Origin of the sequence: Citrobacter sp. CF971 (assembly GCF_006385635.1) — a bacterium.
Classification (GTDB): domain Bacteria; phylum Pseudomonadota; class Gammaproteobacteria; order Enterobacterales; family Enterobacteriaceae; genus Citrobacter; species Citrobacter freundii.
Genome location: NZ_CP041051.1, coordinates 4,374,949 through 4,602,463, shown reverse-complemented (window position 1 = coordinate 4,602,463; position 227,515 = coordinate 4,374,949). Strand labels below are relative to the sequence as shown.

The window sequence follows — 227,515 nt, the reverse complement described above, 5'->3', positions numbered from 1 at the left end:
TATTAGCGAGCGAAAAGGCAAAGATTTCGTCCTCGTGTCCGATTTGCCAGCGATTACCCACAGATGCAAGGGTTCCACATCCGTCAGAAATGGCGCCTTGTTGCTGCCCTGAAACCATCAGATAGACGATATCACTCATGATATCCTTATCCTTTATTATGTGTTATTGTAAAACGGAGGTTTTTATTCTTCCATTTTTAATTACGCTTTTTGATGGTGTTCGTATATAGCAGAAACAAAACGTTTCATTTTAATTGGATTTTTTTTGAGGGTAATCTGAATATAAATAATGTGTGGGGCAAGTGTTTGTATATTTAATAACTGTGAATTATTAATTGAATATGTGTTGATATTTTTTATTCCATATTGATGGCCTGCATCGTTCTGAACGTTGCAGGCCTTATTCGTCCGTTAAGGAACATACTGTTGCAGTGATTCAGACCAGTGAAATATTTGGCTGCTTTTATCCTGCAGGTTCACGACCTCTAAATCATAAAATCCCTGCGTCTTTGCCGACCGCAATTTCAGGATGTACTTACTCTCGCTGATGTCGTGCTGCCTTGTGCCGTCTTTATTCCAGTCTCCGGCGATATCCGAATAGTAATAAACAAGGTCAGAAAACACATTGATTATCTTGCTGTCTTTGATGGTGTAGAGTTCCAGCACTTCATAAAACGCCCCGCCGCCGGAGTAGGCATCGGAGTAGCCACCGCGCACCCCGAACGCCAGAGTATCGGGAGCGATCCGGTACGGTGCCAGATCCAATTTTGTATAATAAGCCAGCGGTCTGACGGACTCATCATCGCTCTCTTTCTCGGCAGCTTTATTCCACGCTGAGATCTGGTTTAATGGTTTTTCCGAGCGGGCAATCGGCTGCAGCTGTTGGTTCTGCCAGGAGAAAACGCCGAGATATAATTTATTGGCGCGTCCGTTGTTGTAGTTTTCCGGACAGGTGTTATCCGCGTACTTTTTTGCCTGCCCGGCATCGGCCTGATTGTCAGCAAAACAGGCAATGCCAATATATTTACCCTCTTTTCCCCAGGCTTTGGCGCCGGTGAGGATCAGATTATTAGGATTTTCGTTCGGCGCAACCCAGCCAATCCACTGGTTCTCTGATAATCCCTGTGGAAGTTCACCAAATCCTTTCGCAGGTGTTGCCCCTGCCATTTGCTCAGCAAAAATCTGTTTACCTTCAGTATGTTGAATAACGCCGGGTACGGCATCGAGATTTTGTACGGTAGTGGCAAAAGCTGGGGAGAGCGAGGCCAGTAAAACCAGGGGAACAAACTTTTTCACTATTGCGTCCTTTCAATAAGCAGGGCGATAAGACTCGCCCTTAAATTTATTTCACGCGTGCCATAAAATATGCATCCACGTACTCGCCGTTGCGCAGGCCGTATTTCTTACCTGTCCCTTCGATCTCAAAGCCATGCTTTTTATAGACCGCAACCGCAGGTTCGTTATCCACAAACACTGTTAACTCGATACGGTCGACGCGCAGCCAGTTGTCGCACATGTCGATCATCGTACGGAGAAGCGCGCTGGCAACGCCGCGATTCTGCCAGCGGGCATCAACGCAGATACCAAAATCGGCCACGTGGCTGCGGCGCGGGCGCTGCGCGACCTCAATACAGAGATGTCCGACGACGATATCGTCAATGCACGCGACCAGTTGTTTGATTCCGACCCGTTCGGTTAGTCGCTCTTGCCACATCTCCATGGAAGGATGAGGAACCTGTAGCGTGTTGTGATACACCTCTGGCTGGGCATGGATCTGACGAATTGCGTCGTAATCTTTCGGTTCAGCGTGGCGTATCACTATCTCACTCATTCCTTATCTCCTTCAGGGTTAATTGAGTCTTTACCCTCGCTGAGAAAGAAAATTCCGTCAACTGCATTTTTTTGCAAAAAGAAGTAGACAAGTGCGAATGAGAATGATTATTATTGCTCTGCGTTCAGGGGAACCCCTACGGAGAACCTGAAAGCACGACATTGCTCACATTGCTTCCAGTATTACTTTAGCCAGCTTTTGCTGGCTTTTTTTTTTGGGGTTTTGTTTCAGCCTGGCTTACTTGTCATTTTGTCCCCGGGATGATGCCGGATGGCGCTTGCGCTTATCCGGCCTACGGCTGAGACCTGGGTTTTGTAGGCCGGATAAGGCAACGCCGCAACCGGCAAAGAATCCAACATTCAGTCTCCAGCCGCTTTGCGCTATGGTGTAGACAATCACCTTCAAAAGGACTGTCTCATGACCTTACACTGCGCATTTATTGGTTTTGGTAAAAGTACCACTCGCTACCATTTGCCGTACGTCCTCAACCGCAAGAATAGCTGGCATGTCGCGCATATTTTCCGCCGTAACGCCAGGCCGGAAGAGCAGGCCCCGCAGTATTCACATATTCACTTCACCAGCGACCTCGACGAGATCTTAAACGATCCGCAGGTGAAGCTGGTGATCGTCTGCACCCACGCGGATAGCCACTTTGAATATGCGAAGCGCGCGCTGGAAGCGGGTAAAAGCGTGCTGGTGGAGAAACCGTTCACGCCGACGCTGGCAGAAGCAAAAGTGCTGTTCGACCTGGCGAGGAGTAAGGGGCTGACCGTTACGCCGTATCAGAATCGTCGTTTTGATTCCTGCTTCCTTACCGCCAAAAAGGCGATTGAGAGCGGCAAGCTCGGCGAAATTGTTGAGGTTGAAAGCCATTTCGATTACTACCGTCCCGAGGCGGAAACTAAGCCGGGACTGCCGCAGGACGGCGCATTTTATGGCCTGGGCGTACACACCATGGATCAGATTATCTCGCTGTTCGGACGCCCCGATCATGTGGCCTATGACATCCGCAGCCTGCGTAATAAAGCGAACCCGGACGATACCTTTGAAGCGCAGCTGTTTTACGGCGACCTGAAAGCCATTGTTAAAACCAGTCATCTGGTGAAAATCGACTATCCGAAGTTTATCGTCCATGGCACCAAAGGCTCGTTTGTGAAGTACGGCATCGACCAGCAGGAAACCAGTCTGAAGGCCAATATCATGCCGGGTGAGCCAGGTTTCGCTGCTGATGATTCCATCGGAATGCTGGAGTATGTCAACGATGACGGCATCACAGTAAAAGAAGAGGTGAAGCCGGAGGTGGGGGATTACGGTCGCGTCTATGATGCGCTGTACCAGACGCTGACCGCCGGTACGCCTAATTACGTCAAGGAATCTGAAGTTCTAACCAACCTGGAGATCCTCGAACGCGCCTTCGAACAGGCATCTCCGGCGACGATAACCCTCGCCAAATAGCCTGCACAGACTCCTCTGGGTTTATTCATATTTTTTGAACAGAGGAGTCAATTTTCACCCTCTATGATCCCAGGCGGATTGAGTCCACACTTACTCCATCGAAAACATCTGGGGGTGAACACAATGATCTATTTACGCAAAGCTAACGACCGCGGTCATGCGAATCATGGCTGGCTCGATTCCTGGCATACCTTCTCTTTTGCCAACTACTATGACCCGAACTTTATGGGGTTCTCGGCACTGCGCGTGATTAACGATGACGTGATTGACGCAGGCCAGGGCTTTGGCACTCACCCCCATAAAGACATGGAAATCCTGACCTACGTGCTGGAAGGCGCGGTGGAACATCAGGACAGCATGGGCAACAAAGAGCAGGTTCCGGCCGGAGAGTTTCAGATTATGAGCGCCGGGACGGGGATCCGTCACTCGGAGTACAACCCGAGTAATACTGAGAAGCTGCATCTGTATCAGATCTGGATCATGCCGCAGGAAAACGGTATTACGCCGCGCTATGAACAGCGCCGTTTCGATGCCGCTCAGGGTAAACAACTGGTGCTGTCGCCTGATGCCCGCGATGGCTCACTGAAAGTGTACCAGGATATGGAGCTGTACCGTTGGGCGCTGGTCAAAGATGAGCAGTCGGTACATCAGATTGCCGCTGAACGTCGCGTCTGGATCCAGGTCGTTAAAGGCAACGTCACCATTAACGGAACCAAAGCGACCACCAGCGACGGTCTGGCAATCTGGGATGAACAGGCAATTTCTATTCATGCCGACAGCGACAGCGAAGTGTTACTGTTTGATCTGCCGCCTGTCTAACGTGCTGTAACCTGATGTAGGCCGGATAAGACGCGAAAGCGTTGCCATCCGGCTTTTCATCGTTTGTCATTAATTCCGTGCGTCCGTGGTAAACTGGGGGAATCTATCCCTTTTTAACGCTTCAGGACGATGAAAAAGAAAAGACCCGTACTTCAGGATGTAGCCGACCGCGTGGGCGTGACCAAAATGACGGTCAGTCGCTTTTTGCGTAACCCGGAGCAGGTCTCCGTGGCGCTGCGGGGCAAAATTGCCGCTGCACTTGATGAGCTGGGTTATATTCCCAATCGCGCTCCTGATATCCTTTCTAACGCTACCAGCCGCGCTATCGGCGTGTTGTTACCGTCTCTCACTAACCAGGTTTTTGCTGAAGTGTTACGCGGCATTGAGGCCGTCACCGACGCTCATGGTTATCAAACTATGCTCGCGCACTACGGCTATAAGCCCGAAATGGAACAAGAGCGCCTGGAATCGATGCTGTCGTGGAATATCGATGGCCTGATCCTCACCGAACGTAGCCATACGCCTCGTACGCTGAAAATGATTGAGGTCGCCGGTATCCCGGTGGTTGAGCTGATGGACAGCCAGTCTCCGTGCCTGGATATCGCCGTCGGTTTCGACAACTTTGAAGCCGCGCGCCAGATGACTGCCGCTATCATCGCCCGCGGGCACCGTCATGTTGCCTATCTTGGCGCACGTCTTGATGAACGTACTATCATCAAACAGAGGGGCTACGAGCAGGCAATGCGCGATGCCAACCTGGTGCCGTACAGCGTGATGGTGGAACAGTCTTCTTCCTACTCCTCCGGTATTGAACTCATCCGTCAGGCGCGGCGCGAATACCCGCAGCTCGACGGCATTTTCTGTACCAACGATGACCTGGCGGTAGGGGCGGCCTTCGAATGCCAGCGTTTAGGGCTGAAAATCCCGGATGACATGGCGATTGCCGGATTCCACGGTCACGACATCGGACAGGTGATGGAGCCGCGTCTGGCGAGCGTGCTCACGCCGCGTGAACGCATGGGCAGCATTGGTGCTGAACGCCTGCTGGCGCGCATCCGTGGTGAAGCAGTCACACCTAAAATGTTAGATTTAGGTTTCACCTTGTCACCGGGCGGATCTATTTAAGCCAACAAGTTTGAAGTAGCTCACACTTATACACTTCGAGCACGAATGGATATTGCTTCTCTATTTATCCGGCTGGACAATGTTACCGATAACAGTTACCCGTAACAATTTCCAGATTCTTGTACCAGTGGGGGCAACGCTTTGAGCACGACTAATCATGATCACCACGTTTACGTTCTGATGGGCGTATCGGGCAGCGGTAAATCTGCTGTCGCCAGCGAAGTGGCGCATCAACTGCAGGCCGCGTTTCTTGATGGCGATTTTCTCCATCCGCGCAGCAACATCATGAAAATGGCTTCCGGTGAGCCACTCAACGATGATGACCGTAAACCGTGGTTACAGGCGCTGAATGACGCCGCTTTTGCGATGCAGCGTACCAACAAGGTTTCGCTGATCGTCTGTTCCGCTCTGAAAAAAGTCTATCGCGACCAGCTACGCGACGGTAACCCGAACCTCTCTTTCATCTATCTGAAAGGGGATTTTGACGTTATCGAAAGCCGTCTGAAAGCGCGTAAAGGCCACTTCTTCAAAACGCAGATGCTGGTGACCCAGTTTGAAGCGCTGGAAGAACCAGGTGCGAATGAAAACGATGTACTGGTGGTCGATATCGATCAACCACTGGACGGTGTGGTCGCCAGCACCATTGAGGTTATTAACCAGGGCAGTAAGTAGTGAGTACATTAACGCTTGTTTTAACAGCAGTAGGGTCCGTTTTATTACTGCTGTTTTTAGTGATGAAGGCGCGTATGCACGCCTTCCTTGCTTTGATGGTGGTGTCTATTGGTGCAGGTCTCTTTTCCGGTATGCCGCTCGATAAAATCGCCGCGACTATGGAAAAAGGGATGGGAGGCACGCTCGGTTTCCTGGCGATTGTTGTGGCGTTGGGGGCGATGTTCGGCAAGATTTTGCATGAGACCGGCGCAGTCGATCAAATTGCCGTCAAAATGCTGAAATCCTTCGGCCACAGCCGCGCACATTACGCGATTGGCCTGGCCGGGCTTATCTGTGCGCTACCGCTGTTCTTTGAGGTGGCGATTGTGCTGCTGATCAGCGTGGCGTTCTCGATGGCGCGTCACACCGGTACCAACCTGGTTAAATTAGTCATTCCGTTGTTTGCAGGCGTAGCGGCGGCTGCGGCGTTTTTACTGCCGGGGCCAGCTCCGATGTTGCTGGCTTCGCAGATGCACGCTGACTTTGGCTGGATGATCCTGATTGGCCTGTGTGCCGCGATTCCGGGCATGATTATCGCCGGACCACTGTGGGGTAATTTCATCAGCCGTTACGTTGAGCTGAACATTCCTGATGACATTACCGAGCCGCATCTGGGCGAAGGTAAAATGCCGTCCTTCGGCTTTAGCTTGTCGCTGATCCTGCTGCCGCTGGTATTGGTTGGTCTGAAAACCATCGCCGCGCGCTTTGTGCCGGTTGGTTCTTCAACTTACGAATGGTTTGAGTTTATCGGTCACCCGTTTACCGCGATTCTGGTTGCTTGTCTGGTGGCGATTTACGGTCTGGCGATTCGCCAGGGTATGCCAAAAGACAAAGTGATGGAGATCTGCGGTCATGCGCTGCAACCGGCGGGGATTATCCTGCTGGTGATTGGTGCAGGTGGCGTGTTTAAACAAGTGCTGGTTGATTCCGGCGTCGGTCCGGCGCTGGGCGAAGCGTTAACCGGAATGGGTCTGCCGATTGCCATTACCTGCTTCGTGCTGGCGGCAGCGGTGCGTATCATTCAGGGTTCTGCGACCGTGGCGTGCTTAACGGCGGTCGGTCTGGTGATGCCGGTGATTGAACAGCTAAACTTCTCCGGCGCACAGATGGCGGCACTGTCTATTTGTATCGCAGGCGGCTCGATCGTGGTCAGCCACGTTAACGACGCCGGTTTCTGGTTGTTCGGTAAATTTACCGGCGCAACGGAAGCACAAACGTTGAAGACCTGGACGATGATGGAAACCATCCTCGGTACGGTCGGCGCGATTGTCGGTATGATTGCTTTCCAGCTGTTGAGCTGAGTCTTGTTGCCCGGTGGCGCTTGCGCTTACCGGGCCTGGAAACGAGCACACATCCGCATCGTAGGCCGGGTAAGCGCAAGCGCCACCCGGCTTTTTTACAGCACCATCACACCATCCTCTGTTTTCAACCAACGCGGCGCTTTCAGCGTGTCGGCGAAATACCCCACCAAATCCTGCAACAAATCACCCGCTACTCGCTCCATATCATCAGAAAGCGTTTTGCTCATCAGCAAATGTGTCAAAAGCTGGCAGTAACGCCCCATCTGGTCGGGCTCAGGCTCGAAAAGGGGAAAACGGGTCGGTAAGGTTTCTACCGTCAGGCTGGCCTGTAGATGCTGCGGTACAGGCTCCGTTAAGGTCGGTTGTAATAACGCCAGACAGGCCGACAGACGTGCACAAATCGCCAGTTTTTCAACCGGGTCATGGCATTCAACCAGTCCTTCGACAAAACGCCCGCAGTTATCCGCCAGTTCGGTGAAGTCCGTGGCATGGCTAAAGGGCAGGGTAAATAAAGAGTGTGAAAAGAGAGGGGTAGTCGCCATAGGGCAGCCTCCAGTATGTTTTATTTAAACCACCACCGGAGAGGCTAATCTCGCGGGTGGCAGAATCGAGCGGAGTTAGCCTTACCGGTCATACTGGATACCGGCGCGTCTTGCGACGCCCCCGCTCGACCCGCCATTGAGACGAAATCGGTCGCACGACATAGAAGTATATGTCGCCAGTATGATTTTCAGAAGGCTAATTCTGACACCTGATTTTGCAGGTGCAGCGAGAAGATAAGGCTAATTCACGATGCTGACAAGAGGGCATTCCGGAAGGCGCTTCGCAGAAATGAAAATACGTTATATCAGCGACTTAAAAGCATAAGGAATACCTGAAATTACAGCGCAATGCCGTTCAGTTAAGCATGTAGGGTGAACATGTGATTATTGCTCAGGTTTCCGTTCACCTCAGTGGTGTCATTTCTTTGAAGCGCTGATACCCGTGAACGTGCAAGGGAGGCTCACCGCCGCCTCCCTTGCAACCCAGGCTCCCGGCGGGAAAATCGTCGCTGCGCGAGTTATTCGTCTTATTCCGTCTGCCTGTCGGGTCGGGGCCGAGCCTGCATCCATGCAGGCCGTCCCCTCTGCCCGCATCCCTGCGGGCAGCCCCGGTCAGCCGTCAACGCCTCATCGATTTTCAGCCGGACCAGGGTGTCGCTTCAGCGATCTGGCTTTCAGCTATATCCGTTTTGCTGTTCAGAGGTATTCAAGTAAAAGCTCAGGTGGTCAGGTGTGGGCTGGTCCGGCTGAAAATTGCCGACGCGTTTCCGTAAGGCCGGGAGAACCCGCAGGGATGCGGGTTCAGGGCGCGTTTTGCATGGACGCTGCCTCGCGCCCGGCCCGGTAGCCTGGAGGAATAAGTGGAGGGAACCACGAAGTGGCAATTTTCCTGCCGGGAGCCGGGATTGTTAAGGGGGCTGCGTAGCCCCCTTAACACGTTCACTGGTGACGAGATCTCAGAGAAGCAATGAACATAACGTGAACGGAATCGTTCTCTGAAATGCCATGCTCTCCAGCTTCAAAACGGTCACCCCTTCATCCACATCCGTACGCCGTCGAGGAACATCTGGGTGGCCATCATCACCAGAATCAGCCCCATCAGGCGCTCCAGCGCGTTCACCCCTTTCTCCCCCAGCAGACGCAAAAACAGCGACGACTGCAACAGAATCACAAACGTACCGCCCCAGGCGATCAGCAGGGCGATTACCAGATGCCCCATCTGATTAGGATACTGATGCGACAACAGCATTAGTGAAGCCAGGATTGTTGGACCCGCTACCAGCGGGATCGCCAGCGGAACGATAAACGGCTCTTCACCCGCCGGAAGCCCGGTGCTATTCCCGGTGGCGCTGGGGAAAATCATCTTAATGGCGATCAGGAACAAAATGATGCCCCCGGAGATAGAAACGGTTTCCGCGCGCAGGTTAAGAAATGCCAGAATTTTCTCGCCCGCAAACAGGAATATCAGCATCACCAACAGCGCAATGAACAGCTCGCGAATCATAATCGCGCGGCGGCGTTTTGGTTCGGTATGTTTCAATACGGACATGAAAATGGGCAGATTTCCGAGTGGATCCATAATCAGGATCAATAAAACTGCCGCTGAAATGATTTCATTCATAACTCAAATTCCCTGATAATTACCACGGACTTTCTGCTTGCTTGCGCAGCGGGATAAGTCGCATTACTGATGGCTTCGCTATCATTGATTAATTTCACTTGCGACTTTGGCTGCATTTTGTATGGTGAAGGATATGCCACCAGGACACTGGCATACATACACAGCACACATCTCTGCAGGAAAAAACGCTATGAAAAATGTTGGTTTTATCGGCTGGCGCGGTATGGTCGGCTCTGTTCTCATGCAACGCATGGTTGAGGAGCGTGACTTCGACGCCATTCGCCCTGTTTTCTTTTCTACTTCCCAGCTCGGGCAGGCGGCACCGACATTCGGTGGAACCGCGACCGGCACGCTTCAGGACGCTTTTGATCTGGATGCGCTGAAGGCGCTCGATATCATCGTGACCTGTCAGGGCGGCGATTATACCAACGAAATCTATCCAAAGCTTCGTGAAAGCGGTTGGCAGGGTTACTGGATTGACGCGGCCTCTTCGCTGCGTATGAAAGACGACGCCATCATTATTCTCGATCCGGTTAACCAGGATGTCATCACCGATGGCCTGAATAAAGGTATTAAGACCTTTGTCGGCGGTAACTGCACCGTTAGCCTGATGCTGATGTCCCTCGGTGGCCTGTTTGCCAACGACCTGGTCGATTGGGTCTCCGTGGCGACCTATCAGGCGGCTTCCGGCGGCGGCGCGCGTCACATGCGCGAGCTGTTGTCTCAGATGGGCCATCTGTATGGCCATGTGGCCGAGGAGCTGGCGACCCCTTCCTCTGCTATTCTCGACATTGAACGTAAAGTGACGACCCTGTCCCGTAGCGGTGAACTGCCGGTTGATAACTTTGGCGTACCGCTGGCCGGTAGCCTGATTCCGTGGATCGACAAACAGCTCGATAACGGTCAGAGCCGTGAAGAGTGGAAGGGACAGGCGGAAACCAACAAAATTCTCAACACGTCTTCCGTGATCCCGGTTGATGGTCTGTGCGTGCGCGTCGGCGCGCTGCGCTGCCACAGCCAGGCGTTCACCATCAAACTGAAAAAAGATGTGTCTATTCCGACCGTGGAAGAACTGCTGGCGGCGCACAACCCGTGGGCGAAAGTAGTACCAAACGATCGTGAAATCACCATGCGTGAGTTAACCCCGGCGGCCGTTACCGGCACGTTGACCACGCCAGTAGGTCGTCTGCGTAAGCTGAATATGGGACCGGAGTTCCTGTCAGCCTTTACCGTAGGTGACCAGCTGCTTTGGGGTGCTGCGGAGCCATTGCGCCGCATGTTACGTCAACTGGCGTAATGGTTTGTTAATGATCAAAGGGTGCTGAGTCACCCTTTTTTTTGCGTAATACAGGAGTAAGCGCAGATGTTTCATTTTTTACCAGGAGTAAGATAAAGCATTGGCTATTCTTTAAGGGTGACTTAGTACCGGAGGTATTAAGTTGTTGCCTGAAGGTGGGACGACGCAGAGAGGATGCACAATTGTGCTGCGCCGTTCAGGTCAAAAAAAGTGTCGCTACCTGATGTCGAAAATCAGTTGGAAGGGGTGACACCATAAAACAGGATGACAACCATGTCCGTTCGTATCGATAGAGACGTGATTAATGCGCTAATTGCAGGCCATTTTGCGGATCCTTTTTCCGTACTCGGTATGCACCAAACTGACGCTGGACTTGAAGTCCGCGCCCTATTACCTGACGCCACCGAAGTGTGGGTGATCGAACCCAAAACCGGACGCAAAGTCGGCAAGCTGGATTGCCTCGACTCTCGTGGTTTTTTCTGTGCAGTACTTCCCCGCCGTAAAAATTTCTTTCGCTATCAGTTGGCCGTTGTCTGGCACGGACAGCAGAATCTGATTGATGATCCTTATCGTTTTGGCCCGCTGATCCAGGATATGGATGCCTGGCTGTTATCTGAAGGTACGCACCTGCGACCTTACGAAACGCTGGGTGCGCATGCGGATACAATGGATGGTGTAACCGGCACGCGCTTCTCTGTCTGGGCACCTAACGCTCAACGCGTGTCAGTGGTTGGGCAGTTCAACTACTGGGATGGCCGTCGCCACCCGATGCGCCTGCGCAAAGAAAGCGGTATCTGGGAGCTGTTTATCCCCGGTGCGCAGCATGGTCAGCTGTATAAATATGAGATGATCGATGCCAACGGTAAGCTGCGAATCAAAGCGGACCCTTACGCCTTTGAAGCGCAAATGCGCCCGGAAACCGCGTCGCTTATCTGTGGTCTGCCGGAAAAAGTGGTGCAAAGCGAGGAGCGTAAAAAAGCCAACCAGTTTGATGCGCCAATCTCTATCTATGAAGTGCACCTGGGGTCATGGCGTCGTCATACCGATAACAACTTCTGGCTGAGCTACCGCGAGCTGGCGGATCAGCTGGTGCCTTACGCCAAGTGGATGGGCTTTACCCACCTTGAACTGTTGCCGATTAACGAGCATCCGTTCGACGGTAGCTGGGGTTACCAACCTACCGGCATGTATGCGCCGACCCGTCGATTTGGTACGCGCGATGACTTCCGCTATTTTGTGAATGCCGCGCATCAGGCGGGGCTGAACGTCATTCTTGACTGGGTGCCGGGCCATTTCCCGTCGGACGACTTTGGTCTGGCAGAGTTTGATGGCACCAGGCTGTATGAGCACAGCGACCCGCGTGAAGGCTATCACCAGGACTGGAACACGCTGATCTACAACTACGGTCGCCGTGAAGTCAGCAACTATCTGGTGGGCAACGCCCTGTACTGGATTGAGCGCTTTGGTATCGACGCGCTGCGCGTGGATGCCGTGGCATCGATGATTTATCGCGACTACAGCCGTAAAGAAGGGGAATGGATCCCAAATGAATTTGGCGGTCGTGAAAACCTCGAAGCCATTGAGTTTTTACGCAATACCAACCGTATTCTTGGCGAACAGGTGCCTGGTGCGGTGAGCATGGCGGAAGAGTCCACTGATTTTGCTGGCGTTTCAAGACCGCAGGACATGGGCGGTTTAGGGTTCTGGTATAAGTGGAACCTCGGCTGGATGCACGACACGCTGGACTACATGAAGCTGGATCCGGTTTATCGCCAACATCACCACGATAAGCTGACCTTCGGCATGCTGTACAACTACACCGAGAACTTTGTCCTGCCGTTGTCGCACGATGAAGTGGTGCACGGCAAGAAATCGATTCTCGACCGCATGCCGGGCGATGCGTGGCAGAAGTTTGCCAACCTGCGCGCCTACTACGGCTGGATGTGGGCCTTCCCAGGCAAGAAACTGCTGTTTATGGGCAACGAGTTTGCGCAGGGACGTGAATGGAACCATGACGCGAGCCTCGACTGGCACCTGCTGGAAGGCGGTGATAACTGGCATCACGGCGTACAGCGTCTGGTGCGCGATCTGAACCTCACCTATCGTCATCACAAAGCGCTGCACGAGCTCGACTTTGACGCCTATGGCTTTGAGTGGCTGGTGGTGGATGACAAAGAACGTTCGGTGCTGGCTTTCGTGCGTCGTGACAAGGTCGGCAATGAAATCATCGTGGTCAGTAACTTTACGCCTGTGCCCCGCCACGGCTATCGCTTCGGTATCAATCAGCCGGGGAAATGGCGTGAGATCCTCAATACCGATTCGATGCATTACCACGGCAGCAATACTGGCAACGGCGGTGCGGTGCACAGTGATGAAATCGCCAGTCATGGTCGTCAGCATTCACTGAGCCTCACGTTGCCGCCGTTGGCAACGATCTGGCTGGTTCGGGAGGGGGAATGACGCAACTGGCAACCGGCAACGCCACCCCCCATGGTGCAACGTATGACGGCCATGGCGTTAATTTTACTCTCTTCTCAGCCCACGCTGAACGCGTTGAATTATGCGTATTTGACGAGGACGGTTGCGAACTCCGCTACGACCTGCCGGGGCGTAGCGGCGATGTCTGGCACGGCTATCTGGCCAACGCCCGGCCCGGTCTGCGCTATGGTTATCGCGTCCATGGCCCATGGCAACCGCAGCAGGGCCACCGGTTTAACCCAGCCAAGCTGCTGCTCGACCCTTGCGCCTGTCGGGTGGATGGCGAGTTAAAAGATAACCCGCTGCTGCACGGCGGGCTAAATGAACCGGATCACCATGATAATGCCACTATCGCGCTGAAGGGCGTGGTGGTGTCCGACCATTATGACTGGGAGGATGATGTCCCGCCGCGCACGCCGTGGGGCAATACCGTGATTTACGAAGCGCATGTCAAAGGGTTGACGTATTTGCATCCTGACCTGCCGGAAGAGATTCGCGGAACCTATAAAGCGCTGGGTCATCCGGTGATGATCGACTATTTCAAGCGTCTCGGCATTACCGCGCTGGAGCTGCTGCCGGTGGCGCATTTTGCCAGCGAACCGCGACTTCAGCGGCTGGGCCTGTCGAACTACTGGGGCTACAACCCGGTGGCCATGTTCGCGCTGCATCCGGCCTATGCCTGCTCGCCGGAGAGCGCGCTTGATGAGTTTCGCGACGCGGTAAAAGCGCTGCACAAAGCGGGGATTGAGGTCATTCTCGATATCGTTTTGAACCACAGCGCCGAGCTGGATCTCGAAGGGCCTGTCTTCTCGCTGCGCGGAATTGATAACCGTAGCTATTATTGGATCAGGGACGATGGTGATTACTACAACTGGACCGGTTGTGGGAACACCCTCAATTTGAGCCATCCTGGCGTTGTGGAATACGCATGTGAATGCCTGCGCTATTGGGTTGAAACCTGCCATGTAGATGGTTTTCGTTTTGATTTGGCTTCCGTCATGGGGCGTACACCTGTGTTTCGTCAGGATGCGCCGCTGTTTACCGCGATCCAAACCTGTCCGCTGCTCTCACGCGTGAAGCTGATTGCGGAACCGTGGGATATTGGTGAAGGCGGGTATCAGGTGGGGAATTTCCCCCCTCCGTTTGCCGAGTGGAATGACCATTTCCGCGATGCGACGCGGCGCTTTTGGCTCCAGCGTAATCTCTCGTTGGGCGAGTTTGCCGGGCGTTTTGCCGCATCCAGCGATGTGTTTAAACGCCAGGGCCGCAAACCCAGCGCCACGGTCAATCTGGTGACCGCGCACGACGGTTTTACGCTACGCGACTGTGTGTGCTTCACAAATAAGCACAATGAAGCGAATGGTGAGGAAAATCGCGACGGCACTAGCAATAACTACAGCGACAATCATGGTAAAGAAGGATTAGGAGGCACGCTGGACCTGATTGAGCGGCGGCGCGACAGCATTCATGCGCTGTTAACCACGCTGTTGCTCTCCCAGGGGACGCCGATGTTGCTGGCGGGCGATGAGCATGGTCATAGCCAGCACGGCAACAATAACGCTTACTGTCAGGATAACGCCTTAACGTGGCTGGACTGGCAGCAGGCAAACAGTGGGCTAACAACATTTACCGCCGCGCTGATTCATCTGCGCCGGCAAATCCCTGCATTAACAGGGGATTGCTGGTGGGAAGAGGGCGATGGCAATGTTCGTTGGCTGAATAAGTACGCACAACCCTTAAGTGCGGATGAGTGGCAAAACGGCCCGAGGCAGATGCAAATCCAGCTTTCAGACCGTTTTCTGATTGCAATAAACGCCACGCTTGAGGTGACAGATATCGTTTTACCTGAAGGGGAATGGCATGCCATTCCCCCATTTGCCGGAGAGGATAATCCGGTGCTTACGGCTGTCTGGCAGGGACCTGCGCACGGACTGTGTGTGTTCCAGAGAAGATAAAAAAGGAGTTAGTCATGGTGAGTTTAGAGAAGAACGATCGTGTAATGTTGGCGCGCCAGCTGCCATTAAAATCTGTTGCCCTGATCCTGGCCGGTGGCCGCGGTACCCGCTTAAAAGATTTGACCAACAAACGTGCCAAACCTGCTGTGCACTTTGGCGGTAAGTTCCGCATTATCGATTTTGCCTTATCCAACTGTATTAACTCCGGGATCCGCCGTATCGGCGTGATCACTCAGTACCAGTCCCACACGCTGGTGCAGCATATTCAGCGCGGCTGGTCGTTCTTTAGCGAAGAGATGAACGAGTTTGTCGATTTGCTGCCTGCCCAGCAGAGAATGCAGGGTGAAAACTGGTATCGCGGAACGGCGGATGCGGTGACCCAAAACCTGGACATCATTCGACGCTATAAAGCGGAATACGTGGTGATCCTCGCGGGCGATCATATTTATAAGCAGGACTACTCACGCATGCTGATCGACCACGTCGAGAAGGGCGCGCGTTGCACCGTGGCCTGTATGCCAGTGCCTATTGAAGAGGCCAGCGCGTTTGGCGTGATGGACGTGGACGACACCGATAAAATTATCGAGTTCGTTGAAAAACCCGCCAACCCGCCAGCCATGCCTGGCGACCCGACCAAATCTCTTGCCAGTATGGGGATCTACATTTTCAACGCCGATTATCTGTATGAACTGCTGGCGGAAGATGATCTCGATGAAAAATCCAGTCACGATTTTGGCAAAGACATTATCCCGAAAATCACCGAAGCTGGCATGGCGTATGCACATCCATTCCCGTTGTCCTGCGTGCAGTCTGACCCGGAATCCGAACCGTACTGGCGCGATGTGGGGACGCTGGAAGCCTACTGGAAGGCGAACCTTGATCTGGCTTCGGTGACGCCTGAACTGGATATGTACGACCAGGACTGGCCAATCCGAACGCACATGGAATCGCTGCCACCGGCGAAATTTGTGCAGGACCGTTCCGGTAGCCACGGAATGACGCTGAACTCGCTGGTTTCTGGCGGATGCATAATTTCAGGTTCGGTGGTGGTGCAGTCCGTTCTGTTCCCGCGAGTGCGGGTGAATTCATTCTGTAACATTGATTCGGCAGTGTTGTTACCTGAAGTGTGGGTGGGACGTTCGTGCCGCTTACGTCGTTGCATTATCGACCGCGCCTGCGTTATTCCTGAAGGCATGGTGATAGGTGAAAACGCGGAAGAAGATGCGCGTCGTTTCTACCGTTCAGAGGAAGGCATTGTGCTGGTCACGCGTGAAATGCTGCGCAAACTGCAGATCAAACAGGAGCGATAATGCAGGTTTTACACGTTTGTTCAGAGATGTTCCCCCTGTTAAAAACCGGGGGACTGGCGGATGTTATTGGGGCGTTACCTGCCGCGCAAATTGCGGACGGCGTGGATGCCCGCGTGTTGCTCCCGGCGTTTCCAGATATTCGTCGCGGCATTCCCGATGCACAGGTCGTGACGCGTCGCGATACCTTCGCTGGACGTATCACGCTGCTTTTCGGGCATTTCAACGGCGTGGGTATTTACCTGATTGACGCGCCGCATCTTTACGACCGTCCCGGTAGCCCGTATCACGACACCAACCTGTTCGCTTATACCGATAACGTCCTGCGTTTTGCGTTGCTTGGCTGGGCCGGATGTGAAATGGCCTGCGGCCTTGACCCATTCTGGCGCCCGGATGTGGTGCATGCGCACGACTGGCATGCCGGTCTGGCCCCGGCGTATCTGGCGGCGCGCGGCCATCCGGCGAAATCGGTGTTCACCGTACACAACCTGGCTTATCAAGGCATGTTTTATGCAAAGCATATGGATGACATCCAATTGCCATGGTCGTTCTTTAATGTGCACGGGCTGGAGTTTAACGGCCAGATTTCGTTCCTGAAGGCAGGGTTGTACTACGCAGACCACATTACGGCAGTGAGTCCAACTTACGCGCGGGAGATTACCGAGCCGCAGTTTGCCTATGGTATGGAAGGTCTGTTGCAGCAGCGTCATCGGGAAGGACGGCTTTCCGGCGTGCTGAACGGCGTGGATGAAAAAATCTGGAGCCCGGAAACCGACCTGCTGCTGGCGTCGCGCTATACGCGTGACACGCTGGAAGAGAAGGCGGAGAACAAACGTCAGCTGCAGATCGCGATGGGACTTAAGGTTAACGACAAAGTGCCGCTGTTTGCTGTCGTGAGCCGTCTGACCAGTCAGAAAGGGTTGGATCTGGTGCTGGAGGCTCTGCCTGGTCTGTTAGAGCAGGGGGGGCAACTGGCGTTACTTGGCGCGGGCGATCCAGTGTTGCAGGAAGGTTTCCTCGCCGCAGCGGCGGAACATCCGGGGCAAGTGGGCGTGCAGATTGGCTATCACGAAGCCTTCTCGCACCGCATCATGGGTGGGGCCGATGTGATATTGGTTCCCAGTCGTTTTGAGCCATGTGGCTTAACGCAGTTGTATGGACTGAAGTATGGCACGCTGCCGCTGGTGCGGCGCACCGGTGGGCTGGCTGATACGGTCTCTGACAGTTCGCTGGAAAACCTGGCGGACGGTATCGCCAGTGGGTTTGTATTTGAAGATAGTAATGCCTGGTCGCTACTACGTGCGATCCGGCGTGCTTTCGTATTGTGGTCCCGGCCTTCGCTGTGGCGGTTTGTACAACGTCAGGCCATGACCATGGATTTTAGCTGGCAAGTCGCGGCGAAGTCATACCGTGAGCTTTACTATCGCTTGAAATAGATATCCAGGAATCACCTATATGAATGCTCCATTTACTTATGCATCGCCCACACTCAGCGTAGAGGCACTTAAGCATTCTATCGCCTACAAGCTGATGTTCACGATTGGTAAGGACCCGGTCATTGCCAATAAACATGAGTGGCTGAACGCCACGTTGTTCGCGGTGCGCGATCGTCTCGTGGAGCGCTGGCTGCGTTCTAACCGTGCGCAATTATCCCAGGAAACTCGTCAGGTCTATTACCTGTCAATGGAGTTTCTGATTGGCCGCACGCTTTCCAATGCACTGTTATCGTTGGGTATTTATGACGATGTCAAAAATGCGCTGGAAGGTATGGGGTTGGATCTGGAAGATCTGATCGATGAAGAAAACGACCCGGGTCTTGGCAACGGTGGCCTCGGGCGCCTGGCGGCCTGCTTCCTGGACTCGCTGGCAACGCTGGGACTGCCGGGACGCGGCTATGGTATTCGTTATGACTACGGCATGTTCAAGCAAAACATTGTTGATGGCCGACAGAAAGAGTCGCCGGACTACTGGCTGGAATACGGTAACCCATGGGAGTTCAAACGCCACAATACGCGCTACAAAGTGCGCTTTGGCGGGCGTATACAGCAGGAAGGCAAGAAAACGCGCTGGATAGAAACCGAAGAGATCCTCGCGGTTGCCTACGACCAGATTATCCCCGGTTACGACACCGATGCCACCAACACGCTGCGCCTGTGGAATGCCCAGGCCAGTAGCGAGATCAACCTCGGTAAATTTAACCAGGGCGACTACTTTGCGGCGGTGGAAGATAAAAACCACTCCGAGAACGTCTCCCGCGTGCTCTATCCGGATGACTCCACCTATTCAGGACGCGAGCTGCGCTTGCGCCAGGAGTATTTCCTGGTCTCCTCCACGGTGCAGGACATTCTGAATCGTCATTATCAACTGCACAAAACCTACGATAATCTGGCGGATAAAATCGCCATTCACCTCAACGACACCCACCCGGTGCTGTCGATCCCTGAGCTGATGCGTCTGTTGATTGATGAGCACAAGTTCAGTTGGGATGATGCGTTTGAAGTGTGCTGTCAGGTTTTCTCGTATACCAACCACACTTTGATGAGCGAAGCGCTGGAGACCTGGCCGGTGGATATGCTGGGCAAAATTCTGCCGCGCCATCTGCAAATCATTTTTGAGATTAACGACTACTTCCTGAAAACGCTGCAGGAGCAGTATCCGAACGATACCGGTCTGCTGGGGCGGACGTCGATTATCGATGAATCTAACGGCCGCCGGGTGCGTATGGCATGGCTGGCGGTCGTGGTGAGCCACAAGGTTAATGGTGTGTCTGAACTGCACTCCAACCTGATGGTGCAGTCGCTATTTGCTGACTTTGCGAAGATCTTCCCGACCCGCTTCTGCAACGTTACCAACGGCGTGACGCCGCGTCGCTGGCTGGCGCTGGCTAACCCGCCGCTCTCTGAGGTGCTGGATGAGAATATTGGCCGCACCTGGCGTACCGATCTCAGCCAGTTGAGCGAGCTTGAACAGCACTGTGATTTCCCGTTGGTGAACCAGGCGGTACGCCGAGCGAAGCTGGAGAACAAAAAACGTCTGGCCACGCTCATTGCCCAGCAGCTTAACGTGGTAGTGAATCCGAAATCGCTGTTTGACGTACAGATCAAGCGTATTCACGAATACAAACGTCAGCTGATGAACGTGCTGCATGTGATCACCCGCTACAACCGCATTAAGGCCGATCCTGACGCCGAGTGGGTGCCGCGTGTGAATATCTTCGCCGGTAAAGCGGCTTCGGCCTATTACATGGCGAAGCACATCATTCATCTGATCAACGATGTCGCGAAAGTGATCAATAACGATCCGCAAATTGGCGACAAACTGAAAGTGGTGTTTATCCCCAATTACAGCGTCAGCCTGGCGCAGGTGATAATTCCTGCTGCCGACCTGTCTGAACAGATTTCACTGGCCGGGACCGAAGCCTCCGGGACCAGTAACATGAAATTTGCGCTGAATGGCGCGTTGACCATCGGTACGCTGGATGGTGCCAACGTCGAGATGCTGGAACATGTGGGCGCAGAAAATATCTTTATCTTTGGTAATACGGCGGAAGAGGTTGAAGCCTTGCGTAGTCAGGGCTATAAGCCGCGTGAATATTACGAGAAAGACGAGGAGTTGCACCAGGTGCTGACGCAGATCGGCAGCGGTGTATTCAGCCCGGAGGAGCCGGGACGCTATCGCGACCTGGTGGACTCATTGATCAACTTTGGCGACCACTATCAGGTGCTGGCGGATTATCGCAGTTACGTTGATTGTCAGGATAAGGTTGATGAACTGTATCGTCACCCGGAAGAGTGGACTACCAAGTCGATGATTAATATCGCCAACATGGGTTACTTCTCATCGGACAGGACGATCAAAGAGTACGCCGAAAACATCTGGCATATTGATTCGGTGCGGTTGTAAAACACGAGGCCGGGGGCGCTTCGCTTGCCCGGCCTACGTTTATGCACTTTTGTAGGCCGGATAAAGCGTCGCCGCCATCCGGCATTTTTATCAGGACGCCAGCGACAGCTGGTGCTTCTCAATGTATTCAGCCAGCCACTGGGTCATGCGCGACTGCTGCTCAGCGTTCAGCCACATACCTTCTTTCGTGCGACGCCACAACGCATCTTCCGCACGACGAACCCATTCGTGATCGACCAGATATTTCAGCTCGGCCTCATAAAACTCATGGCCAAAGTCTTCACCTAACTCGGCAAGCGAGGTGGCTTCGCCGATGACCCATTCGGTGTTGCTGCCGTAGGTGCGAGAATAATGGCGCGCCAGCGACTCGGTCAGGAACGGGTAGCGACGGCGCAGTTTGGCCGCGTAGTCTTCGCGATCGCCGCCAATGTCACCGCCTGGCAGAATGCACTCTTTGGTCCACGCCGGGCCGATGCCCTGATAGTACGATGCCAGTTTTTCCATCGCGTGTTCAGCCAGCTTACGATAGGTCGTCAGCTTACCGCCAAAGACCGACAGCAGCGGTGCTTTGCCGTTTTCGTCGTGGATATCCAGCGTGTAATCACGGGTGATTGCCTGCGGTGAGTCAGACTCGTCATCGCATAGCGGACGCACGCCCGAGTAAGTCCAGACGATATCATCACGGCCCAGCTGCTTCTTAAAGTGCGCGTTGTAAACCTTCAGCAGGTAATTGATCTCGCTTTCATCAATTTTCACCGCTTTCGGATCGCCTTTGTATTCAACGTCTGTCGTCCCGATGATCGAGAATTCGTCCATCCATGGGATAACAAACACAATGCGTTTATCTTCGTTTTGCAGAATATAAGCCTGCTTCTGGGTATGGACGCGCGGCACCACGATGTGGCTGCCTTTAATCAGGCGAATACCGTACGGCGATGGCAGGTGCATACCGTCGTCAAAGAACTCTTTCACCCACGGACCGGTGGCGTTGACTAGGCCACGCGCCTGCCAGGTGTGTTTTTTGCCGGTATCGATATCTTCAGCTTCAACAATCCACAAACCGTTTTCACGGCGAGCAGAGGTGGCGCGAGTGCGGGTTAATACTTCTCCGCCTTTGCGTACGACCATTTGGGCGTTTGCCAAAACCAGTCGTGCATCGTCTACCCAGCAGTCAGAATATTCGAAACCGCGCACAATCTCAGGTTTCATTACAGAATCTGCGCCAAAACGCAAACCGGTAGAACTTGGCAAACTGGTGCGTTTGCCCAGATGATCGTACATAAACAAACCAATCCGGATCATCCACGCCGGACGCAGGTGCGGGCGGTGGGGCAGACGGAAGCGCATCGGGAAGGCGATGTGTGGTGCCATTTTCAACAGCACTTCACGTTCGGCCAGCGCTTCGCTCACCAGACGAAATTCGTAGTGTTCCAGGTAGCGCAGGCCACCGTGGATGAGTTTGGAGCTAGCGGAAGAGGTGGCGCAGGCTAAATCCTGCGCTTCCAGCATCAGCACGGATAAACCGCGTCCAGCGGCATCTGCCGCGATACCGGCACCGTTGATGCCTCCACCTATCACAATCAGATCTTTGGTTTCCATGCTGGCCTCTCGCACTTTCGTTATAGCTCATTAATGTTCGTTATCGAGCATAATAGCAAAGAATCGCGCCATTGGTAACATCGGATAAACAATTTACAGTGATACATATAACATTATGGCGTTTAACTGCCGTCGGGACGTACACTAAGCAGTAACATGTCCGAAAAGCGTCACCTGCCATATAAAGAAGAGAGAGCAATGGATCAGTTTGAATGTATTAATGTCGAAGAAGCGCATCAGAAGCTGCATCAGGGGGCGGCGGTGTTAGTGGATATTCGTGACCCGCAAAGCTATGCAATGGGCCATGCCCCACAGGCATTTCATTTGACGAACGACACGCTGGGATCATTTATGCGTGAGTATGATTTCGACACCGCCGTGTTGGTGATGTGTTATCACGGCAACAGCAGTAAAGGCGCGGCGCAATATCTTCTGCAGCAGGGCTATGACGCGGTTTACAGCGTTGACGGCGGCTTCGATGCCTGGCATCGACATTTTCCGGCAGAAGTGGCATACGGTTCGTAAGCTAACAAAGATGCAGCCTGAAACGGGCAGGATAGATATACTGTCCTCTTTTGTGTGGAATAAGCGACAGCAACCATGTTGATGATTACCTCTTTTGCTAACCCCCGCGTGGCGCAGGCGTTTGTTGATTATATGGCGACACAGGGCGTTATCCTGACGATTCAACAACATCAGCAAACGGATGTCTGGCTGGCGGATGAGTCCCAGGCTCAGCGCGTGCACGCTGAACTGGTGCGGTTTCTGGAGAATCCGGGCGATCCGCGCTACCTCGCAGCAAGCTGGCAGTCGGGTCAGACCGACAGCGGTCTGCGCTACCAACGTTATCCGTTCCTGGCCACATTGCGCGAACGCGCAGGTCCGGTAACCTGGTTGGTGATGGCCGCGTGTGTGCTGGTGTTTATCGCGATGAACGTGCTGGGCGACCAGGCTGTGATGCTCTGGCTGGCATGGCCGTTTGACCCTTCGCTGAAATTTGAATTCTGGCGTTATTTCACCCACGCTTTTATGCACTTCTCGCTGATGCATATTCTGTTCAACCTGCTGTGGTGGTGGTATCTCGGCGGTGCGGTTGAAAAGCGTCTGGGCAGTGGAAAACTGATTGTTATTACCGTGATCAGCGCCCTGTTGAGCGGCTATGTTCAGCAGAAATTTAGCGGCCCGTGGTTTGGTGGATTGTCTGGCGTGGTGTATGCGCTGATGGGCTACGTGTGGTTGCGCGGCGAGCGCGATCCGCAGAGCGGTATTTTCCTGCAGCGTGGTTTGATTATCTTTGCCTTGATCTGGATTGTTGCCGGCTGGTTTGATCTATTCGGCATGTCGATGGCGAATGGCGCTCATATCGCCGGGTTGGCCGTGGGTTTGGCAATGGCGTTTGCCGATACTATAAATGTACGAAAACGAACTTGATTCAAGTTTTGTGGTGCCGGAAGGCGGTGTGCGTTTGGACCAATTTGTAGGCCGGATAAGCGTCAGCGCATCCGGCAAAATTTCAGGGAACAATAATGAAGCAAACACAACGACATGACGCGATCATCGAGCTGGTAAAAAAACAGGGATACGTCAGTACTGAAGAGCTGGTGGAGCATTTCTCCGTCAGCCCGCAGACGATTCGCCGCGATCTTAACGATCTGGCCGATCAGAACATGATTTTGCGCCATCACGGCGGCGCGGCGTTGCCATCCAGCTCGGTTAACACCCCGTGGCATGACCGTAAAGCAACGCAGACGGCGGAAAAAGAGCGCATTGCTCGCAAAGTTGCCACGCAGATCCCGAACGGTTCTACGCTGTTTATTGATATCGGAACCACGCCGGAAGCGGTGGCTCACGCGCTGCTCAATCACAGCAATTTACGCATTGTGACCAACAACCTCAATGTGGCGAATACGCTGATGGCGAAAGAGGATTTCCGCATAATCCTCGCCGGTGGCGAACTGCGTAGCCGCGACGGCGGTATTATGGGCGAAGCGACCCTCGACTTTATTTCTCAGTTCCGTCTGGACTTCGGCATCTTAGGCATCAGCGGTATCGACAGCGATGGTTCGCTGCTGGAATTTGATTATCACGAAGTTCGCACCAAACGCGCGATCATTGAGAATTCACGTCATGTGATGCTAGTGGTGGACCACTCGAAGTTTGGGCGTAACGCGATGGTGAATATGGGCAGCATCAGCATGGTGGATGCGGTGTATACCGACACGCTGCCGCCTGCTGGTGTGATGCAGGTGATTGCTGACCATCATATTCAGTTAGAGCTGTGCTAAGGTAATTCCAGGCCTGATAAGCGTCGCGTATCAGGCATTAACTAAACGCCGTATCCCATCATTTTCAGCAGCTTCTGCGCATGTTGCACCGCATCCTGGCGGTGTGCGACGCCGAGCTTTTGGTACAAATTGCGGATGTGCGTCTTGATGGTCGTTGCCGCGACGGCCAGCTCTGCGGCGATCTGCTCGTTGCTGTAGCCCGAATAAATTAGTCCCAGAACCTGCCATTCGCGCTGGGTCAGCGGGCTGGTGCGGATAAGCTCCGGTACTTCCGGGTGAGTCAGCAGACGCTCAACGAACCCTTCATCGAAGTGAGCGAATTTATGGCGATGATGCTGGTTAATTTCACGCAAAATGCGCTGGGCGCGGTGCTGATCGAGTTCCGGTAAGGTATTGAGCTGAATCAGCTGACGCAGTTGTTGCGCCATGGCCTCGCCTTCGATAACAAAGTGGCTGATAAACCCGGTGCGGTTCGCCAGCTGTAGGGCCTCGAGTAACACACGCTGGGCGTCATTTTTGCGCCCTGCCTGCCAGTAGAGCTGATTAAGCAGCAGCAGGTTACGGTTCAGATCGCTCATCAGGCGCAGATTGCGCGCATTTTCATTCAACTCTTCCAGCACAATTTCAGCCGGTTCAAACTCACCCAACAGGATTTGCGCGCGAGCGATGTTGCGCCACTGGCTTTGCAGGAAGTGGTTATTGGCGAATTCTGGTTTCGGCGTGTGGCGCAGCCAGTTGGCGGCAGAGTTTTTGTCGCTCACCATTTGCCAGTAAATCACCCGCACCTTATCGGCGTTTGAGATCCAGTCGCTGTGATAGTGACCGTTGCCCAGCAGGTTTTCCAGACGGTTGAGCAGGCTGCGAGCGTTATCAAGATCGCCCCGCGCAAGTGAACACTGAACCAGCAGCGCCAGACACTGTAGCTGCTGCTGCGGCTGGAAAGTGGAAAGCAGTTCAATACCGCTACGGGCAGAGGCTTCTGATTCATCCAGACGCGCCCATGCCCACAGTAGCTGCGCACGAATGCGCACCAGGAACTCGTGCATTGGCAGCTGTTCCAGGTGCTGCTCTTTGATCAACTGGAACGCTTTTTCCTGAGTCTCCCAGGCGGCCTGTAAAAAGCCTTGGGCAAACAAAATTTCGCTTTGCTGGATAAGGCTCCACAGTGCGTAATGCCAGACGTCATGATGACGTGCCATTTGCTCGGTTTGCTGCATTAACGCCAGAGAGCGTGTGAGATCGCCCTTACAGTGCAGGACTTCGCCGTGCACCGAGGTGGCGACGATACGACTATAGAACCAGGCGATGGGTAATTCATCCAGCGCCAGTTTTGCCAGGCGTTCGGCTTCGTCAGGGTTGCCATCGTTAATCGCTACCTGCGCCCGTAAAGCGTTGAATTCGGCGTGCAGCGTTGGCTCCATGTCGCCTTTTATTTCCTGCTCTGCGCGCGCCAGCAGGGTGTTAACCTCTCCGTAGCGGTGCTGGCTCTGCATCAGCCAGGCCTGTAGCAGAACCAGACGCGGATTTTCCAGCAGGCTTTCCCACGGCAGGGCTTTCAGCGACTCTTCCAGTAACGTCAGCTCGCTGTGGTTAAACAGTCCCCACGCATGATTAAGCAGGATATCGCGCAGCATATGGGCGTCACCGGCCGCCAGCGCGTGGTGGATAGCTTCGCTGGGGAAGCCTTGCGCCATCCAGCTTTCGGCGGCGGCGCGGTGTATTTCGGGCAGTTCGTTCGCCAACTCCCATTGGCAGCGCTGGCGTAAAAAGCTGCCAAACAGCGGGTGATAGCTGAACCACTCGCCAACGTCATCCATCCGCTGCAGGAATAACCCCTGGCGCTCAATTTCTTCCAGCCGCATCTGGCCATTTTCTTCCCCGGTAACCCGGACGATCAGCGCATCGTTCATGGAACGCAGAATGGCGCTTTTCAGCAGGAAGTGACGGGTGCCGAGGTCGACGCTGTCCAGCACTTCATCAACCAGATAATCGGACAAATGGCTGGCGTTGATCCCGGCGAGGCGTCGTGCCGACTGGTGAGCAGAGTTATTGTTCTGGCGGGCGGAAAGGGCGATCAGCTGTAACGCTGTGGCCCAGCCAGCAACGTCATCGCACATCCGGCTGCTTTCTGCCGCTTCAATGGGAGAGGACAAACGTCGGTCGAAAAATTGTTTGGCTTCCTGATGGTTAAAGGCCAGCTGTTGGCTGCCTATCTCCAGCAGTTGATCGCGCACCCGCAGGTTGGCAATACCTAACTGCGGCAGGTTGCGCGACAGTACGACCAGCGTGAGGTTTTCAGGTTGGTGGCGCAGGAAGAAACGCATCGCTTCGTGAATAGCCGGATTGGAGATCAGATGATAATCATCCACCACCAGGTAGAGCGGACGGTGCCACTCGGCCAGTTCGATAAATAGCTGGGCAAACAGTGACGTCAGACTGGCGTACTGGCGCTTTTGCACCATCGCTTCGCTGGTGGTGCAATGTCCACCCGTTGCCTGTTGGATGGCGGCGATCAGATAGCTGGCAAAGCGCTCTTGTTGATTATCGCCTTCATCCAGAGAGTACCAGCCTAAGTCGTTCTTCCCCGCCGCCCATTGTGAAACCAGCGTTGTTTTTCCATAACCAGCAGGACTTGTTATCAGGGCAAGCCTGAAATTGTTCACGCCGGAAAGTTTAGCCAACAGGCGCTCACGAACCACCGTATGGTCGAGTCGAACCGGACGACTTAATTTAGACGGAATCAACATAAGTTAGTCACTTCACTGTGTGAAAATAGGGAAGAATGATTTTTTTTGCGCTTCGTAATTAATAGATATAAGGTCGGCCAGATTGGTGTTTTATGCAAGCTAAGCGGACTTTTTGTGTGTCTGATTTTGCACTATGTCACAAATCTATACATCTATTGCAATAATTGTTTTAAAGAGTCGCAACAGGCGTGGCGACTGGATCCGTTGTAATTTTTAATGTGTCGAAAAATCCCTCTGTTTTTATATAGTTACTCAGGCGACTAATCAAAATCGACGAATTTTGTGGCCGACTTAAAATTTTTATGTGAATTATCTTACCCGGCATAGATATTTCAGGTTAGAAACTATTTCTCTATTTACATTTTGTTTCTCATCGTCACTCCATTATTTGAGATTGTGGATTAATCCTTTGTTATTAATGCGTCATCCAAAGGGCGTTATGCACGGTTTGCGCGAATTTACGGGTGATTACGCCCCCTTTAAGTGGCGGAGATCACACTTTTATGCTCATCCCCGCTCCTCCTCCCTCCCTAATCCGTGCCAGGATGAGGAATGTCAACAACGAGCCAGGCAAACTAGCGATAACGTTGTTTTATTACCTAAGGATCTGGAACCCCTATGTCACAGCCTACTTTCAACAAAGATCAATTTCAGGCTGCCCTGACGCGTCAGTGGCAGCGCTTCGGTTTACTGTCGGCTCAAGAAATGACGTCGCGCCAGTGGTGGCAGGCAGTGAGTGGGGCGTTGGCTGAGTTACTCAGCGCCCAGCCTGCGGCGAAACCGGCAAAAAATCAGCGTCACGTTAACTACATCTCGATGGAGTTTTTGATTGGCCGTCTGACCGGCAACAACTTACTCAACCTCGGCTGGTATCAGGAGGTGAGCGATGAGCTGAAAGCACATGATGTCAACCTGACCGACCTGCTGGAAGAAGAGACCGATCCGGCGTTGGGTAACGGTGGATTGGGGCGCCTGGCAGCCTGCTTCCTCGATTCGATGGCGACTGTCGGCCAGTCGGCGACAGGGTATGGCCTCAACTACCAGTACGGCCTGTTCCGTCAGTCGTTTGCCGATGGGCAACAGATGGAAGCCCCGGATGACTGGCATCGTGGCAGCTACCCGTGGTTCCGTCACAATGAGGCGCTGGATGTGCAGGTTGGGATTGGCGGCAAGGTCAGCAAAGAAGGCCACTGGGAGCCAGGTTTTACCATCACCGGTCAGGCCTGGGATCTGCCAGTTCTCGGCTACCGTAACGGCGTAGCGCAACCGCTGCGTCTGTGGCAGGCCAGCCACGCGCATCCGTTTAACCTGACCAAATTTAACGACGGTGATTTCATGCGCGCAGAGCAGCAGGGCATCGACGCCGAAAAACTGACGAAAGTGCTGTACCCGAACGATAACCACACCGCGGGTAAAAAGCTGCGCCTGATGCAGCAGTACTTCCAGTGTGCCTGTTCTGTAGCTGACATTCTGCGCCGCCATCATCTGGCAGGGCGTAAACTTCATGAGCTGGCGGATTTTGAAGTTATTCAGCTCAACGATACTCACCCGACCATTGCCATTCCTGAGCTGCTGCGCGTGCTGATTGATGAGCACCAGATGAGCTGGGACGATGCGTGGGCCATTACCAGCAAAACCTTTGCTTACACCAACCACACCCTTATGCCAGAGGCGTTGGAGTGCTGGGACGAGAAGCTGGTGAAAGCGCTACTGCCGCGCCATATGCAAATCATCAAAGAGATTAACGAGCGCTTTAAGGCGTTGGTCGATAAAACCTGGCCGGGTGATGCTGAAGTCTGGGCGAAGCTGGCGGTGGTGCACAACAAACAGGTGCGCATGGCTAACATGTGCGTGGTCAGCGGCTTTGCGGTTAACGGTGTGGCGGCGCTGCACTCCGATCTGGTGGTGAAAGATCTGTTCCCTGAATATCACCAGCTCTGGCCGAACAAATTCCATAACGTCACCAATGGGATTACCCCACGTCGCTGGATTAAGCAGTGCAACCCGGCGCTTGCCGCACTGCTGGATAAAACGCTGAAAAAAGAGTGGGCCAACGATCTCGACCAGTTGATTAACCTGGAAAAATACGCCGACGACGCGAAGTTCCGTCAGCAGTATCGCGACATCAAGCTGGCGAACAAAGAGCGCCTGGTGAAGTTTATTAAAGCGCGTACCGGTATTGAAATAACGACTAACGCTATCTTTGATATTCAGATTAAACGTCTGCATGAGTACAAGCGTCAGCACCTCAACCTGCTGCATATTCTGGCGTTGTACAAAGAAATCCGTGAGAACCCGCAGGCAGATCGCGTGCCGCGCGTATTCCTGTTTGGCGCAAAAGCTGCTCCAGGTTACTACCTGGCGAAAAATATCATCTTCGCCATTAACCAGGTTGCACAAACTATCAATAACGACCCGCAAGTGGGCGACAAGCTGAAGGTCGTCTTCCTGCCGGATTATTGTGTCTCGGCGGCGGAAATGCTGATCCCGGCGGCGGATATCTCTGAGCAGATTTCAACCGCAGGGAAAGAGGCTTCCGGCACCGGTAACATGAAGCTGGCGCTGAACGGTGCGTTAACCGTTGGTACGCTGGATGGCGCAAACGTCGAAATCGCCGAGAAGGTGGGTGACGAGAATATCTTTATCTTTGGTCATACCGTGGAAGAGGTGAAGGTGCTCAAAGCCAAAGGCTACGACCCGGTGAAATGGCGTAAAAAAGACAAAGTGCTGGATGCTGTCCTGAAAGAGCTGGAAAGCGGGAAATACAGCGACGGCGACAAGCATGCCTTTGACCAGATGCTGCACAGTATCGGCAAGCAGGGCGGCGACCCGTATCTGGTAATGGCGGACTTCGCGGCCTACGTTGAAGCTCAGAAGCAGGTTGACGTGTTGTATCGTGACCAGGAAGCCTGGACCCGGGCGGCGATTCTGAATACCGCACGTTGCGGCATGTTCAGCTCGGATCGCTCCATCCGCGATTATCAGGCTCGTATCTGGCAGGCGAAACGTTAAGGAATCGCGATGGAAAGCAAACGTCTGGATAATGCCGCGCTGGCGGCGGGGATCAGCCCCAATTACATTAATGCCCACGGTAAACCGCAGTCTATTGGTGCCGAAACCAAACGGCGTTTGCTTGACGCCATGCATCGCACCACCGCTGCCACTCAGGTGGCGGTAACTCCGGTGCCGAATGTCATGGTCTACACCGCTGGCAAGAAAATGCCGCTGGCGGTTGAGGGAAGCGGAGAGTTTAACTGGCTGCTGACCACCGAAGAGGGCGTGCAGCACAAAGGGCATGCCGTCGGCGGTAAATCTTTCACTCTTCCGGCGAAGCTGCCGGAGGGGTATCACACGTTGACCCTGACCCAGGGCGAGCTGCGTACCCATTGTCGTATCATCGTGGCGCCAAAGCGCTGCTATGAACCGCAGGCGCTGTTAGCCGGGCAGAAGCTGTGGGGCGCATGCGTTCAGCTCTACACCCTGCGATCAGAAAAGAATTGGGGGATTGGCGACTTTGGCGATCTCCGCGCCATGCTGGTCGATGTGGCGCAACGCGGCGGCGCATTTATCGGGCTTAATCCTATTCACGCGCTGTATCCGGCTAACCCGGAGAGCGCCAGCCCGTACAGCCCGTCTTCACGCCGCTGGTTGAACGTGATTTATATTGATGTGAACGCCGTAGACGATTTCCGCCTGAGTAAAGAGGCGCAGGCGTGGTGGCAGAAACCCGCGACTCAGCAAGCTCTGCAACGTGCGCGCGATGCCGAGTGGGTTGATTATTCTGCCGTTACTGCACTGAAGATGACGGCGCTACGTATGGCGTGGAAAAGCTTCTCCGCACGTGATGAGGAGCAGATGGCGGCATTTCGCCAGTTTGTGTCTCAGGAAGGGGACAGCCTCTACTGGCAGGCAGCCTTTGATGCGCTGCATGCGCATCAGGTGAAAGAGGACGCATTGCGCTGGGGATGGCCGGTGTGGCCGGAAGCTTTCCAGTCAGTGGACTCGCCAGAGGTAAAACGATTCTGCGAAGAACATCGTGACGATGTGGATTTCTACCTGTGGTTACAGTGGCTGGCGTATACCCAGTTTGCTGACTGCTGGAAAACCAGCCAGAGTTTTGCGATGCCGATTGGACTGTATCGCGATCTGGCGGTTGGCGTGGCCGAAGGTGGGGCGGAAACCTGGTGTGACCGCGAGCTGTATTGCCTGAAAGCCTCGGTTGGTGCGCCGCCGGATATTCTCGGTCCGCTCGGACAAAACTGGGGGCTGCCGCCGATGGATCCGCACATCATCACGGCACGCGCCTACGAACCGTTTATCGAACTGCTGCGCGCCAATATGCAGAACTGCGGTGCGCTGCGTATCGACCATGTTATGTCGATGCTGCGTCTGTGGTGGATCCCCTACGGTGAAACTGCCGATCACGGCGCTTACGTGCACTATCCGGTCGATGACCTGCTTTCAATTCTGGCGCTGGAGAGTAAACGTCATCACTGCATGGTAATTGGTGAGGATCTGGGTACTGTGCCGGTGGAGATCGTCAGCAAGCTGCGCGACAGCGGCGTGTACTCCTACAAAGTGCTTTATTTCGAGAATGACCATGAGAAAAACTTCCGTACGCCGAAAGCGTACCCGGAACAATCAATGGCAGTCGCGGCGACGCATGACCTTCCTACGCTTAAAGGTTATTGGGATAGCGGCGATTTGACGCTGGGTAAAGCTCTGGGCCTGTATCCGGATGAAGTCGTGCTGCGCGGGTTGTATCAGGACCGAGAACTTGCGAAACAGGGGCTGCTGGACGCGCTGCACAAATACGGCTGCCTGCCAAAACGTGCCGGTCACAAGGCATCCCTGATGTCGATGACGCCGATTCTTAATCGCGGCATGCAACGCTACATCGCTGACAGCAACAGTGCGCTGCTGGGCCTACAACCGGAAGACTGGCTGGATATGGCTGAACCGGTCAACATTCCGGGGACCAGCGACCAGTACAAAAACTGGCGGCGTAAGCTCACCGCCACGCTGGAGCAGATGTTCGCCGATGAGAGAGTGAATAAGCTGATTAAGGATTTGGATAAGCGGCGAAAAGCGGCCGCGAAGAAGAAATAAAGAAATCAAGCCGGGTAGGCGCTAGCGCCACCCGGCTTTTTACATCAGATTGCCATATTTAACAGCAGACACCCAACCAGACCGCACACGGAGATAATGGTTTCCAGCATTGACCATGACTTGATGGTTTCACCGATGGTTAGGTTGAAGTACTCCTTGAACAGCCAGAAACCTGGATCGTTCACGTGGGAGAAGATGACAGAACCGGAACCAACCGCAATAACCATCAGCTCAGGGCTTACGCCGGTTGTTGCAATCAGCGGCGCCACTATCCCACCAGCGGTGATCGCTGCAACGGTTGCGGAACCCAATGCGATACGCAGTACTGCAGCGATAGACCATGCCATCAGCAGCGGAGACACGTTAGAGCCGTGCATCATTGAGGCGATGTATTTGTCCACGCCGCTATCAACCAGGACCTGTTTGAAGGCACCGCCGCCGCCGATGATCAACAGCATCATCGCAATGATTTTGATTGAAGACACCAGCGTGTCGTTAATCTGATCCATCGAACGTCCGCGGTTCAGACCAAACGTGAACATCGCAATCAGCACTGCAATCAGCGTTGCCATGACCGGGTCACCGAGGAATTCTGCAACCGTCAGGAAAGCATGACCTTTCGGCAGAATCATCTCCGCCACGGCGCGCATTGCCATCAGAATAACCGGGACCAGAGAGGTCCAGACGCTGACGCCAAAGCCTGGCATCTCTTCTTCAGTGAAGGTTTTTGCGCTGTACAGACCTTCCGGGATTGGCTTATCAATGCCTTTCAGGAAACGTGCGTATACCGGACCGGCGAGAATAACGGTCGGGATTGCCAGAATCGTACCAAACAGCAGGGTTTTACCCATATCTGCGTGGAAAATGGTGGCAATAGCGGTTGGACCCGGGTGCGGTGGCAGGAAGCCGTGCGTTACGGACAGTGCCGCAGCCATTGGCACGCCAACGTACAGCAGCGGGATATTGGCAGCAGCGGCAATGGTGAACACCAGCGGCAGCATCAGTACGAAACCAACTTCGTAGAACAGGGCAAAACCAACGGTGAAGCCGGTTAATACCACCGCCCATTGAATATGTTTTTTGCCGAATTTAGCAATCAGGGTGGTTGCGATGCGCTGTGCGCCGCCGCAGTCCGCCAGCATTTTGCCCAGCATGGCGCCAAAACCCATAATCAGGGCGAGGCTGCCAAGGGTTCCGCCGACGCCGGCTTTAATTGAACCGATGACTTTATCCAGTGGCATCCCTTGCATCAATCCGACAGCAAGCGCCACCAGGACGAGAGCGATGAAGCCGTTCATTTTGAAACGGATCATCAGGAGGAGTAACAAGATTACACCGATAGCAACGATGACTAATGGCATGATTTACCTGGCCTTAACTTTGTTATGGGTAACGTCAGTGTTTAGATGACAAATTCCGATTGTCCCGACCGGGAACAGAGTATTCTCAGCACCAATGCTGGTTGCCTGCAAAACTAATCAGTTTAGCGGACTATTATGTGTGTGTTAGGTGCTGATACGAATGATACGGGTAACATGTGGCGCTTGAAAATCACCTGGGCAGGCAAAATTTAAATTATGAGAGGCTGGTCAAATTATGCGGGGGATTATTACAGGATACGTGCAGAGAAATGTAAGGGCGTAGGCCGGATAAAGCGTTTACGCTGCCATCCGGCATCGATGCCCGGTGGCGACGCGGATGCGTCTTACCGGGCCTACAAGTCTGGTCGTTAGTAGTAAGAGTGCTCGCCGCGCTGGTGTTCGGTTAAATCGCGAACGCCTTTCAGTTCAGGGAATTCAGCCAGCAGCTGCTTCTCGATACCTTCTTTCAGCGTCACATCGACCATTGAACAGCCGTTACAGCCGCCGCCAAACTGCAGAATGGCGTAGCCTTCATCGGTGATTTCCATCAGAGATACGCGACCACCGTGGCCAGCCAGCTGTGGGTTGATCTGCGATTGCAGCATGTACTCCACACGTTCCATCAGCGGCGCATCATCGGCAACTTTACGCATTTTGGCGTTTGGTGCTTTCAGGGTCAGCTGGGAGCCTAACTGGTCGGTAACGAAATCGATTTCTGCATCTTCCAGATACGGTGCGCTCAGTTCATCAACATATGCGGTCAGCAGGTCAAATTTAATGGCGGTGTCGGTTGCTTCCACGGCGTCCGGCGGACAATAAGAAACGCCGCATTCAGCGTTAGGCGTGCCGGGATTAATCACAAATACGCGGATTTGTGTCCCTTCTTCCTGATTTGCCAGCAGTTTGGCAAAGTGCGCTTGTGCAGCATCGGAAATATGGATCATAGTAATGGCCTAATAGTTGACTATTTTACTTGGTTATAATACGCCCATCATCGAGGCTCTACAAGGTTCGACACAGGCACCATACCTGGACAGTCGCCGCGCCGTTGCGTAAAAGCAGCTGCGCGATTTCCGCGACGGTACTTCCGGTAGTGACGACATCATCCACAATAACCATATGGAGTCCCTGCACCGGCAATTCAAGGCGAAAGGCATTTTTCAGGTTACGTTTACGTAATCGGGCGCTGAGATGGTGCTGTGTGGCGGTTGCCCGAACCCGCGAGATGGTCCGGCTGTCCCAGTCGCAACCCAGCCAGCGTGCAAGCGGACGGCACAGTAAATCGCTCTGATTAAACCCTCTGCGCCAGTGTCGGCGTTGCCAGAGCGGGACGCTGACCAGCCTGTCCGGCAGAGGAAGAGCGCTGACGCGCCGGGCCTGTAGTACCTCCAGCAACAGCAAACGCGAAAGAGCGGAGGCTGTTTCGCTGCGTCGCGAAAACTTGAGCTGGTGAATAAGCCCGCTCAACGGCGGAGCATAGTCGCTGACGGTGACCAGCCGCTGCCACGGCGGTGGTTTTTGCAGGCAACGCCCACAGGGAATGACGGTATGAGCGGCAGGGAGTCCACATTGGGGGCATAGGCTGGCGTGTTGGCGCGTTGCCCGCGTACAGACTGAGCAGATCCCCCAATGCCCTAACGTCAGGGGCATTCGGCATAGCCAGCACAATCCCGGTACTGTTAGCATAGATGCATCCTTTCAGGCTAAAAGAGAACAATAACTGATGAATGACATCTGGTGGCAGACCCAGGGTTCGGGAAATTGCCATCTTGTGCTGCTGCACGGATGGGGACTGAATGCGCAAGTGTGGCATTGCATAAGCGAGGAACTGAGTTCGCATTTTACGCTGCATCTTGTCGACTTACCGGGATTTGGTCGTAGCCAGGGTTTCGGTGCAATGTCGCTGGAAGAGATGGCTGAGCGGGTATTGAAACAGGCACCGGAGAAAGCTATCTGGCTCGGCTGGAGTTTGGGCGGGCTGGTCGCGAGTCAGGTAGCCCTAACGCATCCTGAGCGTGTTCAGGCGCTGGTGACCGTCGCGTCTTCCCCTTGCTTTAGCGCGCGGGATGAGTGGCCGGGTATCAAGCCAGAGGTGCTGGCAGGCTTCCAGCAGCAGCTGAGCGAAGATTTCCAGCGTACAGTGGAGCGTTTTCTGGCATTGCAAACGATGGGTACGGAAACCGCGCGTCAGGATGCGCGAGCGTTGAAGAAAACGGTGCTGGCTTTACCCATGCCGGACGTCGAGGTGCTTAATGGCGGGCTGGAGATCCTGAAAACGGTCGATCTGCGAGAACCGCTGTGCACGGTGGAAATGCCTTTCCTGCGGCTATACGGCCATCTTGATGGCCTGGTGCCGCGCAAAGTCGTCCCGATGCTGGATGCCCTGTGGCCGCAGAGCGAGTCGTTGGTGTTTGCTAAGGCGGCGCATGCGCCGTTTATCTCGCATCCGGCGGAGTTCTGCTCAGCGCTGGTGGCGTTAAAACAACAGCTATAGCCAATGTTGACTTGCCCGGTAGCGTCGCGCTTGCCGGGCCTGAAATTAATGCGGTTGCGCAGGCAGGTCTTTAGCGCTAAGCCCGGTAATTCTGAGTATTGTTAATCTGTCGATACCATCCGCTAGCATGGTCGTCGCGATGCGCAAAGCTTCCTCTCGTTTGCCTTGTTGTAGACCTGTTTGTAACCCCTCTTGTAATCCTTTCCGATGGCCTTCCTGAAGACCATTAAAATGTCCTTCCTGCCGTAGCCTCTCAGCGATTGTCATCAATCTCTCCTTGTGTTGGGGTAAACGTTCGGCGACCTGGTGAATAAATTCGCTAAAACGCGCGGTGTCCCCGGCCTGCATCAGGTAATTAAACAGGGCTTTCAACTGGTTGTCATTAGCGTGTCCTTTAACAAGCAGGATGGCGAGTTTTTCTACTAACCCCATCAAATCGCGTTTACGGATATGTTTTTGGATGAGCTCCAGCAGCGCCATCCGGCGGTGCTGCATAATCTCGTCATCGGGCACAACGGTGATATCGATCAGTGGAAACGCGGTGCTATAAAGCTGTCTGGCGGACTCTGGGTCATCAAACTCGTCCAGCCAACAAAGTGAATAGGGGTATGGGCTTGCTGCACCATGATAAAAAAGTAGGGGGATTACCAGAGGCAGCTTCTTATGTCCCGCATCCAGATGACGCTGCATTACCGCAATGGCATAGCGCATTAGCCGAAATGCCATGTGAGCATCGGCGCTGCTTTGATGTTCAATAATGGTGTAAATGTAACCATCACCTTCGCGAGTTTTTAACGACCACAGCACGTCGGAATAGTACGCGCGTAAATCGTCCTCGATAAAGCTGCCAGATTCCAGTTGCAGCGTTTTAAGATCGCATAGTTTTTGTAAAGAGGCTGGAAGATGGAGCTGAAGAAAGTCGCGTGCGGTTGCCGGGTGGTTTAAGAACGTTTTGAAAATCGCGTCATGCGGCGTAGCAGTCGTGTCAGTATTCATGGCGATCCGTCACCTGAGAAACAAGATGACGAGACTCTACTTTCATGGTCGGCAGTAATCATCCACGAATTAATAACGATGCGTAGCTGGCTGGAGGATAGATCTTTTTTGCTGAAATAATGAAATCTATGTGGAATCCATTACGCAAAAAAGCCGGATATCTGCATAAACGAATTATCCGGCCTGGACGTTTGCATCATTTGTAGGCCGGATAAGCGTAGCGCCATCCGGCAAATAGCATCTGATTAGCGTAAAGCCCACCATTCGCGCAGGCAGGCTTTACCTTCCGGGCAACTTTTGCAGCTTCCGGAAAGACACCCGTCGGCATCTTCCTGAATCCGCACCGCTTTGCCCATCTTTTCTAACTGATTCAGCATGGCGTCAATCATGGGCTGCGGGGTATGCAGCGTGTGGCTAATTTGTGTTGCCTCCATACGCCCCCGCAAAGCCAATAAATCACGAACCTGAATAAGTGATGCCATTGTCGATAACCTTAGTGGCAATCGCCAGTCGTGCTGGAACAGCAGGAACTCGCCGTTCTGTTGGTTGCCAGCAGTGCGAGGTCCACGCGGCTGCGAGCTCGACGCAGCAGGCCCAGCAACACGATGTTAAACAGGATGACCGCTAAAATGCACACCAGGCTGTAGGTCGGGTGCTCTTTGTAGCTGACCGTCTGATAAAACAGCGTCGACAGAGAGTAGGCGATATTCAGGCCCCACAGAATCGAGAAACTCATCCAGCCACGGCTGGATTCACGTGCGATAGCGCCCATCACTGAAATGCACGGCACATACAGCAGAACAAAGATCAGGTAGCTGTACGCGGCGGCGGCGCTGCCAAATTTCTCGCCCATCACGCCCATTGCGCCCGTCGCCATTTCGCCGTCGCCCTTGCTGGCTTCGATAGGGTTAGCCAGTACGCTCAGGCTGAAGGTGTCTTTCAGGCTTTGCCAGGTTTCATCCACTGCGCCGAGCAGCTCGTCACCAAGGTGGAAATCTGCCGGGTTGAACTCTTCTTCCTGAATGTTTTCCGCGGTATAGAGCGTGTTCAGCGTACCCACCACCACTTCTTTCGCCATCGCGCCGGTGAACAAACCTACGGTTGCCTGCCAGTTATCTTCGTGAACGCCAATCGGTTTAAACACTGGAGTAATAACACGGCTAACGGAGGCCAGAGCAGAGTCGTTGATGTTATCGACGATTTTCCCGCTCAGCGAGAAACTGTTAAACGCGCTGAGGAAAATGCTGACGATGATGATGACTTTACCTGCACGCAGAACGAAGCCTTTCAGGCGTTGCCAGGTCTGAATAATCAGACTCTTGATGTGCGGCACGTGGTATACCGGCAGCTCCATCACGAACGGCGTTGCTTCACCACGCATGATGGTGTGTTTGAGCATCAGGCCCGTCAACACAGCCATCACGATACCCAGTACGTACAGCGAGAAGACCGCCAGTGCGCCGTTCTGACCAAAGAACGCCGCGGCAAAGACGGCGAAAATCGCCAGACGTGCGCCGCAGGACATAAACGGCGCCATCATGATGGTCATCAGACGCTCACGCGGGGCGTCCAGCGTACGTGCGCCCATCACGGACGGTACGTTACAGCCAAAGCCGACGATCAGCGGGACGAACGATTTGCCCGGCAGTCCCAGCGCCTGCATCAGACGGTCCATCACAAACGCGGCGCGCGCCATGTAGCCGGAGTCTTCAAGGAAGGAGAGGAACAGGTACATCATGCCGATTTGCGGTACCAGCGGCAGCACGGTGTTAATCCCGCCGCCAAGGCCCTGGGCCAGGAAGATAGTGAGCCAGTCCGGGAAGTGCAGCGTGTAGCCAATCCACTGAATACCATGGATAAAGAGTGCTACGGAGCCAACGTCAAACAATGGTTGCAGCGCGCCGCCGATGTTAATGGCGAGCAGGAACATCAGGTACATCACGAACAGGAAAATCGGCAGCCCGAGGAAGCGGTTGAGAACGATTTTATCTACCGCGGTGGTGAAACGGCTCGGTTCTGCCGTCAGAGTATTGCTGACGGTATCGCAGATAGCGGCAATGCACTGATAGCGCGCATCGGCGATGTGCAGCGCCGGATCGTCCATAGTCTCGCTCAGGCGTGCGATGGAGGCATCGAGATTTTGCGCGGCATCACCCGCATATGCGCGGCTGTAGATATCGCCTTCCAGCATCTGCAGGCCCAGCCAGCGGCGCTGTTTGAGCGGCATATCTTTGGCCATCGCGTCGGCGAGGGAATCCGCTTCCTGCAGCAACGGCTGGGCATAATGGACCAGCTCGACAGTGTCGTTTTCTTTGTAGCGATCGATCGCCAGCTTCAGCGCTTCAATGCCGCGGGCGCGGGTGGAAACCAGCGGAACCACCGGGCAGCCAAGACGTGCTGAGAGGGCGTCGATATCAATACGGATTTGCTGCTTTTCAGCGATATCCAGCATATTCAACGCGACGATGCAGGGGATGCCCAACTCAAGCAGTTGCAACGTCAGGTAGAGGTTGCGTTCAAGGTTTGAAGCATCGACCACGTTGATCAACAGATCCGCGTCGCCGCTTAAAATATAGTGGCAGGCAATCTGCTCATCGAGAGAGGTCTGGGATGAGATTGTCGTCAGAGAATAGGTGCCGGGTAAATCCACCAGCGTGACCTGATGGTCCGTTGTGGCGAAATGACCTTCTTTACGCTCCACGGTAACGCCAGCCCAGTTGCCTACACGCTGGCGCGCGCCGGTGAGTTGGTTGAATAAAGTTGTCTTGCCGGAATTAGGATTACCAATTAAACCAATGGTTAGTTTTTTCATTTTTATAGACTCACTGTATTAACAGGAAACCGCTTCCACTTCTAATAACGCCAAATCCTTTTTACGCAATACCAGACTTACGCGACGCGTTTCGATATGGATAGGATCGCCGAGCGGGGCGACGCGTACCACGTTGAAGGAGGAGCCGGGCAGCATGCCAAGTGACAACAGTTTCTGACGATAAGCCGGGCTGATTTCACGGGCAAAGCCGGTAATTTTCCACGCACTGTCAGGAGTGAATTGCATAGGGACCTACTTATATCTCGCTAACTGGATGATTACCTCATGGGGCGACAGGGCGGCATGAGACCAGATGATTAGCCAACGTAAGGAAAGAGTAAATAATCAACAAAACAATGATAATGAGAATGGTTTCTATCATCAATAGAATAAATGTGACGGAATGTACAATTGGATAATAATTTGAGCCAATTTTGATATTCCTCAATATTTATTCTGGTAGGGAAAGAATGGTTCGCGGAGGTAATTATTGAGAATCTTAATGTTTAATTAAGGTTTCATCTGTTAATAAAGTGATAAATATATTGTGGTGAAAAGCGGGGGATATATTAAATATGCCGGATAAGGTATTGATTCCGTCATCCGGCACACGGTTTAAACTTAGCGCTTTTTACCCATTGCCGCCGCCAGCGCATCCATCATCGCGCTGTTGCCCGCAGGCTGGGCGTCACGGCCACGCGGTTTCGCCGCTTTTGGCGCTGGGCGATTGCCCTGAGTGCGATCGTTATTCCCGCCGCCGCGACGCGCATTGGTTTCACCCGGCTGCTCGTCCAGACGCATGGTCAGCGCGATACGCTTACGTTGCAGGTCCACTTCCAGCACTTTCACCTTCACAATGTCGCCCGCTTTCACCACGGTGTGTGGATCGTCGACGAACTTATTCGACAGCGAAGAGATATGCACCAGGCCATCCTGATGAACGCCGATATCAACAAACGCGCCGAAATTGGTGACGTTGGTGACCGCCCCTTCCAGGATCATTCCCGGCAGCAGATCGTTCATGGTTTCTACGCCGTCAGCAAACTGTGCGGTTTTAAATTCAGGACGCGGATCGCGGCCCGGCTTTTCCAGCTCTTTGATGATGTCGGTGACGGTCGGCACCCCGAAGCGTTCGTCAGTAAAATCGGCGGCTTTCAGATTGCGCAGTTCGTTGCTGTTGCCCATCAGGTCACGCAGCGATTGCTCGGTAGCGGCCAGAATGCGTTCCACAATCGGATAGGCTTCCGGGTGAACGGTGGAGGCATCCAGTGGGTTATCGCCATGGTTGATGCGCAGGAAGCCTGCGCACTGTTCAAAAGCTTTTGGCCCCAGACGGCTGACTTTCAGCAGTTGCTGACGGTTCTGGAACTGACCGTTCTCATCGCGCCAGGCGACGATGTTTTGCGCCATCATGCGTGTCAGGCCGGCCACGCGGGTCAACAGCGGAACGGAAGCGGTATTGAGATCGACGCCGACGGCGTTCACACAGTCTTCCACCACCGCGTCCAGCTTACGCGCCAGTTGTGTCTGGCTAACGTCGTGTTGATACTGGCCCACACCGATGGATTTCGGATCGATTTTCACCAGCTCAGCCAGCGGATCCTGCAGACGACGGGCGATAGACACTGCGCCACGCAATGAAACGTCGAGATCCGGGAACTCCTGCGCCGCCAGCTCGGAAGCCGAGTAAACCGATGCCCCGGCTTCGCTGACGATCACTTTCTGCGCGGTGATTTTCGGGAACTGTTTCTGCACGTCGAGGAAGAAGCGCTCGGTTTCGCGCGACGCTGTACCGTTACCAATCGCCACCAGCTCAACGTTGTATTTTTCACACAGCGCCGCAACGGCAACGGCGGCTTTGGCGGCCTGACCGGTGTGTGGATAAATGGTGTCGGTCGCGACCAGCTTACCGGTACCGTCAACAACCGCCACCTTCACGCCGGTACGCAGGCCGGGATCGAGGCCCATGGTGGCGCGCAGGCCGGCCGGAGCCGCCATCAGCAGGTCATGCAGGTTGCGGGCAAAGACGTTGATTGCTTCATCTTCCGCGCGTTCGCGCACGGTGCCCATCAGTTCGGTTTCGAGGTGCATCAGCACCTTAATTCGCCATGTCCAGCTTACAACGCCTTTACGCCAGCTGTCTGCCGGTGCGTTGTTCAGGCGCAGTCCCAGGTGGTTCTGGATAATCTGTTCGCCGTGGCTCTCTTTCGGTGGCTCATCGAACTGCGGATCGGCATTCAGCGAAAGCTGAAGCACGCCCTCGTTACGGCCACGGAACATGGCCAGCGCACGGTGGGATGGCACGGTAGAGATCGGTTCGTGGTGATCGAAGTAGTCGCGGAATTTCGCGCCTTCCTCTTCTTTACCGCTTACCACGGTGGAAACCAAATGCGCGTTCTTCCACAGATAGTCACGCACTTTCGCCAGCAGCGCGGCATCTTCAGCGAAGCGTTCCATCAGGATGTAACGTGCGCCGTCGAGGGCCGCTTTGATATCCGCCACGCCGTTGTCGGCGTTGAGATATTTAGCGGCTTCTGTTTCCGGGTCGTGAGACGGCTCGTTCCACAGCAGGTCTGCCAGCGGCTCAAGGCCTGCTTCAATGGCGATCTGCCCACGGGTACGGCGCTTAGGTTTGTACGGCAGATAGAGATCTTCGAGTTCGGTCTTACTTAACGTGCCGTTGATCGCTTTCGCCAGGTCGTCGGTCAGTTTGCCTTGCTCGCCGATAGATTTCAGGATTGCCTGACGGCGGTCTTCCAGTTCACGCAGATATCCCAGACGGGTTTCCAGATTACGCAGTTGCGTATCGTCCAGACCGCCGGTGATTTCCTTACGATATCGTGCGATAAACGGCACGGTGTTCCCTTCGTCAAGCAGGCGAACGGCAGCTTCTACCTGTTCAGCACGAGCCTGAATTTCACCTGCGATAATGCGGCAGAAAGAATCATTCATCATGGATAGCTTCGTCTATAGGATAAAAAATCAGGGGATAGTTATACGGATTGACTGACAAAAATGCCAGCCATCTGCCGGGGCTTCGGATTGTTCCGGTCTCACTTAACGTATTCAATCTCGTTCACGTACCAGCTGGCTTCGCCACCAGGAGTGTTTACTACTGCGAGATCGCCGACTTCTTTTTTCAGCAGCGCTCGCGCCATTGGTGAGTCGATAGAGATGTAATCTTTACGACCGAAGATCTCATCGTAGCCAACAATACGGAATTTGCGGATGTCGCCATCGTCATTTTCAATCTCAACCCATGCGCCAAAGAAGACTTTGCCCTCCTGCTGCGGGGAGTAATCGACGATTTTCAGATTCTCCATGCACTTGGTCAAATATCGGACGCGGCGGTCGATCTCACGCAGGCGCTTTTTATTATACTGGTAGTCGGCATTTTCGCTGCGGTCACCCAGACTTGCGGCCCAGGTAACTTTTTTGGTGACTTCCGGGCGCTCTTCACGCCAGAGATAATTCAGCTCTTGTTTGAGTTTTTCATACCCTTCACGGGTTATCAGGGGCGTTTTCATCTTATTGTTTTACCTTCGACTCTGTGATGATGCGCACAATTAGTATTACGTGAGCATATCAACAGAATAAATAATGTATTGCGAGAAACATTGTATACTTAAGCTGCTGTTTAATATGCTTTGTAACAATTTAGCCTGGAATTCATACCAGAATTCGCTGGTGACTCACGTTAGCTTTCTTAAGAATATACACTTAATTGTTGCGAACCTTTGGGAGTAATAACAATGCAAGAGAACTATAAGATTCTGGTGGTCGATGACGACATGCGCTTACGTGCGCTTCTGGAGCGTTATCTGACCGAGCAGGGCTTCCAGGTTCGAAGCGTCGCAAACGCTGAGCAGATGGATCGTCTGCTGACCCGTGAGTCTTTCCACCTGATGGTGCTGGATTTAATGCTGCCGGGAGAAGATGGCCTGTCTATTTGCCGTCGCCTGCGCAGCCAGAGCAACCCGATGCCGATCATTATGGTTACGGCGAAGGGCGAAGAAGTGGATCGTATCGTTGGACTGGAAATCGGCGCTGACGATTACATTCCGAAACCGTTTAACCCACGTGAGCTGCTGGCACGTATTCGCGCTGTACTGCGTCGTCAGGCGAACGAACTGCCGGGCGCGCCTTCTCAGGAAGAAGCGGTCATTGCGTTTGGTAAGTTCAAACTGAACCTCGGTACGCGTGAAATGTTCCGTGAAGATGAGCCTATGCCGCTCACCAGCGGTGAGTTTGCAGTGCTGAAAGCACTGGTTAGCCATCCGCGTGAGCCGCTGTCCCGCGACAAGTTGATGAACCTCGCCCGTGGTCGTGAATATTCTGCGATGGAACGTTCTATCGACGTCCAGATTTCCCGTCTGCGTCGCATGGTGGAAGAAGATCCGGCGCATCCACGCTACATTCAGACCGTATGGGGTCTGGGCTACGTCTTTGTTCCGGACGGTTCTAAAGCATGAGGCGAATGCGCTTCTCGCCACGAAGTTCGTTTGCCCGCACGTTATTGCTCATCGTCACCTTGCTGTTTGCCAGCCTGGTGACGACTTACCTGGTAGTGCTGAACTTCGCGATTCTGCCGAGCCTCCAGCAGTTTAATAAGGTCCTGGCCTACGAAGTTCGTATGCTGATGACCGATAAACTACAGCTGGAGGACGGTACGCAACTGGTGGTGCCGCCCGCATTCCGTCGGGAAATTTATCGTGAGCTGGGTATTTCCCTCTATTCCAACGAGGCCGCTGAAGAAGCCGGACTGCGTTGGGCGCAACACTATGAATTCTTAAGCCATCAGATGGCGCAGCAGTTGGGTGGCCCAACGGAAGTCCGCGTTGAGGTAAACAAAAGCTCGCCGGTTGTGTGGCTGAAAACCTGGCTGTCGCCCAACATCTGGGTACGTGTGCCGCTTACGGAAATTCATCAAGGCGATTTCTCACCGCTGTTCCGCTATACGCTGGCGATTATGCTGCTGGCTATCGGTGGCGCGTGGCTGTTTATCCGTATCCAGAACCGACCATTGGTGGATCTTGAACATGCGGCGCTGCAGGTGGGGAAAGGTATCATTCCACCGCCGTTGCGTGAGTATGGCGCTTCAGAGGTGCGCTCCGTAACCCGAGCCTTTAACCATATGGCCGCAGGTGTGAAGCAGTTGGCCGATGACCGTACGCTGTTAATGGCGGGCGTGAGCCACGATTTACGTACTCCGCTGACGCGTATTCGTCTGGCAACGGAAATGATGGGCGAAGAGGACGGTTATCTTGCGGAGTCCATCAATAAGGACATCGAAGAGTGTAACGCCATCATCGAGCAGTTCATCGATTACCTGCGTACCGGTCAGGAGATGCCGATGGAGATGGCGGATCTGAACTCGGTGCTGGGTGAAGTGGTTGCGGCAGAAAGCGGCTATGAACGTGAAATCGAAACTGCGCTGCAGCCTGGCGCCATTCAGGTGAAGATGCACCCGCTGTCGATCAAGCGTGCGGTTGCCAATATGGTGGTTAACGCCGCCCGCTACGGCAACGGCTGGATTAAGGTTAGTAGCGGTACGGAGACGCATCGCGCCTGGTTCCAGGTAGAAGATGATGGTCCGGGCATCAAGCCGGAGCAGCGTAAGCACCTGTTCCAGCCATTTGTCCGCGGCGACAGCGCGCGCAGTACCAGCGGCACGGGGCTGGGTCTGGCGATTGTGCAACGTATTATCGATAACCATAACGGCATGCTGGAGATTGGTACCAGTGAACGTGGTGGGTTGTCGATTCGTGCATGGCTTCCGGTTCCTTTCACTCGCGCGCAGGGTATCACGAAAGACGTATAAGAAAGGGAGGCGAAATGCCTCCCTTTGTTTACGGGATACAGAGTAAAACCTCTGGCTTAAATTGCTTTTAATTGATTAATTATAAATGGATTTTTTTGAATTAATAAAAGCAGTTTTCTTGGTGCACCAGTCGGCTGGCGTCGTTTCGTTTCCCAGCTTTTAACCAGGTCATAACTCACGCCAACAGCTATGGCAAAATCCTGTTGGCGTAACCCTGTTGCTTCGCGGATGGCTTTAACATCAATTTCGCTAAAGGTATGTACATGTTCAGGCTTAGGTGTTTCTTCACCTTTCTCTATACGCACCATTTCTTCTGCACTGGCCAGCAAATCGGCAAATAATTCGTCTTTCATTTTGGCCTCACCACACCGGATAGCGGTGTCCTGATGATTAAAATTCCCATGATTAAATCAGCATATTGGATAAGTGCATTAAAACTCTTTTTTGCTCTTCGGTTAAATCATCCTGTTCATTTTTAGGATAGAGCAAAGCGAGATAGATTCGACCTTTGCGCGTCACGTTGTAATAGATAACCCTAATACCGCTGCGTTTGCCCATACCAGAGCGACTCCAGCGAATTTTTCTGAATCCACCTGTACCAGCGATAGTATCTCCAGCCTCAGGGTTCTCTATAAGCGCCTCTTGAAAAGCGCGAAACTCATCGTCAGGCAAAAGTAACGGACGGCGTTTACTAAATCCTTGTAGCTCAATAAATGTGAACATAGCGCGTCCTGCGCATGGGGTTGATAGTACAGATTATAGGTGTACCGAGTACATTTTAAAAGATAAACACAATAAAAAACCCCTTACCCTCTCGGATAAGGGGCTATATAACGAATCAAAAATTACAGCTTCGGTCCGGCGCTAACCAGCGCTTCACCCGCAGGGGTGTCGGTGTATTTCTCGAAGTTCTCGATAAACAGTTTCGCCAGTGCATTGGCTTTTTCCTGCCACTGCTCTGGAGACGCGTAGGTATTACGCGGATCGAGAATGCGCGTATCCACGCCCGGCAACTCGGTCGGGATAGCCAGGTCAAACATCGGCAGACGGAACGTTTCTGCGTCATCCAGCGAACCGTTCAGGATGGCGTCAATAATCGCACGGGTATCTTTGATAGAGATACGTTTGCCAGTACCGTTCCAGCCGGTGTTAACCAGATACGCCTGCGCACCTGCCGCCTGCATACGTTTCACCAGCACTTCTGCATACTGCGTTGGGTGCAGAGACAGGAATGCTGCGCCGAAGCAGGCAGAGAAGGTTGGGGTCGGTTCGGTAACGCCGCGTTCGGTACCGGCCAGTTTGGCGGTGAAGCCAGACAGGAAATGGTACTGAGTTTGGTCTGCTGTCAGGCGAGAAACCGGCGGCAGCACGCCAAATGCGTCGGCAGTCAGGAAGATCACTTTGGTCGCATGACCCGCTTTTGACACTGGCTTAACGATATTATCGATGTGATAAATCGGGTAGGAAACGCGGGTGTTTTCAGTTTTGGAACCGTCGTCGAAGTCGATGGAACCATCTTCGCGCACGGTGACGTTTTCCAGCAGCGCGTCACGACGAATTGCGTTGTAGATTTCTGGCTCGGCATCTTTAGACAGTTTGATAGTCTTCGCGTAGCAACCGCCTTCGAAGTTAAATACGCCGTCGTCATCCCAGCCGTGTTCGTCATCGCCAATCAGGCGGCGTTTCGGATCGGTGGACAGCGTTGTTTTACCGGTACCGGACAGGCCAAAGAAGACTGCCACATCACCTTTTTCCCCGACGTTTGCCGAGCAGTGCATGGAAGCAATGCCTTTCAGCGGCAGCAGGTAGTTCATCACGGAGAACATACCTTTCTTCATTTCGCCGCCGTACCAGGTGCCGCCAATCAGCTGGATACGCTCAGTCAGGTTGAAAGCCACGAAGTTTTCAGAGTTCAGACCCTGCTCTTTCCATTGTGGGTTGGTGCACTTAGCGCCGTTCATCACGATGAAATCCGGTTTAAAATCAACCAGCTCTTCGTCGCTTGGGCGGATGAACATGTTTTTGACGAAATGCGCCTGCCAGGCAACTTCGGTAATGAAGCGCACGGAAAGACGGGTATCGGCGTTAGCGCCGCAGAATGCATCAATGATAAACAGGCGCTTGCCGGAAAGTTGCTGGGTAACTAATCCTTTCAGATGCTGCCAGGTTTCCGGGGAGAGCGGTTTGTTGTCGTTCTTACCTTTACCTTTGTCTGACCACCAGAGCGTGTCGCGCGTGGTGTCGTCACGGACAATGTACTTATCCTTTGGCGAACGTCCGGTAAAGATACCGGTATCAACGGCAACGGCGCCCAGATTCGTTAACACGCCACGTTCATAACCTTCCAGGTTTGGATCAAGTTCTTCCTGGAAAAGCGTGTCGTAGTCTGGATTGTAAACGATATCCTGAACGTCATTGATACCATAAGCCTTGAGATCTTGCGGGGTTAAACTGTTGTTCACACGCATTTCACTGCTCCTTAGCCAATATGTATTACCTGGAATAGTAAGGTTTTTTAGGGATTGCTAACCGCGACAAGGCTCATAGATTTACGCATCCGGGAAAATCACGGGTTACCGAATACGCTGCGACTCCTGTCACAAAGAGGCGGATATTATGGCAGGAAACCCTTTTTTGTTGTGGAAAATGTTCTTAAAACGTTAATGAAGAGTGTTTTTGGCGGGAATCTTGTGAGTGTAATCGCATTCACGTAAGAAAATAACGTAACTCATACATATACAATATCGATTCACTTCCCGTCGCGTTAGTCTGAAATCAGCCTACCAATGCTCAAAATTGTGAAGTTGATGCGATAATTAGCTTTTCCCTTCATTCTGGAAACTGACATGGATAGTGCTGAAATTTCACGTACGACGCGTTTGGGCATGATATTTATCGGCCTGCTGCAGGGGGCATTATGCTACCTGCTGATGACATATCTGGTGCCCCATAACGACGGCTGGCTGTTCTATGGCATGCCTGCGACGATTGCGATCACCTCGGCACTTTTGCTTACTGTCGTTTCTTTCAAACAACGCGCGCTGTGGTACTGGATGGCGCTGATCTTTGTTGTGGTGCTGGCGATGAGCGCCTGGCTAAAGTGGCAAGTCGAGGACAGTGATAAGTGGCGGCAACATGAAGTTTTTATGTTCTACGGTTGGCGCTTACTGCTGATGGCGATGCTTGCCTTGCCCTGGATTCAGTACTCGCTTCGCGCGTCCCGCCAACAGACACGCTATGCGCAATTTTATACACAATTGTGGCTTAACACGCTGACGCTGCTGATTGTGTTCATTTCCAACGGGTTGTTCTGGCTGGTGCTCCTGCTATGGAGCGAGATGTTTAAGCTGGTCGGTATTCCCTTCTTCAGCACGCTCTTCTTTGATACCGACTGGTTTGGCTATGTGGCCTTTGGTCTGATTACCGCACTGGCAGTGGTACTGGCTCGTACACAGTCGCGTCTGGTCACGGCGGTACAAAAATTACTGACGTTTATTGCCACCGGTCTGTTACCTCTGGTCGCGCTGTTGGCGCTGATGTTCATACTGACCTTGCCTTTCACCGGGCTGGAGGCTATTTCGCAGCGGGTTTCCGCGGCAGGGCTGATGTCAACGCTGACGTTTAGCCTGCTGCTGCTCATGGCGATGGTGCGTGAGCCACAAAAAGAAGCTCTACCTTATCCTGGCGCGTTACGCTATCTCATCAAATGTGCTCTGGCTATCACGCCCATCTATACGCTGATTGCCGGTTGGGCGCTGTGGGTGCGAATACAGCAGTACGGTTGGACGCCTGAGCGTTTGTATGGCGTGCTGGTGGTCGTGGTACTGCTGGTATGGTCGTTTGGCTATCTGGCCAGCATTTTACGCCGCGGGCGCAATCCGCTTGAGCTTCAGGGGCCGGTCATTCTTGGCGTTTCGTTGCTGGCATTGGGGCTGTTGGTTCTGCTGTCGTCGCCGGTTATTGATGCCTGGCGTATCAGCGTTAGCAGCCATATGGGGCTGTATCACAGCGGGAAAATCAAACCGGATCAGGTCAGCCTGTATATGTTGGATCACAGCGGAAAACCGGGGCGCGCAGCGTTGGAAGCATTACAAAAAGATGTGGCGTTTAATCAAGACAGTAAGCGCAGACGCGACTTGAATTCTCTGCTGCAAGGGAGCCGGGATCCGGTTAAAGAGCTAACCGCAACACAGTTAGTATCGAAGGTTGTGATTGCTCCGGGGAGCGAGAAGCCAGACGATGCGTTCTGGACGTTTGTCAAAGCACAGGGGTATCGCATCACCTCTTGTGCTGAGCAGAATGCGTGCGTATTGGTGAGTCAGGACCTCAATGCGGATGGTCATCCTGAGCAGGTGCTATATGCTTTTGGCGATGGGGAGAGTCTGGTCTTCGGCATGCAGAAAAACAAATGGGATTTGTTAGCTGTTGCCAGGCTACCTGAAGGATTCAATAAGGATAAATTGCTGCAGGTGGTGGCGAATCAGCAACTGGGTTCAGCCCCCAGAATCTGGCGGGATATCACTATTGATGGCAAAAGACTACCGATGACTTATTACACCGAGTGAATGTGTTGCCGACAGCGTTTTTGCCGGATAGCGGCGCGAACGCCTTATCCGGCCTACGACAGTTTTTCCGTAGGCCTGATAAGCGCCTTCAGGCAAGACGGTGATTAATGCACCTGTGGATCGGCAGGGGAGGCGTTGCTGCGGATCTCTGCAATATCCATGGCGTTAAACAGATAGTGGCTACCGCAGTAATCGCAGTGCATATCGATCTCGCCTTCTTCCGCCAGAATGCTGTCAACTTCTTCGTCCGGCAACGTTTTCAGTGCGCCTGCGCAGCGTTCGCGTGAACAGGTGCATTTGAACTCAACGTCCTGCGGATCGTAGAGAGTAACCTCTTCTTCGTGGTATAAGCGCCACAGCACTTCGTTGGCCGGCAGCGTCAGCAACTCTTCGGCCTTGATGGTTTCGGTCAGGGCGGTCAGGTGATCGAAATCATCTGCCTGTGCGTTTTGCGCCGGCATCACTTGCAGCAGCATTCCGCCAGCAGCGGGTTTGCCATCAACGTCGCCAGTGCGGATGAACAGGCGTGTCGGCAGCTGTTCGGAACGCATGAAGTAGTCTTCCAGACAGGCTGCCAGCGTGTCACCTTCCAGACCGACCACGCCCTGATAACGCTCGCCTTCTTCCGGAGTAATGGTGATCACCAGGTAGCCGTTGCCCACCAGGGTTTTCAAATCGGCATCTTCAGGAATATCACCCTGCATACGGGCCACGCCGCGCATCTGCTGATTGTTGTTGCCGTTGATGACGGCCAGGCTCAGCGGACCATCACCCTGCAACTGCACAGTGATATCACCGGCAAACTTCAGCGTAGCGGTGAGCAGGCTGGTGGCAACCAGCAGCTCAGCCAGTACGTTTTTGACCGGCTGCGGATAAGTATGATTTTCGAGGATCTGTTGCAGGGTTTCCGAAACGGTCACCAGCTCGCCGCGCACGGCAAAGTTTTCAAACAGATAACGATGTAATTGGTCATGTTGCGGCATAATCATCTCTCTTGCAGGTGACAGTCACTCGCTGTCGCCATGTTTAAATCGTAACAGGTCGCGGCGCTCTTTCTTGTCCGGTCGTCTGTCCGGGTGCGGCATGGTTAACGCGTTAAGTTTACGCGCCAGCGCCATTTTTTCGCGTTTTTCCACGCTTTCCGCGGTTTCTTCATACAGCGTAACGGCTTCCGTTGCCGGGCGACGCTGCTCGGTAATGGCCTTGATAATGACCGTTCGCTCGTCATTTCCCTGGCGAAGGGTGAGGGTGGCGTTCAGCTCGACAATCTTGCTCGGCTTACTGCGCTGGCCGTTGTAGTGCACCTTACCGCCTTCAACCATTTCGCGGGCTAGCGCACGCGTTTTGTAAAAGCGTGCAGCCCACAGCCATTTATCCAGCCTGACTTCAGCAGAGGGCTTTTCTTTCATGGCGTCTCCTTCACATCAGTGAGGGGATCAGTCGGCGGTAGTCATTCAGTGACGGATGGCGTGCGTACTGCTTTTCGGCGATGCCGGAGTCGGGATTGGTCACGCCGAGGCAGTAACGAATACCGTACAGAGCAGCGGCGTCGAGAATAGGTTCGCTGTCGTCAATAAACAGCGTCTTCTCTGCACTCATTCCCGTTTCTTCAGCCACAGCGTGCCATAACCGCTGATCCTCTTTGGGATAACCAAATGTGTGGGTGGAAAGTAATAAATCAAGGTGTGAGGCCAGACCGGTATGCTCCAGCTTCACCGCCAGATTATGCGGATGCGCGTTGGTGAGCAAAATACGGCGCTTGCCGCTGGCTTTTAAGGCATCAAGAAACGGTACGGTATCTTCACGCAAAACGGCGCGTGGTCCCTGTTCCGTTGTCATGGCGCAAATATCCAGATCCAGGCACTCGCTCCAGTAATCCAGGCAGTACCAGTTTAGCGTATGCTGCACGGCATGATACTGCTGACGAATATAGTCCTGGGCTTCCTGGGGAGAGATACCCTGCTTCGCGCCATAGGTTTCCGGCACCAGTTTTTGCCAGAAATAGTTATCGAATGCCAGGTCGAGCAGCGTGCCGTCCATATCTAACAACACGGTGTCGACATCCTGCCAGGCAATATTGATATGCATGGAAACTCCCCACAAGAAAACATGATGCGCGACAGAGTAGCATATCCTGTCGTGCGAGCGTGTTATCGAATCAGGCTTTCCGGGTCGTCAATCAGCGTTGGATTCAGGCAACTTTCGTAGTAGCTCTGAATTTCCGCGATGCGGGTGCGGTGACGCTGGTAGCGTCTGAATGCCTGCACGCTGTTGTAGACAGCGCATCCGAGCATGGAGAACATCAGCAGCGTCGTGCCAAGGTAGCGCCATAACCCTGAACGATCCGGGATACGGTGCAGGCCAATGTGCTGGGTGCCATTGGCGTCAGTCGAAATATTGGTGACGATCCCCTCTGCGCGAAATGGTGTCTGCATCAGCATCTGCGCCAGGCGCTGGAAGGCGTTCCACTGTTCCTGGGGAGGATAGTCATACAGCGAGGTCGTCGGCCACGGCTGATCGACCAGATCGCTGCCTTCATCGCTGATAATCAGGAAACCGCCGGGAGCAGGGCTATTCAGCGCCTGGGCCGCTCGCGCAGTCTCGCGTGAAATAAATGGTGCCGTAGAGGTATTCACCAGATTATCTAACGACTCAGCGCTTACCGGACGCAGCAGCACGTTCACCCCATCCAGTTTGCCTGCGTTCGCTCGCTTTACCAGCGCGGCCCAGTCTTTGCTGTTACCGAGGTTAACCAGCGCATTCTTTAAGCGTACACATTCATCTTTGGCTGCACACAGATCGGCCGTTTTCAGGACAATCTCACCAAAATCGTCCAGTAACACCATGCCGGACTTTTGGATTGCCGAGCGTAGCGATGCGCTGACGCGAGAGTCATCGTCAGGTTTGGGATGCAGCTGGCGGTTCACGGCCTGCGTGAGCGCAGTGGCCTTATTCACCAGATCGGATTCGGGCAGCGGTAATGTGCGTGCGTCATTCCAGATAATTTGCGAGCAATCGAAAGGCATAAACGGCGTGGTGGGCTGCGCATTCCAGCTCCCTTGGGTATGAATATTACACATACCCGTACCGCTCAGGTGCAGCGTGTCACCCACGCGAACGCCCGCGTTTTCGAGCTGTTTAACGCTGGTGGCTTCGATAGTTTGCGCGCCCTTCATCCAGGAAAGCGTGACCTTTATCGGCATATCCAGCGGGATCCAAAACAGCAGCATCAGCAGTACCAGCAACGAGCCGCCAGCGATGACGGCGTTGCGCAGCCAATGTTGCAACGGGAAATTTTTGACTTCATCGTGCAGAGATAAAAAACGCCCCTGGCGGACAACGTGGCGATCGAGATAAATATCGATATCCGTTTGCTGGCCAAGGTCTTGGGCGATGTAAGGTTGCCAGTGAGGTGGGTAGATCAGATCAATAATACCCAGCGAGATATTATTAATTTGCTCCTGGTCGTTTTCGCCAAACAACCCCCAGCGACGCGGCGTACCGCGCAGACAATGAATTTCCCGCAGGGCGGTTTTGGACGGCGGGGCGAATAATCCCCACAGACCCGCAGCTAACAGCAACACCGCGCCACCGACTGCCCATGGAACAAACGTATTCGGGATAACCAAACAGAAAAAGAACAGCAGGAATGATGCGGTTATCAGCAACGCCTCGCGCAATCCCGAAGGGCGGCTGAGCGCATATTCTTCATGGGTTTCCTGGCGAATATTCAGCAGTTCAATCTGCTCACTTTCTTCACCACGAATGGATGCCTGGGTAGAAGCGGTGTGCTGCAACGCATAGCCACGCGCTTCCTGCATATATTCCTGCAGCGTATGGCCGTTCAACGAGATAACCAGCGGTATTGTATCGGTATGGATTATCTCAACGCTGTTTTCGTCATTGATGTATTGTTCCCAGAAAGGGGGAAGGTGCACCTCAACGGAATCAAGATAGTAGCGCCATTTGTTAGGATCGTCGGTGGTGATGCCGTAACGTGTAATCGAACGAGTAAGCACGATGACGCTATTACTTTGGGCATTCAACGTTAATGAGACTGGCGCAGAACTGGCTCCAGTTGGACCAGGTACTTGCTGAATTTGACTAAGGCTTTCGAGATAGTTTTCGACGGCACTGCGTTCTTCAGGCGCGAGTTTACGTTTCGAGGCGTCTGAGAAGACGCTGCTCAAGGGTAAATTTTTCTGCCTGGATTTTGATTTGAGTAGCCATCCTGCAAGCAATGAGCAGGCCAGCAAAGCAGCTAAAAAAATCAGAATGGTGCTCATGCTTTCCCCATCTTACTTAGTCTGTCAGGCGTGGTCAGTCGCACCCTGTTCAATATTCGTGATTCTGTGGTTGGCTATCGGCAAGTGTGGAGTCGAACTTGAGCATCTTTAAGTACAGCCCAGTAAAAGCGAATCATAGCAAAATCACTAAAAATGGAATATCAGCAAATTCCTGGAGTTATTTCAACCTATTGACTTTTAATTTGAAATAGGGATTAACTTTTAGTACGTTACATAAATGTAAATAAACGGCAATTCACATTGCCGAAACCGTGCGGTATATCGCACAATAACCCCAGATTTCACAGCAAAGATCCTCACAATGAGCAAATCATTACAGAAACCCACGATTTTGAAAGTGGAAACCGTCGCCCAATCCCGGCTGTTTAAAGTCGAAAGCGTGGACCTTGAGTTCAGCAATGGCGTACGCCGCGTTTATGAACGTATGCGTCCATCCACGCGTGAAGCGGTAATGATTGTGCCGATTGTTGACGACCACATGATCCTCATCCGCGAGTACGCAGTCGGGACCGAATCTTACGAACTGGGTTTTTCCAAGGGATTAATCGATCCTGGCGAAAGCGTTTTTGAGGCGGCGAATCGGGAGCTGAAAGAAGAGGTGGGGTTTGGCGCAAAAGATCTGACGTTTTTAAAGAAACTCAGCATGGCGCCATCTTATTTCTCCAGCAAGATGAACATCGTGGTGGCAGAAGATTTATATCCTGAATCGTTGGAGGGTGATGAACCTGAGCCATTACCGCAGGTGCGCTGGCCGCTGGCGCATTTGATGGACCTGCTGGAAGATCCTGATTTTCACGAAGCGCGTAATGTCAGTGCGTTGTTCCTCGTACGCGAATGGCTGAAAGGGCAGGGGCGGCTTTAATTTCTCTGCTGCTAATACACGAACAACAAAAAAGGCGCCTAAGCGCCTTTTTTGATCAGAACAGTTCGTGCGTCTCACCATTATCGATAATGGTCGTCCCCACTTCATGCACCGCCTGTTGCGTCGGCTGAGTACCTTCAATGAAGTACTCTGCGCGGCTATTGCCACCGCTTGCCAGTTGTCCTGTGCTGCGATCGATATTGACCGTCACGATACCCGGTGGCGGCGTCAACGGCTGTTCAGGCACGCCTTCCAGCACGGACTTCATGTAGGCATCCCATGCTGGCTGCGCACTCTTCGCACCGCCTTCGTAGCCGGAGATTTGGTCTTTGATCGCGCCGGAAGCTGTCGTATGACCAAGGTTGCGGCGATGATCATCAAAGCCGATCCATACTGACGTCACCACACCTGGTCCGTAACCGGAGAACCACGCATCTTTAGAGCTGTTGGTGGTTCCGGTTTTCCCGCCGATATCATGACGCTGTAAATCGCGACCTGCGCGCCAACCGGTTCCCATCCAGCCTGGTTCACCAAATATATTGGTGTTCAGCGCGCTTTTAATCAGGAAGGCCAGCGGTGTGTTGATCACGTGCGGAGCGTATTCCTGTGTGCCGCTTTGCGCGACCAGTGCCTGGTTAGCCTGCTCAAGCTGCGGCATAGGCACGGCGGCATTCTGCTGTTCCTGCGAGACGGCGACATCTTCTACGTTACTGTTTTCCAGCACGTTAGATTTCTGGGTATCGCCGTAAATCACTGGAATATCGCATTCCGGGCAGGCAATTTTTGGCTTCGCTTCGAAGATAACGCCGCCCATATCGCTTTCGATCTTACTGATGAAATATGGATCGACCAGGAAGCCGCCGTTAGACATCACTGCGTAACCGCGCGCCACCTGCAACGGTGTGAACGAAGCCGAACCCAGCGCCAGTGACTCGGTATGCACAATGTTCTGTGCCGGGAAACCGAAACGTTGCAGATACTCTGCCGCGTAATCCACGCCCATGGCGCGCATGGCGCGTACCATCACCACGTTTTTCGACTGACCCAGCCCCTGACGTAAGCGGATAGGACCGGCGTACTGCGGCGGGGAGTTCTTCGGCTGCCAGTCGGAACCAGCACCGGCATCCCAGCGGGAGATTGGCACGTCGTTGAGCATGCTCGCCAGCGTCAGACCTTTATCCATCGCGGCGGTATACAGGAATGGCTTGATGTTAGAACCCACCTGGCGTAACGCCTGCGTTGCACGGTTAAACTTGCTCTGGTTGAAGTCAAAACCACCAACCAGTGCCAGCACCGCGCCGTTTTGCGGATTGATGGAGACCAGTGCGGAGTTGACGTCTGGCACTTGCGCCAGCCACCAGGCATCGCCCACCTGGCGTACCCAGATTTGCTGGCCGGCCTGTACCACGTCGGTCACTTTGCGCGGCGTTGGGCCTTGTTGAGTATCCGAGCGGTAAGGACGCGCCCAGCGCATGCCATCCATGCGTAATGACACTGACGTACCATCCGCCAGCGCGGCAATGGCTTCCTGCGGATTGGCACTGGTAACAACCGCCGGTAACAGCGGTCCATAAGTCGGCAGCGCTTTCAGCGTATCGGTGATTTTTTTGCTGTCCCAACTGCTTTCGCCCACTTTCCACAGCACGTTCGACGGGCCGCGGTAGCCGTGGCGCATGTCGTAATCCATCACGTTGTTGCGTACTGCCTGCTGAGCTGCCTGCTGTACTTTGCGTGTAATGGTGGTGGTGATGCGATACCCGTCTTCATAGGCTTTCTCACCATAACGGTTATACATCTCCTGGCGCACCATTTCAGACAGATATGGTGCAGAGAAAGCGATTTCCGGCGCGTGGTAGTTGGCGTCAATGGCTTCGCCGCGCGCCTGATCGTACTGGGCCTGCGTGATGTAGTTTTCGCTCAACATACGCGACAGTACAACGTTACGTCGCGCGGTTGCCCGGTCCATCGAATAGAGAGGGTTGAAGGTTGACGGCGCTTTTGGCAGACCGGCAATCACCGCAATTTCACTTAAGCTGAGTTGATCCACCGTTTTAGCGAAATAGACCTGCGCGGCAGCACCCACGCCATAGGCGCGATACCCCAGGTAAATCTTGTTCAGATACAGCTCGAGGATCTCATCTTTACTCAGCAGTTGTTCAATGCGGATCGCCAGGAACACTTCTTTGATCTTACGCATCAGCGTACGTTCCGGGCTCAGGAAGAAGTTTCTCGCCAACTGCTGGGTAATGGTACTCGCCCCTTGCGACGCGTGACCAGAGAACAATGCTACGCTGGCCGCACGGAAAATCCCCACCGGGTCTACCCCGTGGTGCTCATAAAAGCGGCTGTCTTCTGTGGCGATAAAGGCTTTAACCATTACCGGCGGCATCTGATCCAGAGTGACCGGGATTCGACGTTTCTCGCCATACTGCGCGATTAGCTCGCCGTCAGCGCTGTAAACCTGCATCGGGATCTGTAAACGCACATCTTTGAGCGTCGCGACGTCAGGTAATTGCGGCTCGATATAGCGATAAAGGCCATAAATCGAGCCTGCTCCCAGCAGGATGCAACATACTGCAAGGATTAATAAATACTTTACGAACTTCACTGGAGATTTCCCATTTAGTGGCATTTGGGCAGTTTATAAACAAACGCGCGGTAGTATAAAGGCAAGCCAGACGCATTGATATACCCGTTAAAGCGACGGGTGATAAGGAGATCATCAGCAATGGCTTTCAATATCTGGAAAATTGGTCTGCATATTCAGCAACATGAAGTGCTGGCTGTCGCTATCGTTCGCGAAGCATCAGGTTGGTATCTGCAACGCTGGTGGCGTATACCGCTGACGCCTCAGGTTATCGTCGATGGCCACATTCGCGAGCCTGAACAACTGGTCGCCGCGCTACTGTCGTGGAGCCGGGAGCTCCCTCGCCGACACCATATTCATCTCTCTTTTCCCGCCAACAGGACGTTACAAAAAAAGTTTCCTCGTCCGACAATGACGTTACGCGAGCCAGAGCAAACCGCATGGTTGTCCGGTTCGATGGCGCGTGAACTGGATATGGCGCCGGATGCACTGCATTTTGATTATAGCGAAGACACGTTGAGCCCGGCGTTTAACGTCACTGCTGCGCAAAGCAAAGAGATTTCAGCGCTTCTGACGCTTATCCAAACCCTTAAGGTGCAGGTTACGGCGATTACCCCAGACGCCAGCGCGTTACAGCGATTTATTCCCTTCCTGCCGGAGCATCACCAGTGTCTGGTATGGCGTGATGATGCCCAGTGGTTATGGGCGACCCGTTCAGCATGGGGACGTAAATCAACGGGCGATATTAGCTGTATCGAGGAGCTTGCCACGACATTATCTCTGCCCACGACAGCCATTGCGAAATGCTCCCCCGGCGGCTTCGATCCTTTAAGCGCCGTGTCTGTACGCCAGCCGCCCATTCCAACGCAAAGCCATCACTTCGCCATTGCGCTGGGACTCGCTATGGGGGGCGTGTACTGATGATAGCGACCATTAATCTTCTGCCCTGGCGTCAGGCTCGGCGTTACGCTTGCCTGCGCTTCTGGGGCATCTTATTTAGCGCTTCACTCTTGCTTAGTATTGGCGTGTTGTTGCGCTATTACAGCGCTTTGAGTGTAGAAAATCGGGCTGAATTGTTGCTGGCAGACGCCGAAAAGACGCGGGCCGAGGCCCTCATGGCGCTGAAGCCGCGTATGCAACTGCGCCAGCAACGATGGCAGCAGGTTCAGGCGCGGAACAAACAGCGTGAGCAGACCCGAAGCTGGCAGCGGGCTTTGCAAGGGCTGGCGGAATTACTGCCGGAGCATGCGTGGTTAACAAAAATGACCTGGCAGGAGGACACGCTGGAACTGACGGGAAACACACTGAACTTTGCCGCATTGAAGGCATTGGAAGCGCAATTACGCCAGTTGCCGTTGTTTATGTTGAACAGCCCTGGAGAAACGCAGCAGGATGCGCAGGGACGCTGGCAATTCCACTTTCGACTGACACGGAGCGGTGCGCATGATAACGCTCTGTGATGTCTGGTTAGCGCAGTCGCCACGCTTTCGACTCATATGCTGGTGCGGCTGGATGTTGGGGTTACTCATACTGGTGACGCTATGTCTTTACCCCTTAGCGCGGGAGCGGACTATGCAACGCGAGTCGCTGGTCCAGCAACGTGCGGCTATTCAGATGCAATGGCGAGATGTATATCTGCTGGCGGCATCACCAGCAGAGTCTGAAGAGAAACTGACCCTGTTCTCCCCGCTGCTGTTTCAGAATTCACTTACCCGTCTTATCCACTGGCAACCCTCAGCTCAGGGGGGAGAGATGGCGCTGATATCGGCCTGGGATGCTATCCCGCTGACGTTTGTCCAGTTGGCGGCTCAGGGGATGAACGTCAGCCGATTTTCGCTTAGCGCAGAAGGTACGGAGCTGCTGCTAACGCTAAAGCTGGAGCGCCTGAATGATGGTTGAGCGCTGGCTGTTGATATGCGTAAGCGTACTGATGCTTACCGGTATGCGTAATCCCTTCCTGCCGCCGGAGGACCGTTGTCAAATTGCTGAGCTGTCGACATGGCGTTTTCAGGGCATGGTGAGTCAGGGCACACGACCCATCGGCATCGTTCAGGATAGCCAGAAAAAATGGCTGCGGGTTAAGCGAAATGACGTCCTGAAAAACGGTTGGACGATTATGCAGATAACGGCCCAGAACATAACCCTCGACACAGAAAAAAACTGCGAACCGCCGCGGTGGCAGTGGCAGCGACAAGGAGCGGTAAATGAAGCGATGGATAGCGTTGATAGTAATGGCACTGGCGGTCGGGATAACGAGCGCGCTGGCGACGAAACCGCAAAACGTGACGCTGGTGGTCGATGATGTGCCGGTTACGCAGGTATTGCAGGCGCTGGCTGAACAGGAACAAAAAAACCTGGTGGTTTCGCCGGATGTCAGCGGTGTGCTGTCGCTGCATTTGACGGATGTCCCCTGGAAGCAGGCATTGCAGACGGTGGTAAAAAGTGCCGGGCTGGTATTACGTCAGGAAGGCAACGTCCTGCATGTGCATTCTGTTCAATGGCAGAGTGAAAATGCGGCTCGTCAGGAAAACGAGCAGGCGCGGATTCAGGCTAGTCTTCCGCTGGAACATCGCAGCATCATTTTGCACTATGCTGATGCCACCGAGCTGGTAAAAGCCGGAGTAAAGCTGCTCAGTGCCAAAGGAAGCATGACGGTGGATAAACGAACCAACCGCTTACTGCTGCGTGACAATCGTGTTGTTCTCGACACCCTAGAAACGTGGGTAGCGCAAATGGATTTGCCAGTTGCCCAGGTTGAACTGGCGGCGCATATCGTCACCATTAATGAAAAAAGTTTGCGTGAGCTGGGGGTGAAGTGGTCACTGGCTGACGCACAACAACCGGGGGCGGTTGGGAATGTCACAACGCTTGCCAGCGATCTCTCTGTAGCCACCGCCACATCCCGTGTGGGATTTAACATTGGCCGTATTAACGGTCGTTTACTGGAACTGGAGTTGTCTGCGCTGGAGCAAAAACAGCAACTGGATATCATTGCCAGTCCACGATTACTGGCATCTCACCTGCAACCTGCCAGTATTAAGCAGGGCAGTGAGATCCCTTATCAGGTCTCCAGCGGTGAAAACGGTGCGACATCCGTCGAGTTCAAGGAAGCGGTACTGGGGATGGAGGTGACGCCAACGGTGTTGCAGAAAGGGAGAATCAGGCTGAAACTGCATATCAGCCAGAATGTTCCGGGACAGGTTCTACAACAGGCAGATGGCGAAGTGCTGGCTATCGACAAGCAAGAGATTGAAACGCAGGTCGAGGTAAGAAGCGGCGAGACGATTGCGTTTGGCGGGATTTTTTCACATAAGAATAAATCCGCAGCCGACAGCGTGCCGCTATTAGGCGACATTCCCTGGCTTGGCTCTCTTTTTCGCCATGATGGTAAAGAAGATGAACGGCGCGAGTTAGTGGTCTTTATTACGCCCAGGCTGGTTTCAACGGAATAACTTATGCATGAAAAGCCGTTGTTTTTGCACTGAACACGTTTCAGGGATTTGACGTGAGGGTGTATTTAGCATACAAGGAGTACCGATTTGAGCGTCGGTACTTTTCTTTACTTATGCGGCAGTGAATACGCTTTGCCTTTCCGGTGGTGTGCCATAGGCTTATTGGGTGTCATTTGGCTGCGCGATACGTCGCCAGGTCTGATGTTTGCAGGGTAGCATGCCTGCCACGACCAGAAATGCGTTAGGTTTGGTGATTTATTCAGTTGCCAAACCCGCTTGAGTATTGAGATAATTTTCAGTCTGACTCTCGCAATATCTTATGAGGTTTCAGTTCATGTCCTGCTGCGCTGGGTGTCTGCGAAGCGGGTTTACCATTAACGAATAGTCTTAGTAGTACCGAAAAAATGGCAGAGAAACGCAATATCTTTCTGGTTGGGCCTATGGGTGCCGGAAAAAGCACTATTGGGCGCCAGTTAGCTCAACAACTCAATATGGAATTTTACGATTCTGATCAAGAGATTGAGAAACGAACCGGAGCTGATGTGGGCTGGGTCTTCGATGTAGAAGGTGAAGACGGCTTCCGTGATCGCGAAGAAAAAGTCATCAACGAGTTGACGGAAAAACAGGGTATTGTGCTGGCAACTGGCGGTGGCTCTGTAAAATCACGTGAAACACGTAACCGTCTTTCCGCGCGTGGCGTCGTGGTCTATCTTGAAACGACAATTGAAAAACAACTTGCGCGTACTCAACGTGACAAGAAACGCCCGTTGCTGCAGGTAGAATCACCGCCTCGTGAAGTTCTGGAAGCGTTGGCTGACGAACGCAATCCTCTGTACGAAGAGATTGCTGACGTGACCATTCGCACCGACGATCAGAGCGCAAAAGTCGTAGCAAACCAGATTATTCATATGTTGGAAAGCAACTAATTCTGGCTGAATACACACTCGTCTGCGGGTACAAGTAACTAAGGTGGATGTCGCGTAATGGAGAGGATCACAGTCACTCTCGGGGAACGTAGTTACCCTATCACCATCGCGGCTGGTTTGTTCAATGAGCCAGCTTCATTCTTACCGCTGAAATCGGGCGATCAGGTTATGTTGGTGACCAACGAAACCCTGGCCCCCCTTTATCTCGATAAGGTTCGCGGCGTACTTGAACAGGCGGGTGTTAACGTTGATAGCGTTATCCTTCCCGATGGCGAGCAGCATAAAAGCCTGACGGTTCTGGATACGGTTTTCACCGCGTTACTGCAAAAACCGCACGGTCGTGATACCACGTTAGTTGCCCTTGGCGGCGGCGTGATTGGCGATCTGACCGGTTTTGCGGCAGCCAGCTATCAACGTGGTGTTCGTTTTATTCAAGTCCCGACAACCCTGTTGTCGCAGGTCGACTCCTCCGTTGGCGGCAAAACCGCCGTAAACCATCCCCTCGGTAAAAACATGATTGGCGCGTTTTACCAACCGGCCTCCGTGGTGGTGGATCTCGATTGTCTGAAAACGCTTCCTGCGCGTGAGCTGGCATCGGGGCTGGCGGAAGTGATCAAATACGGCATCATTCTTGACGGTGAATTTTTCAGCTGGCTGGAAGACAATCTGGATGCGTTGTTGCGTCTGGACGGTCCGGCGATGGCGTACTGTATTCGTCGTTGTTGTGAGCTGAAAGCAGAAGTTGTCGCAGCAGACGAGCGCGAAATGGGCTTACGTGCTTTACTGAATCTGGGGCACACGTTTGGCCATGCGATCGAAGCTGAAATGGGTTATGGCAATTGGTTACATGGTGAAGCAGTTGCAGCAGGTATGGTAATGGCTGCCCGTACGTCTGAACGTTTGGGTCAGTTCACCTCCGCTGATACGCAGCGCATCATTACGCTGTTACAGCGAGCAGGCTTACCGGTGAACGGGCCGCGTGAAATGTCCACTGAGGCTTATCTGCCGCACATGCTGCGAGATAAAAAAGTGTTAGCGGGAGAGATTCGTTTGGTGCTTCCGCGAGCGATAGGGAAGAGTGAAGTGCGCGGCGGAGTGTCGCACGAGGTGGTTCTTAACGCTATTGCTGATTGCCAGCAGGCGTAACAACAAGAAAGGTCAGGCTTACGTTGCGAAACGTAGGTCTTTTAGCTTCAGGTTATGTGCAAAGTCGTAAGCATTAACCTTTGAGTGGGGTGTTAAATGGATGAATTCAAACCAGAAGACGAGCTGAAACCCGATCCCAGCGATCGTCGTACTGGTCGTTCTCGTCAATCGTCTGAACGCGATAATGAGCCGCAAATCAATTTTGATGATGTTGATCTGGATGCTGACGATCGCCGTCCTGCGCGCGCACGCAAAGAGCGTGATGAAGAGCAGGACATTGAAGAAGAGTATGAATCTGATGACGATACCGTGGATGAAGAGCGTGTAGAACGTCGTCCGCGCAAGCGTAAGAAAGCCGCCAGCAAGCCTGCCTCCCGCCAGTATATGATGATGGGTGTGGGTGTTCTGGTACTGCTGCTGCTGATTATCGGTATTGGTTCTGCGCTGAAAGCCCCCTCATCTTCTTCCAATGAGCAGGCAGCATCTGGTGAGAAGAGCATCGATCTCTCTGGCAGCAATGCAACGGATCAGGCGAGTGCAACGACACCTGCAACGGGCGCAGAGCAGACTGCTGGCAATACCCAGCAGGATGTCTCCCTGCCACCGATTTCCTCTACCCCGACTCAAGGTCAGACACCTGCGGCAACTGAAGGGCAGCAGCGTGTTGAAGTGCAGGGCGATTTGAACAACGCTCTGACACAACCGCAAGGCCAGGAGCAAGTTAACAACGCTGTGGTTAACTCTACGCTGCCGACCGAACCTGCGACCGTTGCGCCGATGCGTAATGGTAATGCTGCGCGCCAGACTGCGAAAACGGAAACGACTGAACGTCCTGCGGCTACGCATCAGGAACGTAAACAGGCCGTAATTGAGCCGAAGAGCAAACCGCAAACTACGGTGAAAGCGACGCCGACAGAGCCGAAACCTGTTGCCCAGGCAAAACCAACCGCAACTGCGCCGACTACCACAACCAAAGCGCCTGTGGTAACCGCTACGCCGAAAGCGACCGTTGAGCCGAAAGCAACCACGACGGCGCCAGCACAGACCGCAACGCCTGCGCCAACGGCGACAGCAACAACGACAACACCTGTTGCTGGCGGAGCGAAAAGTGCAGGTAACGTTGGAGCGTTAAAATCTGCGCCGTCCAGCCATTACACGCTGCAGCTCAGCAGTTCTTCTAACTACGACAACCTGAACGGTTGGGCGAAGAAAGAAAACCTGAAGAACTATGTGGTGTACCAGACAACGCGTAACGGTCAACCGTGGTATGTTCTGGTAACAGGCGTGTATGCGTCTAAAGAAGATGCGAAACGTGCAGTGTCTACGTTACCCGCTGATATTCAGGCGAAAAACCCGTGGGCAAAACCGCTGCACCAGGTTCAGGCCGATTTGAAATAAGATAGGATATGTTCTGCAATGGTTTGCTGTTTCGCCCAATTGCGGGACAAAGACTAAAGCGCAGGATGCTGTCGGAGCTTTCTCCACAGCCGGAGAAGGTGTAATTAGTTAGTCAGCATGAAAAAAAATCGCGCTTTTTTAAAATGGGCAGGGGGGAAATACCCCCTGCTTGATGATATTAAACGGCATTTACCTCAGGGTGAGTGCCTGATTGAACCTTTCGTGGGTGCCGGGTCGGTGTTTCTCAACACCGACTTTTCTCGTTATATTCTTGCCGATATCAACAGCGACCTTATCAGTCTCTATAACATCGTGAAGACGCGTACCGATGAGTATGTGCAGGCTTCTCGTGAGCTGTTTATGCCTGAAACCAATCAGGCTGAGGTGTACTATCGGTTCAGAGAAGAATTTAATGCCAGCCAGGACCCGTTCCGCAGAGCAGTGCTGTTCTTGTATCTGAACCGCTTTGGTTACAACGGATTATGCCGTTATAACCTGCGCGGCGAGTTTAACGTCCCGTTTGGGCGTTATAAAAAACCTTACTTCCCGGAAGCCGAGTTGTACCATTTTGCTGAGAAAGCGCAGAATGCGGAGTTCCATTGCCTCTCCTATGAAGAGTGCATGGACCGTGCGGATAGCAACTCTGTGGTCTATTGTGACCCGCCTTATGCACCACTTTCGGCGACGGCAAATTTTACTGCGTATCACACCAACAGCTTTAGCCCGAAAGAGCAGGCGCATTTGGCCGAGATGGCAGAAAAGCTGGTCAGTAAGCAGATCCCAGTGTTAATTTCGAACCACGATACGCCCGATACCCGTGAATGGTACCGAGCGGCGAAACATTTTCAGGTCAAAGTGCGGCGCAGCATAAGCAGCAATGGCGGCACGCGTAAAAAGGTGAACGAACTGCTGGCACTGTATAAACCAGGAGTTGTAACGCCTGCGAAGAAATAAATCTCAAGGAGAAGCGGATGAAACAGTATTTGATCGCCCCCTCAATTCTGTCGGCTGATTTTGCCCGCCTGGGTGAGGACACTGCGAGAGCGCTGACTGCCGGTGCCGACGTTGTGCACTTCGACGTCATGGACAATCACTACGTACCGAACTTGACCATCGGACCGATGGTGCTGAAATCGCTGCGTAAATATGGCATCACTGCCCCGATTGATGTTCACCTGATGGTGAAACCGGTCGATCGTATTGTCCCGGACTTCGCCGCCGCCGGTGCCAGCATCATTACTTTTCACCCGGAAGCCTCCGAGCATGTCGATCGCACTTTACAGCTGATCAAAGAACATGGCTGTAAAGCGGGCCTGGTGTTCAACCCGGCAACGCCGCTGAGCTATCTGGACTACGTCATGGATAAGCTCGATGTGATCCTGCTGATGTCCGTTAACCCAGGCTTTGGCGGGCAGTCCTTCATCCCACAAACGCTGGATAAGCTGCGCGAAGTGCGTCGTCGCATTGATGAATCTGGCTACGATATCCGCCTCGAAGTGGACGGCGGTGTCAAAGTGAACAACATTGGCGAAATAGCTGCTGCAGGCGCAGATATGTTTGTCGCAGGCTCCGCGATTTTCGACCAACCAGACTACAAAAAAGTCATTGATGAAATGCGCAATGAACTGGCGAAGGTAAGTCATGGATAAGTTTCAGGATATTCGGGGCGCTGCATTTGACCTCGACGGCACGCTGGTCGACAGCGCGCCGGGATTAGCCGCAGCGGTGGATATGGCGCTGTATGCGCTGGAATTGCCGGTTGCCGGAGAAGAACGCGTTATCACCTGGATTGGCAACGGTGCAGATGTACTGATGGAGCGCGCGCTGGCGTGGTCTCGTCAGGAGCGCGCGACATTACGTAAAACGATGGGTAAACCGCCCGTTGATGATGATATTCCCGCTGAGGAACAGGTACGTATTTTGCGTAAGCTGTTCGACAGATACTACGGTGATGTCGCAGAAGAGGGGACATTCCTGTTCCCTGATGTTGCCGACACGCTGGGCGCGCTGCATGCGAAAGGATTGCCGCTGGGTCTGGTAACCAACAAACCGACCCCGTTTGTCGCGCCATTACTCGAAGCATTAGATATCGCCAAATACTTTAGCGTGGTCATCGGTGGTGACGACGTGCAGAATAAAAAACCGCATCCGGATCCGCTGCTGCTGGTGGCAAACAAGCTTGGCATCAAGCCTGAGCAAATGCTCTTCGTAGGGGATTCACGCAATGATATTCAGGCGGCAAAAGCTGCTGGCTGTCCGTCCGTTGGCCTGACCTATGGCTACAACTACGGTGAGTCGATCGCGCTGAGCCAACCCGACGTTATTTACGACCGTATTAATGAACTACTGCCCGCTCTCGGGCTTCCGCATAGCGAAAATCAGGAATCAAAAAATGACTAAGCCCATCGTTTTTAGTGGCGCACAGCCCTCAGGTGAATTGACCATTGGCAACTATATGGGTGCGCTGCGTCAGTGGGTGAGCATGCAGGATGACTACCATTGCATCTACTGCATCGTTGACCAACATGCCATCACCGTTCGTCAGGATGCTCAGCAGTTGCGTAAAGCAACGCTCGATACGCTGGCGCTGTACCTGGCATGCGGTATCGATCCTGAAAAAAGTACAATTTTCGTGCAGTCTCACGTACCGGAGCATGCACAGTTAGGTTGGGCACTGAACTGCTACACCTACTTCGGCGAGCTGAGCCGTATGACCCAGTTCAAAGATAAATCCGCACGCTATGCGGAAAACATCAACGCCGGCCTGTTTGATTATCCGGTACTGATGGCGGCAGACATTCTGCTGTATCAGACCAACCAGGTACCGGTTGGCGAAGATCAGAAACAGCATCTGGAACTGAGCCGCGATATCGCCCAGCGCTTCAACGCCCTGTATGGCGAGATCTTCAAAGTGCCTGAGCCGTTCATTCCTAAATCCGGCGCGCGCGTGATGTCGCTGCTGGAGCCGACGAAGAAAATGTCCAAGTCGGATGACAACCGCAACAACGTGATCGGCCTGCTGGAAGATCCGAAATCTGTGGTTAAGAAAATCAAACGCGCGATGACCGACTCTGAAGAGCCGCCTGTTGTACGCTACGACGTGCAGAACAAAGCGGGCGTTTCCAACCTGCTGGATATCCTCTCTGCGGTCACCGGCCAGAGCATTCCGGAGCTGGAACAGCACTTCGAAGGCAAAATGTATGGTCATCTGAAAGGTGAAGTCGCAGAGGCCGTTTCCGGTATGCTGACCGAGCTTCAGGAGCGTTATCACCGTTTCCGTAACGATGAAGCTTTCCTGCAGAAAGTGATGAAAGACGGTGCGGAAAAAGCCAGCGCACGTGCTTCTGTTACGCTTAAAGCCGTTTACGAAGCGATTGGTTTTGTCGCCAAGCCGTAATGCGCTCTGTGTTGTTGAAGAAACCGGGTTACGCCCGGTTTTTTTTCGCCTGTTGGTTTGTGAACCTCAAAAAATGTGAAGCGCCTCGCCGTTTGCATATTTCCTCATTGCGTTATATCTTCACTTTAATGAAGATATAAATATTCAATTTACTGAAAATATAAAATGCGTCGGACATTTATCAAGAAAGAGGGGGTTGTGCTGACAACCCTGGCCCGTTATCTGCTCGGTGAGAAGTGCGGTAACAGATTGAAAACTATTGATGAACTGGCAGCCGAGTGTCACTCATCGGTAGGGTTAACTCAGGCTGCGTTGAAAACGCTGGAATCCTCTGGGGCAATCCGTATTGAGCGTCGTGGGCGTAACGGTAGCTATCTGGTGGATATGGATAACCGTACGCTGCTAAAGCATGTGGATATTAATAACGTGGTCTGTGCGATGCCGCTGCCTTACACCCGTTTATATGAAGGGCTGGCGAGTGGGCTGAAAGCGCAGTTCGATGGGATCCCGTTTTATTACGCACACATGCGTGGGGCTGATATTCGCGTGGAATGCCTGCTAAACGGCGTCTACGACATGGCGGTGGTTTCTCGTCTGGCGGCGGAAAGTTACCTTGCTCAGGACGGGCTGCGCATCACGTTGGCGCTGGGACCGCATACCTACGTTGGCGAGCATCAGCTAATTTGTCGCAAGGGCGAATCTGCAGTTGTAAAACGTGTCGGGCTCGATAACCGTTCGGCGGATCAGAAAATCATGACCGAGGCCTGTTTTGGCAACCGTGACGTTGAATTGATCGATATGCCTTATCACGAAAGCTTGCAGCGCATCGCGAAAGGGGATGTGGATGCGGTTATCTGGAACGTGGTTGCCGAGGCCGAGCTGGCGGTACTGGGGTTAGAAACCACGCCGCTCACCAACGATCCGCGATTTCTGCAGGCCACGGAGGCCGTGGTACTTACCCGCGCAGAGGATTATGCGATGCAGCAGCTACTGCGCGCCGTTGTTAACAAAGAGGCGCTGCTTGCCCACCAACAACGAGTGGCGAACGGTGAACAGGAACCCAGTTATTAAGTGAAGGCAAACGACATGGAAAACAGGCTTAACCTGCTGTGTGAAGCAGGCGTTATCGACAAGGATATTTGTAGCGGCATGCTGCAAGTGGTCAGGCGGTTGGATGAAGAGTGGCGTTTGCCGATTCACAGCGAGCAAGGAACCATGGCGATGACCCATATGGCGAGTGCGTTAATGCGCAGTCGCCAGTGCGAAGTGATTGAAGCGCTGGATGGTGAGTTGCTGGAGGAGTTGGCGCAATCTCATCTCTGGCCAACTATTTTGCTGGTACATCAGGCGCTGATGAAAGAGTTTACGGTGGCGCTGCACGCGAATGAAGAAGGCTATATGTTGGCGAACTTGTATGGATTGTGGATGGCGGCGAACGAAGGTGTCTGAAATCACTGGGAAATGAGCTTATTGCATCTTAAATATTCAAAAAAATGAATATTTAACTGAAGGATTAGAAACGAGGCAGAGAAATGTTTATAGACGCATTGAAACGCCAGAACCCCGCGCTAATCTCCGCCGCTATCGCGTTATGGCAGCAGGGAAAGATCGCCCCTGACAGTTGGGTCATTGATGTTGACCAGGTCATTGAAAATGGCAAACGTCTGCTGGATGTCGCGAGGCAGCATGGTATCTCGCTGTATCTGATGACCAAACAGGTTGGACGTAACCCGTGGCTGGCGGAGAAACTGTTGCAGCTTGGCTATGAAGGCATCGTGGTTGTCGATTACAAGGAGAGTCGCGTCATGCGCCGTGCCGGGTTGCCGGTTGCGCATCAGGGACATCTGGTGCAGATCCCGTCGCGGCTGGTCAATGAAGCTGTAGCGCAAGGTACTGAAGTCATCACATTGTTCTCACTGGAGAAAGCGCGCGAAGTTTCCGCTGCTGCGGTGAAGGCCGGTTGTGAACAGAATGTGATGCTGAAGGTGTACGACAAAGATGATTTTCTCTACCCGGGGCAGGAAAGCGGATTTCCGCTGATGTATCTGACGGATGTGGTCAATGAAATCCGCAGGCTGCCGGGCCTGCGCCTGAGCGGCCTCACCCATTTCCCCTGCTTGTTATGGGATGAAAACTCCGCGCAGACGATGCCGACGCCTAATCTGCATACGCTGGTAAATGCCCGACGTCAGTTGGTTGAGGCCGGGATTGCCATTGAGCAGCTTAATGCGCCGTCAGCCAGTAGCTGTTCGTCACTCCCCCTGCTGGCGGAATATGGCGTCACCCATGCGGAGCCGGGTCATGCGTTGACCGGCACCATTCCTTCCAATCAAAAAGGCGACCAGCCGGAACGCATTGCGATGCTGTGGTTGAGCGAGATATCGCACAATTTTCGCGGAGACAGTTATTGCTACGGCGGGGGCTATTATCGTCGCGGCCATGCGCAAAATGCGCTGGTCTTTACGCCAGAAAATGACGCGCCGATCGCAGCGAAGCTAAAACCCGTGGACGACAGCAGCATTGACTACTACCTGCCTGTGGCCGGTGAGTTTCCGGTGAGCAGCGCGGTGATCTTCTGTTTTCGCACCCAGATCTTCGTGACGCGTAGCGACGTGGTGCTGGTGTCGGGCATTCAGCGCGGCGTAGCTGAAATCGTCGCGCGATACGACAGTCTCGGCAATATTCTGGAGGACTAATGGCCCGATTTGTGGTGTTGGTAATCGACAGTTTTGGCGTTGGCGCAATGAAAGACGTCACGCGGGTCAGACCGCAGGATGCCGGAGCGAATACCTGTGGTCATATCCTGGGCGAACTCCCGCAGTTACGGCTGCCAACGCTTGAGAAGTTGGGGCTGATTAACGCTCTGGGCTTTGCGCCGGGCGTGATGAAACCTTCGGAATCGGCAGTCTGGGGCGTTGCGGAGCTGCAGCATGAAGGGGGAGATACCTTTATGGGCCATCAGGAGATTTTAGGCACACGGCCTCAGGCACCGCTGCGGATGCCATTTAGCGACGTTATTGATCGCGTTGAGCAAGCGCTGAAAGTCGCGGGCTGGCAGGTGGAACGCCGCGGCGGTGACCTGTCGTTTCTTTGGATCAACGATGCGGTTGCAGTGGGCGATAACCTAGAGGCGGATTTAGGTCAGGTCTACAACGTCACAGCCAACCTGTCCGCTATTGCGTTTGATGAGGTGCTAAAGATTGGCCGCGTAGTGCGTGAACAGGTTCAGGTCGGGCGCGTCATCACCTTTGGCGGCCAGCTTGCGAACAGCCAGCGCATTCTGGATGCCGCCGAAACGATGGAAGGGCGCTTTGTCGGCATTAATGCCCCACGCTCCGGCGCGTATGAAAGCGGTTTTCAGGTCAGGCATATGGGCTATGGCGTAGATGAGCAGGTACAGGTACCGCAAAAACTGCATGACGCCGGAATCCCTACCGTGCTGGTCGGTAAAGTGGCGGACATCGTTGGCAATCCGCACGGGCGCAGCTGGCAAAACCTGGTGGATAGCCAGCAGATTATGGATATCACGCTTAACGAATTTAACGCGGAATCGACGGTATTTATCTGTACCAACATTCAGGAAACCGATCTCGCCGGACACGCTGAAGACGTCGCACGTTATGCCGAACGGCTGCAGCTTGTTGATCTTAATCTTTCACGCCTTCTGACCGCTATGGAGCCAAATGACTGTCTGGTGGTCATGGCCGATCACGGCAACGATCCGACCATAGGGCACAGCCACCATACCCGGGAAGTTGTGCCGGTATTGGTGTATCAACAGGGGCTTGAGCCTGCGCAATTAGGCATCCGGGCGACGTTATCCGATGTTGGCGCTACGGTGTGTGAATTTTTCGGCGCGGCGGCGCCACAAAACGGCTGTTCTTTTCTCTCGGCATTGCGCCTTACAGGAGACACCTTATGAACTTTGATCCGACGGGCTACACCTGGGTCCACGAACATCTGCATATCGATCTCTCCGGATTTAAGAATAACCTCGACTGCCGGTTAGATCAGTACGATCTCATTTGTCAGGAAATGAAGGATCTCCGGGCGTCAGGCGTCAGCAACATTATTGAGATGACCAACCGCTATATGGGACGTAATCCGCAATTCATGCTCGACCTGATGCGCGATACCGGAATCAACGTCGTGGCCTGCACAGGCTATTACCAGGATGCGTTCTTCCCTGAACATGTTGCGGCGCACAGCGTGGAACAGCTCGCGCAGGAGATGGTCGATGAGATAGTCATCGGTATTGATGGTACTGAATTGAAGGCCGGAATTATCGCGGAAATTGGCTCTAGTGAAGGCGTGATTACGCCGCTTGAAGAGAAGGTGTTTATCGCCGCGGCACGGGCACACATCGAAACCGGACGCCCCATCTCAACCCATACCTCTTTTAGCACGATGGGAGTGGAACAGCTGGTGTTGCTACAGGCGCACGGCGTCGACCTTTCCCGCGTAACCGTTGGTCACTGCGACCTGAAAGATAATCTCGACAATATCTTACGCATGATCGAGCTCGGCGCGTATGTGCAATTCGATACCATCGGAAAAAACAACTATTACCCGGACGAGAAACGCATCGCCATGCTGCACGCGATACGCGATCGTGGACTGCTTAGCCACGTCATGCTCTCTATGGACATTACCCGCCGCTCGCATTTAAAAGCCAATGGCGGCAATGGCTACGACTATCTGTTAACCACCTTTATCCCACAGCTGCGCCAGTCAGGATTCAGTCAGGCCGATGTGGACACGATGTTACGTGATAACCCCTCAAAATTTTTCCAATAAGGACAGAATCATGAAAAAGATTGGCGTTGCTGGCTTACAGCGTGAGCAGATTAAAAAAACCATCGAAACCGCAGCACCGGGCTGCTTTGAAGTCTCCATTCATAACGATATGGAAGCGGCGATGAAGGTGAAATCCGGACAACTGGATTACTACATCGGCGCTTGTAACACCGGCGCGGGTGCAGCACTGTCGATTGCCATCGCGGTGATTGGCTACAACAAAAGCTGCACTATCGCCAAGCCGGGTATTAAGGCGAAAGACGAACATATCGCAAAAATGGTTGCGGAAGGGAAAGTGGCGTTTGGTCTCTCCGTCGAACATGTTGAACATGCGATTCCGATGCTGGTTAACCACCTGAAATAAAAGGCATGACTATGGATCTGTATATTCAGATTGTGGTGGTGGCCTGCCTGACCGGCATGACGTCACTTCTGGCACACCGCTCGGCGGCCGTCTTTCATGACGGCATCCGCCCGATCCTGCCGCAGCTGATCGAGGGGTACATGAACCGCCGGGAGGCGGGAAGTATCGCGTTTGGTCTGAGTATCGGCTTTGTCGCGTCAGTGGGGATCTCCTTTACCCTGAAAACCGGCTTGCTCAACGCCTGGCTGCTGTTTCTGCCGACGGATATTCTCGGCGTGCTGGCAATGAACAGCCTGCTCGCGTTCGGTCTGGGCGCTATCTGGGGCATATTGATTCTGACCTGCCTGCTGCCGGTGAACCATTTGCTCACGGCGCTGCCGGTTGATGTACTGGGCAGCCTCGGTGAGCTGAGTTCTCCGGTGGTTTCCGCATTCGCACTCTTCCCGCTGGTGGCGATTTTCTACCAGTTTGGCTGGAAGCACAGCATTATCGCGGCGGTGGTAGTACTGATGACCCGCGTGGTGGTGGTGCGTTACTTCCCGCATCTGAACCCGGAATCAATTGAGATTTTTGTGGGGATGATGATGCTGCTGGCGATCGCCATTACGCATGATATTCGCCATCGCGGTGATGAGGAGATGGATGCCAGCGGGCTATCGGTCTTTGAAGAACGAACCTCACGGATTATTAAAAACCTGCCGTACATCGCGATTGTCGGCGCGCTGATTGCCGCCGTTGCCAGTATGAAAATTTTTGCTGGTAGCGAGGTCTCAATTTTTACGCTGGAAAAAGCCTATTCAGCGGGGATTACGCCTGAGCAATCGCAGACGCTGGTTAACCAGGCGGCGCTGGCGGAATTTATGCGTGGGTTGGGTTTTGTGCCGTTGATTGCCACCACCGCGCTGGCAACCGGTGTATACGCGGTAGCGGGCTTCACCTTTGTTTATTCCGTTGGTTATCTGGCTCCGAACCCGTGGATAGCGGCCATCCTGGGCGCTATCGTGATTTCCGCGGAAGCGCTGCTGCTGCGCTCAATTGGCAAATGGCTGGGGCGTTATCCGTCAGTGCGTAACGCATCGGACAATATTCGTAATGCGATGAATATGCTGATGGAAATGGCGCTGCTGATAGGCTCGATTTTTGCCGCCATTAAGATGGCTGGCTACACCGGTTTCTCGATTGCGGTGGCGATTTACTTCCTTAACGAATCGATAGGGCGTCCGGTGCAGAAGATGGCGGCCCCGGTCGTGGCGGTGATGATTACGGGTATTGTGCTGAATATTCTCTACTGGTTTGGTCTGTTTGTTCCGGCCTGAGGAGGCGTAAAACATGAAGACGTTCCCTCTGCAAAGTCTTACGCTCGCGCAAGCACAACAAAAGCAGTTTGCGCTGGTGGATACGCTCTGCCGTCACTTTCCTGGCGCTGACTTTCTGGCCGGTGGCGATTTGGGGCTGGCCCCGGGGCTGAATCAGCCCCGGGTCACGCAGCGTGTGGAAAAGGTGCTGGCCGAGGCGTTTCATGCTGAAGCCGCCGTGCTGGTTCAGGGTGCTGGCACCGGGGCTATTCGCGCCGGGCTGGCCGCACTGCTCAAACCCGGCCAGCAGCTTCTGGTTCATGATGCGCCTGTGTATCCCACTACACAGGTGCTTATTGATCAGATGGGGATCGTGCTGGTCAGGACTGATTTCAACGATCTTTCGGCGATTAAGCGGGCTATCACTGAGCACCGCCCCGATGCAGCGTTGGTGCAGCATACGCGTCAACAACCACAGGACAGCTATATTTTAGCCGAGGTACTGGCGGAAATTACACGGTGTGACGTGCCGACGTTAACCGATGATAACTACGCGGTGATGAAAGTAGAGGGTATCGGCTGCGAGTGTGGGGCGACGCTGTCCACCTTTTCCTGCTTTAAGCTCTTCGGCCCGGAAGGCGTAGGGGCGGTTGTCGGCAAGGCAGAGGTCATCGCTAAAATCCGTAGCACCCTCTATTCCGGCGGCAGCCAGATTCAGGGGGCGCAGGCGCTCGAGGTACTTCGCGGTCTGGTTTTCGCCCCGGTGATGCATGCGGTGCAGGCTGGCGTTTCTGAGCGTCTGCTGAGTCTGCTCAATAGTGGAGCGATACCCGAGGTGAAACAGGCTGTTATTGCCAATGCCCAGTCGAAGGTGCTGATCGTGGAGTTTCACCAGCCGATTGCCGCCCGTGTGCTGAAAGCGGCGCAAGAGAGAGGTGCGCTACCGTATCCGGTAGGAGCGGAGTCGAAATATGAAATCCCGCCGCTGTTTTATCGCCTCTCCGGGACCTTCCGTGAAGCGAATCCAGAGCTGAGCGACTATGCGATTCGTATTAATCCCAATCGCAGTGGCGAGGACACGGTGCTGCGGATTTTGCGGGAAAGCGTGAGTGCATGTGAGTGAGCGTAAATCTAAAGTAAAAGACCACCTTCTTAGAAGGTGGCTTTTGAGAATGCCCCCTGTAAGGGGGGCTACTTTCACCTTCCGCTTACTACTCTAGCAATTCCATCTGTTGTTCATGTGTTTGTTCCGTTTTCTCCTGATGCCGCACATATCTTCTGATAATTTCCTCGTTCACTCCTACCGTATCTACAAAGTAACCACGCGACCAAAAATGGTTTCCCCAGAGCTTCTTCCTGATGTGTGGAAAACGATTGTAGAGCCTGATGGCACTGCGACCTTTCAAATGGCCCATTAGCGTTGATATTGAGATTTTAGGTGGGACGATGACGACTAGATGTACATGATCTGGCTGGACATTTAACTCCAGAACTTCACAATCCTTGATTCCGCAGAGAATGTAGATTGTCCTGTAAAGCTCCTTGCCCAGCTTGTCTTTGAGGATCCTGAATCGATATTTTGGTGTCCAGACTATGTGGTATTTGCAACGCCAATATACATGTGATGAACTCCTGTAAAGCCCCATGTTGGTTTGTCTCCTTTTACTTGTGGTGAGTAAGCAGAGATATTCCGGCATGGGCATTCTTCAGGCTATAGCCTTACAGGATCAACCACCACCTCCCTAGGAGGTGGTTTAGGGGTGACAATGAAAAAACCGGGAAATTCCCGGTTTTTTTTGTATCTGCGCAATCGCGTATATTATTGATTTGCAGCCGGGCCGCAGCCACCAATAATTTTAGAAATTGAAATCGCCGGATGGAATAAATAATCGTAGCTACAGTTGTTTTTTGTGTTTTCAATATGACCAGTACATGCGGTCAGCGTAGCCAGCACACCTGCCACGATGGTGATTTTTGCAAATTTAAACATGATAAAATCCTTGTAAGATATCTATTTTTTAAATGGATGAAATCCATTTCTCGGCGGTTAAGATATCAACTAAGGAAGATTTTAAATAGTCCGAATAAGGACGTGATAATGTTAGAGTAAATTATATTTTTAATGAATTAAAATGCTATGAAATGTATCTATTATTAATAAATTGATGAATGATATTTTATTTAGATTAAATATTAACTTTTGTGAATCATAAATAAATGCCCTGAATATCAGGGCATTTATTAGCATTCAATTAATGATTCGAGAACCAGTTCAGCTTATCGCGCAGTCCAACCACGCGACCGACGATAATCAGCGCCGGGCTTTCAACCTGTTGCGCCAGTTCACCGAGTTGTGTAAGCACGCCGTTGACGACGCGCTGTTTCACGGACGTTCCGTTTTCTACCAGCGCAACCGGCATGTCTGCGGGCATGCCAAACTCGATCAGTTTTTGCTGGATGGTGGCCGCCTGATTTAGCCCCATGTAGAACACCAGTGTCTGTTTCTCGGCCGCCAGGTTTTCCCAATCCAGCTCACCGCCGGTTTTCAGGTGTCCGGTAACCAGACGCACGCTCTGAGCGTAATCACGATGGGTCAGTGGAATGCCGGAATAGGCAGAACAACCAGAGGCTGCGGTAATACCAGGCACTACAGAGAATGGAATACCTGCATGGCACAGCGTTTCCAGCTCTTCGCCACCACGGCCAAAGATGAACGGGTCGCCACCTTTCAGTCGTACCACGCGCTTGCCCTGTTGTGCTTCACGCAGCAGGATCTGATTGATCTCTTCCTGCGGTACGCAGTGATAGCCCGCACGTTTGCCGACGAACACCCGGTCTGCATCGCGGCGTACAAGGTTCATGATGTCGTCGGAAACCAGGCGGTCATAGACCACGACATCCGCTTGCTGGATCTGCTGTAGCCCTTTCAGCGTCAGCAGGCCGGCATCGCCAGGACCGGCGCCAACCAGCACCACTTCACCACGGTGATCCAGCGGTTCGCTGAGCATTTGCTCGGTGGTTTCCTCGACGGCTTTCAGGTCATTGTTCGCCAGCGACTGCGCCAGGCGGTCATTCACGAACAATTTTTCCCAGAAGCGGCGACGTTCACCCATGCTGGCAAACTGTTTCTTCACCCGGGAGCGCAACTTGCCGGCATATTGTGCGACCTGGCCCAAATGCTGAGGCAGTACGGATTCAAGCCTTTCACGCAGCAGACGGGCAAGCACCGGCGATGTCCCGCCGGAGGAGACCGCCACCATCAGCGGCGAGCGGTCGATAATAGAGGGCATGATAAAACTGGCTGCTTTTGGCGCGTCGACCACGTTGCAGAAGATACGACGTGACTCCGCGGCGGTGCTGACGCTTTGGTTGACGGCATCGTCATCGGTGGCGGCAATAGCCAGCCAGCAGGTGTTGAGCAGGGACTCATCGAACGGTCCCTCAACCAGCGTCAGCATGCCTTCATCTGCCCATACTTTGAACTGCGGAATAAACGCCAGTGCATTAACCGTTAAACGGGCGCCCGCTTCCAGCAGTAACCGCGCTTTGCGTTCTGCGACATCACCACCGCCGACGATCAAGCAGTCGCGGTCACGTAGTTGACAAAATATAGGCAAATGGTCCACGACATTACCCCTTAATTAATTATTAGCAGCCGCCTCTGGCTGGTTGATTTTTGCCGGAGCCGGACGCTCCGATTTTGGCGTAGCATACCAATAACCTAATCCCATGAATACGACACCGGACAAAGTATTACCGAGTGTCACCCACAGCAGGTTATGACCAATTCCTGACAGGGTATAAGCTTCGCTGTGATGACCGAACCAGGAGAGGGCAAACAGCGTCATGTTGGCCACCGAGTGCTCGTAGCCGGAAGCGATAAACGCCAGCAGACACCACCAGATAGCGAGGAATTTTGCCGCGCCTTCGGTACGGATTGCCATCCATATTGCCAGACAAACCAACCAGTTACACAGTGCGCCTTTAAAGAACAGCACCGTTGCAGGCGCGGTGGTTTTCGCCAGCGCGACCGAATGGACGATGCTGGTATCGACCGGCAGCAGACTGCCGCCTCCCCAGCTATAAAGCAGGGCGACAAACACGGATCCGACCAGATTTCCCAGCCAGGTTTGCGGCAGGATAGCCCACATTTGGCCGTGGCTGATGGTGCCCGCTTTGACGCCGAGCGTCAGGAACATGGTGTGACCGGTAAACAGTTCTGAACCGGCAATAATAACCAGCGTTAAGGCGATACCAAAGGTTGCACCCATCACCAGCGGACGTACGGACGGGTCGAGCAGGTTACCGAGGGTAAAAATAAGGATGATGCCGAGGCCAACGTAGGCCCCTGCCATTGCCGAACTGACCCAGAACCCGAGCGGGTTATTTGCCGACAGGCGTGCGATGCGCGCAGCGTTAGCCGCACACTTATTGATAGTGTCTGTGAACATGTGTTGATTATCCTTGAAGTACAAAAATAAAAAGAAATCGTAACCGTAGGCCGAATAAGGCATTTATGCCGCCATCCGGCAATGTGCTTTTGCAATTGCCTGATGGCGCTACGCTTATCAGGCCTACCAATAAAAGACCTACAAATACGTCAAAAAAGGGGAGGCGTTGCGCCTCCCAAAAATTTATTAACCGCGCAGTTGCACCGTGCCGTCTTTCACTCGCGCTTCGTAATGTTTCACGGAGAACTGTTCGTCTTCCATGCACAGTCCGTCGCTTAAACGAAAACGCTGTTTTTTCAGCGGGCTGGCAACCCACAATTCACCCTGATGTTCAGCAATAAGCCCACGAGAAAGCACGCTGGACTCAAAGAACGGGTCGATGTTGCTGATCGCAAACACCTGGTCGCTGTGATACGGGCGGAAAATTGCAACCTGCTCGTTACCTAACAGGGCGCAGACGCCTGTTGCAGGCAGAATGTCATCGATTTTGCAGATGTTTTTCCACTGGCTCATGCGTTTTCCTCCACCAGAGTCACCGGGATACGCTCATAAGGCGTGGCCGGACGATGTTGTTCACGTTCAGGCACAACCTGGACATTCGGATCGCGTTTATCGCTGTTGATAAAGTGTTTGAAGCGAACCTGCGCGGATGGAGTGTTAACGGTTTCTGTCCACTCGCAGACCACCGCTTCACGCAGACGGGCCATCTCTTCTTCAAGATGCTGGTTCAGGCCCAGCTTGTCGTCGATGATGACGGACTTCAGATACTCGATACCGCCTTCCAGATTGTCTAACCACGGTGCGGTACGGGTCAGTTTGTCGGCGGTACGGATGTAGAACATCATGAAGCGATCAAGATACTTGAGCAGCGTTTCACGATCGATATCTGCTGCCAGCAGGTCTGCATGGCGAGGTTTCATCCCGCCGTTACCGCAAACGTACAGGTTCCAGCCTTTCTCAGTGGCGATGATACCTACGTCTTTGCCCTGAGCTTCCGCACATTCGCGGGTACAACCGGAGACGCCGAATTTCATTTTGTGCGGGGTACGAATACCTTTGTAGCGATTTTCCAGCTCCACGCCGAAGCCGACGCTATCGCCGACGCCGTAACGACACCAGGTGCTACCTACGCAGGTTTTCGCCATACGCAGCGCTTTGGCATACGCGTGGCCGGTTTCAAAACCGGCTTCAATCAGCTGACGCCAGATTTCCGGCAGGTCATCTTTCTGCGCGCCGAACAGACCGATACGCTGAGAACCGGTAATTTTGGTGTACAGGTTAAATTCACGCGCGATACGGCCCACGGCCACCAGGCCTTCAGGGGTAATTTCGCCACCCGCAGAACGCGGGATCACGGAGTAAGTACCGTCTTTCTGGATGTTAGCCAGGAAGTTGTCGTTGGTGTCCTGCAACGGCGTGTGCTGTGGTTTGAGGATGTACTCATTCCAGCAGGAAGCCAGCAGGGAACCCACGGTAGGTTTACACACTTCGCAGCCGTAGCCTTTCCCGTGTTTGGCCAGCAGCTCTTCGAAGGTTTTGATGCCTTCTACACGGATGAGATGGAACAGTTCCTGACGTGAGTACGGGAAGTGTTCGCACAGGTTGTTATTCACTTCGATACCCTGTTTCGCCAGTTCGGCGTTCAGGACCTGCGTTACCAGCGGGATACACCCGCCACAGCCGGTACCGGCTTTGGTTTCCGCTTTCAGCGCCGCAACGGTATGGCAGCCTTTGTTGATAGCGGCAACCAGCATGCCTTTGGTGACGTCAAAGCAGGAGCAAATCTGCGCGCTGTCCGGCAGTTTATCGACACCGATAGATGGCTTACCGCTGCCCGCGTGTGCTGGCAGAATCAGTGAATCTGGATTTTCCGGCAGTTCAATGGCGTTCAGCACCAACTGCAGCAGATTGCCGTAATCGCTGGTGTCGCCAACCAGAACCGCGCCGAGCAGGGTTTTGTTATCTTCGCTAACGATCAGGCGTTTGTAGACTTCTTTGCTTTCGTCGAGATAGACATAGCTACGTGCACCCGGCGTGCGAGCATGCGCGTCACCAATACCGCCGACGTCAACGCCGAGCAGCTTCAGCTTGGCGCTCAGGTCCGCGCCTTCAAAGGCGTTTTCAGTTTCGAGAATATGGTCAACGGCAACCTGCGCCATTTTGTAGCCAGGAGCGACCAGACCATACACGCGGTTGTTCCAGCTTGCGCATTCGCCGATGGCATAGATGTCCGGGTCAGAAGTCTGGCAGGTGTCATTAATGACGATACCGCCGCGTGGTGCGACGTCAAGGCCGCACTGGGTGGCCAGTTTGTCGCGGGGACGAATACCGGTAGAGAAGACGATGAAATCGACTTCCAGTTCGCTACCGTCGGCAAAACGCATGGTTTTGCGCGCTTCGGTGCCTTCCTGAACGATCTCTTTGGTGTTTTTGCTGGTGTGCACACGCACGCCCATGCTTTCAATTTTGCGACGTAACTGCTCGCCACCCATATGATCCAGCTGTTCAGCCATCAGCATTGGGGCGAATTCAATCACGTGGGTTTCAACGCCGAGGCTTTTCAGCGCACCAGCGGCTTCCAGGCCCAGCAGGCCACCGCCGACCACGGCACCGCGTTTGCTACGGCGCGCGCAAGACTCAATCGCGTTGAGGTCTTCGATGGTGCGGTAAACGAAGCAGTCCTGGGTTTCCGAACCTTTAATCGGTGGGATCCACGGGTAAGAGCCCGTCGCCATGATTAGCTTATCGTAGTAAACCGTACGACCTGCGCTGGAGTGGATTACTTTCTCCTGGCGGTTAATGGTAATTGCGCGCTCGCCCACTAACACCTTAACGCCATGCTTCTCGTAGAATCCTTCACGCACCAGAGAAAGCTCTTCGGCGGTGTGGTGGGAGAAGTAGGAAGACAGGTGTACGCGGTCGTATGCTTTGCGGGGTTCTTCACAGAAGACGGTAATATCAAAATTGGCAGCGTCGGATTTATCAAGAAGATCCTCAATAAAGCGATGGCCGACCATACCATTACCGATAATAGCGAGTCTGACTTTGCTCATTTTTGCCTCGATTTCTTTTCTATTACTGCCTACCTTAACGATTCAGCAACCGCACTTATTGATGCAAATCAAATTCGCCCTTATATACTCCTTAAGAGGTATATAACTGATTTGTCAGCATTTTTATAAGTGACGGAATTATTTGAGTTTTCGTGTTTGTATAAATAGCGTACAAATTAAGGGGTTTTTGTAAGAATTGGCCTACATGACCAGTGAAAGAAGAGAGGAGGCGAAAATATGCCGGATGATGTGGATACCATCCGGCAGTGTGTAGGCCGGGCTAGCGAAGCGCCCCCGGCACTGAGATTAATGCATTGCTGGCGCGTTATGCTGGCGATGACGCGTGACGAAGCCAAGAATAAAGCACATTACGAATACAACCGCATACAAGCCGTTAGCCGTCTGCAATGCCGCCTGCGGGCCGCTATGTGCCACAATAGGGCCGGTTACCACGAAGGTGAGCATAGTACCAATGGTGCCGCAGGTCAGAACGAAGTTAACCAGTTTGGGTGAGGCGACCTTCGTCTGCTGGGAGCCAAGGGTAATGATGGTGGTATAAATCGCGCTGGAGAAGAAGCCCAGCGTCAGAATGAACCACGGCATATGTTCCGGCGTACCCGTGATAAACAGATACATCAGTACGGTGGCCAGACCCGCCAGTACGGTCAGGATGCGTTGCAAATCGAAGAAGCGCAGAATGAAGCTAAACGCCCACATGCCAACCATGTAAGACATCCAGAAGTCGCTGACCAGTTTACCTGCGTCGTTCAGGCTCATACCCAGGCTTTTGGCGTATTCCGGAACCCAGGAGATAAAGCCCAATTGACCGAGGATGTAGCACAGCGCGGCGATCGCCAGAAACAGCACGCCAATCCCCCATTTTTCTTTTACTACCGGCGCGTCTGACTGCTGAGCGTGTTTACCCAGTGCCGGAAATTCACAACCGAAGGTCAGCAGGAAAATAGCGACGTATACCAGGCCGATGCAAGCATAGACCCAATACCATTCGATGCTGCGCGCTAACAGGAACGCGGCAACCATCGGGAAAATCATACCGGCCATGCTGAAGAAGGAGTCAGTAAACAGCAGGCGGGAACCGCGCTGGCGACCTTCGTACATTTGAGTTACCAGGAACGTACCAATCGACATGGTTATACCGCTCACAAGACCCAATACAAACATGGCGGCAGAGAACAAGGCCAGGCTATGGCTGAGCATCAGTCCGGCGACTGCCAGTACCATCAGGATAAAGCCGAAGCGCAACTGGGTTTTCAGGGGCACGATTTCCATTAGCCATGCATTCAGAAAGATAGAGATCAGAATGCCGGCATTCAGGAAGGTGAAGGTGTTACTCATACTGGAAACGGGCAAATGGAAGTAATCTGCGATGTTTCCCATCACCATCCCGGTGACAATTACCAACGCACCTGTCAGGGCGTAGGAGAGAAAGCTAATCCATGTGAGCTTGATGCGGTTGCTGTTAGTCATGACTGGCCTGTATAGAAGTGTAAGGCGCATTGACTGCGCCGTGAGCGGGCAGATTTTAGGCGCTTTTGTGATGTATTTAAATATTTATTGGTAATGACTTTGTTTATTACATTTTTGTATGTGATCTAAATCACATTGATTCATGCGGCAGTAAGGTTACATTTGTTTCAAGTACGTAAAATTAGGTAAAGGGATGGCCTTGTCCTTGAAGGCTCTTTAGAATCAATTCACTTGCTTCATTTCTGCTCTTGTTAAGGAATTCTCATGCTCAAATCGACTCTGGCGGCTGTTGCAGCTGTTCTCGCTCTTTCTGCTCTCTCTCCCGCAGCACTGGCAGCAAAAGGTGACCCTCATGTTCTGCTGACAACCTCTGCTGGTAACATTGAGCTGGAGCTGAACAGTCAGAAAGCCCCGGTTTCAGTGCAAAACTTTGTCGATTATGTCAACAGCGGTTTCTATAACAACACTACGTTCCACCGTGTGATCCCTGGCTTCATGGTGCAGGGTGGCGGTTTTACCGAGCAGATGCAGCAGAAGAAACCTAACCCGCCAATCAAGAATGAAGCCGATAACGGACTGCGTAACACCCGCGGCACGATTGCTATGGCACGTACAGCGGATAAAGACAGCGCGACCAGCCAGTTCTTTATCAACATTGCAGACAACGCTTTCCTCGATCACGGCCAGCGCGACTTTGGCTATGCTGTCTTCGGAAAAGTTGTGAAAGGTATGGATGTCGCGGATAAGATCTCTCAGGTACAGACCCATGATGTCGGTCCATACCAGAATGTTCCGTCAAAACCGATTGTTATCCTTTCTGCTAAAGTTCTGCCGTAATCGTATCTAGCGCGGGTAGTTCTTGCCCGCGTTCCCCCCTCTCTCTGCGTAACCCGAAATTGCTGCTTATACTTGTGGCAAGTGTCGGCTCATTCAGGGAGGTCACGTGAAAAAACTCACCGATAAACAAAAGTCCAGGCTGTGGGAACAGCGGCGAAACGCCAATTTCCAGGCCAGTCGACGGCTGGAAGGCGTAGATATTCTACGGGTTACTCTGAGTGCTGAAGACGCTCTGGCGCGTCTTGAAGAGCTGAGGAGGCACTATGAGCGATAAATTCGGTGATGGTCGAGACCCGTATTTATATCCGGGCCTGAATGTCATGCGTAACCGTCTGGGGATTCATCAGGCGCAGCGTTTGGCGCAGGCGGCTTATGAACTGACGGCGCTGCGTGCGGCGACTATCGAATTGGGGCCGCTTAAACGAGGCTTACCGCACCTGTGCGCCATTCATCGCCAGCTGTATCGAGATATTTTTGACTGGGCGGGACACCTGCGCGAAGTCGATATTTACCAGGGCGATACTCGCTTTTGCCATTTCGCCTATATCGAGAAAGAGGGCAATGCACTGATGCAGGACCTGGAAGATGAGTCCTGGCTGGTGGGATTACCGGAAGACAAGTTTGTCGATCGTCTTGCGCACTATTATTGCGAAATCAATGTGCTGCATCCGTTTCGCATTGGTAGCGGTCTGGCGCAGCGTATTTTCTTCGAACAGTTAGCGATTCATGCAGGGTATGTGCTGAGCTGGGATGGCATTCCGGTTGAGGAGTGGAATCAGGCTAATCAGAGCGGGGCGATGGGTGACCTGTCTGCACTGCGGGCGATATTTCGTAAAGTGGTAAGCGAAGCACCGGAAACTGAGTAGAATAGCGCGGTTCTTATGTACCGGAGCCGCCATGATCCTGCTTATCGATAACTATGATTCTTTCACCTGGAACCTGTACCAATACTTCTGCGAACTGGGGGCTGATGTCCTTGTCAGGCGCAACGACGAGCTGACGCTGGCGCAAATTGACGCGCTGAGCCCGCAAAAAATCGTCATTTCCCCGGGACCCTGTACGCCGGATGACGCCGGTATTTCGCTGGAGGTTATTCGCTATTACGCAGGGAAGATCCCACTGCTGGGCGTTTGTCTGGGGCACCAGGCGATGGCGCAGGCCTTTGGCGCGACCGTGGTTCGGGCGGCGAAAGTGATGCATGGTAAAACGTCGCCGATTACGCATAACGGGCAGGGCGTTTTTCAGGGGCTCGCCAATCCATTAACGGTAACGCGCTACCATTCTCTGGTGGTCGCTCCCGAAACCCTTCCTGACTGCTTTGAGGTGACCGCCTGGAGTGAAACACAGGAGATCATGGGTATTCGCCACCGGGAGTGGGATATGGAAGGGGTGCAGTTTCACCCGGAGAGCATTCTCAGCGAACAGGGGCATCAGCTGCTGGCTAATTTCCTCAACCGGTGATTTGTGGTTGCTATTCAGTGATTTTTTATTCATATTTTGTGATTATAATTTCACTAGCATTTCTGCTTAACAGGGTGGTAATGACATGGCAACTGAACAAACTGCAATTACACGCGCGACATTCGATGAAGTGATTCTGCCGATTTATGCACCGGCTGAGTTTATCCCGGTAAAAGGGAAAGGGAGTCGAGTATGGGATCAACAGGGTAAAGAGTATGTTGATTTCGCGGGCGGCATTGCAGTTACCGCGTTAGGGCATTGTCATCCTGCGCTGGTTGAGGCGTTAAAAACCCAGGGTGAAACCCTGTGGCATACCAGCAACGTTTTCACCAACGAACCGGCGTTACGCTTAGGTCGTAAACTCATTGATGCGACTTTCGCCGAACGCGTACTGTTCATGAACTCCGGTACCGAAGCTAACGAAACCGCCTTTAAGCTGGCGCGCCACTATGCCTGCGTGCGTCATAGCCCGTTCAAAACCAAAATCATTGCCTTCCATAACGCGTTTCATGGTCGCTCGCTGTTTACCGTATCCGTCGGCGGGCAGCCGAAATATTCCGACGGCTTTGGACCAAAGCCGGCAGATATCATCCATGTCCCGTTTAACGATCTGCATGCGGTCAAAGCGGTGATGGACGATCACACCTGCGCGGTGGTGATCGAGCCTATTCAGGGCGAGGGTGGTGTTACTGCGGCAACGCCGGCATTCCTGCATGGCTTGCGTGAACTTTGTGATCAGCACCAGGCGCTGTTGGTATTTGATGAAGTACAGAGCGGGATGGGGCGTACTGGCTCACTGTTTGCCTATATGCACTACGGCGTTACGCCGGATATCCTCACCAGCGCCAAGGCGCTCGGTGGCGGTTTCCCGGTGAGCGCGGTGCTGACCACCCAGGAGATTGCCTCCGCGTTCCACGTGGGTTCACACGGCTCCACATACGGCGGTAACCCGCTGGCCTGCGCGGTTGCGGGAGCTGCGTTTGATATCATCAACACGCCGGAAGTGCTGGAAGGTATTCAGGCCAAACGCCAGGCGTTTGTTCAGCATTTGCAGAAAATTGACCAGCAGTTTGACATTTTCAGCGACATTCGCGGTATGGGACTGCTGATTGGCGCCGAACTGAAGCCGCAGTTTAAAGGCCGGGCGCGTGATTTCTTGTACGCCGCGGCGAATGAAGGCGTGATGGTACTGAACGCCGGACCGGACGTGATGCGTTTCGCGCCGTCGCTGGTGGTGGAGCAGACCGATATCGATGAAGGAATGCAGCGCTTCGCGAAGGCGGTAGCGAAGGTGGTGGGCTGATTGCCGGATGGCGGCGCGAGCGCCTTATCCGGCCTACAGGGTAAGGTGTTATTCGTAGGCCGGATAAGCGTAGCGCATCCGGCAGTCGATCTTAACCTTTCATGTCCCGCAACCGGCGGCTCAGCCAGATCCCGTGGTGCGGTCGCTGACGCCATGCTACCGACGAAATGGTATGCATGGTGTTCAGATGCCCCAAAACCCGCTGCAGATGCTGCTCAAGGGTGCTTAAAGGCCCATGGGACAGCATCTCTGGCGCCTCAAGAATATTCACATCGCCGGAGCTTCCGGGACCGTCATATTCCAGCCGCTGCTGACAGCGCTGGATCGCAATTTCACAGGACTCCAGATATCGCTGCGCCAAATCCGGCGTCAGCATCGTATGTTCCCTTGCCAGCGTAGTCATTGCGTTGATGTGTTCGACGATGAACTGACTATGCGTAACCCACAGTTTCATGTCCGCCAGATAGTGCGAGTTGAACCCAGGCTCCTGCATCGCCTGGTTCAGCGAGTTGAACAGCGTGTTATGCGCCTGGTTGACCCGCATGCGTTGATACGCCAGCGGTGTGGCCTGGGGATCGTTGCTAAGAATCAGGCGAATGGCCTCCTGATCGGCTTCTAACGCATCGTGGGCGTTTTTACGCAGCAAACCGCTCTGCCACTGCGGCCACAGCCAGAGCATCCCGCCAAAAGCGATCAGGCAGCCAGTGATCGTATCGATAAACCGCGGCACGATAAACTGTTCCCCGTTCAGCGTCAGCAGTTGCAGGGTATATACCGCGGTGACCGTAAAGCCGACGGTAGCCCAGCCGTAGTTTTTGCGGATGGTCAGATAACTCACCAGGGTTATCAGCAGCATGCCTGCCAGCGTGTAACCTTCCTGAATATGAAAGTGCAGCGTGACGCCGGCGATCACCAGGCCGACGAGCGTCCCTACTGAACGGTGTAAGATACGTACCCGGGTTGCCCCGTAGCCATTTTGCGTGACGAACAGGATTGTCATCAAAATCCAATAGGGTTTTGGCAGGTGTAAGGCGCTGCCCATCAGGCTGGCAATGCTCAACATGACGCTGATGCGTCCGGCATTACGCAGCGCCGGGGATTTCAACGACAGATAGCTTTTCAGGGCAGGGATCAGCGGCAGCCGACGCTGCTTGTCAGCCATTAAATCACGGGCATACAGTGGTCGCTGGGTGCGTAGCACACGGGCAATACGGCTGAAGTGCCAGTAGCAAAATTGACCCACCGGATTGTCCGGATGCTGGTTGGCGATTTTCTCCAGCGTGCCAATCTGCTTTTCCATTGAGAAACGGGTCGGTAAGCGGTGATACAAAATATCATCGGCCAGTACGCGAAGGCGTTCGGCGACGGTGCGCGCATTCCAGCGAATCACTTGTTCGGCGTGGCTACGTTCGACCAGCTTTTGCACCTCTTCCGGCTGGTGGAGGCTAACGGAAATATGTTCCTGTAAATCGAGCGCCTCCTGAAAGGCACGTAGCAGGCGCTTATAATCGTTGTTGCGATGCGCCGACAGCATATGCATTTGCTGATAGCACTGGGTAATTAAATCCACCGCTTTTTGCTGGCGCACCAGCAGGGGAGGCAGCGCTTTTTCTGGGTCGGCATGCTGGGTCAGCATGCTGTACTTGGCCTCACAGTAATCGGCTAATTCGCGGTACAACAAGCTGAGCGACTCACGCAGCGGCTGCTCGCGCCACATCCAGAACCAGAACCAGTTGAACAGGCCATACCACAATGTGCCCAGCGCGTAGATCAGCAGCGGCTCCCAGACGGGCATGTTACCTGCCAGACTGAGTGTGAAAATTGCCGCAATAAGCGAGGCAGGTAGTAGTCGCGCATGCAGAGGGCCTAATTCTGCGGTTACACCAAGAATCAGCGTCAGGCCGGTGAGGATCAGTGGCAGCGGTATAGTCTGTGCCAGCAGTAATTGCATGATCAGACTGCATCCGGCAAACAAAGACGCGCCAATCACTAAGCGTTTGAAAAAGCGCTTATGCGGGGTATCAAGACCGGCAATATTGCAGCAGGCAGGGACGAGGGAAAAGAGGAGTCCCAGATGAAGCTGACCGATGATCAGGCCGACGGCCACAGGTAAACATAGCACCAGCGTTTGTCGTAGTGCGTAGTTGATCTCTGGGTGGTATATCAGTCTTCGCCACATCGGAGCAAACAAAAGTGGCGCATTACGGGGTAACGCGCCACTTCGATGGGGTTAACGTGTGCCGTAGACGACGATGGTCTTACCGTGTGCGGAGATCAGGTTCTGATCTTCCAGCATCTTCAGAATACGACCGACGGTCTCACGGGAGCAGCCAACGATCTGGCCGATTTCCTGACGGGTGATTTTAATCTGCATGCCGTCCGGGTGGGTCATCGCATCAGGCTGTTTCGCCAGATTCAGCAGAGTCTGCGCGATACGACCGGTAACGTCGAGGAAGGCAAGGTTGCCCACTTTTTCAGACGTGACCTGCAGACGGCGAGCCATCTGAGAGGACAGGCGCATCAGAATATCTGGATTGACCTGGATTAATTGGCGAAATTTTTTGTAGGAAATTTCAGCGACTTCACATGCAGTTTTAGCACGGACCCAGGCGCTGCGTTCCTGACCTTCTTCGAAGAGGCCTAATTCACCAATAAAATCGCCCTGATTCAGATAAGAAAGGATCATTTCTTTCCCTTCTTCATCTTTGATCAGCACTGCCACTGAGCCTTTAACGATGTAGTACAACGTTTCCGCTTTTTCACCCTGGTGAATCAGCGTGCTCTTCGATGGGTACTTATGAATATGGCAATGAGACAAGAACCATTCGAGAGTCGGGTCTGTTTGCGGTTTGCCAAGCACCATGCGCGGTTATCCTCTGTTATAAGCTGTCTCCAGAGCCAAAAAACATCCTGTCTCTGGGTTTGCAAAAATGTGCTTCCCGCTACCTGGGAAGGGGGCTGTCAATACGTGCGACGGCCTGTAATGTGATGTCCTCTGCATACATGCAGTACGTCAATGTATTACTGTAGCATCCCGACTGTTTTAGCATAGCTTTCGCCGTGTGTCTCCTGGTGTCTCGCTTCAGCATGACGCAGGTCGCCTTCCGTTGCGAGATTTGTTGTGTGCGCGTAATCTGTCAGGAAAATTGATGCATCGGAGTAATAAAATATGCAAGCACGTGTTAAGTGGGTCGAAGGGCTGACCTTCCTCGGTGAGTCCGCTTCTGGCCACCAGATTTTGATGGACGGTAACTCCGGTGATAAAGCGCCGAGCCCGATGGAAATGGTCTTAATGGCTGCGGGTGGTTGCAGCGCAATTGATGTGGTGTCGATCCTGCAAAAGGGTCGTCAGGATGTGACCAACTGCGAAGTGAAGCTGACCTCCGAGCGTCGTGATGAAGCGCCGCGCCTGTTTACCCATATCAACCTGCATTTCATCGTAACGGGTAACGATCTGAAAGATGCGTCCGTCGCACGTGCGGTCGATCTTTCGGCGGAAAAATATTGCTCCGTGGCGCTGATGCTGGAAAAGGCGGTGAATATTACCCACTCCTATGAAGTGGTTGCCGCGTAATTGCTGATGCCGGATGGCGGCGTTGCCTTATCCGGCCTATAGGGTGATGTTGAGTCGTAGGCCCGATAAGCGAAGCGCCATCGGGCGCTTTCCACATATCACTCTATCTTTTTGCCTTCCATCAGTCGCTGCACCAGCGGCAGCATAATCAATTCCATCGCCAGACCCATTTTTCCGCCCGGTACGACCAACGTATTGATATGAGAAATGAATGAGCCCTGCAGCATGGCCAGCAGCCACGGGAAGTCGATCCCTTCCAGATTACGAAAATGAATCACGACAAAGCTTTCATCGAGTGACGGAATGCTCTTGGCGGCAAAGGGATTAGAGGTATCGACGGTTGGTACGCGTTGGAAGTTGATATGCGTACGGGAAAACTGTGGTGTGATGTAATTGATGTAATCGTCCATTGAGCGCACCACCGAGTCCATCACCGCTTCACGCGAGTGTCCACGCTCGCTGGTATCGCGGGTCAGCTTCTGGATCCACTCCAGGTTCACGATCGGCACCACGCCAACCAGCAGATCGACATGCCGGGCCACATTTTGCTGAGGGGTGACAACGCCGCCGTGAAGTCCCTCATAGAACAGGACATCCGTCGGTTCAGGCAGCGGCTGCCAGGGCGTAAATGTCCCCGGAACCTGATTCCACGGTACGGCCTCATCGTAGGTGTGCAGGTATTTACGCGACTGACCTTTGCCCGTCTGGCCGTATTCAATGAAGGTTTGCTCCAGCAGACCAAAGTCGTTAGCTTCGGGGCCGAAATAGCTGATATGCCGCCCAGCATCGCGTGCTTTGCGAATCGCCATGTCCATTTCCGGACGGGTATAGCGGTGAAAACTGTCACCTTCCACCTCGGCGGCGCGCAGGTTTAACTGCGCGAAAATTTTACGAAACGCGAGGCTGGTGGTGGTGGTCCCCGCGCCGCTGGATCCTGTTACCGCAATCACCGGATGTTTGGCAGACATAACAACTCCATGAAATGGTTGTAATTATAGTAAAGTCGGCCGGCGGCTACGGATTACTCGTGAATCTGCTTCCTCGGCATAATGTTGACCGTTTCATGCAGTTCGGACCACACCAGCACGGCTTCACCTGATTGTAGTTGGCGTTTGACGTCGGCGACTTTTTGTTCGAGCGAGCGTTCATGTTCACCGTAATCGGTGCCTTCACGCAAGACAAAGCTTTCAATCAGATTGTCCAGCGCGTCCGGAGAGATATCTTGCCATGGGATAATCATGATGACGCCTCCAGATACGTTGTCAGCCAGTCCGGGATTCTTGATTCCAGCCACATCTCAGGACGGCGCACTGTGCCACCAATAAATCCGACGTGGCCGCCATGTTCAGTCAGCTGATATTCCACCTGCGAAGGCAGATTTTCCGGTTTCGGGATCACGTGATGATCCATAAACGGATCGTCTTTAGCATGGATAATCAGCGTTGGTTTGGCGATCCGATTGAGCAACGGCATGGCGCTGCACTGGCGGTAATAGTCTATAGCATCGGCGAAACCGTGGATTTTGGCGGTGATCAGATCGTCAAAATCGCGAATGCGGCGCAAAGATTTCAACTGGGCCAGGCTTACCGGCAGCGAACCGGGATACGCCTCAAGCTTACGCGAGGCGTTGGCTTTCAATAAATTGAGCAGGTAGCGCTGATAGACACGGGAAAAGCCCTTGTCCATATGGTAGCTACAGGCTTCGAGCACGAAAGGCGCAGAAACGATAACCGCTGCATCTATCGGAATATTGTTGCCTTCTTTTGCCAGCAGACAAGCCAGCATGTTTCCACCGAGTGAATAACCTACCGCGGCGGTCGGTGCGCGACCGAACTCACGTTCCAGCCAGTGTAAAAACCAGGTGCCATCTTCTGTTTCACCGGAGTGATAAATACGGTTCAAACGATTGGGCTCACCACTGCAACCGCGAAAATGCATTACCACGCCCAGCCAGCCGCGCTTTTGTGCTGCTTCAATCAGGCCATGTGCGTAGGGGCTGTTCAGACTACCTTCCAGACCGTGAAAAACCACCAGGCGCGGTTTGTGTTTCGCCTGTTGTGGATCTTCACTCCACGCCAGATCGACGAAATCACCGTCGGGCAATTCCAGACGCTGCCAGTGGGCGTCGAACTTCACCTTACGGCGAATTAATCGCGGCAGCATCGTCTGCAGATGGCGGTTACTGATACCGCGCATCGGGCGGAATTCTCGCGAATCGTCGGTAGGTGGGGTCATTTCTGTGGACGTGATTTCAACCATAACACCGGAGCAATTAATAATCGGAAAGAATAACTATACCGCGCACAGCGCGTGCGGGTTAGCCAATATGTGATTTTGTCGCTAGTCAGTCAGCAGGTTACGCGAGAAAAAATGAAAATCGACGTTAGGTTTACGTCGCCACAGGCGGGCTTTACGCGTCCCTGTCGCCACGCTTTCTCCAGTATCTTCAAACATTCCTGACGCTTCAAAGCGACGAATCAGACTTTTACGCTGGATCGACTGACCGAGGATCACCTCAGTGGCTTCGAGTAGTTGCCCATGGGTAAATGTTTCCGGCAAGCAGTACACTGGCAGGAGCGAGTACATCGTTTTTTGCCGCAAGCGATGCAGCGCCGCTGTAATGATTTTCTCGTGATCAAACGCGAGTGAATAGTTTTTCAACTCATCAACCGGCACCCAACGGGCATTGCTGACGCTGGCGATATGGGGCGCGCAGTCTACCCAGGCGATTAGTGCAAACCAGGTGACCGTCAGGCTCCAGCCGCGCGGGTCACGATCAGGCCCGGAAAAGGTATCCATTTGTTCCAGCCACGAAGGCGAAACACCCGTTTTTTCAGTGAGTTTGCGCAGCGCGGTGGCACGGGTTGAATCATCGTTTTCGATATCAATAAAGCCGCCGGGTAATCCCCAACGTCCTTTTTGCGGCTGCTTTGCCCGCTCGACCAGTAATACGCACAGCGCCTGCTGATGCAGGGTAAATAACGCACTATCTACCGTCACCAGAGGTGAAGGGAAGCGGCTGGCGTCGTACTGATTCAGGTAGTCGGCTTCGGTGGTCATAAGGTACTCACGATGATTTGTAACGCTGATAAGTGTACCAGCCCGGCACCGGGGGGCAAGGTTCGTTTTTTCTCATTATTTATCAGTAGATTAACTAACATCTTAAAAATAATTCATTTTCTTCTTGCTTAATATGTGTCTTAGAGACATTATTAATTGTGTCGAAGGGACACAATTAAGGGGTGAGCGCGATGAACATAAAATTGACACTAACTTTGGACGACCAGGTCTATGCCGTTGCCAGCGGTGTTTTTCCTGATGGTGCTGTCTGGTTAAAAGTCACCGATGCGTTGCCAACCTTTGCTCGCCTGATGCGCATCCGTGCCACGGCTATGCGCGATATGAACGATTTTATGCTGCTGGCGCAACTGGTTGAGGCGGTCCGTCATCAGACCGATGTACTGGTCAGCCATCTCGACCTTCCCTGGCTGCCGTGGGCGCGTCAGGACAGACATATGGTATCGGGTGACAGCTTTGCGCTGAAAGTCTTCGCCAGTCAGCTCAATACGTTGAAATTTGACAAGGTCAACGTGCTCGACCCGCACAGTGACGCGGCGGCGGCTGCAATCGACAACTTTGTGGCGATCCCCCAGGAGGTTTGCCTGATGCAAAGCGCGTCATTATCGCGGCTGTTTCAGCAAAACGCGCTGATGTTGGTTGCTCCCGATGCAGGATCGCTGAAGAAGATTGATGCCGTAGCCAGAGCGGCCGGTGTGGAGCAGTACGCCATCCTGAGCAAAAAACGTGATGTGGCAAGCGGCAGCCTGACGGGATTTACGTTATTGGCCGGAGACGTCAGGGGGAGGGATCTGCTGATTGTCGACGACCTGTGTGATGCTGGCGGCACCTTCATAGGTTCTGCGCAGGTGCTACGTGATGCCGGTGCCCGCAGCGTTAGCCTGTACGTCACCCACGGGATCTTTTCTAAGGGCGTTGAACACCTGTTTGCTAATGGTATTGACGCCATCTACACCACCACTTCTTTAGCTGCCCCGACGCTGGAACATCCGCAGCTTGAACTTATCGATATTGACGCGATTTACCGCGCCTGAGGGAGAGACTGATTATGAAAATGAATCCAATTTTAGCTATCGATGGCTACAAAGTGTCTCACCGCGTGCAGTATCCGCAGGGCACCCGTCGCGTGTATTCCAACTTTACCCCACGCAGCGATCGCTTTTTCTCCTCGCCGTTGGCGGATGGCAAACTGGTATTTTTCGGCCTGCAGGGGTTTATGCAGTGGTTTTTAGTCGACCTGTTTAATGAGGCGTTCTTTGCCCGCCCGGAAGATGAGGTTGTGAGTGAATACAAACAGGTCATGGATAGCTATCTCGGCAAAGATGCGGTGGCGGTGGACCATATTCGTGCATTGCATCAGTTGGGCTATCTGCCGCTGAATATCAAGGCGCTGGATGAAGGTAGCAAAGTTCCAATGACTGTGCCGGTTTTAACCATTATCAACACCAAACCCGAATTTTTCTGGCTGGTGAATTACCTGGAGACAATCCTGTCGGCGGAATTGTGGAAAGCGTCGACAAACGCCACGATTGCTCACCATTACCGTAAAATCTGCGCACGCTGGGCACAGAAAACCTGTAGCGACCTGACGCATCTTGACTTCCAGTGCCATGACTTTTCATTTCGCGGTATGTCCGGATTACAGGACGCCATGCAGGCGGGCAGTGGGCATTTGTTGAGCTTTAAAGGGACCGACAGTATTCCATCTCTGTTGTACGCCCGCGATTACTACACCGACGGCGAGCCCTATTTTATCGGCGCCAGTATTCCAGCTACTGAACACAGCGTGATGTGTATGGGCGAGCGCGAGCATGAAATTGAAACCTTCCGCCGCCTGATTGCCGATCTCTACCCGCAAGGATTTGTATCGATAGTATCTGATACCTGGGACTACTGGCAGGTGCTGACGGAATATACCCGCGAACTGAAGAGCATCATTCTGGCGCGTGAAGGTCGTGTGGTATTCCGTCCGGATAGCGGCAACCCGGTAGAGATTCTGTGCGGTACTGGCGAAGATAACGATACAAGCAGCGATCGTACCGCTCAGGAGAAAGGGTCCGTGGAAGTGCTGTGGGAGATTTTTGGCGGCACGATTAACGCTAAAGGTTACAAGGTGCTCGACCCGCATGTTGGACTGATTTATGGCGACTCCATCACCCTTGAGCGGGCGAATGAGATCCTGCGTCGTCTGGAAGCGAAAGGATTTGCCAGTTCAAACGTCGTGTTTGGCGTCGGTTCCTTTACCTATCAGTACAACACGCGTGACACCTTCGGTTTTGCGATGAAAGCGACGTGGGGAGAAGTCGACGGCAAAGGCCGGACGATTTTCAAAGAGCCGAAAACCGATAATGGCCTGAAGCGTTCAGCCCGTGGTCTGCTTCGCGTTACACGTGATGAGCAAGGGGAACTGCGTCTGCATGATGAACAGACTTGGGAGCAAGAGCAGGAAGGGGAGCTGAAAACTCGTTTTCTCAACGGCAAGCTGTTTAACCGCGAGCATTTCGAAGAAATCCGCCAGCGTCTGGCGATGCAGGGATAATTCAACAAAAATGCCGGATAGGACGTATTGGCGTCGGATCCGGCAATTATGACTACTCGGCGAGCATCTGCTCAAGCTGCTCCTGAGCCTCCAGCCAGGCCATTTCACACTCTTCCAGCCCGGATTTCGCACTGGCCTGCTGCTGCAGACAAGCGGTGAGTTCGGCTTTGCGGCTTTGGTCGTACAGTTCGCTGTCGCCGAGTTTCTCTTCCGCCTGCGCCAACTGCGCGTGCAGTTTCTCCATCTCTTTTTCCAGACGGGTAATCTCTTTACGCAAGGGTTGTGTCAGGGTGCGCAGTTCCGCTTCACGACGCTTCTGGTCTTTACGTGCCTGGGCGCTGTTAACGCTCTCTTTCGCCGGTTCGTCGCTCTGATTTTCCTGTTTCTGGACATCGCTCAGCCACTGCTGATAATCCTCCAGATCGCCATCAAACGGCTCGACTTTCTTGTCGTGTACCAGATAGAGGTCGTCGGTGGTGGAGCGGATCAGGTGACGGTCGTGCGAGACGACAACCAGCGCGCCTTCAAAATCGATCAGCGCTTCGGTCAGCGCCTGACGCATATCTAAGTCCAGGTGGTTGGTCGGTTCATCGAGCAGCAGCAGGTTCGGGCGCTGCCAGACGATCAATGCCAGCACCAGACGCGCTTTTTCGCCACCGGAGAAGCGGCGAGTCTCTTCGCTGACTTTATCGCCCTGGAAGCCGAATCCACCCAGGTAGTCTCGCAGTTTCTGCTCCAGCTCCTGCGGCGCCATGCGTGCCAGATGCTGAATTGGTGATTCATCGGCGCGTAAAAACTCCAGCTGGTGCTGCGCGAAGTAGCCCAGCTTGATGCCTTTCGCCAGGCCAATCTCGCCGCTGATGGGGGCCAGTTCGCCGGCCAGCAGCTTAATCAGCGTCGATTTACCCGCGCCGTTGCGACCGAGCAGACCGATGCGGGAACCCGGCACCAGATTCAGTTTGATCGAATCGAGAATGACGCGATCGCCGTAGCCAGCGCTGACCTTTTCCATCTTCAGCAGCGGGTTTGGCAGGCTTTCCGGTTCACGGAAGCTGAAGTGGAACGGGTTGTCCACGTGCGCTGGGGCAATCAGCTCCATGCGTTCCAGCATTTTGATACGACTCTGCGCCTGTTTTGCTTTCGTTGCTTTAGCGCGGAAACGATCGATATAGCTTTGCAGATGTGCCACGCGCTCCTGCTGGCTTTCGTACATGGCCTGTTGCTGCGCGAGGCGGGTCGCACGCTGTATTTCAAACGCGCTGTAGTTGCCGGTGTACTCGAACATGGTTTGCTGTTCGATATGAATAATTTTATCCACCACCGGATCGAGGAAGTCGCGGTCGTGGGAGATCAAGATCAGCGTGCCCTGATAGCTTTTCAGCCATCTTTCCAGCCAGATCACCGCGTCGAGATCGAGGTGGTTGGTAGGTTCATCGAGCAGTAGCAGGTCTGAACGGCAAATCAGTGCCTGGGCCAGGTTGAGGCGCATACGCCAGCCACCGGAGAAGTCGCTGACCGGCCGTTCAAGCTGTTCGTTGGAGAAACCGAGGCCATGCAGCAGGCTGGCGGCGCGTGAACGCACGGTCCAGGCGTCGATGGCATCCAGCTTGCCATGGACAGTGGCAATGGCATGTCCATCGTTACGTTCGTTGGCGTCGTTCAACTGCGCTTCCAGTTGACGATATTCGCGGTCACCGTCAATGACGTACTCCAGCGCGGGCTGTGGCAACGCAGGCGTTTCCTGATTCACCCACGCGAGCTGCCAGTTTCCCGGATAGGTAAATCCTCCAGCGTCGGCGCTGAGTTCATTTTTCAGCAATGCCAGCAGGGTAGATTTACCGCAGCCATTTTTACCCACCAGGCCAACCTTCTGCCCTGGATTAATGGTGGCCGTGGCATTGTCCAGCAAGACGCGCACGCCGCGACGAATTTGTAACGATGAGAAAACAATCATAAGGCGCCGTATGTTCAGACTATGTTAATTTATCATTATGATAATGTAATGTGCGGGCCGTTTGCCGCACCGAGGCGCAATGGTAGCCCAAAACGTCGAAAATAGACAAAAGACAAAACCGGGAGGGGGATGATGTTCCAGCCAGCGAAAGTCTTGCTGCTGTATGCCCATCCGGAATCTCAGGACTCGGTCGCGAACCGTGTTCTGCTTAAACCGGCCATGCAGCTCAGCAATGTTACCGTGCACGACCTTTACGCGCACTATCCTGATTTTTTTATCGATATTCCGCATGAGCAGGCGCTGCTGCGTGAGCATGATGTGATTGTTTTTCAGCACCCACTCTATACCTATAGCTGTCCGGCGCTGTTAAAGGAGTGGCTTGACCGCGTACTGAGCCGTGGATTTGCCAGCGGTCCCGGGGGGAATCAACTGGCGGGAAAGTACTGGCGTAGCGTTATCACTACCGGAGAACCGGAAAGTGCCTACCGCTATGACGCGCTAAACCGTTATCCAATGAGCGATGTGCTGCGCCCTTTCGAGCTGACGGCCGGTATGTGCCGCATGCACTGGATGAGCCCTATTATCGTTTACTGGGCCAGAAGGCAAACGAAGCAGGAGCTGGACAGCCATGCGAAAGCGTATGGTGACTGGCTGGCGAATCCGATCCCTGTGGGAGGCCGCTGATGGAAGGTTCAGATTTGTTGACAGCCGGAGTGTTGTTCCTCTTCGCAGCGGTGGCGGCGGTACCGTTGGCATCGCGGTTGGGTATCGGCCCGGTGTTGGGATACTTGCTGGCGGGTATTGCCATCGGCCCGTGGGGATTAGGGTTCATCAGTGATGTGGATGAAATCCTGCACTTTTCCGAGCTGGGCGTAGTTTTTCTGATGTTCATCATTGGGTTGGAACTTAACCCGGCCAAGCTGTGGCAACTGCGGCGTTCAATTTTTGGCGTCGGCGCCGCGCAGGTGATGCTGAGCGCGGTGGTGCTGGCCGGATTATTGATGCTCACTGCGTTCTCCTGGCAGGCGGCAGTGGTTGGCGGCATTGGTCTGGCGATGTCATCGACCGCGATGGCGCTACAGTTGATGCGCGAAAAAGGCATGAACCGCAGTGAATCCGGGCAGTTGGGTTTTTCGGTGCTGCTGTTTCAGGATCTGGCGGTGATCCCTGCGCTGGCGCTGGTTCCGCTGCTGGCGGGGTCTGCTGACGAACATTTTGACTGGATTAAAGTGGGAATGAAGGTGCTGGCCTTTGCCGGCATGCTGATTGGCGGGCGCTATTTGCTGCGTCCGGTTTTCCGCTTTATTGCGGATTCTGGCGTGCGGGAAGTGTTCACCGCTGCCACGCTGCTGTTGGTGCTGGGTTCTGCTTTATTTATGGATGCGCTGGGGCTGTCAATGGCGCTGGGAACGTTTATCGCGGGCGTGCTGCTGGCGGAAAGTGAATACCGACACGAGCTGGAAACGGCAATCGATCCTTTTAAAGGACTGTTGCTCGGGCTGTTTTTTATCTCCGTTGGCATGTCGCTCAATCTCGGCGTGCTCTACACCCATATTCTGTGGGTGGCAGCGAGTGTGATCGTGCTGGTGGTCGTAAAAATGCTGGTGCTGTATGTACTGGCGCGTCTTAACGGCATGAGAAGCTCTGAACGGATGCAATTTGCCGGGGTTTTAAGTCAGGGCGGTGAATTCGCTTTCGTGCTGTTTTCAACGGCATCCTCGCAACGGCTGTTTCAGGGCGACCAAATGGCGTTGCTGCTGGTGACCGTCACGCTGTCGATGATGACCACGCCGCTGGTGATGAAGTTGATTGATAAATGGCTCTCCCGCCAGTTTAACGGCACGGATGAGGAAGACGAAAAACCCTGGGTGGAAGATGATAAACCGCAGGTGATTGTAGTGGGGTTTGGGCGTTTTGGTCAGGTTATTGGTCGCCTGTTGATGGCCAATAAAATGCGTATTACCGTCCTGGAGCGAGATATCAGCGCGGTGAATCTGATGCGCAAATATGGCTATAAGGTCTACTACGGTGACGCCACTCAGGTGGAACTGTTGCGCTCCGCAGGGGCAGAGGCGGCACAGTCTATTGTTATTACCTGTAATGAGCCTGAAGACACAATGAAACTGGTGGAACTGTGCCAACAGTATTTTCCGCATTTGCATATTCTTGCGCGAGCGCGCGGACGTGTAGAGGCGCATGAGTTATTACAGGCCGGTGTGACGCAGTTTTCCCGCGAAACGTTCTCCAGTGCGCTGGAGTTGGGGCGTAAAACGCTGGTTACACTGGGGATGCATCCGCACCAGGCCCAGCGTGCTCAGCTGCATTTCCGTCGGCTGGATATGCGCATGCTGCGGGAACTGATCCCCATGCATACCGATACGGTACAAATCTCTCGAGCAAGGGAAGCACGGCGCGAGCTGGAGGAAATTTTCCAACGAGAGATGCAGCAAGAGCGACGTCAGCTGGATGGCTGGGATGAATTTGAGTAGAGGATAATCATGGCAATTCGTAAACGTTTTATCGCAGGCGCAAAATGTCCGTCCTGCCAGTCGCAGGATACGCTGGCGATGTGGCGTGAAAATAATATCGATATTGTTGAGTGTGTTAAGTGCGGTCATCAGATGCGGGAAGCCGATAAAGAGGCGCGCGAGCACGTTCGCAAAGAAGAGCAAGTGATCGGGATTTTTCATCCGGACTAGCGATATGGCGCAGCTTTTTTTAAGCTAGAGGGTACACAGGTGCAGAATTCCGCTACAATCTGCGCCACTATTCTTTCCATGCTCAGGAGATATCATGAAAGTAGCAAAGGACCTGGTGGTCAGCCTGGCCTATCAGGTACGTACAGAAGACGGTGTGTTGGTTGATGAGTCTCCGGTGAGTGCACCGCTGGACTACCTGCATGGTCACGGTTCCCTGATTTCTGGCCTGGAAACAGCGCTGGACGGTCATGAAGTTGGCGACAAATTCGATGTTGCTGTTGGCGCAAACGACGCATACGGTCAGTACGACGAAAACCTGGTGCAGCGCGTTCCTAAAGACGTCTTCATGGGCGTTGACGAACTGCAGGTTGGCATGCGTTTCCTGGCTGAAACTGACCAGGGTCCAGTACCGGTAGAAATTACCGAAGTGGAAGACGACCACGTTGTGGTTGACGGTAACCACATGCTGGCTGGCCAGAATCTGAAATTCAACGTAGAAGTTGTTGCTATCCGCGAAGCGACCGAAGAAGAACTGGCTCACGGCCACGTTCACGGTGCGCACGGTCACGACCACGATCATGACCACGGTCATGACGGTTGCTGCGGTGGACACGGCCACGACCATGGTCACGAGCACGGCGGCGAAGGCTGCTGCGGCGGTGGCGGTAAAGGTAACGGCGGCGGCTGCGGTTGCCACTAATACCCTTCGTCTTTCAACCCACAGCGGTGTTGGCTGCGCTTTCGAATCCTGGTCACATAGTTATCTATGCTCCCAGGACTTCCTCAAGCTTGCCGCCTTGCTGTGATTTGAAATCCTTTGGGTATATGTGAGTAGATCCGATAAGCGTTAGCGCTTTCGGACACAAAAAAAGCGGGGATATCCCCGCTTTTTTACGTCTCAATAATGTGGCGGAGGGGTCTCTTCAGATTGCGACGCGATGTGGGACGGTTGCGTTGCTTTGAGCTTTTCCGTCAGCAGACGCAGATGGTCGCGCAGTTTGGCCATTTCCAGTTCATGCGCGGTCACCGTCACGTTGAGCTCTTCAATGGTTATCTCCTGAAATGCCAGGCGACTTTCCAGTTCAGCCAGGCGAGTTTCCATTGTTGTATCCTGCATGATTCACCTCTTTCTTTTTTCTCCGGCAGATCGCGGACTGCGGCGAATTCTACTTAACTTTGCCTGTTTGCACAGCACTCAATCTTCGGTAACGAAACTAATTTAAACAAAAAGAGTCTGAAAAGTGGTGATAATAGGGCGTGCCTGTATGTTGATTTGTTCTGCAACGCTTTATAGTACATTTTTATGTTAGTTAACCCTGGGGTGAGATGCCCCGGCCCTGGAGATATGGATGAAATCACTGTTTAAAGTAACGCTGCTGGCGACCACAATGGCTGTTGCTCTGCATGCCCCGATCACCTTCGCTGCTGATGCTGCGAAACCAGCCGCTACTGCTGACAGCAAAGCAGCATTCAAGAATGACGACCAAAAAGCCGCTTACGCGCTGGGCGCGTCCCTGGGTCGTTATATGGAAAACTCTCTGAAAGAGCAGGAAAAGCTGGGCATCAAACTGGATAAAGATCAGCTGATCGCTGGTGTTCAGGATGCGTTTGCAGACAAGAGCAAACTGTCTGACCAGGAAATCGAACAAACTCTGCAGGCGTTTGAAGCGCGCGTGAAGAGCTCCGCTCAGGCAAAAATGGAAAAAGACGCGGCTGACAACGAAGCCAAAGGTAAAGTTTACCGCGAGAAATTTGCTAAAGAGAAAGGCGTTAAAACCTCGGCTACTGGCCTGGTCTACAAAGTAGAGAAAGAAGGTACCGGCGCTGCACCGAAAGACAGCGATACCGTGGTTGTTAACTACAAAGGTACGCTGATCGATGGTAAAGAGTTTGATAACTCTTATACCCGTGGTGAGCCGCTCTCTTTCCGTCTTGACGGCGTGATCCCGGGCTGGACTGAAGGCCTGAAAAACATCAAGAAAGGCGGCAAAATCCAGCTGGTTATCCCACCGGATCTGGCTTACGGCAAAACGGGCGTTCCGGGCATTCCGGCCAACTCTACGCTGGTCTTTGATGTTGAACTGTTAGACATCAAACCGGCACCGAAAGCTGACGCGCAGCCAGATGCTGCACCGGCAGATAAAGCTGCAGACAGCAGCAAAAAATAAGCTAACAGAAACCGCCGCCCACAGGGCGGCGGTTTTTTATTATCGACAGGATATAATTAATACTGGAAAGCGCCTTGTGCGCTGTATTACTTTAGATGCCCCTATAATAGTGATGAGCCTGCCCTGACAACATAACGACAGGCTCCTGAAAAGGAGTGCTTTTTTTCATGTCCAGGTCGCTTTTAACCAACGAAACCAGTGAGCTAGATTTGCTGGATCAACGTCCTTTCGATCAAACCGACTTCGATATCCTCAAATCCTACGAAGCGGTAGTGGACGGGTTGGCGATGCTCATTGGTTCCCATTGTGAAATCGTATTGCACTCTTTGCAGGATTTGAAATGCTCGGCCATCCGCATTGCTAACGGTGAACACACGGGCCGTAAAATTGGCTCACCGATTACTGACCTTGCGTTGCGTATGCTGCATGATATGACGGGTGCGGATAGCAGCGTGTCGAAGTGTTACTTCACACGTGCGAAAAGCGGTGTCTTGATGAAGTCGGTGACGATTGCCATTCGCAACCGTGAGCATCGCGTGATTGGTCTGCTGTGCATCAACATGAACCTTGATGTCCCTTTCTCGCAGATAATGAATACCTTTATCCCACCGGAAACCCCGGAAGTGGGCTCTGCCGTCAACTTCGCTTCTTCGGTGGAAGATCTGGTTACCCAGACGCTGGAATTCACAATCGAAGAAGTGAATGCCGATCGTAATGTTTCCAACAACGCGAAGAACCGCCAGATCGTCCTGAATTTGTATGAGAAAGGCATCTTCGATATTAAAGATGCCATCAACCAGGTCGCCGATCGGCTGAACATCTCCAAACATACGGTCTACCTCTATATTCGTCAGTTCAAAAGTGGCGATTTCCAGGGGCAAGATAAGTAATGCGTTTTGCCATCATGGTGACGGGGCCTGCGTACGGCACGCAGCAGGCGAGCAGCGCGTTGCAATTTGCTCATGCACTACTCAAAGAAGGGCATGAGCTAAGCAGCGTCTTTTTCTATCGTGAAGGTGTGTATAACGCCAACCTACTCACTTCGCCTGCCAGTGATGAATACGATCTGGTACGGGCCTGGCAACAGCTGAACCAACAGCATGGTGTAACACTGAATATTTGCGTGGCTGCGGCGTTGCGACGCGGCGTGGTTGATGAGACTGAGGCAAAGCGGCTGGGGCTGGCAGGAGCTAATTTACAATCAGGTTTTAACCTCAGCGGGCTTGGATCGCTGGCTGAGGCATCCCTGACCTGCGATCGCGTGGTGCAATTCTGATGAAACGTGTTGCTTTTGTCTTTTCTACCGTGCCGCACGGCAGCGCATCTGGCCGTGAAGGGTTAGATGCATTGCTGGCGACCTCTGCATTAACGGAAGATCTCGGTGTGTTTTTTATCGGTGATGGCGTCTTTCAAATCCTTCAGGGACAGCAACCGGATGCCGTGCTGGCGCGAGACTATATCGCGACCTTCAAACTGTTAGGGTTGTACGATATCGATCAATGTTGGCTCTGCGCTGCCTCATTACGCGAGCGGGGCCTTCAGCAGGGGAGTAATTTTGTGATCGATGCGACAGCGCTTGAACCGGAAGATTTACGCCGTGAGTTAGGCAACTATGACGTCATTTTAAGGTTTTGAGACTCTCATGCTGCACACACTACATCGCTCCGCGTGGCTTACCGATTTCTCCTCTCTTCTTCGTCTGATTGATAAAGACGATGAGCTTTTATTGCTCCAGGATGGCGTGACGGCAGCAATCGAAGGAAGCCGTTTCCTTGAAAGTCTGCAAAATGCCTCCATTAAGGTCTATGTACTGGAAGAAGACATTAAGGCTCGCGGGTTGAGCGGTCAAATTTCAGACAGTGTCGTCAGGGTTAGCTATACTGACTTCGTCAGACTTACGGTGAAGCATCCCAGCCAGATGTCCTGGTAATTGTGGGATCGTTGTATATTTCTTGACACCTTTTCGACACCGACCTAAAATTCTGCGTCCTCATATTGTATGAGGTCGTTTTATTACGTGTTTACGAAGCAAAAGCTAAAACCAGGAGCTATTTAATGGCAACAGTTAACCAGCTGGTACGCAAACCACGTGCACGCAAAGTTGCAAAAAGCAACGTGCCTGCGCTGGAAGCATGCCCGCAGAAACGTGGCGTATGTACTCGTGTATATACTACCACTCCTAAAAAACCGAACTCCGCACTGCGTAAAGTTTGCCGTGTTCGTCTGACTAACGGTTTTGAAGTGACTTCCTACATCGGTGGTGAAGGTCACAACCTGCAGGAGCACTCCGTGATCCTGATCCGTGGCGGTCGTGTAAAAGACCTCCCGGGTGTTCGTTACCACACCGTTCGTGGTGCGCTTGACTGCTCCGGCGTTAAAGACCGTAAGCAATCACGCTCCAAGTATGGCGTGAAACGTCCTAAGGCTTAATGGTTCTCCGTTAAGTAAGGCCAAACGTTTTATATTAATGTCAAACTAAACTCTTAGAGTTTTGGACAATCCTGAATTAACAACGGAGTATTTCCATGCCACGTCGTCGCGTCATTGGTCAGCGTAAAATTCTGCCGGATCCGAAGTTCGGATCAGAACTGCTGGCTAAATTTGTAAATATCCTGATGGTAGATGGTAAAAAATCTACTGCCGAAACTATCGTATACAGCGCGCTGGAGACCCTGGCTCAGCGTTCTGGTAAAAACGAACTGGAAGCTTTCGAAGTAGCTCTCGAAAACGTGCGCCCGACTGTCGAAGTTAAGTCTCGCCGCGTTGGTGGTTCTACTTATCAGGTACCAGTTGAAGTCCGTCCGGTCCGTCGTAATGCTCTGGCAATGCGTTGGATCGTTGAAGCTGCTCGTAAACGCGGTGATAAATCCATGGCTCTGCGCCTGGCGAACGAACTTTCTGATGCTGCAGAAAACAAAGGTACTGCAGTTAAGAAACGTGAAGACGTTCACCGTATGGCAGAAGCCAACAAGGCGTTCGCACACTACCGTTGGTAATCCCTTCGGAGTTTTAGTCACCAGGCGGGCGCTTCTAGTAAGCAGCCCGCTTTGGGCTACTTAAATTGAACGCCTAAAAGATAAACGAGGAATCAAATGGCTCGTACAACACCCATCGCGCGCTACCGTAACATCGGTATCAGTGCGCACATCGACGCCGGTAAAACCACTACTACCGAACGTATTCTGTTCTACACCGGTGTAAACCATAAAATCGGTGAAGTTCATGACGGCGCAGCCACCATGGACTGGATGGAGCAGGAGCAGGAACGTGGTATTACTATCACCTCCGCAGCGACTACTGCATTCTGGTCTGGTATGGCTAAGCAGTATGAACCGCATCGCGTAAACATCATCGACACCCCGGGGCACGTTGACTTCACTATCGAAGTAGAACGTTCCATGCGTGTGCTTGATGGTGCAGTAATGGTTTACTGCGCAGTTGGTGGTGTTCAGCCTCAGTCTGAAACCGTATGGCGTCAGGCAAACAAATATAAAGTTCCGCGCATTGCGTTCGTTAACAAAATGGACCGTATGGGTGCGAACTTCCTGAAAGTTGTTGGTCAGATCAAAACCCGTCTGGGCGCGAACCCTGTTCCGCTGCAGCTGGCAATTGGCGCTGAAGAAGCGTTCACCGGTGTTGTTGACCTGGTGAAAATGAAAGCCATCAACTGGAACGAAGAAGATGCAGGCGTAACCTTCACTTATGAAGATATCCCGGCTGACATGCAGGAACTGGCTGAAGAATGGCACCAGAACCTGATCGAGTCCGCTGCAGAAGCTTCAGAAGAGCTGATGGAGAAATACCTGGGTGGTGAAGAACTGACTGAAGAAGAGATCAAAAAAGCTCTGCGTCAGCGTGTTCTGAACAACGAAATCATCCTGGTAACCTGTGGTTCTGCGTTCAAGAACAAAGGTGTTCAGGCGATGCTGGATGCGGTAATTGATTACCTGCCATCCCCAGTAGACGTACCTGCGATCAACGGTATTCTGGACGACGGTAAAGATACTCCTGCTGAGCGTCATGCTAGCGATGACGAGCCGTTTGCTGCTCTGGCATTCAAAATCGCTACCGACCCGTTCGTGGGTAACCTGACCTTCTTCCGCGTGTACTCTGGTGTGGTTAACTCCGGTGACACCATCCTGAACTCTGTGAAAACTGCACGTGAACGTTTCGGCCGTATCGTACAGATGCACGCTAACAAACGTGAAGAGATCAAAGAAGTTCGCGCGGGCGATATCGCTGCTGCTATCGGTCTGAAAGACGTGACCACTGGTGACACTCTGTGTGACCCGGATCACCCGATCATTCTGGAACGTATGGAATTCCCTGAGCCGGTAATTTCCATCGCGGTAGAACCGAAAACCAAAGCTGACCAGGAAAAAATGGGTCTGGCTCTGGGCCGTCTGGCTAAAGAAGACCCGTCATTCCGCGTATGGACTGACGAAGAATCTAACCAGACCATTATCGCTGGTATGGGTGAGCTGCACCTCGACATCATCGTTGACCGTATGAAGCGTGAATTCAACGTTGAAGCGAACGTCGGTAAACCTCAGGTTGCTTACCGTGAAGCGATTCGCGCGAAAGTTACCGATATCGAAGGTAAACACGCTAAGCAGTCTGGTGGTCGCGGTCAGTACGGTCATGTTGTTATCGACATGTACCCGCTGGAGCCGGGTTCAAACCCGAAAGGCTACGAGTTCATCAACGACATCAAAGGTGGTGTAATTCCTGGCGAATACATCCCGGCCGTTGATAAAGGCATCCAGGAACAGCTGAAATCTGGCCCGCTGGCTGGTTACCCGGTTGTTGATCTGGGCGTGCGTCTGCACTTCGGTTCTTACCATGACGTTGACTCCTCTGAGCTGGCGTTTAAACTGGCCGCTTCTATCGCCTTCAAAGATGGCTTTAAGAAAGCGAAACCAGTTCTGCTTGAGCCTATCATGAAGGTTGAAGTAGAGACTCCGGAAGAGAACACCGGTGACGTAATCGGTGACTTGAGCCGCCGTCGTGGTATGCTTCGTGGTCAGGAATCCAACGTCACTGGCGTTGTTATCCATGCTGAAGTTCCGCTGTCTGAAATGTTCGGATATGCAACCCAGCTGCGTTCTCTGACCAAAGGCCGTGCTTCTTACTCCATGGAGTTCCTGAAGTACGACGATGCGCCGAACAACGTTGCTCAGGCCGTTATTGAAGCCCGTGGTAAATAATCCACAGGATTAAAACCTAAGTCCCGTGCTCTCTCCATAGGGGAGAGCACTATAGTAAGGAATATAGCCGTGTCTAAAGAAAAATTTGAACGTACAAAACCGCACGTTAACGTCGGCACCATCGGCCACGTTGACCACGGTAAAACTACCCTGACCGCTGCAATCACTACCGTACTGGCTAAAACCTACGGCGGTGCTGCTCGTGCATTCGACCAGATCGATAACGCGCCGGAAGAAAAAGCTCGTGGTATCACCATCAACACTTCTCACGTTGAATATGACACCCCGACTCGCCACTACGCACACGTAGACTGCCCGGGCCACGCCGACTATGTTAAAAACATGATCACCGGTGCTGCGCAGATGGACGGCGCGATCCTGGTTGTTGCTGCGACTGACGGCCCGATGCCGCAGACTCGTGAGCACATCCTGCTGGGTCGTCAGGTAGGCGTTCCGTACATCATCGTGTTCCTGAACAAATGCGACATGGTTGATGACGAAGAGCTGCTGGAACTGGTAGAAATGGAAGTTCGTGAACTTCTGTCTCAGTACGATTTCCCGGGCGACGACACTCCGATCGTTCGTGGTTCTGCTCTGAAAGCGCTGGAAGGCGAAGCAGAGTGGGAAGCGAAAATCATCGAACTGGCTGGCTTCCTGGATTCTTATATCCCAGAACCAGAGCGTGCGATTGACAAGCCGTTCCTGCTGCCTATCGAAGACGTATTCTCCATCTCCGGTCGTGGTACCGTTGTTACCGGTCGTGTAGAGCGCGGTATCATCAAAGTTGGTGAAGAAGTTGAAATCGTTGGTATCAAAGAGACTGCTAAGTCTACCTGTACTGGCGTTGAAATGTTCCGCAAACTGCTGGACGAAGGCCGTGCTGGTGAGAACGTTGGTGTTCTGCTGCGTGGTATCAAACGTGAAGAAATCGAACGTGGTCAGGTACTGGCTAAGCCGGGCTCTATCAAGCCGCACACCAAGTTCGAATCTGAAGTGTACATTCTGTCCAAAGACGAAGGCGGCCGTCATACTCCGTTCTTCAAAGGCTACCGTCCGCAGTTCTACTTCCGTACTACTGACGTGACTGGTACCATCGAACTGCCGGAAGGCGTAGAGATGGTAATGCCGGGCGACAACATCAAAATGGTTGTTACCCTGATCCACCCGATCGCGATGGACGACGGTCTGCGTTTCGCAATCCGTGAAGGCGGCCGTACTGTTGGTGCGGGCGTTGTTGCTAAAGTAATGAGCTAATTATTGATTAATTAGCTTTGAGCTTAAAAAGGGCGCTTCGGCGCCCTTTTTGTTGCCTGCAATTTAGTAGCTGTCATATTTATTCGCATTTTTTATTCATTCTCCCGCCGCGTAAATAGCGTTGTGCTATTGTAATCATAACTATTCTCATTTACACTTTGCACAGAAATTGAACTGGAGCGATCATGTACGTTTGTTTGTGTAATGCGATAAGTGACAAAAAAATACGTCAGGCTGTTCGACAGTTTCACCCTCAGTCCTTTCAGCAATTACGTAAATTTATTCCTGTAGGAAATCAATGCGGTAAGTGCATTCGTGCTGCCCGTGAAGTCATGCAGGATGAGTTAACGCAAATGCCAGAATTTAAAGAGATCGCCTAAGTCACACTCTTTTTTTTGACATCCCTGTAGCCCCATCTACGCTCTAAGAGTGGAAGCGGAGGGACTATAAAATGAAAGGTGATGTTAAAATCATAAATTATCTCAATAAACTATTGGGAAATGAGCTTGTCGCGATCAACCAGTATTTTCTCCATGCTCGTATGTTTAAAAACTGGGGACTGACTCGCCTCAATGATGTTGAGTACCATGAATCTATCGATGAGATGAAACACGCTGATAAATATATCGAGCGTATTTTATTCTTAGAAGGGCTCCCGAACTTGCAGGATCTTGGCAAGTTGGGTATTGGCGAAGACGTTGAAGAGATGCTGCAATCCGATCTTCGACTCGAGTTGGATGGGGCGAAAGATCTGCGTGAAGCCATTGCCTATGCCGATAGCGTTCATGATTATGTCAGCCGGGACATGATGATCGAGATCCTGACTGAGGAAGAAGGGCATATTGACTGGCTCGAAACTGAGCTGGACCTGATTGCAAAACTTGGCTTGCAAAATTATCTGCAATCGCAAATTAAAGTCAGTGACTAACCGCCCTGTATCAGATTTACCCAGCCAATAACGAAACCCGCAGCCGCCAGATATGGCCCAAAAGGCAGCGGGTTTTTTAGCATCTGTCTCCCGTAACGGATGCAAGAAATCCCGGCGAGACAACATGCCATGCCCGCGGCAAGTAAAACCAACAGTGGTAATGATTCCCAGCGATGCCATGCGCCCAGTGCGGCAAGGAATTTGACATCACCAAAACCTAATCCTTCCTGTCGGCATATCAAACGATACCCCCAGTAGAACAAAGCAAATACCCCATAGCCCGCTACGGCACCCCAAAGCGCGTCGGATAACTGTGCAGGTCTGCAGCACTGATGATAAATAAGACCGCCCCACAAAAGAGGGCAGGTAAATTTGTCGGGCAGCAACCCGGTACGCAGGTCATGGACTAAGAGCAACCCTGATAGCGAAACATAAATCAGCAGAAAGGGGAGGTCGATGTACATGGGTAAATCTCATTTGGTAAAGAGTTTACCTTCGGGTAAGCACGCCGGCCCTACAAGTCCGGGATGTGAGTTATGGATGCTCTCTTCCAAGGAAAACGCGTTGCATCACAGGACATACAATCAGAGTGGAAGGAGGCCCGCATTTATGAACGAGTGATTAATTTCTACGCGGCACTTGCTTAAGACTGAGATTTACGTATAATGCGCGGGCTTGTCTAATATTGACAGCGGTTCGATATGAGCCACCGGTACTGCGAAAGCAATACCAGACAATGTTCCCAATCGGGGAACTCTGTAAGAACGGTTACACTCTCCCATCAATCGTAATGGGTTTGAGGAGTAACTATTTCGTCTATAAAATAATTGGAGCTCTGGTCTCATGCAGAACCAAAGAATCCGTATCCGTTTGAAAGCGTTTGATCATCGTCTGATCGATCAATCAACCGCGGAAATCGTCGAGACTGCCAAGCGCACTGGTGCGCAGGTTCGTGGTCCGATCCCGCTGCCGACCCGCAAAGAGCGTTTCACCGTTCTGATCTCCCCGCACGTCAACAAAGACGCGCGTGATCAGTACGAGATCCGTACTCACAAGCGTCTGGTTGACATCGTTGAGCCAACTGAAAAAACCGTTGATGCTCTGATGCGTCTGGACCTGGCTGCCGGTGTAGACGTGCAGATCAGCCTGGGTTAATCAGGTCATCGAGCGATTGAGAGGTTGATACAATGATTGGTTTAGTCGGTAAAAAAGTGGGTATGACCCGCATCTTCACTGAAGATGGCGTATCTATCCCAGTAACCGTTATCGAAGTTGAAGCAAACCGCGTTACTCAGGTTAAAGATCTGGCTAACGATGGCTATCGCGCTGTTCAGGTTACCACCGGTGCTAAAAAAGCTAACCGCGTAACTAAGCCGGAAGCTGGCCACTTTGCTAAAGCTGGCGTAGAAGCTGGCCGCGGCCTGTGGGAGTTCCGTCTGGCAGATGGTGAAGAATACACCGTTGGTCAGAACATTAGCGTTGAACTGTTTGCTGACGTTAAAAAAGTTGACGTAACCGGTACCTCTAAAGGTAAAGGTTTCGCTGGTACCGTTAAGCGCTGGAACTTCCGTACCCAGGACGCTACTCACGGTAACTCCTTGTCTCACCGCGTTCCGGGTTCTATCGGTCAGAACCAGACTCCGGGCAAAGTGTTCAAAGGCAAGAAAATGGCAGGTCAGCTGGGCAACGAACGTGTAACCGTTCAGAGCCTGGACGTAGTACGTGTTGACGCTGAGCGCAACCTGCTGCTGGTTAAAGGTGGTGTTCCGGGTGCGACCGGTTGCGACCTGATCGTTAAACCAGCTGTGAAGGCGTAAGGGGATAGCAATGGAATTAGTATTGAAAGACGCGCAGAGCGCGCTGACTGTTTCCGAAACTACCTTCGGTCGTGATTTCAACGAAGCGCTGGTTCACCAGGTTGTTGTTGCTTATGCAGCTGGTGCTCGTCAGGGTACTCGTGCTCAGAAGACTCGTGCTGAAGTAACTGGTTCAGGCAAAAAGCCGTGGCGCCAGAAAGGTACCGGCCGTGCGCGTTCAGGTTCTATCAAGAGCCCGATCTGGCGTTCAGGTGGCGTGACCTTCGCTGCTCGTCCACAGGACCACAGTCAAAAAGTTAACAAAAAGATGTACCGCGGCGCGCTGAAAAGCATTCTGTCCGAACTGGTACGTCAGGATCGTCTGATCGTTGTCGAATCATTCTCTGTAGAAGCGCCTAAAACTAAGCTGCTGGCACAGAAACTGAAAGACATGGCTCTGGAAGATGTGCTGATCATCACCGGTGAGCTGGACGAAAACCTGTTCCTGGCTGCGCGCAACCTGCACAAGGTTGACGTACGCGATGCAACTGGTATCGACCCGGTTAGCCTGATCGCCTTCGACAAAGTCGTAATGACTGCTGATGCTGTTAAGCAAGTTGAGGAGATGCTGGCATGATTCGTGAAGAACGTCTGCTGAAAGTGCTGCGCGCACCGCACGTTTCTGAAAAAGCGTCTACTGCGATGGAAAAAACTAACACCATCGTTCTCAAAGTTGCTAAAGACGCGACCAAAGCAGAAATCAAAGCTGCTGTGCAGAAACTGTTTGAAGTCGAAGTCGAAGTCGTTAACACCCTGGTAGTTAAAGGGAAAGTTAAACGTCACGGACAGCGTATCGGTCGTCGTAGCGACTGGAAAAAAGCTTACGTCACCCTGAAGGAAGGCCAGAATCTGGACTTCGTCGGCGGCGCTGAGTAAGTCGGAGGAGTAATACAATGGCAGTTGTTAAATGTAAACCGACATCTCCGGGTCGTCGCCACGTTGTTAAAGTGGTCAACCCAGAGCTGCACAAGGGCAAACCTTTTGCTCCGCTGGTTGAAAAAAACAGCAAATCCGGTGGTCGTAACAACAATGGCCGTATCACCACTCGTCACATCGGTGGTGGTCACAAGCAGGCTTATCGTATTGTTGACTTCAAACGCAACAAAGACGGTATCCCGGCAGTTGTTGAACGTCTTGAGTACGATCCGAACCGCTCCGCGAACATCGCGCTGGTTCTGTACAAAGACGGTGAACGCCGTTACATCCTGGCCCCTAAAGGCCTGAAAGCTGGCGACCAGATTCAGTCTGGCGTTGATGCTGCAATCAAAGCAGGTAACACCCTGCCGATGCGCAATATCCCGGTTGGTTCTACCGTTCATAACGTAGAAATGAAACCAGGTAAAGGCGGTCAGCTGGCACGTTCCGCTGGTACTTACGTTCAGATCGTTGCTCGTGATGGTGCTTATGTCACCCTGCGTCTGCGTTCTGGTGAAATGCGTAAAGTCGAAGCAGACTGCCGTGCAACTCTGGGCGAAGTTGGCAATGCTGAGCATATGCTGCGCGTTCTGGGTAAAGCAGGTGCTGCACGCTGGCGTGGTGTTCGTCCTACCGTTCGCGGTACTGCGATGAACCCAGTCGACCACCCACATGGTGGTGGTGAAGGTCGTAACTTTGGTAAGCACCCGGTAACTCCGTGGGGCGTTCAGACCAAAGGTAAGAAGACCCGCAGCAACAAGCGTACTGATAAATTCATCGTACGTCGCCGTAGCAAATAATTTTAGAGGATAAGCCATGCCACGTTCTCTCAAGAAAGGTCCTTTTATTGACCTGCACTTGCTGAAGAAGGTAGAGAAAGCGGTGGAAAGCGGAGACAAGAAGCCCCTGCGCACTTGGTCCCGTCGTTCAACGATCTTTCCTAACATGATCGGTTTGACCATCGCTGTCCATAATGGTCGTCAGCACGTTCCGGTATTTGTTTCCGACGAAATGGTCGGTCACAAACTGGGTGAATTCGCACCGACTCGTACTTATCGCGGCCATGCTGCTGATAAAAAAGCGAAGAAGAAATAAGGTAGGAGGAAGAGATGGAAACTTTAGCTCAACATCGCCATGCTCGTTCTTCTGCTCAGAAGGTTCGCCTTGTTGCAGACCTGATTCGCGGTAAGAAAGTGTCGCAGGCTCTGGATATTCTGACCTACACCAATAAGAAAGCGGCTGTACTGGTTAAGAAAGTCCTGGAATCTGCCATTGCTAACGCTGAACACAACGATGGCGCTGACATTGACGATCTGAAAGTTACGAAAATTTTCGTAGACGAAGGCCCGAGCATGAAGCGCATTATGCCGCGTGCAAAAGGTCGTGCAGATCGCATCCTGAAGCGCACCAGCCACATTACTGTGGTTGTGTCCGATCGCTGAGACTCTGGAGACTAGCAATGGGTCAGAAAGTACATCCTAATGGTATTCGCCTGGGTATTGTAAAACCATGGAACTCAACCTGGTTTGCGAACACCAAAGAATTCGCTGACAACCTGGACAGCGATTTTAAAGTACGTCAGTACCTGACTAAGGAACTGGCTAAAGCGTCTGTATCTCGTATCGTTATCGAGCGTCCGGCTAAGAGCATCCGTGTGACCATTCACACCGCTCGCCCGGGTATCGTTATCGGTAAGAAAGGCGAAGACGTAGAAAAACTGCGCAAAGTCGTAGCGGATATTGCTGGCGTTCCTGCTCAGATCAATATCGCCGAAGTGCGTAAGCCTGAACTGGACGCAAAATTGGTTGCTGACAGCATCACTTCTCAGCTGGAACGTCGCGTTATGTTCCGTCGTGCTATGAAGCGTGCTGTACAGAACGCAATGCGTCTGGGCGCTAAAGGTATCAAAGTTGAAGTTAGCGGCCGTCTGGGCGGCGCGGAAATCGCACGTACCGAATGGTACCGCGAAGGTCGCGTACCGCTGCACACTCTGCGTGCTGACATCGACTACAACACCTCTGAAGCGCACACCACTTACGGTGTAATCGGCGTTAAGGTATGGATCTTCAAAGGCGAGATCCTGGGTGGTATGGCTGCTGTTGAACAACCGGAAAAACCGGCTGCGCAACCTAAAAAGCAGCAGCGTAAAGGCCGTAAATAAGGAGCGTCGCTGATGTTACAACCAAAGCGTACAAAATTCCGTAAAATGCACAAAGGCCGTAACCGCGGTCTGGCTGCTGGCGCGGATGTTAGCTTCGGCAGCTTCGGTCTGAAAGCTGTTGGCCGTGGTCGTCTGACTGCCCGTCAGATCGAAGCAGCACGTCGTGCTATGACCCGTGCAGTTAAGCGTCAAGGTAAGATCTGGATCCGTGTATTCCCGGACAAACCGATCACTGAAAAGCCGCTGGCAGTGCGTATGGGTAAAGGTAAAGGTAACGTGGAGTATTGGGTTGCCTTGATTCAGCCGGGTAAAGTCCTGTATGAAATGGACGGCGTACCGGAAGAGCTGGCCCGTGAAGCATTCAAGCTGGCAGCAGCGAAACTGCCGATTAAAACCACCTTTGTAACTAAGACGGTGATGTAATGAAAGCAAAAGAGCTGCGTGAGAAGAGTGTTGAAGAGCTGAACACCGAGCTGCTGAATCTGCTGCGTGAGCAGTTCAACCTGCGTATGCAGGCTGCAAGTGGCCAGCTGCAACAGTCTCACCTGTTGAAGCAAGTGCGTCGTGACGTCGCACGCGTTAAGACTTTACTGACTGAGAAGGCGGGTGCGTAATGACCGATAAAATCCGTACTCTGCAAGGTCGCGTTGTTAGCGATAAAATGGAGAAATCCATCGTTGTTGCTATCGAACGTTTTGTGAAACACCCGATCTACGGTAAATTCATTAAGCGTACGACCAAACTGCACGTACATGACGAGAACAACGAATGCGGTACTGGTGACGTGGTTGAAATCCGCGAATGCCGTCCGCTGTCCAAGACTAAGTCCTGGACGCTGGTTCGCGTTGTAGAGAAAGCCGTTCTGTAATACAGTAGGCATTCTCAACGAATAAACGGCTCAGCGATGAGCCGTTTATTTTTTCTACCCATATCGTTGAAGCGGTGTTATAATGCCGCGCCCCCGATATGGGGCTTTTTTAACGACCTGATTTTCGGGTCTCAGTAGTAGTTGACATTAGCGGAGCACTAAAATGATCCAAGAACAGACTATGCTGAACGTCGCCGACAACTCCGGTGCACGTCGCGTAATGTGTATCAAGGTTCTGGGTGGCTCGCACCGTCGCTACGCAGGCGTCGGCGATATCATCAAGATCACCATCAAGGAAGCAATTCCGCGTGGTAAGGTCAAAAAAGGTGATGTGCTGAAGGCGGTAGTGGTGCGCACCAAGAAGGGTGTTCGTCGCCCGGACGGTTCTGTCATTCGCTTCGATGGTAATGCATGCGTTATTTTAAACAATAACAGCGAGCAACCTATCGGTACGCGTATTTTTGGGCCGGTAACTCGTGAACTTCGTAACGAGAAGTTCATGAAAATTATCTCTCTGGCACCAGAAGTACTCTAAGGAGCGAATCATGGCAGCGAAGATCCGTCGTGATGACGAAGTTATCGTGTTAACCGGTAAAGATAAAGGTAAACGCGGTAAAGTTAAGAATGTCCTGTCTTCCGGCAAGGTCATTGTTGAAGGTATCAACCTGGTTAAGAAACATCAGAAGCCGGTTCCGGCCCTGAACCAACCAGGCGGCATCGTAGAGAAAGAAGCAGCTATTCAGATCTCTAACCTTGCTATCTTCAACGCGGCAACCGGCAAGGCTGACCGTGTAGGCTTTAGATTCGAAGACGGCAAAAAAGTCCGTTTCTTCAAATCTAACAGCGAAACTATCAAGTAATTTGGAGTAGTACGATGGCGAAACTGCATGATTACTACAAAGACGAAGTAGTCGCTAAACTCATGACTGAGTTTAACTACAATTCTGTCATGCAAGTCCCTCGGGTCGAGAAGATCACCCTGAACATGGGTGTTGGTGAAGCGATCGCTGACAAGAAACTGCTGGATAACGCAGCAGCTGACCTGACAGCAATCTCCGGTCAAAAACCGCTGATCACCAAAGCACGCAAATCAGTTGCAGGCTTCAAAATCCGTCAGGGCTATCCGATCGGCTGTAAAGTAACTCTGCGTGGCGAACGCATGTGGGAGTTCTTTGAGCGCCTGATCACTATTGCTGTTCCACGTATCCGTGACTTCCGTGGCTTGTCCGCTAAGTCTTTCGACGGTCGTGGTAACTACAGCATGGGTGTCCGTGAGCAGATCATCTTCCCAGAAATCGACTACGATAAAGTCGACCGCGTGCGTGGTTTGGATATTACCATTACCACTACTGCGAAATCTGACGAAGAAGGCCGTGCTCTGCTGGCTGCCTTTGACTTCCCGTTCCGCAAGTAAGGTAGGGTTACTGAATGGCTAAGCAATCAATGAAAGCACGCGAAGTAAAGCGCGTAGCTTTAGCTGATAAGTACTTCGCAAAACGCGCTGAACTGAAAGCTATTATCTCTGATGTGAACGCGACCGACGAAGATCGTTGGAACGCAGTTCTCAAGCTGCAGTCTCTGCCGCGTGATTCCAGCCCGTCCCGTCAGCGTAACCGCTGCCGTCAAACAGGTCGTCCGCATGGCTATGTGGGCAAGTTCGGGTTGAGCCGTATCAAACTGCGTGAAGCCGCCATGCGCGGTGAAGTACCAGGCTTGAAAAAGGCTAGCTGGTAATTACCAATTGAATCACGGGAGTAAAGACAGATGAGCATGCAAGATCCGATCGCGGATATGCTGACCCGTATCCGTAACGGTCAGGCCGCGAATAAAGCTGCGGTCACCATGCCTTCCTCCAAGCTGAAAGTGGCAATTGCCAACGTGCTGAAGGAAGAAGGTTTTATTGAAGATTTTAAAGTTGAAGGCGACACCAAGCCGGAACTGGAACTTACTCTCAAGTATTTCCAGGGTAAAGCTGTTGTAGAAAGCATTCAGCGTGTCAGTCGCCCAGGTCTGCGCATTTATAAGCGTAAAGACGAGCTGCCGAAAGTTATGGCTGGCATGGGTATCGCAGTTGTTTCTACCTCTAAAGGTGTTATGACTGATCGTGCAGCGCGCCAGGCTGGTCTTGGTGGCGAAATTATCTGCTACGTAGCCTAATCGGAGGAAAAAATGTCTCGTGTTGCTAAAGCACCGGTCGTTATTCCTGCCGGCGTTGATGTAAAAATCAACGGTCAGGTTATTACGATCAAAGGTAAAAACGGCGAGCTGACTCGTACTCTCAACGATGCTGTTGCAGTAAATCATGCAGATAATGCACTGACCTTCGGTCCGCGTGATGGTTACGCAGATGGATGGGCTCAGGCTGGTACCGCGCGTGCCCTGCTGAATGCAATGGTTGTCGGTGTTACCGAAGGCTTCACTAAGAAGCTTCAGCTGGTTGGTGTAGGTTATCGTGCAGCGGTTAAAGGGAATGTAGTAAACCTGGCTTTAGGTTTCTCTCACCCAGTTGACCATCAGCTGCCTGCGGGAATCACTGCAGAATGTCCGTCTCAGACTGAAATCGTGCTGAAAGGCGCTGATAAACAGCTGATCGGTCAGGTTGCAGCAGATCTGCGCGCCTACCGTCGTCCTGAGCCTTATAAAGGCAAGGGTGTTCGTTACGCCGACGAAGTCGTGCGTACCAAAGAGGCTAAGAAGAAGTAAGGTAACACTATGGATAAGAAATCTGCTCGTATCCGTCGTGCGACCCGCGCACGCCGCAAGCTCCAGGAGCTGGGTGCAACTCGCCTGGTGGTACATCGTACCCCGCGTCATATTTACGCACAGGTAATTGCACCGAACGGTTCTGAAGTTCTGGTAGCTGCTTCTACTGTAGAAAAAGCTATCGCTGAACAATTGAAGTACACCGGTAACAAAGACGCTGCTGCAGCTGTAGGTAAAGCTGTTGCTGAACGCGCTCTGGAAAAAGGCATCAAAGATGTTTCTTTTGACCGTTCCGGGTTCCAATATCATGGTCGTGTCCAGGCACTGGCAGATGCTGCCCGTGAAGCTGGCCTTCAGTTCTAAGGTAGAGGTGTAAGATGGCTCACATCGAAAAACAAGCTGGCGAACTGCAGGAAAAGCTGATCGCGGTTAACCGCGTATCTAAAACCGTTAAAGGTGGTCGTATTTTCTCCTTCACAGCTCTGACTGTAGTTGGTGATGGTAACGGTCGCGTTGGTTTTGGTTACGGTAAAGCGCGTGAAGTTCCAGCAGCGATCCAGAAAGCGATGGAAAAAGCCCGTCGCAATATGATTAACGTCGCGCTGAACCACGGCACCCTGCAGCACCCGGTTAAGGGTACTCACACGGGTTCTCGTGTATTCATGCAGCCGGCTTCCGAAGGTACCGGTATCATCGCCGGTGGTGCAATGCGCGCCGTTCTGGAAGTCGCTGGAGTTCGTAACGTTCTGGCTAAAGCGTATGGTTCTACTAACCCGATTAACGTGGTTCGTGCAACTATCGATGGCCTGGAAAATATGAAATCTCCGGAAATGGTCGCTGCCAAGCGTGGTAAATCCGTTGAAGAAATTCTGGGGAAATAAACCATGGCAAAGACTATTAAAATTACTCAAACCCGCAGTGCAATCGGTCGTCTGCCGAAACACAAGGCAACGCTGCTTGGCCTGGGTCTGCGTCGTATTGGTCACACCGTAGAGCGCGAGGATACTCCTGCTGTTCGTGGTATGGTCAACGCGGTTTCCTTCATGGTTAAAGTTGAGGAGTAAGAGATGCGTTTAAATACTCTGTCTCCGGCCGAAGGCTCTAAAAAAGCGGCTCGCCGCCTGGGTCGTGGTATCGGTTCTGGCCTCGGTAAAACCGGTGGTCGTGGTCACAAAGGTCAGAAGTCTCGTTCTGGCGGTGGCGTACGTCGCGGTTTCGAGGGTGGTCAGATGCCTCTGTACCGTCGTCTGCCGAAATTCGGCTTCACTTCACGTAAAGCAGCGATTACAGCCGAAGTTCGTCTGTCTGACCTGGCTAAAGTTGAAGGCGGTGTTGTAGACCTGAACACGCTGAAAGCAGCTAACATTATCGGTATCCAGATCGAGTTCGCGAAAGTGATCCTGGCTGGTGAAGTCACTACTCCGGTAACTGTTCGTGGCCTGCGTGTTACTAAAGGCGCTCGTGCTGCTATCGAAGCTGCTGGCGGTAAAATCGAGGAATAAGTAGCAGATGGCTAAACAACCGGGATTAGATTTTCAAAGTGCCAAAGGTGGCTTAGGCGAGCTGAAACGCAGACTGCTGTTTGTAATCGGCGCGCTGATTGTGTTCCGTATTGGCTCTTTCATTCCGATCCCTGGTATTGATGCCGCTGTACTTGCCAAACTGCTTGAGCAACAGCGAGGCACCATCATTGAAATGTTTAACATGTTCTCTGGTGGTGCTCTCAGCCGTGCTTCTATCTTTGCTCTGGGGATCATGCCGTATATTTCGGCGTCGATCATTATCCAGCTGCTGACGGTGGTTCATCCAACGCTGGCAGAAATTAAGAAAGAAGGGGAGTCTGGTCGTCGTAAGATCAGCCAGTACACCCGCTACGGTACTCTGGTGCTGGCAATATTCCAGTCGATCGGTATTGCTACCGGTCTGCCGAATATGCCTGGTATGCAGGGCCTGGTGATGAACCCAGGCTTTGCATTCTATTTCACCGCTGTTGTAAGTCTGGTTACAGGGACGATGTTCCTGATGTGGTTGGGTGAACAGATTACTGAACGTGGTATCGGCAACGGTATCTCAATCATTATCTTCGCCGGTATTGTAGCGGGACTCCCGCCAGCCATTGCCCATACTATCGAGCAAGCGCGTCAAGGCGACCTGCACTTCCTCGTGTTGCTGTTGGTTGCAGTATTAGTATTCGCAGTGACGTTCTTTGTTGTATTTGTTGAGCGTGGTCAACGCCGCATTGTGGTAAACTACGCGAAACGTCAGCAAGGTCGTCGTGTCTATGCTGCACAGAGCACACATTTACCGCTGAAAGTGAATATGGCGGGGGTAATCCCGGCAATCTTCGCTTCCAGTATTATTCTGTTCCCGGCGACCATCGCGTCATGGTTCGGGGGCGGGACTGGTTGGAACTGGCTGACAACAATTTCGCTGTATTTGCAGCCTGGGCAACCGCTTTATGTGTTACTCTATGCGTCTGCAATCATATTCTTCTGTTTCTTCTACACGGCGTTGGTTTTCAACCCGCGTGAAACAGCAGATAACCTGAAGAAGTCCGGTGCATTTGTACCAGGAATTCGTCCGGGAGAGCAAACGGCGAAGTATATCGATAAAGTAATGACCCGCCTGACTTTGGTTGGTGCGCTCTACATTACCTTTATCTGCCTGATCCCGGAGTTCATGCGTGATGCAATGAAAGTACCGTTCTACTTCGGTGGGACCTCACTGCTTATCGTTGTTGTCGTGATTATGGACTTTATGGCTCAAGTGCAAACTCTGATGATGTCAAGTCAGTACGAGTCTGCATTGAAGAAGGCGAATCTGAAAGGCTACGGCCGTTAACAGTCGCCCGAGAAGTTACGGAGAGTAAAAATGAAAGTTCGTGCTTCCGTCAAGAAATTATGCCGTAACTGCAAAATCGTTAAGCGTGATGGTGTCATCCGTGTGATTTGCAGTGCCGAGCCGAAGCATAAACAGCGCCAAGGCTGATTTATTCGCATATTTTTCTTGCAAAGTTGGGTTGAGCTGGCTAGATTAGCCAGCCAATCTTTTGTATGTCTGTGCGTTTCCATTTGAGTATCCTGAAAACGGGCTTTTCAGCATGGTGCGTACATATTAAATAGTAGGAGTGCATAGTGGCCCGTATAGCAGGCATTAACATTCCTGATCAGAAACATGCTGTGATCGCATTAACTTCGATCTACGGCGTCGGCAAGACCCGTTCTAAAGCCATTCTGGCTGCCGCGGGTATCGCTGAAGATGTTAAGATCAGTGAGCTGTCTGAAGAACAAATCGACACGCTGCGTGACGAAGTTGCCAAATTTGTCGTTGAAGGTGATCTGCGCCGTGAAGTTAGCATGAGCATCAAGCGCCTTATGGACCTTGGTTGCTATCGCGGTTTGCGTCATCGTCGTGGTCTCCCGGTTCGCGGTCAGCGTACCAAGACCAACGCACGTACCCGTAAGGGTCCGCGCAAACCGATCAAGAAATAATCGGGGTGATTGAATAATGGCAAAGGCACCAATTCGTGCACGTAAACGTGTAAGAAAACAAGTCTCTGACGGCGTGGCTCATATCCATGCTTCTTTTAACAACACCATCGTTACCATTACTGATCGTCAGGGTAACGCACTGGGTTGGGCAACAGCCGGTGGTTCCGGTTTCCGTGGTTCTCGCAAATCCACTCCGTTTGCAGCTCAGGTTGCAGCAGAGCGTTGCGCTGAAGCCGTAAAAGAATACGGTATCAAGAATCTGGAAGTTATGGTCAAAGGACCGGGTCCAGGTCGCGAATCTACTGTTCGTGCTCTGAACGCCGCTGGTTTCCGCATCACTAATATTACTGATGTGACTCCGATCCCTCATAACGGTTGTCGTCCGCCGAAAAAACGTCGCGTATAACGCTGTCGTTTCTAGGATTGTTGGAGAAAGAAAATGGCAAGATATTTGGGTCCTAAGCTCAAGCTGAGCCGTCGTGAGGGCACTGACTTATTCCTTAAGTCTGGCGTTCGCGCGATCGATACCAAGTGTAAAATTGAACAAGCTCCTGGCCAGCACGGTGCGCGTAAACCGCGTCTGTCTGACTATGGTGTGCAGTTGCGTGAAAAGCAAAAAGTTCGCCGTATCTACGGTGTGCTGGAGCGTCAGTTCCGTAACTACTACAAAGAAGCAGCACGTCTGAAAGGCAACACCGGTGAAAACCTGTTGGGTCTGCTGGAAGGTCGTCTGGACAACGTTGTATACCGTATGGGCTTCGGTGCCACTCGTGCAGAAGCACGTCAGCTGGTCAGCCATAAAGCAATTATGGTAAACGGTCGTGTTGTTAACATCGCTTCTTATCAGGTTAGTCCGAATGACGTTGTTAGCATTCGTGAGAAAGCGAAGAAGCAGTCTCGCGTGAAAGCCGCTCTGGAGCTGGCTGAGCAGCGTGAAAAGCCAACCTGGCTGGAAGTTGATGCTGGCAAGATGGAAGGTACGTTCAAGCGTAAGCCGGAGCGTTCTGATCTGTCTGCGGACATTAACGAACACCTGATCGTCGAGCTTTACTCCAAGTAAAGCTTAGTACCAAAGAGAGGACACAATGCAGGGTTCTGTGACAGAGTTTCTAAAACCGCGCCTGGTAGATATCGAGCAAGTGAGTTCGACGCACGCCAAGGTGACCCTTGAGCCTTTAGAGCGTGGCTTTGGCCATACTTTGGGTAACGCACTGCGCCGTATTCTGCTCTCATCGATGCCGGGTTGCGCGGTGACCGAGGTTGAGATTGATGGTGTACTACATGAGTACAGCACCAAAGAAGGCGTTCAGGAAGATATCCTGGAAATCCTGCTCAACCTGAAAGGGCTGGCGGTGAGAGTTCAGGGTAAAGATGATGTTATTCTTACCTTGAATAAATCTGGCATTGGCCCTGTGACTGCAGCCGACATTACCCATGATGGTGATGTCGAAATCGTCAAGCCACAGCACGTGATCTGCCACCTGACCGATGAGAATGCATCTATTAGCATGCGTATCAAAGTTCAGCGCGGTCGTGGTTATGTGCCGGCTTCTACCCGAATTCATTCGGAAGAAGATGAGCGCCCAATCGGCCGTCTGCTGGTCGACGCATGCTACAGCCCTGTAGAGCGTATTGCCTACAATGTTGAAGCAGCGCGTGTAGAACAGCGTACCGACCTGGACAAGCTGGTCATCGAAATGGAAACCAACGGCACAATCGATCCTGAAGAGGCGATTCGTCGTGCGGCTACCATTCTGGCTGAACAACTGGAAGCTTTCGTTGATTTACGTGATGTACGTCAGCCGGAAGTTAAAGAAGAGAAACCAGAATTCGATCCGATCCTGCTGCGCCCTGTTGACGATCTGGAATTGACTGTCCGCTCTGCTAACTGCCTCAAAGCAGAAGCTATCCACTATATCGGTGATCTGGTACAGCGTACTGAGGTTGAGCTTCTTAAGACGCCTAACCTTGGTAAAAAATCTCTTACCGAGATTAAAGACGTGCTGGCTTCCCGTGGACTGTCTCTGGGCATGCGCCTGGAAAACTGGCCACCGGCAAGCATCGCTGACGAGTAACCGGATCACAGGTTAAGGTTTTACTGAGAAGGATAAGGTCATGCGCCATCGTAAGAGTGGTCGTCAACTGAACCGCAACAGCAGCCATCGCCAGGCTATGTTCCGCAATATGGCAGGTTCACTGGTTCGTCATGAAATCATCAAGACGACTCTGCCGAAAGCGAAAGAGCTGCGTCGCGTAGTTGAGCCGCTGATTACTCTTGCCAAGACTGATAGCGTAGCTAATCGTCGTCTGGCATTCGCCCGTACTCGTGATAACGAGATCGTGGCAAAACTGTTTAACGAACTGGGCCCGCGTTTCGCGAGCCGCGCCGGTGGTTACACTCGCATTCTGAAGTGTGGTTTCCGTGCAGGCGACAACGCGCCGATGGCATACATCGAGCTGGTTGATCGTTCAGAGAAAACAGAAGCTGCTGCAGAGTAATCTGTAGTAACGTAAAAAAACCCGCTTCGGCGGGTTTTTTTATATCCGTCATATCCCCACTTATCTACAATATCTGTACTCTTTTTGTTCATCCCCTGGAGTGTTGTATGTGGTTACTGGACCAGTGGGCAGAGCGCCATATTATTGATGCACAATCTAAAGGTGAGTTTGATGATTTACCGGGAACGGGTGAACCGCTGACTCTTGACGATGACTCCCATGTCCCGCCTGAACTCTGAGCTGGATACCGTTTATTAAAAAATGCAGGTTGCCTTCCTCCTGAGCTCGAGCAACGCAGAGAAGCAATACAGCTGCTTGAAATACTCGCGGGGATCCGCAAAGATGATCCAAGTTATCCGGAGGTGAGCCGAAGACTGTCGCTGCTGGAACTTAAACTTCGGCAGGCTGGACTCAGTACCGAGTTTTTGCGCGGTGACTACGCAGATAAGCTGCTAAAAAAGATCAACGATGAATAGCGGAGAGAGCATGTACCGAATTGGTGAAATAGCGAAACTGGCTGACGTGACGCCAGATACTATCCGCTACTATGAAAAGCAGCAGATGATGGAGCATGAAGTGCGTACTGAAGGCGGATTTCGCCTCTATACAGAAAGCGATCTTCAGCGCCTGAAGTTTATTCGTTATGCCCGCCAGCTTGGTTTCACTCTGGAGTCGATCCGCGAATTGCTTTCGATCCGTGTTGATCCCGAACACCATACCTGTCAGGAATCAAAAGGGATCGTCCAGGAAAGACTGCAAGAAGTCGAAGCACGTATTGCCGAACTTCAGACGATGCAGCGGTCTCTGCAGCGATTGAATGATGCATGCTGCGGCAAGTCACACAGCAGCGTGTACTGCTCTATTCTTGAAGCTCTTGAGCAAGGTGCCAGTGGAACAACATCAGGCTGTTGATTTCTTGAACTGCCGGGTCTACACTCGCGGCGTAAATTACTACAAACTGGAGATATTATGAGTCGTTATCAGCACACCAAAGGGCACATAAAGGACAACGCCATTGAGGCGCTCCTGCATGACCCACTGTTCAGACAGCGCGTTGAGAAAAATAAGAAAGGGAAAGGAAGTTATCTACGTAAAGGCAAACATGGCAATCGGGGTAACTGGGAGGCCAGTGGCAAGAAAGTAATTAACTTTTTTACCACTGGCCTTCTTGTTTCAGTGAGTGCTTAAGAGCGGTTATTCTGTTCTTTCAGCAGGTCACGAATTTCACTCAGTAATACTTCTTCTTTCGATGGCGCTGGCGGTGCTGCCGGCTCTTCCGCTTTTTTACGGTTCAGTTTGTTGATCAGTTTGATTGCCATAAAGATAGCAAACGCAACAATAATAAAATCGAAGACATTCTGAATAAATACACCGTAATGCATGACCACGGCAGGGATGTCTCCCTGTGCATCACGTAGCGTTAAAGCAAACTGTTTAAAATCAATTCCACCAATTAACAACCCCAGTGGCGGCATGATGATATCGGCAACCAGTGATGAAACAATCTTACCGAATGCCGCACCAATAATGACACCCACTGCCAAATCGACAACATTCCCGCGCATCGCGAATTCGCGAAACTCTTTAATAATGCTCATTTTATTCTCCCTATGCAGCTGACGTTTATAAGTTTAACAAATGTTTAGGCAATTTCCATTTATGTATTGCCGAAAGGAAAATTTATTAGACCATGAAATATAAAGGGAAATATAAAGGGCGCTGTATTAGCGCCCAAATTATTACAGGAAGAAAGGACTTGGCTGGAATAGTCGCTCGACGTCGGTAATAAACTTTTTATCTGTCAGGAACATAATTACGTGATCGCCCTGCTCAATGCGCAGGTTATCGTTGGCAATCATCACATCGTTACCACGCACAACGGCGCCAATAATGGTTCCAGGGGGAAGTTTAATTTCATCAATTGAGCGTCCCACCACCCGAGATGTTGTTTCATCCCCGTGTGCGACGGCTTCAATGGCTTCCGCGACGCCACGGCGTAGTGAAGAAACGCCGACAATGTCAGCTTTACGTACGTGACTGAGCAGCGCGGAGATGGTCGCCTGCTGCGGTGAAATAGCAATATCGATCACGCTACCTTGCACCAGATCGACGTATGCTCTGCGTTGGATTAACACCATCACTTTCTTGGCACCCATCCGTTTGGCAAGCATCGCTGACATGATATTCGCTTCATCATCGTTGGTCACTGCGATGAACAGATCTACCTGATCGATATGTTCTTCGGCCAGCAGCTCTTGATCCGAAGCATCACCAAAAAAGACGATCGTATTTTGCAGTTTCTCTGCAAGTTCGGATGCTCGCTGTTGATTACGTTCGATCAGTTTGACGCTGTAATCTTTTTCCAGACGACGAGCAAGACCCGCTCCGATATTACCGCCGCCTACTAACATAATGCGTTTGTACGGTTTTTCCAGACGTTGCAGTTCACTCATTACGGCGCGAATATGCTGTGATGCCGCAATAAAGAAGACTTCATCACCCGCTTCAACGATCGTAGAACCTTGTGGACGGATTGGTCGATCATGACGGAAAATCGCCGCAACACGGGTATCGATGTGCGGCATATGTTCACGCATTGTTGACAGCGCATTACCGATAAGCGGCCCGCCGTAATAGGCTTTTACTACTGCCAGACTGACTTTACCTTCGGCAAAATTCACCACCTGCAATGCACCCGGATATTCAATCAGTCGATAAATGCTATCGATAACCAGTTGCTCCGGCGCAATCAGGTGATCGATAGGTACCGCATCGGATTGGAATAGCTTGTCCGCATCACGAACATAATCCGGTGAACGAATACGGGCAATGCGATTAGGCGTATTAAACAGTGAATAAGCTACCTGGCAGGCAACCATATTTGTTTCATCTGAGCTGGTTACGGCAACCAGCATATCGGCATCGTCGGCCCCAGCTTCACGCAGTACGCGAGGATGTGAACCGTGCCCTTGCACGACGCGGAGATCAAACTTGTCCTGCAGGCTGCGCAGGCGCTCACCATTGGTATCGACTACCGTGATATCGTTGTTCTCTCCGACCAGGTTTTCAGCCAGCGTACCGCCAACTTGCCCTGCGCCCAGAATGATAATTTTCATCAGTCGCGACCCGTTATCTCATCACTTTTTGATTAGCTTAGCGTAAAAGAAGCCATCGCCATCTTCCGCACCCGGTAAATTCTGACGTCCGGGGTTTTCCGGCGTACCGGTTTCGCTTAATACCGCATCCGGCGTGCGTGCCAGGAAGGCGGTAATTTGCTGCTGGTTTTCTTCTGGCAGGATAGAGCACGTGGCATAAACCAGCGTGCCGCCAGGTTTAAGATGTAACCAGGTTGCATTCAGGATCTCGGCCTGCAACTGCGCAAGTTCGGCAATATCCCGGTCGCGACGCAGCCATTTGATGTCTGGATGGCGACGAATAACGCCTGTGGCAGAACACGGAGCATCCAGCAAAATACGGTCAAACTGTTGTTCGCCACACCATTGTTGTGGATATCGACCATCACCCTGTTTTACGGATGCCTTCATGCCCAGACGTTTCAGATTGTCGTAAACGCGCGATAAGCGTTTTTCATCCACATCGACGGCCATGACGTTAGCTTGCGGAGCAACTTCCAGAATGTGCGTCGTTTTACCGCCCGGCGCGCAGCATAGGTCGAGAATCTGCTCGCCATCTTTCGGCAGTAGATATTTAACGCACCCCTGAGCAGAAGCATCCTGAACGGTGACCCAACCTTCGTCAAAACCAGGGAGGGCGTGAACTGGAGCCGGTGTTTCCAGACGCACTGCATCCGGGTAGTCTGGATGCGGGAAACCGGTTAATCCCGCTGCGGTAAGCAGGTCTATCCAGGCGTCGCGAGTATGGTGATTACGATTGACGCGTAGCCACATCGGCGGTCGCTGGTTATTGGCTTCAAGAATAGCTTCCCACTGCTGCGGATACGCACTCTTAATACGTTTCACCAGCCAGGAGGGGTGTAAGAAGCGCAAATCGCTTTGCGCAAACTCGGTCAGCAGTTCATCCTGACGGCGTTGAAACTGGCGCAATACGCCGTTGATCAGCCTTTTCAGTTGCGGACGCTTAATGACAACCGCGCCTTCTACTGTCTCAGCCAGCGCGGCGTGTGCTGGAATACGAGTATGCAGAAGTTGGTAGAAGCCCACCATGATCAGGTAGTGAACGGTGCGCTGTTTGCCCGTCATTGGACGTTCCATGAGTTGCTGGATCATCCATTCCAGTTGAGAGAGTGTACGCAATACGCCGAAGCAAAGTTCCTGCAACAGCGCTTTGTCTTTATCTGCAACTTTTTGCTGCATGGCGGGCAGCACGTTGCTTAATGACTGTCCTTTTTCGACAACCTGTTCGACGGCCTGGGCCGCCATACTGCGTAAATTAAGATGTTTTTTCATAAGCGCAAAAATAAAAATGCCCGGAAACACCGGGCTTAAAGAGATGAACCGTCAGACCAGACGGTTACCGGGTACAAACCATTCCCGGCGTGAATTAAGCAGATCCTGCGCGCTCATGGCTTTTTTACCGGCAGGCTGCAAAGAGACGAGATTCAGGATGCCGTCGCCCGTTGCGACCTGAATACCCTGCTTTGTTGCCTCCAGAATGGTGCCTGGCGCAGCCTGGGTGTTTTCCGCAATAACCGAAGCTTGCCAGACTTTCACTGGTTGACCGTCGATTTCAAGCCAGCTCATTGGCCATGGGTTAAAGGCGCGGATGCAGCGTTCCAATTGAACAGCTGAAAGCGACCAGTCGATACGGGCCTCTTCTTTGCTGAGTTTTTCTGCATGCGTAACCAGTGATTCATCTTGTACCACCGGGTTTATTGTGCCGGCAGCCAGCTGTTTTAGCGTTTCAATCAGCCCCTGCGGCCCCAAATCTGCCAGCTTATCGTATAACGAACCGCTGGTATCTTCTGCCGTAATCGGGCAAGACAGCTTAAGCAGCATATCTCCGGTGTCGAGGCCAACATCCATCTGCATGATGGTTACACCTGTTTCGGTGTCACCTGCCCACAGTGAGCGCTGGATCGGTGCTGCACCACGCCAGCGTGGAAGCAGGGAGCCGTGAACGTTGATACAACCCAGACGCGGCATTTCCAGTACGGCTTTTGGCAGAATCAGGCCATATGCCACCACCACCATCACGTCTGCGCGTAAATCAGCAACCAACTGCTGGTTTTCCTGAGGGCGAAGAGAGACAGGTTGGAAAACCGGTATCCCTTTTTCTTCCGCCAGCACTTTGACCGGGCTGGGCATCAGCTTTTTACCGCGTCCCGCCGGGCGGTCCGGTTGGGTAAACACGCCAACGACGTTGTGTCCAGAAGACAACAGCGCGTCGAGATGACGCGCTGCAAAGTCAGGTGTACCCGCAAAAATAATACGTAGTGAGTCTGACACGTTGATTCTTGTCCTTAAGCTCGGGCGTTCAGGCGGTCGAGTTTTTCAACTTTCTGACGAATACGTTGTTGCTTCAACGGAGACAGATAATCGATAAACAGTTTACCGACCAGGTGATCCATTTCATGTTGAATGCAGATAGCCAGTAGGCCATCGGCTTCCAGTTCAAAAGATTTGCCGTTGCGATCGAGCGCACGAATTTTTACTTTCTCTGCGCGTGGTACTAACGCACGCTGTTCAGGAATCGACAGACAGCCTTCTTCAATGCCGGTTTCGCCGTCTTTTTCCAGCAGCTCTGGGTTAATGAGTACCAACTGCTCGTCGCGGTTTTCAGAGACATCAATAACGATGATGCGCTGATGAATATCGACCTGTGTTGCTGCCAGGCCGATACCTTCTTCGGCATACATCGTTTCGAACATATCATCAACGATGCGCTGAATTTCTGCATTCACTTCTTCGACCGGTTTTGCGACTTTGCGAAGGCGCTCGTCCGGAATATGTAACACTTGCAAAACTGACATAGTTATCCAGAGTTGTATTCAGGAGTTGAAAAGATTATTACCTCTATTCTAGACAAAACCCCCTCTGATTGACAGCATCAGTGACCAATCGCAAAGATTGCCAGGACTGCTTGTGGCAGGGGGACAAGGATGACCCAAATCGAAATTTGGCTACGTTTAGCGCAAGTGAATGAACTGTATGGTGATGAGATGGTGCGCATTGCCCACTGGCTCAATACTCAACCGTCGATTAGCAACGCGGTACTCCTGCAGGCAGGATTCTCTCCCCGCCAGGCAAGGCGCTTTTTAACCTTTTCGGATCTGACGCTGGAAAAAACGTTGCGTTGGCTTGAACAGCCTAACCACCATTTTGTGGTTGCCGACAGCGAGCATTACCCGCCACAGCTCCGTGCGATTGAGGATTATCCTGGGGTGCTTTTTGTCGCAGGAAATCCCGCATGTCTTCGCTCGTTCCAGGTGGCCGTTGTCGGCAGCAGACAGCACTCCTGGTATGGTGAACGCTGGGGGCGATTGTTTTGTGAAAAGCTTGCAGCATGTGGTGTGACGATCACCAGCGGTCTGGCCCGGGGAATTGATGGCGTGGCACACAGTGCTGCGATAAACCGACAAGGCATAAGTATTGCGGTGCTGGGAAATGGACTTGAGACCATTCACCCACGACAGCATATCCGTCTTGCTCAGCGACTGATTGAGGCAGGTGGTGCACTGGTGTCTGAGTTCCCATTAGATACGCTCCCTTTGCCACGCAATTTTCCCCGACGAAATCGCATTATCAGTGGTCTAAGTAAAGGTGTACTGGTCGTCGAAGCTGCACAGCGTAGCGGGTCACTGGTTACTGCTCGCTGTGCACTGGAACAAGGGCGGGAGGTGTTTGCTTTACCAGGGCCGATTGGGAGCCCGGGAAGTGAAGGCCCGCATTGGCTAATTCAGCAGGGAGCCATGCTTGTGACGACACCAGAGGAAATTCTTGAAAATTTGCAATATGGGCTGCAATGGTTGCCAGATGAACCTGAAAAATCAATTTATTCGCCAGATCACGAAGAGGTGGCATTGCCATTTCCGGAGCTCCTGGCTAACGTAGGAGATGAGGTAACACCTGTTGACGTCGTCGCTGAACGTGCCGGCCAACCTGTGCCAGAGGTAGTGGCTCAACTGCTCGAACTGGAGTTAGCAGGGTGGATCGCAGCTGTACCCGGCGGCTATGTCCGATTGAGGAGGGCATGCCATGTTCGACGTACTAATGTATTTGTTTGAGACATATATCCATAACGAAGCTGAGCTGCGTGTGGATCAGGACAAACTGGAACGGGATCTTACCGACGCTGGTTTTGATCGTGAAGACATTTACAACGCGTTACTTTGGCTGGAAAAGCTTGCTGACTATCAGGATGGCCTTGCTGAACCTATGCAACTGGCATCTGACCCTCTTTCTATACGTATTTATACTGCGGAAGAGTGCGATCGACTGGATGCAAGCTGTAGAGGATTCCTGCTATTCCTGGAGCAGATTCAGGTGCTAAACCTCGAAACGCGAGAAATGGTCATTGAGCGTGTACTCGCGCTGGATACGGCAGAGTTCGATCTGGAAGACCTGAAGTGGGTAATCCTGATGGTGCTATTCAACATTCCAGGTTGTGAAAATGCCTATCAGCAAATGGAAGAATTACTCTTTGAAGTGAATGAAGGTATGCTGCATTAATCAATCTTCATTCAGTATGAGTTGTTATGGCTAAATCAGCACTGTTCACGGTGCGTAAAAATGAGCCCTGCCCACAATGCGGGGCTGAATTGGTTATTCGTTCCGGGAAACACGGTCCGTTTCTCGGTTGTTCACACTATCCAGAATGCGATTACATCCGTCCGCTGAAATCTTCCGCGGACGGACATATTGTCAAAGTTCTGGAGGGTAAGCTTTGTCCTGCATGTGGCGCTGAGCTGGTGCTGAGACAGGGACGATTCGGTATGTTCATTGGATGCAGTGACTATCCTGCGTGCGATCACACCGAGCTCATCGACAAGCCTGATGAAACAGCAATAGTCTGTCCTCAATGCCAGACTGGTCATCTTGTCCAGCGGCGTTCCCGTTATGGCAAAACCTTCTACTCCTGCGATCGCTATCCGGAGTGCCAGTTTGTCATTAACTTCAAACCGTTATCCGGAGAATGTCCTGAGTGTCATTATCCGCTTCTCATCGAAAAGAAAACCGCACAGGGTGTGAAGCATTTCTGTGCCAGTAAACAATGTGGAAAGCCGATTTCGGCGGAATAAAAAAGTGAATAATAACCTGCCCACAGACGCTATCGCTGCGGCGATAGCGGTTCTGAAACAAGAAAAAGTCATCGCCTATCCAACTGAAGCTGTTTTCGGTGTCGGTTGCGATCCCGACAGCGAAACGGCTGTTACCCGTCTGTTAGAGTTAAAACAACGCCCAGTCGATAAAGGTTTAATTTTGATTGCGGCAAGCTTTGACCAGCTAAAACCCTATATCGACGATAGCATGCTCACCGAGGCCCAACGTGAGGCTGTGTTCGCCCGCTGGCCTGGGCCTGTTACTTTCGTTTTCCCGGCGCCCGCGACTACGCCTCGTTGGTTGACCGGTCGTTTTGACTCGTTGGCCGTGCGTGTTACCGATCATCCGCTGGTGGTTGCATTGTGCCAGGCTTATGGCAAACCATTAGTCTCTACCAGTGCTAATCTGAGTGGCTTACCGCCTTGCAGAACGGTTGAGGAAGTCCGTGCGCAGTTTGGTACAGACTTTCCTGTGGTTGAGGGGGAGACCGGAGGCCGTTTGAATCCTTCGGAGATCCGTGATGCTCTGACGGGTGAACAGTTTCGACAGGGGTAATATGAAAGAAGCCTATGCTGTTTTTGGTAATCCGATAGCGCACAGTAAATCGCCCTTTATTCATCAGCAATTTGCAGAGCAGTTGAAGATTGATCATTCTTATGGGCGTGTACTGGCGCCCATCAATGATTTTGTGAATACGCTGAACGCTTTTTTTGCTGAGGGCGGGAAGGGGGCAAATGTCACTGTGCCTTTTAAAGAAGAGGCGTTTGCACGTGCTGATGAACTAACGGAGCGGGCATCGCTTGCTGGAGCGGTCAACACCCTTAAACGGCTGGAGGATGGGCGTTTACTGGGAGACAACACGGATGGTATCGGCTTATTAAGCGATCTTGAGCGTTTATCTTTCATTCATCCCGGATCGCGAGTTCTGCTGATTGGTGCGGGTGGTGCATCCCGTGGAGTTTTATTACCTCTTCTTTCTATGGATTGTGCGGTGACTATTGTTAACCGTACCGCTTCGCGCGCTGAAGAACTGGCACAAATCTTCTCCCACACCGGCAGTGTGCAGGCGGTGGGAATGGACGATCTTGATAATTGCAGTTTTGATTTGATCATCAATGCCACATCCAGCGGAATGAGCGGTGAGATACCAGCTATTCCAGCATCTCTTATCCACCCTTCGGTCTATTGTTATGACATGTTTTATCAGAAAGGGAACACACCGTTTCTTTCCTGGTGTGTTTCGCATGGGGCGAAACATTATGCCGATGGCCTGGGGATGCTGGTGGGGCAGGCTGCGCATGCAGTTTTACTTTGGCATGGCGTTTTGCCACAGGTGGAGCCTGTCATAAAAAGCATGCAACAGGAATTGTCGGCATGAATCAGGCGATCCAGTTTCCCGATCGGGAAGAATGGTGCACGGATGTTAACGCCGTTGTGTTTCCAGCGATGGTTCATGGTATGCAGTTAACATGTGCCATATCTGGAGAGATTATGGCGTCCCGCTTTGGCGGCGACACGCCTGAGCAGTGGTTGGAAATATTTCAACAGCATCGCTGGGATCTGGAAGAAGAAGCTGAAGCATTGATCCAGGCCCAGCAGGAAGATGCTCAAGGTTGGGTGTGGTTACTCTGACTTAAATACTCGTCTTTCCACTTAACATAGTTGTTAGCTGAATATTGTAAGCCTGCTTTCTCTTCATCGCTTAATGGACGGATTTGCTTAACCGGGCTTCCCAGGTACAGATATCCGCTTTCCAGGCGCTTGTTTTGTGGAACCAGGCTACCAGCCCCAATCATAACGTCGTCTTCTACGACTACGCCATCCAGCAGAATCGATCCCATGCCGACTAATACACGGTTGCCAATGATACAGCCGTGTAGCATGACTTTATGACCAACCGTAACGTCCTCACCCACGATCAGTGGATTACCCTGCGGATTAGACGTGGATTTATGCGTGACATGGAGAACGCTGCCGTCCTGGATGTTTGTACGGGCACCAATTTGTACATAGTTAACGTCGCCACGAATGGCAACCAGTGGCCAAATTCCGACATCATCAGCTAAACGAGCATCACCAATGACGACACTACTGGTGTCGATCATCACGCGATTTCCGATCTGTGGGAAAAGATCCTTATAAGGACGCAATACATCAGACATGTTTACCTCAACGAAAATAGAGCAGTAATGAAGACTTTGGTTGGATTATTGAGACTGTGCAAGTGGTTTAGCTATCAAAAATCAGTCAAATTGCGCAGGAATGTAGCGAAAGGAGTGAAAAACAAGCATTCAGAAAAAAAGATCCAAAAAATACTTGTGCTAAAAAATGGGATCCCTATAATGCGCCTCCATCGACACGGCGGATGTGAATCACTTCACGCAAACAGCTGGTTCGGTTGAAGAGAAAAACCTGAAAATGAGGGTTGACTCTGAAAGAGGAAAGCGTAATATACGCCACCTCGCGACAGAGCGCTAAAGCGCGTCGCAACTGCTCTTTAACAATTTATCAGACAATCTGTGTGGGCACTCGAAGATACGGATTCTTAACGTCGCAAGACGAAAAATGAATACCAAGTCTCTGAGTGAACATACGTAATTCATTACGAAGTTTAATTCACGAGCATCAAACTTAAATTGAAGAGTTTGATCATGGCTCAGATTGAACGCTGGCGGCAGGCCTAACACATGCAAGTCGAACGGTAGCACAGAGGAGCTTGCTCCTTGGGTGACGAGTGGCGGACGGGTGAGTAATGTCTGGGAAACTGCCCGATGGAGGGGGATAACTACTGGAAACGGTAGCTAATACCGCATAACGTCGCAAGACCAAAGAGGGGGACCTTCGGGCCTCTTGCCATCGGATGTGCCCAGATGGGATTAGCTAGTAGGTGGGGTAACGGCTCACCTAGGCGACGATCCCTAGCTGGTCTGAGAGGATGACCAGCCACACTGGAACTGAGACACGGTCCAGACTCCTACGGGAGGCAGCAGTGGGGAATATTGCACAATGGGCGCAAGCCTGATGCAGCCATGCCGCGTGTATGAAGAAGGCCTTCGGGTTGTAAAGTACTTTCAGCGAGGAGGAAGGCGTTGTGGTTAATAACCGCAGCGATTGACGTTACTCGCAGAAGAAGCACCGGCTAACTCCGTGCCAGCAGCCGCGGTAATACGGAGGGTGCAAGCGTTAATCGGAATTACTGGGCGTAAAGCGCACGCAGGCGGTCTGTCAAGTCGGATGTGAAATCCCGGGCTCAACCTGGGAACTGCATCCGAAACTGGCAGGCTAGAGTCTTGTAGAGGGGGGTAGAATTCCAGGTGTAGCGGTGAAATGCGTAGAGATCTGGAGGAATACCGGTGGCGAAGGCGGCCCCCTGGACAAAGACTGACGCTCAGGTGCGAAAGCGTGGGGAGCAAACAGGATTAGATACCCTGGTAGTCCACGCCGTAAACGATGTCGACTTGGAGGTTGTGCCCTTGAGGCGTGGCTTCCGGAGCTAACGCGTTAAGTCGACCGCCTGGGGAGTACGGCCGCAAGGTTAAAACTCAAATGAATTGACGGGGGCCCGCACAAGCGGTGGAGCATGTGGTTTAATTCGATGCAACGCGAAGAACCTTACCTACTCTTGACATCCAGAGAACTTAGCAGAGATGCTTTGGTGCCTTCGGGAACTCTGAGACAGGTGCTGCATGGCTGTCGTCAGCTCGTGTTGTGAAATGTTGGGTTAAGTCCCGCAACGAGCGCAACCCTTATCCTTTGTTGCCAGCGGTTAGGCCGGGAACTCAAAGGAGACTGCCAGTGATAAACTGGAGGAAGGTGGGGATGACGTCAAGTCATCATGGCCCTTACGAGTAGGGCTACACACGTGCTACAATGGCATATACAAAGAGAAGCGACCTCGCGAGAGCAAGCGGACCTCATAAAGTATGTCGTAGTCCGGATTGGAGTCTGCAACTCGACTCCATGAAGTCGGAATCGCTAGTAATCGTGGATCAGAATGCCACGGTGAATACGTTCCCGGGCCTTGTACACACCGCCCGTCACACCATGGGAGTGGGTTGCAAAAGAAGTAGGTAGCTTAACCTTCGGGAGGGCGCTTACCACTTTGTGATTCATGACTGGGGTGAAGTCGTAACAAGGTAACCGTAGGGGAACCTGCGGTTGGATCACCTCCTTACCTTAAAGAACCGACCTTTGTAGTGCTCACACAGATTGTCTGATGAAAATTAGCAGTAAGAAAATCTCTGCAGGCTTGTAGCTCAGGTGGTTAGAGCGCACCCCTGATAAGGGTGAGGTCGGTGGTTCAAGTCCACTCAGGCCTACCAAATTCGCCTCCGTGCTGTGTTACGGCGATGCTCGCATACTTCAGTATGCTTCGCACCCCCGCGCCTTGCCCGGAAACGAATTAGGGTACAGAGATTAGCATTTACGATGGGGTTATAGCTCAGCTGGGAGAGCGCCTGCCTTGCACGCAGGAGGTCTGCGGTTCGATCCCGCATAGCTCCACCATCTTTACTGCAAAAACACAAGAAAACTTCAGAGTGTACCTGAAAAGGTTCACTGCGAAGTTTTGCTCTTTAAAAATCTGGATCAAGCTGAAAATTGAAACGACACACTGTTTCATTTCTCCGTAATAAGAAATGAAAAGCGGTGTGTTCGAGTCTCTCAAATTTTCGCAACACGATGATGTTTTACGAAACATCTTCGGGTTGTGAGGTTAAGCGACTAAGCGTACACGGTGGATGCCCTGGCAGTCAGAGGCGATGAAGGACGTGCTAATCTGCGATAAGCGTCGGTAAGGTGATATGAACCGTTATAACCGGCGATTTCCGAATGGGGAAACCCAGTGTGTTTCGACACACTATCATTACGTGAATACATAGCGTAATGAAGCGAACCGGGGAACTGAAACATCTAAGTACCCCGAGGAAAAGAAATCAACCGAGATTCCCCCAGTAGCGGCGAGCGAACGGGGAGCAGCCCAGAGTCTGAATCAGCTTGTGTGTTAGTGGAACGGTCTGGAAAGTCCGACGGTACAGGGTGATAGTCCCGTACACCAAAATGCACAGGTTGTGAACTCGAAGAGTAGGGCGGGACACGTGGTATCCTGTCTGAATATGGGGGACCATCCTCCAAGGCTAAATACTCCTGACTGACCGATAGTGAACCAGTACCGTGAGGGAAAGGCGAAAAGAACCCCGGCGAGGGGAGTGAAAAAGAACCTGAAACCGTGTACGTACAAGCAGTGGGAGCCTCTTTATGGGGTGACTGCGTACCTTTTGTATAATGGGTCAGCGACTTATATTCTGTAGCAAGGTTAACCGTATAGGGGAGCCGAAGGGAAACCGAGTCTTAACTGGGCGTTAAGTTGCAGGGTATAGACCCGAAACCCGGTGATCTAGCCATGGGCAGGTTGAAGGTTGGGTAACACTAACTGGAGGACCGAACCGACTAATGTTGAAAAATTAGCGGATGACTTGTGGCTGGGGGTGAAAGGCCAATCAAACCGGGAGATAGCTGGTTCTCCCCGAAAGCTATTTAGGTAGCGCCTCGTGAATTCATCTTCGGGGGTAGAGCACTGTTTCGGCTAGGGGGTCATCCCGACTTACCAACCCGATGCAAACTGCGAATACCGAAGAATGTTATCACGGGAGACACACGGCGGGTGCTAACGTCCGTCGTGAAGAGGGAAACAACCCAGACCGCCAGCTAAGGTCCCAAAGTCATGGTTAAGTGGGAAACGATGTGGGAAGGCACAGACAGCCAGGATGTTGGCTTAGAAGCAGCCATCATTTAAAGAAAGCGTAATAGCTCACTGGTCGAGTCGGCCTGCGCGGAAGATGTAACGGGGCTAAACCATGCACCGAAGCTGCGGCAGCGACACTATGTGTTGTTGGGTAGGGGAGCGTTCTGTAAGCCGTTGAAGGTGTACTGTGAGGTATGCTGGAGGTATCAGAAGTGCGAATGCTGACATAAGTAACGATAATGCGGGTGAAAAACCCGCACGCCGGAAGACCAAGGGTTCCTGTCCAACGTTAATCGGGGCAGGGTGAGTCGACCCCTAAGGCGAGGCCGAAAGGCGTAGTCGATGGGAAACAGGTTAATATTCCTGTACTTGGTGTTACTGCGAAGGGGGGACGGAGAAGGCTATGTTAGCCGGGCGACGGTTGTCCCGGTTTAAGCATGTAGGCGGAGGTTCCAGGTAAATCCGGTACCTTTTTAACGCTGAGGTGTGATGACGAGGCACTACGGTGCTGAAGTAACAAATGCCCTGCTTCCAGGAAAAGCCTCTAAGCATCAGGTAACACGAAATCGTACCCCAAACCGACACAGGTGGTCAGGTAGAGAATACCAAGGCGCTTGAGAGAACTCGGGTGAAGGAACTAGGCAAAATGGTGCCGTAACTTCGGGAGAAGGCACGCTGATATGTAGGTGAAGCGGTTTACCCGTGGAGCTGAAATCAGTCGAAGATACCAGCTGGCTGCAACTGTTTATTAAAAACACAGCACTGTGCAAACACGAAAGTGGACGTATACGGTGTGACGCCTGCCCGGTGCCGGAAGGTTAATTGATGGGGTTATCCGTAAGGAGAAGCTCTTGATCGAAGCCCCGGTAAACGGCGGCCGTAACTATAACGGTCCTAAGGTAGCGAAATTCCTTGTCGGGTAAGTTCCGACCTGCACGAATGGCGTAATGATGGCCAGGCTGTCTCCACCCGAGACTCAGTGAAATTGAACTCGCTGTGAAGATGCAGTGTACCCGCGGCAAGACGGAAAGACCCCGTGAACCTTTACTATAGCTTGACACTGAACACTGGTCCTTGATGTGTAGGATAGGTGGGAGGCTTTGAAATGTGGACGCCAGTCTGCATGGAGCCATCCTTGAAATACCACCCTTTAATGGCTGGTGTTCTAACGTGGACCCGTTACCCGGGTTGCGGACAGTGTCTGGTGGGTAGTTTGACTGGGGCGGTCTCCTCCTAAAGAGTAACGGAGGAGCACGAAGGTTAGCTAATCCTGGTCGGACATCAGGAGGTTAGTGCAAAGGCATAAGCTAGCTTGACTGCGAGAGTGACGGCTCGAGCAGGTGCGAAAGCAGGTCTTAGTGATCCGGTGGTTCTGAATGGAAGGGCCATCGCTCAACGGATAAAAGGTACTCCGGGGATAACAGGCTGATACCGCCCAAGAGTTCATATCGACGGCGGTGTTTGGCACCTCGATGTCGGCTCATCACATCCTGGGGCTGAAGTAGGTCCCAAGGGTATGGCTGTTCGCCATTTAAAGTGGTACGCGAGCTGGGTTTAGAACGTCGTGAGACAGTTCGGTCCCTATCTGCCGTGGGCGCTGGAGAATTGAGGGGGGCTGCTCCTAGTACGAGAGGACCGGAGTGGACGCATCACTGGTGTTCGGGTTGTCATGCCAATGGCATTGCCCGGTAGCTAAATGCGGAAGAGATAAGTGCTGAAAGCATCTAAGCACGAAACTTGCCCCGAGATGAGTTCTCCCTGAGACTATAAGTCTCCTGAAGGAACGTTAAAGACGATGACGTTGATAGGTCGGGTGTGTAAGTGTAGCGATACATTGAGCTAACCGATACTAATGAACCGTGAGGCTTAACCTTACAACGCCGAAGGTGTTTTGGCGAAAGACAGACATCATATTCAGCTTGATACAGATTACATTAACCGGCGAAAAGCGGGTTAATAACAGAATTTGCCTGGCGGCTGTAGCGCGGTGGTCCCACCTGACCCCATGCCGAACTCAGAAGTGAAACGCCGTAGCGCCGATGGTAGTGTGGGGTCTCCCCATGCGAGAGTAGGGAACTGCCAGGCATCAAATTTAGTGTGCTGATATGGCTCAGTTGGTAGAGCGCACCCTTGGTAAGGGTGAGGTCCCCAGTTCGACTCTGGGTATCAGCACCAGTTTTTCGGTTAAAGTTCGGCACTTAGAAAAGAATTTGTCTGGCGGCTGTAGCGCGGTGGTCCCACCTGACCCCATGCCGAACTCAGAAGTGAAACGCCGTAGCGCCGATGGTAGTGTGGGGTCTCCCCATGCGAGAGTAGGGAACTGCCAGACATCAAATAAAAGCGAAAGGCCATCCGAAAGGATGGCCTTTTTGCGTTTATACGCGGAAATAAGCCGGAACTGTATCCGGCATATGGCTTTAATGAATAACCTGCGATAAAAACGAACGAGTGCGTTCAGATTTGGGGTGAGCAAAAAACTCATCCGGTGGTGCCTGTTCCACAATCTCGCCAAGATCCATAAAGATCACCCGGTCAGCTACTGTGCGGGCAAAGCCCATTTCATGGGTTACACATAGCATGGTCATGCCCGATTGTGCCAGACCTATCATGGTATCCAGCACTTCTTTTACCATTTCAGGATCCAACGCTGATGTGGGTTCATCAAATAACATGATTTTGGGTTTCATACACAGCGAGCGTGCAATGGCCACGCGCTGTTGTTGTCCACCAGAGATTTGCCCGGGATATTTATGCGCATGTTCGGCAATGCGGACCCGCTCGAGGTAGTGCATTGCCAGTACTTCAGCCTCTTTTTTCGGCATCTTTTGCACCCAGATAGGCGCCAGTGTGCAGTTTTGTAGGACAGTTAAATGAGGAAAGAGATTAAAGTGCTGAAAGACCATGCCAACTTCTTGTCGGACGCGCTCAATATTGCGGATGTCTTCATTGAGTTCAATCCCATCCACCACAATGCGTCCTTGTTGATGCTCTTCCAGATGGTTAATACAGCGGATAGTTGTCGATTTACCCGAACCGGAAGGCCCGCATAATACGATGCGCTCTCCCTGTTTTACCTTCAGGTTGATGTTTTTCAGGACGTGAAACTGTCCGTACCATTTGTTGACGTTTTCCAGCGTAATCATCGCGTCGGTAGACGGCATTAATAATTGGCTCATAAATTCCTCAGTGCGGTGTACGCCCGGTGTTAAAACGTTTTTCCAGATGTTGGCTGTAACGCGACATACTGAAACAGAAGATCCAGTAAATCAGTGCAGCGAAAACATATCCTTCTGTCGACATACCCAGCCACGCAGGGTCCACAGTTGCTTGCTGCACGCTACTGAAGAGATCAAACAGACCGATGATAATGACCAGACTGGTATCCTTGAACAGGGCGATAATCGTGTTAACCAGGCCAGGGATAACCAGCTTGAGGGCTTGCGGAAGAATGACCAGCCCCTGAGTTTTCCAGTATCCTAACGCCAGTGATTCAGCGGCTTCATACTGACCTTTTGGTAGGGCTTGTAACCCTCCGCGAACCACTTCTGCGACATAGGCCGACTGGAAAAGAATAACGCCAACCAGGGCCCGGATAAGCTTGTCGATACTGGTTCCTTCGGACATAAACAGAGGAAGCATGACCGAGGACATAAACAGAACGGTAATCAACGGCACACCGCGCCAGAACTCAATGAAAATGACGGATAAAACCCGCACGACTGGCATATGGGAACGACGTCCCAGCGCCAGTAAAATGCCCCATGGAAGCGCGCCTGCAATCCCCACGGATGCGATAATTAGCGTCAGTGTTAATCCACCCCACTGCCGGGTTTCTACGCGCTCCAGCCCGAAAAAACCCCCGTACATCAGCCACCAAACCACCACTGGATAAACGACGGCCCAGACGGCGATATAGCGGCCACGATGCGGGATTGTTTTCAAGAACATGGGAACGATAGACAGCAAACCAATTATCAGGGCCAGATTTACACGCCAGCGCTGATCGTGGGGATAAAGTCCATACATGAATTGCCCGAAGCGTTCATGAATGAACACCCAGCAGGCTCCGGCTTTGGTGCAGTCTGCTCGGGTTGAACCTACCCAGTTGGCCTGAAAGAATACCCAGTTCAACAGTGGCGGAAGAAATGACCAAATCAGCCATATGCATAGTAGGGTGAGCAGGCTATTTGACCAACTGGAGAACAGGTTTTTACGCACCCAGAGTAGGCTGCGGCTTGCCGGATTACTGCGCTGGCGTGAGGGGTGAGACAGCAGGGCTTTTGTCATCATGGCTCCTTAGCGCTCAATCAGTGCAATACGGCGGTTATAAATATTCATCAGCAAAGAAATACTCAGACTAATGATCAGGTATACCGACATGGTGATGGCGATCGTTTCAATGGCTTGCCCTGTTTGATTGAGTACCGTGCCGGCAAACAGTGAAACCATGTCCGGATAGCCAATGGCGGCCGCAAGAGAAGAATTCTTGACGATATTCAGGTACTGGCTGGTCAGTGGGGGAATGATGACGCGTAGCGCCTGTGGGATGATTACCTGGCGTAGCGTCACCGGATTTGGCAGGCCCAGCGAGCGTGCGGCTTCATGTTGGCCATAAGGAACGGCCTGAATTCCCGCCCGAATAATTTCTGCAATAAATGCCGAGGTGTACACCGAAAGCGCCAGAGTCAGTGCCGCCAGTTCGGGAATAAGCACCATACCGCCACGGAAGTTAAAACCACGAAGCGCGGGAATATCCCAGTGAAGCGCAGCGCCAAACATCCACTGTGAAATCACCGGTAAAAGTACGACCAACGCCAGAGCCGTGGGCCAGGTCCGACGTAGCTGGCCGGTTTTGGTCTGATGCATTCTGTTGAAGCGAAATAATCCGATGGTGACGACGATAGCGATAACGACAGCGGTGCAAAAGGCAAAAAAACCTTCTCCCATTTGTGGGGCCGGTATATAGAGCCCCCGGTTACTCAGGAACATCAAATCCAGTGCGTTAACAGCCTGGCGTGGGCCGGGCAGGTTACGTAATACAGCGAAATACCAGAAGAAGATCTGCAGCAGCGGCGGTATATTGCGGAACGTTTCGATGTAGATCGTCGAGAGTTTTCGCAATAACCAGTTATCTGACAGGCGTGCCAGTCCGAGAAAGAAACCGAGAATTGATGCGAAAACAATACACAATGCAGAAACTAATAGTGTATTGAGCAGGCCGACCACAAAGACACGGCCATACGTATCGCCTTGCTCGTAATCAATCAGATGCTGGACAATACCAAATCCGGCACTGCGATCGAGAAAAGAAAACCCCGAGGTAATACCGCTATTGTTCAGGTTATTTATCGTGTTATGAATGAGATAGACCGCAATGCTGATAACCGCAATGACGGCGAGTATTTGAAATAACCAGGCGCGGACCGCAGGGTTAGAAAAGGATAACGATCCTTTTATGGTTGAGCGGCGATGGAACATAAGAAAACCTCAGTAACTATGACTCTGGGCTGAGCGCCGCAGTTGCGGCGCCCGTTACATCACTACGCATTAGCGCACCGGTGGCGCATATTGGATGCCACCGTTATTCCAGAGGTTGTTCTGTCCACGTTTGATCTTCAGCGGACTTTCCGATCCAACGTTACGTTCAAAGATCTCCGAATAGTTACCAACCTGCTTGATAATGTTGTAGGCCCATTTGTTATCAAGCTTCAGATCCTTGCCATAATCCCCTTCTTTACCCAACAGGTGAGCCATATCCGGAGTTGCTGGATTAGCTGCTTTTTCATCGACGTTTTTCGAGTTAACACCCATTTCTTCCGCATTCAACATGGCGAACAGCGTCCAGCGAACAATGGAGAACCACTCATCGTCCCCACGACGTACGACAGGTCCCAGCGGTTCTTTAGAAATAACTTCTGGCAGGACGATCCACTCCGCAGGATTGCTCAGCTTGATGCGTAGGGCATACAACTGAGACTGGTCGGAAGCCAGCGTATCGCAACGTCCAGATTCCAGAGCTTTGGCTGATTCATCCGAGCGGTCAAAGGTGACGGGGGTGTACTTCATATTGTTGGCTTTAAAGTAGTCGGCCACGTTCAGTTCGGTATCGGTTCCCGCCTGAATACAGACCGTTGCGCCATCCAGCTCTTTAGCGCTCTTCAGACCTGCTTTATTGTGGGTAAGAAAACCAATGCCGTCATAATACGTTACGCCAGTGAAGGACATACCCATACCGGCATCACGAGAGGAGGTCCACGTGGTATTACGAGAGAGCATGTCGACTTCACCAGACTGTAATGCAGTAAAGCGTTCCTTGGCGGTGAGCGGGGTATATTTTACTTTGCTATCATCGCCAAATACGGCGGAGGCAACGCCACGACATACATCAACATCAATACCCGAGAACTTGCCGCTTGCATCGGCATAAGAAAAGCCAGGCAAGCCGTCGCTGATCCCACATTGCACAAACCCTTTTTTCTTTACGGCATCAAGTGTTGCGCCGGCATGCGCCTGATTTGCAACAGCAAGCAGCACTCCGGCCGCAGCCAGGCTGGCGATTATCATCTTTTTCATAGAGCATCCTGTGTGGAGGAATTATTGTTATGGAAACGTTCTGAAAACGTCTTTTACCTGTCTGTGGCTTTGGCCATACTCTTTTAAGCAAAGGTAGTGCCAGTTTTTTGCGCCTGATTATTTGACGCAATATGCAGAGTGTAGACAGGAAAAAATAAATGCAGCGCCCTGAAGTGGTGCAAAATTGAAACGTAAGCCACATTTCGGCGCAAAAAATTTAAAAATCAGACAGGACGCGTGATAACGATTTCTGGCGCTAATATTAATGGCGTGAGAATAATGAAAAGAAACTGTGGTGTAACGAAAAACAGAAAAAATGCTAATTTTAAATCGTGGATGTGTGAGGGAAATCTATAATAATTTTATTATATGTCAGTCGCTATTAAGCAACATTTTGTCTTATATGTAGATTTTATGCTTAGTGCTCAAAGCGCGGTAATAACCGCGCTTTTGAGATGATTTATTTGGTCAGGGCGACAATCCCAAGTGTTAGTCCGGCAACGGCTGCAGCACCACCGGCGATGGCTCCGGCTGTTTCCCAGTTATCCTGGGTAGTGCCTTTCATACAGGTATTGGTATGAACCAGGCGCCCCTGATCGTCGTATACAGGTACGCAAGGAGAATCGTGTGCACAGCCAGCCAGGAATGCGGTAAGCAATGCAACGGATATTAATCTTTTCATGGTGTTACCTCAAAATAAGCGTTTCGCTAATTAAGCAAAGACAAACGCTAAGCCATCTGCGAACTCGGTGATTATTTTACCACTTCTTAAAAAAGGACTGACATGAGGAATAATCTCAATTCATGTGGATTGTAAAAATAATGGATAAAAAGAAAGGTCGTAGGCGAGTTTAGAGGGGTAGTTTAAATGAAATAAATGGCTATCTTACTAATAAATAAAGAGGAGCATCGTAGGTAAAAAAGGCGTCCGTAGACGCCTTTATTTTACAAATTAATCGTTGTGCCGACTAAAACGCCGTCTTACGACAACGAAGAAGACGGGGACGAAGAAGATAGCCAACAATGTTGCGGTCAGCATTCCTCCCATAACACCTGTACCGACCGCATTCTGTGCACCACTACCTGCTCCGTGACTGATAACCAGAGGCATAACCCCCAGAATAAAGGCCAGGGATGTCATCAGGATAGGACGAAGACGCATACGTGATGCCTCCAGCGTCGCTTCAATCAACCCCTTGCCTTCTTTATCCATCAGGTCTTTGGCAAACTCGACGATCAGGATGGCGTTCTTAGCCGAGAGGCCGATAGTGGTTAGTAAGCCAACCTGGAAATACACATCGTTATTCATCCCGCGCAGTGATGCTGCTAACAATGCACCTACAACACCGAGCGGTACAACCAGCATCACCGAGAAAGGAATAGACCAGCTTTCATACAATGCGGCAAGGCAAAGGAATACTACGATTAACGAGATGGCATACAGCGCAGGCGCCTGGTTACCCGACAGCCTTTCCTGATAAGACATACCCGTCCAGTCATGACCAATACCATTCGGCAGTTTTTCCGCCAGACTTTCCATCAGCGCCATTGCTTCACCAGTGCTTCGCCCTGGTGCCGCTTCGCCCAGTATTTCCATGGATGGCATACCGTTGTAACGTTCCAGTCGCGGTGAACCATAAATCCAATGTGATGCACTGAACGCAGAGAACGGAACCATTTCGCCATTGGAGCTGCGGATATACAGATTATTGATGTCCGCTGGCAGCATGCGGTATTTTGCATCCCCCTGAACGTACACTTTTTTCACACGACCGCGGTCAATAAAGTCATTGACGTAATAGCCGCCCAGTGATGCGGAGATAGTTTCGTTGATATCCGACAGCGATACCCCCAGTGCCTGTGCTTTCTCCTGATCAACATCCAGCTTAAACTGCGGAGTATCTTCCAGTCCGTTAGGACGAACGCGAACCAACAGATCGGGGTGTTTAGCCACCATTCCCAGTAGTTGGTTACGGGCTTGCGTCAACGCCGTATGCCCCAGACCGCCCTGATCGATCAGCTCAAAATCGAAGCCGGTTGCGGTACCCAGTTCAACAATAGCGGGCATATTGAAGGGGAAGACTAACCCATCGCGGATCTGGCTGAACACGCGTGTGGCGCGTGCAATGACCGCTTCAACACTATTTTCCTCGCCGCTACGTTCATTCCAGGGCTTGAGGCTAACGAATGCCAGACCTGAGTTTTGCCCCTGACCGCTGAAGCTAAAACCGTTAACCGTGAAGACGCTTTCGACGTTAGCTTTCTCATTGGTCAGGTAGTACTGAGTAACTTGATCCAGTACTTTCTGGGTGCGCTCTTGCGTAGCTCCTGCCGGAAGTTGAATCATTGTCATAAACACACCCTGATCCTCCTCTGGCAGGAAGGAGGTCGGCAGGCGCATAAACAGAACCGCCATTCCGATCACGATGATCAGATAGACGACAAGGTAACGCCCTGTTTTACGTACAATACCGCTGACGCTATTGGTATAGTGATTGACGCTGTGATCGAATTTGGCATTAAACCAGCCAAAGAAACCGCTTTTTTTCTCGTGATGCTCAGCCGATACCGGCTTCAACAATGTTGCACAAAGCGCAGGAGTCAGGATCAGCGCTACCAGTACAGAAAGCGCCATGGCGGAAACGATGGTAATGGAGAACTGCCGATAGATAGCCCCAGTTGAACCGCCAAAGAAGGCCATCGGGATAAATACCGCAGACAGCACCATGGCAATACCAACCAGTGCCCCCTGTATTTGTGACATGGACTTTTCCGTCGCCTCTTTAGGCGGCAGATTATCTTCCATCATCACGCGTTCCACGTTTTCCACCACCACTATCGCATCATCGACCAATAGACCGATGGCGAGCACCATGCCGAACATCGTCAGGGTGTTTATCGAGTAGCCAAACGCGGCAAGTACGGCGAATGTGCCCAACAATACGACGGGGACAGCGATGGTTGGAATGAGCGTTGCCCGGATGTTTTGCAGGAACAAATACATGACCAGGAACACCAGCACGATCGCTTCAAACAGCGTTTTTACCACTTCATGAATGGAGATGGTCACAAACGGCGTCGTGTCGTATGGGTAGACCACCTTCATTCCCTGCGGGAAGAATGGTTGCAGTTCAACCAGCTTGGCTTTGATAGCGTTCGCGGTATCCAGCGCGTTTGCCCCGGTTGCCAGCTTGATCCCAAGGCCGGATGCAGGCTTACCGTTAATACGCGCCACGACGTTGTAGTTTTCCCCACCCAACTCGATACGCGCGACGTCTTTCAGGTGAACAACCGAACCATCGCTGTTCACGCGTAAAGTCACTTTCCCGAACTCTTCAGGGTCTTTCAGTCGCGTTTGCGCAATGATAGAGGCGTTCAACTGCTGGTTAGGTAATGCAGGCGTCCCCCCTAACTGACCTGCGGCAATCTGATCGTTCTGTACCTTCAACTGATTGATCACATCAACCGGCGTGAGCTGATATTTGTTCAATAAGTTTGCATCCAGCCAGATGCGCATGGCGTACTGTGCACCAAACAGCTGCACGTCACCCACGCCATTCAGACGGCTGATTGAGTCTTTAACGTTCGAAGCGACGTAGTCGGAAATGTCATCCTGTGTGGTTTGGGGGTTGTCAGAAACAAAACCCGCGACCATCAAAAAGCTGCTACTCGATTTCTCGACGCTGATCCCTTGCTGCTGAACTTCTTGCGGCAGTAACGGAGTGGCGAGCTGCAGTTTATTTTGCACCTGTACTTGCGCGATATCGGGATCGGTACCGGACTGGAAAGTCAGCGTAATAGTCACACTCCCGGCCGAGTCGCTGGTGGAGGACATATACATCAGGTTATCGATACCATTCATATTCTGTTCGATAACCTGCGTGACTGTATCCTGAACCGTCTGCGCATCTGCACCAGGATAGGTGGCAGAAATGGCGACCGCAGGAGGCGCAATGGTCGGGTACTGTGCCACGGGCAGTTGTATGATTGCCAGAGCACCCGCCATCATCAGAATGATAGCCAGTACCCAGGCAAAGATAGGACGCCTGATAAAAAAGTTAGCCATGTCCGGTTACCTTATTGGGCTTTCGCGGCAGGAGTTTCGGTATCGGCGGTTGCTTTAACCTGAACGCCTGGACGTGCTTTCTGTAAGCCGCTCACGATAACTTTGTCCCCCGGTTGCAGGCCTTCGCTGATAAGCCATTTGTCGCCAATGGCTTGTGCGGCAACGACTGCGCGAGACTCAACCTGACTCTTGTCATTGACGACCATTACGGTGGCATCGCCGCGAGGCGTACGCGTTACCCCCTGCTGCGGAACGAGAATGGCATTTGGCTGAACACCTTCATCAATGCGTGCGCGCACAAACATGCCCGGCAACAGCGTATGCTGTGGGTTAGGGAACACGGCTCTGAGGGTGATTGATCCGGTGCTTTCATCAACCGTCACATCAGAAAACTGCAAAGAGCCTTTTAGCGGGTATGACTGACCATTTTCCATCACCAGTTCGACCGTACTGCTGGTGCTGTCTTTATGCAGACTCCCTTGTTCAACAGACTGTTTGAGGCGCATAAAGTCGTTACTGGACTGTGTTACGTCGACGTAAATGGGATCGAGTTGTTGAACGGTAGCAAGCTCTGTAGCCTGGCCATTCGTGACTAATGCGCCTTCGGTGACGTTAGATTTACCGATGCGTCCGCTAATCGGCGATGTCACTTTTGTGTAGGCCAGATTGATACGCGCGCCTTCGACCGCCGCTTTTGCCGCGATCACGGAGGCATCGGCCTGACGAGCATCAGCAATTGCCTGATCGTACTCTTGCTGACTGATGTACTTGGTGCCAACCAATGGCACATAGCGTTTTACCGTTAAATGCGCGATTGCAGCCGCCGCTTCACTCTTCGCCAGTTCACCTTTGGCGCTGTCATAGTCGGCCTGGTAAGTCGCGGGATCGATCTGATAAAGCGACTGTCCGGCTTCAATATCGCTTCCCTCAGTGAAATTCCGTTTAAGCACTATCCCGCTGACCTGGGGACGGACTTCTGCAATTCGGAATGCCGTTGTGCGCCCGGGTAATTCGGTCGTTACAGCTAAAGGAGCCTTTTCGACGACATGAACAGTCACCTGCGGTTCTGCGGGATGAGCTTGTGTTTCTCCCTGATCGTTACAACCGGCGAGTAATGCAGCGGAGACGATGATGAATGAGGGCAGGAGTGAAAACCTGGCATTTTTCGTCATTTCAATTCCTTAAAAAACCGAACGCTCGTTATTAACCGGGTAATGCAGGGGCGATAACGCGCACAAGAGAAAATAATAGTTGGCTATCCTACAAATTATTAGCTAGCGATGTAAGCAATACTTATTTATGGGTGCGATTCACGGCACGTAAAAGCAAAAAGAGATTAATCGGCTGTTGTTTCATTGAGGTGTTAATAGCAATAATATGATGCGTATAAACACAAATTGAAATAAGCATTTGGTTTATGAATATATTGATTGTTGGTATTTGTTTTGTTTATTCGTGTGCAAAGTCAGTAATAATATTTTTTAGGGCTCGTTTAAATAAATGCTAAGTGATACATTTGTTCCGTACCGCAAATATTAGATAAGAAAGTTAATCATTCTCTACCTTACCCTTACCTCAGACAGCTGAAACCATGGCCAGAAAAACGAAAGCTGATGCCCTCAAAACGCGGCAGCACCTGATAGAAACAGCGATTGTACAGTTTGCCGCACGTGGCGTAAGCAATACGACGCTAAACGACATTGCAGACGCCGCCAGCGTGACGCGGGGGGCGCTGTATTGGCATTTTGAAAACAAGACGCAATTGTTTAATGAACTATGGTTACAACAACCGCCATTGCGCGATCTTATTCAGGACCAGCTTATTGGCCGTTGGGGAGATAATCCTTTACAGCGACTGCGTGAAAAGTTAGTTGTGGGGTTGCAATATATTGCGCAGAATCCTCGCCAGCAGGCATTAATGCAAATTTTATATCATAAATGTGAATTCCATAACGATATGATATCGGAACAGGCTATTCGTGAAAAAATTGGTATCAATCATCTGGGTATGCGCATTGCCTTGCAAAAATGTATGGACGACGGACTTATCGCAACCAGCCTTGATTTAGACGTTATAATAATTATTCTTCATGGGAGTTTTAGTGGCATTGTTAAAAACTGGCTCATTAATCCAATGAGTTATGATCTTTATAAACAAGCGCCAGTATTAGTTGATAATGTATTAAAAATGTTAAGCCCAGATGGTAGCGTAAGGCAATTAGCGCAGAGTGTGAGTCAGGTGGGGTAGTTTTAGCCGCCAGGCCTGACGGCTGCTGAAGTGGGGGTGGTGGCGCTATTCGAGGTCGACGCAGTTGACCAGCTTTTGGCTTCAACCAGAATATCGTCACGATTAAATGTGTAGTTTTTCTGATCTTTTACCATCATCAGGATCGGTTCATACATCGAACCAAAGTAATTTTTGGCCTGTACCCCTGAGCTATCGTATGACCACACGATACGGCTCTTGATAGTAAAGAGCTGGCGGCATTTGAGGTCAATATACGGCATGTTCTCCGTACTGTTCATGATGTACATGGTGCCGTGCGGTTTGAGAATGCGATGGCACTCGTCAATGCACTCAAACAGCCACGCCAGAAAAGCCTCTTCATCCCAGGACTCCACCATCCCGTCAAAATCTTTACCGATGTTATAAGGTGGATCGGCAAAAATGAGATCGACGCTTTCAGAAGGCAGCTTTTTCAGTTCGGTCAGTGCATCACCCAGGATTATCTTTTTAGATTCATCGCCAAAATAGACAGGTTCACATCTTGCGTTCATCGCCAAAGCCTCCCGTGTGAAGTTAATAAAAAAGGCGCTTCCCCATGCCGAGTAGCGCCTTTTAAAACAAACATTTAACTGATTAGTATCAGTTCATGCCGTATTTTTTCAGTTTTTTACGCAGCGTACCACGGTTGATGCCCATCATCAGGGCAGCACGGGTCTGGTTACCGCGGGTGTATTGCATCACCATGTCCAACAGGGGCTGTTCTACTTCAGCCAGTACCAGCTCATAGAGATCGTTAACATCCTGACCATTCAATTGAGCAAAATAGTTCTTCAGTGCCTGTTTAACCGAGTCACGCAGGGGCTTTTGAGTTACCTGGTCCTGAGAGTTAACGGTAGAAACGGTCAGTACGTCAGAATTTACGCGTTGTTCGAACATAGTTCTGTCAGCTCTTTATTTCTGTTTACGCAAAATTTTCGAAGTATGCCTCCAACGCCGCCAGCTGTTCGCTGGAATCTTCAATGGCGTTGAATGTGCGCCGAAACTGGTCATCCGGAGCGTGTTCCTGGAGATACCAGGATACGTGTTTACGCGCAATTCGGTACCCTTTTGCCTGACCATAAAAGTCGTGCAGTTCCCGAACGTGCGCACAAAGCAAGCGCTTCACCTCTGCCAGAGGCAGCGGGGGCAGCAGCTCCCCAGTGTCCAGATAATGCTGGATTTCCCGAAAGATCCAGGGTCTTCCCTGAGCTGCACGTCCTATCATCAGGGCATCTGCCCCCGTATAGTCGAGTACAGCTCTGGCTTTATGCGGGTCAGTAATGTCGCCATTCGCGATAATCGGAATGGAAACTTTCTGCTTAACTGCCCGAATACTGTCGTACTCAGCATCTCCATTGAACAAACAGGCGCGGGTGCGTCCATGAATGGTCAGAGCCTGAATGCCACAATCTTCAGCCAGTTGGGCAATCTCTACGCAGTTACGGTGTTCCGGAGCCCAGCCGGTGCGAATCTTGAGTGTGACAGGAACGTCCACTGCATTGACGACCTCGGTTAGTATCGACTTCACTAAATCCGGGTACTGCAAGAGGGCTGAACCTGCGAGCTTACGATTCACTTTTTTAGCCGGACACCCCATATTGATATCAATAATCTGGGCGCCGCTTTCCACGTTAATACGTGCGGCATCGGCCATCTCAACAGGGTCGCTACCGGCAATTTGCACCGTGCGAATTCCTGGCTCATCAACGTGCACCATCCGTAAACGAGACTTGTCACTTTCCCAAACCTGAGGGTTAGAAGACATCATCTCGGATACCGTCAATCCTGCTCCCATCTCATAGCACAGCGTCCTGAATGGTCTGTCAGTGATGCCAGCCATAGGTGCTGCGATCAGGCGATTTCTGAGCTGGTATTGTCCGATGCGCATGAGTTAAGAAATGACCATACTGTGACTGCAAGGCGGCGTATATTACGCATTTTTCGCACGAGATGAAAGGCCAAACTTTGACCAATCCACTGAGGTGGATCAATGAATTGCCGTAAATGTGAACGCATGAAAATATTTAATCATATAAATCATTGTATTATAAAAATGTGTCGATTTTATATACACATATAATTTTGCGTAACTTCTCATTTTTTCTTCAGCAGCAGAAGGTACTGACAAGATATTCTGCTGAATTAATCAGCAAATCACCTCGCCATTGTGTGATCGCTACCTCATTTTAGTACAGGATCTCGGTATCCCCAGAATAGCTGTCCGTAATCTTGCGTTCATTCAACGGCTGCAGCGGGCGATTGTTTGCAGGCCCAACAATGTAGTGAAATTTATCCAACTGTTCGGCTGAAAGAGCAACAGGCGTTTTCAGGACAGCCCAGGTGACGCCTTCGGTGCAGGGAGGTGTAGTTAGCGAACCGCTATAGCGCCAGTATGTTTTATCGTCGGGTAAAAGCTGGTTGATATTGACTGGCGAAAAAATGGGCATGCTATTGTCCGTCATGGTTGGAAAGGACTCCCACAGATTTTGAATCGCCTGGTTAGGTTCGTCGATATCAAACATGACCGCTACGATGGCGATGTCTCCGTGTTGGTTTTTGTGGACTAACTGCAGCTCCAGAGGATAGGTTCTACCGTTGAGGGTATGTTCGCTCGGCGCGTGAAAATCTAATTGTTTCAGGTAATAAATCTTGTCATCAATATTAATATAGTTTGCGGTATAGCGACTCATTGTTGCCTGCAGCGTATGGTTGATGCTACGAAATCTTGTTGGGCCGTCGACGTATTGTATGCTGAGCGCAGGAAGGCCGAGTTTATTGGTGGTGGCGGTCTGGATATCAATGGGTGATTGATTTATTCCGGTCTGGCACGTTGCATACGCTTTGCTGATTTCTCCCCACTGCGCAGGGCCGTTCTCTCCGGTATATCCCCATGATGTGGCCAGCGTTGTCAGAGGCATCAAGCATGCTGTTAGTAAAGTTGTTGTAAAACGATAGAAATGCATACGTACACTCAACGAAAACAATATAAAAATTAACAAAATCAATTAAATATTGTATCCCGAGGAGAGGTATCGCTGTGCTGGTCTATTGTCTGAAAATGGCGTGGTCAGATAACCACGCCGGAAGGGATTATTTTTTATGACCGGTAATGCGGCACCATTCTTCTTTCTCGATAACCGGATCGAGCGTAAAGAGATCGGCATAGGCTTCACAGACGCTTTCCGCCTGGCTGGCAAGAATACCAGAAAGCCCCAGCAAACCGCCTTCTACGGGCAGTACGCTGATTAACGGAGCCAGTTCACGTAATGGGCCAGCAAGGATGTTGGCGACCACCACGTCGGCTTTCATCGCCTCTGGCTGGTCTTTCGGCAGATAAAGCTCCAGACGCTCAGAAACACCATTACGCTGGGCGTTATCACGGCTGGCCTGAATCGCTTGCGGATCGATATCCACGCCAATGGCTTTCGCCGCACCCAGTTTCAGTGCCGCAATGGCAAGAATGCCGGAGCCGCAGCCAAAGTCGATAACCGTTTTACCGTTAAGATCAAGACCGTCCAGCCATTGCAGGCACAGAGAGGTGGTGGGGTGCGTGCCTGTACCAAACGCCAGACCCGGGTCCAGCATCACGTTGACAGCATTCTCATCCGGGACATCGCGCCAGCTCGGGCAAATCCACAGACGTTCGCCAAAGCGCATTGGGTGGAAGTTATCCATCCATTCGCGTTCCCAGTCTTTGTCTTCGAGCTGTTCGATTTTATGCACGAAGCCTTCACCCAGCAGCGGATGCTGTTCCAGGATGGCAACAACTTCTTTCATGTCGGTTTCTGCATCGAACAAGCCGATAACGTCGGTATCACCCCACAGGCGAGTCTCGCCCGGCAGAGGTTCAAATACCGGCGTATCATGCGTATCCTGGAAAGTAATGGAAACGGAGCCCGCTTCCATCAGCGCATCGCTCAACTCTTCAGCGTTGGCACCGGTCGTGTTCAGTTTCAGTTGGATCCATGGCATGGCAAAACTCTTTATTTATCAGTAGTCAATATGGCGACTTGCGGGACGGCGGAACCGAAACGGTTGCCGATCAGGAAAGCCAGCAAGCTTATCAGTAACGAGGGCACGATCGGATGGAAGCCCTGGAACTGAACGTTAAAGGTGGCGAGTAAAGCATAAAGCACGCCGCCGACAATCATCGCGCTCAATGCGCCAGCCGCGTTTGCTCGCTCCCAGTACAGGCCCAGCACCAGCGGCCACAGGAAGACGGCTTCCAGCCCGCCAAACGCCAGCAGATTCAGCCAGATAATCATCTCTGGTGGTTTCCAGGCGGCCAGCAACAGTAACGCGCCCAGCAATAGGGTAATCACTGCTGACATGCGCTTCAGCCGGGTTTCGTTTTCCAGCTGTTCCGGGCGAAGGTTCAGGTACAGATCCTTAATGATCGTAGCGGAACTTTGCAGCAATTGAGCATTGATCGTCGACATGATCGCAGCCATTGGGGCCGCGAGGAAAATCCCGGCAGCGACCGGCGGCAAGACTTTGACCATCAGCGTAGGGATAACCAGATCTGGTACCGTCAGGTCAGGGATTACCGCCCGTCCCAGAGCACCCGCCAGATGCATACCAAACATCAGGATCGCCACCACTATGGTGCCGATGATAATGCCGCGGTGTACCGCTTTACTGTCTTTATAAGAGATGCAGCGTACCGCCGTATGCGGCAGGCCAATCACGCCAAAGCATACCAGCACCCAGAATGAGGTCATAAACGTGGGTGACAAAATATCATCAGCGCCTTGCGGTGAGACCAGTTTAGGATCGATAGTCTGCAGGGTTACCACCGCATTGCTAAGGCCACCGGCAGCATGGACGACGCCGACCAGCAAAACGATAGTTCCAATCAGCATCACCATACCCTGCATGGTATCGTTCAGTACACTGGCGCGAAATCCGCCGAACGCCGTATACAATGCGATACTGACGCCAAAAATCAGCAATCCAGTTTCGTAAGGAATGCCCGCTGCGGTTTCAAGCAGACGTGCGCCGCCAATAAACTGTACGGTCATTGCTCCGACAAACGCGACCAGCAGGCTGAGACTCGCCAGCCACACCAGCAGGCGGCTCTGGTAGCGCGCAAACAGCATATCGTTGAGGGTAACAGCATTATAACGACGCGCCAGAATCGCGAATTTCTTACCAAGAATCCCCAATGAGAGCCAGACGGCAGGCAACTGGATCATCGCCAGCAGCACCCATCCCAGTCCGTATTTGTAAGCAGCGCCAGGACCGCCAATAAACGAGCTGGCGCTAATGTAGGTTGCCGTTAGCGTCATCGCTAACACGACCCCGCCCATGGAACGGCTGCCAAGGAAATATTCATTCAGGAAGGTACCGGTCACTCTCTTACGCATGGCGTAAACAGAAAGACCGAAGACCACCAGAAGATAGGCGACCAGCGGTAAAATAACTTCAAGCTGCATCGTCATCCTCCAACGAAATGTCGCGATAGATAAACTTCACCATCGCCCAGCACAGCACGATGAAAACCAGCGGCGTTAGCAGGCAGGCCATTTCGAACCAGTGCGGTAAGCCGGTAAAACCCAGCGTTGAATCAGGTAAGTAAGCGGTCACTAACCATGTAACCAGATATAAAAGGGTTAGCCACAGCGCCCAGCGCGCCTCTTTATGGGCCTGAACAAAACGAGCGTCCATTTTTTGTCCCTTGTGGATAAAGAAAGCGGGGATTGTACCTTATGGCACGTGCGGGAGGGGAGAAAAACAAAAGGCCGGAATTTCCGGCCTTTTTGGTTAACGCACGCTTACTTTTCCTGAAGTCCGAGTTTTTTCTCCAGATAGTGGATATTGGTTCCACCGTGCTGGAAGTGCTCGTCATTCATGATACGGATCTGCAGGTCAACGTTGGTTTTGATACCGTCGATGATCAGTTCCTGCAAGGCGTTTTTCATACGGGCGATAGCGACGTCGCGGTTTTCGCCATAGCAGATCAGCTTACCGATCATTGAGTCATAGTACGGAGGTACGGTGTAGCCTGCGTAAATATGAGACTCCCAACGCACACCAAAACCACCCGGCGCGTGGAAACGCGTGATTTTACCCGGGCTTGGCAGGAAGGTGTTCGGGTCTTCGGCATTGATACGGCATTCTACCGCATGGCCTTTAACCACAACTTCGTCCTGCTTGATGGACAGCGGTTGACCCGCTGCGATGCGCAGTTGCTCTTTGATCAGGTCAACGCCGGTGATCATTTCGGTTACCGGGTGTTCAACCTGAATACGGGTGTTCATCTCAATGAAGTAGAACTCGCCGTTTTCGAACAGGAACTCGAAAGTACCCGCCCCGCGATAGCCGATATCAACACAGGCTTTGGCGCAACGCTCGCCGATGTAGCGACGCAGTTCCGGAGTAATGCCCGGTGCTGGTGCTTCTTCGACAACTTTCTGGTGACGACGCTGCATGGAGCAGTCACGCTCTGCCAGATAAATTGCGTTACCCTGACCGTCTGCCAGCACCTGAATCTCAATGTGGCGTGGGTTTTCCAGGTACTTCTCCATGTAAACCATGTCGTTGTTGAAAGCCGCTTTCGCTTCCGCTTTGGTCATGGAGATGGATTGTGCCAGTTCGGCATCGCTGCGCACGACGCGCATACCGCGACCGCCGCCGCCGCCGGAGGCTTTGATGATAACCGGATAACCGATGCGTTTAGCATGAGCGCGGTTAGCGTCCATGTCATCACCCAGCGGGCCGTCAGAGCCTGGGACTGTTGGTACACCTGCTTTCTTCATCGCGGTGATTGCGGACACTTTGTCACCCATCAGGCGGATGGTGTCGGCTTTCGGGCCGATGAAGATAAAGCCGGAACGTTCTACCTGTTCAGCAAAGTTGGCGTTCTCAGAGAGGAAGCCATAACCCGGGTGAATTGCCACCGCGCCAGTGATTTCAGCAGCGCTAATGATAGCCGGGATGTTCAGATAGCTTTTTACGGATGCTGCCGGGCCAATACAGACCGTCTCATCCGCCAGCAATACGTGTTTTAAATCGCGATCCGCGCTTGAATGCACCGCGACAGTCTTGATGCCCAGTTCTTTACAGGCACGAAGAATACGCAAGGCAATCTCGCCGCGGTTGGCGATAACAATTTTATCCAACATGTTCGCCTCGTTATTCGATGACGACCAGCGGCTCGTCAAATTCTACCGGTTGACCGCTTTCTACCAGAATCGCTTTAACTACGCCGGATTTGTCGGCTTCGATCTGGTTCATCATTTTCATGGCTTCAACGATGCACAGGGTATCGCCCGCATTCACTTTCTGGCCGATTTCGATGAACGCTTTCGCATCCGGGCTCGGGGTGCGGTAGAACGTACCAACCATTGGGGAGCGTACGATGTGACCACTGATTTCCGCTGCTGCCGGAGCTTCCATACTTGGAGAGGCAGTTTGTGCGACAGCGTTAGACAGAGCTGGCTGCTGCATCACTGGTGCAGCATAAGCCTGTTGCATCATCGGAAAACTTGCAGCTGGCGCTGCACGGCTGATGCGTACAGATTCTTCGCCTTCAGAAATTTCCAGTTCGGAGATGCCTGATTCTTCAACCAGCTCGATCAGTTTTTTAATCTTACGAATATCCATGAGTGGGTTCCGTACTCTTTGTTTAGTGAGATTGTGACAAGCGTTTTACCGCCGTCTGTATAGCATTTTTATAACAGTGAGTGACAAGATGCCACGCATCTCAGGCGCTGCACTGGGTGCTGCTGCCATTAAATGAGATTGCCAGACTTGTTAGTCATTGTGCGGCTATCTTCTGCCATTTTCGGGTAAAAGACAAAATATACCTTCAATATGCGATTGTCACCCTTTCCGCGCTTTAAAAACGCTACCGGGGATAGCAAAGTCGCACATTATAACTATTTCGTAGCAATTGGCAGCTAAATACTGGTCTTATCAGGGAAGATAATCAACCGTTAACATGTAAAGAAAATCGGATCGTCCGTGTTTTGCAACGCACTGCACATAACGTGAAACTACCGCCACCACTGGCGAAACTTCTTGTAACGGCACGCTAACAGCACCGCCGCGAGCGCTGCATAAATAATCGGTTGAGGGGAGATAATTTTTACCGACCACAGATAATGTATGGGTGCCAGGATCGCCACAAGATAGACGAAGTTGTGCAGATACTGCCATTTTTTACCCAGCATTCTCTGTGCAGCTTGCGTAGACGTTAAGGTGAGGGCGAATAATATGACCCAGCTAGCAATGCCCAATGTTAAATAAGGTCGCGTAAGTAATTCGCGCCCTAATAACGCCAGATTATTAATGCCCAGCTCCAGTAACGCGTAGCTGGTTAAATGCAGCGTTGCCCAGGCGAAACACCATAGCCCTAACAGACGACGTGTGCGTATCAATAATGGCTGTTTAGCGTAGCGCGTGAGTGGAGAGACCAGCAAGGTCGCCAGCAAGAATTTCAGAGCTGTCCTACCGGTAAAGTGCTGGATATCTTTGACCGGATCGGCGCTCAGGCCGCCGTGATTTACCGCCCAAAATAGCCAGACAAACGGCAATAAACCGGCAAGATGCAGGCAAACTTTCAGCCCGATAATGTGCTTTGCGGTCAGACGCACTTAAAAATTCTCCTGCAAATTGAGTCCGCGATACAGTGATGCAACCTCTTCGGCATAGCCGTTAAACATCAGCGTGGGCTGACGCTGTACGTCCAGGATACCGCCTGCGCCAATAAAACGCTCAGTGGCCTGGGACCAGCGGGGGTGATCGACATGCGGATTCACGTTGGCATAAAATCCGTATTCATTGGGCGCGGCCAGATTCCAGGTTGTCGGAGGGCGTTCGCGCGTGAGTTTGATACTCACGATCGACTTAATGCCTTTAAATCCATATTTCCACGGCACAATTAAGCGAATGGGCGCGCCATTTTGTGGCGGAAGGGCCTTACCATAAACCCCCACAGTAAGCAGTGTGAGTGGGTGCATTGCTTCATCCAGACGCAGTCCTTCAACATAGGGATATTTTAGCCCGCCGCCAATAAAGCGATCTTTCTGTCCCGGCATATCATCCGGTGCGTACAGCGTTTCGAACGCGACATACTTTGCGTTGCTGGTGGGTTCAACCTGCGCCAGCAGTTTATGTAACGGAAAGCCGATCCACGGCACGACCATTGACCAGGCTTCCACGCAGCGCATCCGATAAATCCGTTCTTCCAGCGGGAAACGGGCGGTCAGCGCATCGTGATCGAGGGTGAGTGGTTTTGCCACCTCGCCACTGATTTGCAACGTCCACGGATCGGTTTTCAGGCTGCCTGCATTGGCTGCCGGATCCGCTTTATCGAGACCGAACTCGTAGAAGTTGTTGTAGCCAGAAACCTTATCCGCAGGCGTTAAAGGAAGTGAATTTTGCCAGGCGGAGGGCTTACTGAAATCAAGCGGCTTACCTGCAGGTGCGGGCGGGCGGTCATTACCCTTAAACCAACTCAGAAGGTCAGCCTGAGCAGAGTGGGGTAAAGACAACGCGGCTGCGCTGATCCCTAGTGCTTTCAGCACCTGGCGACGCTGCATAAAAAAAGCCGACTCGTCAGTGACGTCGGCTTCTGTAAATGGACGTAATTTCTTCATAACAGACTCCCGGCTTACGCGTCATAACTGACAGGGGACGCGTAGTTAATATGGCAGGGAGTCTGTAGATGTGCTGCGAAATTTGGATAATTAAGTGTAAATTTCTGCGCCAGGGCCTGTTACTTCACCTTCACCAGCGTACGGCCTTGCACCTGGTTATTGATGATGGCATCGGCGAACTTCGGCGCATCAGCCAGCGTAATTTCCGTTGCCGCCTGAGCATAGAAAGATTCCGGCAGATCCTTAACCAGACGCGCCCAGGCCTCTGCACGGCGTGCCGGCGGGGTCATCACCGAGTCCACTCCTTGCAAACGAACGTTACGCAGAATGAATGGCATCACCGTGGTCGGCAGAGCGAAACCACCCGCCAGGCCGCAGGCGGCAACGCAGCCACCGTAGTTCATCTGCGCCAGAACTTTTGCCAGAACTTTGTCGCCAACGGTATCCACCGCGCCAGCCCACAGCTGTTTTTCCAGCGGACGAGACTCGGCAAACTCATCGCGGCCAAGAATACGGTTAGCGCCCAGGCTTTTCAGGTAGTCGTGGGTGCTTTCACGGCCCGAAACCGCCGCAACCTGATAACCCAGCTTATGCAGTAACGCAACGGCTGTGCTGCCCACGCCGCCGCTGGCGCCGGTGACGACAATTTCACCGTCTTGCGGGCGAATACCTGCATCTTCAAGCGCCATTACGCACAGCATAGCGGTAAAGCCGGCGGTACCGATGACCATGGCTTTACGCCCATCCAGTCCTTTTGGCAGCGCAACCAGCCAGTCGCCTTTCACGCGTGCGCGCTCTGCCAGTCCACCCCAATGATTTTCACCCACGCCCCAGCCGGTCAGTAACACTTCCTGACCCGCATGAAAACGGGGATCTTCGCTTGCACGCACGGTACCGGCGAAATCGATACCAGGAATCATCGGAAAATTACGAATGATTTTACCCTTGCCAGTGATAGCCAGAGCATCTTTATAGTTCAGGCTTGACCAGTGGATATCCACCGTAACATCGCCTTCAGGTAGCTGATTTTCGTCGAGGGGTTGAACGGATGCGAGGGTTTTACCGTCCTGCTGTTCTAAGATCAAAGCCTGCATAACCTGTCCTCAATTCGTATAGTGGATTGGAAAATTATTAATGAAGACTATACTCGCTAATCAAAACATGATGCCGATTCTGCGCAATAAATTGCCAGATATACCTGATTTGGTAGTATGCCCACACTGTATGTATAAATGGACGGATTTTGCGTTCAGTTTTGCATTTTTGGGTCGCTTTATCACTTTCAGGCCTGTTTCATAACTGTCGGAGTTAACACAAGGATGCGATTAACGACGAAATTTTCAGCTTTTGTCACGCTGCTTACTGGGTTAACGATCTTCGTGACTCTGATCGGCTGTTCGCTGAGTTTCTATAACGCTATTCAATATAAGTTCACCACGCGCGTGCAGGCGGTCGCGACGGCGATTGATACGCATCTGGTCTCCAGAGATGTCGTTGCGTTAACCCCGCAAATCGATGAGCTGATGGTTTCTGTTGATATCGTGCGCATCGAACTGTTGCAGGGCGAACACGTGGTGTATGACCACTCGCGCACCAGTAGCTACCGACCGGCAGGGACGAACAATCTTTACCGCGAGATCACCGTACCGTTGGTCAAGCATCCGGGCATGTCATTGCGTCTGGTTTATCAGGATCCGATGGGTAACTATTTCCATTCGCTACTGACCACCGCACCGCTCACGATAGCCATTGCTTTCATTATTCTGATGCTCTTTTTGTCTGTGCGCTGGCTTCAGCGCCAGCTTTCGGGTCAGGAGCTGCTGGAGATTCGTTCCACACGTATTCTGAACGGCGAACGTGGGCCGAACGTGCGGGGAACGGTCTATGAATGGCCTGCGCGCACCAGCAGTGCGCTCGATATGCTGCTGACTGAAATTCAAAATGCTCGCGAGCAACGCAGCCGTCTGGATACGCTGATTCGTTCCTATGTCGCGCAGGACACAAAAACTGGGCTAAGCAACCGCCTGTTCTTTGATAACCAACTGGCCACGCTGCTGGAAGATCAGGAAAAAGTAGGCTCGCATGGCGTCGTGATGATGGTACGCCTGCCGGACTTTACGCTGCTGCGCGATAGCTGGGGAATCACCCTCGCGGAAGAACAAATCTCGACGCTGATCAATTTGTTGTCGACTTTTATGACGCGCTATCCGGGCGCGTTGCTTGCGCGTTACCACCGTAGCGATTTTGCCATCCTGCTGCCACACCGCACGTTGAAAGAGGCGGAAAGTATTGCCGGGCAATTATTAAAAGCGGTAGATGCACTTCCGGCTAATAAAATGATCGATCGTGCCGATATGGTTCATATTGGCATTTGCGTTTGCCGCAGCGGTCAGTCGCCGGAGCAAGTGATGGATCATGCTGAAGCAGCCACGCGGAATTCGGTATTGCAGGGCGGAAATAGCTGGTCGGTCTATGATGACTCGCTGCCGGAAAAAGGTCGGGGCAACGTACGCTGGCGAACGCTGATCGAACAGATGCTCAGCCGGGGCGGGCCGAGAATTTATCAAAAGCCTGCAGTAACCCGTGAAGGGCGGGTGCACCATCGGGAGCTGATGTGCCGTATTTTTGATGGTAACGAAGAGGTCATTTCGGCGGAATATATGCCGATGGTCCTTCAATTTGGCCTGGCTGAAGAGTATGACCGTTTGCAGATAAGCCGTCTGACCCTGCTTTTGGGTTACTGGCCGCAGGAAAATCTGGCGATGCAGATAACGGTTGAATCGCTTATTCGCCCACGTTTTCAGCGCTGGCTGCGTGATACGCTGATGCAGTGCGAAAAATCATTACGCAAACGCATAATTATTGAACTTGCTGAGGCAGATGTCTGTCAACATATCAGCCGGTTACAGCCCGTTATCAGATTGATGAATGCGCTGGGCGTGCGTATTGCCGTTACGCAGGCGGGGTTAACGCTGGTGAGCACCAGTTGGATTAAAGAGCTTAACGTTGAGTTATTGAAGCTGCATCCAAGTCTGGTGAGGAACATTGATAAGCGAACGGAAAATCAGCTTCTGGTTCAAAGCCTGGTGGAGGCCTGTTCGGGAACACCCACGCAGGTTTACGCTACGGGCGTACGTTCGCGTAGTGAGTGGCATACGCTGACAGAACGCGGAGTTGCGGGTGGGCAAGGGGATTTTTTTGCTGCATCACAACCACTTGACACTAACGTGAAAAAATATTCGCAAAGATACTCGGTTTAACCTGCCGTTTAATTTGTTTTCACGTAGAATAACGCGCGCTGTGCCTTCTGGGGGTGTGCTTGCCTGCTCGCCAGGTTGTAACAGCAAACATGCAGGTGAATGACCTTTGACAGGTTGCAAACAAAAGCGAGGAGTGCTGCTGATTTATTCAGCCCTGATGGACTCAGGCCGGTTTTGTAACAAAGGAAACGAACTGCACTAATTTTCACCGTAGCAGATGATTTTTGCGCCTTGTCGCTGCTGCGTGTGGTTGGTAAAGTAAGCGGATTTTGTTTTCCGCCCCAGCTTTCAGGATTATCCCTTAGTATGTTGAAAAAATTTCGTGGCATGTTTTCCAATGACCTGTCCATTGACCTGGGTACCGCGAATACCCTTATTTATGTAAAAGGACAAGGCATCGTATTGAATGAGCCTTCTGTTGTGGCCATTCGTCAGGATCGTGCCGGTTCGCCGAAAAGCGTGGCTGCAGTAGGTCATGATGCGAAGCAGATGCTGGGTCGTACGCCGGGCAATATCGCTGCAATTCGCCCAATGAAAGACGGCGTTATCGCTGACTTCTTCGTGACTGAAAAAATGCTCCAGCACTTTATCAAGCAAGTGCACAGCAATAGCTTCATGCGCCCAAGCCCGCGCGTACTGGTGTGTGTACCGGTTGGAGCAACTCAGGTTGAACGCCGTGCGATCCGTGAATCAGCTCAGGGCGCAGGTGCTCGTGAAGTCTTCCTGATCGAAGAGCCGATGGCGGCTGCGATCGGTGCGGGTCTGCCAGTTTCTGAAGCAACCGGTTCAATGGTTGTTGATATCGGTGGTGGTACCACTGAAGTTGCTGTTATCTCCCTGAACGGCGTGGTTTACTCCTCTTCTGTTCGTATTGGCGGCGACCGCTTTGATGAAGCCATCATTAATTATGTTCGTCGTAACTACGGTTCTCTGATCGGTGAAGCGACCGCAGAACGTATTAAACACGAGATCGGTTCCGCTTATCCGGGCGACGAAGTGCGCGAAATCGAAGTTCGCGGTCGTAACCTGGCTGAAGGCGTTCCGCGCGGCTTTACCCTGAACTCCAACGAGATTCTGGAAGCCCTGCAGGAACCGCTGACCGGTATCGTTAGCGCGGTAATGGTTGCACTGGAACAGTGCCCGCCGGAACTGGCGTCTGACATCTCCGAACGCGGTATGGTGCTGACCGGTGGCGGTGCGCTGCTGCGTAACCTTGACCGTCTGTTAATGGAAGAAACCGGTATTCCAGTTGTTGTTGCTGAAGATCCGCTGACCTGCGTGGCGCGCGGCGGCGGCAAGGCGCTGGAAATGATCGACATGCACGGCGGCGACCTGTTCAGCGAAGAGTAATCGGATGCAGGTTGGGTAGCCCCCGCGGGTTGCCCTTCCGCTCTGATACGAGAATACGCATAGACTATGAAGCCAATTTTTAGCCGTGGCCCTTCGCTACAGATTCGCCTTATTCTGGCGGTGCTGGTGGCGCTCGGCGTTATTATTGCCGACAGCCGCTTGGGTACGTTTAGTCAAATCCGAACGTACATGGATACCGCCGTCAGTCCTTTCTACTTTATCTCAAATGGTCCTCGTGAATTACTCGACGGCGTGTCGCAAACGCTGGCTTCGCGTGACCAACTCGAACTTGAAAACCGGGCATTGCGTCAGGAACTGCTGCTGAAAAATAGCGAACTGCTGATGCTGGGGCAATACAAACAGGAGAACGCGCGTTTGCGCGAGCTGCTGGGATCGCCATTGCGTCAGGACGAACAAAAGATGGTGACGCAGGTCATCTCAACGGTTAATGACCCTTACAGCGATCAGGTGGTGATCGACAAAGGGAGCGTTAACGGCGTCTACGAAGGTCAGCCGGTTATTAGTGACAAAGGCGTTGTGGGTCAGGTCGTGGCGGTGGCTAAACTGACGAGCCGCGTGCTGCTGATTTGCGATGCGACGCATGCGCTGCCCATTCAGGTTCTGCGTAACGATATTCGCGTGATCGCTGCGGGTAACGGCTGCACTGACGATCTTCAGCTCGAACACCTGCCGGCCAATACCGACATTCGCGTTGGCGATGTGCTGGTCACCTCGGGTCTGGGCGGGCGTTTCCCTGAAGGTTATCCGGTTGCTGTTGTTTCTTCCGTTAAGCTGGACACTCAGCGCGCTTATACCGTGATTCAGGCTCGCCCGACCGCGGGTCTGCAGCGTTTGCGCTATCTGTTGCTGTTGTGGGGTGCCGATCGTAATGGCGCGAACCCGATGACGCCGGAAGAAGTACACCGCGTTGCCAATGAACGTCTGATGCAAATGATGCCGCAAGTTCTGCCAGCACCAGATGCCATGGGGCCGCCTGCGCCAGTGCCAACTCCTGCAACAGGTGTGACTTCTGCGCCTGTGGATACCACGCCGCCACAACCTGCTCCGCGTAAGCCGGGAGGACAGTAAGTGGCAAGCTATCGTAGCCAGGGACGTTGGGTGATTTGGCTCTCGTTCCTTATTGCACTGTTGCTGCAAGTCATGCCCTGGCCGGATGACATTCTGGTTTTCCGGCCAAACTGGGTACTGCTCATCTTGTTGTATTGGATCCTGGCGCTGCCGCATCGCGTAAATGTGGGCACGGGATTTGTGGTGGGTGCCATACTGGATCTCATCAGCGGCTCCACGCTTGGCGTGCGCGCATTGTCGATGAGTATCATTGCTTATCTGGTCGCGCTGAAATTCCAGCTATTCCGAAACCTCGCGCTCTGGCAACAGGCGCTGGTGGTCATGTTGTTATCACTGGTCGTGGATATTATTGTTTTCTGGGCCGAGTTTTTAGTGATCAACGTCTCTTTCAGACCTGAAGTGTTCTGGAGTAGTGTAGTGAATGGCGTGCTTTGGCCATGGCTATTCTTACTGATGCGTAAAGTCCGTCAGCAGTTTGCGGTGCAATAAGGTTGATATGAATACTCTGTATCTTGCTTCAGGTTCTCCACGTCGTCAGGAGTTGCTCGCTCAGCTTGGTGTTACGTTTGAACGACTGATCCCTGGGATTGAAGAACAGCGGCACCCGCAGGAAAGTGCGCAGCAGTACGTTTCCCGTCTGGCGCGCGAAAAAGCGCAGGCTGGTGTAGCGCTGGCACCGCGCGATTTGCCGGTATTGGGTGCGGATACCATCGTTATCCTTAATGGCGAAGTGCTGGAAAAACCGCACGACGCTGCCCACGCCGCAGCAATGCTGCGCAAACTGTCGGGCAAAACGCATCAAGTTATGACGGCCGTGGCACTGGCCGATTGCCAGCACAGTCTGGACTGCCTGGTAGTGACGGAAGTGACATTCAGAGCACTAACCGATGAGGACATCGCGGGTTATGTTGCCAGCGGTGAACCAATGGATAAAGCAGGTGCATACGGTATTCAAGGGTTGGGTGGCTGTTTTGTCAGGAAGATAAATGGCAGCTATCACGCCGTAGTCGGCTTACCGCTGGTAGAAACGTATGAGTTGCTGACCAATTTTAACGCACTGCGTGAGAAAAGGGATAAACATGACGGCTGAATTGTTGGTAAACGTAACGCCATCGGAAACTCGGGTGGCTTACATTGATGGCGGTATTCTGCAGGAAATTCATATTGAACGTGAGGCGCGACGCGGAATCGTAGGCAATATCTACAAAGGTCGTGTAAGTCGTGTACTTCCGGGTATGCAGGCGGCTTTTGTAGATATTGGACTGGATAAAGCCGCATTTCTTCACGCTTCTGACATCATGCCGCACACCGAATGCGTGGCGGGTGAAGAACAAAAACAGTTCACCGTACGCGACATTTCTGAACTGGTGCGCCAGGGTCAGGATCTGATGGTGCAGGTGGTAAAAGATCCTTTGGGAACGAAGGGCGCACGCCTGACGACGGACATCACGCTTCCTTCCCGTTATCTCGTTTTTATGCCGGGGGCCTCGCACGTTGGCGTATCCCAACGTATCGAAAGCGAAACGGAACGCGAACGTCTGAAAAAAGTGGTGGCGGATTACTGCGATGAGCAGGGTGGTTTCATCATTCGCACGGCGGCAGAAGGCGTATGCGAAGAGGATCTGGCCTCGGATGCTGCCTACCTGAAACGCGTCTGGACAAAAGTCATGGAGCGTAAAAAGCGCCCGCAAACGCGCTACCAGATGTACGGTGAACTGGCACTGGCACAGCGCGTGTTGCGTGACTTTGCTGATGCGCAGCTTGACCGCATCCGCGTCGACTCCCGTCTGACCTATGAGGCGTTACTGGAATTTACGGCGGAATATATCCCCGAGATGACCAGCAAGCTGGAACATTACAGCGGGCGTCAGCCTATTTTTGATCTCTTTGATGTAGAGAATGAAATCCAGCGCGCGCTGGAACGCAAAGTTGAGCTGAAGTCCGGCGGTTATCTGATCATCGATCAAACTGAAGCGATGACCACCGTCGACATCAATACCGGCGCGTTTGTTGGGCATCGTAATCTCGACGACACTATCTTTAATACTAATATTGAAGCAACGCAGGCCATTGCTCGTCAGCTGCGTCTGCGTAACCTCGGCGGCATTATCATTATCGATTTTATCGACATGAATAATGAAGATCACCGTCGCCGGGTGCTGCACTCCCTGGAGCAGGCTCTGAGCAAGGATCGTGTAAAAACCAGCATTAACGGTTTTTCACAGCTGGGCCTGGTGGAGATGACGCGCAAACGCACACGTGAAAGCGTGGAACATGTATTGTGCAACGAGTGTCCAACCTGCCATGGGCGTGGTACGGTGAAAACGGTGGAAACCGTATGTTATGAAATCATGCGCGAAATCGTGCGGGTACACCATGCATATGACTCCGATCGTTTCCTGGTTTATGCCTCTCCGGCAGTGGCTGAAACCCTGAAAGGTGAAGAGTCACATGCGCTGGCGGAGGTTGAGATCTTTGTCGGCAAACAGGTCAAAGTACAAATCGAACCGCTGTATAACCAGGAGCAGTTCGACGTCGTCATGATGTAAATCGTGTAGTGGCACCCGCGCATGTAGGCCGGATAAGGCGCAAGCGCCGTCATCCGGCAATATTCACTCAAGGGGTGTGAGTCATATTTTTTGGTAGACAAGGAGAGGTGCGTGAGGCGATTGCCGGGGATATTACTGCTCACTGGAGCCGCATTCGTTGTCATCGCAGCGCTGCTGGTCAGTGGACTGCGCCTTGCGTTACCTCATCTTGATAGCTGGCGTCCAGCCATTCTTGGCAAGATTGAATCCGCTACAGGTCTACCTGTTTCCGCCAGTCAGCTTTCTGCCAGCTGGCAAAATTTCGGTCCTACGCTTGAAGCGCGTAATATCCATGCGCAGCTAAAAGATGGGGGAGAATTTTCGGTAAAACGCGTCACGCTGGCGCTGGATGTCTGGCAAAGTTTGCTGCACATGCGTTGGCAGTTTCGCGATCTCACCTTTTGGCAACTGCAGTTGCGCACCAATACTCCTATCCAGCGTAGTGAAGGCGGAGATGGAATTGAAACCGACCATCTCAGCAATCTCTTCCTGCGTCAGTTTGATCATTTCGATCTACGCGACAGTCATATCAGCTTTATAACCCTCTCAGGCCAACGTGCTGAACTGGCGATCCCACAGCTTACCTGGCTGAACAATAAAAATCGGCATCGCGCCGAGGGTCAGGTCAGCCTCTCCAGCCTGACCGGACAGCACGGCGTTATGCAGGTGAGGATGGATCTGCGCGACGATAATGGGCTATTGAATAATGGTCGGGTCTGGTTGCAGGCAGACGACATTGACGTCAAACCGTGGTTGGGCAAATGGATGCAGGACAATGTCGCCCTGCAAACTGCGCGTTTTAGCCTGGAAGCATGGATGACGATCAATAAAGGCGTTGTCTCCGGGGGGGATGTCTGGCTGAAGAAAGGCGGTGCCAGCTGGCTGGGTGACAACCGTACGCATACGCTCTCTGTCGATAACCTGACGGCGCACATCAGCCGGGAACAGCCGGGCTGGCAATTCTCCATTCCCGATACCCGTATCACCATGGATGATAAACCCTGGCCGAGCGGAGCGTTAACGCTGGCCTGGATCCCTGAGCAGGAAGTCGGTGGTGAGAATAACAAGCGCAGCGACGAGCTTCGCATTCGTGCCAGCAATCTGGATCTGGCCGGATTAGAAGGTCTGCGCCCGATGGCGTCCCGGTTATCGCCTGCGCTGGGTGATATTTGGCGCGCCACGCAGCCGAGCGGCAAAATAGATGTGCTGGCGCTGGATATCCCGTTACAGGCGACAGAAAAAACCCGCTTCCAGTCCGCATGGACCAATCTGGCCTGGAAACAGTGGAAGTTGTTACCGGGGGCTGAGCATTTCTCCGGTACGCTGGCGGGCAGCGTTGAAAATGGGGCGCTCACCGCCTCCATGAAGCAAGCCAAAATGCCGTATGAAACTGTCTTCCGCGCGCCGCTGGAAATAGAGAACGGCGTGGCGACGCTAAGCTGGCTGAAAAATGATAAAGGTTTTCAGTTAGATGGGCGCAACATCGATGTTAAAGCGAAAGCGGTACGCGCGCGCGGTGGTTTTCGCTATCTGCAGCCCACTGGAGATGAACCGTGGTTAGGCATTCTGGCTGGCATTAGCACCGACGACGGCTCTCAGGCCTGGCGCTATTTCCCGGAAAACTTGATGGGCAAAGAGCTGGTTGACTACCTCAGCGGCGCTATTCAGGGCGGCGAAGCGGATAACGCCACGCTGGTGTATGGCGGTAACCCGCATCTGTTCCCGTATCTGCACAACGAAGGGCAATTTCAGGTTCTGGTGCCGCTACGTAACGCGAAATTTGCTTTCCAGCCCGACTGGCCTGCGCTAACCGATCTCAATATTGAACTGAACTTCATTAACGATGGTCTGTGGATGAAGACGGATAGCGTCAATTTAGGCGGCGTGAAGGCCAGTAACCTGACGGCTAATATTCCCGACTATGCTAAAGAAAAACTGCTGATTGATGCCGATATCAACGGGCCGGGCAAGGCGGTCGGACCTTATTTTGATGAGACGCCGTTGAAGGACTCCCTCGGCGCCACGCTTGAGCAGTTGCAGATTGATGGCGATGTGAATGCTCGCTTACATCTGGATATTCCGCTAGACGGCTCGCTGGTTACCGCCAAAGGCGATGTCAACCTGCGTAATAACAGCCTGTTTATTAAACCGCTCGACAGCACGCTGAAGAATTTGAATGGTAAATTCAGCTTTATCAACGGCGATCTGAAGAGCGAGCCGATGACGGCGAACTGGTTTAATCAGCCGCTGAACGTCGACTTCTCCACCACCGAAGGGGCGAAAGCCTATCAGGTAGCCGTGAACCTGCAAGGCGACTGGCAGCCAACCCGCATGGGGATTTTACCAGCGCAGGTCAACGATGCCTTAAGCGGCAGCATGGCGTGGAATGGCAAGGTGGGTATCGATCTTCCGTATCATGCCGGACCGACCTACGACATTGAGCTCAAAGGCGACCTGAAGAATGTAAGTAGTCACTTACCTGCTCCGCTGAATAAGGCAGCCGGTGAGGCGTTACCGGTGAACGTTAAGGCCAACGGCAATCTGCGCAGTTTTGAACTGACCGGCAACGCGGGCAGTAAGAACCACTTTAACAGCCGCTGGCTGCTGAATCAGAAACTGACGCTTGACCGCGCAATCTGGACGTCGGAAAGCCGCACCGTGCCCGCGTTACCCGATCAGCAAGGTATTGAGCTTAACCTTCCCCCTATGGATGGCGCGCAATGGCTGGCGTTGTTCCAGAAAGGCGCAGCAGATAACGTTGGCACCAACGCCAACTTCCCGCAGCGCATTACGGTGCGTACGCCATCGTTATCCCTGGGCGGTCAGAATTGGAATAACTTGAGTATCGTGTCTGAGCCTGCGAGCAATGGCTCCATCGTGCAGGCGCAGGGACGTGAAATAAATGCCACGCTGGCTATGCGCAATAATGCGCCGTGGCTGGCCAATATTAAGTATCTTTATTACAACCCCAGCGCGGCGAAAGCGTCGCCGACGAAAGCACCACTGAATAGTACTCCAGCCTCGCCGTTTTCCGCCGTGGACAACGTCAGCTTCCGCGGCTGGCCGGATGTTCAGTTACGCTGTGCCGAGTGCTGGATGTGGGGACAGAAATATGGGCGTATTGATGCCGATGTGGCGATTAAAGGCGACACGCTAACGCTGAGTAACGGTCTGTTGGATACAGGCTTTGCCAGACTGACCACCGATGGCGTGTGGGTGAACGCGCCGGGCAAAGAACGAACGTCACTGAAGGGTAAACTGAGCGGCAGTAAAATTGACTCCGCTGCCAGTTTCTTTGGCGTATCGACCCCGATTCGTAACTCTTCGTTCAACGTGGAGTATGACCTGCACTGGCGTAACCCGCCATGGGATCCAGATGAAGCTTCGCTGAATGGGATTTTGCGTACCCGGTTGGGCAAAGGTGAGCTTACTGAACTCAGCACCGGACATGCGGGGCAACTCTTGCGACTGCTGAGCTTTGATGCGTTGCTGCGTAAACTGCGTTTTGATTTTAGCGATACTTTCAGCGAAGGTTTCTATTTCGACTCGATTCGCAGCACGGCCTGGATCAAAGATGGCGTGATGCATACCGATGACACGCTGGTGGACGGTCTGGAGGCAGACATTGCGATGAAAGGCTCGGTGAACCTGGTGCGCCGGGAGCTGGATATGGAAGCCATTGTCGCGCCGGAAATTTCTGCCACCGTAGGCGTTGCCGCTGCGTTTGCTGTCAATCCAATTGTCGGCGCGGCGGTGTTTGCTGCCAGTAAGGTTCTGGGACCATTGTGGAGCAAAGTGTCGATTCTGCGTTATCGCATCACCGGTCCGGTCGATAAGCCGCAGATTAACGAAGTTCTGCGTCAGCCGCGCAAAGAAAGCCAGCAATAATTTGACGGGGGCGAGTAATTGCCCCAATCTCAACATAGATCCTCTACCGCAGTCCGTAGGCCGGATAAGGCGTTCACGCCGCCATCCGGCATTGAAGTGCCTGATGGCGACGCTGGCGCGTTTTATCAGGCCTACAACAGTAACTAATGAGTAGCAAAACGATGAGTCTGAACCTGGTAAGTGAACAATTGCTAGCGGCAAATGGCCTGAAACATCAGGATCTGTTTGCCATCCTGGGCCAACTGGCCGAACGCCGTCTTGATTACGGCGATCTCTATTTTCAGTCGAGCTATCACGAATCCTGGGTTTTAGAAGACCGCATCATTAAAGATGGTTCTTACAATATCGATCAGGGCGTTGGCGTGCGCGCCATCAGCGGCGAAAAAAAAGGGTTTGCCTATGCAGACCAGATTAGCCTGCTGGCGCTGGAGCAGAGTGCTCATGCTGCCCGTACTATCGTGCGTGACAGCGGTGACGGCAAAGTAAAAACGCTGGGAGCTGTGGAGCATCAGGCGCTTTACACGTCGGTTGATCCTCTGCAGAGCATGAGCCGCGAAGAGAAACTGGATATTCTGCGCCGCGTAGACAGCGTGGCGCGTGCCGCCGACAAGCGCGTCCAGGAAGTAACCGCCAGCCTGACCGGTGTTTATGAACTGATCCTGGTAGCAGCGACCGACGGTACGCTGGCCGCTGACGTTCGCCCGCTGGTACGCCTGTCCGTAAGCGTACAGGTGGAAGAGGACGGTAAGCGCGAGCGCGGCGCCAGCGGTGGCGGCGGTCGTTTTGGCTATGACTATTTCCTGGGCGACCTTGATGGTGAAGTTCGTGCTGACGCATGGGCGAAAGAAGCCGTACGCATGGCGTTGGTTAATCTCTCTGCGGTAGCTGCGCCTGCTGGTACGCTGCCGGTAGTACTCGGCGCTGGCTGGCCTGGCGTTCTGCTGCATGAAGCGGTCGGTCATGGTCTGGAAGGCGACTTTAACCGCCGTGGTACCTCGGTATTCAGCGGTCACATGGGGGAGCTGGTAGCGTCAGAACTGTGCACCGTGGTGGATGACGGCACAATGGCGGACCGTCGTGGCTCTGTGGCTATTGATGATGAAGGCACGCCGGGTCAGTACAACGTGCTGATCGAAAACGGTATTCTGAAAGGCTACATGCAGGACAAACTGAATGCGCGCCTGATGGGCGTTGCGCCAACGGGTAACGGTCGCCGCGAATCTTACGCGCACCTGCCGATGCCACGTATGACCAACACCTATATGCTGCCGGGGAAATCTACGCCGCAGGAAATCATCGAATCCGTTGAATACGGTATTTATGCGCCTAACTTCGGCGGCGGCCAGGTGGATATCACCTCCGGGAAATTTGTGTTCTCTACGTCTGAAGCATATCTGATTGAAAACGGTAAAGTCACCAAACCGGTGAAAGGCGCGACGCTGATTGGGTCTGGTATCGAAGCGATGCAGCAGATTTCGATGGTGGGTAACGACCTGAAACTGGATAACGGGGTTGGCGTGTGCGGTAAAGAAGGGCAGAGCCTGCCGGTGGGCGTGGGCCAGCCGACGCTGAAGGTGGATAACCTGACCGTGGGTGGCACCGCATAACATCATGATGTATGCCCGATAAGCACCAGTGCCATCGGGCATCTTTCCGGATGCGGCGTCAATGCCTTATCCGGCCTACACTTTTTTTATTTCTCTTTTCCCCGACCGTACATTCCCTGAAACAGCTGTGCTACATCGACAAAATAGTCTGTCAGATAGTTAATCACCACCTGCACCTTGAGCGGCAATTTGTCTTTTTCGGTATACAGCGCATAGACCGGACGCGGATCCGACTGGTAGCGGGGAAGCAGAATCTCCACTTCGCCACGATTGATCTCATTGATCACCCACATCAGCGGTACATAGGCAATGCCTGCGCCTGCGGCCAGCCAGCGCACCAATGTCATCGGATCGTTAGTCACAAAACGACCCTCTGGGATCAGGCGGGTGGAAATTCCTTCCGGAGCGATGAGCTCGAATTCATTATCCGGGCGTACGCTGTATTCCAGCCACGAGTGGTTGCTGAGATCGGCAGGTTTCTCCGGGGTGCCAAACTGTGCGAGATAGCTTTTCGCCGCGCAGACCACCATCGGCATAGCCCCCAAACGGCGTGAAAACAGGCTGGAGTCCTGCAACGCGCCGACGCGGATAACCACGTCCAGACCATCAGCGATTAAATCCGGGGCCGGGATGCCGGTCACCAGATTTACCGTCAATCCCGGATACTCTTTCAGCATCGTGGCGGTTAATCCGGCGAGGACATTTTGTGCCATAGTTGAAGAACAGCCAATGCGCAGAGTGCCGATGGGCGTGTTGTTAAAGGCATAGAGTTGCTCGTGAACATCCTGCGCTTCGTGCAGCATTCTCCGGCAGCCCTGATAATAAATTTTACCGGCTTCAGTTAGCCCAATGCTACGCGTGCTGCGGTTTAGCAGCTTGACCTGTAGCTCATCTTCCAGTTTTGAGACCGTCTGGCTTATCGATGAAACGCTCATTTGTAGCTGTCTTGCGGCGGCGGTGAAGGAGCCCATTTCGACAACTTTGGCGAACACCGACATACGTTTTAATCGTTCCATTGTTCACTCTGGCTTAAAAGTGATTTAGATCACATAATATAGATAACAGCATAACAGTTACGTTAATATATTATTATTCAAATAACGGCTATGTCGCTCTCGCCTGGCTCATCCTTGCCCTTCTCTGCGGTGACATACGCTAGAAAATCTATCATCTGCACTCTCTTACGTTACCAAGGTCAACATGAGTCTGTTTCCCGTTATCGTGGTGTTTGGTCTGTCCTTCCCACCGATTTTTTTCGAATTACTTTTGTCACTGGCGATTTTCTGGCTGGTGCGCCGGGTGCTTGTTCCGACTGGCATCTATGATTTTGTCTGGCATCCGGCTCTGTTTAACACCGCGCTGTATTGCTGTCTGTTCTATTTAATAACGCGCCTGTTCGTTTGAGGTTGAAGTGAAAACACTAACAAGAAAACTCTCCCGCACGGCCATTACCGTGATACTGGTCATTCTGGCCTTCATCGCTATTTTTCGCGCATGGGTGTTCTACACCGAGTCGCCGTGGACGCGTGATGCGCGTTTCAGCGCCGATGTCGTCGCGATTGCGCCGGATGTTGCGGGCCTTATTACCAACGTTAACATCCATGATAACCAACTGGTGAAAAAGGATCAGATCCTGTTCACTATCGACCAGCCACGCTATAAGAAAGCCCTCGAGCAGGCCGAAGCTGACGTGGCCTATTATCAGGTACTGGCGCAGGAAAAACGCCAGGAGGCCGGTCGTCGTAACCGACTGGGCGTGCAGGCTATGTCTCGTGAAGAGATTGACCAATCAAACAACGTCCTGCAAACCGTATTACACCAGCTTGCGAAGGCACAAGCGACCCGCGACCTGGCGAAATTAGATCTGGAACGTACCGTTATCCGCGCGCCAGCAGACGGCTGGGTGACTAACCTGAACGTCTATAGCGGCGAATTTATCACGCGCGGTTCCACGGCGGTGGCGTTGGTCAAACAGCATTCTTTCTATGTGCTGGCGTATATGGAAGAAACCAAACTGGAAGGCGTCCGCCCTGGGTATCGCGCTGAAATCACCCCGCTTGGCAGTAATAATGTGCTGAAGGGCACGGTTGATAGTGTGGCGGCTGGCGTAACGAATGCCAGCAGCACGCGGGACGCCAAGGGTATGGCGACCATTGATTCCAATCTTGAATGGGTGCGTCTGGCGCAGCGTGTGCCGGTGCGAATTCGTCTTGATGAGCAGCAGGGAACCTTGTGGCCTGCCGGGACGACGGCGACCGTCGTCATTACCGGCAAGCAGGATCGCGATGCCAGCCAGGAATCTTTCTTCCGTAAAATGGCGCACCGCCTGCGCGAATTTGGTTAATCGCGATGGGTATTTTCTCCATTGCCAACCAGCATATCCGCTTTGCGGTAAAACTGGCCTGCGCGATTGTACTGGCGCTGTTCGTTGGCTTTCACTTCCAGCTTGAGACCCCGCGCTGGGCGGTGCTGACCGCGGCCATTGTGGCGGCAGGTCCGGCCTTTGCTGCTGGCGGAGAACCTTATTCAGGTGCTATCCGCTATCGAGGCATGTTGCGTATTGTCGGGACATTTATCGGCTGTATTGCCGCCCTGATCATTATCATCAGCATGATCCGCGCCCCGCTATTGATGATCCTGGTGTGTTGTATCTGGGCCGGTTTTTGTACCTGGATCTCGTCGTTAGTGAAGATCGAAAACTCTTATGCCTGGGGGCTTTCAGGCTATACGGCGCTGATCATCGTCATTACTATCCAGGCTGAACCGCTGCTGACGCCGCAATTTGCGCTCGAACGCTGTAGTGAAATTGTGATGGGTATTGTCTGTGCCATTGTTGCCGACCTGCTCTTTTCGCCCCGTTCGGTGAAACAGGAGATTGATGTTGAACTGGATAGCCTGCTGGTGGCGCAATATCAGCTTATGCAGCTGTGCATTAAGCATGGCGACAGTGAGGAAGTGGACAAAGCCTGGGGAGATTTAGTCCGGCGTACGGCGGCGCTGGAAGGCATGCGTAGTAACCTGAATATGGAGTCCTCGCGCTGGGTGCGGGCTAACCGCAGACTCAAGGCATTGAATACGCTGTCGCTTACGCTTATCACACAATCCTGCGAAACCTATCTTATTCAGAACACCCGACCAGAACTGATCACCGATACCTTCCGCGAGTTGTTCGATACGCCGGTTGAAACGGTACAGGATGTCCATAAACAGCTGAAGCGGATGCGTCGGGTGATTGCATGGACCGGTGAACGTGACACACCTGTCACAATTTACACCTGGGCCGGGGCGGCAACGCGCTATCTGTTACTTAAACGTGGAGTTGTCAGCAACACCAAAATTAGCGCTATCGAAGAAGAGATCCTGCAAGGCGAACCGGTGGTGAAAGTGGAATCTGCCGAGCGTCACCATGCGATGGTTAACTTTTGGCGCACCACGCTTTCTTGTGTGCTGGGAACCTTATTCTGGCTGTGGACCGGCTGGACATCCGGCAGCGGCGCAATGGTGATGATTGCGGTCGTCACCTCGCTGGCAATGCGTTTGCCCAACCCGCGCATGGTGGCGATAGACTTTATCTACGGTACGTTGGCGGCGTTACCGCTCGGGGCACTCTATTTCCTGGTGATTATCCCTAATACGCAGCAAAGCATGTTGTTGCTGTGCCTGAGCCTGGCAGTGCTGGGATTCTTTCTGGGGATTGAAGTACAGAAACGACGGCTGGGTTCGATGGGGGCGCTGGCCAGCACCATTAATATCATCGTGCTGGATAACCCGATGACCTTCCACTTTAGCCAGTTCCTTGACAGTGCACTGGGGCAGATTGTTGGCTGCATGTTGGCGTTTATCGTCATTCTGCTGGTGCGTGATAACTCTCGTGACAGAACGGGTCGTGTGTTGCTCAACCAGTTTGTCTCGGCGGCGGTTTCAGCGATGACCACCAACGTTGTACGTCGTAAAGAAAACCACCTCCCGGCGCTTTATCAGCAGCTGTTTTTGCTGATGAACAAATTTCCGGGCGACCTGGCGAAGTTTCGCCTGGCGCTGACCATGATCATCGCACACCAGCGCCTGCGCGATGCGCCGGTGCCGGTAAACGAAGATCTCTCCGCATTCCATCGCCAGCTTCGACGCACTGCCGATCGCGTGATTTCTGCAGGAAATGACGACAAGCGCCGACGCTACTTTAGCCAGTTGCTGGAAGAGCTTGAGATCTATCAGGAGAAATTAATCATCTGGCAAGCACCACCACAGGTGACCGAGCCGGTAAAACGACTCAGTGGGATGTTGCACAAATACCAGCATGCGCTGGTCAGTAATTAAGAGTTGAAAACCGACGCTAAAAGCGTCGGTTTTTTTATGGCTATACTTACCTGAAAATGCGAGAGACCCCTACATATTGGCGGTCTGTAGAGTGGCTGGCGTCGGGATGGTGGCTATAGATGAATATCTATACATTTGATTTTGACGAGATAGAAGACCAGGGTGATTTCTATCGTGAGTTTACGCGCACGTTCGGTCTCGCCAGGGAGAAGGTGGTTGATTTAGATTCTCTGTGGGAGGTGGTTATCGGGGAAGTTTTACCGTTGCCGCTGGAGATTGAATTTGTCCATTTACCGGACAAGCTGCGCAGGCGATACGGCGCGCTGATTTTACTGTTCGATGAAGCGGAAGAAGAGCTGGAAGGGCAGTTGCGTTTTAACGTTCGTCACTCAATGTAAGACATAAAAAAGCCCCCGGCAGGCGGGGGCAAGTCGTCGGACTTAGACGACGAGGGTTTATTTGTACAGTTCTGCAGTAGCGTGCCAGTGAGCACCTTCACGGAGTTCGGTGACGCGATAGCTGCTGGCGCCTGCTTTTTCAGCCTTAGCGGCGATGGCCTGACGCATGTCCATTGGTGAACTACCGATCTGAGATACGGAGATGCTACCCATAGATTGCAGATTCTGTGCTTCTTGTGAGTTCACCTGAGTAACCGCGGCGCTTGCACCGAAGGAGAGAACAGAAAGAAGGCTTAAGGTTGCAATAGTAGTTTTGATTTTCATGATATTTACCTCGTCGAATTCTTTTATAGGGGTCTGCGTTTCGTGACCCTCATCACAAAATCAAGTATACACTAATAACCTTATAAATTAATACCACGCTAATTGTTTCTGTGGGTATTAAGTGTTAAGAAAAATATTTTTTATAACCAAATGGAATTAAAAAGAGCGTTTCGAACATTTTAAAAGAAATAAATTAAATAAAATCAATTGGATATAGTTTTTTGCAAAATGTGCGTTTTTAAACCTTCATATTCACTATGTGAATGGTTTTTGACGGTTAAACGCACCATTTGTTAAATGCATAGCAGTTAAAAATAGACGGAAGGGGGTAGAAAGAGAGTGTTTTCCCCCGCCGCGAGGCGACGGGGAGGCGGTATTACAGTTCTTGTTCGAACAGTTCCAGAATGGCTTCGTAGAGATCTTTTACCGTAAAACCCTTAGCTGGGGTGGTGAAGATGGTATCGTCACCGGCAATCGTACCCAGGATACCTTCCGCTTTCCCCAATGAGTCCAGCAGACGTGCAATCAACTGAGCAGCGCCAGGACTAGTATGAATAACCACGACCGCATCGTTATAGTCGATATCCAGCACCAGATTTTTCAGCGGACTGGAGGTTGTAGGCACGCCCAGTTCCGCCGGAAGGCAGTACACCATTTCCATTTTCGCATTGCGGGTACGCACGGCGCCAAATTTGGTCAGCATGCGTGAAACCTTGGACTGATTGATATTATCAAAGCCCTGATCCTGCAATGCGAGGACGATTTCGCCTTGAGAGCTGAACTTTTCTTCTTTAAGCAGCGCTTTAAACGCCTTTACTAATTCTTCTTGTTTTGCCGAGCTTCGCATAAGTCACCCGTAATATGGCGGTAGAAACAACATTATTGTGCATACAGATGAATTTTTATGCAAACAGTCTGCCTTGTTCAAGGCTGAAATAATGTTATGAAAGAGCGGAATTTTATCAAATTTCGTTATCAAGAAACATGCCTGTGTCACGGCTCGCAAATAAGGTTAAAAGTAAATTAAATGTTATCAAATTGATGTTGTTTTGAGAGGTGGGTAGGGTATATTGTCAGCACCTGTTGGAAAGTTGCTCTACTGTGCGGGTGGTTTTGAATTACGTAACTTAGGTTTTATTTTACGTAAGTTAAATGCATAAAAGCCAAATTTGCGTGACTACGCATTCTTGACGCGTGGTTGTTGTATTCGTTGGATTTGTGAATTAAGGTCGCCGCCGCGGAGCAATAGACACTTTGCTTATCAATATAATAAGGAGTTTAGGATGAAAGTTGCAGTCCTCGGCGCTGCTGGTGGTATCGGTCAGGCGCTAGCATTACTGTTAAAAACCCAACTGCCTTCAGGTTCAGAACTCTCCCTGTACGACATCGCTCCAGTAACGCCTGGTGTGGCCGTTGATTTGAGCCATATCCCTACTGCTGTGAAAATCAAAGGCTTCAGTGGCGAAGACGCTACCCCTGCACTGGAAGGTGCTGATGTAGTACTGATCTCCGCGGGCGTCGCACGTAAACCGGGTATGGATCGTTCCGACCTGTTCAATGTTAACGCCGGTATCGTGAAGAATCTGGTGCAGCAGGTTGCTAAAACCTGTCCGAAAGCATGTATCGGTATCATCACCAACCCGGTGAACACGACCGTTGCTATCGCTGCAGAAGTCCTGAAAAAAGCAGGCGTATACGATAAGAACAAACTGTTTGGCGTGACCACGCTGGACATCATCCGCTCCAACACCTTTGTTGCGGAACTGAAAGGCAAGCAGCCTGGCGACGTTGAAGTCCCGGTTATTGGCGGCCACTCTGGCGTGACCATTCTGCCGCTGCTGTCACAAATTCCTGGCGTAAGCTTCACCGAGCAAGAAGCAGCTGACCTGACCAAACGTATCCAGAATGCGGGTACTGAAGTTGTGGAAGCTAAAGCCGGTGGCGGATCTGCAACCCTGTCTATGGGTCAGGCCGCAGCACGTTTCGGACTGTCACTGGTTCGCGCACTGAGCGGCGAAAAAGGTGTGGTTGAATGTGCTTACGTTGAAGGCGATGGTCAGTATGCTCGCTTCTTCTCTCAGCCGCTGCTGCTGGGTAAAAACGGCGTAGAAGAGCGTCAGTCTATCGGCAAGCTGAGCGCGTTTGAACAAGCTGCGCTGGAAGGTATGCTGGATACGCTGAAGAAAGATATCACTCTGGGCGAAGAGTTCGTTAAGTAACGAACTGCCCAAAAGTAAAAAACCGGAGCACTTGCTCCGGTTTTTTTATATCCGTATTAGTTGGTCGCCGGATATTCCTGAATCGTGACCTGTAGCGTCAACTGCTTGTCATCTCGCATCACGACCACGGAGATAACTGAACCTGGTCGAATCTCTGCCACCTGGTCCATCGTTTCCAGTGCAGATACCGCCGGTTTGTTATTGACCGAGATAATCAGATCGTTAACCTGAATACCTGCCTGCGCTGCCGGACCGTCCGGGGCTACTTCGTTAACCACAATCCCCTGAATTTGATCCATCCCGCCGCCCTGGGCGTGCAGTGGCGCAATTTCTCGGCCGCTGATGCCGATATAGCCGCGAATCACGCGCCCGTCACGAATCAGCTTATCCATGATTTTGGTTGCCAGTTGAAAAGGAATAGCAAAGCCGATCCCTTCCGGGGTTTCGCCATCGTTGCTCTTATCAAATGACAGGGTGTTAATACCCATCAACTCGCCCAGCGAGTTGACCAGCGCGCCGCCGGAGTTACCGTGGTTGATGGAGGCATCGGTTTGCAGGAAGTTTTGCCGCCCCGTCGGGTTCAGGCCAATACGACCGGTGGCACTGATAATCCCCTGGGTGATGGTTTGCCCGAGGTTGTACGGGTTACCGATGGCGAGTACCACGTCACCAATGTGCGGCACGCGTTTGTTATTAATTGGAATTGTCGGCAGTCCACCAGTGGCGTTGATTTTCAGCACCGCAAGGTCGGTTAACGTATCAGACCCCACAAGCAGCGCTTCAAATACGCGACCGTCCTGCAATGCGACGATGATTTGGTCGGCATCGTTAATGACGTGCTTATTGGTAATGATATAGCCGCGCTGATCCATGATAACGCCTGAGCCGAGCGTGCGGATCTCAAGCTGGTTATGCGCTGTACTGTTCATACTGCGGTTATAAACGTTAACGACGGCAGGAGCTGCACGGCGAACCGCCGGGTTATAGCTGGCGGGCGTTTCATCTGCACTGTCGAACTGCGGTGCGGTAAGCGTATTAATTTTGCGCAGCGAGGGCATCGCGGCCAGCAGAATAGCGCCGACGATTAAACCAATCGCGACCGAACGTAAAAGCTTCACAAACATGATGGCGGCGTCATTAATAAAGGGAACGGCTGCAGCATATCACGAGTTTACCGGACATCACACGAGGGGCTGATGTCCGGTTGCATGCGTTAACGCAGGAGCAGGTAAATACTCTCGTTACCGCGCACCACCTGCAGGGCAATGATCGACGGTTTCGCTTCCAGCACTTTACGCATTTCAGCGATCGAGTTTACGCGATCGCGGTTAACGCCAATAATAACGTCATCTTTATGCAGTCCGGCCTGTGCGGCAGGGCTGCTTTTTTCAACGTTATCAATTCTGATGCCTTTGGTACCGTCTTTTAACTGACCGTCGCTGAGCGTGGCCCCTTGCAACGCAGGCGCAATCATCTCTGCGCTGGCGGACGATGATGTGCTGGTATCGAGGGTGACTTCAACCTCCAGCGGTTTACCGTTACGTAGCAGGCCCAGTTTGACTTTGGTCCCCGGTTCGGTTGTCGCAATACGTGAACGAAGTTCGGCGAAGCTGTTAAGCGGTTTACCGTTGAGACTGGTAATGACGTCACCTGATTTCACCCCCGCTTTTGCGGAGCCGGAGTTAGGCAGAACCTCACTGACAAACGCGCCACGCTGTACGTCCAGTTTGAACGCTTTGGCGATATCGGAAGTCATCTCGGTGCCTTTGATGCCCAACAGACCGCGTTTGATTTCACCAAACTGCATCAGCTGCTGTGCCAGCGTGCGCGCCATGTTGCTCGGAATTGCAAAACCAATACCGATGCTGCCGCCACCGGGGGCCAGAATCGCGGTGTTAATACCGATCAGCTCACCGTTGAGGTTAAGCAATGCGCCGCCGGAGTTACCGCGGTTGATAGAGGCGTCAGTCTGAATAAAGTTTTCCAGACCTTCCAGGTTCAACCCACTGCGACCCAAAGCCGATACAATGCCGGAGGTGGCTGTTTGACCCAAACCGAACGGGTTACCCACAGCCACCGCGAAATCACCCACGCGGAGTTTATCAGAGTCAGCAATGGCAATTTGCGTCAGGTTGCTGGGGTGTTGAATTTGTAGCAGTGCGATATCGCTCTGATCGTCGCTGCCAATAAGCTTTGCGTCGAACTCACGACCATCATTAAGCTGAACGCTGATTTTTTGCGCCTGATTAATAACGTGGTTATTGGTCAGGACGTAGCCTTTGGCGGCATCAATAATGACACCTGAACCCAGTCCTTCAAAAGGTTGTGAAGGTTGATCGGGAAGTTCATCGCCAAAAAACTTTTTGAACTCTTCCGGGACTTTCTGCCCCTGAGTGGCGGTGCCTTCGACCCTTACACTCACCACGGCTGGCAACACTTTTTCCAGCATCGGGGCGAGGCTGGGGAGCGCAGCCTGACCGGGAACCTGGCCGGGAATCGACGCAACGGCCGGGAATGGCGCCGAGAGAGTTAACCCGACACTTAACGCTAATGCACTCAACAGCTGGGTTTGTTTTTTCATGGATCCTGCTCTCGTACCTTGAGTAAACGGAAGATGATTCAAAACAGTTTGATGTTATTGAATTTTCGGTTTGGTCACAATGAGGCTAACGACTAAATAATAGCTGGGACGGGAAGAGAAGCGGAGGGCGCAATTGCTGCGCCCAATAAATTTCTTAACGATGTGCGGTTAGTCGCGCTTTGCGCCACTACGCAGCAGGCCAGATGCCCCTTCAGAATAGTCACGTGGCATCTGAACCGGCGCCTGATCGTTGCCTGCTTCAGACTCTGCCAGACGATTACGGAACGGGTTGTTTTCCGGCGACATACCCGGCAGCAGGTTGCTGGAGCTTTTCGCCATGTGCTGGTAAATCTGACGATAATCGTCCGCCATGTTATCCAGCAATTCAGCGCTGCGGGCAAAGTGGCTCACCAGTTCTTCACGGTACTCTTCCAGCTCAGCTTTATTTTTTTCCAGTTCGTACTGCAATGCCTGCTGTTGGCGTAATTTCCGATTACCAAAACGCATGGCTACAGCACCAATAATGATACCGACGACTAACCCAATTAGCGCATATTCCCAGGTCATGAACATCTCCCGTTGTCTTGTGTTTCCGTAGGGTGTTGGCTTTAGGCTCCATGCCTGCGCCTGATTATGCCACTATAACCGCTAATCCCGTAGAAGTGGAATCCCGTGTTTATATCACGTAATGTAGAACGGCCTTTTTTTCGTCAACCGTGAGCGACGGCACATCGATTCTCAAGGAATAACAATAACATCATGCAAAGCCTTTCCCCGACATCGCGTTACCAGCAAGCCCTCAACGACGGCAGTCATCAGCCCGACAATGTACAACAAGAAGCCGTGAATCGACTGGAAACAATTTTCCAGGCACTTACGACGCCAGCGCGACCTGCGCCGCAGGAGAGCGGACTGATGGCGCGTTTTGGCAAATTGCTGGGCAAGCGTGAGTCGCCGATCAACACACCGGTGCGTGGTTTATATATGTGGGGCGGAGTTGGGCGCGGAAAAACCTGGCTGATGGATCTGTTCTACCATAGTCTGCCGGGCGAACGTAAACAGCGTTTGCACTTTCACCGTTTTATGCTGCGTGTGCATGAAGAGCTTACTGCCTTACAGGGGCAGAGCGATCCGCTGGAAATCATCGCCGATCGCTTTAAGGCAGAAACGGACGTGCTGTGCTTTGACGAATTTTTTGTTTCTGATATTACCGACGCCATGCTACTCGGCGGCCTGATGAAGGCACTGTTTGCCCGTGGCATTACGCTGGTGGCGACCTCCAATATTCCGCCCGATGAGCTGTATCGCAACGGTTTACAACGCGCGCGTTTTCTTCCTGCCATTGATGCTATCAAACAGCATTGCGACATCATGAATGTTGATGCTGGCGTCGATTATCGTCTGCGCACCTTAACGCAGGCGCATTTGTGGCTGTCGCCACTGAATGAGGAAACCCGCCAACAGATGGATAAACTCTGGCTGGCATTAGCGGGAACCAAAGGTGAACATGCGCCGACGCTGGAGATCAATCATCGTCCGATGCAGACGCTGGCCGTCGAAAACCAAACGCTGGCGGTGTCATTTACCACACTCTGTGTCGATGCGCGTAGCCAGCATGACTACATTGCGCTGTCGCGTTTGTTTCACACGGTACTGTTGTCTGATGTGCCGGTCATGACTCCGCTGATGGAGAGTGAAGCGCGGCGCTTTATCGCATTGGTGGATGAGTTCTACGAACGCCACGTCAAGCTGGTGGTCAGCGCGGCATCGCCACTCTATGAAATTTATCAGGGCGAGCGTCTGAAGTTTGAATTTCAGCGCTGTTTGTCGCGTTTGCAGGAGATGCAAAGCGAAGAGTATCTGAAGCGGGAACATTTAGCCGGTTAAACCTGCCGCAAATCACATAAAGGGGTCGATCTTTGACCCTGACTTCTCTATAATCTTGCGACCCCACGTTACGAGAGAGTTTTTTTCCCAAAACTTTCTATGCGCCGGCATAGGCTATTCGAAGGGGTAGGTTTGCTGGACAATGTCGTGTGAACCTCAACTGACAAAACGTTTGGGTGTTCACCAACGTGTAACTTATTTATTTGGGTAAGCTTTTAATGAAAACTTTTACAGCTAAACCAGAAACCGTAAAACGCGACTGGTATGTTGTTGACGCGACCGGTAAAACTCTGGGCCGTCTGGCTTCCGAACTGGCTCTGCGCCTGCGCGGTAAGCACAAAGCGGAATACACTCCGCACGTAGATACCGGTGATTACATCATCGTTCTGAACGCTGACAAAGTTGCTGTAACCGGCAACAAGCGTACTGACAAAGTGTACTATCACCACACCGGCCACATCGGTGGTATCAAACAAGCGACCTTTGAAGAGATGATTGCTCGCCGTCCTGAGCGTGTGCTTGAAATCGCGGTTAAAGGCATGCTGCCAAAAGGCCCGCTGGGTCGTGCTATGTTCCGTAAACTGAAAGTTTACGCTGGCAACGAGCACAACCACGCGGCACAGCAACCGCAAGTTCTTGACATCTAATCGGGATTATAGGCAATGGCTGAAAATCAATACTACGGCACTGGTCGCCGCAAAAGTTCCGCAGCTCGCGTTTTCATCAAACCGGGCAGTGGTAAAATCGTAATCAACCAACGTTCTCTGGAACAGTACTTCGGTCGTGAAACTGCCCGCATGGTAGTTCGTCAGCCGCTGGAACTGGTCGACATGGTTGAGAAACTGGATCTGTACATCACTGTTAAAGGTGGTGGTATCTCTGGTCAGGCTGGTGCGATCCGTCACGGTATCACCCGCGCTCTGATGGAGTACGACGAGTCCCTGCGTGGCGAACTGCGTAAAGCTGGCTTCGTTACCCGTGATGCTCGTCAGGTTGAACGTAAGAAAGTCGGTCTGCGTAAAGCACGTCGTCGTCCTCAGTTCTCCAAACGTTAATTGTACTCTGCTTCGGCAGACGACAATTTGCGAAAAAACCCGCTTTGGCGGGTTTTTTTATCGTTATTTCTCGCCTCAGATCCACGGTAATCCGCTGATTGCCACCTCTTTTTCCCCATTTCAAGAATCGACTCACCACAAAGGTCACAAAATCTGGTAAACTATCATCCAATTTTCTGCCCAAATGTCCGGTATCGTTCATTTTTTGTTTGTATTTTGAACAGCAATGACTTTCCCGAGTCTGGGTGACATCACTTCTGGCTGGCCACTGAGTGGCTGGTAGCAGTAAAAATTCTGAATATACCTGGAGGTTTTCATGGCTGTCGCTGCCAACAAACGTTCGGTAATGACGCTGTTTTCTGGTCCTACTGACATCTATAGCCATCAGGTCCGCATTGTGCTGGCTGAGAAAGGTGTTAGTTTCGAGATTGAGCACGTGGAGAAGGACAATCCACCTCAGGATCTGATCGACCTCAACCCGAATCAGAGCGTACCGACACTGGTGGATCGTGAGCTGACCCTGTGGGAATCTCGCATCATTATGGAATACCTGGATGAGCGCTTCCCGCATCCGCCGCTGATGCCTGTTTACCCGGTTGCGCGTGGTGAAAGCCGCCTGTACATGCAGCGTATTGAAAAAGACTGGTACACGCTGATGAATGTCATCGTGAACGGTTCTGCATCTGAAGCCGAAGTCGCGCGTAAGCGTCTGCGCGAAGAACTGCTGGCAATTGCGCCAGTATTTGGCCAGAAACCTTACTTCCTGAGCGATGAGTTCAGCCTGGTAGACTGCTACCTGGCGCCGCTGCTGTGGCGTTTACCGCAGCTGGGTATTGAATTCAACGGTGCAGGTTCGAAAGAACTGAAAGGGTACATGACTCGCGTCTTCGAACGTGACTCTTTCCTGGCTTCTCTGACTGAGCCTGAACGTGAAATGCGTCTGGGCCGGGGTTAACCTGTATGGATTTGCCACAGCTAACACCACGCCGTCCGTATCTGCTGCGCGCATTCTATGAGTGGTTGCTAGACAACCAGCTCACGCCGCATCTGGTGGTGGATGTGACGCTCCAGGACGTGCAGGTTCCAATGGAATATGCGCGTGACGGGCAAATTGTTCTGAATATTGCACCGCGTGCGGTGGGCAACCTGGAACTGGCTAACGATGAAGTGCGCTTTAACGCGCGCTTCGGTGGTGTGCCGCGTCAGGTGTCTGTGCCGTTGGCTGCTGTTCTGGCAATTTATGCACGTGAAAATGGCGCTGGTACGATGTTCGAACCGGAAGCCGCCTACGATGAAGATGTCGCCAGCTTAAATGATGACGACAACGACGCGTCTGGTTTTGAGAGTGAAACAGTCATGTCGGTCATTGATGGCGATAAGCCTGACAATGGCGACGACAACGATCCTGATGACACTCCGCCGCCACCTCGCGGTGGGCGTCCAGCGCTGCGCGTAGTGAAATAAATAGTGAAATAAAAAAACAGGCCCTTTCGGGCCTGTTCTGTTTTCTGGCTTCGGGATCAGTAAAACAGCGCGATGGTGGCTACCATATTCACCACAAATCCTACTGCCATCGGGATTGCTGTACGTTTTACCACTTCAAAGGGCGATACGCCGGCAATACCTGATGTCACGACAATTACAGCGGTTATGGGTGACACCGCGCGGGCAAGCGTAGTGGCAAAATGCATCGGCATAATCATCACTACTGCAGGAATATGCAGCCCGGCGGCAATATCCGGAATGAGGCTGGCAAAAGACATAAACGGTGCGTTTCCTGACCCCATGACAATCGCACAGGCGGCGATGACCACCGCCATGATGATCATCACGCCGATGCCGCCAAGACCGGAATGCTCTGCGCCTTTTATTACGGCGTCGACAGTCCCGATAGTCGTCAACCCTTTCGCAAAGATTTCACCGGCGACCACCAGCGTGACAACGTTGGCAAACTGCGTCCCCATGCCGTCAAAAAAAGCCTGCACATCATCCATCGTTTCGCGCAGATTATGTTTATGCAGGAATTCAACAAACATAGTCAGCGTCATGCTCATCAACATCACCACCACCAGATTCAGCTCTGCTTTCATTAGCCCCATTTGCGCAAGGGCAAGCGAGCCCAGCATCAGGATCAGCGGCATGACGGGTAGAATGGCGTAATAGAGCGGAGGTACGTTTTCCAGCATCTTTTGTTCAGCAAATCCGTTGCTTTCCGGTGCGGCTTTTTTATCAAACTGACGCTGAACGAAAAAATGCGCAATGGCGACGGCGACAATGACACACGATGCGACGGGCAACTGATATTGAAAGAAATAAGTGGCGATTTTCATACCCGCGACCTGCGCGGCAAAAATAGAGTTGGTTTCCAGAATGCCCCATTCAATCGACATCGAAGTGGCAATGACCGCCACTGCAGATAAACGGCTCACGCCAAGACTGACCAGCGTTGGGAATAGCGTCACCATCAGCAACATACCTAACCCGGATGCGCTGGTAATGAATTGCGCCATGATCTGACCAATAACATAGGTGGCGGCAAGCACAACATAGGGTGAGCGGATTAGCTTGAGCGGGCGGCTTAACAGGCTAACCATCGCTCTGCTGGCTCCCATTCTGTCCATATAACGGGCATAACCACCCACCGCCATGATTGATAACCCCAGTCCGGCCGCGCGGTTGGAGAGCATACGCAAAATTTCGTTGTAAATATCGACCAGTAGATAGCCACTGCTCTTATCATCAGCGACCAACACGCCGTAGCCCAGCCAGACGCCGCAGATCATCAGGAAGATCCCAGCGGCGGCCAGCACGACCTGCGGTTTGTAGTTTTTGAGGATCAGGTAACCCATCGTTAATAAAACGATGACAGAGATAATGATGCCGAACATTGTTTCACTCCATGCCAGAGAAGAAGATAAATCCGGTAATAACGCTGTTATCCCAACGGATGTTATATTTTTCTGGGCATTTTTTATGGAGTGAATATCTTATTTTTAATTCGAGGATTTAATTATTTATCGTTATAAAATAGATGGTTATGATAAATTGTCATGTTAATGTTCATAAATTTCATGAAGATGATATAACTCTATTAAATTAAAAATAGGCGGAAGATACTCGCTTAAAATAATATTGCTGTTACGTATGTTATCAATAAGCCAGCGGGGGCGGATCGACCATCATTTCACCCTGCTTTCGATCCTGTGTTAGGATAAACCCGCTGTTGTTTGTCACCACGACTTAGCTGAATGGACCCTATGAACGCATTTGATTCGCAAGCTGAAGACTCTCCATCCACCATTGGCCGTAGCTTACGCAATCGCCCGCTGGCGCGTAAAAAACTGTCTGAAATGGTTGAGGAAGAACTGGAGCAGATGATTCGTCGTCGGGAATTTGGCGAGGGCGAACAGTTGCCGTCTGAGCGGGAGCTGATGGCCTTCTTTAACGTGGGCCGTCCTTCTGTACGAGAAGCGCTGGCCGCGTTAAAACGCAAAGGTCTGGTACAAATTAACAACGGCGAGCGCGCCCGCGTTTCGCGTCCTTCAGCTGATACCATCATCAGCGAGCTGTCTGGTATGGCGAAAGATTTCCTCGCACATCCCGGCGGCATTGCCCACTTCGAGCAGTTGCGACTGTTCTTTGAATCAAGCCTGGTTCGATACGCCGCCGAACATGCGACAGATGAGCAAATCGACAGGCTGGCGAAAGCGCTGGAGATCAACAGCCAGTCGCTTGATGACAATACGTTGTTCATCCGTTCGGACGTTGATTTTCACCGCGTACTGGCGGAGATCCCGGGCAATCCCATCTTTATGGCGATCCATGTTGCGCTGTTAGACTGGTTAATTGCTGCCCGTCCGACCGTTGCCGATCAAGAATTGTATGAGCACAATAACGTGAGTTATCAGCAGCATATCGCTATTGTTGACGCGATTCGTCAGCGCGATCCTGAAGAAGCAGACCGCGCACTGCAAGAACATCTCAATAGCGTTTCCGCAACCTGGCACGCCTTCAGCAAAAGTAAAAAATTGCGTAAGTAATCGCGATCCTGACGATCTTTTAAACCCAAAATCATTCAAGTTGCATCAAGGCGGCAAGAGAGCGAGTCCCCTGGAGCATAGATAACTATGTGACAGGGGTGAGCGAACGCAGCCAACGCAGAGGCGGCTCGAAGGATGAAGTGTTTAGTGAGGTAGATCGCACTATAAGCGTTCTCTATTGTATTGCTGCTTATTTGATCTGGTATAACAGGTATAAAGGTATGCAGTCAGATAACACTAATCATCGTCAGAGGTCGTTATGGCAAGAAATTTAAAAGGCGTAATGCCAGCGTTGTTAACTCCATTCGATAACCAACAGAAACTGGACATCGAGAGCCTGCGCCGTCTGGTGCGTTTCAACATTGGGCAGGGGATCGATGGGCTGTATGTCGGTGGCTCAACGGGTGAGGCCTTTGTCCAAAACCGCGCTGAAAGAGAGCAGGTGCTGGAAATCGTTGCTGAAGAAGCGAAAGGCAAAGTGACGTTAATTGCCCATGTTGGCACGGTCAGTACGGAAGAAAGCCAGCAACTGGCGAGCGCCGCGCATCGTTACGGCTTTGATGCTGTCTCCGCTGTCACGCCGTTTTACTATCCGTTCAGCTTTGAAGAGCACTGCGATCACTACCGCGCAATTATTGATTCAGCGAATGGATTGCCGATGGTGGTCTATAACATCCCGGCGCTGAGCGGCGTAAAACTGACGCTGGATCAGATCAACACGCTGGTGACGTTGCCGGGCGTTGGCGCACTGAAGCAAACTTCGGGCGATCTCTATCAGATGGAACAGATCCGCCGCGCTCATCCCGATCTGGTGCTTTATAACGGTTATGACGAGATCTTCGCTTCTGGACTGCTAGCAGGCGCAGATGGAGGTATCGGTAGCACTTACAACATCATGGGATGGCGTTATCAGGGAATTGTGAAAGCGCTCAAAGAAGGTGACATTCGCACGGCGCAAAAGCTGCAAACCGAGTGCAATAAGGTTATCGATCTGCTTATTAAGGTTGGCGTGTTCCGCGGCCTGAAAACAGTACTGCACTATATGGATGTGGTTTCTGTTCCACTGTGCCGTAAACCCTTTGCTCCGGTAGATGAACGCTATCTGCCGGAACTGAAAGCGCTGGCAAACCAACTGCTGGCGGAAAAGGCGTAATCGCGGGTCGCCGGGGGCGCTTCGCTTGCCCGGCCTGGATTTTTCGACCGTAAGCCGGGTAAGGCAAAGCCACCACCCGGCACAACAACAAAGATCGTCGGGAGAGTAAAATGAGTATTTCTACCCAGAGCATCCCGTGGTATCGCCATCTCAATCGGGCACAATGGCGGGCATTTTCCGCCGCCTGGCTGGGATATTTGCTTGATGGTTTCGATTTTGTGTTAATCGCCCTGGTGCTGACAGAAGTGCAGGGCGAATTCGGACTGACGACGGTGCAGGCCGCCAGCCTGATCTCGGCCGCCTTTATCTCCCGTTGGTTTGGCGGGTTAATGCTGGGGGCGATGGGCGACCGTTACGGACGCCGTCTGGCAATGGTCACCAGCATCATTCTGTTCTCCGTGGGGACGCTGGCCTGCGGCTTCGCGCCGGGCTACACCACCATGTTTATCGCCCGTCTGGTTATCGGTATGGGAATGGCGGGTGAGTACGGCTCCAGTGCAACCTATGTTATTGAAAGTTGGCCTAAACACCTGCGAAATAAAGCCAGTGGCTTCCTGATTTCCGGTTTCTCTGTTGGCGCGGTGATCGCCGCGCAGGTCTACAGCCTGGTGGTTCCGGTCTGGGGGTGGCGTGCGCTGTTCTTCATCGGCATCCTGCCAATTATCTTCGCCCTGTGGCTGCGTAAAAATATTCCGGAAGCGGAAGACTGGAAAGAGAAACACGAAGGCAAAGCGCCAGTGCGCACGATGGTGGATATTCTCTACCGGGGCGAGCATCGGGTAATTAATATTCTGATGACGATCGCCGCTGCAACCGCGCTGTGGTTCTGCTTTGCTGGCGACCTGCAAAATGCGGCTATCGTGGCGGTCCTCGGCCTGATATGTGCGTTTATTTTCATTAGCTTTATGGTGCAAAGCAGCGGGAAGCGCTGGCCGACGGGCGTCATGCTGATGGTGGTCGTACTATTCGCCTTCCTGTACTCGTGGCCGATTCAGGCACTGTTGCCAACCTATCTGAAAACCGAACTGCTGTACGATCCTTCCACGGTGGCCAGAGTGCTCTTCTTTAGCGGTTTTGGTGCGGCGGTCGGTTGTTGCGTCGGCGGTTTTCTTGGCGACTGGCTGGGTACGCGTAAAGCCTATGTCTGCAGTTTGCTGGCCTCGCAGTTGCTGATTATTCCGGTGTTTGCGATAGGCGGTTCAAACGTCTGGGTACTGGGTTTGCTGCTGTTTTTCCAGCAAATGCTCGGCCAAGGGATCTCCGGGATCTTACCAAAATTGATTGGCGGCTATTTCGATACCGACCAGCGTGCGGCGGGCCTGGGCTTCACCTATAACGTGGGCGCACTGGGTGGGGCTCTGGCACCGATCATCGGCGCGCTGATTGCCCAACGTCTGGATCTGGGCACGGCGCTGGGATCGCTCTCTTTCGGTCTGACATTTGTGGTGATCCTGCTGATTGGTCTCGATATGCCGTCCCGCGTACAGCGCTGGCTGCGTCCTGAAGCGTTGCGTACGCATGATGCCATTGATGGTCGACCGTTTAGCGGGGCTGTACCGTTCGGCGGTGACAAAAGCACCATGGTGAAATCCAAAAGTTAATCCCATTGCCCGGTGTTGAACCGGGCAATTAGCGTAAGGGAAGAAGTATGTCGTTACTTGAGCAACGGGATAAAAAGCGTATCACCGCGATGCAGAAGGCGGTGTCATGACCACATTGGCAATTGATATCGGCGGTACCAAACTGGCTGCCGCGCTGTTAGACAGTAATCTGCAAATTCGCGAGCGGCGTGAATTGCCGACGCCCGCCAGCAAAACGCCGGAGGCGCTGCGCGCTGCGCTGCAAGCACTGGTTGCACCGCTACAGGGGCGTGCTAATCGGGTGGCGATCGCCTCGACGGGGATTATCCGTGAGGGGGCTTTACTGGCGCTGAATCCGCATAACCTTGGCGGGTTGATGCATTTTCCGCTGACACAAACGCTGGAACAAATCACCGGCCTGCCGACGCTGGCAGTCAATGACGCACAGGCTGCGGCCTGGGCGGAATACCACGCTATGGCGGATGAGATAAGCGACATGGTGTTTATCACCGTGTCGACAGGCGTCGGCGGCGGCGTGATCAGCAACGGCAAATTACTCACCGGGTCTGGTGGTCTGGCTGGACACTTAGGACATACGCTGGCGGATCCCAATGGACCGGCCTGCGGCTGCGGACGTGTGGGCTGCGTCGAGGCGATTGCTTCCGGTCGAGGGATCGCGGCTGCAGCCGAAGGTACGCTTGCTGGATGCGACGCCAAAACCATTTTTAGCCGCGCCGGGCAAGGAGATGAGCAGGCAAGCAGGTTGATCCATCGCTCGGCGCGTACTTTGGCAAGGCTTATCGGCGATGTGAAGGCCACGACCGATTGCCAGATTGTGGTGATTGGCGGCAGCGTTGGGCTGGCTGAAGGATATCTGGCGCTGGTGGAACATTATCTGGCACAAGAGCCCTTGGCCTATCACGTGGAATTACTGGCGGCGCATTACCGCCATGACGCTGGATTACTGGGGGCCGCGCTGTTGGCCCTGGGAGAATGATGATGATATCAGATGAGTTGCGTTCACTGCCTTCTGCCGGATTACATCCGGTCTTACAGCAGGCATTAACGCTTGCCATTGCGGCGAATCCGCAGGAGAAAACGCCAGGGCGCTACGCGTTGCAGGGCGATACTATTTTTATGAATGTCATGCAGTTTGCGACGCAGAGCCCAGAGCAAAAGAAAGCGGAACTTCATCAGCAGTACATTGATATTCAGGTGCTGTTGTCCGGCGAAGAACGTATTCTGTTCGGGATGACCGATTCTGCTCGCCAGTGCGATGAGATGCATGTTGAGGATGACTATCAGTTGTGCAGCGAGATTGCCGATGAGCAGGCGATCGTACTGAAGCCGGGAAGATTTGCGATTTTTATGCCGGGCGAGCCGCATAAACCGGGCTGTATGGTGGGAGGGCCGGGGGAAATCAAAAAGGTCGTGATCAAGGTGCGCGCCAGCTTATTACAAGCCTGACGATGAGAGACCGTGTCGGATGGCAAGGCTTGCGCCATCCGACACTGGATAGAACAACTTAGCGCTTAAACGTCACTGCTTCCGGCTGCGTCAGATGCAGCGTGGTCTGGCTTGGCACTGTCTCAGCAATGACTCGCCCGTGACGAATGGAATAACGGGCAGGCGTCTGGCGACGAACCGCGTCAAACCCATTTTCTGCCGCTAAAATCACCAGATTTCCGGAGTTTCCCACGTTCAGACCGTAATCCTGCAGGTGCAGGGTTTTCGCACTGTGGGTGGTAACCAGGTTCAGCCCATCGTTGATCTGTCCGTATCCCATCAGCTGACACACATGTAATCCCATATGCAGTACCTGCAGCATATTGGCGGTGCCCAGCGGATACCATGGGTCGAAGACGTCATCATGGCCGAAGCAGACGTTGATCTCCGCTTCCAGCATCTCTTTGACGCGCGTTACGCCGCGACGTTTAGGATACGTATCAAAGCGCCCTTGCAGGTGAATATTTACCAGTGGGTTCGCGACAAAGTTAATGCCGGACATTTTCAACAGGCGAAAGAGGCGGGAAGCATACGCGCCGTTATAGGAATGCATTGCCGTGGTATGGCTGGCGGTCACGCGTTCGCCCATATTGTCACGATGCGCCAGCGCCGCGACGGTTTCAACAAAGCGTGACTGCTCATCGTCAATTTCGTCGCAGTGCACATCGATAAGCCGATCGTATTTCTGCGCCAGAGCGAAAATTTTGTGCAGAGACTCAACGCCATATTCACGCGTAAATTCAAAGTGGGGGATCGCGCCAATGACGTCTGCGCCCAAACGCACGGCTTCCTCTAATAGCGCTTCACCGTTGGGGTAAGAAAGAATGCCCTCTTGCGGGAAGGCGACAATTTGCAGCTCTACCCACGGCGCGACTTCTTGCTTCACCTCCAGCATGGCTTTCAGTGCAGTCAGCGTTGGATCGGAAACGTCAACGTGCGTGCGGACATACTGGATGCCGTTGGCCATCTGCCACTTCAGCGTCTGCATGGCGCGCGCTTTGACGTCTTCGTGCGTGAGCATTGCCTTACGTTCGGCCCAACGCTCAATGCCTTCAAATAACGTTCCAGACTGGTTCCAGCTCGGCTCGCCTGCAGTTTGCGTGGTGTCCAGATGGATATGTGGCTCAACGAACGGTGGAATGGCCAGGCCGCCTTCGGCATCAAGCACTTCGCCCAGCGGTAACGTGGCGGTGTCCTGTGGCTCAATCCGGCTGAAGCGCCCGTTTTCAATCGTGAGCTGCCACAATCCTTCGCGTCCCTGTAAACGTGCCTGACGAAGGGTGATGTTATTATTCTGCATGGCTGACCTCTGGTGATTTAGCAAGGCTGCGATTGAAAAGTGGATTCAGCAGGATATAGCTGAATACGCCGCCAAGTACGGCGTTGACGGGCACAATACCGGGAATATAGTGACCTGCGGCAATGCCCAATGCAACGGACAGGATCGCTATCCAGTTTACGGAAATAAATTGCGCTTTGCTGAAGTCGGCATAGCGACGATGGTTCAGCAGATAGTCGGCGATGATCACCCCGCCAATCGGGGGAATTGCTGCCGACAGAAAAGTCAGCCAACCGACAAAGTTATTGTAAAGCCATAGCGCACACAATGTGCCGATAATACCGTTAGCCACCGACAGCGTACGGCTGGAAAGGCCGGTAATATTGGCAAATCCCAGACCTGAGGCATACAGCGCATTGTCGTTAGTCGTCCAGATGTTCAGACCGAGCACTACAATCGCGGGCAGCAGCAGTCCCTGGGCAATCATCACGTCAGAGATATCCGCCTGTCCAACCGCAGCCGCGCCCGCAGCGCCGAAGATGAACATCAAGGAGTTGCCAAGGAAAAACGCCACCATGGCAATCAGCACCGCGCCTTTGGCGTTGCGACCAAAGCGAACGAAGTCGGCGGTTAATGTTCCTGCGCTGACAAACGAACCGACCACCAGCGCCAGGGCGGTGGAGAAATTCAGCGGCGTCTGCGGCACTATCGCTTTTAAATGGTCTAAACCGCCGACATCACTCACCGCCAGCCAGACGGAGTAGCTGCCAAGAACGACGATGGCAGGCACGGCGATGATAGATAAAACTGTCAGCGCCGAGATGCCAAAAAAGATGGTCAGGGTCATCAACAGACCAGAAACCGCAATCAGGATATTGACGTCAATTCCCGTCGCTTTGCCCACCGGGATAGCAAACATAGCCACACCCACGCCAAACCAGCCTACCTGCGTACCGCCTAACAACAGTGAGGGAAGCCATGAACCTTTCAAACCAAATGAGTAACGCGCCAGAAGGTGGGTTGAGAGCCCTGTTTTTGCGCCGATAAAACCGAGAAATGCAGTGTAAATACCGAGGAGAAGATTACCGAAGAGAACTGCCAGGAAGAAATCATTATAGGAAAGACCGGTACCGAGTGTGCCACCGGTCCACATACTGGCGGAAAAAAATGTAAGCCCCAACATAACAAATGTTAGTGGAACCACGCCTTTCCGCGCCGCCAGAGGGACGGGGCCCTGGCTATAATTGTTGTCCTGCGACACAACGCCTCCATGAATTTTGCCCAAAAAATCCGCCGCATAATATACAGTTCTCAGAATAAAGCAAACGATTACGTATAATCTTTACATGGTTATTATTTATGGTGTTGATGATTGCGTTGATTTTCCTTGGTCGACAGTTAACCCGCGTCTGTGAGTTGAGTTCCCAGCATGGTTTGTGAACGAATGAGCTCGTCTGCAAGTAATTTTTCATCAGGTAGCTGTACTTTGTACTCGCTCGCCTGGATGGTATTCGGTAGGCCGTTCAACGCGTAGTGCGCTTCCCCCGCCCCTTTTCCTGCGCACAGAATCAGCCCGACTGGCGGATTTTCCCCCGGCATCGTCCAATGTTCTTTGGCATAGTTCAGATACATATTCATCTGCCCGGCATCCGCATAGCTGAATTTGCCTACTTTTAGATCAACGAGCAACAGGCAGCGTAAACGACGATGAAAGAACAGCAGATCGACGCGGAACCAGTTATCGTCAATGCGCAATCGACGCTGACGGCCAACAAAAGCAAAATCGTCGCCGAGCTCCAGCATAAAGTCCATCAGGTGATTGATCAGCGCCTCTTCAAGATCCGATTCTGAATACTCATCCTTGAGGCCAAGAAACTCCAGAATGAACGGATCGCGGATGGCCTTTTCAGGCAAGACTTCAGGCTCCGTCGGGACTGCCTTCTGCAACATGGCGGATTTGTCGCGGGACAACAGCGTCCGCTCATAAAACTGAGTGGCAATTTGTCGATTGAGCTGCCGTACTGACCAGCCGTTACGGAGAGTCTCTTTCTCATAAAAAGTGCGGGCATCGGCATTTTTAACAGACAAGAGGCGGACATACGCCGACCAGGGTAGTGGGAATGTTTTGGCGAGTTGTATGAGATTTTGAGATTCACCAGACAGTGTCTGCTGAATCTCAATTTGTTGAAAATAAAGATAAAACATACGCATTTGCCGTATGTTTACCATGGAAAACCCCCGTTTATAGCGTTGGTTTAGATCCACTGACAACCGTTCAATAAGCTGAGCGCCATAGGCTGCCCGGGATTCACCACCTTGCTCAAATTCAACAATTCGTCGACCAATTTCCCAGTAGGTCGCCGTCATTAGTGCATTGATACTACGGACAGTTTCTGTCCGCGCGGTGTCCAGTAGTCGAACAATTCCGTTATGGATTTGCTGATAGTCATCTGCATCCTGAAGTGACGTCGGCGTGGTCATACTTCATCCCTTTCGTGAAAGTTACGGTGTAAAAATATTCCGCGATCAATACGCCCGGGTGCTGAAGTGGTCAATCCACATTCTACTAATTACAAAGACTTGCAGTCTTAATTGCGAGTAGCTTTCAAAGAATGGTGGAGAAATACGGAGAAAAAAAGCCCCTGTCGACAAACGTGAACAGGGGCCAGAGAAGGCTCTTTTACACTTCCAGGTAATTCAGAATCCCGTCTGCCGCTTTACGACCTTCGGCAATCGCGGTGACCACCAGATCCGAACCGCGCACGATGTCGCCACCGGCGAAGATTTTCGGGTTGCTGGTCTGGAAAGCGTTGTCGCTACGTTCCGGGGCAATAATGCGCCCCTGTGAATCCAGTTCGACGCTGTGCTCTTTCAACCATTCCATGCTATGTGGGCGGAAACCAAACGCCAGGACCACGGCATCAGCCGGAACAACGTGCTCGGAGCCAGCGACGATCTCCGCACGGCGACGCCCCTTCGCATCCGGTTCGCCCATTTCAGTACGCGCCATTTTCACGCCGCACACTTTCCCGTTGGCATTCACTTCCACACCTAAAGGCTGGACGTTGAACTGGAACTCGACGCCTTCTTCGCGCGCGTTTTTCACTTCGCGTTTCGAACCCGGCATGTTCTCTTCATCGCGACGATAGGCGCAGATAACGTGCGATGCTTCCTGACGTACGGAGGTGCGCACGCAGTCCATGGCGGTATCGCCACCGCCGAGCACGACGACACGTTTGCCTTCCATGCTGATATATGGCTCATTGCTGCTTTCGCCAAAGCCCATCAACTGTTTGGTATTGGCAATCAGGAACGGCAGGGCATCAAACACGCCATCAGCGTCTTCGTTTTCCAGCCCGCCGCGCATCGACTGATAGGTTCCTACGCCAAGGAACACGGCGTCGTAATCCTTCAGCAAATCATTGAGCTGTACGTCACGGCCTACTTCCACGTTGAGTTTGAACTCAATGCCCATGCCGGTGAAGATTTCACGGCGACGGGTCATGACCTCTTTTTCCAGCTTGAAGGCTGGGATACCGAAGGTCAGCAAGCCGCCGATTTCCGGGTGACGGTCAAATACCACCGCCTTTACGCCGTTGCGGGTCAGCACATCAGCACAGGCCAGGCCCGCTGGCCCCGCACCGATAATCGCCACGCGCTTGTCCGTCTGGCGAACGCCGGTCATATCCGGACGCCAGCCCATCTCGAACGCTTTATCGTTGATATAGCGCTCAATATTGCCGATAGTTACCGCGCCAAACTCATCGTTCAGCGTACAGGATCCTTCACACAGTCGATCCTGCGGGCATACACGGCCACAGACTTCCGGCAAGGTGTTGGTCTGGTGCGAAAGCTCTGCCGCTTCAAAAATACGTCCCTCATTCGCCAACTTCAGCCAGTTCGGGATGTAGTTATGCACCGGACACTTCCACTCGCAGTACGGGTTACCGCAGGACAGGCAGCGATCTGCCTGTGCTTTGGCCTGACCTTCAGAAAACGGCTCGTAGATCTCGATAAATTCGATCTTACGGATCTTCAGCGGCTTCTTCGGCGGATCAACACGCTGCAGGTCGATAAATTGGTATACGTTCTGACTCATTGCTGCTACCCCTTACTGCGCCTGCACACGCAGCTCTGCTGCGCTACGACTACGGTGACCCAACAGTGCTTTCACATCACTGGATTTTGGTTTTACCAGCGCGAATTTCGCCGAGAATGCTGGCCAGTTCGCCAGGATCTCTTCGCCGTGAGAAGAACCGGTATGCTGTACGTGCTCGGTAATCAGGCCACGCAGGTGCTCTTCGTGGATCGCCAGCGAGTCCACGCTCAGCACTTCGACCAGTTCCGGGTTTACGCGTTTGCGGAATTCACCGTCTTCGTCGAGCACGTAGGCGAATCCGCCGGTCATGCCCGCGCCGAAGTTAACGCCGGTTTTGCCGAGAATACAGACGATGCCGCCGGTCATGTATTCACAGCCGTTGTCGCCAATACCTTCAACCACGGTGATTGCGCCGGAGTTACGCACTGCAAAGCGCTCACCCGCACGACCCGCAGCAAACAGGCGACCACCGGTGGCGCCATACAGGCAGGTGTTACCGATGATGCTCGCCTCATGGCTACGGAAAGCAGAGCCAACCGGAGGACGCACTGCCAGCAGACCACCCGCCATGCCTTTACCGACATAGTCGTTGGCATCGCCGGTCAGATACAGCTCCACGCCGCCCGCGTTCCACACGCCAAAGCTCTGGCCTGCAGTACCGCTGAAGTGCGCTTTGATCGGGTCAGACGCCAGCCCCTGATCGCCATGCGTCTGAGCGATATAGCCCGACAGCGATGCGCCGACGGAACGGTCGGTGTTGCGGATATCGAACCAGAAGGTTTTGCTCTGGCGCTCGTCGACAAACGGCTTCGCCTGCTGTAACAGCTGGGCGTTCAGCACGCCATTATCAAACGGCGGGTTGTTCTCGGTGCAATGCAGCGCTTTACCAGGATGCGGTTCGGCGGTTTCCAGCAGACGAGACAGCTCCAGCTTCTGCTGCTTGGCGGTGAAGCCATCCAGCTCTTTGAGCAGGTCGGTGCGACCAATCAGATCCACCAGGCGGGTAACGCCCAGCGAGGCCATCAGCTCGCGCACTTCACGGGCGATAAATTCAAAGTAGTTGGTCACTTTGAACGGCAGGCCGTGATAGTGGTTCTTACGCAGTTTCTCATCCTGAGTTGCAACACCGGTTGCGCAGTTGTTCAGGTGGCAAATACGCAGATATTTACAGCCCAGCGCCACCATCGGGCCGGTACCGAAGCCAAAGCTTTCTGCACCCAGAATTGCCGCTTTAATGATATCGACGCCGGTTTTCAGACCGCCATCGACCTGCAGACGAATCTTGTGACGCAGACCGTTAGCCACCAGCGCCTGCTGGGTTTCCACCAGGCCTAGTTCCCACGGGCAGCCCGCATATTTCACTGATGAGAGCGGGCTTGCGCCTGTGCCGCCATCGTAGCCAGCAATGGTGATCAGATCCGCATAGGCTTTCGCTACGCCAGTGGCGATGGTACCAACGCCTGGTTCGGAAACCAGCTTCACCGAGATCATCGCCTTCGGGTTGACCTGTTTCAGGTCGAAAATCAGCTGCGCTAAATCCTCGATAGAGTAGATATCGTGGTGCGGCGGCGGGGAGATCAGCGTCACGCCCGGTACGGAATAGCGTAGTTTGGCGATGTACGGGGTGACTTTATCACCTGGTAACTGACCGCCTTCGCCAGGTTTCGCGCCCTGAGCGACTTTAATCTGAATGACATCGGCATTGACCAGGTATGCCGGGGTTACGCCAAAGCGACCGGAAGCAACCTGCTTAATGCGTGACACTTTATTGGTGCCGTAGCGCGCCGGGTCTTCGCCGCCTTCACCGGAGTTCGAGTTGCCGCCGATGCTGTTCATGGCTTCGGCCAGCGCTTCGTGTGCTTCGGGGCTTAATGCGCCGATAGACATGGCGGCGGTATCAAAGCGTTTAAACAGTTCGGTCGCGGGTTCTACTTCGCTAATGCTTACGGCTTCATCGCCAGGCGTAATCGCCAGCAGATCGCGCAGCGTGGCCGCCGGACGCTCATTAACCAGCTTGGCGTATTCCTGATAGTCGCTGTACTCGCCGCTTTGTACCGCCTTCTGCAGAGTGCGTACCACGTCCGGGTTGTAGGCGTGGTATTCGCCGCCGTGGACGTACTTCAGCAAACCGCCCTGGCTGATAGGTTTACGCGCCAGCCATGCATGTTTGGAGAGGTTCAGCAGATCCTGCTGGAAGTCGGTAAACCCTGCACCGCTAATACGGCTGACCACGCCCTGGAAGCACAACGCAACCACATCATCGTGCAGACCAACGGCTTCAAACAGCTTCGAGCAGCGGTAGGAGGCAATGGTCGAGATGCCCATCTTGGACATGATTTTGTACAGACCTTTATTGATGCCGTTACGGTAGTTCAGCATCACGGTTCGGTAATCTTTGGCAATCGCCTGAGTGTCGATCAGACGTCCCAATGTTTCATACGCGAGATACGGATAGATTGCCGTCGCGCCAAAACCGAGCAGGACGGCAAAATGGTGCGGATCGCGGGCACTGGCGGTTTCAACGATGATGTTGGCGTCGCAGCGCAGGCTTTGTTCTACCAGACGCGTTTGCACTGCGCCCACGGCCATCGGCGCCGGAACCGGCAGACGATTTTTAGCGATGTTGCGGTCAGAGAGTACCAGCAGTACCGTGCCGTTGCGCACCATCTGTTCCGCCTTATCGCACAATGCTTTGACGGTCTCTTCGAGCGTAGTTTCGGTCGCGTCGAAGGTGATATCCAGACGGTCAGCGCGATAATGCTCCTCTTTCATGGTGGTGAGCTGGGTGAAATCGGAGTACAGCAGGATCGGCGATTTAAAGCTCAGGCGGTGTGCCTGACCTTCGGCTTCGCAGAAGACGTTCATCTCACGACCGATGCTGGTGGCCAGCGACATAACGTGCGCTTCACGCAGCGGGTCGATCGGCGGGTTGGTGACCTGCGCGAACTGCTGGCGGAAGTAGTCATAAATGATGCGCGGCTGGCTGGAGAGTACGGCAAACGGGGTATCGTCACCCATTGAACCGACCGCTTCCTGGCCATTTTCGCCGAGCACGCGGATCACGGAATCCAGCTCTTCAGCGCTGTAGTTAAACTGTTTCTGATAGCTGGCGAGGGTGTCATCGTCCAGTTCACGGCTGCCGACCTGATCGTCAGCCAGGTCTTCGAACGGTACCAGGCGGCGGACGTTTTTCTCCATCCACTCTTTGTATGGGTGACGGCTTTTCAGGTCATCATCGGTTTCGGCTGAGTGCAGAATACGCCCGCTGCGGGTATCGATAACCATCAGCTCGCCAGGGCCGACGCGGCCTTTCTCTACCACTTCATCCGGCTGATAATCCCAGATCCCGACTTCAGAGGCGCAAGTAATCAGCTTGTCTTTGGTGATGACGTAGCGTGCCGGACGCAAGCCGTTACGGTCAAGGTTACAGGCGGCAAAGCGGCCGTCGGACATGACGATGCCCGCCGGACCGTCCCACGGTTCCATGTGCATGGAGTTGAAGTCAAAGAACGCGCGCAGCTCCGGATCCATATCAGGGTTGTTCTGCCATGCCGGTGGAACCAGTAAGCGCATGGCGCGGATGATGTCCATCCCGCCTGCCAGCAGCAGTTCCAGCATGTTATCCATCGAACTGGAGTCTGAGCCGGTTTCGTTAACAAACGGCGCGGCGTCGTGCAGGTCAGGGATCAGTGGCGTCTGGAACTTATAAGTACGGGCGCGAGCCCACTGGCGGTTGCCGGTGATGGTGTTGATTTCACCGTTGTGCGCCAGATAGCGGAACGGCTGCGCCAGCGGCCAGCGCGGTACGGTGTTGGTGGAGAAGCGCTGATGGAACAGGCAGATGGCCGATTCCAGACGCAGGTCTGCCAGGTCCAGGTAGAAGCGCGGCAGATCCGCCGGCATACACAGACCTTTATAGATATTGACCAGATTCGACAAGCTACAGACGTAGAAATCTTTGTCTTGCAGGAGGCGTTTTTCGATACGACGACGCGCGATGAACAGGCGACGCTCCATATCACGCGGACGCCAGCCCGCAGGGGCGTTAACAAAAATTTGCTCGATACGAGGCAGGGAGGAGAGCGCAATTTCACCGAGAACACCTTCGTTGGTCGGCACGTCGCGCCAGCCGACAATCGACAGGGTTTCCTGCTGTAATTCTTCTTCAACAATGCGACGAGAAGCCGCAGCCAGCTCAGGGTCTTTATTTAAAAAGATCATGCCGACGGCGTAGTTTTTGGCTAAACGCCAGCCGCGCTCTTGCGCCACGATGCGGAAAAAGCGGTCAGGTTTTTGTAACAGCAGGCCGCAACCATCGCCGGTTTTTCCATCGGCAAGAATTGCGCCACGGTGCTGCATTCGGGCCAGTGCGTGTATGGCGGTACGCACTACCTTGTGGCTAGGTTCGCCTTCTATGTGGGCGATCAGGCCGAAACCACAGTTATCCCTCTCAAGGGATTTATCGTACAACATATCAGTGAACCTCCCCAGGCTCTGAGGGATTCCCATCTGGACCGTTGCGCACGGGCACACCAAGAGCATGGCGACGGGGTTTGCGTGTCATACGCTTACCTCGCATTCGCCCTCTTTATCCTTTTCGCACAGGTCAAACAAGTTTGAGGACTTGCTTCAGAGGGAATCTCAATTACTGCATAAATATGATGAGCAGACTGCTCATCCAGAAAGCTTCCAGCGGATTTCCAAGTTATCGGGAATCCACACACAGGTCAAATGGCAATCTTATTTATGCAAAAATGTGCTATAGGGCAATTAACTTTATGAAAATGTTGAAATAAAAGGATTTTTTACATTGATTTAACCTAAGAGGAATCCCCCTGGAAGTGTGATCTGTCTCACTGTCAGAAAGGCTGGATATCCCTCGTCCTCCCTTTATTTATCGAGATGACTGGCATTTTATGCTGGTTTTTAGAGTTCAGGCGTCTTAAAGATACTGTTTTTACGCTCAGAGTATAAGAAGATAAAAAAAACCGCTGAATATAAGGAAAAGTAATTAGATTTTGAGTGAATGAAATTTCAATTATTTTGATTTGTTATGCAATAAATAAAGGCTCGCCAGGGCGATTGATCCAGGTCATCGCCGACTGGGACAAAAAATGGCAGGCTTTGGCCTCTTTTCAAGGCGCGGTCTACCAGATTATGCAGTTACAGAAATTAGTCAATATGTTTGGTGGGGATCTTTCTCGCCGTTATGGGCAAAAGGTTCATAAACTCACGCTGCACGGCGGCTTTAGCTGTCCAAATCGTGATGGCACCATCGGACGTGGCGGATGTACTTTCTGTAATGTCGCCTCGTTTGCCGATGAAACTCAGCAGCATCATTCCATTGCCGAGCAGCTTGAGCATCAGGCGCAGTTGGTCAATCGCGCCAGACGCTATCTGGCCTATTTCCAGGCCTATACCAGCACCTTTGCTGAAGTACAGGTGCTGCGGTCGATGTATCAGCAGGCGGTCAGCCAGGCCAGTATCGTCGGGTTATGCGTTGGGACGCGCCCCGACTGCGTGCCGGATGCGGTACTCGATCTGCTTTGCGAGTATAAAGACCTGGGTTATGAGGTATGGCTGGAACTTGGTCTGCAAACCGCACATGACAAAACCCTGCACCGTATTAACCGCGGTCATGATTTTGCCTGCTACCAGAACACCACGCGACTGGCGCGTGAACGCGGGCTGAAAGTCTGTTCGCACCTGATTGTCGGTCTGCCGGGAGAAGGGCAGGCAGAATGCCTACAAACCATGGAGCGTGTGGTGGAGACGGGTGTTGACGGTATTAAGCTGCATCCGCTGCATATTGTGAAAGGCAGTACGATGGCGAAAGCCTGGGAAGCCGGGCGGCTGAACGGAATTGAACTGGACGATTATACGGTTACCGCCGGGGAGATGATCCGCCATACGCCGCCAGAGGTGATTTATCATCGCATTTCCGCCAGCGCGCGTCGCCCAACGCTGTTAGCACCGCTATGGTGTGAAAATCGCTGGACTGGGATGGTTGAACTGGATAAGTACCTTAACGAGCACGGCGTGCAAGGCTCGGCGCTGGGTACGCCATGGGTGCAGCCGGGGATCTAACCCTCCGTAGGCCGGATAAGGTAAAGCCGACATCCGGCAATCTGCGCCTGCTTGCCTGATGGCGCTTCGCTTATCAGGCCTACGATTAACCTCTCTACGGTCATTTCACTGATAACCTCCGCATTTCTTGCACATTCTCAAACGTCACGCCAAGAATTGAGTATTATTGTGCCAAGTTGTCGTGAAGGAACCCTCTATGAAGCAAATCCGTATGCTGGCGCAATATTACGTCGACCTAATGATGAAGTTGGGTCTGGTGCGCTTTTCGCTGCTGTTGGCGCTGGCTCTGGTCGTGTTGGCAATTGTGGTGCAGATGGCTGTCACCATGGTGCTGCATGGCCAGGTAGAAAGCATTGATGTTATCCGTTCTATCTTTTTTGGTCTGTTAATTACGCCTTGGGCTGTCTATTTCCTGTCAGTGGTGGTGGAGCAACTGGAAGAGTCCCGGCAACGCCTGTCACGACTGGTACAAAAGCTGGAAGAGATGCGCGAGCGCGATCTCAAGCTCAATGTGCAATTGAAAGATAATATAGCCCAGCTCAATCAGGAAATTGTTGAGCGCGAAAAAGCCGAAGCGGAGCGCCAGGAAACGTTCGAGCAACTGAAGGTTGAAATCAAAGAGCGCGAAGAAGCGCAGATCCAGCTCGAGCAACAGTCTTCCTTTTTACGCTCTTTCCTTGATGCCTCGCCGGATCTGGTTTTTTATCGCAATGAAGATAAAGAATTTTCCGGCTGTAACCGTGCCATGGAGCTGCTGACTGGCAAAAGCGAAAAGCAGCTGGTGAACTTAAAACCGGCTGACGTTTACTCTCCTGAAGCGGCTGAAAAGGTAATTGAAACCGACGAGAAGGTATTCCGTCATAACGTCTCACTCACCTACGAACAGTGGCTGGACTACCCGGACGGGCGCAAAGCCTGCTTTGAAATTCGTAAAGTGCCGTACTATGACCGCGTAGGTAAGCGACATGGCCTGATGGGCTTTGGGCGCGATATTACCGAGCGTAAGCGCTATCAGGATGCGCTTGAACGTGCCAGCCGTGATAAGACCACCTTCATTTCCACCATCAGCCACGAGCTGCGCACTCCGCTTAACGGCATTGTCGGCTTAAGCCGAATCCTGTTGGATACAGACCTGACCGCTGAGCAGGAAAAATACCTGAAAACCATCCATGTCTCGGCCGTGACGCTGGGGAATATTTTCAACGATATCATAGACATGGATAAGATGGAGCGACGTAAAGTCCAGCTCGATAACCAGCCTGTTGATTTCACCAGCTTTATGGCGGATCTGGAAAACCTTTCTGGCCTGCAGGCGCAGCAAAAAGGGCTGCGTTTTGTACTTGAGCCAACGTTACCGCTACCGCATAAGGTCATTACCGACGGCACGCGTTTGCGCCAGATTCTGTGGAATCTGATCAGCAACGCCGTGAAGTTCACTCAGCAGGGACAGGTGACCGTGCGGGCGCGCTATGACCAGGGCGATATGCTGCATTTCGAGGTTGAAGATTCTGGGATCGGCATTCCGCAGGATGAGCAGGATAAAATCTTCGCCATGTATTATCAGGTGAAGGACAGCAACGGCGGTAAACCGGCCACAGGAACCGGAATTGGTTTGGCCGTGTCGAAGCGTCTGGCGAAAAACATGGGCGGCGATATTACGGTTTCCAGCCAGGCAGGTAAAGGCTCCATCTTTACGCTGACCGTACATGCGCCTGCGGTAGCGGAAGAGATTGAAGACGCCTTTGAAGACGATGACATGCCGCTGCCAGCCCTGAATGTGCTGCTGGTGGAAGACATTGAACTGAACGTTATTGTTGCGCGTTCCGTGCTGGAAAAATTAGGCAACAGCGTGGATGTCGCGATGACCGGGAAAGCCGCGCTGGAAATGTTTAAGCCGGGTGAATATGACCTGGTGCTGCTGGATATTCAGCTACCGGATATGACCGGTCTGGATATCTCGCGGGAGCTCACGCAAAAATACGCTCGTGAGGACCTTCCGCCGCTGGTTGCACTCACCGCCAACGTACTGAAAGATAAAAAAGAGTATTTGGACGCGGGGATGGATGACGTGCTGAGTAAGCCGCTGTCGGTTCCGGCGCTAACCGCCATGATCAAAAAATACTGGGATACCAGAAACGAAGAGGAGAGCACTGTGACATCTGAAGAAAGCAGTAAATCGCAAGCGCTGTTAGATATTCCTATGTTGGAACAATACCTCGAGCTGGTGGGACCGAAGTTAATTACCGACGGGCTGGCGGTGTTTGAGAAGATGATGCCGGGATATTTGAGCGTGCTGGAGTCAAACTTGACCGCACGGGATAAAAAAGGCGTGGTTGAGGAAGGTCATAAAATTAAAGGCGCAGCAGGTTCTGTGGGGCTGCGTCACCTGCAACAGTTAGGTCAGCAAATCCAGTCTCCGGACCTTCCCGCCTGGGAAGATAACGTTGCTGAATGGATTGAAGAGATGAAGCAGGAGTGGCAGCACGACGTGGCGGTATTAAAAGCCTGGGTGGCGAGCGTGGAAAAAAAATGACCCCGGCTTGACCGGGGTGCGCGAATACTGCGCCAACACCAGGGAAATCGTGGCTGCGCCGTAAATTATTATCATTGTTTACAAGGGCGCAGCCCTAATTTTCAGGCCGCACGCAGTTAAGATAGCAAATCTTAAATAATTTGTTACATGAATCAGTTAAATGTGTGAAGCGTAGCATTTAAATCATAATAACTAATATGTTTCAGCCAGTTGAGAAAGGAGTATCACGATGAAAAAAGTGGGTGTAGTGCTCAGTGGATGCGGCGTGTATGACGGTGCAGAGATCCATGAAACTGTTCTCACGCTTCTGGCCATTGCCCGCAACGGCGCTCAGGCCGTCTGCTTTGCTCCGGATAAACAGCAAGCGGATGTGATTAATCATCTGACCGGCGAGCCGATGCTGGAAACGCGTAATGTACTGATTGAAGCCGCACGTATAACACGCGGTGAAATTCGCCCGCTCGCTCAGGCAGTCTCAGCGGAACTGGATGCGTTGATCGTGCCGGGCGGGTTTGGTGCGGCCAAAAATCTGAGCAATTTTGCCAGTCAGGGCAGCGAATGCCGGGTTGACAGCGATTTAGCCGCGCTGGCGGTGGCTATGCATCAGGCGGGTAAGCCGCTGGGATTTATGTGCATTGCGCCCGCGATGTTACCTAAAATTTTTGATTTCCCGCTGCGTCTGACCATCGGTACTGATATCGATACGGCAGAGGTGCTGGAAGAGATGGGCGCTGAACATGTGCCTTGTCCGGTTGATGACATTGTCGTCGATGAAGACAATAAAATCGTTACCACGCCCGCCTATATGCTGGCGCAGGACATTGCTCAGGCTGCGAGTGGCATCGATAAACTGGTATCGCGTGTGCTGGTGCTGGCTGAATGAGAACAGGAGTTACCGCCTTTCTGCGACGTATCTTTCTGCGGGCGGTCATTGTCCTCGGCGTATTCTGGGGCGGAGGCATCGCACTTTTCAGCGTGATGCCTGTACCTTTTTCGGCGGTGATGGTTGAACGGCAACTGGGCGCATGGCTGTCCGGTGATTTTGGTTATGTGGCGCACTCAGACTGGGTGAGCATGGACGAGATCTCACCGTGGATGGGACTGGCCGTCATTGCCGCGGAGGACCAGAAGTTTCCCGAGCACTGGGGATTCGATGTCTCCGCCATAGAGAAAGCGCTGGCGCACAATGAACGCAATGAAAACCGTATTCGCGGAGCGTCGACGTTATCGCAACAGACGGCGAAAAACCTCTTTCTGTGGGATGGACGTAGCTGGGTACGTAAAGGTCTTGAAGCCGGGCTAACGCTGGGTATGGAAACCGTCTGGAGCAAGAAACGTATTCTGACCGTTTACCTGAATATCGCTGAGTTTGGCGATGGGGTTTTCGGCGTGGAGGCGGCGGCGCAGCGCTATTTCCATAAGCCTGCCAGTCGGTTGAGTCTGTCTGAAGCGGCCTTGCTGGCGGCGGTATTACCTAATCCTTTGCGTTTTAAAGCGAATGCGCCTTCTGGTTATGTGCGTAGCCGCCAGGCGTGGATCATGCGTCAAATGCGCCAGTTAGGCGGTGAGTCGTTTATGCGGGAAAATAAGTTGTATTAGTCGCTACTGTCGCTGTTTTTGTTGGCCTGATTTAAGTGCAGCGCATCAGGCACAATACGACACAATGGCATTGCCGGATGCGGCGTAAACGCCTTACCCGACCTACTGGCTACGTGTTAAAACCACTTGACTAATCTTCATCAAAACCTGAATTAAACAGGGCAACCACTGCGGCAAGGGCTTCAACTTCCTGCGGACCCGTGGCTTCAACTTCTATCTGACGCCCTTTGGCTGAATCCAGCATCAGCAGAGCGATAACGCTGTTGGCCTCGGCTTCCGTTCCTTCATCATTACGCAGCAAAACTTCTGCTTCGAAACCCTGCATCAATTCAAACAGTTTCATAGCTGGACGGGCATGCATGCCCAGCTTATTAGTGATTTCAACGGTTTGCTTCACGGTCATGATTTACGTTTTTCCAGCGTACGATGGCGTGACTGCACGTTTTTACCGCGTGAGCGGAAGTAGTCTGCCAGCTGCTCTGCAATATACACCGAACGGTGCTTCCCGCCGGTACAACCGATGGCTACGGTGAGATAGCTACGGTTGTTGGTCTCCAGCATGGGTAACCATAGCTCAAGATAGCTGCGCGTCTGGTAGATAAAATTGTGTACTTCTGTGTGCCTGTCGAGGAACGCGGCGACGGGGCGGTCAAGACCGGTCATTGGGCGCAGCTTCGGATCCCAGTGCGGGTTAGGCAGGAAGCGCACGTCAAAAACGTAATCCGCATCAATCGGGATACCGTGTTTGAAACCAAAGGATTCGAAAACCATCGTCAATTCACGTTCACGTTTGCCCAACAGTCGGGTACGCAACATTTCCGCCAGTTCGTGTACGGACATTTCGGAGGTATCAACGATCAGGTCAGCGCGAGAGCGCAAAGGCTCAAGCAAATCGCTTTCCTTATCGATAGCGCTTTCCAGAGACAAGTTCTTGCTGGAGAGTGGGTGCAGGCGACGCGTGTCACTGTAGCGACGAATCAGCGTGTTACGGTCAGCATCAAGGAACAGCAGCTGTGGTGAGAAGCCTTCAGGCAGATTGTTCATTGCCTGCTCGAAAATCTCCGGGGACTCAGGCATGTTGCGCACATCAATGCTGACGGCCGCAGAAATCTGGCGATCGGCCAGAGTACGAGCCAGATCGGGCAACAGCACTACGGGAAGGTTATCCACGCAGTAAAAACCCATATCTTCCAGCGCACGCAGAGCGACAGATTTACCTGACCCTGAACGGCCGCTGACGATCATCAGTACCATGTACTGTTTCTCCTCACAACGACAAAAAAGGATGCCATTGGGTTGTTATGCTTCATCCTGTCCACCTTCGGTGTCCGTGATGATTTGATACAACTCCTGGTCACTCTGTGCGGCGCGCAGACGACGACAGATGGTTTTATCCGCCAGACGTTTTGCGACCAGTGACAACGTATGCAAATGCGTCTTGGTTTGGTCCGCCGGAACCAGCAGGGCGAACAGCAGATCGACTGGCTGATTATCAATAGCGTCGAAGGCGATAGGCGTTTCAAGTTGCACAAACACACCAACCGCGCGCATCGTGTCTTCTTCCAGCTTTCCGTGCGGGATAGCAATACCATTACCGATGCCGGTACTGCCCATTTTTTCACGCGTCAGAATGGCCTCAAATACCACCTGAGAAGGCAAGCTGAGCTGTTTTGCCGCCAGTTCACTGATGATTTCCAGTGCGCGTTTCTTGCTTTGGCAGTGAACACCTGCGCGTGTACATTCCTGGTTAAGAACAGTGCTCAGTTGTAGAGTCGTATCGTTATTTGTCATAATTTCACCTAAGCGCTAACTGTACAAATGGCCCGTTGTGCTACACAACAGGCCGTCCTGCACCCGCTAACTGCCCGGACAAGTTAGTGCTGTTTCAGTTTATCTTTATGTTTTGTTAACTGCCGAGCCAGTTTATCAATTAAACCGTCAATGGCGGCGTACATATCCTGACCTTCCGCGCTGGCATGAATTTCGCCACCGTTCACATGCAGCGTTGCATCCGAGATATGTGTAACCTTCTCCACTTTCAACACAATATAGACCTGATTAATCCGGTCGAAATATTGTTCAAGCTTGGCAAATTTTGTATTAACAAAATCGCGCAGGGCTTCAGTGATTTCGACGTTGTTTCCAGTGATGTTGAGCTGCATAGTGTCTTCCTTATCGGTTGGGTCAGACCAGCTGTTTGCGCTGGTTAGACGGCGGAATGGATAAAGACTCTCGGTACTTCGCAACGGTGCGGCGTGCCACCATGATACCCTGTTCTGACAGCATAGAGGTTAACTTGCTGTCACTCAGTGGTTTCGCGGGGTTTTCCGCAGCAATTAATTTCTTCACCAGCGCACGGATCGCCGTGGATGAGGCTTCGCCTCCACCTTCAGTGTTAACGTGACTGGAAAAGAAATACTTCAATTCAAAAATGCCGCGCGGACTGTGCAGATACTTTTGCGTGGTCACACGGGAAATGGTCGATTCGTGCATCTCGACGGCCTGGGCGATATCCGCCAGCACCATCGGTTTCATAAACTCTTCACCTTGCTCAAAGAAGGCTTGCTGTTGCTCCACGATGCAGCGACTTACGCGCAGCAGTGTATCATTGCGGCTTTCCAGGCTTTTAATCAGCCACTTCGCATCCTGTAGATTGCTACGTATAAACTGACTGTCGGCATCGTTGCGCGCGCTATTGCACATAGCGGCGTAGTGCTGGTTGATCTGCAGTCGTGGGATGCTGTCGCTGTTGAGTTCGACCACCCAGCGATCGTTATGCTTACGCACCAGCACATCCGGAATAACGTATTCTGGTTCACCAGTCTGGATCGACTGCCCAGGCCTTGGATCCAGTGACTGAATAAGATTGACGGCTTCTTTTAGCACGTCTTCTTTCAGTCGGGTCACGCGCATCAGCGTGCGGAAGTCATGGTTGGCTAACAGATCGAGATGATCGCTGATGATCAGACGCGCTTCTTCCAGCCACGGTGTGGCTTTATCAAACTGCGAAAGTTGGATCAGTAAGCAGTCGCGGAGATCTTTGGCGGCCACGCCTACGGGATCAAAGCGCTGAACGCGTTTAAGCACGGCTTCGATTTCGTCCATACCGACGTCGTCATCGCCCATGCTTTCGAGAATATCGTCCAGGGTCACGGTGAGATAACCGGTTTCGTCTACCGCATCCACAATGGATGTCGCAATGGCGCGATCGGTATCTGAGAACGGGGTCAGCTCCACTTGCCACATCAGGTAATCCTGTAGTGATTGCGTGGTCTCACCCTGATACACAGGCAGCTCATCGTCGATGTAATCTCCGCTGGTGCCCGAAGGCGTCCCGGCGGTGTAAATCTCATCCCAACTGGCATCAAGCGGCAGCTCCTCAGGCATCTCTTTTTGTTCGAGAGCATCGGCGGTGTCGAGGGTTTCGCTGTCCTGTTTTTCCTGGGTATCAATTTCGTCGTGAAGATCGGTTTGCTCGAGCAGTGGGTTACTTTCCAGCGCTTGCTGAAGTTCTTGCTGAAGTTCCAGCGTGGACAGCTGCAACAGACGGATAGCCTGTTGTAGCTGAGGCGTCATCGCCAGTTGTTGGCTAAGCCTGAGTTGCAAACCTTGCTTCATGTTCAGAGTTGTTTTCTCCTGCGGTGACGTGAAGTCTTCTACCCTATCAGAGTCTGAAGTCTTCCCCAAGGTATACGCGCTTAACGTGCTCATCCTGCAGTATTTCTGTTGGCGTGCCGTGCGCGATCAGGTGCCCCTGACTCACGATATAGGCGCGCTCACACACTGCCAGCGTTTCGCGGACGTTATGGTCGGTAATCAGCACGCCAAGGCCGCTGTCGCGCAGGTGTTCGATGATCCGTTTGATATCAATAACGGAAATCGGGTCAACACCGGCAAACGGTTCATCCAGCAGGATAAATTTCGGATTAGCGGCCAGTGCGCGGGCGATCTCCACGCGGCGTCGTTCACCACCGGAGAGCGACTGCCCCATACTGTCACGCAGGTGTTCGATGTGGAATTCTTCCATCAGCTCGTTGGCGCGATCTTCCCGCTGCTCGCTGGTCAGATCGTCACGAATTTGCAGTACCGCCATCAGGTTATCAAACACGCTCAGACGACGGAAAATCGATGCTTCCTGCGGTAAGTAGCCGATGCCGCGACGCGCGCGTGCATGCAGAGGCAGCAGGCTGATGTCTTCGTCATCAATGATAATGTTACCCGCATCGCGCGGGACAATGCCGACCACCATGTAAAAGGTTGTTGTCTTGCCTGCACCGTTAGGACCGAGCAGACCGACGATCTCCCCGGAGTTGACGGTCAGACTGACATCTTCCACCACACGACGGCCTTTATAGGCTTTTGCAAGGTTCTTTGCAGTTAATGTTGCCATAACGAATCAGTTACCTTTTTTCTCTGCCGGAGCCTTGTTTTTGTCCTGCAACTGCGACGGAACCAGAACGGTGGTGACGCGTTTGCCTTTATCGCTGAAGGCCTGCATTTTCTGCTCTTTTACCAGATAGGTGATCTTATCGCCCGTGATGTTGCTATCGAGCTGTTCCAGATACGCCTTGCCGGTTAGCACGACAAAGTCTTTCGCCAGTTCATAGTGCATCTGCGAGGCGCGGCCTTTAACCGGTTTACCGTTGTCCTGCATCTGGTAAAACGTTGCAGGATTGCCATAGCCGTCAATCACTTCTTTGCCGTCTTCGCCGCCAGGACGGGTCACGACGACTTTATCGGCGTTAATTTTGATGGTGCCCTGAGTCACAATCACGTTGCCAGTAAACGTCACCACGTTGCCCTGCATATCCAGGGACTGCTGGTCCGACTCAATGTGAATCGGCTGCTCGGTATCGCCGGTGACGGCAAATGCCGGAATGCTGGCGGCCAGAAGTGAGCTGGCAAGTACAAGATTAAGGCTGAGTTTGTTTGTTTTGGATTTCATATGAGGTTCTAACCTTTTCAATCAGCTCGGCGTTCTTGCTGCGTAAGTTGCCGCGCATCTTCAGTCCGCTGGAGTTAAATGTTGTGCCATACAACGTCACCAGATCATCGGAAGTGACATCTTGTGTCACCAGGTTAATCTGCGCGTTATCGGTCGTAATTCTGCGTAGTTGAGAGTCAGGCACCAGGGCGTTAACCTCAACATGGCCGTACAGATACAGCATCCGATCGTTGGTCAATTTGGCTTTATCGGCCTTGATCGTCCAGGTCGGTACTTTATCCTTATCAAATGTGGTTAATACTGGTTGAGTAAACCACGAAACCGCTTGTTCCGAATAATATTCAACGTGTTGTGCGATCAAGTGATAGCTCAGCGCGCCTTCCGGACTATACACGACGGTATCAGTATGTTCGCTCTTATAGGTTGGCTCGTTGTTATTGACGACGACCTGAGCGGTGTCCTCTTTGTCTGCCAGATTAATACCAATCATCACAAGGACAGCCAGCGACAGTAGAATGATAACCCAACGTCTGGTTTTGCTCATATCGATTGCCCTTTGGCCTCGTCCAGTTTGCCCTGCGCCAGGAGTAATAAATCGCAGACTTCACGCACAGCGCCACGTCCCCCATTAATACGGGTGACATAATCGGCCCGCGGGATCAGCAAAGGGTGGGCATCTGCCACCGCGACGCTCAATCCCACTTGTGCCATCACCGGCCAGTCGATCAGGTCATCGCCAACGTAGGCGACATTCTCCGGTGCGATCGCCAGTTTGCTAAGGAGATCGCCAAAGGCAACCAGTTTGTCTGACTGCCCCTGATACAGGTGGGTGATCCCCAAAGTGGCACAGCGATCTTCTACAAGTTTAGCCTTTCGTCCGGTAATAATGGCAACCTCAATACCGGAAGTGAGCGCACAGCGAATTCCGTAACCATCACGGACGTTAAAAGCCTTCAGCTCTTCACCGTTGTTGCCCATATAAATCAGACCATCAGACAGTACGCCATCCACATCCAGGATCAGCAAACGGATGTTTTCTGCCCGGGTGATAACGTCTGCGCTGACGGGTCCATAACAGGTCGCAAGCGACGCACCTGCTTTACTCATTTTCGTTATCCTTGAGTTTCTTACACTACACCTGCACGTAGCAGATCATGCATATGTAACACACCGAGTAACTGGTCGCCATCAGCAACCATTACCGAGGTGATATGGCGGGACTGCATTAAGTTCAGGGCATCGACGGCAAGAATACCCGGACGCACGCGAATGCCTCCAGGGGTCATCACATCGGCAATGCCTAACTGGCGTACATCAACGCCCATATCGAAGACACGACGTAAATCACCATCGGTGAAAATACCGTCAATCTTCATGGCATCATCGCAAATGACGGTCATGCCGAGATTTTTACGCGTGATCTCAATTAAGGCGTCACGCAGGCTGGCGTTTTTGGTTACATGCGGGATCTCGTCGCCCGTATGCATAATATCGTTAACGCGCAGTAAAAGCTTACGGCCCAGTGCGCCACCGGGATGAGACAACGCAAAATCTTCCGCGGTAAAGCCGCGCGCTTTTAATAATGCCACCGCAAGGGCATCGCCCATCACCAGTGTTGCTGTCGTGCTGCTGGTCGGCGCCAGGCCTAACGGACAAGCTTCCTTGGGCACTTTAACACACAGATGCACATCTGCTGCACGCGCCATACTGCTTTCCGGACGACCGGTCATGCAGATAAGCGGTACATGAAGACGTTTTAATACCGGGATCAGCGCCGCTATCTCATTGGATTCACCGGAGTTAGAGATGGCGATGACCACATCCTGCGGCGAGACCATACCCAGATCGCCATGTGCAGCTTCGCCTGGGTGTACAAAAAATGAGGGGGTGCCGGTGCTGGCAAATGTGGCTGCCATTTTCCGCCCGATATGGCCGGATTTCCCCATTCCCATCACCACGACTTTGCCCGGGCAACTGAATATTTTCTCGCATGCGAGGGTAAAATTTTGGTTGATGTACTGATCAAGCTCCGCCAGGCCTTCACGTTCAATTGCCAGGACTTCCTTGCCTGCTTGCTGAAAGTCAAAACCCGGTTGCAACTCTAAGTGCGACATAATGCGTTTCCAGTTATCCAACGAGAAGTGGCGATAACCAATACAGCATCGCCAGCCATATGATAAAACTGCCGGTCAGCAGCGCGCCCGCGCCGCGACCAATCTGGCGCGGACGTCGCCAGCAGAGTAATGCAAAAATAACGCTCACCAGCAGCATGACGCTGTAGTCCCGGACGAAGGCCATAGGATTGACTTCGCCCGGCGTAATCAGCGCCGGTAGCCCGAGGACGATAACAATATTAAAAATGTTCGCGCCGATAATGTTACCGACGGCAATATCGTTTTCACCTTTACGCAGACCCGCAATCGCCGTTGCCAGTTCCGGCAGGCTGGTACCAATGGCGACCACCGTCAACCCGATGGTGAGTTCGCTCATGGCGAAATAGTTCGCCAGTACGGTAGCGTTATCTACCACCATACGCGTAGCCATAGGCATAATAATCAGCGCAATACCCAACCACAAAAATGCGACGGGTAACCCGCCTTCGCGCGGCAGCTCAGCTATCTGCTCGCGTGTCAGGCTGTCATTGCCTTGTCGCTCGGCCAGACGGGCGATTTTAACAATGAATAGCAGCCATAGCACGGCCAGGAGCAGAAGAAAGAAACCGTCGCTGCGGCTCAACTGCCCGTCATACAGGACGGATGCAGCTAAAATACTTACCAGCAACATTAGCGGTAATTCACGACGCAGAACATCAGAATGCACGGTAAAAGGATGAATCAGCGCCGACAGGCCTAAAATAAGCAGAATGTTGGTGATGTTAGAACCTATGGCGGTCCCGACAGCCAGATCGAGTTGCCCATTCATCGATGCGGCAACGGAGACAATGATCTCGGGTAACGACGTACCAATGCTGACCACGGTCATTCCGATGATAATGGGGGGAATACCGACGTTTCGACATAAAATGGATGCGGCAAATACCAGACGGTCGGCACCGTAGACCACCAGAAGTAAACCAATTATTAACAGCGCCGTCGCTAAAAGCATCTAAAGTCCTTTCTTCAGGTATACTCGCCGGTCCTCTTGAAGGATCTTCTGGAAGCCGTAACGAAGTCTTAATTTTGACTTTATGCGGCTAAAAAGTAAAACAAATGCCAGCTTTCGCTAACCAGGACAGGCAATAATCTGTAAATATGTTGAGTTCAGGGCTAAATTGAGCGCCAAACTCTTCGATCAACAAGGCAATAGTAAAGGATGAATCAATGGGGCAGTCTGTGGCGAATCTAGTCGATATGCGCGATGTCAGCTTTTCCCGGGGTGACCGCTGCATCTTTGATAATATTTCCCTGACGGTACCGCGCGGTAAAGTGACGGCAATCATGGGGCCATCAGGCATCGGCAAAACGACGCTGTTGCGTCTGATTGGCGGACAGATCTCACCGGATAAGGGCGAGATTCTGTTTGACGGTGAGAACGTCCCGGCCATGTCCCGTTCGCGTTTATTTACCGTGCGTAAGCGCATGAGTATGCTGTTTCAGTCAGGTGCGCTATTTACCGACATGAATGTGTTTGACAACGTTGCGTACCCTCTGCGCGAGCATACGACGTTGCCAGCGCCGTTGCTGAAGAGCACGGTGATGATGAAGCTCGAGGCCGTCGGTCTGCGGGGTGCGGCCAAATTAATGCCTTCTGAATTATCCGGCGGGATGGCACGCCGCGCTGCGTTAGCGCGTGCTATCGCGCTGGAGCCTGACCTCATTATGTTTGATGAGCCGTTCGTCGGTCAGGATCCCATCACCATGGGCGTGCTGGTGAAGTTGATTTCAGAACTGAACAGTGCGCTGGGTGTCACCTGTGTGGTGGTATCCCATGATGTGCCTGAAGTACTGAGTATTGCGGATTACGCCTATATAATGGCGGACAAAAAAATAGTGGCCTACGGTAGTGCTCAGGCACTACAAGAAAATGCCGATCCGCGCGTACGCCAGTTCCTTGACGGCATTGCCGATGGACCGGTTCCGTTCCGTTACCCGGCGGGTGACTACCATATCGATTTACTCTAAACAGGGAGTTAAGCCACCCATGTTGTTAAATGCGCTGGCATCACTCGGACATCGAGGAATAAAAACCCTCAGGACGTTTGGGCGAGCCGGATTAATGTTGTTCAATGCGGTTGTCGGCAAACCGGAGTTTCGCAAACATGCGCCGCTGCTGATACGCCAGCTTTATAATGTCGGTGTCTTATCGATGCTGATCATTATAGTGTCAGGCGTATTCATTGGTATGGTGTTGGGATTGCAGGGATACCTGGTGCTGACGACCTACAGTGCGGAAACCAGCCTCGGTATGCTGGTGGCGCTGTCATTGTTACGTGAGCTGGGGCCGGTTGTTGCGGCGCTGCTGTTTGCCGGGCGGGCCGGATCGGCCTTAACCGCAGAGATTGGCCTGATGAGAGCGACCGAGCAGCTTTCCAGCCTGGAAATGATGGCCGTCGATCCACTGCGCCGGGTGATCTCTCCGCGTTTTTGGGCCGGTGTCATTTCATTGCCGCTGCTAACGATTATATTTGTCGCCGTGGGGATCTGGGGTGGTTCACTGGTTGGCGTAAGCTGGAAGGGTATTGATGCGGGCTTTTTCTGGTCGGCTATGCAAAATGCCGTCGACTGGCGTCTGGACCTGGTCAACTGTCTGATTAAGAGCGTGGTGTTCGCCATTACGGTCACCTGGATTGCATTGTTCAATGGTTATGATGCGATCCCGACCTCTGCCGGGATTAGCCGGGCAACGACACGCACCGTTGTGCACGCCTCTCTTGCCGTTCTGGGGCTGGATTTTGTGCTGACCGCACTGATGTTTGGGAATTGAGTTCATGCAAACGAAAAAAAATGAAATTTGGGTCGGGTTATTCCTGCTGGTTGCGCTGCTGGCTGCGCTGTTTGTCTGCCTGAAGGCGGCGAACGTTACCTCAATGCGTACTGAGCCGACTTACACGATTTATGCGACCTTTGATAATATCGGCGGCCTGAGAGAGCGTTCTCCGGTGCGGATTGGCGGGGTGGTAGTTGGACGCGTATCGGACATCTCGTTAGATCCGAAAACGTACCTGCCGCGCGTGACGCTGGAAATCGAATCGCGTTTTAACCATATTCCTGACACCAGTTCTCTGAGCATCCGTACTTCCGGTCTGCTGGGCGAACAGTATCTGGCATTGAACGTGGGTTTTGAAGATCCTGAGCTGGGAACGTCTATCCTCAAAGATGGCGGTACGATTCAGGACACGAAATCCGCGATGGTGCTGGAAGATATGATTGGTCAGTTCCTTTACAACAGCAACAGTAAAGGTGATGACAATAAGAATTCTGGCGATGCGCCAGCCGCAACTGAAGGCAATAATGAAGCCACTACGCCTGCGGGCGCAACGAAATAATATCAGGAGAATCGACGTATGTTTAAACGATTGATGATGGTGGCTATGCTGGTGATTGCTCCACTTAGCGCGGCAACCGCAGCAGACCAGACTAACCCGTACAAACTGATGGATGAGGCGGCGCAAAAGACCTTTGACCGTCTGAAAAACGAGCAACCAAAAATCCGTTCCAACCCCGATTACCTGCGTCAGGTCGTCGATCAGGAACTGCTGCCTTATGTGCAGGTTAAGTATGCCGGCGCGCTGGTGCTGGGCCGTTACTACAAAGATGCGACTCCTGCCCAACGTGAAGCCTATTTTGCTGCATTCCGTGAATATCTGAAGCAGGCTTACGGCCAGGCACTGGCGATGTACCACGGCCAGACCTATCAGATTGCCCCTGAGCAGCCGTTGGGTGATGCGACCATCGTACCTATCCGCGTAACCATCATCGATCCAAACGGTCGTCCTCCGGTACGTCTGGATTTCCAGTGGCGTAAAAACTCCCAGACCGGTAACTGGCAGGCGTATGACATGATCGCCGAAGGCGTAAGTATGATCACCACCAAACAAAATGAGTGGAGCGACCTGCTGCGTACCAAAGGTATTGATGGCCTGACGGCACAGCTGAAATCTATTTCTCAGCAGAAAATCACTCTGGAAGAGAAAAAATAATGACGCAGTCACTCACCTGGACGCGCGAAGGCGACAAGCTGGTGCTGGTGGGAGAACTGGATCAGGACGTGTTAAATCCCTTATGGGATGCGCGAATTGAGGCGATGAAAGGGGTATCCTGCATCGATCTGAACCAGGTATCCCGGGTAGATACCGGCGGTCTGGCGTTACTGTTGCATCTGATTAATCAAGGCAAGCAGCAGGGAAACAGCGTTTCGCTCACTGGTGTTAACGATAAAGTGTACACGCTGGCGCAGCTTTACAATTTGCCTGACGACGTCCTTCCGCGTTAATTTTTCCAGGCCGGATAAGGTCTTGTGCCGCTATCCGGCAAAACCCCTGAGGGGGATCTGCCACTAAAGCCTTGTCTGATTTATCAGCGAGGCTTTTTGCTTATTTATGACAGCGCCACTTTGCTCTAAGATGTTGGGCTGTTTTCACTATCTGACGAATGAAGAGCCCATGGAAAATAATGAAATTCAGAGCGTGCTGATGAATGCACTCTCCCTCCAGGAAGTCCACGTTTCTGGCGACGGCAGTCACTTTCAGGTTATTGCCGTGGGTGAGATGTTTGAAGGCATGAGCCGGGTCAAGAAGCAGCAATCGGTCTATGGCCCGTTGATGGAGTACATTGCGGACAACCGCATTCATGCCGTGTCGATTAAGGCGTTTACCCCAGCGGAATGGGCGCGCGATCGCAAACTTAACGGTTTTTGAGCTACGGGTGATGTGCCGGTAGCGAAGATAAATTCTAAACAGAGAACAGAATAATGGATAAATTTCGTGTTCAGGGGCCAACCAAGCTCCAGGGCGAAGTCACAATTTCAGGCGCTAAAAACGCCGCACTGCCGATCCTGTTTGCGGCGCTGCTGGCTGAAGAACCTGTAGAGATCCAAAACGTCCCGAAACTGAAGGACGTTGACACATCAATGAAGCTGTTGAGCCAGCTGGGTGCGAAAGTTGAGCGTAATGGTTCCGTGCACATTGATGCGCGTGATGTGAACGTCTTCTGTGCGCCGTACGATCTGGTGAAAACCATGCGTGCATCCATTTGGGCGCTCGGGCCGCTGGTTGCCCGCTTTGGTCAGGGCCAGGTTTCACTACCGGGCGGCTGCACCATCGGCGCGCGTCCGGTGGACCTGCACATTACCGGTCTGGAGCAGTTAGGCGCGACTATCAAGCTGGAAGAAGGCTATGTGAAAGCGTCCGTTGATGGCCGTCTGAAAGGCGCGCATATTGTCATGGACAAAGTGAGCGTCGGTGCGACTGTCACCATCATGTGTGCAGCAACGCTTGCCGAAGGCACCACCATCATCGAAAACGCTGCGCGCGAGCCGGAGATTGTGGATACCGCGAACTTCCTGATTGCGCTGGGCGCGAAGATCACTGGCCAGGGCACCGATCGTATTACGATCGAAGGCGTTGAGCGTCTCGGCGGCGGTGTGTATCGCGTTCTGCCAGACCGCATCGAAACCGGTACCTTCCTGGTGGCGGCGGCAATTTCTCGTGGCAAAATTATCTGCCGTAATGCACAACCGGACACACTGGATGCCGTTCTGGCGAAACTGCGTGATGCGGGTGCGGATATCGAAGTCGGCGACGACTGGATCAGCCTTGATATGCACGGCAAACGTCCGAAAGCGGTTAATGTGCGTACTGCGCCGCATCCGGCGTTCCCTACCGATATGCAGGCCCAGTTCACGCTGCTGAACCTGGTGGCAGAAGGGACCGGCTTCATCACGGAAACCGTGTTTGAGAACCGCTTTATGCACGTGCCTGAGCTGAGCCGTATGGGCGCTCACGCAGAAATCGAAAGCAATACCGTGATTTGCCACGGCGTGGAAACACTCTCAGGCGCACAGGTTATGGCGACCGATCTGCGTGCATCTGCAAGTTTAGTGCTGGCAGGTTGTATTGCTGAAGGTACAACAGTGGTCGATCGTATTTATCACATCGATCGCGGCTATGAGCGCATCGAAGATAAACTGCGTGCGCTGGGCGCAAACATTGAGCGCGTGAAAGGCGAGTAATCGTCAACGTCTCTTGTAACCCCCAGTTCAGTTGGCCGGGGGTTACAGCTCAATGTTCATTCCGGATTCTTTTTCTCTCTGCGACTCCTCATCATCCGCGTTCTGTCGATGAACTCATGCGTTTTGGCATCGTGATAGCGTGACGGCCAAATCACCCAGGGATCAGTTCCCAGTGCCCGGGCGATAATCAACTCACCTTTTGGCCATGGTCTCGTTAACGCATTTGCCAGCGTTGATGAACTCAATCCATTTTTACGTGATTCAGCGGCCATTGAGGTCCCTTTCTTGCGCAGTCCGGCGATGATGTCGGCCGGATGCCAGTCAATCAGCTTGTTTTCCATAAATTCATCTCTCCTTTGGTTAACGACTTACGGTTCCACGATCGGTTGTGGCGACACTATAACGCCCGAAGAACGAATGTTCTAAAATGTTCATGTAAAGTGTCTGTATATTCAGAATATGCCAAGGTTCTGCGTGATTATCCGGAGGAGAGTGGGGGGGTACTAGAACTTATAAAAAAATCCCGTGCAGAGCACGGGATGAGGGAGGATGCTGTAGGGAATTAACGGTCGCGCTGTACGGAGATATGTGCCAGACCAATCAGCGCTTCTCTCCACGGCGTATCAGGCAGCACCTGCAACGCAGCGATGGCCTTATCTGCCTCTTCTTCTGCACGTTGGCGCGTCCACTCCAGGGAACCACAGGCGTTCATCGCTTCAAGAACCGGCTCCAGAAGGTGACGACCATTACCTTGCTCAATGGCCTGGCGGATCATTTGCGCTTGTTCTGGAGTACCGTGGCGCATGGCATGCAGCAGCGGCAGCGTAGGTTTACCCTCGTTGAGGTCATCACCGACGTTTTTACCCAACTGCTCGCCATCTGCGCTGTAATCCAGCAAATCGTCAATTAACTGGAAAGCTGTGCCGAGATAACGGCCATAATCCTGCAACCCTTTTTCTTGTTCTTCGCTACAGCCAGCCAGAATGCCTGAACATTGGGCTGCCGCTTCAAACAACCGCGCCGTCTTACTGTAGATGACGCGCATATAGTTTTCTTCGGTGATGTCTGGGTCGTTGACGTTCATCAGCTGCAAGACTTCACCTTCGGCGATGACGTTGACTGCTTTCGACATGACTTCCAGCACTTTCAACGAGCCAAGGCTGGTCATCATCTGAAATGCGCGGGTATAGATAAAATCGCCAACCAGCACGCTGGCCGCATTACCAAACGCCGCATTTGCCGTAGCTTTCCCACGGCGCATGTCTGACTCATCCACAACATCATCGTGCAGCAGGGTCGCTGTGTGGATAAACTCGATGAGGGCCGCAATCGTAACGTGCGCATTTTCCTGGTAACCAACGGCCCGCGCTGCGAGGACGGCGATCATTGGGCGAATGCGTTTTCCGCCACCGCTAACGATGTAGTACCCCAGTTGATTGATCAACTGAACGTCAGAATTGAGCTGTTCAAGGATTGTCGCATTGACCCCCGCCATATCTTGCGCGGTTAACTCATTGATTTTTTCTAAATTCATCGCAAAAGCCGGGCTTCTCGCCCCGATTACCTTACTGTATGAGAAGGTAACGTCGGGTTTAGGGTTATAAATATATGCTGATTGTACTGAAAAAACGCCGTAGATAAACGTTACCGTACGTGTTGTGTTTTTTTTCTTCATGTATTGACGGTAGCACTTGTCAAAGGCTCGCGTTTTGCGTAATATTCGCGCCCTATTGTGAATATTTATAGCGCACTCTGAATCATCAAAAAGGTGTGCGCGGAAGCGGAGTTTTTTATGTACGCGGTTTTCCAAAGTGGTGGTAAACAACACCGAGTAAGCGAAGGTCAGACCGTTCGCCTGGAAAAGCTGGACATCGCAACTGGCGAATCTGTTGAATTCGCAGAAGTTCTGATGATCGCAAACGGTGAAGAAGTCAAAATCGGCGTTCCTTTCGTTGATGGCGGCGTTATCAAAGCTGAAGTTGTTGCTCACGGTCGTGGCGAGAAAGTTAAAATTGTTAAGTTTCGTCGTCGTAAACACTACCGTAAGCAGCAGGGCCATCGTCAGTGGTTCACTGATGTGAAAATCACTGGCATCAGCGCTTAAGTTAAGGGGAGCAGATTAAATGGCACATAAAAAGGCTGGCGGCTCGACTCGTAACGGTCGCGATTCAGAAGCTAAACGTCTGGGCGTAAAACGCTTCGGCGGTGAAACAGTTCTGGCTGGTAGCATCATCGTTCGTCAACGTGGTACTAAATTCCACGCTGGCTCTAACGTTGGTTGCGGCAAAGACCACACTCTGTTTGCTAAAGCAGACGGTAA

The 227,515-nt window shown here is 52.4% G+C and carries 225 protein-coding genes, 3 tRNA genes, 4 rRNA genes and 4 pseudogenes (2 of these 236 running past the window's edge); 145 read left to right on the top strand and 91 right to left on the bottom strand.

What is annotated here, in order from left to right:
* The 4 genes and pseudogenes from tssD to E6P06_RS28100 all read right to left on the bottom strand — a co-directional run.
* A pseudogene (tssD, locus tag E6P06_RS25830) lies at positions 1 to 139 on the bottom strand (type VI secretion system tube protein TssD); its annotated part reaches 203 nt to the left of the window's first position; the annotation flags it as partial.
* A gap of 272 nt (positions 140 to 411) precedes the next feature.
* A complete protein-coding gene (locus E6P06_RS25825; protein WP_032937247.1) occupies positions 412 to 1,296 on the bottom strand; it encodes a hypothetical protein in 885 nt (294 codons plus the stop codon).
* A gap of 46 nt (positions 1,297 to 1,342) precedes the next feature.
* Complete coding sequence (yhhY, locus tag E6P06_RS25820) at positions 1,343 to 1,831, bottom strand: N-acetyltransferase (RefSeq protein ID WP_003023469.1); 489 nt, start codon at positions 1,829 to 1,831, stop codon at positions 1,343 to 1,345.
* A 227-nt stretch (positions 1,832 to 2,058) separates the two neighbouring features.
* Entirely contained in the window at positions 2,059 to 2,190 is a 132-nt protein-coding gene (locus tag E6P06_RS28100; protein WP_256258890.1) for a hypothetical protein, read from the bottom strand.
* 58 nt (positions 2,191 to 2,248) lie between these two features.
* On the opposite strand from E6P06_RS28100, the gene E6P06_RS25815 reads away from it, so the two are divergent.
* The 5 genes from E6P06_RS25815 (at position 2,249) to gntU (ending at position 7,242) form a co-directional block, all read left to right on the top strand.
* Positions 2,249 to 3,286, top strand: coding sequence for an oxidoreductase (locus E6P06_RS25815; protein ID WP_139935837.1), 1,038 nt, complete (start codon positions 2,249 to 2,251; stop codon positions 3,284 to 3,286).
* 123 nt (positions 3,287 to 3,409) lie between these two features.
* Entirely contained in the window at positions 3,410 to 4,105 is a 696-nt protein-coding gene (gene yhhW / locus E6P06_RS25810) for a quercetin 2,3-dioxygenase (protein ID WP_003023472.1), read from the top strand.
* A gap of 129 nt (positions 4,106 to 4,234) precedes the next feature.
* Positions 4,235 to 5,230, top strand: coding sequence for a gluconate operon transcriptional repressor GntR (gntR, locus tag E6P06_RS25805; protein WP_003023473.1), 996 nt, complete (start codon positions 4,235 to 4,237; stop codon positions 5,228 to 5,230).
* A gap of 141 nt (positions 5,231 to 5,371) precedes the next feature.
* Positions 5,372 to 5,902, top strand: a complete 531-nt coding sequence (gntK, locus tag E6P06_RS25800; protein ID WP_003023475.1) for a gluconokinase — start codon at positions 5,372 to 5,374, stop codon at positions 5,900 to 5,902.
* On the top strand, positions 5,902 to 7,242 hold the full coding sequence (gene gntU, locus E6P06_RS25795; protein WP_003023477.1) for a gluconate transporter: 1,341 nt from the start codon (positions 5,902 to 5,904) through the stop codon (positions 7,240 to 7,242). The genes gntK and gntU overlap by 1 nt, the downstream gene beginning before the upstream one ends.
* Positions 7,243 to 7,337: 95 nt before the next feature.
* On the opposite strand, the gene E6P06_RS25790 is transcribed toward gntU, so the two are convergent.
* A complete protein-coding gene (locus tag E6P06_RS25790) occupies positions 7,338 to 7,784 on the bottom strand; it encodes a hypothetical protein (protein ID WP_139935836.1) in 447 nt (148 codons plus the stop codon).
* A 1,027-nt stretch (positions 7,785 to 8,811) separates the two neighbouring features.
* Positions 8,812 to 9,405, bottom strand: a complete 594-nt coding sequence (gene yhgN / locus E6P06_RS25775) for an NAAT family transporter YhgN (RefSeq protein ID WP_003023480.1) — start codon at positions 9,403 to 9,405, stop codon at positions 8,812 to 8,814.
* A gap of 190 nt (positions 9,406 to 9,595) precedes the next feature.
* Between yhgN and asd the strand changes: the two genes are divergently transcribed.
* From asd to glgP, 6 genes are all read left to right on the top strand, one after another.
* Positions 9,596 to 10,702, top strand: coding sequence for an aspartate-semialdehyde dehydrogenase (gene asd, locus E6P06_RS25770; protein WP_003837862.1), 1,107 nt, complete (start codon positions 9,596 to 9,598; stop codon positions 10,700 to 10,702).
* Positions 10,703 to 10,975: 273 nt separating this feature from the next.
* Entirely contained in the window at positions 10,976 to 13,162 is a 2,187-nt protein-coding gene (glgB, locus tag E6P06_RS25765) for a 1,4-alpha-glucan branching enzyme (RefSeq protein WP_016151109.1), read from the top strand.
* Positions 13,159 to 15,135, top strand: a complete 1,977-nt coding sequence (gene glgX, locus E6P06_RS25760) for a glycogen debranching protein GlgX (RefSeq protein WP_139935835.1) — start codon at positions 13,159 to 13,161, stop codon at positions 15,133 to 15,135. The genes glgB and glgX overlap by 4 nt, the downstream gene beginning before the upstream one ends.
* A 14-nt stretch (positions 15,136 to 15,149) precedes the next feature.
* A complete protein-coding gene (gene glgC / locus E6P06_RS25755) occupies positions 15,150 to 16,445 on the top strand; it encodes a glucose-1-phosphate adenylyltransferase (protein WP_003023489.1) in 1,296 nt (431 codons plus the stop codon).
* Complete coding sequence (gene glgA, locus E6P06_RS25750) at positions 16,445 to 17,878, top strand: glycogen synthase GlgA (protein ID WP_003023490.1); 1,434 nt, start codon at positions 16,445 to 16,447, stop codon at positions 17,876 to 17,878. The genes glgC and glgA overlap by 1 nt, the downstream gene beginning before the upstream one ends.
* A 19-nt stretch (positions 17,879 to 17,897) precedes the next feature.
* Positions 17,898 to 20,345 (top strand): glycogen phosphorylase, encoded by a 2,448-nt coding sequence (glgP, locus tag E6P06_RS25745; protein ID WP_003023492.1) that lies wholly within the window; start codon positions 17,898 to 17,900, stop codon positions 20,343 to 20,345.
* A gap of 90 nt (positions 20,346 to 20,435) precedes the next feature.
* Here the strand turns inward: glgP and glpD are convergent, their stop codons facing one another.
* Positions 20,436 to 21,944 carry a glycerol-3-phosphate dehydrogenase gene (gene glpD, locus E6P06_RS25740; protein WP_003023494.1) on the bottom strand — a complete coding sequence of 503 codons (1,509 nt, stop codon included), beginning with the start codon at positions 21,942 to 21,944 and terminating at the stop codon, positions 20,436 to 20,438.
* Between the two features lie 198 nt (positions 21,945 to 22,142).
* Between glpD and glpE the strand changes: the two genes are divergently transcribed.
* From glpE to E6P06_RS25725, 3 genes are all read left to right on the top strand, one after another.
* Positions 22,143 to 22,469 (top strand): thiosulfate sulfurtransferase GlpE, encoded by a 327-nt coding sequence (gene glpE / locus E6P06_RS25735; RefSeq protein ID WP_049003361.1) that lies wholly within the window; start codon positions 22,143 to 22,145, stop codon positions 22,467 to 22,469.
* Positions 22,470 to 22,544: 75 nt separating this feature from the next.
* The gene (gene glpG, locus E6P06_RS25730; RefSeq protein WP_003023496.1) at positions 22,545 to 23,375 is read left to right on the top strand and encodes a rhomboid family intramembrane serine protease GlpG; all 831 of its coding nucleotides are present in this window, start codon (positions 22,545 to 22,547) and stop codon (positions 23,373 to 23,375) included.
* A gap of 95 nt (positions 23,376 to 23,470) precedes the next feature.
* Positions 23,471 to 24,229, top strand: a complete 759-nt coding sequence (locus E6P06_RS25725; protein ID WP_003023499.1) for a DeoR/GlpR family transcriptional regulator — start codon at positions 23,471 to 23,473, stop codon at positions 24,227 to 24,229.
* Between the two features lie 41 nt (positions 24,230 to 24,270).
* Here E6P06_RS25725 and malT read toward each other — a convergent pair whose 3' ends face one another.
* Positions 24,271 to 26,976 carry an HTH-type transcriptional regulator MalT gene (gene malT / locus E6P06_RS25720; protein ID WP_003848003.1) on the bottom strand — a complete coding sequence of 902 codons (2,706 nt, stop codon included), beginning with the start codon at positions 26,974 to 26,976 and terminating at the stop codon, positions 24,271 to 24,273.
* 618 nt (positions 26,977 to 27,594) lie between these two features.
* Between malT and malP the strand changes: the two genes are divergently transcribed.
* Both malP and malQ read left to right on the top strand, forming a co-directional pair.
* On the top strand, positions 27,595 to 29,988 hold the full coding sequence (gene malP / locus E6P06_RS25715) for a maltodextrin phosphorylase (RefSeq protein ID WP_139935834.1): 2,394 nt from the start codon (positions 27,595 to 27,597) through the stop codon (positions 29,986 to 29,988).
* A gap of 9 nt (positions 29,989 to 29,997) precedes the next feature.
* Entirely contained in the window at positions 29,998 to 32,085 is a 2,088-nt protein-coding gene (gene malQ, locus E6P06_RS25710) for a 4-alpha-glucanotransferase (RefSeq protein WP_139935833.1), read from the top strand.
* A gap of 44 nt (positions 32,086 to 32,129) precedes the next feature.
* Here the strand turns inward: malQ and gntT are convergent, their stop codons facing one another.
* The 3 genes from gntT to gntX all read right to left on the bottom strand — a co-directional run bounded on the left by gntT (position 32,130) and on the right by gntX (position 35,132).
* Entirely contained in the window at positions 32,130 to 33,446 is a 1,317-nt protein-coding gene (gene gntT / locus E6P06_RS25705) for a gluconate transporter (RefSeq protein ID WP_032950402.1), read from the bottom strand.
* A 368-nt stretch (positions 33,447 to 33,814) separates the two neighbouring features.
* Positions 33,815 to 34,390, bottom strand: a complete 576-nt coding sequence (gene nfuA, locus E6P06_RS25700; protein WP_003023509.1) for a Fe-S biogenesis protein NfuA — start codon at positions 34,388 to 34,390, stop codon at positions 33,815 to 33,817.
* A gap of 58 nt (positions 34,391 to 34,448) precedes the next feature.
* On the bottom strand, positions 34,449 to 35,132 hold the full coding sequence (gene gntX / locus E6P06_RS25695; protein WP_016151104.1) for a DNA utilization protein GntX: 684 nt from the start codon (positions 35,130 to 35,132) through the stop codon (positions 34,449 to 34,451).
* Between the two features lie 37 nt (positions 35,133 to 35,169).
* Between gntX and bioH the strand changes: the two genes are divergently transcribed.
* Positions 35,170 to 35,940 (top strand): pimeloyl-ACP methyl ester esterase BioH, encoded by a 771-nt coding sequence (gene bioH, locus E6P06_RS25690; RefSeq protein WP_003847999.1) that lies wholly within the window; start codon positions 35,170 to 35,172, stop codon positions 35,938 to 35,940.
* A 45-nt stretch (positions 35,941 to 35,985) separates the two neighbouring features.
* Here bioH and E6P06_RS25685 read toward each other — a convergent pair whose 3' ends face one another.
* From E6P06_RS25685 to greB, 6 genes are all read right to left on the bottom strand, one after another.
* Positions 35,986 to 36,936 carry an Rpn family recombination-promoting nuclease/putative transposase gene (locus E6P06_RS25685; RefSeq protein WP_003847998.1) on the bottom strand — a complete coding sequence of 317 codons (951 nt, stop codon included), beginning with the start codon at positions 36,934 to 36,936 and terminating at the stop codon, positions 35,986 to 35,988.
* Positions 36,937 to 37,181: 245 nt separating this feature from the next.
* Positions 37,182 to 37,418 (bottom strand): [Fe-S]-dependent transcriptional repressor FeoC, encoded by a 237-nt coding sequence (gene feoC / locus E6P06_RS25680; RefSeq protein WP_003023516.1) that lies wholly within the window; start codon positions 37,416 to 37,418, stop codon positions 37,182 to 37,184.
* Between the two features lie 11 nt (positions 37,419 to 37,429).
* Positions 37,430 to 39,748, bottom strand: a complete 2,319-nt coding sequence (gene feoB / locus E6P06_RS25675) for a Fe(2+) transporter permease subunit FeoB (RefSeq protein WP_003023518.1) — start codon at positions 39,746 to 39,748, stop codon at positions 37,430 to 37,432.
* A gap of 18 nt (positions 39,749 to 39,766) precedes the next feature.
* The gene (gene feoA / locus E6P06_RS25670; RefSeq protein WP_003023519.1) at positions 39,767 to 39,994 is read right to left on the bottom strand and encodes a ferrous iron transporter A; all 228 of its coding nucleotides are present in this window, start codon (positions 39,992 to 39,994) and stop codon (positions 39,767 to 39,769) included.
* Between the two features lie 375 nt (positions 39,995 to 40,369).
* On the bottom strand, positions 40,370 to 42,703 hold the full coding sequence (locus E6P06_RS25665; protein ID WP_139935832.1) for a Tex family protein: 2,334 nt from the start codon (positions 42,701 to 42,703) through the stop codon (positions 40,370 to 40,372).
* Positions 42,704 to 42,801: 98 nt separating this feature from the next.
* Positions 42,802 to 43,275: a transcription elongation factor GreB gene (gene greB, locus E6P06_RS25660; protein WP_003023524.1), complete on the bottom strand. Its 474-nt coding sequence runs from the start codon at positions 43,273 to 43,275 to the stop codon at positions 42,802 to 42,804.
* A gap of 225 nt (positions 43,276 to 43,500) precedes the next feature.
* Here greB and ompR point away from each other — a divergent pair, with 225 nt between their 5' ends.
* Entirely contained in the window at positions 43,501 to 44,220 is a 720-nt protein-coding gene (ompR, locus tag E6P06_RS25655; protein WP_001157751.1) for a two-component system response regulator OmpR, read from the top strand.
* Positions 44,217 to 45,569: a two-component system sensor histidine kinase EnvZ gene (envZ, locus tag E6P06_RS25650; protein ID WP_003837891.1), complete on the top strand. Its 1,353-nt coding sequence runs from the start codon at positions 44,217 to 44,219 to the stop codon at positions 45,567 to 45,569. Before ompR ends, envZ begins: the two co-directional genes overlap by 4 nt.
* Before the next feature lie 56 nt (positions 45,570 to 45,625).
* Here envZ and nadS read toward each other — a convergent pair whose 3' ends face one another.
* From nadS to pckA, 3 genes are all read right to left on the bottom strand, one after another.
* On the bottom strand, positions 45,626 to 45,922 hold the full coding sequence (nadS, locus tag E6P06_RS25645) for a NadS family protein (RefSeq protein ID WP_003837894.1): 297 nt from the start codon (positions 45,920 to 45,922) through the stop codon (positions 45,626 to 45,628).
* Between the two features lie 52 nt (positions 45,923 to 45,974).
* Positions 45,975 to 46,292, bottom strand: a complete 318-nt coding sequence (locus tag E6P06_RS25640) for a hypothetical protein (protein WP_003847996.1) — start codon at positions 46,290 to 46,292, stop codon at positions 45,975 to 45,977.
* A 122-nt stretch (positions 46,293 to 46,414) separates the two neighbouring features.
* The gene (pckA, locus tag E6P06_RS25635) at positions 46,415 to 48,037 is read right to left on the bottom strand and encodes a phosphoenolpyruvate carboxykinase (ATP) (RefSeq protein WP_003023529.1); all 1,623 of its coding nucleotides are present in this window, start codon (positions 48,035 to 48,037) and stop codon (positions 46,415 to 46,417) included.
* Between the two features lie 378 nt (positions 48,038 to 48,415).
* Here pckA and E6P06_RS25630 point away from each other — a divergent pair, with 378 nt between their 5' ends.
* Positions 48,416 to 50,134 (top strand): DUF4153 domain-containing protein, encoded by a 1,719-nt coding sequence (locus tag E6P06_RS25630; RefSeq protein ID WP_139935831.1) that lies wholly within the window; start codon positions 48,416 to 48,418, stop codon positions 50,132 to 50,134.
* A gap of 104 nt (positions 50,135 to 50,238) precedes the next feature.
* On the opposite strand, the gene hslO is transcribed toward E6P06_RS25630, so the two are convergent.
* From hslO to igaA, 4 genes are all read right to left on the bottom strand, one after another.
* Positions 50,239 to 51,117, bottom strand: coding sequence for an Hsp33 family molecular chaperone HslO (gene hslO / locus E6P06_RS25625; RefSeq protein WP_003023531.1), 879 nt, complete (start codon positions 51,115 to 51,117; stop codon positions 50,239 to 50,241).
* 24 nt (positions 51,118 to 51,141) lie between these two features.
* Positions 51,142 to 51,543, bottom strand: coding sequence for a ribosome-associated heat shock protein Hsp15 (hslR, locus tag E6P06_RS25620; protein WP_003837900.1), 402 nt, complete (start codon positions 51,541 to 51,543; stop codon positions 51,142 to 51,144).
* 10 nt (positions 51,544 to 51,553) lie between these two features.
* Positions 51,554 to 52,222 (bottom strand): GMP/IMP nucleotidase, encoded by a 669-nt coding sequence (gene yrfG, locus E6P06_RS25615; RefSeq protein ID WP_003023533.1) that lies wholly within the window; start codon positions 52,220 to 52,222, stop codon positions 51,554 to 51,556.
* Positions 52,223 to 52,284: 62 nt separating this feature from the next.
* The gene (gene igaA / locus E6P06_RS25610) at positions 52,285 to 54,420 is read right to left on the bottom strand and encodes an intracellular growth attenuator protein IgaA (RefSeq protein WP_138827993.1); all 2,136 of its coding nucleotides are present in this window, start codon (positions 54,418 to 54,420) and stop codon (positions 52,285 to 52,287) included.
* 322 nt (positions 54,421 to 54,742) lie between these two features.
* Here igaA and nudE point away from each other — a divergent pair, with 322 nt between their 5' ends.
* Positions 54,743 to 55,303, top strand: a complete 561-nt coding sequence (nudE, locus tag E6P06_RS25605; protein WP_003837903.1) for an ADP compounds hydrolase NudE — start codon at positions 54,743 to 54,745, stop codon at positions 55,301 to 55,303.
* 55 nt (positions 55,304 to 55,358) lie between these two features.
* On the opposite strand, the gene mrcA is transcribed toward nudE, so the two are convergent.
* Entirely contained in the window at positions 55,359 to 57,911 is a 2,553-nt protein-coding gene (gene mrcA / locus E6P06_RS25600) for a peptidoglycan glycosyltransferase/peptidoglycan DD-transpeptidase MrcA (RefSeq protein ID WP_168199056.1), read from the bottom strand.
* 120 nt (positions 57,912 to 58,031) lie between these two features.
* On the opposite strand from mrcA, the gene E6P06_RS25595 reads away from it, so the two are divergent.
* The 20 genes from E6P06_RS25595 (at position 58,032) to E6P06_RS25500 (ending at position 75,788) form a co-directional block, all read left to right on the top strand.
* Positions 58,032 to 58,811, top strand: coding sequence for a hypothetical protein (locus E6P06_RS25595; protein WP_044701416.1), 780 nt, complete (start codon positions 58,032 to 58,034; stop codon positions 58,809 to 58,811).
* The gene (locus E6P06_RS25590) at positions 58,811 to 59,350 is read left to right on the top strand and encodes a PilN domain-containing protein (RefSeq protein ID WP_139935829.1); all 540 of its coding nucleotides are present in this window, start codon (positions 58,811 to 58,813) and stop codon (positions 59,348 to 59,350) included. Before E6P06_RS25595 ends, E6P06_RS25590 begins: the two co-directional genes overlap by 1 nt.
* Positions 59,334 to 59,789, top strand: coding sequence for a hypothetical protein (locus E6P06_RS25585; protein ID WP_044713870.1), 456 nt, complete (start codon positions 59,334 to 59,336; stop codon positions 59,787 to 59,789). The genes E6P06_RS25590 and E6P06_RS25585 overlap by 17 nt, the downstream gene beginning before the upstream one ends.
* A complete protein-coding gene (locus E6P06_RS25580; RefSeq protein WP_139935828.1) occupies positions 59,779 to 60,192 on the top strand; it encodes a HofP DNA utilization family protein in 414 nt (137 codons plus the stop codon). Before E6P06_RS25585 ends, E6P06_RS25580 begins: the two co-directional genes overlap by 11 nt.
* On the top strand, positions 60,095 to 61,342 hold the full coding sequence (hofQ, locus tag E6P06_RS25575) for a DNA uptake porin HofQ (RefSeq protein WP_139935827.1): 1,248 nt from the start codon (positions 60,095 to 60,097) through the stop codon (positions 61,340 to 61,342). Before E6P06_RS25580 ends, hofQ begins: the two co-directional genes overlap by 98 nt.
* Positions 61,343 to 61,746: 404 nt before the next feature.
* Complete coding sequence (aroK, locus tag E6P06_RS25570) at positions 61,747 to 62,268, top strand: shikimate kinase AroK (protein WP_003023552.1); 522 nt, start codon at positions 61,747 to 61,749, stop codon at positions 62,266 to 62,268.
* Between the two features lie 57 nt (positions 62,269 to 62,325).
* Positions 62,326 to 63,414, top strand: a complete 1,089-nt coding sequence (gene aroB / locus E6P06_RS25565) for a 3-dehydroquinate synthase (RefSeq protein ID WP_003837915.1) — start codon at positions 62,326 to 62,328, stop codon at positions 63,412 to 63,414.
* A gap of 96 nt (positions 63,415 to 63,510) precedes the next feature.
* The gene (gene damX, locus E6P06_RS25560) at positions 63,511 to 64,812 is read left to right on the top strand and encodes a cell division protein DamX (protein ID WP_032950383.1); all 1,302 of its coding nucleotides are present in this window, start codon (positions 63,511 to 63,513) and stop codon (positions 64,810 to 64,812) included.
* A 117-nt stretch (positions 64,813 to 64,929) separates the two neighbouring features.
* Positions 64,930 to 65,766, top strand: a complete 837-nt coding sequence (dam, locus tag E6P06_RS25555) for an adenine-specific DNA-methyltransferase (RefSeq protein ID WP_003023558.1) — start codon at positions 64,930 to 64,932, stop codon at positions 65,764 to 65,766.
* 17 nt (positions 65,767 to 65,783) lie between these two features.
* The gene (gene rpe / locus E6P06_RS25550; protein WP_003023561.1) at positions 65,784 to 66,461 is read left to right on the top strand and encodes a ribulose-phosphate 3-epimerase; all 678 of its coding nucleotides are present in this window, start codon (positions 65,784 to 65,786) and stop codon (positions 66,459 to 66,461) included.
* On the top strand, positions 66,454 to 67,212 hold the full coding sequence (gph, locus tag E6P06_RS25545; RefSeq protein WP_003023562.1) for a phosphoglycolate phosphatase: 759 nt from the start codon (positions 66,454 to 66,456) through the stop codon (positions 67,210 to 67,212). Before rpe ends, gph begins: the two co-directional genes overlap by 8 nt.
* Positions 67,205 to 68,209: a tryptophan--tRNA ligase gene (gene trpS / locus E6P06_RS25540; protein WP_003023564.1), complete on the top strand. Its 1,005-nt coding sequence runs from the start codon at positions 67,205 to 67,207 to the stop codon at positions 68,207 to 68,209. The genes gph and trpS overlap by 8 nt, the downstream gene beginning before the upstream one ends.
* Before the next feature lie 165 nt (positions 68,210 to 68,374).
* The gene (gene yhfZ, locus E6P06_RS25535) at positions 68,375 to 69,280 is read left to right on the top strand and encodes a GntR family transcriptional regulator YhfZ (RefSeq protein WP_032950381.1); all 906 of its coding nucleotides are present in this window, start codon (positions 68,375 to 68,377) and stop codon (positions 69,278 to 69,280) included.
* 15 nt (positions 69,281 to 69,295) lie between these two features.
* The gene (locus E6P06_RS25530; RefSeq protein ID WP_139935826.1) at positions 69,296 to 69,658 is read left to right on the top strand and encodes a PRD domain-containing protein; all 363 of its coding nucleotides are present in this window, start codon (positions 69,296 to 69,298) and stop codon (positions 69,656 to 69,658) included.
* A gap of 83 nt (positions 69,659 to 69,741) precedes the next feature.
* Entirely contained in the window at positions 69,742 to 70,905 is a 1,164-nt protein-coding gene (locus tag E6P06_RS25525) for a YhfX family PLP-dependent enzyme (RefSeq protein ID WP_119174621.1), read from the top strand.
* Positions 70,905 to 72,131, top strand: coding sequence for a phosphopentomutase (locus E6P06_RS25520; RefSeq protein WP_016151095.1), 1,227 nt, complete (start codon positions 70,905 to 70,907; stop codon positions 72,129 to 72,131). Before E6P06_RS25525 ends, E6P06_RS25520 begins: the two co-directional genes overlap by 1 nt.
* The gene (locus tag E6P06_RS25515) at positions 72,128 to 73,006 is read left to right on the top strand and encodes a phosphotriesterase-related protein (protein WP_016151094.1); all 879 of its coding nucleotides are present in this window, start codon (positions 72,128 to 72,130) and stop codon (positions 73,004 to 73,006) included. Before E6P06_RS25520 ends, E6P06_RS25515 begins: the two co-directional genes overlap by 4 nt.
* Positions 73,007 to 73,016: 10 nt before the next feature.
* On the top strand, positions 73,017 to 73,370 hold the full coding sequence (locus tag E6P06_RS25510; protein ID WP_003023576.1) for a DUF2620 domain-containing protein: 354 nt from the start codon (positions 73,017 to 73,019) through the stop codon (positions 73,368 to 73,370).
* An 11-nt stretch (positions 73,371 to 73,381) separates the two neighbouring features.
* The gene (locus E6P06_RS25505) at positions 73,382 to 74,686 is read left to right on the top strand and encodes a YhfT family protein (protein ID WP_016151093.1); all 1,305 of its coding nucleotides are present in this window, start codon (positions 73,382 to 73,384) and stop codon (positions 74,684 to 74,686) included.
* Positions 74,687 to 74,699: 13 nt separating this feature from the next.
* Positions 74,700 to 75,788, top strand: coding sequence for an aminotransferase class I/II-fold pyridoxal phosphate-dependent enzyme (locus tag E6P06_RS25500; RefSeq protein ID WP_139935825.1), 1,089 nt, complete (start codon positions 74,700 to 74,702; stop codon positions 75,786 to 75,788).
* Between the two features lie 88 nt (positions 75,789 to 75,876).
* On the opposite strand, the gene tnpA is transcribed toward E6P06_RS25500, so the two are convergent.
* From tnpA to tsgA, 7 genes are all read right to left on the bottom strand, one after another.
* Positions 75,877 to 76,311 (bottom strand): IS200/IS605 family transposase, encoded by a 435-nt coding sequence (tnpA, locus tag E6P06_RS25495; RefSeq protein ID WP_041162689.1) that lies wholly within the window; start codon positions 76,309 to 76,311, stop codon positions 75,877 to 75,879.
* A gap of 173 nt (positions 76,312 to 76,484) precedes the next feature.
* Positions 76,485 to 76,655, bottom strand: a complete 171-nt coding sequence (locus E6P06_RS25490) for a YhfL family protein (RefSeq protein ID WP_003837939.1) — start codon at positions 76,653 to 76,655, stop codon at positions 76,485 to 76,487.
* A gap of 262 nt (positions 76,656 to 76,917) precedes the next feature.
* Complete coding sequence (gene cysG, locus E6P06_RS25485; RefSeq protein ID WP_003847958.1) at positions 76,918 to 78,291, bottom strand: siroheme synthase CysG; 1,374 nt, start codon at positions 78,289 to 78,291, stop codon at positions 76,918 to 76,920.
* Positions 78,292 to 78,306: 15 nt separating this feature from the next.
* The gene (gene nirC / locus E6P06_RS25480) at positions 78,307 to 79,116 is read right to left on the bottom strand and encodes a nitrite transporter NirC (RefSeq protein ID WP_003023587.1); all 810 of its coding nucleotides are present in this window, start codon (positions 79,114 to 79,116) and stop codon (positions 78,307 to 78,309) included.
* A gap of 186 nt (positions 79,117 to 79,302) precedes the next feature.
* Positions 79,303 to 79,629, bottom strand: a complete 327-nt coding sequence (gene nirD / locus E6P06_RS25475; protein WP_003023590.1) for a nitrite reductase small subunit NirD — start codon at positions 79,627 to 79,629, stop codon at positions 79,303 to 79,305.
* Entirely contained in the window at positions 79,626 to 82,169 is a 2,544-nt protein-coding gene (gene nirB / locus E6P06_RS25470) for an NADPH-nitrite reductase large subunit (protein ID WP_003023592.1), read from the bottom strand. The genes nirD and nirB overlap by 4 nt, the downstream gene beginning before the upstream one ends.
* Positions 82,170 to 82,475: 306 nt before the next feature.
* Positions 82,476 to 83,657 carry an MFS transporter TsgA gene (gene tsgA / locus E6P06_RS25465; protein ID WP_003847955.1) on the bottom strand — a complete coding sequence of 394 codons (1,182 nt, stop codon included), beginning with the start codon at positions 83,655 to 83,657 and terminating at the stop codon, positions 82,476 to 82,478.
* A gap of 264 nt (positions 83,658 to 83,921) precedes the next feature.
* On the opposite strand from tsgA, the gene ppiA reads away from it, so the two are divergent.
* The 5 genes from ppiA to E6P06_RS25440 all read left to right on the top strand — a co-directional run bounded on the left by ppiA (position 83,922) and on the right by E6P06_RS25440 (position 87,258).
* Positions 83,922 to 84,494 carry a peptidylprolyl isomerase A gene (gene ppiA / locus E6P06_RS25460; RefSeq protein WP_003023595.1) on the top strand — a complete coding sequence of 191 codons (573 nt, stop codon included), beginning with the start codon at positions 83,922 to 83,924 and terminating at the stop codon, positions 84,492 to 84,494.
* A gap of 106 nt (positions 84,495 to 84,600) precedes the next feature.
* The gene (locus E6P06_RS25455) at positions 84,601 to 84,768 is read left to right on the top strand and encodes a YhfG family protein (RefSeq protein ID WP_003023597.1); all 168 of its coding nucleotides are present in this window, start codon (positions 84,601 to 84,603) and stop codon (positions 84,766 to 84,768) included.
* Positions 84,758 to 85,360, top strand: coding sequence for a putative adenosine monophosphate-protein transferase Fic (locus tag E6P06_RS25450; protein ID WP_003023599.1), 603 nt, complete (start codon positions 84,758 to 84,760; stop codon positions 85,358 to 85,360). The genes E6P06_RS25455 and E6P06_RS25450 overlap by 11 nt, the downstream gene beginning before the upstream one ends.
* Before the next feature lie 31 nt (positions 85,361 to 85,391).
* Positions 85,392 to 85,955, top strand: coding sequence for an aminodeoxychorismate synthase component 2 (gene pabA, locus E6P06_RS25445; RefSeq protein ID WP_003847954.1), 564 nt, complete (start codon positions 85,392 to 85,394; stop codon positions 85,953 to 85,955).
* Positions 85,956 to 86,040: 85 nt separating this feature from the next.
* On the top strand, positions 86,041 to 87,258 hold the full coding sequence (locus E6P06_RS25440) for an aspartate aminotransferase family protein (RefSeq protein ID WP_121540501.1): 1,218 nt from the start codon (positions 86,041 to 86,043) through the stop codon (positions 87,256 to 87,258).
* A gap of 91 nt (positions 87,259 to 87,349) precedes the next feature.
* On the opposite strand, the gene E6P06_RS25435 is transcribed toward E6P06_RS25440, so the two are convergent.
* Together E6P06_RS25435 and crp are read right to left on the bottom strand one after the other, a co-directional pair.
* Positions 87,350 to 89,437, bottom strand: coding sequence for a YccS/YhfK family putative transporter (locus E6P06_RS25435; protein ID WP_003837947.1), 2,088 nt, complete (start codon positions 89,435 to 89,437; stop codon positions 87,350 to 87,352).
* Between the two features lie 51 nt (positions 89,438 to 89,488).
* Complete coding sequence (crp, locus tag E6P06_RS25430; RefSeq protein WP_000242758.1) at positions 89,489 to 90,121, bottom strand: cAMP-activated global transcriptional regulator CRP; 633 nt, start codon at positions 90,119 to 90,121, stop codon at positions 89,489 to 89,491.
* Between the two features lie 306 nt (positions 90,122 to 90,427).
* On the opposite strand from crp, the gene E6P06_RS25425 reads away from it, so the two are divergent.
* Complete coding sequence (locus E6P06_RS25425; RefSeq protein WP_003023611.1) at positions 90,428 to 90,832, top strand: OsmC family protein; 405 nt, start codon at positions 90,428 to 90,430, stop codon at positions 90,830 to 90,832.
* Positions 90,833 to 90,930: 98 nt separating this feature from the next.
* Here E6P06_RS25425 and E6P06_RS25420 read toward each other — a convergent pair whose 3' ends face one another.
* The 4 genes and pseudogenes from E6P06_RS25420 to E6P06_RS25405 all read right to left on the bottom strand — a co-directional run bounded on the left by E6P06_RS25420 (position 90,931) and on the right by E6P06_RS25405 (position 93,892).
* Complete coding sequence (locus E6P06_RS25420; protein ID WP_003827751.1) at positions 90,931 to 91,800, bottom strand: phosphoribulokinase; 870 nt, start codon at positions 91,798 to 91,800, stop codon at positions 90,931 to 90,933.
* A 53-nt stretch (positions 91,801 to 91,853) separates the two neighbouring features.
* Positions 91,854 to 92,072 carry a YheU family protein gene (locus E6P06_RS25415; RefSeq protein ID WP_003023615.1) on the bottom strand — a complete coding sequence of 73 codons (219 nt, stop codon included), beginning with the start codon at positions 92,070 to 92,072 and terminating at the stop codon, positions 91,854 to 91,856.
* Positions 92,069 to 93,137 (bottom strand): annotated as a pseudogene (locus E6P06_RS25410) (hydrolase). Before E6P06_RS25410 ends, E6P06_RS25415 begins: the two are co-directional and overlap by 4 nt.
* Positions 93,138 to 93,172: 35 nt before the next feature.
* Positions 93,173 to 93,892 (bottom strand): NUDIX domain-containing protein, encoded by a 720-nt coding sequence (locus E6P06_RS25405; RefSeq protein ID WP_003837957.1) that lies wholly within the window; start codon positions 93,890 to 93,892, stop codon positions 93,173 to 93,175.
* Positions 93,893 to 94,083: 191 nt separating this feature from the next.
* On the opposite strand from E6P06_RS25405, the gene prs reads away from it, so the two are divergent.
* Both prs and E6P06_RS25395 read left to right on the top strand, forming a co-directional pair.
* Positions 94,084 to 94,944 (top strand): ribose-phosphate diphosphokinase, encoded by an 861-nt coding sequence (gene prs / locus E6P06_RS25400; protein ID WP_032937275.1) that lies wholly within the window; start codon positions 94,084 to 94,086, stop codon positions 94,942 to 94,944.
* 14 nt (positions 94,945 to 94,958) lie between these two features.
* A complete protein-coding gene (locus tag E6P06_RS25395) occupies positions 94,959 to 96,449 on the top strand; it encodes a nicotinate phosphoribosyltransferase (RefSeq protein WP_139935824.1) in 1,491 nt (496 codons plus the stop codon).
* A gap of 52 nt (positions 96,450 to 96,501) precedes the next feature.
* Here E6P06_RS25395 and E6P06_RS25390 read toward each other — a convergent pair whose 3' ends face one another.
* Positions 96,502 to 98,403, bottom strand: coding sequence for an ABC transporter ATP-binding protein (locus tag E6P06_RS25390; protein WP_003023627.1), 1,902 nt, complete (start codon positions 98,401 to 98,403; stop codon positions 96,502 to 96,504).
* Between the two features lie 132 nt (positions 98,404 to 98,535).
* On the opposite strand from E6P06_RS25390, the gene kefG reads away from it, so the two are divergent.
* The 4 genes from kefG (at position 98,536) to slyD (ending at position 101,802) form a co-directional block, all read left to right on the top strand.
* Positions 98,536 to 99,087, top strand: a complete 552-nt coding sequence (gene kefG, locus E6P06_RS25385) for a glutathione-regulated potassium-efflux system ancillary protein KefG (RefSeq protein ID WP_003023629.1) — start codon at positions 98,536 to 98,538, stop codon at positions 99,085 to 99,087.
* Complete coding sequence (gene kefB / locus E6P06_RS25380; RefSeq protein ID WP_003023630.1) at positions 99,087 to 100,892, top strand: glutathione-regulated potassium-efflux system protein KefB; 1,806 nt, start codon at positions 99,087 to 99,089, stop codon at positions 100,890 to 100,892. Before kefG ends, kefB begins: the two co-directional genes overlap by 1 nt.
* Before the next feature lie 9 nt (positions 100,893 to 100,901).
* Positions 100,902 to 101,102 (top strand): YheV family putative zinc ribbon protein, encoded by a 201-nt coding sequence (locus E6P06_RS25375; protein WP_003023632.1) that lies wholly within the window; start codon positions 100,902 to 100,904, stop codon positions 101,100 to 101,102.
* Between the two features lie 94 nt (positions 101,103 to 101,196).
* Complete coding sequence (gene slyD, locus E6P06_RS25370; protein ID WP_003023634.1) at positions 101,197 to 101,802, top strand: peptidylprolyl isomerase; 606 nt, start codon at positions 101,197 to 101,199, stop codon at positions 101,800 to 101,802.
* 198 nt (positions 101,803 to 102,000) lie between these two features.
* On the opposite strand, the gene E6P06_RS25365 is transcribed toward slyD, so the two are convergent.
* Positions 102,001 to 102,219, bottom strand: coding sequence for a protein SlyX (locus E6P06_RS25365; protein WP_003023639.1), 219 nt, complete (start codon positions 102,217 to 102,219; stop codon positions 102,001 to 102,003).
* A gap of 232 nt (positions 102,220 to 102,451) precedes the next feature.
* Here E6P06_RS25365 and fkpA point away from each other — a divergent pair, with 232 nt between their 5' ends.
* The 11 genes from fkpA to bfr all read left to right on the top strand — a co-directional run bounded on the left by fkpA (position 102,452) and on the right by bfr (position 110,659).
* The gene (fkpA, locus tag E6P06_RS25360; RefSeq protein ID WP_003023641.1) at positions 102,452 to 103,270 is read left to right on the top strand and encodes an FKBP-type peptidyl-prolyl cis-trans isomerase; all 819 of its coding nucleotides are present in this window, start codon (positions 102,452 to 102,454) and stop codon (positions 103,268 to 103,270) included.
* Between the two features lie 167 nt (positions 103,271 to 103,437).
* Entirely contained in the window at positions 103,438 to 104,160 is a 723-nt protein-coding gene (locus tag E6P06_RS25355; protein ID WP_003023643.1) for a transcriptional regulator, read from the top strand.
* Complete coding sequence (gene tusD, locus E6P06_RS25350; RefSeq protein ID WP_003023646.1) at positions 104,160 to 104,546, top strand: sulfurtransferase complex subunit TusD; 387 nt, start codon at positions 104,160 to 104,162, stop codon at positions 104,544 to 104,546. The genes E6P06_RS25355 and tusD overlap by 1 nt, the downstream gene beginning before the upstream one ends.
* Positions 104,546 to 104,905 (top strand): sulfurtransferase complex subunit TusC, encoded by a 360-nt coding sequence (gene tusC, locus E6P06_RS25345; RefSeq protein ID WP_003837966.1) that lies wholly within the window; start codon positions 104,546 to 104,548, stop codon positions 104,903 to 104,905. The genes tusD and tusC overlap by 1 nt, the downstream gene beginning before the upstream one ends.
* A gap of 7 nt (positions 104,906 to 104,912) precedes the next feature.
* Entirely contained in the window at positions 104,913 to 105,200 is a 288-nt protein-coding gene (gene tusB, locus E6P06_RS25340) for a sulfurtransferase complex subunit TusB (protein WP_003023651.1), read from the top strand.
* Between the two features lie 125 nt (positions 105,201 to 105,325).
* Complete coding sequence (gene rpsL, locus E6P06_RS25335; protein WP_003023654.1) at positions 105,326 to 105,700, top strand: 30S ribosomal protein S12; 375 nt, start codon at positions 105,326 to 105,328, stop codon at positions 105,698 to 105,700.
* A gap of 95 nt (positions 105,701 to 105,795) precedes the next feature.
* Positions 105,796 to 106,266 carry a 30S ribosomal protein S7 gene (gene rpsG / locus E6P06_RS25330; protein WP_003023657.1) on the top strand — a complete coding sequence of 157 codons (471 nt, stop codon included), beginning with the start codon at positions 105,796 to 105,798 and terminating at the stop codon, positions 106,264 to 106,266.
* Positions 106,267 to 106,362: 96 nt separating this feature from the next.
* The gene (fusA, locus tag E6P06_RS25325) at positions 106,363 to 108,477 is read left to right on the top strand and encodes an elongation factor G (protein WP_003023659.1); all 2,115 of its coding nucleotides are present in this window, start codon (positions 106,363 to 106,365) and stop codon (positions 108,475 to 108,477) included.
* A gap of 69 nt (positions 108,478 to 108,546) precedes the next feature.
* The gene (tuf, locus tag E6P06_RS25320; protein ID WP_003031109.1) at positions 108,547 to 109,731 is read left to right on the top strand and encodes an elongation factor Tu; all 1,185 of its coding nucleotides are present in this window, start codon (positions 108,547 to 108,549) and stop codon (positions 109,729 to 109,731) included.
* 185 nt (positions 109,732 to 109,916) lie between these two features.
* Positions 109,917 to 110,111 carry a bacterioferritin-associated ferredoxin gene (gene bfd, locus E6P06_RS25315; protein ID WP_003031111.1) on the top strand — a complete coding sequence of 65 codons (195 nt, stop codon included), beginning with the start codon at positions 109,917 to 109,919 and terminating at the stop codon, positions 110,109 to 110,111.
* A gap of 71 nt (positions 110,112 to 110,182) precedes the next feature.
* A complete protein-coding gene (gene bfr / locus E6P06_RS25310; protein ID WP_003031113.1) occupies positions 110,183 to 110,659 on the top strand; it encodes a bacterioferritin in 477 nt (158 codons plus the stop codon).
* On the opposite strand, the gene E6P06_RS25305 is transcribed toward bfr, so the two are convergent.
* Positions 110,656 to 111,123 carry an A24 family peptidase gene (locus E6P06_RS25305; protein WP_121572063.1) on the bottom strand — a complete coding sequence of 156 codons (468 nt, stop codon included), beginning with the start codon at positions 111,121 to 111,123 and terminating at the stop codon, positions 110,656 to 110,658. The genes bfr and E6P06_RS25305 overlap by 4 nt on opposite strands.
* A gap of 379 nt (positions 111,124 to 111,502) precedes the next feature.
* On the opposite strand from E6P06_RS25305, the gene rpsJ reads away from it, so the two are divergent.
* The 31 genes and pseudogenes from rpsJ (at position 111,503) to E6P06_RS25150 (ending at position 126,340) form a co-directional block, all read left to right on the top strand.
* Positions 111,503 to 111,814 carry a 30S ribosomal protein S10 gene (gene rpsJ / locus E6P06_RS25300; RefSeq protein WP_001181005.1) on the top strand — a complete coding sequence of 104 codons (312 nt, stop codon included), beginning with the start codon at positions 111,503 to 111,505 and terminating at the stop codon, positions 111,812 to 111,814.
* Between the two features lie 32 nt (positions 111,815 to 111,846).
* Positions 111,847 to 112,476, top strand: a complete 630-nt coding sequence (gene rplC / locus E6P06_RS25295) for a 50S ribosomal protein L3 (RefSeq protein WP_003031117.1) — start codon at positions 111,847 to 111,849, stop codon at positions 112,474 to 112,476.
* Between the two features lie 10 nt (positions 112,477 to 112,486).
* Positions 112,487 to 113,092 (top strand): 50S ribosomal protein L4, encoded by a 606-nt coding sequence (gene rplD / locus E6P06_RS25290; protein ID WP_003031119.1) that lies wholly within the window; start codon positions 112,487 to 112,489, stop codon positions 113,090 to 113,092.
* Complete coding sequence (gene rplW, locus E6P06_RS25285; protein WP_000617546.1) at positions 113,089 to 113,391, top strand: 50S ribosomal protein L23; 303 nt, start codon at positions 113,089 to 113,091, stop codon at positions 113,389 to 113,391. Before rplD ends, rplW begins: the two co-directional genes overlap by 4 nt.
* Before the next feature lie 17 nt (positions 113,392 to 113,408).
* Positions 113,409 to 114,230: a 50S ribosomal protein L2 gene (rplB, locus tag E6P06_RS25280; protein ID WP_000301869.1), complete on the top strand. Its 822-nt coding sequence runs from the start codon at positions 113,409 to 113,411 to the stop codon at positions 114,228 to 114,230.
* 16 nt (positions 114,231 to 114,246) lie between these two features.
* Entirely contained in the window at positions 114,247 to 114,525 is a 279-nt protein-coding gene (rpsS, locus tag E6P06_RS25275; RefSeq protein ID WP_001138115.1) for a 30S ribosomal protein S19, read from the top strand.
* Between the two features lie 14 nt (positions 114,526 to 114,539).
* The gene (gene rplV, locus E6P06_RS25270; protein ID WP_000448832.1) at positions 114,540 to 114,872 is read left to right on the top strand and encodes a 50S ribosomal protein L22; all 333 of its coding nucleotides are present in this window, start codon (positions 114,540 to 114,542) and stop codon (positions 114,870 to 114,872) included.
* A 17-nt stretch (positions 114,873 to 114,889) separates the two neighbouring features.
* The gene (gene rpsC / locus E6P06_RS25265; RefSeq protein ID WP_000529945.1) at positions 114,890 to 115,591 is read left to right on the top strand and encodes a 30S ribosomal protein S3; all 702 of its coding nucleotides are present in this window, start codon (positions 114,890 to 114,892) and stop codon (positions 115,589 to 115,591) included.
* A 12-nt stretch (positions 115,592 to 115,603) separates the two neighbouring features.
* A complete protein-coding gene (gene rplP, locus E6P06_RS25260) occupies positions 115,604 to 116,014 on the top strand; it encodes a 50S ribosomal protein L16 (RefSeq protein ID WP_000941208.1) in 411 nt (136 codons plus the stop codon).
* Positions 116,014 to 116,205 carry a 50S ribosomal protein L29 gene (gene rpmC, locus E6P06_RS25255; RefSeq protein WP_000644742.1) on the top strand — a complete coding sequence of 64 codons (192 nt, stop codon included), beginning with the start codon at positions 116,014 to 116,016 and terminating at the stop codon, positions 116,203 to 116,205. Before rplP ends, rpmC begins: the two co-directional genes overlap by 1 nt.
* Positions 116,205 to 116,459: a 30S ribosomal protein S17 gene (gene rpsQ, locus E6P06_RS25250; RefSeq protein ID WP_003031120.1), complete on the top strand. Its 255-nt coding sequence runs from the start codon at positions 116,205 to 116,207 to the stop codon at positions 116,457 to 116,459. Before rpmC ends, rpsQ begins: the two co-directional genes overlap by 1 nt.
* 163 nt (positions 116,460 to 116,622) lie before the next feature.
* Positions 116,623 to 116,994 carry a 50S ribosomal protein L14 gene (rplN, locus tag E6P06_RS25245; protein ID WP_000613954.1) on the top strand — a complete coding sequence of 124 codons (372 nt, stop codon included), beginning with the start codon at positions 116,623 to 116,625 and terminating at the stop codon, positions 116,992 to 116,994.
* A 10-nt stretch (positions 116,995 to 117,004) separates the two neighbouring features.
* A complete protein-coding gene (rplX, locus tag E6P06_RS25240; RefSeq protein ID WP_003031122.1) occupies positions 117,005 to 117,319 on the top strand; it encodes a 50S ribosomal protein L24 in 315 nt (104 codons plus the stop codon).
* 14 nt (positions 117,320 to 117,333) lie between these two features.
* Positions 117,334 to 117,873, top strand: coding sequence for a 50S ribosomal protein L5 (rplE, locus tag E6P06_RS25235; protein ID WP_003031123.1), 540 nt, complete (start codon positions 117,334 to 117,336; stop codon positions 117,871 to 117,873).
* 14 nt (positions 117,874 to 117,887) lie between these two features.
* Positions 117,888 to 118,193 (top strand): 30S ribosomal protein S14, encoded by a 306-nt coding sequence (gene rpsN, locus E6P06_RS25230; RefSeq protein ID WP_003031125.1) that lies wholly within the window; start codon positions 117,888 to 117,890, stop codon positions 118,191 to 118,193.
* A 30-nt stretch (positions 118,194 to 118,223) separates the two neighbouring features.
* Positions 118,224 to 118,616, top strand: a complete 393-nt coding sequence (gene rpsH, locus E6P06_RS25225) for a 30S ribosomal protein S8 (protein ID WP_003031127.1) — start codon at positions 118,224 to 118,226, stop codon at positions 118,614 to 118,616.
* A 12-nt stretch (positions 118,617 to 118,628) separates the two neighbouring features.
* The gene (gene rplF / locus E6P06_RS25220) at positions 118,629 to 119,162 is read left to right on the top strand and encodes a 50S ribosomal protein L6 (protein ID WP_003031129.1); all 534 of its coding nucleotides are present in this window, start codon (positions 118,629 to 118,631) and stop codon (positions 119,160 to 119,162) included.
* 9 nt (positions 119,163 to 119,171) lie between these two features.
* Positions 119,172 to 119,525: a 50S ribosomal protein L18 gene (gene rplR / locus E6P06_RS25215; RefSeq protein ID WP_000358960.1), complete on the top strand. Its 354-nt coding sequence runs from the start codon at positions 119,172 to 119,174 to the stop codon at positions 119,523 to 119,525.
* A gap of 14 nt (positions 119,526 to 119,539) precedes the next feature.
* The gene (rpsE, locus tag E6P06_RS25210) at positions 119,540 to 120,043 is read left to right on the top strand and encodes a 30S ribosomal protein S5 (protein ID WP_003031131.1); all 504 of its coding nucleotides are present in this window, start codon (positions 119,540 to 119,542) and stop codon (positions 120,041 to 120,043) included.
* Positions 120,044 to 120,046: 3 nt separating this feature from the next.
* The gene (gene rpmD / locus E6P06_RS25205; protein WP_001140434.1) at positions 120,047 to 120,226 is read left to right on the top strand and encodes a 50S ribosomal protein L30; all 180 of its coding nucleotides are present in this window, start codon (positions 120,047 to 120,049) and stop codon (positions 120,224 to 120,226) included.
* Positions 120,227 to 120,229: 3 nt separating this feature from the next.
* Positions 120,230 to 120,664, top strand: coding sequence for a 50S ribosomal protein L15 (rplO, locus tag E6P06_RS25200; RefSeq protein WP_003031132.1), 435 nt, complete (start codon positions 120,230 to 120,232; stop codon positions 120,662 to 120,664).
* Between the two features lie 7 nt (positions 120,665 to 120,671).
* The gene (gene secY, locus E6P06_RS25195) at positions 120,672 to 122,003 is read left to right on the top strand and encodes a preprotein translocase subunit SecY (protein WP_001118864.1); all 1,332 of its coding nucleotides are present in this window, start codon (positions 120,672 to 120,674) and stop codon (positions 122,001 to 122,003) included.
* 30 nt (positions 122,004 to 122,033) lie between these two features.
* A complete protein-coding gene (gene rpmJ / locus E6P06_RS25190; RefSeq protein WP_000868187.1) occupies positions 122,034 to 122,150 on the top strand; it encodes a 50S ribosomal protein L36 in 117 nt (38 codons plus the stop codon).
* A 146-nt stretch (positions 122,151 to 122,296) separates the two neighbouring features.
* Positions 122,297 to 122,653 carry a 30S ribosomal protein S13 gene (gene rpsM / locus E6P06_RS25185; RefSeq protein ID WP_003031135.1) on the top strand — a complete coding sequence of 119 codons (357 nt, stop codon included), beginning with the start codon at positions 122,297 to 122,299 and terminating at the stop codon, positions 122,651 to 122,653.
* A 16-nt stretch (positions 122,654 to 122,669) separates the two neighbouring features.
* Positions 122,670 to 123,059, top strand: a complete 390-nt coding sequence (rpsK, locus tag E6P06_RS25180; RefSeq protein WP_003031137.1) for a 30S ribosomal protein S11 — start codon at positions 122,670 to 122,672, stop codon at positions 123,057 to 123,059.
* A gap of 33 nt (positions 123,060 to 123,092) precedes the next feature.
* A complete protein-coding gene (rpsD, locus tag E6P06_RS25175; protein WP_003031138.1) occupies positions 123,093 to 123,713 on the top strand; it encodes a 30S ribosomal protein S4 in 621 nt (206 codons plus the stop codon).
* Between the two features lie 25 nt (positions 123,714 to 123,738).
* Positions 123,739 to 124,728 carry a DNA-directed RNA polymerase subunit alpha gene (rpoA, locus tag E6P06_RS25170; RefSeq protein ID WP_003031139.1) on the top strand — a complete coding sequence of 330 codons (990 nt, stop codon included), beginning with the start codon at positions 123,739 to 123,741 and terminating at the stop codon, positions 124,726 to 124,728.
* Between the two features lie 40 nt (positions 124,729 to 124,768).
* Entirely contained in the window at positions 124,769 to 125,152 is a 384-nt protein-coding gene (rplQ, locus tag E6P06_RS25165; protein WP_001216370.1) for a 50S ribosomal protein L17, read from the top strand.
* Between the two features lie 107 nt (positions 125,153 to 125,259).
* Positions 125,260 to 125,628, top strand: a pseudogene (locus tag E6P06_RS25160) (DUF1992 domain-containing protein).
* Between the two features lie 10 nt (positions 125,629 to 125,638).
* Positions 125,639 to 126,064, top strand: a complete 426-nt coding sequence (gene zntR, locus E6P06_RS25155) for a Zn(2+)-responsive transcriptional regulator (RefSeq protein ID WP_003845234.1) — start codon at positions 125,639 to 125,641, stop codon at positions 126,062 to 126,064.
* Between the two features lie 57 nt (positions 126,065 to 126,121).
* Positions 126,122 to 126,340: an alternative ribosome-rescue factor A gene (locus E6P06_RS25150; RefSeq protein ID WP_139935823.1), complete on the top strand. Its 219-nt coding sequence runs from the start codon at positions 126,122 to 126,124 to the stop codon at positions 126,338 to 126,340.
* On the opposite strand, the gene mscL is transcribed toward E6P06_RS25150, so the two are convergent.
* The 5 genes from mscL to def all read right to left on the bottom strand — a co-directional run bounded on the left by mscL (position 126,337) and on the right by def (position 131,102).
* Positions 126,337 to 126,750 (bottom strand): large-conductance mechanosensitive channel protein MscL, encoded by a 414-nt coding sequence (gene mscL, locus E6P06_RS25145; protein WP_003031152.1) that lies wholly within the window; start codon positions 126,748 to 126,750, stop codon positions 126,337 to 126,339. The two genes, E6P06_RS25150 and mscL, sit on opposite strands and share 4 nt — an antisense overlap.
* Positions 126,751 to 126,891: 141 nt before the next feature.
* Entirely contained in the window at positions 126,892 to 128,268 is a 1,377-nt protein-coding gene (gene trkA / locus E6P06_RS25140) for a Trk system potassium transporter TrkA (protein WP_003031153.1), read from the bottom strand.
* Positions 128,269 to 128,289: 21 nt separating this feature from the next.
* Complete coding sequence (rsmB, locus tag E6P06_RS25135) at positions 128,290 to 129,579, bottom strand: 16S rRNA (cytosine(967)-C(5))-methyltransferase RsmB (RefSeq protein WP_138827978.1); 1,290 nt, start codon at positions 129,577 to 129,579, stop codon at positions 128,290 to 128,292.
* A 51-nt stretch (positions 129,580 to 129,630) separates the two neighbouring features.
* Positions 129,631 to 130,578: a methionyl-tRNA formyltransferase gene (gene fmt, locus E6P06_RS25130; RefSeq protein ID WP_003845229.1), complete on the bottom strand. Its 948-nt coding sequence runs from the start codon at positions 130,576 to 130,578 to the stop codon at positions 129,631 to 129,633.
* A gap of 14 nt (positions 130,579 to 130,592) precedes the next feature.
* The gene (def, locus tag E6P06_RS25125) at positions 130,593 to 131,102 is read right to left on the bottom strand and encodes a peptide deformylase (RefSeq protein WP_003031159.1); all 510 of its coding nucleotides are present in this window, start codon (positions 131,100 to 131,102) and stop codon (positions 130,593 to 130,595) included.
* 129 nt (positions 131,103 to 131,231) lie between these two features.
* Here def and dprA point away from each other — a divergent pair, with 129 nt between their 5' ends.
* The 6 genes from dprA to E6P06_RS25095 are packed head-to-tail and all read left to right on the top strand — an operon-like array spanning position 131,232 to position 135,024.
* Positions 131,232 to 132,356 (top strand): DNA-protecting protein DprA, encoded by a 1,125-nt coding sequence (gene dprA, locus E6P06_RS25120; protein ID WP_057102442.1) that lies wholly within the window; start codon positions 131,232 to 131,234, stop codon positions 132,354 to 132,356.
* Positions 132,328 to 132,801, top strand: coding sequence for a DUF494 family protein Smg (smg, locus tag E6P06_RS25115; protein WP_003031162.1), 474 nt, complete (start codon positions 132,328 to 132,330; stop codon positions 132,799 to 132,801). Before dprA ends, smg begins: the two co-directional genes overlap by 29 nt.
* 26 nt (positions 132,802 to 132,827) lie before the next feature.
* Positions 132,828 to 133,370 (top strand): type I DNA topoisomerase, encoded by a 543-nt coding sequence (locus E6P06_RS25110; RefSeq protein ID WP_003842156.1) that lies wholly within the window; start codon positions 132,828 to 132,830, stop codon positions 133,368 to 133,370.
* A gap of 4 nt (positions 133,371 to 133,374) precedes the next feature.
* The gene (gene tsaC / locus E6P06_RS25105) at positions 133,375 to 133,947 is read left to right on the top strand and encodes an L-threonylcarbamoyladenylate synthase type 1 TsaC (protein WP_003031166.1); all 573 of its coding nucleotides are present in this window, start codon (positions 133,375 to 133,377) and stop codon (positions 133,945 to 133,947) included.
* Position 133,948: 1 nt separating this feature from the next.
* Positions 133,949 to 134,770, top strand: coding sequence for a shikimate dehydrogenase (aroE, locus tag E6P06_RS25100; protein WP_032938694.1), 822 nt, complete (start codon positions 133,949 to 133,951; stop codon positions 134,768 to 134,770).
* Positions 134,767 to 135,024 (top strand): DUF1488 domain-containing protein, encoded by a 258-nt coding sequence (locus E6P06_RS25095; RefSeq protein WP_044702712.1) that lies wholly within the window; start codon positions 134,767 to 134,769, stop codon positions 135,022 to 135,024. The genes aroE and E6P06_RS25095 overlap by 4 nt, the downstream gene beginning before the upstream one ends.
* Here E6P06_RS25095 and E6P06_RS25090 read toward each other — a convergent pair.
* Complete coding sequence (locus tag E6P06_RS25090) at positions 135,000 to 135,554, bottom strand: gamma carbonic anhydrase family protein (RefSeq protein WP_003031171.1); 555 nt, start codon at positions 135,552 to 135,554, stop codon at positions 135,000 to 135,002. The genes E6P06_RS25095 and E6P06_RS25090 overlap by 25 nt on opposite strands.
* Before the next feature lie 471 nt (positions 135,555 to 136,025).
* Between E6P06_RS25090 and E6P06_RS25085 the strand changes: the two genes are divergently transcribed.
* From E6P06_RS25085 to rrf (E6P06_RS25055), 7 genes are all read left to right on the top strand, one after another.
* A 16S ribosomal RNA gene (locus E6P06_RS25085) occupies positions 136,026 to 137,566 on the top strand.
* Between the two features lie 71 nt (positions 137,567 to 137,637).
* A tRNA-Ile gene (locus E6P06_RS25080) sits at positions 137,638 to 137,714 on the top strand.
* 108 nt (positions 137,715 to 137,822) lie between these two features.
* Positions 137,823 to 137,898 (top strand) — tRNA-Ala (locus E6P06_RS25075).
* Between the two features lie 206 nt (positions 137,899 to 138,104).
* A 23S ribosomal RNA gene (locus E6P06_RS25070) occupies positions 138,105 to 141,009 on the top strand.
* A gap of 95 nt (positions 141,010 to 141,104) precedes the next feature.
* A 5S ribosomal RNA gene (rrf, locus tag E6P06_RS25065) occupies positions 141,105 to 141,220 on the top strand.
* Between the two features lie 14 nt (positions 141,221 to 141,234).
* Positions 141,235 to 141,310: transfer RNA gene (locus E6P06_RS25060), tRNA-Thr, on the top strand.
* 38 nt (positions 141,311 to 141,348) lie between these two features.
* Positions 141,349 to 141,464 (top strand): 5S ribosomal RNA (gene rrf, locus E6P06_RS25055).
* The 16S, 23S and 5S rRNA genes sit together here with 3 tRNA genes alongside, the layout of an rRNA operon.
* Positions 141,465 to 141,552: 88 nt before the next feature.
* On the opposite strand, the gene E6P06_RS25050 is transcribed toward rrf (E6P06_RS25055), so the two are convergent.
* The 7 genes from E6P06_RS25050 to E6P06_RS25020 all read right to left on the bottom strand — a co-directional run bounded on the left by E6P06_RS25050 (position 141,553) and on the right by E6P06_RS25020 (position 150,946).
* Positions 141,553 to 142,311 (bottom strand): amino acid ABC transporter ATP-binding protein, encoded by a 759-nt coding sequence (locus E6P06_RS25050; RefSeq protein ID WP_003844799.1) that lies wholly within the window; start codon positions 142,309 to 142,311, stop codon positions 141,553 to 141,555.
* Positions 142,312 to 142,318: 7 nt separating this feature from the next.
* The gene (locus tag E6P06_RS25045; RefSeq protein ID WP_003025299.1) at positions 142,319 to 143,422 is read right to left on the bottom strand and encodes an amino acid ABC transporter permease; all 1,104 of its coding nucleotides are present in this window, start codon (positions 143,420 to 143,422) and stop codon (positions 142,319 to 142,321) included.
* A 9-nt stretch (positions 143,423 to 143,431) separates the two neighbouring features.
* Complete coding sequence (locus tag E6P06_RS25040) at positions 143,432 to 144,613, bottom strand: amino acid ABC transporter permease (RefSeq protein ID WP_032938248.1); 1,182 nt, start codon at positions 144,611 to 144,613, stop codon at positions 143,432 to 143,434.
* A gap of 69 nt (positions 144,614 to 144,682) precedes the next feature.
* The gene (locus tag E6P06_RS25035) at positions 144,683 to 145,708 is read right to left on the bottom strand and encodes an amino acid ABC transporter substrate-binding protein (RefSeq protein ID WP_003025295.1); all 1,026 of its coding nucleotides are present in this window, start codon (positions 145,706 to 145,708) and stop codon (positions 144,683 to 144,685) included.
* A 460-nt stretch (positions 145,709 to 146,168) separates the two neighbouring features.
* Entirely contained in the window at positions 146,169 to 146,390 is a 222-nt protein-coding gene (locus E6P06_RS25030) for a lipoprotein (protein ID WP_003025292.1), read from the bottom strand.
* Between the two features lie 270 nt (positions 146,391 to 146,660).
* Complete coding sequence (locus E6P06_RS25025; protein ID WP_139935822.1) at positions 146,661 to 149,774, bottom strand: efflux RND transporter permease subunit; 3,114 nt, start codon at positions 149,772 to 149,774, stop codon at positions 146,661 to 146,663.
* Positions 149,775 to 149,785: 11 nt separating this feature from the next.
* Positions 149,786 to 150,946, bottom strand: coding sequence for an efflux RND transporter periplasmic adaptor subunit (locus E6P06_RS25020; RefSeq protein WP_032938256.1), 1,161 nt, complete (start codon positions 150,944 to 150,946; stop codon positions 149,786 to 149,788).
* Between the two features lie 419 nt (positions 150,947 to 151,365).
* On the opposite strand from E6P06_RS25020, the gene envR reads away from it, so the two are divergent.
* The gene (gene envR, locus E6P06_RS25015) at positions 151,366 to 152,022 is read left to right on the top strand and encodes an acrEF/envCD operon transcriptional regulator (RefSeq protein ID WP_139935821.1); all 657 of its coding nucleotides are present in this window, start codon (positions 151,366 to 151,368) and stop codon (positions 152,020 to 152,022) included.
* 80 nt (positions 152,023 to 152,102) lie between these two features.
* On the opposite strand, the pseudogene E6P06_RS25010 reads toward envR, so the two are convergent.
* From E6P06_RS25010 to E6P06_RS24955, 12 genes and pseudogenes are all read right to left on the bottom strand, one after another.
* Positions 152,103 to 152,552, bottom strand: a pseudogene (locus tag E6P06_RS25010) (DNA methyltransferase); the annotation flags it as partial.
* Positions 152,553 to 152,640: 88 nt separating this feature from the next.
* A complete protein-coding gene (gene fis, locus E6P06_RS25005) occupies positions 152,641 to 152,937 on the bottom strand; it encodes a DNA-binding transcriptional regulator Fis (RefSeq protein ID WP_000462905.1) in 297 nt (98 codons plus the stop codon).
* Between the two features lie 25 nt (positions 152,938 to 152,962).
* Positions 152,963 to 153,928 (bottom strand): tRNA dihydrouridine synthase DusB, encoded by a 966-nt coding sequence (dusB, locus tag E6P06_RS25000; protein WP_003025224.1) that lies wholly within the window; start codon positions 153,926 to 153,928, stop codon positions 152,963 to 152,965.
* Positions 153,929 to 154,226: 298 nt separating this feature from the next.
* Entirely contained in the window at positions 154,227 to 154,958 is a 732-nt protein-coding gene (locus E6P06_RS24995) for a carbonic anhydrase (protein WP_231385730.1), read from the bottom strand.
* A 172-nt stretch (positions 154,959 to 155,130) separates the two neighbouring features.
* A complete protein-coding gene (gene prmA, locus E6P06_RS24990; protein WP_016151073.1) occupies positions 155,131 to 156,012 on the bottom strand; it encodes a 50S ribosomal protein L11 methyltransferase in 882 nt (293 codons plus the stop codon).
* Positions 156,013 to 156,023: 11 nt separating this feature from the next.
* A complete protein-coding gene (gene panF, locus E6P06_RS24985; RefSeq protein WP_139935820.1) occupies positions 156,024 to 157,475 on the bottom strand; it encodes a sodium/pantothenate symporter in 1,452 nt (483 codons plus the stop codon).
* Complete coding sequence (locus E6P06_RS24980) at positions 157,465 to 157,707, bottom strand: YhdT family protein (protein ID WP_003025216.1); 243 nt, start codon at positions 157,705 to 157,707, stop codon at positions 157,465 to 157,467. Before E6P06_RS24980 ends, panF begins: the two co-directional genes overlap by 11 nt.
* A 107-nt stretch (positions 157,708 to 157,814) precedes the next feature.
* Positions 157,815 to 159,164, bottom strand: a complete 1,350-nt coding sequence (gene accC / locus E6P06_RS24975; RefSeq protein ID WP_003025213.1) for an acetyl-CoA carboxylase biotin carboxylase subunit — start codon at positions 159,162 to 159,164, stop codon at positions 157,815 to 157,817.
* Positions 159,165 to 159,174: 10 nt separating this feature from the next.
* On the bottom strand, positions 159,175 to 159,645 hold the full coding sequence (gene accB, locus E6P06_RS24970; protein WP_003025210.1) for an acetyl-CoA carboxylase biotin carboxyl carrier protein: 471 nt from the start codon (positions 159,643 to 159,645) through the stop codon (positions 159,175 to 159,177).
* Between the two features lie 392 nt (positions 159,646 to 160,037).
* Positions 160,038 to 160,637, bottom strand: coding sequence for a protein-methionine-sulfoxide reductase heme-binding subunit MsrQ (msrQ, locus tag E6P06_RS24965; protein ID WP_057063162.1), 600 nt, complete (start codon positions 160,635 to 160,637; stop codon positions 160,038 to 160,040).
* Positions 160,638 to 161,642 carry a protein-methionine-sulfoxide reductase catalytic subunit MsrP gene (gene msrP / locus E6P06_RS24960; protein ID WP_003844816.1) on the bottom strand — a complete coding sequence of 335 codons (1,005 nt, stop codon included), beginning with the start codon at positions 161,640 to 161,642 and terminating at the stop codon, positions 160,638 to 160,640. It abuts the gene before it with no gap.
* A 119-nt stretch (positions 161,643 to 161,761) separates the two neighbouring features.
* Positions 161,762 to 162,736, bottom strand: coding sequence for an MDR family oxidoreductase (locus E6P06_RS24955; RefSeq protein ID WP_016151069.1), 975 nt, complete (start codon positions 162,734 to 162,736; stop codon positions 161,762 to 161,764).
* Between the two features lie 225 nt (positions 162,737 to 162,961).
* On the opposite strand from E6P06_RS24955, the gene csrD reads away from it, so the two are divergent.
* From csrD to tldD, 8 genes are all read left to right on the top strand, one after another.
* Complete coding sequence (csrD, locus tag E6P06_RS24950) at positions 162,962 to 164,902, top strand: RNase E specificity factor CsrD (protein WP_016151068.1); 1,941 nt, start codon at positions 162,962 to 162,964, stop codon at positions 164,900 to 164,902.
* Between the two features lie 306 nt (positions 164,903 to 165,208).
* A complete protein-coding gene (mreB, locus tag E6P06_RS24945) occupies positions 165,209 to 166,252 on the top strand; it encodes a rod shape-determining protein MreB (RefSeq protein ID WP_000913396.1) in 1,044 nt (347 codons plus the stop codon).
* 66 nt (positions 166,253 to 166,318) lie between these two features.
* Entirely contained in the window at positions 166,319 to 167,341 is a 1,023-nt protein-coding gene (gene mreC / locus E6P06_RS24940) for a rod shape-determining protein MreC (protein ID WP_003844819.1), read from the top strand.
* Complete coding sequence (mreD, locus tag E6P06_RS24935; protein ID WP_003025196.1) at positions 167,342 to 167,830, top strand: rod shape-determining protein MreD; 489 nt, start codon at positions 167,342 to 167,344, stop codon at positions 167,828 to 167,830.
* A 7-nt stretch (positions 167,831 to 167,837) separates the two neighbouring features.
* On the top strand, positions 167,838 to 168,431 hold the full coding sequence (locus E6P06_RS24930; protein ID WP_003839891.1) for a nucleoside triphosphate pyrophosphatase: 594 nt from the start codon (positions 167,838 to 167,840) through the stop codon (positions 168,429 to 168,431).
* On the top strand, positions 168,421 to 169,890 hold the full coding sequence (gene rng, locus E6P06_RS24925) for a ribonuclease G (RefSeq protein WP_003025190.1): 1,470 nt from the start codon (positions 168,421 to 168,423) through the stop codon (positions 169,888 to 169,890). Before E6P06_RS24930 ends, rng begins: the two co-directional genes overlap by 11 nt.
* 111 nt (positions 169,891 to 170,001) lie before the next feature.
* Positions 170,002 to 173,817, top strand: a complete 3,816-nt coding sequence (gene yhdP / locus E6P06_RS24920) for an AsmA2 domain-containing protein YhdP (protein ID WP_139935819.1) — start codon at positions 170,002 to 170,004, stop codon at positions 173,815 to 173,817.
* Between the two features lie 161 nt (positions 173,818 to 173,978).
* Positions 173,979 to 175,424 (top strand): metalloprotease TldD, encoded by a 1,446-nt coding sequence (gene tldD, locus E6P06_RS24915; protein WP_139935818.1) that lies wholly within the window; start codon positions 173,979 to 173,981, stop codon positions 175,422 to 175,424.
* 86 nt (positions 175,425 to 175,510) lie between these two features.
* Here tldD and aaeR read toward each other — a convergent pair whose 3' ends face one another.
* Positions 175,511 to 176,440: an HTH-type transcriptional activator AaeR gene (gene aaeR, locus E6P06_RS24910; protein ID WP_003839896.1), complete on the bottom strand. Its 930-nt coding sequence runs from the start codon at positions 176,438 to 176,440 to the stop codon at positions 175,511 to 175,513.
* 184 nt (positions 176,441 to 176,624) lie between these two features.
* Here aaeR and aaeX point away from each other — a divergent pair, with 184 nt between their 5' ends.
* The 4 genes from aaeX (at position 176,625) to E6P06_RS24890 (ending at position 180,139) form a co-directional block, all read left to right on the top strand.
* On the top strand, positions 176,625 to 176,828 hold the full coding sequence (gene aaeX / locus E6P06_RS24905; RefSeq protein ID WP_003025177.1) for a p-hydroxybenzoic acid efflux pump operon protein AaeX: 204 nt from the start codon (positions 176,625 to 176,627) through the stop codon (positions 176,826 to 176,828).
* A 7-nt stretch (positions 176,829 to 176,835) separates the two neighbouring features.
* Positions 176,836 to 177,768 (top strand): p-hydroxybenzoic acid efflux pump subunit AaeA, encoded by a 933-nt coding sequence (gene aaeA, locus E6P06_RS24900; RefSeq protein ID WP_003025174.1) that lies wholly within the window; start codon positions 176,836 to 176,838, stop codon positions 177,766 to 177,768.
* Positions 177,769 to 177,773: 5 nt separating this feature from the next.
* Positions 177,774 to 179,741 carry a p-hydroxybenzoic acid efflux pump subunit AaeB gene (aaeB, locus tag E6P06_RS24895; RefSeq protein WP_003025171.1) on the top strand — a complete coding sequence of 656 codons (1,968 nt, stop codon included), beginning with the start codon at positions 177,774 to 177,776 and terminating at the stop codon, positions 179,739 to 179,741.
* A 119-nt stretch (positions 179,742 to 179,860) separates the two neighbouring features.
* A complete protein-coding gene (locus E6P06_RS24890; protein WP_003025168.1) occupies positions 179,861 to 180,139 on the top strand; it encodes a hypothetical protein in 279 nt (92 codons plus the stop codon).
* A gap of 57 nt (positions 180,140 to 180,196) precedes the next feature.
* Here the strand turns inward: E6P06_RS24890 and yhcN are convergent, their stop codons facing one another.
* Both yhcN and argR read right to left on the bottom strand, forming a co-directional pair.
* Positions 180,197 to 180,463 (bottom strand): peroxide/acid stress response protein YhcN, encoded by a 267-nt coding sequence (yhcN, locus tag E6P06_RS24885; RefSeq protein ID WP_003025165.1) that lies wholly within the window; start codon positions 180,461 to 180,463, stop codon positions 180,197 to 180,199.
* Between the two features lie 376 nt (positions 180,464 to 180,839).
* Entirely contained in the window at positions 180,840 to 181,310 is a 471-nt protein-coding gene (gene argR, locus E6P06_RS24880) for a transcriptional regulator ArgR (RefSeq protein ID WP_003025162.1), read from the bottom strand.
* A 436-nt stretch (positions 181,311 to 181,746) separates the two neighbouring features.
* On the opposite strand from argR, the gene mdh reads away from it, so the two are divergent.
* Positions 181,747 to 182,682, top strand: a complete 936-nt coding sequence (mdh, locus tag E6P06_RS24870) for a malate dehydrogenase (protein ID WP_003025158.1) — start codon at positions 181,747 to 181,749, stop codon at positions 182,680 to 182,682.
* A gap of 56 nt (positions 182,683 to 182,738) precedes the next feature.
* Here mdh and degS read toward each other — a convergent pair whose 3' ends face one another.
* The 3 genes from degS to zapG all read right to left on the bottom strand — a co-directional run bounded on the left by degS (position 182,739) and on the right by zapG (position 185,830).
* A complete protein-coding gene (gene degS, locus E6P06_RS24865; protein WP_003025154.1) occupies positions 182,739 to 183,806 on the bottom strand; it encodes an outer membrane-stress sensor serine endopeptidase DegS in 1,068 nt (355 codons plus the stop codon).
* Positions 183,807 to 183,895: 89 nt separating this feature from the next.
* Positions 183,896 to 185,263, bottom strand: coding sequence for a serine endoprotease DegQ (degQ, locus tag E6P06_RS24860; protein WP_003025151.1), 1,368 nt, complete (start codon positions 185,261 to 185,263; stop codon positions 183,896 to 183,898).
* A 168-nt stretch (positions 185,264 to 185,431) separates the two neighbouring features.
* On the bottom strand, positions 185,432 to 185,830 hold the full coding sequence (gene zapG / locus E6P06_RS24855) for a Z-ring associated protein ZapG (RefSeq protein ID WP_003025147.1): 399 nt from the start codon (positions 185,828 to 185,830) through the stop codon (positions 185,432 to 185,434).
* 192 nt (positions 185,831 to 186,022) lie between these two features.
* Here zapG and zapE point away from each other — a divergent pair, with 192 nt between their 5' ends.
* From zapE to sspB, 5 genes are all read left to right on the top strand, one after another.
* Positions 186,023 to 187,150 carry a cell division protein ZapE gene (gene zapE, locus E6P06_RS24850; protein WP_003839902.1) on the top strand — a complete coding sequence of 376 codons (1,128 nt, stop codon included), beginning with the start codon at positions 186,023 to 186,025 and terminating at the stop codon, positions 187,148 to 187,150.
* 218 nt (positions 187,151 to 187,368) lie between these two features.
* On the top strand, positions 187,369 to 187,797 hold the full coding sequence (rplM, locus tag E6P06_RS24845) for a 50S ribosomal protein L13 (protein WP_003025141.1): 429 nt from the start codon (positions 187,369 to 187,371) through the stop codon (positions 187,795 to 187,797).
* 15 nt (positions 187,798 to 187,812) lie between these two features.
* Positions 187,813 to 188,205: a 30S ribosomal protein S9 gene (gene rpsI / locus E6P06_RS24840; RefSeq protein WP_003025138.1), complete on the top strand. Its 393-nt coding sequence runs from the start codon at positions 187,813 to 187,815 to the stop codon at positions 188,203 to 188,205.
* Positions 188,206 to 188,521: 316 nt separating this feature from the next.
* A complete protein-coding gene (sspA, locus tag E6P06_RS24835; RefSeq protein WP_003025132.1) occupies positions 188,522 to 189,160 on the top strand; it encodes a stringent starvation protein SspA in 639 nt (212 codons plus the stop codon).
* Between the two features lie 5 nt (positions 189,161 to 189,165).
* Positions 189,166 to 189,669 carry a ClpXP protease specificity-enhancing factor gene (gene sspB / locus E6P06_RS24830; protein WP_003025130.1) on the top strand — a complete coding sequence of 168 codons (504 nt, stop codon included), beginning with the start codon at positions 189,166 to 189,168 and terminating at the stop codon, positions 189,667 to 189,669.
* A 56-nt stretch (positions 189,670 to 189,725) separates the two neighbouring features.
* Here sspB and dcuC read toward each other — a convergent pair whose 3' ends face one another.
* On the bottom strand, positions 189,726 to 191,093 hold the full coding sequence (gene dcuC, locus E6P06_RS24825) for an anaerobic C4-dicarboxylate transporter DcuC (RefSeq protein ID WP_003839905.1): 1,368 nt from the start codon (positions 191,091 to 191,093) through the stop codon (positions 189,726 to 189,728).
* A 360-nt stretch (positions 191,094 to 191,453) separates the two neighbouring features.
* Between dcuC and nanR the strand changes: the two genes are divergently transcribed.
* From nanR to nanQ, 5 genes are all read left to right on the top strand, one after another.
* A complete protein-coding gene (gene nanR, locus E6P06_RS24820; RefSeq protein WP_008785946.1) occupies positions 191,454 to 192,245 on the top strand; it encodes a transcriptional regulator NanR in 792 nt (263 codons plus the stop codon).
* A gap of 259 nt (positions 192,246 to 192,504) precedes the next feature.
* Entirely contained in the window at positions 192,505 to 193,398 is an 894-nt protein-coding gene (gene nanA / locus E6P06_RS24815; RefSeq protein ID WP_016151064.1) for an N-acetylneuraminate lyase, read from the top strand.
* Between the two features lie 110 nt (positions 193,399 to 193,508).
* Entirely contained in the window at positions 193,509 to 194,999 is a 1,491-nt protein-coding gene (locus tag E6P06_RS24810) for an MFS transporter (protein WP_139935817.1), read from the top strand.
* Positions 195,000 to 195,105: 106 nt separating this feature from the next.
* Positions 195,106 to 195,975, top strand: a complete 870-nt coding sequence (gene nanK / locus E6P06_RS24805) for an N-acetylmannosamine kinase (protein WP_139935816.1) — start codon at positions 195,106 to 195,108, stop codon at positions 195,973 to 195,975.
* 2 nt (positions 195,976 to 195,977) lie between these two features.
* Positions 195,978 to 196,445 carry an N-acetylneuraminate anomerase gene (gene nanQ / locus E6P06_RS24800; protein ID WP_003025108.1) on the top strand — a complete coding sequence of 156 codons (468 nt, stop codon included), beginning with the start codon at positions 195,978 to 195,980 and terminating at the stop codon, positions 196,443 to 196,445.
* A gap of 58 nt (positions 196,446 to 196,503) precedes the next feature.
* On the opposite strand, the gene E6P06_RS24795 is transcribed toward nanQ, so the two are convergent.
* The 5 genes from E6P06_RS24795 to gltB form a co-directional block, all read right to left on the bottom strand.
* Positions 196,504 to 197,784, bottom strand: a complete 1,281-nt coding sequence (locus E6P06_RS24795) for a cytosine deaminase (protein WP_049015922.1) — start codon at positions 197,782 to 197,784, stop codon at positions 196,504 to 196,506.
* A complete protein-coding gene (codB, locus tag E6P06_RS24790; protein ID WP_003844832.1) occupies positions 197,774 to 199,024 on the bottom strand; it encodes a cytosine permease in 1,251 nt (416 codons plus the stop codon). The genes E6P06_RS24795 and codB overlap by 11 nt, the downstream gene beginning before the upstream one ends.
* 137 nt (positions 199,025 to 199,161) lie before the next feature.
* Positions 199,162 to 200,244 carry a YhcG family protein gene (locus E6P06_RS24785; protein WP_003844834.1) on the bottom strand — a complete coding sequence of 361 codons (1,083 nt, stop codon included), beginning with the start codon at positions 200,242 to 200,244 and terminating at the stop codon, positions 199,162 to 199,164.
* A 199-nt stretch (positions 200,245 to 200,443) separates the two neighbouring features.
* Positions 200,444 to 201,862 (bottom strand): glutamate synthase small subunit, encoded by a 1,419-nt coding sequence (locus E6P06_RS24780; RefSeq protein WP_003025096.1) that lies wholly within the window; start codon positions 201,860 to 201,862, stop codon positions 200,444 to 200,446.
* A 12-nt stretch (positions 201,863 to 201,874) separates the two neighbouring features.
* A complete protein-coding gene (gene gltB / locus E6P06_RS24775; RefSeq protein WP_139935815.1) occupies positions 201,875 to 206,335 on the bottom strand; it encodes a glutamate synthase large subunit in 4,461 nt (1,486 codons plus the stop codon).
* Positions 206,336 to 207,019: 684 nt separating this feature from the next.
* Between gltB and E6P06_RS24770 the strand changes: the two genes are divergently transcribed.
* The 4 genes from E6P06_RS24770 to mtgA all read left to right on the top strand — a co-directional run bounded on the left by E6P06_RS24770 (position 207,020) and on the right by mtgA (position 212,081).
* Positions 207,020 to 207,949 (top strand): TIGR01212 family radical SAM protein, encoded by a 930-nt coding sequence (locus E6P06_RS24770; protein ID WP_003839924.1) that lies wholly within the window; start codon positions 207,020 to 207,022, stop codon positions 207,947 to 207,949.
* Positions 207,950 to 208,145: 196 nt separating this feature from the next.
* Positions 208,146 to 210,482, top strand: a complete 2,337-nt coding sequence (gene arcB, locus E6P06_RS24765) for an aerobic respiration two-component sensor histidine kinase ArcB (RefSeq protein ID WP_003844840.1) — start codon at positions 208,146 to 208,148, stop codon at positions 210,480 to 210,482.
* A 229-nt stretch (positions 210,483 to 210,711) separates the two neighbouring features.
* Positions 210,712 to 211,365, top strand: coding sequence for an isoprenoid biosynthesis glyoxalase ElbB (gene elbB, locus E6P06_RS24760; protein WP_003839926.1), 654 nt, complete (start codon positions 210,712 to 210,714; stop codon positions 211,363 to 211,365).
* Positions 211,362 to 212,081: a monofunctional biosynthetic peptidoglycan transglycosylase gene (mtgA, locus tag E6P06_RS24755; protein ID WP_003025087.1), complete on the top strand. Its 720-nt coding sequence runs from the start codon at positions 211,362 to 211,364 to the stop codon at positions 212,079 to 212,081. Before elbB ends, mtgA begins: the two co-directional genes overlap by 4 nt.
* 130 nt (positions 212,082 to 212,211) lie before the next feature.
* Here the strand turns inward: mtgA and npr are convergent, their stop codons facing one another.
* From npr to E6P06_RS24700, 11 genes are all read right to left on the bottom strand, one after another.
* Positions 212,212 to 212,484 (bottom strand): PTS phosphocarrier protein NPr, encoded by a 273-nt coding sequence (npr, locus tag E6P06_RS24750; RefSeq protein WP_003025086.1) that lies wholly within the window; start codon positions 212,482 to 212,484, stop codon positions 212,212 to 212,214.
* The gene (gene rapZ, locus E6P06_RS24745; RefSeq protein ID WP_003025085.1) at positions 212,481 to 213,335 is read right to left on the bottom strand and encodes an RNase adapter RapZ; all 855 of its coding nucleotides are present in this window, start codon (positions 213,333 to 213,335) and stop codon (positions 212,481 to 212,483) included. The genes npr and rapZ overlap by 4 nt, the downstream gene beginning before the upstream one ends.
* A 45-nt stretch (positions 213,336 to 213,380) precedes the next feature.
* Complete coding sequence (ptsN, locus tag E6P06_RS24740; RefSeq protein WP_003025083.1) at positions 213,381 to 213,872, bottom strand: PTS IIA-like nitrogen regulatory protein PtsN; 492 nt, start codon at positions 213,870 to 213,872, stop codon at positions 213,381 to 213,383.
* Positions 213,873 to 213,955: 83 nt separating this feature from the next.
* Positions 213,956 to 214,243: a ribosome hibernation promoting factor gene (gene hpf, locus E6P06_RS24735; protein WP_003025078.1), complete on the bottom strand. Its 288-nt coding sequence runs from the start codon at positions 214,241 to 214,243 to the stop codon at positions 213,956 to 213,958.
* A 22-nt stretch (positions 214,244 to 214,265) separates the two neighbouring features.
* Positions 214,266 to 215,699 carry an RNA polymerase factor sigma-54 gene (gene rpoN, locus E6P06_RS24730; RefSeq protein WP_003025074.1) on the bottom strand — a complete coding sequence of 478 codons (1,434 nt, stop codon included), beginning with the start codon at positions 215,697 to 215,699 and terminating at the stop codon, positions 214,266 to 214,268.
* Positions 215,700 to 215,745: 46 nt separating this feature from the next.
* The gene (gene lptB, locus E6P06_RS24725; protein ID WP_003025073.1) at positions 215,746 to 216,471 is read right to left on the bottom strand and encodes an LPS export ABC transporter ATP-binding protein; all 726 of its coding nucleotides are present in this window, start codon (positions 216,469 to 216,471) and stop codon (positions 215,746 to 215,748) included.
* A 6-nt stretch (positions 216,472 to 216,477) separates the two neighbouring features.
* Positions 216,478 to 217,026 (bottom strand): lipopolysaccharide ABC transporter substrate-binding protein LptA, encoded by a 549-nt coding sequence (lptA, locus tag E6P06_RS24720; protein WP_003025070.1) that lies wholly within the window; start codon positions 217,024 to 217,026, stop codon positions 216,478 to 216,480.
* Positions 216,995 to 217,570: an LPS export ABC transporter periplasmic protein LptC gene (gene lptC, locus E6P06_RS24715; RefSeq protein ID WP_003025068.1), complete on the bottom strand. Its 576-nt coding sequence runs from the start codon at positions 217,568 to 217,570 to the stop codon at positions 216,995 to 216,997. The genes lptA and lptC overlap by 32 nt, the downstream gene beginning before the upstream one ends.
* Positions 217,567 to 218,133: a 3-deoxy-manno-octulosonate-8-phosphatase KdsC gene (gene kdsC / locus E6P06_RS24710; protein ID WP_003025065.1), complete on the bottom strand. Its 567-nt coding sequence runs from the start codon at positions 218,131 to 218,133 to the stop codon at positions 217,567 to 217,569. Before kdsC ends, lptC begins: the two co-directional genes overlap by 4 nt.
* Before the next feature lie 20 nt (positions 218,134 to 218,153).
* The gene (gene kdsD / locus E6P06_RS24705) at positions 218,154 to 219,140 is read right to left on the bottom strand and encodes an arabinose-5-phosphate isomerase KdsD (RefSeq protein ID WP_003025063.1); all 987 of its coding nucleotides are present in this window, start codon (positions 219,138 to 219,140) and stop codon (positions 218,154 to 218,156) included.
* A 13-nt stretch (positions 219,141 to 219,153) separates the two neighbouring features.
* On the bottom strand, positions 219,154 to 220,131 hold the full coding sequence (locus E6P06_RS24700; RefSeq protein WP_139935814.1) for a calcium/sodium antiporter: 978 nt from the start codon (positions 220,129 to 220,131) through the stop codon (positions 219,154 to 219,156).
* A 215-nt stretch (positions 220,132 to 220,346) separates the two neighbouring features.
* On the opposite strand from E6P06_RS24700, the gene mlaF reads away from it, so the two are divergent.
* The 7 genes from mlaF (at position 220,347) to murA (ending at position 225,195) form a co-directional block, all read left to right on the top strand.
* Positions 220,347 to 221,147 carry a phospholipid ABC transporter ATP-binding protein MlaF gene (mlaF, locus tag E6P06_RS24695; protein ID WP_003025057.1) on the top strand — a complete coding sequence of 267 codons (801 nt, stop codon included), beginning with the start codon at positions 220,347 to 220,349 and terminating at the stop codon, positions 221,145 to 221,147.
* Positions 221,148 to 221,166: 19 nt separating this feature from the next.
* Positions 221,167 to 221,949, top strand: coding sequence for a lipid asymmetry maintenance ABC transporter permease subunit MlaE (gene mlaE / locus E6P06_RS24690; protein WP_003025053.1), 783 nt, complete (start codon positions 221,167 to 221,169; stop codon positions 221,947 to 221,949).
* A gap of 4 nt (positions 221,950 to 221,953) precedes the next feature.
* Positions 221,954 to 222,511, top strand: coding sequence for an outer membrane lipid asymmetry maintenance protein MlaD (mlaD, locus tag E6P06_RS24685; RefSeq protein WP_003025050.1), 558 nt, complete (start codon positions 221,954 to 221,956; stop codon positions 222,509 to 222,511).
* 18 nt (positions 222,512 to 222,529) lie between these two features.
* The gene (gene mlaC, locus E6P06_RS24680; RefSeq protein ID WP_003025047.1) at positions 222,530 to 223,165 is read left to right on the top strand and encodes a phospholipid-binding protein MlaC; all 636 of its coding nucleotides are present in this window, start codon (positions 222,530 to 222,532) and stop codon (positions 223,163 to 223,165) included.
* Positions 223,165 to 223,458: a lipid asymmetry maintenance protein MlaB gene (gene mlaB / locus E6P06_RS24675; RefSeq protein ID WP_003025045.1), complete on the top strand. Its 294-nt coding sequence runs from the start codon at positions 223,165 to 223,167 to the stop codon at positions 223,456 to 223,458. Before mlaC ends, mlaB begins: the two co-directional genes overlap by 1 nt.
* Positions 223,459 to 223,627: 169 nt before the next feature.
* Positions 223,628 to 223,882 carry a BolA family iron metabolism protein IbaG gene (ibaG, locus tag E6P06_RS24670; protein ID WP_003025040.1) on the top strand — a complete coding sequence of 85 codons (255 nt, stop codon included), beginning with the start codon at positions 223,628 to 223,630 and terminating at the stop codon, positions 223,880 to 223,882.
* A gap of 53 nt (positions 223,883 to 223,935) precedes the next feature.
* Positions 223,936 to 225,195 carry a UDP-N-acetylglucosamine 1-carboxyvinyltransferase gene (murA, locus tag E6P06_RS24665; RefSeq protein ID WP_003839949.1) on the top strand — a complete coding sequence of 420 codons (1,260 nt, stop codon included), beginning with the start codon at positions 223,936 to 223,938 and terminating at the stop codon, positions 225,193 to 225,195.
* A gap of 56 nt (positions 225,196 to 225,251) precedes the next feature.
* Here murA and sfsB read toward each other — a convergent pair whose 3' ends face one another.
* Together sfsB and ispB are read right to left on the bottom strand one after the other, a co-directional pair.
* Positions 225,252 to 225,536, bottom strand: a complete 285-nt coding sequence (sfsB, locus tag E6P06_RS24660) for a DNA-binding transcriptional regulator SfsB (protein ID WP_003839952.1) — start codon at positions 225,534 to 225,536, stop codon at positions 225,252 to 225,254.
* A gap of 221 nt (positions 225,537 to 225,757) precedes the next feature.
* Positions 225,758 to 226,729, bottom strand: coding sequence for an octaprenyl diphosphate synthase (gene ispB, locus E6P06_RS24655; protein WP_139935813.1), 972 nt, complete (start codon positions 226,727 to 226,729; stop codon positions 225,758 to 225,760).
* 258 nt (positions 226,730 to 226,987) lie between these two features.
* Between ispB and rplU the strand changes: the two genes are divergently transcribed.
* The gene (gene rplU, locus E6P06_RS24650) at positions 226,988 to 227,299 is read left to right on the top strand and encodes a 50S ribosomal protein L21 (protein WP_003025032.1); all 312 of its coding nucleotides are present in this window, start codon (positions 226,988 to 226,990) and stop codon (positions 227,297 to 227,299) included.
* 19 nt (positions 227,300 to 227,318) lie between these two features.
* Positions 227,319 to 227,515: the 5' portion of a 50S ribosomal protein L27 gene (gene rpmA, locus E6P06_RS24645; RefSeq protein WP_003025030.1), read on the top strand. It continues 61 nt past the right edge of the window; the window shows 197 of its 258 coding nt (coding positions 1–197); the start codon lies at positions 227,319 to 227,321; the stop codon falls past the right edge of the window.

Excerpts from the sequence above, each read along its gene's own strand:
- yhhY (WP_003023469.1), bottom strand. The coding sequence starts at position 1,831 with ATGAGTGAGATAGTGATACGCCACGCTGAACCGAAAGATTACGACGCA.
- E6P06_RS28100 (WP_256258890.1), bottom strand. The coding sequence starts at position 2,190 with ATGTTGGATTCTTTGCCGGTTGCGGCGTTGCCTTATCCGGCCTACAAA.
- E6P06_RS25815 (WP_139935837.1), top strand. The coding sequence starts at position 2,249 with ATGACCTTACACTGCGCATTTATTGGTTTTGGTAAAAGTACCACTCGC.
- yhhW (WP_003023472.1), top strand. The coding sequence starts at position 3,410 with ATGATCTATTTACGCAAAGCTAACGACCGCGGTCATGCGAATCATGGC.
- gntR (WP_003023473.1), top strand. The coding sequence starts at position 4,235 with ATGAAAAAGAAAAGACCCGTACTTCAGGATGTAGCCGACCGCGTGGGC.
- E6P06_RS25790 (WP_139935836.1), bottom strand. The coding sequence starts at position 7,784 with ATGGCGACTACCCCTCTCTTTTCACACTCTTTATTTACCCTGCCCTTT.
- yhgN (WP_003023480.1), bottom strand. The coding sequence starts at position 9,405 with ATGAATGAAATCATTTCAGCGGCAGTTTTATTGATCCTGATTATGGAT.
- asd (WP_003837862.1), top strand. The coding sequence starts at position 9,596 with ATGAAAAATGTTGGTTTTATCGGCTGGCGCGGTATGGTCGGCTCTGTT.
- glgB (WP_016151109.1), top strand. The coding sequence starts at position 10,976 with ATGTCCGTTCGTATCGATAGAGACGTGATTAATGCGCTAATTGCAGGC.
- glgX (WP_139935835.1), top strand. The coding sequence starts at position 13,159 with ATGACGCAACTGGCAACCGGCAACGCCACCCCCCATGGTGCAACGTAT.
- glgC (WP_003023489.1), top strand. The coding sequence starts at position 15,150 with ATGGTGAGTTTAGAGAAGAACGATCGTGTAATGTTGGCGCGCCAGCTG.
- glgA (WP_003023490.1), top strand. The coding sequence starts at position 16,445 with ATGCAGGTTTTACACGTTTGTTCAGAGATGTTCCCCCTGTTAAAAACC.
- glgP (WP_003023492.1), top strand. The coding sequence starts at position 17,898 with ATGAATGCTCCATTTACTTATGCATCGCCCACACTCAGCGTAGAGGCA.
- glpD (WP_003023494.1), bottom strand. The coding sequence starts at position 21,944 with ATGGAAACCAAAGATCTGATTGTGATAGGTGGAGGCATCAACGGTGCC.
- glpE (WP_049003361.1), top strand. The coding sequence starts at position 22,143 with ATGGATCAGTTTGAATGTATTAATGTCGAAGAAGCGCATCAGAAGCTG.
- glpG (WP_003023496.1), top strand. The coding sequence starts at position 22,545 with ATGTTGATGATTACCTCTTTTGCTAACCCCCGCGTGGCGCAGGCGTTT.
- E6P06_RS25725 (WP_003023499.1), top strand. The coding sequence starts at position 23,471 with ATGAAGCAAACACAACGACATGACGCGATCATCGAGCTGGTAAAAAAA.
- malT (WP_003848003.1), bottom strand. The coding sequence starts at position 26,976 with ATGTTGATTCCGTCTAAATTAAGTCGTCCGGTTCGACTCGACCATACG.
- malP (WP_139935834.1), top strand. The coding sequence starts at position 27,595 with ATGTCACAGCCTACTTTCAACAAAGATCAATTTCAGGCTGCCCTGACG.
- malQ (WP_139935833.1), top strand. The coding sequence starts at position 29,998 with ATGGAAAGCAAACGTCTGGATAATGCCGCGCTGGCGGCGGGGATCAGC.
- gntT (WP_032950402.1), bottom strand. The coding sequence starts at position 33,446 with ATGCCATTAGTCATCGTTGCTATCGGTGTAATCTTGTTACTCCTCCTG.
- nfuA (WP_003023509.1), bottom strand. The coding sequence starts at position 34,390 with ATGATCCATATTTCCGATGCTGCACAAGCGCACTTTGCCAAACTGCTG.
- gntX (WP_016151104.1), bottom strand. The coding sequence starts at position 35,132 with ATGCTAACAGTACCGGGATTGTGCTGGCTATGCCGAATGCCCCTGACG.
- bioH (WP_003847999.1), top strand. The coding sequence starts at position 35,170 with ATGAATGACATCTGGTGGCAGACCCAGGGTTCGGGAAATTGCCATCTT.
- E6P06_RS25685 (WP_003847998.1), bottom strand. The coding sequence starts at position 36,936 with ATGAATACTGACACGACTGCTACGCCGCATGACGCGATTTTCAAAACG.
- feoC (WP_003023516.1), bottom strand. The coding sequence starts at position 37,418 with ATGGCATCACTTATTCAGGTTCGTGATTTATTGGCTTTGCGGGGGCGT.
- feoB (WP_003023518.1), bottom strand. The coding sequence starts at position 39,748 with ATGAAAAAACTAACCATTGGTTTAATTGGTAATCCTAATTCCGGCAAG.
- feoA (WP_003023519.1), bottom strand. The coding sequence starts at position 39,994 with ATGCAATTCACTCCTGACAGTGCGTGGAAAATTACCGGCTTTGCCCGT.
- E6P06_RS25665 (WP_139935832.1), bottom strand. The coding sequence starts at position 42,703 with ATGATGAATGATTCTTTCTGCCGCATTATCGCAGGTGAAATTCAGGCT.
- greB (WP_003023524.1), bottom strand. The coding sequence starts at position 43,275 with ATGAAAACGCCCCTGATAACCCGTGAAGGGTATGAAAAACTCAAACAA.
- ompR (WP_001157751.1), top strand. The coding sequence starts at position 43,501 with ATGCAAGAGAACTATAAGATTCTGGTGGTCGATGACGACATGCGCTTA.
- envZ (WP_003837891.1), top strand. The coding sequence starts at position 44,217 with ATGAGGCGAATGCGCTTCTCGCCACGAAGTTCGTTTGCCCGCACGTTA.
- nadS (WP_003837894.1), bottom strand. The coding sequence starts at position 45,922 with ATGAAAGACGAATTATTTGCCGATTTGCTGGCCAGTGCAGAAGAAATG.
- E6P06_RS25640 (WP_003847996.1), bottom strand. The coding sequence starts at position 46,292 with ATGTTCACATTTATTGAGCTACAAGGATTTAGTAAACGCCGTCCGTTA.
- pckA (WP_003023529.1), bottom strand. The coding sequence starts at position 48,037 with ATGCGTGTGAACAACAGTTTAACCCCGCAAGATCTCAAGGCTTATGGT.
- E6P06_RS25630 (WP_139935831.1), top strand. The coding sequence starts at position 48,416 with ATGGATAGTGCTGAAATTTCACGTACGACGCGTTTGGGCATGATATTT.
- hslO (WP_003023531.1), bottom strand. The coding sequence starts at position 51,117 with ATGCCGCAACATGACCAATTACATCGTTATCTGTTTGAAAACTTTGCC.
- hslR (WP_003837900.1), bottom strand. The coding sequence starts at position 51,543 with ATGAAAGAAAAGCCCTCTGCTGAAGTCAGGCTGGATAAATGGCTGTGG.
- yrfG (WP_003023533.1), bottom strand. The coding sequence starts at position 52,222 with ATGCATATCAATATTGCCTGGCAGGATGTCGACACCGTGTTGTTAGAT.
- igaA (WP_138827993.1), bottom strand. The coding sequence starts at position 54,420 with ATGAGCACCATTCTGATTTTTTTAGCTGCTTTGCTGGCCTGCTCATTG.
- nudE (WP_003837903.1), top strand. The coding sequence starts at position 54,743 with ATGAGCAAATCATTACAGAAACCCACGATTTTGAAAGTGGAAACCGTC.
- E6P06_RS25595 (WP_044701416.1), top strand. The coding sequence starts at position 58,032 with ATGGCTTTCAATATCTGGAAAATTGGTCTGCATATTCAGCAACATGAA.
- E6P06_RS25590 (WP_139935829.1), top strand. The coding sequence starts at position 58,811 with ATGATAGCGACCATTAATCTTCTGCCCTGGCGTCAGGCTCGGCGTTAC.
- E6P06_RS25585 (WP_044713870.1), top strand. The coding sequence starts at position 59,334 with ATGATAACGCTCTGTGATGTCTGGTTAGCGCAGTCGCCACGCTTTCGA.
- E6P06_RS25580 (WP_139935828.1), top strand. The coding sequence starts at position 59,779 with ATGATGGTTGAGCGCTGGCTGTTGATATGCGTAAGCGTACTGATGCTT.
- hofQ (WP_139935827.1), top strand. The coding sequence starts at position 60,095 with ATGAAGCGATGGATAGCGTTGATAGTAATGGCACTGGCGGTCGGGATA.
- aroK (WP_003023552.1), top strand. The coding sequence starts at position 61,747 with ATGGCAGAGAAACGCAATATCTTTCTGGTTGGGCCTATGGGTGCCGGA.
- aroB (WP_003837915.1), top strand. The coding sequence starts at position 62,326 with ATGGAGAGGATCACAGTCACTCTCGGGGAACGTAGTTACCCTATCACC.
- damX (WP_032950383.1), top strand. The coding sequence starts at position 63,511 with ATGGATGAATTCAAACCAGAAGACGAGCTGAAACCCGATCCCAGCGAT.
- dam (WP_003023558.1), top strand. The coding sequence starts at position 64,930 with ATGAAAAAAAATCGCGCTTTTTTAAAATGGGCAGGGGGGAAATACCCC.
- rpe (WP_003023561.1), top strand. The coding sequence starts at position 65,784 with ATGAAACAGTATTTGATCGCCCCCTCAATTCTGTCGGCTGATTTTGCC.
- gph (WP_003023562.1), top strand. The coding sequence starts at position 66,454 with ATGGATAAGTTTCAGGATATTCGGGGCGCTGCATTTGACCTCGACGGC.
- trpS (WP_003023564.1), top strand. The coding sequence starts at position 67,205 with ATGACTAAGCCCATCGTTTTTAGTGGCGCACAGCCCTCAGGTGAATTG.
- yhfZ (WP_032950381.1), top strand. The coding sequence starts at position 68,375 with ATGCGTCGGACATTTATCAAGAAAGAGGGGGTTGTGCTGACAACCCTG.
- E6P06_RS25530 (WP_139935826.1), top strand. The coding sequence starts at position 69,296 with ATGGAAAACAGGCTTAACCTGCTGTGTGAAGCAGGCGTTATCGACAAG.
- E6P06_RS25525 (WP_119174621.1), top strand. The coding sequence starts at position 69,742 with ATGTTTATAGACGCATTGAAACGCCAGAACCCCGCGCTAATCTCCGCC.
- E6P06_RS25520 (WP_016151095.1), top strand. The coding sequence starts at position 70,905 with ATGGCCCGATTTGTGGTGTTGGTAATCGACAGTTTTGGCGTTGGCGCA.
- E6P06_RS25515 (WP_016151094.1), top strand. The coding sequence starts at position 72,128 with ATGAACTTTGATCCGACGGGCTACACCTGGGTCCACGAACATCTGCAT.
- E6P06_RS25510 (WP_003023576.1), top strand. The coding sequence starts at position 73,017 with ATGAAAAAGATTGGCGTTGCTGGCTTACAGCGTGAGCAGATTAAAAAA.
- E6P06_RS25505 (WP_016151093.1), top strand. The coding sequence starts at position 73,382 with ATGGATCTGTATATTCAGATTGTGGTGGTGGCCTGCCTGACCGGCATG.
- E6P06_RS25500 (WP_139935825.1), top strand. The coding sequence starts at position 74,700 with ATGAAGACGTTCCCTCTGCAAAGTCTTACGCTCGCGCAAGCACAACAA.
- tnpA (WP_041162689.1), bottom strand. The coding sequence starts at position 76,311 with ATGGGGCTTTACAGGAGTTCATCACATGTATATTGGCGTTGCAAATAC.
- E6P06_RS25490 (WP_003837939.1), bottom strand. The coding sequence starts at position 76,655 with ATGTTTAAATTTGCAAAAATCACCATCGTGGCAGGTGTGCTGGCTACG.
- nirC (WP_003023587.1), bottom strand. The coding sequence starts at position 79,116 with ATGTTCACAGACACTATCAATAAGTGTGCGGCTAACGCTGCGCGCATC.
- nirD (WP_003023590.1), bottom strand. The coding sequence starts at position 79,629 with ATGAGCCAGTGGAAAAACATCTGCAAAATCGATGACATTCTGCCTGCA.
- nirB (WP_003023592.1), bottom strand. The coding sequence starts at position 82,169 with ATGAGCAAAGTCAGACTCGCTATTATCGGTAATGGTATGGTCGGCCAT.
- tsgA (WP_003847955.1), bottom strand. The coding sequence starts at position 83,657 with ATGACTAACAGCAACCGCATCAAGCTCACATGGATTAGCTTTCTCTCC.
- ppiA (WP_003023595.1), top strand. The coding sequence starts at position 83,922 with ATGCTCAAATCGACTCTGGCGGCTGTTGCAGCTGTTCTCGCTCTTTCT.
- E6P06_RS25450 (WP_003023599.1), top strand. The coding sequence starts at position 84,758 with ATGAGCGATAAATTCGGTGATGGTCGAGACCCGTATTTATATCCGGGC.
- pabA (WP_003847954.1), top strand. The coding sequence starts at position 85,392 with ATGATCCTGCTTATCGATAACTATGATTCTTTCACCTGGAACCTGTAC.
- E6P06_RS25440 (WP_121540501.1), top strand. The coding sequence starts at position 86,041 with ATGGCAACTGAACAAACTGCAATTACACGCGCGACATTCGATGAAGTG.
- E6P06_RS25435 (WP_003837947.1), bottom strand. The coding sequence starts at position 89,437 with ATGTGGCGAAGACTGATATACCACCCAGAGATCAACTACGCACTACGA.
- crp (WP_000242758.1), bottom strand. The coding sequence starts at position 90,121 with ATGGTGCTTGGCAAACCGCAAACAGACCCGACTCTCGAATGGTTCTTG.
- E6P06_RS25425 (WP_003023611.1), top strand. The coding sequence starts at position 90,428 with ATGCAAGCACGTGTTAAGTGGGTCGAAGGGCTGACCTTCCTCGGTGAG.
- E6P06_RS25420 (WP_003827751.1), bottom strand. The coding sequence starts at position 91,800 with ATGTCTGCCAAACATCCGGTGATTGCGGTAACAGGATCCAGCGGCGCG.
- E6P06_RS25415 (WP_003023615.1), bottom strand. The coding sequence starts at position 92,072 with ATGATTATCCCATGGCAAGATATCTCTCCGGACGCGCTGGACAATCTG.
- E6P06_RS25405 (WP_003837957.1), bottom strand. The coding sequence starts at position 93,892 with ATGACCACCGAAGCCGACTACCTGAATCAGTACGACGCCAGCCGCTTC.
- prs (WP_032937275.1), top strand. The coding sequence starts at position 94,084 with ATGAACATAAAATTGACACTAACTTTGGACGACCAGGTCTATGCCGTT.
- E6P06_RS25395 (WP_139935824.1), top strand. The coding sequence starts at position 94,959 with ATGAAAATGAATCCAATTTTAGCTATCGATGGCTACAAAGTGTCTCAC.
- E6P06_RS25390 (WP_003023627.1), bottom strand. The coding sequence starts at position 98,403 with ATGATTGTTTTCTCATCGTTACAAATTCGTCGCGGCGTGCGCGTCTTG.
- kefG (WP_003023629.1), top strand. The coding sequence starts at position 98,536 with ATGTTCCAGCCAGCGAAAGTCTTGCTGCTGTATGCCCATCCGGAATCT.
- kefB (WP_003023630.1), top strand. The coding sequence starts at position 99,087 with ATGGAAGGTTCAGATTTGTTGACAGCCGGAGTGTTGTTCCTCTTCGCA.
- E6P06_RS25375 (WP_003023632.1), top strand. The coding sequence starts at position 100,902 with ATGGCAATTCGTAAACGTTTTATCGCAGGCGCAAAATGTCCGTCCTGC.
- slyD (WP_003023634.1), top strand. The coding sequence starts at position 101,197 with ATGAAAGTAGCAAAGGACCTGGTGGTCAGCCTGGCCTATCAGGTACGT.
- E6P06_RS25365 (WP_003023639.1), bottom strand. The coding sequence starts at position 102,219 with ATGCAGGATACAACAATGGAAACTCGCCTGGCTGAACTGGAAAGTCGC.
- fkpA (WP_003023641.1), top strand. The coding sequence starts at position 102,452 with ATGAAATCACTGTTTAAAGTAACGCTGCTGGCGACCACAATGGCTGTT.
- E6P06_RS25355 (WP_003023643.1), top strand. The coding sequence starts at position 103,438 with ATGTCCAGGTCGCTTTTAACCAACGAAACCAGTGAGCTAGATTTGCTG.
- tusD (WP_003023646.1), top strand. The coding sequence starts at position 104,160 with ATGCGTTTTGCCATCATGGTGACGGGGCCTGCGTACGGCACGCAGCAG.
- tusC (WP_003837966.1), top strand. The coding sequence starts at position 104,546 with ATGAAACGTGTTGCTTTTGTCTTTTCTACCGTGCCGCACGGCAGCGCA.
- tusB (WP_003023651.1), top strand. The coding sequence starts at position 104,913 with ATGCTGCACACACTACATCGCTCCGCGTGGCTTACCGATTTCTCCTCT.
- rpsL (WP_003023654.1), top strand. The coding sequence starts at position 105,326 with ATGGCAACAGTTAACCAGCTGGTACGCAAACCACGTGCACGCAAAGTT.
- rpsG (WP_003023657.1), top strand. The coding sequence starts at position 105,796 with ATGCCACGTCGTCGCGTCATTGGTCAGCGTAAAATTCTGCCGGATCCG.
- fusA (WP_003023659.1), top strand. The coding sequence starts at position 106,363 with ATGGCTCGTACAACACCCATCGCGCGCTACCGTAACATCGGTATCAGT.
- bfd (WP_003031111.1), top strand. The coding sequence starts at position 109,917 with ATGTACGTTTGTTTGTGTAATGCGATAAGTGACAAAAAAATACGTCAG.
- bfr (WP_003031113.1), top strand. The coding sequence starts at position 110,183 with ATGAAAGGTGATGTTAAAATCATAAATTATCTCAATAAACTATTGGGA.
- E6P06_RS25305 (WP_121572063.1), bottom strand. The coding sequence starts at position 111,123 with ATGTACATCGACCTCCCCTTTCTGCTGATTTATGTTTCGCTATCAGGG.
- rpsJ (WP_001181005.1), top strand. The coding sequence starts at position 111,503 with ATGCAGAACCAAAGAATCCGTATCCGTTTGAAAGCGTTTGATCATCGT.
- rplC (WP_003031117.1), top strand. The coding sequence starts at position 111,847 with ATGATTGGTTTAGTCGGTAAAAAAGTGGGTATGACCCGCATCTTCACT.
- rplD (WP_003031119.1), top strand. The coding sequence starts at position 112,487 with ATGGAATTAGTATTGAAAGACGCGCAGAGCGCGCTGACTGTTTCCGAA.
- rplW (WP_000617546.1), top strand. The coding sequence starts at position 113,089 with ATGATTCGTGAAGAACGTCTGCTGAAAGTGCTGCGCGCACCGCACGTT.
- rplB (WP_000301869.1), top strand. The coding sequence starts at position 113,409 with ATGGCAGTTGTTAAATGTAAACCGACATCTCCGGGTCGTCGCCACGTT.
- rpsS (WP_001138115.1), top strand. The coding sequence starts at position 114,247 with ATGCCACGTTCTCTCAAGAAAGGTCCTTTTATTGACCTGCACTTGCTG.
- rplV (WP_000448832.1), top strand. The coding sequence starts at position 114,540 with ATGGAAACTTTAGCTCAACATCGCCATGCTCGTTCTTCTGCTCAGAAG.
- rpsC (WP_000529945.1), top strand. The coding sequence starts at position 114,890 with ATGGGTCAGAAAGTACATCCTAATGGTATTCGCCTGGGTATTGTAAAA.
- rplP (WP_000941208.1), top strand. The coding sequence starts at position 115,604 with ATGTTACAACCAAAGCGTACAAAATTCCGTAAAATGCACAAAGGCCGT.
- rpmC (WP_000644742.1), top strand. The coding sequence starts at position 116,014 with ATGAAAGCAAAAGAGCTGCGTGAGAAGAGTGTTGAAGAGCTGAACACC.
- rpsQ (WP_003031120.1), top strand. The coding sequence starts at position 116,205 with ATGACCGATAAAATCCGTACTCTGCAAGGTCGCGTTGTTAGCGATAAA.
- rplN (WP_000613954.1), top strand. The coding sequence starts at position 116,623 with ATGATCCAAGAACAGACTATGCTGAACGTCGCCGACAACTCCGGTGCA.
- rplX (WP_003031122.1), top strand. The coding sequence starts at position 117,005 with ATGGCAGCGAAGATCCGTCGTGATGACGAAGTTATCGTGTTAACCGGT.
- rplE (WP_003031123.1), top strand. The coding sequence starts at position 117,334 with ATGGCGAAACTGCATGATTACTACAAAGACGAAGTAGTCGCTAAACTC.
- rpsN (WP_003031125.1), top strand. The coding sequence starts at position 117,888 with ATGGCTAAGCAATCAATGAAAGCACGCGAAGTAAAGCGCGTAGCTTTA.
- rpsH (WP_003031127.1), top strand. The coding sequence starts at position 118,224 with ATGAGCATGCAAGATCCGATCGCGGATATGCTGACCCGTATCCGTAAC.
- rplF (WP_003031129.1), top strand. The coding sequence starts at position 118,629 with ATGTCTCGTGTTGCTAAAGCACCGGTCGTTATTCCTGCCGGCGTTGAT.
- rplR (WP_000358960.1), top strand. The coding sequence starts at position 119,172 with ATGGATAAGAAATCTGCTCGTATCCGTCGTGCGACCCGCGCACGCCGC.
- rpsE (WP_003031131.1), top strand. The coding sequence starts at position 119,540 with ATGGCTCACATCGAAAAACAAGCTGGCGAACTGCAGGAAAAGCTGATC.
- rpmD (WP_001140434.1), top strand. The coding sequence starts at position 120,047 with ATGGCAAAGACTATTAAAATTACTCAAACCCGCAGTGCAATCGGTCGT.
- rplO (WP_003031132.1), top strand. The coding sequence starts at position 120,230 with ATGCGTTTAAATACTCTGTCTCCGGCCGAAGGCTCTAAAAAAGCGGCT.
- secY (WP_001118864.1), top strand. The coding sequence starts at position 120,672 with ATGGCTAAACAACCGGGATTAGATTTTCAAAGTGCCAAAGGTGGCTTA.
- rpmJ (WP_000868187.1), top strand. The coding sequence starts at position 122,034 with ATGAAAGTTCGTGCTTCCGTCAAGAAATTATGCCGTAACTGCAAAATC.
- rpsK (WP_003031137.1), top strand. The coding sequence starts at position 122,670 with ATGGCAAAGGCACCAATTCGTGCACGTAAACGTGTAAGAAAACAAGTC.
- rpsD (WP_003031138.1), top strand. The coding sequence starts at position 123,093 with ATGGCAAGATATTTGGGTCCTAAGCTCAAGCTGAGCCGTCGTGAGGGC.
- rpoA (WP_003031139.1), top strand. The coding sequence starts at position 123,739 with ATGCAGGGTTCTGTGACAGAGTTTCTAAAACCGCGCCTGGTAGATATC.
- rplQ (WP_001216370.1), top strand. The coding sequence starts at position 124,769 with ATGCGCCATCGTAAGAGTGGTCGTCAACTGAACCGCAACAGCAGCCAT.
- zntR (WP_003845234.1), top strand. The coding sequence starts at position 125,639 with ATGTACCGAATTGGTGAAATAGCGAAACTGGCTGACGTGACGCCAGAT.
- E6P06_RS25150 (WP_139935823.1), top strand. The coding sequence starts at position 126,122 with ATGAGTCGTTATCAGCACACCAAAGGGCACATAAAGGACAACGCCATT.
- mscL (WP_003031152.1), bottom strand. The coding sequence starts at position 126,750 with ATGAGCATTATTAAAGAGTTTCGCGAATTCGCGATGCGCGGGAATGTT.
- trkA (WP_003031153.1), bottom strand. The coding sequence starts at position 128,268 with ATGAAAATTATCATTCTGGGCGCAGGGCAAGTTGGCGGTACGCTGGCT.
- rsmB (WP_138827978.1), bottom strand. The coding sequence starts at position 129,579 with ATGAAAAAACATCTTAATTTACGCAGTATGGCGGCCCAGGCCGTCGAA.
- def (WP_003031159.1), bottom strand. The coding sequence starts at position 131,102 with ATGTCAGTTTTGCAAGTGTTACATATTCCGGACGAGCGCCTTCGCAAA.
- dprA (WP_057102442.1), top strand. The coding sequence starts at position 131,232 with ATGACCCAAATCGAAATTTGGCTACGTTTAGCGCAAGTGAATGAACTG.
- smg (WP_003031162.1), top strand. The coding sequence starts at position 132,328 with ATGTTCGACGTACTAATGTATTTGTTTGAGACATATATCCATAACGAA.
- E6P06_RS25110 (WP_003842156.1), top strand. The coding sequence starts at position 132,828 with ATGGCTAAATCAGCACTGTTCACGGTGCGTAAAAATGAGCCCTGCCCA.
- aroE (WP_032938694.1), top strand. The coding sequence starts at position 133,949 with ATGAAAGAAGCCTATGCTGTTTTTGGTAATCCGATAGCGCACAGTAAA.
- E6P06_RS25095 (WP_044702712.1), top strand. The coding sequence starts at position 134,767 with ATGAATCAGGCGATCCAGTTTCCCGATCGGGAAGAATGGTGCACGGAT.
- E6P06_RS25090 (WP_003031171.1), bottom strand. The coding sequence starts at position 135,554 with ATGTCTGATGTATTGCGTCCTTATAAGGATCTTTTCCCACAGATCGGA.
- E6P06_RS25050 (WP_003844799.1), bottom strand. The coding sequence starts at position 142,311 with ATGAGCCAATTATTAATGCCGTCTACCGACGCGATGATTACGCTGGAA.
- E6P06_RS25045 (WP_003025299.1), bottom strand. The coding sequence starts at position 143,422 with ATGACAAAAGCCCTGCTGTCTCACCCCTCACGCCAGCGCAGTAATCCG.
- E6P06_RS25040 (WP_032938248.1), bottom strand. The coding sequence starts at position 144,613 with ATGTTCCATCGCCGCTCAACCATAAAAGGATCGTTATCCTTTTCTAAC.
- E6P06_RS25035 (WP_003025295.1), bottom strand. The coding sequence starts at position 145,708 with ATGAAAAAGATGATAATCGCCAGCCTGGCTGCGGCCGGAGTGCTGCTT.
- E6P06_RS25030 (WP_003025292.1), bottom strand. The coding sequence starts at position 146,390 with ATGAAAAGATTAATATCCGTTGCATTGCTTACCGCATTCCTGGCTGGC.
- E6P06_RS25025 (WP_139935822.1), bottom strand. The coding sequence starts at position 149,774 with ATGGCTAACTTTTTTATCAGGCGTCCTATCTTTGCCTGGGTACTGGCT.
- E6P06_RS25020 (WP_032938256.1), bottom strand. The coding sequence starts at position 150,946 with ATGACGAAAAATGCCAGGTTTTCACTCCTGCCCTCATTCATCATCGTC.
- envR (WP_139935821.1), top strand. The coding sequence starts at position 151,366 with ATGGCCAGAAAAACGAAAGCTGATGCCCTCAAAACGCGGCAGCACCTG.
- fis (WP_000462905.1), bottom strand. The coding sequence starts at position 152,937 with ATGTTCGAACAACGCGTAAATTCTGACGTACTGACCGTTTCTACCGTT.
- dusB (WP_003025224.1), bottom strand. The coding sequence starts at position 153,928 with ATGCGCATCGGACAATACCAGCTCAGAAATCGCCTGATCGCAGCACCT.
- E6P06_RS24995 (WP_231385730.1), bottom strand. The coding sequence starts at position 154,958 with ATGCCTCTGACAACGCTGGCCACATCATGGGGATATACCGGAGAGAAC.
- prmA (WP_016151073.1), bottom strand. The coding sequence starts at position 156,012 with ATGCCATGGATCCAACTGAAACTGAACACGACCGGTGCCAACGCTGAA.
- panF (WP_139935820.1), bottom strand. The coding sequence starts at position 157,475 with ATGCAGCTTGAAGTTATTTTACCGCTGGTCGCCTATCTTCTGGTGGTC.
- E6P06_RS24980 (WP_003025216.1), bottom strand. The coding sequence starts at position 157,707 with ATGGACGCTCGTTTTGTTCAGGCCCATAAAGAGGCGCGCTGGGCGCTG.
- accC (WP_003025213.1), bottom strand. The coding sequence starts at position 159,164 with ATGTTGGATAAAATTGTTATCGCCAACCGCGGCGAGATTGCCTTGCGT.
- accB (WP_003025210.1), bottom strand. The coding sequence starts at position 159,645 with ATGGATATTCGTAAGATTAAAAAACTGATCGAGCTGGTTGAAGAATCA.
- msrP (WP_003844816.1), bottom strand. The coding sequence starts at position 161,642 with ATGAAGAAATTACGTCCATTTACAGAAGCCGACGTCACTGACGAGTCG.
- E6P06_RS24955 (WP_016151069.1), bottom strand. The coding sequence starts at position 162,736 with ATGCAGGCTTTGATCTTAGAACAGCAGGACGGTAAAACCCTCGCATCC.
- csrD (WP_016151068.1), top strand. The coding sequence starts at position 162,962 with ATGCGATTAACGACGAAATTTTCAGCTTTTGTCACGCTGCTTACTGGG.
- mreB (WP_000913396.1), top strand. The coding sequence starts at position 165,209 with ATGTTGAAAAAATTTCGTGGCATGTTTTCCAATGACCTGTCCATTGAC.
- mreC (WP_003844819.1), top strand. The coding sequence starts at position 166,319 with ATGAAGCCAATTTTTAGCCGTGGCCCTTCGCTACAGATTCGCCTTATT.
- E6P06_RS24930 (WP_003839891.1), top strand. The coding sequence starts at position 167,838 with ATGAATACTCTGTATCTTGCTTCAGGTTCTCCACGTCGTCAGGAGTTG.
- rng (WP_003025190.1), top strand. The coding sequence starts at position 168,421 with ATGACGGCTGAATTGTTGGTAAACGTAACGCCATCGGAAACTCGGGTG.
- tldD (WP_139935818.1), top strand. The coding sequence starts at position 173,979 with ATGAGTCTGAACCTGGTAAGTGAACAATTGCTAGCGGCAAATGGCCTG.
- aaeR (WP_003839896.1), bottom strand. The coding sequence starts at position 176,440 with ATGGAACGATTAAAACGTATGTCGGTGTTCGCCAAAGTTGTCGAAATG.
- aaeX (WP_003025177.1), top strand. The coding sequence starts at position 176,625 with ATGAGTCTGTTTCCCGTTATCGTGGTGTTTGGTCTGTCCTTCCCACCG.
- aaeB (WP_003025171.1), top strand. The coding sequence starts at position 177,774 with ATGGGTATTTTCTCCATTGCCAACCAGCATATCCGCTTTGCGGTAAAA.
- E6P06_RS24890 (WP_003025168.1), top strand. The coding sequence starts at position 179,861 with ATGAATATCTATACATTTGATTTTGACGAGATAGAAGACCAGGGTGAT.
- yhcN (WP_003025165.1), bottom strand. The coding sequence starts at position 180,463 with ATGAAAATCAAAACTACTATTGCAACCTTAAGCCTTCTTTCTGTTCTC.
- argR (WP_003025162.1), bottom strand. The coding sequence starts at position 181,310 with ATGCGAAGCTCGGCAAAACAAGAAGAATTAGTAAAGGCGTTTAAAGCG.
- mdh (WP_003025158.1), top strand. The coding sequence starts at position 181,747 with ATGAAAGTTGCAGTCCTCGGCGCTGCTGGTGGTATCGGTCAGGCGCTA.
- degS (WP_003025154.1), bottom strand. The coding sequence starts at position 183,806 with ATGTTTGTGAAGCTTTTACGTTCGGTCGCGATTGGTTTAATCGTCGGC.
- degQ (WP_003025151.1), bottom strand. The coding sequence starts at position 185,263 with ATGAAAAAACAAACCCAGCTGTTGAGTGCATTAGCGTTAAGTGTCGGG.
- zapG (WP_003025147.1), bottom strand. The coding sequence starts at position 185,830 with ATGACCTGGGAATATGCGCTAATTGGGTTAGTCGTCGGTATCATTATT.
- zapE (WP_003839902.1), top strand. The coding sequence starts at position 186,023 with ATGCAAAGCCTTTCCCCGACATCGCGTTACCAGCAAGCCCTCAACGAC.
- rplM (WP_003025141.1), top strand. The coding sequence starts at position 187,369 with ATGAAAACTTTTACAGCTAAACCAGAAACCGTAAAACGCGACTGGTAT.
- rpsI (WP_003025138.1), top strand. The coding sequence starts at position 187,813 with ATGGCTGAAAATCAATACTACGGCACTGGTCGCCGCAAAAGTTCCGCA.
- sspA (WP_003025132.1), top strand. The coding sequence starts at position 188,522 with ATGGCTGTCGCTGCCAACAAACGTTCGGTAATGACGCTGTTTTCTGGT.
- sspB (WP_003025130.1), top strand. The coding sequence starts at position 189,166 with ATGGATTTGCCACAGCTAACACCACGCCGTCCGTATCTGCTGCGCGCA.
- dcuC (WP_003839905.1), bottom strand. The coding sequence starts at position 191,093 with ATGTTCGGCATCATTATCTCTGTCATCGTTTTATTAACGATGGGTTAC.
- nanR (WP_008785946.1), top strand. The coding sequence starts at position 191,454 with ATGGACCCTATGAACGCATTTGATTCGCAAGCTGAAGACTCTCCATCC.
- nanA (WP_016151064.1), top strand. The coding sequence starts at position 192,505 with ATGGCAAGAAATTTAAAAGGCGTAATGCCAGCGTTGTTAACTCCATTC.
- E6P06_RS24810 (WP_139935817.1), top strand. The coding sequence starts at position 193,509 with ATGAGTATTTCTACCCAGAGCATCCCGTGGTATCGCCATCTCAATCGG.
- nanK (WP_139935816.1), top strand. The coding sequence starts at position 195,106 with ATGACCACATTGGCAATTGATATCGGCGGTACCAAACTGGCTGCCGCG.
- nanQ (WP_003025108.1), top strand. The coding sequence starts at position 195,978 with ATGATATCAGATGAGTTGCGTTCACTGCCTTCTGCCGGATTACATCCG.
- E6P06_RS24795 (WP_049015922.1), bottom strand. The coding sequence starts at position 197,784 with ATGCAGAATAATAACATCACCCTTCGTCAGGCACGTTTACAGGGACGC.
- E6P06_RS24785 (WP_003844834.1), bottom strand. The coding sequence starts at position 200,244 with ATGACCACGCCGACGTCACTTCAGGATGCAGATGACTATCAGCAAATC.
- E6P06_RS24780 (WP_003025096.1), bottom strand. The coding sequence starts at position 201,862 with ATGAGTCAGAACGTATACCAATTTATCGACCTGCAGCGTGTTGATCCG.
- gltB (WP_139935815.1), bottom strand. The coding sequence starts at position 206,335 with ATGTTGTACGATAAATCCCTTGAGAGGGATAACTGTGGTTTCGGCCTG.
- E6P06_RS24770 (WP_003839924.1), top strand. The coding sequence starts at position 207,020 with ATGCAGTTACAGAAATTAGTCAATATGTTTGGTGGGGATCTTTCTCGC.
- arcB (WP_003844840.1), top strand. The coding sequence starts at position 208,146 with ATGAAGCAAATCCGTATGCTGGCGCAATATTACGTCGACCTAATGATG.
- elbB (WP_003839926.1), top strand. The coding sequence starts at position 210,712 with ATGAAAAAAGTGGGTGTAGTGCTCAGTGGATGCGGCGTGTATGACGGT.
- mtgA (WP_003025087.1), top strand. The coding sequence starts at position 211,362 with ATGAGAACAGGAGTTACCGCCTTTCTGCGACGTATCTTTCTGCGGGCG.
- npr (WP_003025086.1), bottom strand. The coding sequence starts at position 212,484 with ATGACCGTGAAGCAAACCGTTGAAATCACTAATAAGCTGGGCATGCAT.
- rapZ (WP_003025085.1), bottom strand. The coding sequence starts at position 213,335 with ATGGTACTGATGATCGTCAGCGGCCGTTCAGGGTCAGGTAAATCTGTC.
- ptsN (WP_003025083.1), bottom strand. The coding sequence starts at position 213,872 with ATGACAAATAACGATACGACTCTACAACTGAGCACTGTTCTTAACCAG.
- hpf (WP_003025078.1), bottom strand. The coding sequence starts at position 214,243 with ATGCAGCTCAACATCACTGGAAACAACGTCGAAATCACTGAAGCCCTG.
- rpoN (WP_003025074.1), bottom strand. The coding sequence starts at position 215,699 with ATGAAGCAAGGTTTGCAACTCAGGCTTAGCCAACAACTGGCGATGACG.
- lptB (WP_003025073.1), bottom strand. The coding sequence starts at position 216,471 with ATGGCAACATTAACTGCAAAGAACCTTGCAAAAGCCTATAAAGGCCGT.
- lptA (WP_003025070.1), bottom strand. The coding sequence starts at position 217,026 with ATGAAATCCAAAACAAACAAACTCAGCCTTAATCTTGTACTTGCCAGC.
- lptC (WP_003025068.1), bottom strand. The coding sequence starts at position 217,570 with ATGAGCAAAACCAGACGTTGGGTTATCATTCTACTGTCGCTGGCTGTC.
- kdsC (WP_003025065.1), bottom strand. The coding sequence starts at position 218,133 with ATGAGTAAAGCAGGTGCGTCGCTTGCGACCTGTTATGGACCCGTCAGC.
- kdsD (WP_003025063.1), bottom strand. The coding sequence starts at position 219,140 with ATGTCGCACTTAGAGTTGCAACCGGGTTTTGACTTTCAGCAAGCAGGC.
- E6P06_RS24700 (WP_139935814.1), bottom strand. The coding sequence starts at position 220,131 with ATGCTTTTAGCGACGGCGCTGTTAATAATTGGTTTACTTCTGGTGGTC.
- mlaF (WP_003025057.1), top strand. The coding sequence starts at position 220,347 with ATGGGGCAGTCTGTGGCGAATCTAGTCGATATGCGCGATGTCAGCTTT.
- mlaE (WP_003025053.1), top strand. The coding sequence starts at position 221,167 with ATGTTGTTAAATGCGCTGGCATCACTCGGACATCGAGGAATAAAAACC.
- mlaD (WP_003025050.1), top strand. The coding sequence starts at position 221,954 with ATGCAAACGAAAAAAAATGAAATTTGGGTCGGGTTATTCCTGCTGGTT.
- mlaC (WP_003025047.1), top strand. The coding sequence starts at position 222,530 with ATGTTTAAACGATTGATGATGGTGGCTATGCTGGTGATTGCTCCACTT.
- mlaB (WP_003025045.1), top strand. The coding sequence starts at position 223,165 with ATGACGCAGTCACTCACCTGGACGCGCGAAGGCGACAAGCTGGTGCTG.
- ibaG (WP_003025040.1), top strand. The coding sequence starts at position 223,628 with ATGGAAAATAATGAAATTCAGAGCGTGCTGATGAATGCACTCTCCCTC.
- murA (WP_003839949.1), top strand. The coding sequence starts at position 223,936 with ATGGATAAATTTCGTGTTCAGGGGCCAACCAAGCTCCAGGGCGAAGTC.
- sfsB (WP_003839952.1), bottom strand. The coding sequence starts at position 225,536 with ATGGAAAACAAGCTGATTGACTGGCATCCGGCCGACATCATCGCCGGA.
- ispB (WP_139935813.1), bottom strand. The coding sequence starts at position 226,729 with ATGAATTTAGAAAAAATCAATGAGTTAACCGCGCAAGATATGGCGGGG.
- rplU (WP_003025032.1), top strand. The coding sequence starts at position 226,988 with ATGTACGCGGTTTTCCAAAGTGGTGGTAAACAACACCGAGTAAGCGAA.